Origin of the sequence: Vibrio inusitatus, assembly GCA_024346935.1 — a bacterium.
GTDB lineage: Bacteria > Pseudomonadota > Gammaproteobacteria > Enterobacterales > Vibrionaceae > Vibrio > Vibrio inusitatus.
Map to the genome: position 1 here is coordinate 807,399 of AP024879.1, position 230,686 is coordinate 1,038,084.

Annotated in this window: 184 protein-coding genes and 6 pseudogenes (2 of these 190 only partly in view); 63 read left to right on the forward strand and 127 right to left on the reverse strand. The window is 41.8% G+C overall.

Features of this window, described 5'->3' with window-relative positions:
* The 3 genes from OCU48_RS16695 to OCU48_RS16705 all read right to left on the reverse strand — a co-directional run.
* Positions 1-869, reverse strand: partial view of an efflux RND transporter permease subunit gene (locus tag OCU48_RS16695; protein WP_141345124.1) — the beginning only. The gene continues 2,200 nt to the left of window position 1, outside the view; 869 of the gene's 3,069 nt are visible here — the first part of the coding sequence; it begins with the start codon at positions 867-869; its stop codon lies off the left edge, out of view.
* An 11-nt stretch (positions 870-880) separates the two neighbouring features.
* The gene (locus tag OCU48_RS16700) at positions 881-1,969 is read right to left on the reverse strand and encodes an efflux RND transporter periplasmic adaptor subunit (protein ID WP_141345123.1); all 1,089 of its coding nucleotides are present in this window, start codon (positions 1,967-1,969) and stop codon (positions 881-883) included.
* A 636-nt stretch (positions 1,970-2,605) separates the two neighbouring features.
* On the reverse strand, positions 2,606-3,574 hold the full coding sequence (locus OCU48_RS16705; protein ID WP_141345184.1) for a DUF3187 family protein: 969 nt from the start codon (positions 3,572-3,574) through the stop codon (positions 2,606-2,608).
* Between the two features lie 351 nt (positions 3,575-3,925).
* On the opposite strand from OCU48_RS16705, the gene OCU48_RS16710 reads away from it, so the two are divergent.
* Positions 3,926-4,684, forward strand: coding sequence for a response regulator transcription factor (locus tag OCU48_RS16710; RefSeq protein ID WP_141345122.1), 759 nt, complete (start codon positions 3,926-3,928; stop codon positions 4,682-4,684).
* A gap of 125 nt (positions 4,685-4,809) precedes the next feature.
* Here OCU48_RS16710 and OCU48_RS16715 read toward each other — a convergent pair whose 3' ends face one another.
* The 10 genes and pseudogenes from OCU48_RS16715 to OCU48_RS16760 all read right to left on the reverse strand — a co-directional run bounded on the left by OCU48_RS16715 (position 4,810) and on the right by OCU48_RS16760 (position 16,677).
* The gene (locus OCU48_RS16715; RefSeq protein WP_141345121.1) at positions 4,810-5,445 is read right to left on the reverse strand and encodes a response regulator; all 636 of its coding nucleotides are present in this window, start codon (positions 5,443-5,445) and stop codon (positions 4,810-4,812) included.
* A 382-nt stretch (positions 5,446-5,827) separates the two neighbouring features.
* On the reverse strand, positions 5,828-7,315 hold the full coding sequence (locus OCU48_RS16720) for a response regulator (RefSeq protein ID WP_141345120.1): 1,488 nt from the start codon (positions 7,313-7,315) through the stop codon (positions 5,828-5,830).
* Positions 7,316-7,411: 96 nt separating this feature from the next.
* Positions 7,412-11,599: a response regulator gene (locus tag OCU48_RS16725; protein WP_141345119.1), complete on the reverse strand. Its 4,188-nt coding sequence runs from the start codon at positions 11,597-11,599 to the stop codon at positions 7,412-7,414.
* Positions 11,600-11,628: 29 nt separating this feature from the next.
* Positions 11,629-12,624: an ABC transporter substrate-binding protein gene (locus OCU48_RS16730; RefSeq protein WP_167496171.1), complete on the reverse strand. Its 996-nt coding sequence runs from the start codon at positions 12,622-12,624 to the stop codon at positions 11,629-11,631.
* Positions 12,625-12,833: 209 nt separating this feature from the next.
* Positions 12,834-13,826, reverse strand: a complete 993-nt coding sequence (locus tag OCU48_RS16735; protein WP_141345117.1) for a sensor histidine kinase — start codon at positions 13,824-13,826, stop codon at positions 12,834-12,836.
* A 469-nt stretch (positions 13,827-14,295) separates the two neighbouring features.
* Positions 14,296-14,552, reverse strand: a pseudogene (locus OCU48_RS16740) (cupredoxin domain-containing protein); the annotation flags it as partial.
* 77 nt (positions 14,553-14,629) lie between these two features.
* Positions 14,630-14,773, reverse strand: a complete 144-nt coding sequence (locus OCU48_RS16745; RefSeq protein ID WP_208727120.1) for a hypothetical protein — start codon at positions 14,771-14,773, stop codon at positions 14,630-14,632.
* 222 nt (positions 14,774-14,995) lie between these two features.
* Positions 14,996-15,292, reverse strand: coding sequence for an Lcl C-terminal domain-containing protein (locus OCU48_RS16750; protein ID WP_208727118.1), 297 nt, complete (start codon positions 15,290-15,292; stop codon positions 14,996-14,998).
* A gap of 488 nt (positions 15,293-15,780) precedes the next feature.
* The gene (locus tag OCU48_RS16755) at positions 15,781-16,059 is read right to left on the reverse strand and encodes a peptidylprolyl isomerase (RefSeq protein ID WP_065210762.1); all 279 of its coding nucleotides are present in this window, start codon (positions 16,057-16,059) and stop codon (positions 15,781-15,783) included.
* A 156-nt stretch (positions 16,060-16,215) separates the two neighbouring features.
* Positions 16,216-16,677, reverse strand: coding sequence for a TetR family transcriptional regulator (locus tag OCU48_RS16760; protein WP_141345116.1), 462 nt, complete (start codon positions 16,675-16,677; stop codon positions 16,216-16,218).
* Positions 16,678-16,893: 216 nt separating this feature from the next.
* On the opposite strand from OCU48_RS16760, the gene OCU48_RS16765 reads away from it, so the two are divergent.
* Positions 16,894-17,193, forward strand: a complete 300-nt coding sequence (locus tag OCU48_RS16765) for a DUF406 family protein (RefSeq protein WP_141345115.1) — start codon at positions 16,894-16,896, stop codon at positions 17,191-17,193.
* A 70-nt stretch (positions 17,194-17,263) separates the two neighbouring features.
* On the opposite strand, the gene OCU48_RS16770 is transcribed toward OCU48_RS16765, so the two are convergent.
* The gene (locus OCU48_RS16770; RefSeq protein WP_141345114.1) at positions 17,264-18,394 is read right to left on the reverse strand and encodes a 1-acyl-sn-glycerol-3-phosphate acyltransferase; all 1,131 of its coding nucleotides are present in this window, start codon (positions 18,392-18,394) and stop codon (positions 17,264-17,266) included.
* A gap of 185 nt (positions 18,395-18,579) precedes the next feature.
* Here OCU48_RS16770 and OCU48_RS16775 point away from each other — a divergent pair, with 185 nt between their 5' ends.
* Positions 18,580-19,191 carry a hypothetical protein gene (locus OCU48_RS16775; protein ID WP_244312270.1) on the forward strand — a complete coding sequence of 204 codons (612 nt, stop codon included), beginning with the start codon at positions 18,580-18,582 and terminating at the stop codon, positions 19,189-19,191.
* Between the two features lie 37 nt (positions 19,192-19,228).
* Here OCU48_RS16775 and OCU48_RS16780 read toward each other — a convergent pair whose 3' ends face one another.
* Both OCU48_RS16780 and OCU48_RS16785 read right to left on the reverse strand, forming a co-directional pair.
* A complete protein-coding gene (locus OCU48_RS16780; protein ID WP_244312268.1) occupies positions 19,229-19,708 on the reverse strand; it encodes a hypothetical protein in 480 nt (159 codons plus the stop codon).
* Positions 19,709-19,753: 45 nt separating this feature from the next.
* The gene (locus OCU48_RS16785; RefSeq protein ID WP_141345112.1) at positions 19,754-20,275 is read right to left on the reverse strand and encodes a nicotinate-nicotinamide nucleotide adenylyltransferase; all 522 of its coding nucleotides are present in this window, start codon (positions 20,273-20,275) and stop codon (positions 19,754-19,756) included.
* A gap of 95 nt (positions 20,276-20,370) precedes the next feature.
* Between OCU48_RS16785 and nadE the strand changes: the two genes are divergently transcribed.
* Positions 20,371-21,198, forward strand: a complete 828-nt coding sequence (gene nadE / locus OCU48_RS16790; RefSeq protein WP_141345111.1) for an ammonia-dependent NAD(+) synthetase — start codon at positions 20,371-20,373, stop codon at positions 21,196-21,198.
* Positions 21,199-21,245: 47 nt separating this feature from the next.
* On the opposite strand, the gene OCU48_RS16795 is transcribed toward nadE, so the two are convergent.
* Positions 21,246-22,082, reverse strand: coding sequence for an MOSC domain-containing protein (locus tag OCU48_RS16795; protein WP_141345110.1), 837 nt, complete (start codon positions 22,080-22,082; stop codon positions 21,246-21,248).
* Positions 22,083-22,236: 154 nt separating this feature from the next.
* Between OCU48_RS16795 and pyrC the strand changes: the two genes are divergently transcribed.
* The gene (pyrC, locus tag OCU48_RS16800; protein ID WP_141345109.1) at positions 22,237-23,268 is read left to right on the forward strand and encodes a dihydroorotase; all 1,032 of its coding nucleotides are present in this window, start codon (positions 22,237-22,239) and stop codon (positions 23,266-23,268) included.
* Positions 23,269-23,349: 81 nt separating this feature from the next.
* Here the strand turns inward: pyrC and glpK are convergent, their stop codons facing one another.
* Complete coding sequence (gene glpK / locus OCU48_RS16805; RefSeq protein WP_141345108.1) at positions 23,350-24,867, reverse strand: glycerol kinase GlpK; 1,518 nt, start codon at positions 24,865-24,867, stop codon at positions 23,350-23,352.
* A gap of 300 nt (positions 24,868-25,167) precedes the next feature.
* On the opposite strand from glpK, the gene glgC reads away from it, so the two are divergent.
* Entirely contained in the window at positions 25,168-26,385 is a 1,218-nt protein-coding gene (glgC, locus tag OCU48_RS16810; protein WP_141345107.1) for a glucose-1-phosphate adenylyltransferase, read from the forward strand.
* Positions 26,386-26,388: 3 nt separating this feature from the next.
* Here glgC and OCU48_RS16815 read toward each other — a convergent pair whose 3' ends face one another.
* Positions 26,389-26,742 (reverse strand): DUF3024 domain-containing protein, encoded by a 354-nt coding sequence (locus tag OCU48_RS16815; RefSeq protein WP_141345106.1) that lies wholly within the window; start codon positions 26,740-26,742, stop codon positions 26,389-26,391.
* Positions 26,743-26,889: 147 nt separating this feature from the next.
* Between OCU48_RS16815 and OCU48_RS16820 the strand changes: the two genes are divergently transcribed.
* Positions 26,890-27,714 (forward strand): phosphate ABC transporter substrate-binding protein, encoded by an 825-nt coding sequence (locus OCU48_RS16820; RefSeq protein ID WP_141345105.1) that lies wholly within the window; start codon positions 26,890-26,892, stop codon positions 27,712-27,714.
* 48 nt (positions 27,715-27,762) lie between these two features.
* Here the strand turns inward: OCU48_RS16820 and OCU48_RS16825 are convergent, their stop codons facing one another.
* From OCU48_RS16825 to OCU48_RS16840, 4 genes are all read right to left on the reverse strand, one after another.
* Complete coding sequence (locus OCU48_RS16825) at positions 27,763-28,449, reverse strand: MaoC family dehydratase (RefSeq protein ID WP_141345104.1); 687 nt, start codon at positions 28,447-28,449, stop codon at positions 27,763-27,765.
* Positions 28,450-28,605: 156 nt separating this feature from the next.
* Positions 28,606-29,298, reverse strand: a complete 693-nt coding sequence (locus OCU48_RS16830) for a class I SAM-dependent methyltransferase (protein ID WP_141345103.1) — start codon at positions 29,296-29,298, stop codon at positions 28,606-28,608.
* 4 nt (positions 29,299-29,302) lie between these two features.
* Entirely contained in the window at positions 29,303-31,663 is a 2,361-nt protein-coding gene (locus OCU48_RS16835; protein ID WP_141345102.1) for a Lon protease family protein, read from the reverse strand.
* A 138-nt stretch (positions 31,664-31,801) separates the two neighbouring features.
* A complete protein-coding gene (locus tag OCU48_RS16840; RefSeq protein ID WP_141345101.1) occupies positions 31,802-51,049 on the reverse strand; it encodes a retention module-containing protein in 19,248 nt (6,415 codons plus the stop codon).
* Between the two features lie 1,270 nt (positions 51,050-52,319).
* On the opposite strand from OCU48_RS16840, the gene OCU48_RS16845 reads away from it, so the two are divergent.
* Together OCU48_RS16845 and OCU48_RS16850 are read left to right on the forward strand one after the other, a co-directional pair.
* Positions 52,320-52,547, forward strand: a complete 228-nt coding sequence (locus OCU48_RS16845; protein ID WP_141345100.1) for a cation transporter — start codon at positions 52,320-52,322, stop codon at positions 52,545-52,547.
* A 732-nt stretch (positions 52,548-53,279) separates the two neighbouring features.
* Positions 53,280-53,579 carry an isoamylase early set domain-containing protein gene (locus OCU48_RS16850; protein ID WP_141345099.1) on the forward strand — a complete coding sequence of 100 codons (300 nt, stop codon included), beginning with the start codon at positions 53,280-53,282 and terminating at the stop codon, positions 53,577-53,579.
* Between the two features lie 77 nt (positions 53,580-53,656).
* Here OCU48_RS16850 and OCU48_RS16855 read toward each other — a convergent pair whose 3' ends face one another.
* From OCU48_RS16855 to OCU48_RS16875, 5 genes are all read right to left on the reverse strand, one after another.
* Positions 53,657-54,376 carry a sulfite exporter TauE/SafE family protein gene (locus OCU48_RS16855; protein ID WP_244312276.1) on the reverse strand — a complete coding sequence of 240 codons (720 nt, stop codon included), beginning with the start codon at positions 54,374-54,376 and terminating at the stop codon, positions 53,657-53,659.
* A gap of 94 nt (positions 54,377-54,470) precedes the next feature.
* Positions 54,471-56,888, reverse strand: a complete 2,418-nt coding sequence (locus OCU48_RS16860) for a beta-mannosidase (protein ID WP_141345097.1) — start codon at positions 56,886-56,888, stop codon at positions 54,471-54,473.
* Between the two features lie 254 nt (positions 56,889-57,142).
* Positions 57,143-57,268, reverse strand: coding sequence for a hypothetical protein (locus OCU48_RS16865; protein ID WP_280176874.1), 126 nt, complete (start codon positions 57,266-57,268; stop codon positions 57,143-57,145).
* A 172-nt stretch (positions 57,269-57,440) separates the two neighbouring features.
* Complete coding sequence (locus OCU48_RS16870; RefSeq protein WP_141345182.1) at positions 57,441-58,757, reverse strand: Na+/H+ antiporter NhaC family protein; 1,317 nt, start codon at positions 58,755-58,757, stop codon at positions 57,441-57,443.
* A gap of 590 nt (positions 58,758-59,347) precedes the next feature.
* Positions 59,348-60,331, reverse strand: a complete 984-nt coding sequence (locus OCU48_RS16875) for a zinc-binding dehydrogenase (RefSeq protein ID WP_141345096.1) — start codon at positions 60,329-60,331, stop codon at positions 59,348-59,350.
* Between the two features lie 87 nt (positions 60,332-60,418).
* Here OCU48_RS16875 and OCU48_RS16880 point away from each other — a divergent pair, with 87 nt between their 5' ends.
* The 4 genes from OCU48_RS16880 (at position 60,419) to OCU48_RS16895 (ending at position 63,947) form a co-directional block, all read left to right on the forward strand.
* Positions 60,419-61,339 (forward strand): LysR family transcriptional regulator, encoded by a 921-nt coding sequence (locus OCU48_RS16880; protein WP_244312266.1) that lies wholly within the window; start codon positions 60,419-60,421, stop codon positions 61,337-61,339.
* An 87-nt stretch (positions 61,340-61,426) separates the two neighbouring features.
* Complete coding sequence (locus OCU48_RS16885) at positions 61,427-62,626, forward strand: OmpP1/FadL family transporter (RefSeq protein ID WP_141345095.1); 1,200 nt, start codon at positions 61,427-61,429, stop codon at positions 62,624-62,626.
* Positions 62,627-62,729: 103 nt separating this feature from the next.
* Positions 62,730-62,876: a hypothetical protein gene (locus tag OCU48_RS16890; protein WP_017028680.1), complete on the forward strand. Its 147-nt coding sequence runs from the start codon at positions 62,730-62,732 to the stop codon at positions 62,874-62,876.
* 123 nt (positions 62,877-62,999) lie between these two features.
* The gene (locus tag OCU48_RS16895) at positions 63,000-63,947 is read left to right on the forward strand and encodes a LysR family transcriptional regulator (RefSeq protein WP_141345094.1); all 948 of its coding nucleotides are present in this window, start codon (positions 63,000-63,002) and stop codon (positions 63,945-63,947) included.
* A 19-nt stretch (positions 63,948-63,966) separates the two neighbouring features.
* On the opposite strand, the gene cra is transcribed toward OCU48_RS16895, so the two are convergent.
* Entirely contained in the window at positions 63,967-64,956 is a 990-nt protein-coding gene (gene cra, locus OCU48_RS16900) for a catabolite repressor/activator (protein WP_141345093.1), read from the reverse strand.
* 289 nt (positions 64,957-65,245) lie between these two features.
* Between cra and fruB the strand changes: the two genes are divergently transcribed.
* From fruB to fruA, 3 genes are read left to right on the forward strand one after another with little or no spacing between them, the layout of a single operon-like run.
* On the forward strand, positions 65,246-66,385 hold the full coding sequence (gene fruB, locus OCU48_RS16905) for a fused PTS fructose transporter subunit IIA/HPr protein (RefSeq protein WP_141345092.1): 1,140 nt from the start codon (positions 65,246-65,248) through the stop codon (positions 66,383-66,385).
* A gap of 10 nt (positions 66,386-66,395) precedes the next feature.
* Positions 66,396-67,346, forward strand: coding sequence for a 1-phosphofructokinase (pfkB, locus tag OCU48_RS16910; protein ID WP_141345091.1), 951 nt, complete (start codon positions 66,396-66,398; stop codon positions 67,344-67,346).
* An 11-nt stretch (positions 67,347-67,357) separates the two neighbouring features.
* The gene (gene fruA, locus OCU48_RS16915; protein WP_141345090.1) at positions 67,358-69,082 is read left to right on the forward strand and encodes a PTS fructose transporter subunit IIBC; all 1,725 of its coding nucleotides are present in this window, start codon (positions 67,358-67,360) and stop codon (positions 69,080-69,082) included.
* A 56-nt stretch (positions 69,083-69,138) separates the two neighbouring features.
* Here the strand turns inward: fruA and OCU48_RS16920 are convergent, their stop codons facing one another.
* Together OCU48_RS16920 and OCU48_RS16925 are read right to left on the reverse strand one after the other, a co-directional pair.
* The gene (locus OCU48_RS16920) at positions 69,139-69,510 is read right to left on the reverse strand and encodes a hypothetical protein (protein WP_141345089.1); all 372 of its coding nucleotides are present in this window, start codon (positions 69,508-69,510) and stop codon (positions 69,139-69,141) included.
* A gap of 123 nt (positions 69,511-69,633) precedes the next feature.
* The gene (locus OCU48_RS16925) at positions 69,634-71,481 is read right to left on the reverse strand and encodes a M3 family metallopeptidase (protein ID WP_141345088.1); all 1,848 of its coding nucleotides are present in this window, start codon (positions 71,479-71,481) and stop codon (positions 69,634-69,636) included.
* Positions 71,482-72,203: 722 nt separating this feature from the next.
* Between OCU48_RS16925 and nfsA the strand changes: the two genes are divergently transcribed.
* Both nfsA and OCU48_RS16935 read left to right on the forward strand, forming a co-directional pair.
* A complete protein-coding gene (gene nfsA, locus OCU48_RS16930) occupies positions 72,204-72,926 on the forward strand; it encodes an oxygen-insensitive NADPH nitroreductase (protein WP_141345087.1) in 723 nt (240 codons plus the stop codon).
* Position 72,927: 1 nt separating this feature from the next.
* Positions 72,928-73,482, forward strand: coding sequence for a DUF1415 domain-containing protein (locus OCU48_RS16935; protein WP_141345086.1), 555 nt, complete (start codon positions 72,928-72,930; stop codon positions 73,480-73,482).
* Between the two features lie 74 nt (positions 73,483-73,556).
* Here OCU48_RS16935 and OCU48_RS16940 read toward each other — a convergent pair whose 3' ends face one another.
* The 7 genes from OCU48_RS16940 to OCU48_RS16970 form a co-directional block, all read right to left on the reverse strand.
* Entirely contained in the window at positions 73,557-73,781 is a 225-nt protein-coding gene (locus tag OCU48_RS16940; protein ID WP_244312264.1) for a hypothetical protein, read from the reverse strand.
* A gap of 1,248 nt (positions 73,782-75,029) precedes the next feature.
* Positions 75,030-76,409, reverse strand: a complete 1,380-nt coding sequence (gene dbpA / locus OCU48_RS16945; protein ID WP_141345085.1) for an ATP-dependent RNA helicase DbpA — start codon at positions 76,407-76,409, stop codon at positions 75,030-75,032.
* A gap of 80 nt (positions 76,410-76,489) precedes the next feature.
* Positions 76,490-77,671 carry a hypothetical protein gene (locus tag OCU48_RS16950; protein ID WP_141345084.1) on the reverse strand — a complete coding sequence of 394 codons (1,182 nt, stop codon included), beginning with the start codon at positions 77,669-77,671 and terminating at the stop codon, positions 76,490-76,492.
* Positions 77,672-77,679: 8 nt separating this feature from the next.
* Positions 77,680-78,399, reverse strand: a complete 720-nt coding sequence (locus OCU48_RS16955; RefSeq protein WP_141345083.1) for an ABC transporter ATP-binding protein — start codon at positions 78,397-78,399, stop codon at positions 77,680-77,682.
* 11 nt (positions 78,400-78,410) lie between these two features.
* A complete protein-coding gene (locus OCU48_RS16960) occupies positions 78,411-79,628 on the reverse strand; it encodes an ABC transporter permease (protein WP_141345082.1) in 1,218 nt (405 codons plus the stop codon).
* On the reverse strand, positions 79,618-80,847 hold the full coding sequence (locus OCU48_RS16965; RefSeq protein WP_141345081.1) for an ABC transporter permease: 1,230 nt from the start codon (positions 80,845-80,847) through the stop codon (positions 79,618-79,620). The genes OCU48_RS16960 and OCU48_RS16965 overlap by 11 nt, the downstream gene beginning before the upstream one ends.
* 3 nt (positions 80,848-80,850) lie before the next feature.
* Entirely contained in the window at positions 80,851-81,636 is a 786-nt protein-coding gene (locus tag OCU48_RS16970; RefSeq protein ID WP_141345080.1) for an outer membrane lipoprotein-sorting protein, read from the reverse strand.
* 487 nt (positions 81,637-82,123) lie between these two features.
* On the opposite strand from OCU48_RS16970, the gene OCU48_RS16975 reads away from it, so the two are divergent.
* Together OCU48_RS16975 and OCU48_RS16980 are read left to right on the forward strand one after the other, a co-directional pair.
* Positions 82,124-83,065 (forward strand): porin, encoded by a 942-nt coding sequence (locus OCU48_RS16975; RefSeq protein ID WP_141345079.1) that lies wholly within the window; start codon positions 82,124-82,126, stop codon positions 83,063-83,065.
* Positions 83,066-83,216: 151 nt separating this feature from the next.
* On the forward strand, positions 83,217-83,831 hold the full coding sequence (locus OCU48_RS16980) for a glutaredoxin family protein (RefSeq protein WP_141345078.1): 615 nt from the start codon (positions 83,217-83,219) through the stop codon (positions 83,829-83,831).
* Between the two features lie 77 nt (positions 83,832-83,908).
* On the opposite strand, the gene OCU48_RS16985 is transcribed toward OCU48_RS16980, so the two are convergent.
* From OCU48_RS16985 to OCU48_RS17000, 4 genes are all read right to left on the reverse strand, one after another.
* Positions 83,909-84,043 (reverse strand): hypothetical protein, encoded by a 135-nt coding sequence (locus tag OCU48_RS16985; protein ID WP_280176873.1) that lies wholly within the window; start codon positions 84,041-84,043, stop codon positions 83,909-83,911.
* Between the two features lie 305 nt (positions 84,044-84,348).
* Positions 84,349-84,696 (reverse strand): hypothetical protein, encoded by a 348-nt coding sequence (locus OCU48_RS16990; protein WP_141345077.1) that lies wholly within the window; start codon positions 84,694-84,696, stop codon positions 84,349-84,351.
* 15 nt (positions 84,697-84,711) lie between these two features.
* Positions 84,712-86,028: a peptidoglycan DD-metalloendopeptidase family protein gene (locus OCU48_RS16995; protein ID WP_208727124.1), complete on the reverse strand. Its 1,317-nt coding sequence runs from the start codon at positions 86,026-86,028 to the stop codon at positions 84,712-84,714.
* Positions 86,029-86,219: 191 nt separating this feature from the next.
* On the reverse strand, positions 86,220-86,849 hold the full coding sequence (locus OCU48_RS17000) for a hypothetical protein (protein ID WP_141345076.1): 630 nt from the start codon (positions 86,847-86,849) through the stop codon (positions 86,220-86,222).
* Between the two features lie 391 nt (positions 86,850-87,240).
* Here OCU48_RS17000 and OCU48_RS17005 point away from each other — a divergent pair, with 391 nt between their 5' ends.
* Positions 87,241-87,483 carry a hypothetical protein gene (locus OCU48_RS17005; RefSeq protein ID WP_141271234.1) on the forward strand — a complete coding sequence of 81 codons (243 nt, stop codon included), beginning with the start codon at positions 87,241-87,243 and terminating at the stop codon, positions 87,481-87,483.
* 269 nt (positions 87,484-87,752) lie between these two features.
* Here OCU48_RS17005 and malG read toward each other — a convergent pair whose 3' ends face one another.
* The 3 genes from malG to malE all read right to left on the reverse strand — a co-directional run bounded on the left by malG (position 87,753) and on the right by malE (position 91,482).
* Positions 87,753-88,643 carry a maltose ABC transporter permease MalG gene (malG, locus tag OCU48_RS17010; RefSeq protein WP_141345075.1) on the reverse strand — a complete coding sequence of 297 codons (891 nt, stop codon included), beginning with the start codon at positions 88,641-88,643 and terminating at the stop codon, positions 87,753-87,755.
* Between the two features lie 11 nt (positions 88,644-88,654).
* Positions 88,655-90,232 (reverse strand): maltose ABC transporter permease MalF, encoded by a 1,578-nt coding sequence (gene malF / locus OCU48_RS17015; RefSeq protein ID WP_141345074.1) that lies wholly within the window; start codon positions 90,230-90,232, stop codon positions 88,655-88,657.
* A gap of 71 nt (positions 90,233-90,303) precedes the next feature.
* Positions 90,304-91,482, reverse strand: a complete 1,179-nt coding sequence (malE, locus tag OCU48_RS17020) for a maltose/maltodextrin ABC transporter substrate-binding protein MalE (RefSeq protein WP_141345073.1) — start codon at positions 91,480-91,482, stop codon at positions 90,304-90,306.
* A 709-nt stretch (positions 91,483-92,191) separates the two neighbouring features.
* Between malE and malK the strand changes: the two genes are divergently transcribed.
* Positions 92,192-93,316: a maltose/maltodextrin ABC transporter ATP-binding protein MalK gene (malK, locus tag OCU48_RS17025; RefSeq protein ID WP_141345072.1), complete on the forward strand. Its 1,125-nt coding sequence runs from the start codon at positions 92,192-92,194 to the stop codon at positions 93,314-93,316.
* Positions 93,317-93,406: 90 nt separating this feature from the next.
* Here malK and OCU48_RS17030 read toward each other — a convergent pair whose 3' ends face one another.
* The 11 genes from OCU48_RS17030 to OCU48_RS17080 all read right to left on the reverse strand — a co-directional run bounded on the left by OCU48_RS17030 (position 93,407) and on the right by OCU48_RS17080 (position 104,907).
* The gene (locus OCU48_RS17030) at positions 93,407-94,231 is read right to left on the reverse strand and encodes a hypothetical protein (RefSeq protein ID WP_141345071.1); all 825 of its coding nucleotides are present in this window, start codon (positions 94,229-94,231) and stop codon (positions 93,407-93,409) included.
* Positions 94,224-96,650, reverse strand: coding sequence for a fimbria/pilus outer membrane usher protein (locus OCU48_RS17035; protein WP_141345070.1), 2,427 nt, complete (start codon positions 96,648-96,650; stop codon positions 94,224-94,226). The genes OCU48_RS17030 and OCU48_RS17035 overlap by 8 nt, the downstream gene beginning before the upstream one ends.
* Positions 96,651-96,654: 4 nt before the next feature.
* Positions 96,655-97,335 carry a fimbrial biogenesis chaperone gene (locus tag OCU48_RS17040; RefSeq protein ID WP_141345069.1) on the reverse strand — a complete coding sequence of 227 codons (681 nt, stop codon included), beginning with the start codon at positions 97,333-97,335 and terminating at the stop codon, positions 96,655-96,657.
* Between the two features lie 97 nt (positions 97,336-97,432).
* Complete coding sequence (locus OCU48_RS17045) at positions 97,433-98,005, reverse strand: hypothetical protein (protein ID WP_141345068.1); 573 nt, start codon at positions 98,003-98,005, stop codon at positions 97,433-97,435.
* A 93-nt stretch (positions 98,006-98,098) separates the two neighbouring features.
* Positions 98,099-98,788, reverse strand: a complete 690-nt coding sequence (locus OCU48_RS17050) for a helix-turn-helix transcriptional regulator (RefSeq protein ID WP_141345067.1) — start codon at positions 98,786-98,788, stop codon at positions 98,099-98,101.
* A gap of 349 nt (positions 98,789-99,137) precedes the next feature.
* Positions 99,138-99,338 carry a restriction endonuclease subunit S gene (locus tag OCU48_RS17055; RefSeq protein ID WP_141345066.1) on the reverse strand — a complete coding sequence of 67 codons (201 nt, stop codon included), beginning with the start codon at positions 99,336-99,338 and terminating at the stop codon, positions 99,138-99,140.
* Positions 99,339-99,501: 163 nt separating this feature from the next.
* Positions 99,502-100,251 (reverse strand): phosphate ABC transporter ATP-binding protein PstB, encoded by a 750-nt coding sequence (gene pstB / locus OCU48_RS17060; RefSeq protein ID WP_141345065.1) that lies wholly within the window; start codon positions 100,249-100,251, stop codon positions 99,502-99,504.
* A gap of 43 nt (positions 100,252-100,294) precedes the next feature.
* On the reverse strand, positions 100,295-101,158 hold the full coding sequence (pstA, locus tag OCU48_RS17065) for a phosphate ABC transporter permease PstA (RefSeq protein ID WP_141345064.1): 864 nt from the start codon (positions 101,156-101,158) through the stop codon (positions 100,295-100,297).
* A 5-nt stretch (positions 101,159-101,163) separates the two neighbouring features.
* Complete coding sequence (pstC, locus tag OCU48_RS17070; RefSeq protein WP_141345063.1) at positions 101,164-102,078, reverse strand: phosphate ABC transporter permease subunit PstC; 915 nt, start codon at positions 102,076-102,078, stop codon at positions 101,164-101,166.
* Between the two features lie 118 nt (positions 102,079-102,196).
* Positions 102,197-103,018, reverse strand: coding sequence for a phosphate ABC transporter substrate-binding protein (locus OCU48_RS17075; RefSeq protein WP_141345062.1), 822 nt, complete (start codon positions 103,016-103,018; stop codon positions 102,197-102,199).
* Positions 103,019-103,572: 554 nt separating this feature from the next.
* The gene (locus tag OCU48_RS17080; RefSeq protein WP_141345061.1) at positions 103,573-104,907 is read right to left on the reverse strand and encodes a DEAD/DEAH box helicase; all 1,335 of its coding nucleotides are present in this window, start codon (positions 104,905-104,907) and stop codon (positions 103,573-103,575) included.
* Between the two features lie 265 nt (positions 104,908-105,172).
* On the opposite strand from OCU48_RS17080, the gene OCU48_RS17085 reads away from it, so the two are divergent.
* Positions 105,173-105,454: an Lpp/OprI family alanine-zipper lipoprotein gene (locus tag OCU48_RS17085; protein WP_141345060.1), complete on the forward strand. Its 282-nt coding sequence runs from the start codon at positions 105,173-105,175 to the stop codon at positions 105,452-105,454.
* 94 nt (positions 105,455-105,548) lie between these two features.
* Here the strand turns inward: OCU48_RS17085 and OCU48_RS17090 are convergent, their stop codons facing one another.
* Genes OCU48_RS17090 through OCU48_RS17100 form a run of 3 tightly spaced genes read right to left on the reverse strand, consistent with a single transcriptional unit; the run spans position 105,549 to position 108,877 of the window.
* Positions 105,549-106,475: a L,D-transpeptidase family protein gene (locus tag OCU48_RS17090; RefSeq protein ID WP_141345059.1), complete on the reverse strand. Its 927-nt coding sequence runs from the start codon at positions 106,473-106,475 to the stop codon at positions 105,549-105,551.
* Positions 106,453-107,889, reverse strand: coding sequence for a deoxyribodipyrimidine photo-lyase (phrB, locus tag OCU48_RS17095; protein WP_141345058.1), 1,437 nt, complete (start codon positions 107,887-107,889; stop codon positions 106,453-106,455). Before phrB ends, OCU48_RS17090 begins: the two co-directional genes overlap by 23 nt.
* A gap of 10 nt (positions 107,890-107,899) precedes the next feature.
* Positions 107,900-108,877 (reverse strand): YbgA family protein, encoded by a 978-nt coding sequence (locus OCU48_RS17100; RefSeq protein WP_141345057.1) that lies wholly within the window; start codon positions 108,875-108,877, stop codon positions 107,900-107,902.
* A 400-nt stretch (positions 108,878-109,277) separates the two neighbouring features.
* Here OCU48_RS17100 and OCU48_RS17105 point away from each other — a divergent pair, with 400 nt between their 5' ends.
* The gene (locus OCU48_RS17105) at positions 109,278-110,477 is read left to right on the forward strand and encodes a hypothetical protein (protein ID WP_244312260.1); all 1,200 of its coding nucleotides are present in this window, start codon (positions 109,278-109,280) and stop codon (positions 110,475-110,477) included.
* A 7-nt stretch (positions 110,478-110,484) separates the two neighbouring features.
* Here OCU48_RS17105 and OCU48_RS17110 read toward each other — a convergent pair whose 3' ends face one another.
* A complete protein-coding gene (locus OCU48_RS17110; protein WP_208727116.1) occupies positions 110,485-111,357 on the reverse strand; it encodes a DMT family transporter in 873 nt (290 codons plus the stop codon).
* Between the two features lie 180 nt (positions 111,358-111,537).
* Here OCU48_RS17110 and OCU48_RS17115 point away from each other — a divergent pair, with 180 nt between their 5' ends.
* Together OCU48_RS17115 and OCU48_RS17120 are read left to right on the forward strand one after the other, a co-directional pair.
* On the forward strand, positions 111,538-111,936 hold the full coding sequence (locus OCU48_RS17115) for a DUF3302 domain-containing protein (protein WP_141345054.1): 399 nt from the start codon (positions 111,538-111,540) through the stop codon (positions 111,934-111,936).
* On the forward strand, positions 111,936-113,066 hold the full coding sequence (locus tag OCU48_RS17120; RefSeq protein WP_141345053.1) for an HlyD family secretion protein: 1,131 nt from the start codon (positions 111,936-111,938) through the stop codon (positions 113,064-113,066). Before OCU48_RS17115 ends, OCU48_RS17120 begins: the two co-directional genes overlap by 1 nt.
* 170 nt (positions 113,067-113,236) lie before the next feature.
* Here OCU48_RS17120 and OCU48_RS17125 read toward each other — a convergent pair whose 3' ends face one another.
* From OCU48_RS17125 to OCU48_RS17135, 3 genes are read right to left on the reverse strand one after another with little or no spacing between them, the layout of a single operon-like run.
* Positions 113,237-114,421, reverse strand: coding sequence for an MFS transporter (locus tag OCU48_RS17125; protein WP_141345052.1), 1,185 nt, complete (start codon positions 114,419-114,421; stop codon positions 113,237-113,239).
* Positions 114,418-116,346: a monovalent cation:proton antiporter-2 (CPA2) family protein gene (locus OCU48_RS17130; RefSeq protein WP_141345051.1), complete on the reverse strand. Its 1,929-nt coding sequence runs from the start codon at positions 116,344-116,346 to the stop codon at positions 114,418-114,420. Before OCU48_RS17130 ends, OCU48_RS17125 begins: the two co-directional genes overlap by 4 nt.
* A complete protein-coding gene (locus OCU48_RS17135) occupies positions 116,343-116,963 on the reverse strand; it encodes an NAD(P)H-dependent oxidoreductase (protein WP_208727122.1) in 621 nt (206 codons plus the stop codon). The genes OCU48_RS17130 and OCU48_RS17135 overlap by 4 nt, the downstream gene beginning before the upstream one ends.
* Before the next feature lie 364 nt (positions 116,964-117,327).
* Here OCU48_RS17135 and nhaD point away from each other — a divergent pair, with 364 nt between their 5' ends.
* The 7 genes from nhaD (at position 117,328) to rsgA (ending at position 124,240) form a co-directional block, all read left to right on the forward strand.
* Positions 117,328-118,749, forward strand: coding sequence for a sodium:proton antiporter NhaD (gene nhaD, locus OCU48_RS17140; protein WP_141345179.1), 1,422 nt, complete (start codon positions 117,328-117,330; stop codon positions 118,747-118,749).
* 89 nt (positions 118,750-118,838) lie between these two features.
* Positions 118,839-119,945 carry a M20/M25/M40 family metallo-hydrolase gene (locus OCU48_RS17145; RefSeq protein ID WP_141345049.1) on the forward strand — a complete coding sequence of 369 codons (1,107 nt, stop codon included), beginning with the start codon at positions 118,839-118,841 and terminating at the stop codon, positions 119,943-119,945.
* 885 nt (positions 119,946-120,830) lie between these two features.
* Positions 120,831-121,745, forward strand: coding sequence for a polyprenyl-phosphate transporter (locus OCU48_RS17150; RefSeq protein WP_167496170.1), 915 nt, complete (start codon positions 120,831-120,833; stop codon positions 121,743-121,745).
* Positions 121,745-122,182: a hypothetical protein gene (locus OCU48_RS17155; RefSeq protein WP_141345047.1), complete on the forward strand. Its 438-nt coding sequence runs from the start codon at positions 121,745-121,747 to the stop codon at positions 122,180-122,182. Before OCU48_RS17150 ends, OCU48_RS17155 begins: the two co-directional genes overlap by 1 nt.
* Positions 122,179-122,784, forward strand: a complete 606-nt coding sequence (locus OCU48_RS17160) for an SCO family protein (RefSeq protein WP_141345046.1) — start codon at positions 122,179-122,181, stop codon at positions 122,782-122,784. Before OCU48_RS17155 ends, OCU48_RS17160 begins: the two co-directional genes overlap by 4 nt.
* Positions 122,781-123,212: a copper chaperone PCu(A)C gene (locus tag OCU48_RS17165; protein ID WP_141345045.1), complete on the forward strand. Its 432-nt coding sequence runs from the start codon at positions 122,781-122,783 to the stop codon at positions 123,210-123,212. The genes OCU48_RS17160 and OCU48_RS17165 overlap by 4 nt, the downstream gene beginning before the upstream one ends.
* Complete coding sequence (rsgA, locus tag OCU48_RS17170; RefSeq protein WP_141345044.1) at positions 123,212-124,240, forward strand: ribosome small subunit-dependent GTPase A; 1,029 nt, start codon at positions 123,212-123,214, stop codon at positions 124,238-124,240. Before OCU48_RS17165 ends, rsgA begins: the two co-directional genes overlap by 1 nt.
* A 393-nt stretch (positions 124,241-124,633) precedes the next feature.
* On the opposite strand, the gene OCU48_RS17175 is transcribed toward rsgA, so the two are convergent.
* The gene (locus tag OCU48_RS17175) at positions 124,634-126,010 is read right to left on the reverse strand and encodes an alpha-amylase family protein (RefSeq protein ID WP_141345043.1); all 1,377 of its coding nucleotides are present in this window, start codon (positions 126,008-126,010) and stop codon (positions 124,634-124,636) included.
* Between the two features lie 342 nt (positions 126,011-126,352).
* Complete coding sequence (locus OCU48_RS17180) at positions 126,353-126,772, reverse strand: DUF1353 domain-containing protein (protein WP_141345042.1); 420 nt, start codon at positions 126,770-126,772, stop codon at positions 126,353-126,355.
* A gap of 165 nt (positions 126,773-126,937) precedes the next feature.
* Here OCU48_RS17180 and OCU48_RS17185 point away from each other — a divergent pair, with 165 nt between their 5' ends.
* Complete coding sequence (locus OCU48_RS17185) at positions 126,938-127,576, forward strand: D-Ala-D-Ala carboxypeptidase family metallohydrolase (RefSeq protein ID WP_141345041.1); 639 nt, start codon at positions 126,938-126,940, stop codon at positions 127,574-127,576.
* Positions 127,577-128,765: 1,189 nt separating this feature from the next.
* On the opposite strand, the gene queE is transcribed toward OCU48_RS17185, so the two are convergent.
* From queE to OCU48_RS17205, 4 genes are all read right to left on the reverse strand, one after another.
* Positions 128,766-129,413 (reverse strand): 7-carboxy-7-deazaguanine synthase QueE, encoded by a 648-nt coding sequence (gene queE, locus OCU48_RS17190; RefSeq protein ID WP_167496172.1) that lies wholly within the window; start codon positions 129,411-129,413, stop codon positions 128,766-128,768.
* A 19-nt stretch (positions 129,414-129,432) separates the two neighbouring features.
* A complete protein-coding gene (gene queD / locus OCU48_RS17195) occupies positions 129,433-129,795 on the reverse strand; it encodes a 6-carboxytetrahydropterin synthase QueD (protein ID WP_141345039.1) in 363 nt (120 codons plus the stop codon).
* A gap of 155 nt (positions 129,796-129,950) precedes the next feature.
* Complete coding sequence (locus OCU48_RS17200; protein WP_141345038.1) at positions 129,951-130,955, reverse strand: porin; 1,005 nt, start codon at positions 130,953-130,955, stop codon at positions 129,951-129,953.
* An 813-nt stretch (positions 130,956-131,768) separates the two neighbouring features.
* On the reverse strand, positions 131,769-132,347 hold the full coding sequence (locus OCU48_RS17205) for a class I SAM-dependent DNA methyltransferase (protein ID WP_141345037.1): 579 nt from the start codon (positions 132,345-132,347) through the stop codon (positions 131,769-131,771).
* A 173-nt stretch (positions 132,348-132,520) separates the two neighbouring features.
* On the opposite strand from OCU48_RS17205, the gene OCU48_RS17210 reads away from it, so the two are divergent.
* Positions 132,521-133,399: a LysR family transcriptional regulator gene (locus tag OCU48_RS17210; protein ID WP_141345036.1), complete on the forward strand. Its 879-nt coding sequence runs from the start codon at positions 132,521-132,523 to the stop codon at positions 133,397-133,399.
* Positions 133,400-133,571: 172 nt separating this feature from the next.
* Positions 133,572-134,468: a cation diffusion facilitator family transporter gene (locus tag OCU48_RS17215; RefSeq protein WP_141345035.1), complete on the forward strand. Its 897-nt coding sequence runs from the start codon at positions 133,572-133,574 to the stop codon at positions 134,466-134,468.
* Positions 134,469-134,496: 28 nt separating this feature from the next.
* On the opposite strand, the pseudogene OCU48_RS17220 reads toward OCU48_RS17215, so the two are convergent.
* The 5 genes and pseudogenes from OCU48_RS17220 to OCU48_RS17240 form a co-directional block, all read right to left on the reverse strand.
* Positions 134,497-135,368: pseudogene (locus tag OCU48_RS17220) on the reverse strand (IS3 family transposase); the annotation flags it as partial.
* Between the two features lie 64 nt (positions 135,369-135,432).
* Positions 135,433-135,604: pseudogene (recA, locus tag OCU48_RS17225) on the reverse strand (recombinase RecA); the annotation flags it as partial.
* 264 nt (positions 135,605-135,868) lie between these two features.
* Positions 135,869-136,798, reverse strand: a complete 930-nt coding sequence (locus OCU48_RS17230) for a lysylphosphatidylglycerol synthase transmembrane domain-containing protein (protein WP_141345033.1) — start codon at positions 136,796-136,798, stop codon at positions 135,869-135,871.
* 13 nt (positions 136,799-136,811) lie between these two features.
* Entirely contained in the window at positions 136,812-137,237 is a 426-nt protein-coding gene (locus OCU48_RS17235; RefSeq protein ID WP_141345032.1) for a divergent PAP2 family protein, read from the reverse strand.
* 14 nt (positions 137,238-137,251) lie between these two features.
* Positions 137,252-138,097 carry a decaprenyl-phosphate phosphoribosyltransferase gene (locus OCU48_RS17240; protein ID WP_244312259.1) on the reverse strand — a complete coding sequence of 282 codons (846 nt, stop codon included), beginning with the start codon at positions 138,095-138,097 and terminating at the stop codon, positions 137,252-137,254.
* Positions 138,098-138,210: 113 nt separating this feature from the next.
* Here OCU48_RS17240 and OCU48_RS17245 point away from each other — a divergent pair, with 113 nt between their 5' ends.
* From OCU48_RS17245 to OCU48_RS17260, 4 genes are all read left to right on the forward strand, one after another.
* Complete coding sequence (locus tag OCU48_RS17245) at positions 138,211-138,606, forward strand: GtrA family protein (RefSeq protein ID WP_141345031.1); 396 nt, start codon at positions 138,211-138,213, stop codon at positions 138,604-138,606.
* Between the two features lies 1 nt (position 138,607).
* Positions 138,608-139,897, forward strand: coding sequence for an FAD-binding oxidoreductase (locus OCU48_RS17250; RefSeq protein ID WP_141345030.1), 1,290 nt, complete (start codon positions 138,608-138,610; stop codon positions 139,895-139,897).
* A 5-nt stretch (positions 139,898-139,902) separates the two neighbouring features.
* Positions 139,903-140,640, forward strand: a complete 738-nt coding sequence (locus tag OCU48_RS17255; protein ID WP_141345029.1) for an SDR family oxidoreductase — start codon at positions 139,903-139,905, stop codon at positions 140,638-140,640.
* A 227-nt stretch (positions 140,641-140,867) separates the two neighbouring features.
* Positions 140,868-142,430, forward strand: a complete 1,563-nt coding sequence (locus OCU48_RS17260; RefSeq protein ID WP_141345028.1) for a hypothetical protein — start codon at positions 140,868-140,870, stop codon at positions 142,428-142,430.
* Between the two features lie 251 nt (positions 142,431-142,681).
* Here OCU48_RS17260 and OCU48_RS17265 read toward each other — a convergent pair whose 3' ends face one another.
* Entirely contained in the window at positions 142,682-142,960 is a 279-nt protein-coding gene (locus OCU48_RS17265) for a hypothetical protein (RefSeq protein ID WP_244312258.1), read from the reverse strand.
* Positions 142,961-143,194: 234 nt separating this feature from the next.
* Between OCU48_RS17265 and OCU48_RS17270 the strand changes: the two genes are divergently transcribed.
* Positions 143,195-144,379, forward strand: a complete 1,185-nt coding sequence (locus tag OCU48_RS17270) for an NnrS family protein (RefSeq protein WP_141345027.1) — start codon at positions 143,195-143,197, stop codon at positions 144,377-144,379.
* Between the two features lie 33 nt (positions 144,380-144,412).
* Here the strand turns inward: OCU48_RS17270 and OCU48_RS17275 are convergent, their stop codons facing one another.
* The 7 genes from OCU48_RS17275 to OCU48_RS17305 form a co-directional block, all read right to left on the reverse strand.
* A complete protein-coding gene (locus OCU48_RS17275) occupies positions 144,413-145,285 on the reverse strand; it encodes an MBL fold metallo-hydrolase (protein WP_141345026.1) in 873 nt (290 codons plus the stop codon).
* Positions 145,286-145,462: 177 nt separating this feature from the next.
* Positions 145,463-146,314 (reverse strand): alpha/beta hydrolase, encoded by an 852-nt coding sequence (locus OCU48_RS17280; RefSeq protein WP_141345025.1) that lies wholly within the window; start codon positions 146,312-146,314, stop codon positions 145,463-145,465.
* Between the two features lie 87 nt (positions 146,315-146,401).
* The gene (locus tag OCU48_RS17285) at positions 146,402-146,917 is read right to left on the reverse strand and encodes a hypothetical protein (RefSeq protein WP_141345024.1); all 516 of its coding nucleotides are present in this window, start codon (positions 146,915-146,917) and stop codon (positions 146,402-146,404) included.
* A 32-nt stretch (positions 146,918-146,949) separates the two neighbouring features.
* A complete protein-coding gene (locus tag OCU48_RS17290) occupies positions 146,950-147,324 on the reverse strand; it encodes an MAPEG family protein (RefSeq protein WP_141345023.1) in 375 nt (124 codons plus the stop codon).
* Positions 147,325-147,445: 121 nt separating this feature from the next.
* Entirely contained in the window at positions 147,446-149,623 is a 2,178-nt protein-coding gene (glgB, locus tag OCU48_RS17295; protein WP_141345022.1) for a 1,4-alpha-glucan branching protein GlgB, read from the reverse strand.
* Between the two features lie 1,049 nt (positions 149,624-150,672).
* The gene (gene malQ / locus OCU48_RS17300; RefSeq protein WP_141345021.1) at positions 150,673-152,859 is read right to left on the reverse strand and encodes a 4-alpha-glucanotransferase; all 2,187 of its coding nucleotides are present in this window, start codon (positions 152,857-152,859) and stop codon (positions 150,673-150,675) included.
* Positions 152,860-153,089: 230 nt separating this feature from the next.
* On the reverse strand, positions 153,090-155,543 hold the full coding sequence (locus OCU48_RS17305) for a glycogen/starch/alpha-glucan phosphorylase (protein ID WP_141345020.1): 2,454 nt from the start codon (positions 155,541-155,543) through the stop codon (positions 153,090-153,092).
* Positions 155,544-156,551: 1,008 nt separating this feature from the next.
* Here OCU48_RS17305 and malT point away from each other — a divergent pair.
* Together malT and wecA are read left to right on the forward strand one after the other, a co-directional pair.
* Positions 156,552-159,257 carry an HTH-type transcriptional regulator MalT gene (malT, locus tag OCU48_RS17310; RefSeq protein ID WP_141346743.1) on the forward strand — a complete coding sequence of 902 codons (2,706 nt, stop codon included), beginning with the start codon at positions 156,552-156,554 and terminating at the stop codon, positions 159,255-159,257.
* Between the two features lie 167 nt (positions 159,258-159,424).
* Positions 159,425-160,426, forward strand: a complete 1,002-nt coding sequence (gene wecA, locus OCU48_RS17315; protein WP_244312367.1) for a UDP-N-acetylglucosamine--undecaprenyl-phosphate N-acetylglucosaminephosphotransferase — start codon at positions 159,425-159,427, stop codon at positions 160,424-160,426.
* 46 nt (positions 160,427-160,472) lie between these two features.
* On the opposite strand, the gene OCU48_RS17320 is transcribed toward wecA, so the two are convergent.
* From OCU48_RS17320 to OCU48_RS17390, 15 genes are all read right to left on the reverse strand, one after another.
* Entirely contained in the window at positions 160,473-161,591 is a 1,119-nt protein-coding gene (locus tag OCU48_RS17320; RefSeq protein WP_141346745.1) for a glycosyltransferase, read from the reverse strand.
* Positions 161,569-162,357: an acyltransferase gene (locus OCU48_RS17325; RefSeq protein WP_141346746.1), complete on the reverse strand. Its 789-nt coding sequence runs from the start codon at positions 162,355-162,357 to the stop codon at positions 161,569-161,571. The genes OCU48_RS17320 and OCU48_RS17325 overlap by 23 nt, the downstream gene beginning before the upstream one ends.
* Complete coding sequence (locus OCU48_RS17330; RefSeq protein ID WP_141346747.1) at positions 162,354-163,547, reverse strand: hypothetical protein; 1,194 nt, start codon at positions 163,545-163,547, stop codon at positions 162,354-162,356. The genes OCU48_RS17325 and OCU48_RS17330 overlap by 4 nt, the downstream gene beginning before the upstream one ends.
* Complete coding sequence (locus tag OCU48_RS17335) at positions 163,528-164,844, reverse strand: capsular polysaccharide export protein, LipB/KpsS family (RefSeq protein WP_141346748.1); 1,317 nt, start codon at positions 164,842-164,844, stop codon at positions 163,528-163,530. The genes OCU48_RS17330 and OCU48_RS17335 overlap by 20 nt, the downstream gene beginning before the upstream one ends.
* Entirely contained in the window at positions 164,841-166,070 is a 1,230-nt protein-coding gene (locus OCU48_RS17340) for an MATE family efflux transporter (RefSeq protein ID WP_141346749.1), read from the reverse strand. Before OCU48_RS17340 ends, OCU48_RS17335 begins: the two co-directional genes overlap by 4 nt.
* Positions 166,071-167,363 carry a hypothetical protein gene (locus tag OCU48_RS17345; protein ID WP_141346750.1) on the reverse strand — a complete coding sequence of 431 codons (1,293 nt, stop codon included), beginning with the start codon at positions 167,361-167,363 and terminating at the stop codon, positions 166,071-166,073. It abuts the gene before it with no gap.
* Positions 167,364-167,451: 88 nt separating this feature from the next.
* On the reverse strand, positions 167,452-168,519 hold the full coding sequence (gene pseI, locus OCU48_RS17350) for a pseudaminic acid synthase (RefSeq protein WP_141346751.1): 1,068 nt from the start codon (positions 168,517-168,519) through the stop codon (positions 167,452-167,454).
* A complete protein-coding gene (locus OCU48_RS17355) occupies positions 168,512-169,156 on the reverse strand; it encodes a UDP-glucuronic acid dehydrogenase (RefSeq protein ID WP_141346752.1) in 645 nt (214 codons plus the stop codon). Before OCU48_RS17355 ends, pseI begins: the two co-directional genes overlap by 8 nt.
* Complete coding sequence (gene pseG, locus OCU48_RS17360; protein ID WP_167496225.1) at positions 169,134-170,204, reverse strand: UDP-2,4-diacetamido-2,4,6-trideoxy-beta-L-altropyranose hydrolase; 1,071 nt, start codon at positions 170,202-170,204, stop codon at positions 169,134-169,136. The genes OCU48_RS17355 and pseG overlap by 23 nt, the downstream gene beginning before the upstream one ends.
* Positions 170,205-170,206: 2 nt before the next feature.
* Positions 170,207-170,896, reverse strand: coding sequence for a pseudaminic acid cytidylyltransferase (gene pseF / locus OCU48_RS17365; RefSeq protein ID WP_141346754.1), 690 nt, complete (start codon positions 170,894-170,896; stop codon positions 170,207-170,209).
* Positions 170,897-170,899: 3 nt separating this feature from the next.
* The gene (gene pseC, locus OCU48_RS17370) at positions 170,900-172,072 is read right to left on the reverse strand and encodes a UDP-4-amino-4,6-dideoxy-N-acetyl-beta-L-altrosamine transaminase (protein ID WP_208727206.1); all 1,173 of its coding nucleotides are present in this window, start codon (positions 172,070-172,072) and stop codon (positions 170,900-170,902) included.
* Entirely contained in the window at positions 172,069-173,082 is a 1,014-nt protein-coding gene (pseB, locus tag OCU48_RS17375) for a UDP-N-acetylglucosamine 4,6-dehydratase (inverting) (protein WP_141346756.1), read from the reverse strand. Before pseB ends, pseC begins: the two co-directional genes overlap by 4 nt.
* A gap of 690 nt (positions 173,083-173,772) precedes the next feature.
* Positions 173,773-175,230, reverse strand: coding sequence for a phosphomannomutase (locus OCU48_RS17380; RefSeq protein ID WP_141346757.1), 1,458 nt, complete (start codon positions 175,228-175,230; stop codon positions 173,773-173,775).
* Entirely contained in the window at positions 175,211-176,635 is a 1,425-nt protein-coding gene (locus OCU48_RS17385) for a mannose-1-phosphate guanylyltransferase/mannose-6-phosphate isomerase (protein WP_141346758.1), read from the reverse strand. Before OCU48_RS17385 ends, OCU48_RS17380 begins: the two co-directional genes overlap by 20 nt.
* A gap of 279 nt (positions 176,636-176,914) precedes the next feature.
* Positions 176,915-178,954 (reverse strand): YjbH domain-containing protein, encoded by a 2,040-nt coding sequence (locus OCU48_RS17390; RefSeq protein WP_371859133.1) that lies wholly within the window; start codon positions 178,952-178,954, stop codon positions 176,915-176,917.
* A 385-nt stretch (positions 178,955-179,339) separates the two neighbouring features.
* Between OCU48_RS17390 and OCU48_RS17395 the strand changes: the two genes are divergently transcribed.
* Positions 179,340-180,506, forward strand: coding sequence for a nucleotide sugar dehydrogenase (locus OCU48_RS17395; RefSeq protein ID WP_141346760.1), 1,167 nt, complete (start codon positions 179,340-179,342; stop codon positions 180,504-180,506).
* Between the two features lie 204 nt (positions 180,507-180,710).
* Here OCU48_RS17395 and OCU48_RS17400 read toward each other — a convergent pair.
* The 5 genes and pseudogenes from OCU48_RS17400 to OCU48_RS17420 all read right to left on the reverse strand — a co-directional run bounded on the left by OCU48_RS17400 (position 180,711) and on the right by OCU48_RS17420 (position 186,364).
* Positions 180,711-181,813 (reverse strand): annotated as a pseudogene (locus tag OCU48_RS17400) (Fic family protein).
* A 586-nt stretch (positions 181,814-182,399) separates the two neighbouring features.
* Positions 182,400-183,656 (reverse strand): type II toxin-antitoxin system HipA family toxin, encoded by a 1,257-nt coding sequence (locus OCU48_RS17405; protein ID WP_141346761.1) that lies wholly within the window; start codon positions 183,654-183,656, stop codon positions 182,400-182,402.
* The gene (locus tag OCU48_RS17410) at positions 183,653-183,967 is read right to left on the reverse strand and encodes a helix-turn-helix domain-containing protein (protein ID WP_141346762.1); all 315 of its coding nucleotides are present in this window, start codon (positions 183,965-183,967) and stop codon (positions 183,653-183,655) included. The genes OCU48_RS17405 and OCU48_RS17410 overlap by 4 nt, the downstream gene beginning before the upstream one ends.
* An 848-nt stretch (positions 183,968-184,815) precedes the next feature.
* The gene (locus OCU48_RS17415; protein ID WP_141346763.1) at positions 184,816-186,117 is read right to left on the reverse strand and encodes a HipA domain-containing protein; all 1,302 of its coding nucleotides are present in this window, start codon (positions 186,115-186,117) and stop codon (positions 184,816-184,818) included.
* Positions 186,104-186,364, reverse strand: a complete 261-nt coding sequence (locus OCU48_RS17420; RefSeq protein WP_244312370.1) for a helix-turn-helix domain-containing protein — start codon at positions 186,362-186,364, stop codon at positions 186,104-186,106. Before OCU48_RS17420 ends, OCU48_RS17415 begins: the two co-directional genes overlap by 14 nt.
* Before the next feature lie 510 nt (positions 186,365-186,874).
* On the opposite strand from OCU48_RS17420, the gene OCU48_RS17425 reads away from it, so the two are divergent.
* The 5 genes from OCU48_RS17425 to OCU48_RS17445 all read left to right on the forward strand — a co-directional run bounded on the left by OCU48_RS17425 (position 186,875) and on the right by OCU48_RS17445 (position 193,872).
* Positions 186,875-187,276 (forward strand): hypothetical protein, encoded by a 402-nt coding sequence (locus tag OCU48_RS17425; protein WP_141346765.1) that lies wholly within the window; start codon positions 186,875-186,877, stop codon positions 187,274-187,276.
* A gap of 230 nt (positions 187,277-187,506) precedes the next feature.
* Complete coding sequence (locus tag OCU48_RS17430; protein WP_167496226.1) at positions 187,507-191,142, forward strand: ATP-binding protein; 3,636 nt, start codon at positions 187,507-187,509, stop codon at positions 191,140-191,142.
* Complete coding sequence (locus OCU48_RS17435; RefSeq protein ID WP_141346767.1) at positions 191,142-191,768, forward strand: hypothetical protein; 627 nt, start codon at positions 191,142-191,144, stop codon at positions 191,766-191,768. Before OCU48_RS17430 ends, OCU48_RS17435 begins: the two co-directional genes overlap by 1 nt.
* Positions 191,769-191,770: 2 nt before the next feature.
* Positions 191,771-193,027 (forward strand): hypothetical protein, encoded by a 1,257-nt coding sequence (locus OCU48_RS17440; protein WP_141346768.1) that lies wholly within the window; start codon positions 191,771-191,773, stop codon positions 193,025-193,027.
* Positions 193,024-193,872 (forward strand): DUF7281 domain-containing protein, encoded by an 849-nt coding sequence (locus OCU48_RS17445; RefSeq protein WP_141346769.1) that lies wholly within the window; start codon positions 193,024-193,026, stop codon positions 193,870-193,872. Before OCU48_RS17440 ends, OCU48_RS17445 begins: the two co-directional genes overlap by 4 nt.
* A 129-nt stretch (positions 193,873-194,001) precedes the next feature.
* On the opposite strand, the gene OCU48_RS17450 is transcribed toward OCU48_RS17445, so the two are convergent.
* The 5 genes from OCU48_RS17450 to OCU48_RS17470 form a co-directional block, all read right to left on the reverse strand.
* On the reverse strand, positions 194,002-194,256 hold the full coding sequence (locus tag OCU48_RS17450; RefSeq protein ID WP_141346770.1) for a type II toxin-antitoxin system HipA family toxin: 255 nt from the start codon (positions 194,254-194,256) through the stop codon (positions 194,002-194,004).
* A 94-nt stretch (positions 194,257-194,350) separates the two neighbouring features.
* Positions 194,351-194,632: a type II toxin-antitoxin system YafQ family toxin gene (locus OCU48_RS17455; RefSeq protein ID WP_141346771.1), complete on the reverse strand. Its 282-nt coding sequence runs from the start codon at positions 194,630-194,632 to the stop codon at positions 194,351-194,353.
* Positions 194,619-194,885, reverse strand: coding sequence for a type II toxin-antitoxin system RelB/DinJ family antitoxin (locus OCU48_RS17460; protein ID WP_141346772.1), 267 nt, complete (start codon positions 194,883-194,885; stop codon positions 194,619-194,621). Before OCU48_RS17460 ends, OCU48_RS17455 begins: the two co-directional genes overlap by 14 nt.
* A gap of 270 nt (positions 194,886-195,155) precedes the next feature.
* Positions 195,156-195,413, reverse strand: a complete 258-nt coding sequence (locus OCU48_RS17465) for a Txe/YoeB family addiction module toxin (protein WP_141346773.1) — start codon at positions 195,411-195,413, stop codon at positions 195,156-195,158.
* Between the two features lies 1 nt (position 195,414).
* A complete protein-coding gene (locus tag OCU48_RS17470; protein WP_208727208.1) occupies positions 195,415-195,621 on the reverse strand; it encodes a type II toxin-antitoxin system Phd/YefM family antitoxin in 207 nt (68 codons plus the stop codon).
* Between the two features lie 385 nt (positions 195,622-196,006).
* Here OCU48_RS17470 and OCU48_RS17475 point away from each other — a divergent pair, with 385 nt between their 5' ends.
* From OCU48_RS17475 to OCU48_RS17485, 3 genes are all read left to right on the forward strand, one after another.
* A complete protein-coding gene (locus OCU48_RS17475; RefSeq protein ID WP_141346774.1) occupies positions 196,007-196,534 on the forward strand; it encodes a hypothetical protein in 528 nt (175 codons plus the stop codon).
* A 377-nt stretch (positions 196,535-196,911) separates the two neighbouring features.
* Complete coding sequence (locus tag OCU48_RS17480; protein WP_141346775.1) at positions 196,912-197,196, forward strand: type II toxin-antitoxin system RelB/DinJ family antitoxin; 285 nt, start codon at positions 196,912-196,914, stop codon at positions 197,194-197,196.
* Complete coding sequence (locus OCU48_RS17485; RefSeq protein ID WP_141346776.1) at positions 197,193-197,471, forward strand: type II toxin-antitoxin system RelE/ParE family toxin; 279 nt, start codon at positions 197,193-197,195, stop codon at positions 197,469-197,471. Before OCU48_RS17480 ends, OCU48_RS17485 begins: the two co-directional genes overlap by 4 nt.
* Positions 197,472-197,503: 32 nt before the next feature.
* Here the strand turns inward: OCU48_RS17485 and OCU48_RS17490 are convergent.
* Positions 197,504-197,716: pseudogene (locus OCU48_RS17490) on the reverse strand (transposase); the annotation flags it as partial.
* 239 nt (positions 197,717-197,955) lie between these two features.
* Between OCU48_RS17490 and OCU48_RS17495 the strand changes: the two are divergent.
* The 4 genes and pseudogenes from OCU48_RS17495 to OCU48_RS17510 all read left to right on the forward strand — a co-directional run.
* Positions 197,956-198,090 (forward strand): annotated as a pseudogene (locus tag OCU48_RS17495) (integrase); the annotation flags it as partial.
* A gap of 329 nt (positions 198,091-198,419) precedes the next feature.
* Positions 198,420-198,740 carry a helix-turn-helix domain-containing protein gene (locus tag OCU48_RS17500; protein WP_141346778.1) on the forward strand — a complete coding sequence of 107 codons (321 nt, stop codon included), beginning with the start codon at positions 198,420-198,422 and terminating at the stop codon, positions 198,738-198,740.
* On the forward strand, positions 198,725-199,045 hold the full coding sequence (locus OCU48_RS17505) for a HipA N-terminal domain-containing protein (protein WP_141346779.1): 321 nt from the start codon (positions 198,725-198,727) through the stop codon (positions 199,043-199,045). The genes OCU48_RS17500 and OCU48_RS17505 overlap by 16 nt, the downstream gene beginning before the upstream one ends.
* Positions 199,035-200,084 carry a type II toxin-antitoxin system HipA family toxin gene (locus OCU48_RS17510; protein ID WP_141346780.1) on the forward strand — a complete coding sequence of 350 codons (1,050 nt, stop codon included), beginning with the start codon at positions 199,035-199,037 and terminating at the stop codon, positions 200,082-200,084. Before OCU48_RS17505 ends, OCU48_RS17510 begins: the two co-directional genes overlap by 11 nt.
* 32 nt (positions 200,085-200,116) lie before the next feature.
* Here the strand turns inward: OCU48_RS17510 and OCU48_RS17515 are convergent, their stop codons facing one another.
* Both OCU48_RS17515 and OCU48_RS17520 read right to left on the reverse strand, forming a co-directional pair.
* Positions 200,117-200,650, reverse strand: a complete 534-nt coding sequence (locus tag OCU48_RS17515) for a GNAT family N-acetyltransferase (protein ID WP_141346781.1) — start codon at positions 200,648-200,650, stop codon at positions 200,117-200,119.
* Positions 200,647-200,916, reverse strand: a complete 270-nt coding sequence (locus OCU48_RS17520; protein WP_141346782.1) for a type II toxin-antitoxin system TacA family antitoxin — start codon at positions 200,914-200,916, stop codon at positions 200,647-200,649. The genes OCU48_RS17515 and OCU48_RS17520 overlap by 4 nt, the downstream gene beginning before the upstream one ends.
* Before the next feature lie 833 nt (positions 200,917-201,749).
* On the opposite strand from OCU48_RS17520, the gene OCU48_RS17525 reads away from it, so the two are divergent.
* The 3 genes from OCU48_RS17525 (at position 201,750) to OCU48_RS17535 (ending at position 203,925) form a co-directional block, all read left to right on the forward strand.
* A complete protein-coding gene (locus OCU48_RS17525; protein ID WP_141346783.1) occupies positions 201,750-202,055 on the forward strand; it encodes a helix-turn-helix domain-containing protein in 306 nt (101 codons plus the stop codon).
* The gene (locus OCU48_RS17530) at positions 202,052-203,302 is read left to right on the forward strand and encodes a type II toxin-antitoxin system HipA family toxin (RefSeq protein ID WP_141346784.1); all 1,251 of its coding nucleotides are present in this window, start codon (positions 202,052-202,054) and stop codon (positions 203,300-203,302) included. The genes OCU48_RS17525 and OCU48_RS17530 overlap by 4 nt, the downstream gene beginning before the upstream one ends.
* A gap of 272 nt (positions 203,303-203,574) precedes the next feature.
* A complete protein-coding gene (locus OCU48_RS17535) occupies positions 203,575-203,925 on the forward strand; it encodes a hypothetical protein (protein WP_141346785.1) in 351 nt (116 codons plus the stop codon).
* Here OCU48_RS17535 and OCU48_RS19735 read toward each other — a convergent pair.
* The gene (locus OCU48_RS19735; RefSeq protein ID WP_307722279.1) at positions 203,878-204,120 is read right to left on the reverse strand and encodes a Fic family protein; all 243 of its coding nucleotides are present in this window, start codon (positions 204,118-204,120) and stop codon (positions 203,878-203,880) included. The two genes, OCU48_RS17535 and OCU48_RS19735, sit on opposite strands and share 48 nt — an antisense overlap.
* Positions 204,121-205,222: 1,102 nt before the next feature.
* Here OCU48_RS19735 and OCU48_RS17540 point away from each other — a divergent pair.
* The 4 genes from OCU48_RS17540 to OCU48_RS17555 all read left to right on the forward strand — a co-directional run bounded on the left by OCU48_RS17540 (position 205,223) and on the right by OCU48_RS17555 (position 212,354).
* Positions 205,223-206,800: a site-specific integrase gene (locus OCU48_RS17540; protein WP_141346786.1), complete on the forward strand. Its 1,578-nt coding sequence runs from the start codon at positions 205,223-205,225 to the stop codon at positions 206,798-206,800.
* A complete protein-coding gene (locus OCU48_RS17545) occupies positions 206,790-209,693 on the forward strand; it encodes a site-specific integrase (protein WP_141346787.1) in 2,904 nt (967 codons plus the stop codon). The genes OCU48_RS17540 and OCU48_RS17545 overlap by 11 nt, the downstream gene beginning before the upstream one ends.
* Positions 209,694-209,702: 9 nt before the next feature.
* The gene (locus OCU48_RS17550) at positions 209,703-210,926 is read left to right on the forward strand and encodes a hypothetical protein (RefSeq protein ID WP_141346788.1); all 1,224 of its coding nucleotides are present in this window, start codon (positions 209,703-209,705) and stop codon (positions 210,924-210,926) included.
* Positions 210,927-211,190: 264 nt separating this feature from the next.
* Positions 211,191-212,354, forward strand: a complete 1,164-nt coding sequence (locus OCU48_RS17555) for an Arm DNA-binding domain-containing protein (RefSeq protein ID WP_141346789.1) — start codon at positions 211,191-211,193, stop codon at positions 212,352-212,354.
* A gap of 99 nt (positions 212,355-212,453) precedes the next feature.
* Here OCU48_RS17555 and OCU48_RS17560 read toward each other — a convergent pair whose 3' ends face one another.
* From OCU48_RS17560 to OCU48_RS17635, 16 genes are all read right to left on the reverse strand, one after another.
* Positions 212,454-213,458, reverse strand: a complete 1,005-nt coding sequence (locus tag OCU48_RS17560) for an NAD-dependent epimerase (protein ID WP_141346790.1) — start codon at positions 213,456-213,458, stop codon at positions 212,454-212,456.
* 9 nt (positions 213,459-213,467) lie between these two features.
* The gene (locus OCU48_RS17565) at positions 213,468-214,634 is read right to left on the reverse strand and encodes a nucleotide sugar dehydrogenase (protein ID WP_141346791.1); all 1,167 of its coding nucleotides are present in this window, start codon (positions 214,632-214,634) and stop codon (positions 213,468-213,470) included.
* Positions 214,635-214,737: 103 nt separating this feature from the next.
* On the reverse strand, positions 214,738-215,763 hold the full coding sequence (locus tag OCU48_RS17570) for an NAD-dependent epimerase/dehydratase family protein (protein WP_141346792.1): 1,026 nt from the start codon (positions 215,761-215,763) through the stop codon (positions 214,738-214,740).
* Between the two features lie 62 nt (positions 215,764-215,825).
* Positions 215,826-217,106 (reverse strand): Vi polysaccharide biosynthesis UDP-N-acetylglucosamine C-6 dehydrogenase TviB, encoded by a 1,281-nt coding sequence (gene tviB / locus OCU48_RS17575; protein WP_141346793.1) that lies wholly within the window; start codon positions 217,104-217,106, stop codon positions 215,826-215,828.
* A gap of 80 nt (positions 217,107-217,186) precedes the next feature.
* Positions 217,187-219,148: a polysaccharide biosynthesis protein gene (locus tag OCU48_RS17580; RefSeq protein ID WP_141346794.1), complete on the reverse strand. Its 1,962-nt coding sequence runs from the start codon at positions 219,146-219,148 to the stop codon at positions 217,187-217,189.
* A gap of 130 nt (positions 219,149-219,278) precedes the next feature.
* On the reverse strand, positions 219,279-220,454 hold the full coding sequence (locus OCU48_RS17585; protein WP_141346795.1) for a DegT/DnrJ/EryC1/StrS family aminotransferase: 1,176 nt from the start codon (positions 220,452-220,454) through the stop codon (positions 219,279-219,281).
* A gap of 35 nt (positions 220,455-220,489) precedes the next feature.
* A complete protein-coding gene (locus OCU48_RS17590) occupies positions 220,490-221,116 on the reverse strand; it encodes an acetyltransferase (protein WP_141346796.1) in 627 nt (208 codons plus the stop codon).
* Entirely contained in the window at positions 221,109-221,705 is a 597-nt protein-coding gene (locus tag OCU48_RS17595; protein ID WP_141346797.1) for a sugar transferase, read from the reverse strand. The genes OCU48_RS17590 and OCU48_RS17595 overlap by 8 nt, the downstream gene beginning before the upstream one ends.
* Entirely contained in the window at positions 221,702-222,829 is a 1,128-nt protein-coding gene (locus OCU48_RS17600) for a glycosyltransferase family 4 protein (protein ID WP_141346798.1), read from the reverse strand. Before OCU48_RS17600 ends, OCU48_RS17595 begins: the two co-directional genes overlap by 4 nt.
* 21 nt (positions 222,830-222,850) lie before the next feature.
* Positions 222,851-223,939, reverse strand: coding sequence for a glycosyltransferase family 4 protein (locus OCU48_RS17605; RefSeq protein ID WP_141346799.1), 1,089 nt, complete (start codon positions 223,937-223,939; stop codon positions 222,851-222,853).
* Positions 223,918-225,111, reverse strand: coding sequence for a hypothetical protein (locus OCU48_RS17610; protein WP_141346800.1), 1,194 nt, complete (start codon positions 225,109-225,111; stop codon positions 223,918-223,920). Before OCU48_RS17610 ends, OCU48_RS17605 begins: the two co-directional genes overlap by 22 nt.
* A complete protein-coding gene (locus OCU48_RS17615) occupies positions 225,101-225,925 on the reverse strand; it encodes a glycosyltransferase family 2 protein (protein ID WP_141346801.1) in 825 nt (274 codons plus the stop codon). Before OCU48_RS17615 ends, OCU48_RS17610 begins: the two co-directional genes overlap by 11 nt.
* A gap of 31 nt (positions 225,926-225,956) precedes the next feature.
* Positions 225,957-226,694 carry a glycosyltransferase domain-containing protein gene (locus tag OCU48_RS17620; protein ID WP_141346802.1) on the reverse strand — a complete coding sequence of 246 codons (738 nt, stop codon included), beginning with the start codon at positions 226,692-226,694 and terminating at the stop codon, positions 225,957-225,959.
* A 2-nt stretch (positions 226,695-226,696) separates the two neighbouring features.
* Positions 226,697-227,992 carry an oligosaccharide flippase family protein gene (locus OCU48_RS17625; protein WP_141346803.1) on the reverse strand — a complete coding sequence of 432 codons (1,296 nt, stop codon included), beginning with the start codon at positions 227,990-227,992 and terminating at the stop codon, positions 226,697-226,699.
* Between the two features lie 701 nt (positions 227,993-228,693).
* The gene (rfbC, locus tag OCU48_RS17630) at positions 228,694-229,242 is read right to left on the reverse strand and encodes a dTDP-4-dehydrorhamnose 3,5-epimerase (protein ID WP_141346804.1); all 549 of its coding nucleotides are present in this window, start codon (positions 229,240-229,242) and stop codon (positions 228,694-228,696) included.
* Between the two features lie 463 nt (positions 229,243-229,705).
* Positions 229,706-230,686: the 3' portion of an APC family permease gene (locus tag OCU48_RS17635; protein ID WP_141346805.1), read on the reverse strand. It continues 318 nt past the right edge of the window; 981 of the gene's 1,299 nt are visible here — the last part of the coding sequence; its start codon lies beyond the right edge, outside the window; its stop codon occupies positions 229,706-229,708.

The window sequence follows — 230,686 nt, forward strand, 5'->3', positions numbered from 1 at the left end:
ACAGCCAGAACAACAGCGTCTTTACCATCAAAGCGAGTCATACTCAAAGGCGTTTCATTGTAGCCCAAAGAAATATCAGTCACGTCTCCCAGACGGACCAAGCCTGTAGACAGGTCGCCTACCCCACCTCTGATCATCAAGTTAGCAACATCGTCTACCGAAGTAAATTCACTGCTTTGCGCTATACGAACTCGCTCGATACCTGCTTTAAAACGGCCTGCATCATAAATCGCATTTTGGCTGTTCAGCTGTGCAATAACCTGAGCCGCTGACATGTTGTAGTTAGCTAAACGCTCCTCTGGAAGGTCGATATTTACAACTTGTTCTTGAACACCGTGAAGTTCTATTTTCTTGATGCCTGAAACGGTTTTTAATCGACGTTGTAGCTCTTGCGCATAGTCTTTTAGGTCGGCCATATCGACACCATCACCCGATAGCGCAAACAACATACCGTATACTTCAGAGAATTCGTCTTGAACCACACTGACTTGAGCGGTAGCTGGCAACATGAGTTTCACATCCGCCACTTTGCGGCGCAATAGATCCCATTGTTGCGGCAGTTCGCTCGAAACCAGTTCTTCGCTAAGGTCTACAAAGATCATCGACGAACCTGGGCGAGAAAGAGAGCGAAGTCTTAACAAACTGCCCATTTCTTGTAGTTTGGTTTCTACTTTGTCAGTAACTTGTTCTTCAACTTCTTTTGCTGAAGCACCAGGGTAAAGTGTTACAACCACAGCACTTTTTACCGTAAAAGTAGGGTCTTCAAGCTTACCAACTTCAAAATAAGAGACGATTCCGGCAACGATCAATAGTGTGGTGAAAAAAAGTACGAACGTTCGTTGTCGAATAGCAAATTCTGCGATATTCATGTTGATACCCTCTATTTAGCCGTCACATCAATGAGTTTACCAACTGCATCATTGTCTTCGAGATAGTTAACACCTGCAGCAATGAGGTAGTCTCTGTCAGACAAATCCCCAATGACACAAGCCGTCGATGCTTGCAGATGATCAACCTTTACTTGCTTTTCAATCGCATGACCATCTTCAACAACCATCAAAGAGTATTCGCCCTCAACACCTTTAAGAGCGGTATAAGGTACACAATAAGAATTTGCTGCATTTTCTAGATCTACCGTTACCGCAATCGCTTTACCTGGTAGCTCATCGATGTTTCTTTCATCAAGCGAAAGGCTAACCGTATACGTTTGCTTAATTAGGTGAGGCACAGTACCCACTTCTTTTACTGTCGCACTGATTATTCTTTCTGAACCAAACCAAGTCACTTCAGCAGGCTGACCACTGTTTATCTTCGATATCAAAGTCTCTGGAACGTTGATTACCGCTTCTAGCGTTGACGGTTTATGTACATTGAATACCGGAACACCCGGCAACACTTGCTCAAACTGTTCTAAATATTGCTCACCTACTACACCATCAAACGGTGCTAATAGCGTGGTATAACGTATTGCATCTTCCGCTTTCTTGATATTTTGATTAACCACTTTTACCGCAGCTCTAGCACGTTGGTAGCCACTGCGCGCTCTATCGAGATTGATACTGGCAATTGCATTCTCGGATGTTGCTTGTTTCACTCGTTTCAATTCAATTGAAGCCAAGTTGAAAGTAGATTGAGCTTCTGCCAAGCGAGCTTGAAGCTCCAAAAGCACAACGTTGTAATCATGGTCATCTAGCTTAGCTAATTTTTGTCCTTTAGTTACTTCATCTCCAGGCGACACAAACACGTCCTGAATCAGCCCTGGAACACGAAAAGAAACATTTGCTTGAGAAGCAGATTCTAAACGACCAGGAAAGTGCTGAAGGTGACTTTCGTTCACACTACCTAACTGAATGACATTGACAGGACGGGCAGATTTGTCGGCAACTGACGTTTCAACTTCAGAGCATCCGATTACTGATGAAAGGGCAAATGCGATAGTTGATATCTGTACAACTTGGTTAAACTTCATGACTCTCTCCTAACCTTAAATTAGTACTGTGAACGCCAAACTTATCGTAGAGATGTTCAGCGTAGGCGGCGTAACCATTTTTTTCTGTAAGTCTCATAGTTTAAAAAGACTATGTGTTTCGCAACCTGTGACTTAACTATAAGTAAGGAGCCCTTAAGTAAGTACTAGATAAATTACTAGTCAGTAATAGAAAGATTCCTAGTATCAACAGATCATTTTGTACGTGATTTTCAACGAAATGATTGAATATCAATCATTGTAACGATAAACACGTCAGATATTTTCGACACACTCGTTAACATATCGAACAACAATAATCTAACGGCGACCTAACAACAGTAGCACTCTCCACCACACAATGAGGTATTAATTGTTGAATTTGCTGAATTAAAGTAAGCCAAGAAGGCGCAGAACAAACGTCAATTCTAATCTAGAGCCATACGTCAAAGGGTATATGAGATAGTGTCAAAACATATCATCAAGCGATAAGAAAACGTTCAGCGTTCCTTTTATCTAGCAGCAGAGTTATTGAATTTTTACCTAGGAAGCTAATTGGAAATAGCATGAAAGATAGTGAAATGAAAAATGGGCCTAAAAGGCCCAAATGAGTCGCGCTAAAAGGTTATGTAAGCAAAATTAGTTGAACTGGTGGCGATATCCTAGGGTAAATGCAATGTCCGTACTGTTATCCATATTGAACATATTTTCTGTGGCATAAAACTCTATCGCAGAGCTTTTCATGATAAATCGATACCCTAGTACAGACTCGTGTGAAGCATCCGACAGGTCTGATGAATCATCAATACGTCCTCCAAGGTAGCGATATTCAGCATATAAATGATGTTGTTCATTTAGAGCATATCGGTAACCTGCAGCCCCAGAAAAAATAACTTCTTTGCTAGGCAAGCCCACTAGGTCATCACTTCCGGAATGGAAAGTAACGCCAGCCATGGTATATATCGCATGAGATTTGTTGTGGTAGCTGTAGTTAAGCTGCAGGGCTTGTTCAAAAGTATTGCCCTCAAAAGGACCACTACCGACATTATTATAATAAAGTGTGCCACCCACTGAAGCAGCATGATTGCCTTGTTGATAAAGTTGATAACCTAAATACGCTGAAACAGCATTAGCTAGCGTTTCTCCTTCAAAGTCTGTCTCAGCAACGTTGTATTCTTCCATCATTTGGTAGTTTCGGTTTCGAGAAACCTCTTCACGACCATTTTGCTCTAGACCGGTTGCATCGTGAAACGCTTTAGTGAGCCCATCTAAGTGATTATCGGCAGAGAAGCTCCAGCGATAAGTTAAATCCATCAGCCAACGGTCAGCAATTTGCCATTTGCCCCCTAATTCGACTTGGTTGTGATAGTAATCAAGAGTGTAATCTTCAGTATCTGCCCAAACACTGGCTGCAGTAAATGAACCATAGACTTCTTTTACTCCATCATAAGCCGATGCGGATCTTAATATTGGAGTAAGAACGGTTGATTGAACAGGAGATTGAGCGTAGGCACGTAGAGGACCATATTTGTCCAGATCTGCACTTGCTTTTGCCGATGCTACTAATGTGAATGAAGCTAGGATTAGACTCGAAGTTAAACTTAACATATTCATAACTATCAACCTTTATTATTTATAGAAGACCCTTTTTCTTCTCAGAATTACTAACAGTTCTTTCAATCAGTAATTAAGCTAAGCGGCCTTACTTATTTAATTTGATAGTATTATGGTGACTACTGCAGATTTTAAGTACTCGAAAATACACTAGCAATAAGAAAGAAAAACACTAATAAAAATAACATAACTACTAGCACCAAAAATAAACTTTATATTTCCTGGTAAATTTACCAGTTATTAGCCGTGAATTTCCTAAACACTGAACTCTAGCTATCGCCTAAAAATTAAAACCATTATGATATTTTGAAAATAAAATCAGGTCAGTTGATTACGAGGTGAAGCATGGAAACGTATAAAAGTCATTTTGTTAAAGAGTTGAGTACATTGCAGTCTTACCAAGATTCAGATCTTTTACGGGAGGTTTTGCAGAGTATAAAGCGCACTATAGAGGCGTGGGAACTTGATCGGGCTTCATTCTACCTAGATTCACAACTACATATAGAAAGCTGTGACTTTCTATCCGCTGAGCGAGGTAATAATATGGAATCCGCTGTGGATAATCATATTAACGCTTCATTTAAAGACTATTTATCACTAGTGGTAAGAAGTGAGCAATATAGGATATTTAGCCAGAGTGAAATGGAAATCAGTATTAACTCGACGTTAAGAACATTAGAAAAAGAAGGAGTGCAATGGCATATTATCATGCCTATTAAGGTCATTGATAGGCATAATGCTTATCTTAGTGTGAGCCGTTTTAATACTGAGCCATTTAATGATGAACTTATACAGTACTTAGATCTTATTGCTAGTGTCTGGCTCATGATGCTTGAATATTCAAAGAAGAATATTTTCAAAAAAAATGCACATCAAAATACCAGCAACATACATTTAGATGTTCTTACTGCACGTCAAATAGAAATATTAAGAATGATAAGCCGTGGTATGTCTTCAAAAGACATCTCATCCGAACTGAATCTAAGCGTGCGTACAATAGAGTCTCATCGCTATAGAATATCTAGTACCCTATGTTTGGATAAAACGGACTCACTTGCACTTTTTGCACATAGAAACAATAGGTTGATTAACCCTCTCTATTGATACCATTAGGACTAGGGTCTATGACTGCCCTAGTCAGTGGGACTGTATATTGCTCTCTCTAGCCTTGCGAAGTTATGTTAGCGAACAATGTTCAAATTGTTCGCTAACCGAAGGCATGAACAGGGTTAGACTAAGCCATTCTTTATGGCAAAAGGGACCAGTTCACTGGCATTTTTTAACTTAAGAACTTCAACCATTTTATATTTGTGAAATTCTACCGTTCGGCTTGATACGTTCAATATATTGGCAATTTCTTTTGCTGAATGACTTTCAGTAAGCAATTGCAAAACCTGCCGTTGCCGGCCGGTCAATACTGACATAGGATCTTCTGAAAAATCGTTCTTGTTTTTATAAGCATCCATAATATCGGCGGCTAGTGTAGGCGTAATATACGTTTTTCCTGCTAAAACCGATTTTATTGCGATTAGAAGCTCTTCGGGAGCGGCATGCTTTAATAAGTAACCATGAACGCCGACATCCAATGCCTTGAGCGCATATTTTATCTCTGGGTGCATAGTCAGTAGGATAATTTTTGTCTCGGTATCCGTAGACAGAATCTTCTCCGCTGCATTAATGCCATTCATTAGTGGCATTGAGATATCTGAAACTATCACATCAGGCTTTAGCTGCCTCGCTTTTTGAATTAAGGTGTTTCCATCTTCAACAATACCAACCACTTCGTAGCTCTCTTTGAGAAGGTTTTTGATGCCTTCTGCCACCATCACATGGTCATCTGCAAGTAGCACGGTTGTCTTGTTCATTTATCGCTTCCTTTTAATTCAAATACAAACTTGATAGGTGTTCTCCTAAAATTGCAAAACTAATGCTCAACAACCTATGAAATATCAACAATATTATAACCTTACCATGTGACATCCTCGCTCGTTTACCGATTGAGCCCAAGAACGTCCCTGATTGTTAGTGCCATTTTTCACTAACATACTGTCTTTAGGAACTAAGTATCAGTCTAAGGCTAAATATCTTCGTCGGTGAAAAGTCATTGTTTGATACGATCACGCAATTACTCTCTTTTGCGCTGTTAAACGATGTTGCTTTAAACTACCTAGAGTCAACACTAAGTAGATTTCATACCCCACCAGTTTAGTACAAGTAATCGTCTTAGATGGGACGACTAACTGATACTCATTGATTTTGTGTTCCGCTATTACCAATAGAACTGATAACCTCACGAATCTTTTCTTCGTCAAATGGCTTAACCAAGCTAGCTGCAAATCCAAGGTCGTGTGACTTCTCGCTAGTTAGGTCTTGACCACCCGCTGTCATTGCAACAACTGGGACACCTAGCCCTACCTCTTGGATTGTCCTTAAAAGTTCATATCCATTCATAACGGGCATGTTTATGTCAGTTAAAACTAGATCATAAAAATTAGCCTGATTGATAAGAGCCATCGCTTCTTCGCCATTGAGTGCAGTACTCACAACGAAGCCCATGTTTTCAAATTGACTTTGCACGACAGCCAACATTATTTCGTTGTCCTCTACCACTAAGACTTGGCGTATAATGCTAGCTCTATGCCCATCTGCGACTTCCTTTAAAGCATCACGTTCTTCATCATGATCAGAATAAAGAAGAGCAATATCCCTTAGTTTCGGTTCAACACTTAAAAATATCTCCACGAGCTCTGGATCAAATTGTGAGCCAGACCCTTCTCTTATGGTCTTAACGGCTTCTGCATGCTGAACTGGGTGGCTATAAGCTCGTTTACTGATAAGCGCATCATATACATCTGCTATAGCAACAATTCGTCCTGATAAGGGGATTGAACCCTCTTTTAGGCCTAAGGGATACCCTGTTCCATCCCACCTTTCATGATGGGTAGCCACCATCTCCTTAGCTAGCTTAATGAACGGTTCGTCATCAAGCGAAGACTCGAACTCTTCAAGTATTTGTTGACCAACATTGGTGTGTTGCTGAACTCTTTCAAACTCTGCGTCGTTTAACTGCTTGGAGGACAGCACGATATCATCACGAATTGCCATCATACCGATGTCATAGAGCGGAGCGGAACAATATAGCTGCTCAATCAGAGATTCATTTAATTCTGTGTGTTTTTCTGAGGAAGCTAATAGTGACTGGGCGATTCTCTTTACATAAAGTTGAGTTCGCTTGATATGGTTCCCAGATTTTGAGCGTCGGTAATCCACCAACTTTCCTATTGTTTCTATTAGAGCCGCTTGCGTCTTGTTCGCGGTTTCTAGAGTTGTGTTTTTCGATGCAGTCCTGAACTCAATCAAATCAAGGCAGTTTTTCACTCGTGCTTTAGCTAGGTTTGGTATCAATGGTTTAACCAAATAGTCCATAGCTCCCAATTCAATTCCTGCGAAATCGCTCGGTTGGGCAGCATCAGGCATAACAAAAAGAATCGGAATCTCACTGGTTTCACTATTTTCCTTTAGTCTTCTGCATACTTCGTACCCATCAATTTCAGGCATATCAACGTCAAGTAATATAATATCTGGCTGCGGGTGCTTATTCGCAAGGGATATTGCTCGCTCGCCATTAGTCGCAGCAATGACCATGTAGTCTTGTTTAAGCAATCCCATCATCGCATCTATATCATCAATTGAATCATCAACAACGAGAACTCTGAACTTCTTTTTGTTATCCATAACCTACTTCTCTTGTATGCGTAATGATAAATCCACTTTGTGGCGGCACAGCATATGAATGCACGCTAAGGACTAGTCTTTTGAACTTAGATTTGATTATTCCTCAAGTGAAATATTCATTCTCAAAGCAATTTGTTTTACCGCCTCAATAGCCATATCACTGTCAAACTCATCGACGGCACTATTAAACATCGATAGCTCCGTATCAACATCACAACCGGTTAGCTCGTTAATAAAATCAAGTTTTGAGTCTCTTACTTCAGAGAAATCCTGTTGAAGTGAAAGGTACATGTTTAGAACCGCTTGGCGAGTGTTCAAGTTATCTCGCGAAGAATCAGGAATCGTTGTAGGTGTGGCTAACAAATCTATTGAAGAAACTACCTCATCAAGGCGTTCCGATAATTGAACGAGCAGTTCCCGTGGGTTCCCAGCCTGTTTATCATCAGATAAAACTCGTTCTATCGCTTTCGCCACAGCGGCCACGTCTTGCGCTCCCAAAGTGGCACTGACACCACACAGTGTATGAGCTAATCTGATAGAACTTTCACTGTTGCCTGTTTCTATTGCATCCGATATTTCATCAACGACACCCTTTTGTTCTTTGGCAAACTTTTGTAAAAATTCAACATACACTGGTTCATTGCCAGATACCCTTGTAAGACCTTCTTCAAATTTTATGCCCACCAAACAACTAAAATCGACACTATTATTGGTTTCAGTGAGCTCATTTAATGAGTTTTGTTGCTTTTTGGATGAGCTACTTAACTTATGAGACAAATGAGTTATCAATACTTTTACTAGTATTGCTGGGTCTATAGGTTTGTTGATGTGATCAATCATACCTGCCTCTAGACTCTTTTCTCTATCGCCTGCCATAGCGTGCGCCGTCATAGCTATGATTGGCCAAGACTGACATTTGTCTATCAATTTAATTTGCTTCGTTGCTTCGAAACCATCCATTTCAGGCATTTGGATATCCATAAAGATAAGATCAAAATCTTCAGTGCTAGCCTGTTGAACCGCTTCTTTGCCGTTGTTTGCAACTATGACATCAATACCCATATCATTAAGGAGCCCAACAGCAACTTGCTGATTTATTTCATTATCCTCGGCAAGTAAAATCTTGGCTTCAACAAAGCTTGGCGAATCAGCACTCACCTCTTGTTGAATATTCGTACGCATACCCTTATCACCAGTCTCATCAAGCACCTGCGCTACACAATTAAACAGAGTGCTCTGATTAACAGGTTTAGACAGAAAGTCGGCAATTCCTAATTGCTTAGCTTGATCGAGTATATCCTCTTGATCATATGCACTGACCATTATTATGGTTGGGACTGTGGCGATGTTTTTATTCTGTTTTATTAACCTAGATGTTTCTAATCCATCCAACTCCGGCATCTTCCAATCCATAAGAACTAATTCAAATTTTCGATCCAGTGAACTATTTTCCAAAAGCTCTAAGGCTTCTTGCCCTGAAGAAGCTTTAGTGACTGAACATCCCATCGTTTCAAGACACTCTCCTAAAATATCTCGAGACATCTCGTTATCATCAACGACCAACACATTTAACCGGCAAAAATCATGATGTAGAACTGCAGGTTCTCTACGTGGAATATCTTTAAGTCCAAACTTGGCCGTAAAGGTAAACTTGCTTCCTTCCCCTAACTTGCTAGATACCGAAATTTGGCCTCCCATCATTCCAACGAGATCCTTACTGATCGCTAAGCCGAGGCCCGTCCCCCCAAATTTGCGAGTTGTTGATGAGTCAGCTTGCGAAAACGATTTAAAGAGACTTCTTTGCTGTTCAGCGCTGATACCAATACCCGTATCTTTGACTGAAAATTGGATGAGCACGGTGCGTCTCTTGACTTCAATGGGCTCCATCGAAATAACAATGTCACCTTTAGGAGTGAACTTAATGGCGTTACTCGATAAATTTAATAGAATCTGACCAAGCCTTAGAGGGTCCCCAATTAATTGAGTAGGAACGTTTTTGTCCACATGGAACAACAGCTCTACATCCTTTCCATCATTCTGAACTACGAGTAGGTTTGAGAGTTCTTCAATCACGGTATCCAGATAAAACTCTTTCTGCTCAAGGTCGAGTTTTCCAGCTTCGATCTTAGAGAAATCTAATATATCGTTGATAACTCCAAGTAGAGACTTAGCACTCTGGCCGATTTTATTGATGTAATCTTTTTGTTTGCTGGAAAGGTCTGTTTTCAACGTAAGGTAGGAAAGGCCAATGATGGCATTCATAGGCGTTCTTATTTCGTGGCTCATGTTGGCCAGAAAGTCACTTTTAGCTTGAGTGGCTGATTCTGCACTAGCACGAGCAGAGTCGAGATCTTTCATCATGTTCAGCATCGTTTTTCGAGCTTGAGTCAGTTCTTCTAACTTATCTTCTAATAGCTTCTTATTTTGTTCAATTTGTGAAATGTCTTCCAAAGACCCGATAACCTCAAGGTTAGCACCATCAAGGTTTACCGGGTTAAAGACCGCTCTAAGATAAGACGTTTTACCACCTTGCTCTGACGTGTAGTAATTTTCGAAAACGCTCCTATCCCCTTTCAACGCCTTAACAATACAATCATTCAACTCTTCATTTTTCACACGCTCAATCGCGTTCACACCGATAACATCTTCCCTTTCCACTCCTACCATCTCGAGCGCTTGATCATTCGCATTGATGATCTTTCCTGAACCATCGAGATGTATGATCCCGCCAGGTGAGTTTTCAAACACAGACCTTAGCTGTGTTTCGCTCTTCAACAAAGCATTCTCAGCTTTTTTTCGGTTCGATATATCGCTAACTAAACCAATAGAAGACCAACTTCCTTTTAACTGAACTGACGATAATGAAACTTCTACATACAACTTGGTCCCGTTCTTCCTTTTTGCCTCCATCTCAACAGTTTTACCAATCTTTTTCCCCTCACCTGTTTTTTGAAAGTGAGGAAAAGCATGAAAATACTCAGCTCTTTGATTCTCGGGTACGACCAATGTATGAAGATTTTTTCCTATCGCCTCTTGAGAGTTCCAACCAAAAATCGTCTCTGCGGCGTTATTCCAAAAAATAACGTTCCCATCATTGTCTATGATGATAATTGCAATCAGCGAGGAAGAAGTTAGCTTTTGAAAGATTTCATCGCTCTCTCGAAGTCTTAGTTCTCTTTCTGTTAGCTGTCTTGTTCTCTCATCGACTCTATCTTCTAGCTCCTCTTTATGCATTTCCAATTGATGTTCAGTTTCCAAACGAAGAACGAGCTCTTTCTTAAGGTTAATTTTAGATCGGGTGAGTGAAAAGAGAATAAGCATCAACAAAGAGCCTACGGCTATGACCATCCACAGCACTCCAAGGTCAACAGAGCTGCTGTTGACTATTTTGCTGACTCTGAGCAGAAAGATTCGGTTTCCAATCTTCACTTCATGCACATTTTCAAAATTGAACAACAAATATCCATCGTTGGCAGGAGCTTCGTCATGTACCATAGCCAACGGTTGTTCAATTCCTAAGGCATTTACCACGCTTAAATGAAACGCGAGACCACTTGGTAGCTTGAAACCCTCGAAAAATAAACCAGCATCAATGTCTACAGATGCGATTCCGTTGTAAGAATCAATTTTCGTCTCAGTTGATTGAGGGACTTCTTTCCCTTCATACACAGCGATAAGAAGTCTAAAATTTGAGATCGAACTATCAGCCCTCTCTTTTAGTGCCACAGCATAAGGCTCTCCTGTTATAACTGCTTCTCTAATCGTTTCGGCGAACCTTACATTGGATATCAAATCGAAGCCTAATAGCTTGGAACTACCAGGAGAAAGCGGTTCAACAAACAAGATCGGTAAATACTCTTCTCGGATAGCGTTGGTTACTTTGTTTCCAGCATTGTCTAATTCAAAAACTTTATAATCATAATATCCCCAAAATTGCTGCTCTTTTTCAAAGGTAACCTTATCTTGATGTTGGATACGAGGAGAGTAGTTAGCGTTTTTTATATAGTGAAATTTGTCAAAAATGTTTTGAGTGATAATTCTAAATTCATCGGGCTCTACGACCTCCGAAGAATGGAAAAGAGCTTGGAGTCGAGTCGATATCGCATCAGAGTTGTTTCCTACCTTTACCAACTCGGCGCTCAGCCTTTGTGATTGAAAGTTGAAGACTTGTTCTTCAGTAAGCCTAATATTATTGAACGCAACGGTGAACAATAATACCAGTACGGCACCACCAAAAAGTATCGCTACAAAAGCTGGCCAAATATTATTTAAATTCTTGAACATCAAACACCACAGTAAAGGTTTATTTAAGTTTAATCGTTCAACTTCTTGGCTTTTCTCAGCAAATCACTAGGAATTTCCACGTCCACTTGGGATAGCAATTCCTCGTTAATATACAAATCCCATTGCCTATTGGATATAATCGGGAAATCTGATGGCTTTGCGCCATTCAGTATCTCAACAGCAATTTGCGCTGCATACTGCCCTTGCTCTTGTATCACTTGGCTAAACGAAAACATTGAAAAAGGTACCATCCAATCACTGGTTGAGAAAACAAGCCGAGTCGAATGCTCGTAAATGAATTCTTTTGCTTTCTCATCATCCCATCCATCAATGCCAGCATTATTAGTAAAGTAAATGAAATCATAACTTTGCGCTTCGAGGAATGTGCTTTTAAAGCCTGCAAAATCATCTACTACGCCATCATCTATGACAATGCCATCGCGTTCAAAGATATCTTTTACACGGGCATATTGTTTATCAGCAGACAGTCTATTTGGGCGAATAAAAAGGCCTTTCTTATAGTCTGAATCAATTCTATGTAGCTGACGAATTAATTGTCTAATTGGTACGATTTCGATAATGCCAGTGACATTTTCATAAGGATAACCATAAGCATCAGCGGTCCAGTCAACGCCCGCAAATACAAAAGGAATTTCTGAGTTTTTGTAGTATGGCTGAACGAGATACTTTGAAGCATTATCTTCTATTGCTATGACCACATTAGGATTCCACTTCTCTATTAAGTTCTTCGCTTCTAACGCTTTCGCCTTAATAAATTCTGGATCTGGATTACGCTTGGTATCCATATCAAACTTTTTGATTTCGCAATTTCCCTTGAGCTCATCCAATGCAGGTTGAACTTTGAGTCGCTGACCAGGAAACTCATCATGATAGGATGCTACAATTAAGCAGCGTTTCTCACTGGCATAGCTAGCTAATGAAGGAATAAAAAGGGACAAACTTACTAGAGGTAGCAGTACTGCTCTGTACCAGTTTGTAGACAGCTTACAGTTGGTTATCTTCATTTTGTTTCCATACATTAGGTGATATGTCCATATCGTATCTCAAAGCTGTTCTGCACTCGGGGAATACATTGTTTATTAACTTTCGTTAACTCGCCTCAAGTCTAGACCATCGAACACATAAGTACTTAATTATTATGAATTTAGCTCAAATTAGATTTATTATTTTCTAGAAACGTAATGTTAAATATGAGTCAATCGATTGGGCACATTTAAGATATGGGGATTCGAAGCTCAATGGTTACTCCTTGAAATTCTTTAGACCGAATGGATAACTGACCATTAATAAATCGTGCTCTAGCCTGCATACTGGTTAATCCGAGACCCGGTGCTTCAAGCTTTTCGACAACGTCAAACCCTATGCCGTTATCTTTAATTTGAAGCACCAAAGATTGCTCTATTTCAGACAGTTCTATGGAAACAACATACGCCTCTGAATGTTTGGCAATATTACTTAATGCTTCATGTAGCACCCTAAAAATAGCAATCTCTGTTTTTCTATCTATGGAGAGTGACTCGATAGTTGTATTAAAGTCCACATCGATATGCTCTTTCTTTTTAAAATTATCAATCTCCGATCTTAGAGCATCTACCAAACCAAAGTGTTCAATAACCGATGGGTAGAGGTTTCGAGACAATTGGTGAATATCGTTAGAAATGGATACTACATCTGCTTTTATTTTTCTAACCTTAGCGATTTCGATAATACCTGCTTCATTAGTAGAGCCGAGTTCTATAGATACCACTGCTAGCCTTTGACTCAAGTCATCGTGTAAATCTTTTGCAACCCGTTTTCGCTCTTCTTCATAGATAGATAACAACGAAGACACATACTCTTTAGCGCTATCCATGCATTCCTTTTTATTGTTCTCACATAATCTAAACTCAGTAATATCTTGAATGCGAGTGTTCCCGGGCTTGTGAGCATTTATGTCATCGATGCTGAACAGGCTAACTTCTCTTATCCACTTTGAAGTACCACCGACGATTATTTCGTATTCAACTTTAAGCTCACCACTTTTATACGCCTCTTGGCGAGCGGTAAGATAGGCATCTTTATCAGTAGAGGATATTTTATTCACGTAATCAGCAAGCGTGATTGATGAGTATGGTGACAACCCTAAAATTTGAAAAACTAACTGCGATACCGCCGAAAATTCCCCACCACTATTTACAGTCCAACTTCCTACAAGTATGTCATTCACTATGAAATCCAATATTAATTAACTTATGTTTTCACTCTGAAGTATAGGGAACCTAAATTAGATTGTAATAACTATGTTGCAGCAACTTACTGGAAATTCAGTTTCAGTGATCTTTCCCAAAATTCAAAGCTATCGATTCGATGAGGTTTCCAATGCATAGATGCTTTCAAGATTGGCAAAGTTTCATTAAATATCTGTTTGACTGAGTAGAAGAAATGCAAACAGGGTAGAACAATCTCGATAAGGCTTAGCTATGCACTTCACGAAATAGAAAGAACAGGCCAAATTATCAAGCATATTGTCTACTAGAAAGAACGCTCAGATTTGGAATGCGGCACTTTTCAGCTAGATCAAAGTCCGCAACAAAATACCTCTAGACAAAAGTGATTCGCGATTGGCGCCTTATCACCAACCACCTTGTCTAAGATGCCATGCGTCGAAGTTAAAAAAGGGGCGACTTATCGCCCCTTTAAATCAGCCACAAGCTGAGTTTTTTAACCATTCCCGCCTCATAATGACCCGGCATATTACATGCCGGCTCTACTTCTGACTCCCCATGAAAGTACCATAGGATTTGCATAGCTTTGCCTGGAGCTACCGCCACGGAATTCTCCATGTCGTGTGTAGTCATTGTTTTCATCAATTCTCTATGCTCGCATTTGTGCCGATCACAAACTCGTGCTTCATTTTTCCGGTATTGAGCACTACAAACTGCACTACATCATCAACTCCTGTTGTGACGCGACGCTCCGCTGAACACAAACTTATTAACAGCGTTATGGTATATCACGAACCGCTCTCACTTAATTTTTTATGCGGATTACATCCCCTTGAGGACCGAAACCATTTGGGTAGTTCTTAGCATCGCCTACCTTAGGCTCAGCCCTTTGAGCACCGGCACCATGGACATCGAGCAATCTTCGTTCACTAGACCCTGGTTTCTTCATGTAACCGAGGCATCTCTCAAAGCAAAAATAAGCGGCTTTTGATTGAGAGTTACGACCTATTTTTTGATGGGTAGTAAAGCTCCAAAATGCAGGATAGTTTTCATTGCCCTGTTCGTCTTTGATTGAAGATATTGAAAATACAGAATCGATAGCAGCCGAATCAGTGGCTTGAGGTGAACGACTATAGTCAACGATAGTTTGCCGCTCTTTAATATCAGGCAGTCACCAGTCGTTGTAGCCTAGGTATTCCTCTTTATTGAGTTTAGCTATCCAGTGTTTAGAATCAGACCAGTCCATCGCTGATTGACTGTCTTGTTTAGACCACATTAACCGCATAGCTACATCACTCACAATGCCATTGTTGTTATCTATAAAGTGATTATTACTGTAATCCGAATTGCCCCGAGCCAAGCGAACGATAAATTGATTGTCTTGCTTGGTACGAGGTTGAACTAACGGATAGCCTTTGATGCGACCATCTGCGAAATTCACACCAAATACCGCCTTGTCTTTACCCATCACTTTGCCTGAATAAAAAGAGGTAGAAGGTATTGTGAATCAATAACGCGATTGCGATTTGTGCCGTATGAAAAATCGAAGGTATCTGTATCAATAAAAGGGCTAGAGCCCTCAGGAACAGTGTACATATCTCTATTACTAGCATCGACGCCAGTAAATAAGATCAATGAATACAACTCTTAAATGTTCGGTACTCGCCAATCATTGTATCTACCTATTTCTGCAGACTTTGCGTATTCAATAGCTTCATCATAACTCATCACGTGATAACCTTTCTGCCACATTACCCCAGTGACCTCATCGGTAATAGTGTCGTTGCTGTTATCTTTATATTGGCCATTCTCTATAGATACTACAGGGTAGTTGTGAGTGCTGGAAGCGCTGGCACCTGACGATCATTCAGCCTTTAGATTATGAATAGATTCACGCACTTAAAAAACAAAAACGGCAGAGCCAATGCACTGCCGTTTAAAAAGAATTGTATAACTTTAAGTTCTGTACAGAACCTTTACCACATGCCAACCAAATTTAGTCTTCACTAGATGAGGCACTAAGGTTTCACCGGTAAAACAAATTTTATCGAACTGCGGCACCATCTGACCTTTTTTAAACTCACCAAGATCGCCGCCTTTCTTGCCTGATGGACAATTAGAATATTTGCGTGCAAGCGTCTGAAACTTAGCGCCCTTCTTTAATTGTTTGATGATGTCTTCGGCTTGGTCTTTATGCTTAACCAAGATATGTAGTGCGTGCGCGGTGCGTGCCATGATGGTGTCTCTATGTGTTCAACTTGGGCGCATTATACAAAATATTAAGAAACTTGTTAGCTCTTGTTCAAAGTGATAATGCGAACGACACCGAACAACTTAAGTGGACTTAAACAAAAACGCCGAGCTAGTAGCTCAGCGTTTTTGTCAGTCATATTATTTAGCTAACCGTATAATGGTTCGACCAAACAGCCATTCAAGCTCTTTCTCACTGTCATCGCCATATAGGTCTTTTAACATAACAAATAATCTATCAATGCCCTGCTTCGCAAACTCATGGGCGCAATCAGAAGTAACAATATGGTGGAACATCAGGCGCAGAATTGCTAAAAACTGTGGCTTTTCAAGGGATTCCATCCAACTATGCGAGAACCCTTGTAAGCCAGAATCTAAATTCAAGTACTCTAGGAACAGCTTATAAATTCGGCTATCTAAAGCGGTAGTGAAATCAGTTTTCTTTGGAAAGTGGTGACTAATGCCGGTTCGAGATACACCAGTCGCTTGACTCAATGTAGTGTATGACATCTTGTCATAGCCAATAGTCAATAATTGCTCAACGACTGCATCCATGATTTTGTTGATGGTGATTTCTGTATCTTCTTTACTGCGCTTTGGCATTGCACCGCCCTTTGTGAATTGACTTATCTTGCTTAGGCTAATACTCATATAGTTGTAACGAAGATTCAATATACGGAACCTTATTCTGACAATCTAATGACATAACTACGCAATCGATTTCCATTCGTGAAATTAATAGTTACACGTCAATGATTTTTTGTAGATGTAGTTCACATAGCTATGTAAACTGAGGCAAACCGTTATAGGAGATTGACTATGTCAAAACTAATAAAAGAACCAGAAGTATGTGAAGCATGTGGCGTTGCAGGCGAGATGGGGTTTATTATCAACGAAGGGGATGAAGTATCAGAGATCTCTTTGTTTGCTGCCAGCAAAGAAGCCCTAGAAGCTGAATTCGCAAAATACTTAGAGCTAGCTAAAAACGTCAATTCTGCTGTTGAGCATGAATTTGAAATTGAAGAAAAAGAACAATTTGAACTTCACGCTAAACTAAAATTTGAAGTTAGTGCTGAAAAGTTGATCTTCGATCTTAAGAGCCGCTCTATTTCTCGTTAAGTTCTCTCAAAAATGCAAAAAGGTCGAACTTAGTTCGACCTTTTTTTGATTAATGATATTCAAAATATCGTTAAGCGACCTGTTCCGATTTATCTTTGGATAAATTCCTTACTGGGTTGGCGTAGCCATCAGTTAAAAATGCTTTTGCACCCTCTTCCAATTGAGCAAGCTTCGCTTCAAGCTTATCTTTTGTTTCTTGGTCAATACTACTATCTTCCACACCTGCAGCTAACAGATTGATTGGGAATAATTTGTAATGATCATGTATTTGACGATCTATCTCATCAGCCAATGCATCTGCGTTATCAATATCGCCATCAATCACATCACCAAAGCTCACGTTAATGCGACCTTTATATCCCGTAATCCCTTTAACAATGCTGTCGATGTCTTCGAATTCTGATTTCTTGTATTCACCCAACGTTGCCTTTTGATGCAATTCGTTCGCTTTCGCAATATCGCACGGGTCAATCTCATAAGAAATAGCTACCGGTACAATTTTAAGCGTTTTAACGTATTCAGAGAACGACAACTTACGCTTGCGTCCCTCCAATTGAATCATTTTAAGAATCGCAGGGTCCGTGAAATCATTACCATCTTTAGCTCGACCTTCTTTCTGTGCGATCCAGATAGAGTTTCCTGTTTCCAGTGAATGCTTAATATAAGAAGACAAAAGGCCTAGCGTCTTCATCATTTCACGCGGCCCTTTTGCCGAACGTTTCACAATAAAGCTCTTATTAATCTTCATTAACTCTGTAGAACACGGTTTGCTTAGCAGGTTATCGCCAATGGCAATACGCATCGTTTGATGCTTTGTATGGTGTAATCCATAATTCACCAATGCTGGGTCCATCGCAATGTCACGGTGATTAGAGATAAACAAATATGGTGTATCTTGATCTAGCTTATCAAGTCCTTCAAAAGTAACTTCATCAGTAGTGCTATCAAGTGCTTTCTGAAGGTATTTTTCAACTTCTATTTGCACCGCATCAATGGAGTTAAGTTTTCCCCAGCGATTCTTTAAATACAGCTTCACCAAAGGAGACATGAGAGCCTGAAACCACTTCGCATGATTGCTGAACTTTTGGTTCAATATTGCTGAGATAAATTCTTCGTCATTAATTAGTCTCTGGATTGCTGGAGCAATCTCTTCATCGTTGTAAGGGCGAATCTCTTGGTAAATATCGTTCTCGGTAGACATATTCTTCTTCATTCTCTAGAAATCACGCCGATTTTACGCACTTACGCGACAATTTACAGCTAGATCATTGATGATTTTGTAAGGTCAGACCATATAACCCTATCATCTTGCCGATTTTATTACTTTATTAGGGCACCAGAAAGCGCTAACCTAATGAAAACCCTGCTCAACAGATGCTGAACGACATGCATTACGCTATACAATTTGAAGATAAACAGTTCGAATACTTGTCTCTTACCTCAAGAAAGCCCACGCTAAAGCACCAACTCATTCATGTTGTTGATGGCTTAGTCAGCGTTAGATTGGGTAAAATTGAATACGCTATCGCTGCTGGAGATACCTTTTGGCTTCCGGCAAACTGCTTGTCTGCTTTGAGTTACTTTCCTAATAGTCGCTGTAAAGTTTTAGAAGCGTCACAACGGTTAAGCAAGCCCTTTCCGCATCAAGCTGGCTATGTGAAACCCAACGCTTTGGTAGTGTCTCTGTTAGATAAGCTGTCTGAGGTTTCTAGCCTTTCTGAGCACCAGCAGGTTCTACTGACTGCCATGCAATACGAATTGCTTGATATGCACCCTAATCTACAAACTACCGCACTAAGCCATAAACTGAGCCAGTGGGATAGCGCAGGTAAAGATCTGTCAGCTGAATACCAAATGGTAATGAGGATTAAGGAAGCGGAGAAGTTACGTCTATCCGGTAAAAAAGATACCGCTATTGCTGAAGCATTATTTGCTGGTAGTGAGCAAGGCTATAAAGTGGCTCGATTGGCTATTCTGGGCGAAACTCTTCATCGTTAAAACTAAAAAGCGCCCTTATTCGGCGCTTTAAAAATCTCTAGAATGGAACTTCCACTTGTACGTGGAAAACATCTTCATGACGCTCATGCCATTGATAATCGAGTCGAACTCGCGGCTCGTCTTTCTCTCCAATGCCCACACTCAATTGAACGCCGTGTGTTTTGATCCACTCTTCATAAGAGAGTTCATCATCGCTAGTGGTCATTTCGTGTGGACGAAATACTCCCAAGCCAAAGAAACTCTGACTTACCTGCTGAGTTAACAAAGGATCATCTACATTGTCCATCATCCAATCAGACCAGTAACCCAAGGTTGAAGGCTCTTCCTTAATATTGGTTGAAATCAATAAATCATCAACCAATTCGTCAACAGTGTCGATTAGGTTTTCACAAAGGGTAAGCGTAGAGTCAACAAGAACGATAGAGCGGGTAGGATCGCGGTCGGACATGCAGGCTTCAGACGTTCCTGCCATAAAAGTGCCACATACTAGTGCTAATGTTGTATGTAATCGCGTCACTGCGTTATCAATCCTTGTAAAAAATTAGTTTCTGTCATCGCAACGTTAAATACTGAGGTATAACGCCTCATTTTGCAATATTTTGACAACATTTTTACTTGTTAAGTGTTTGATTTCTTGACCTTGTGCAAGCTTTTCTCGTATTTCTGTACTACGAATAGCCACCGTTTCAGGGCATGCCAGCACATTCCAACGCTTCATTATCTCTTCCGCTTTGTAAAATTTTGCAAAACTAAACAGGTTGTCTGGTCCCATAACAAAGGTTAATTCCGCCGCTGAATTCTCTTGCTGTAATGCACTTAACACTTGAAAAGTAGTAACCCCACCCTGCTCTCGCTCTAGTCCTTCCTCAATACGTGACAGGGCGACATTGCTACAGGGAATATCGCTAATGAAAGCCTCTATCATGGAACATCGTACTGAATAGTCGAGCATTTGCTTCCCCCATGCGTGAGCAATACTCGGCACCAATAGCACCTGGTCAAAATGCGCTAAACGCTCAATCACACTTAAATGGCCGAAGCTTGGTGGGTTAAAAGCACTGCCAAATACCGCTATTTTTTTCATAATCGCGTTTTCTCTAAGGGTTTGGAAATTGAGACAAAGTTGAATTTGCAATATGATACCAAAAGTTGCCTTTCGATATTTAGGACATTTAACTCATGGAACAAGAAATTCGCCAAGAGATGCGCGTACTACCCAGCATTGACGTTGACTTTGAGATAGAACGACGCGTTAACTTTATCAAACGTAAATTACTCGAATCAGGATGCAAGTCTATCGTTCTTGGTATCAGCGGTGGCGTTGACTCCACAACTTGTGGTCGCCTGGCTCAACTCGCAGTAGATCAGCTTACCAAAGAAACCAACGACAACTACCAATTTATTGCTGTTCGTCTACCCTACGGTACTCAAAAAGATGAAGAAGAAGCTCAACTTGCGCTTTCTTTCATCAAGCCGACACATTCAGTATCAGTGAACATTGCCGATGGCGTAGATGGTTTGCACGCAGCAACTGGTGTGGCGCTGCAAGGTACGGGGTTAATGCCAGAATCAGCTGAGAAGATCGACTTCGTGAAGGGTAATGTCAAAGCTCGCGCACGCATGATCGCTCAATATCAAATCGCCGGGTACGTTGGCGGCCTAGTTCTAGGCACTGACCACTCAGCTGAAAACATCACCGGTTTCTACACTAAATTTGGTGACGGAGCTTGTGACTTAGCGCCATTGTTTGGTTTAAGTAAGCGTCAAGTTCGTCAATTAGCTAATACATTGGGTGCGCCCGAGTTGCTAGTCACTAAAACACCGACTGCCGACCTAGAAGAGCTAGACCCGCAAAAAGCCGATGAAGATGCATTAAGCGTAAGCTACGATGACATCGATAACTTTCTGGAAGGAAAGCCCCTACCAGAAGATGCAAAACAAACGCTTATTGATATTTATAAGCGCACACAGCACAAGCGCGAGCCGATTCCTACAATCTACGATTGATAGCCAACGCTAATGAATAAAAAGGCACCTTTCGGTGCCTTTGTTGGTTATGCATCTGCATCGGCATAGCGCACCGGATTTCGAGTTTCCAAAACTCTCAACTCATCGCCGACCTCAATAACCCCCTCGTTAAGCGCAACCAGGTTCATTCCAAAGAAAATAGCTCCTTTTTCATCTGCACGGAAAGTCGATAAGGTAGCCGTTGGCTCTTGATTTGCCATCTTTGCTCCGGTTTCAGGGTCTACTGAAGTAAGCACACATCGCTGACATGTTGTGCCAACCTTAAACTCAACCTCTCCAATAGCAATTCGCTCCCAACCGTCTTCAGCAAAGGGCTCTACACCATCTACTACAATGTTCGTTCTAAACTGAGACATGGTTTGAGGGTGCGACGCACGACGGTTAAGTTCATCTAAAGAGCCTTGAGAAATCACCAATAACGGGTAGGCATCCGCAAAACTTACTCGCGTTCCCAATTTTTCTCGAAAACGATTAGACTCTTCACCACAAAACAGTAGTTGAGCATCAGAACCAATCACCTCGGTAAACCAAGCATTGGCTTTTTCAGTCGTGGTATAAGCAAAAAAACGGTCATTCCAAATTTTGCACTCAAATTCATCACGTTCAAAATCGCATGTTGCAAGATGGAGGTTGTTCATTCCTGGCGCACTCAATACGATTCCGTCAGCCAACAAAGTGCTTTTGATCGTAACCATCTTAGGAAACTTGCGCGCTGTCATCATTCTTCCTGCAAGGTCGGTAACGACAAAACGTCGGTCGAAACTGAGCCCTTCTAAGCCAACCCACGCTCTTGACTGGGCAATGCCCGACGTTGATTTCACAGGAAATATATTAATGCCCGCTATTTGTGCCTTATCCTTCACTTTATACCCCTAACAGTCTCATTGTTAATGCAATCTGTTTGCATTTTCGCTATTATGCGCCCGCATTCAAGTAACCGATTGCGTGGCATGAATACCTTACCACAAGCTCGGTTTCTTCTTACACCTTTAGGAATATATTGGCGGGAGCAAAACGATGACCAACTTAACTATTACACGCCCTGATGACTGGCATGTTCACCTTCGTGATGGCGATGTACTAAAAGATACCGTGCGCGATATTAGCCGTTACAATGGTCGCGCCTTGGTTATGCCAAATACTGTTCCACCTACAACCAATACAGAGCAAGCGATCGCATACCAAGCTCGCATCAATGAGCACAATCATAGCGATACTTTTAAGCCTTTGATGTCCCTTTACTTGACAGATAACACCAGCAAAGAAGACATTCAACAAGCAAAAGCATCTGGTCAAGTGGTTGCCTGTAAGTTATACCCAGCAGGCGCGACAACTAACTCAGATTCTGGCGTAACAGACGCGAAGAAAATTTACCATGTTCTAGAGGAAATGGAGAAGCAAGGCATACTGCTTCTTATTCATGGCGAGGTAACGACTCACGATGTTGATATCTTCGACCGTGAAAAAGAGTTTTTGGATACCGTGCTAGCGCCTATCGTTAACGACTTTCCTAATCTGAAGATTGTTCTAGAGCACATCACTACAGCTGACGCAGTTGAGTTTGTAAGAGGCGCAAACGAAAACGTAGCGGCAACGATTACAGCACATCACCTGATGTACAACCGCAACCACATGCTCGTTGGTGGCATTCGCCCACACTTTTACTGCCTGCCAATCCTAAAACGTAATACGCACCAAAAAGCGCTAGTTGAAGCAGCGACAAGTGGCAACACCAAGTTCTTTATCGGTACTGACTCTGCACCTCATGCAAAAGGTCGTAAAGAAACAGCATGTGGCTGTGCAGGCTCTTATACAGCACACGCAGCGCTTGAGCTTTACGCGGAGGTATTTGAAGCCGAAGGCAAGATTGAGAACCTAGAAGCGTTTGCTAGCCACAACGGCCCTGACTTCTACAATCTGCCGCGCAACAGCGATACGGTGACTCTAACTAAAGCTGAATGGCCAGTAGCAGAAAGCATGCCATTTGGTGATGACATCGTTGTGCCAATCAAAGGTGGCGAAATGATGACTTGGAAAGTAGAGGCTTAACCTCCCCTTCCAAACTGATATGAAATAGGGTTGCTTCAATTAGATTGAAGCAACCCTATTTTTTTAACTAGCAGTCAAGCGTTAATCATCTTCATCATGAAGTTCGCTCCACATTTGTGCGCACTTAATGGCACGTTTCCAGCCTGCATAACGCTTATTTCTTTTTTCACTGTTACACATAGGGTTATAGCGAGTCTCAATCTTAGATCTCGCCTCTAGCTCAGAAAGATCCTTCCAATACCCCACTGCAAGCCCAGCTAAAAATGCCGCACCTAACGCCGTGACCTCGGTAATTTGCGGCCTCTGTACCTCACAATCTAATAGATCCGATTGAAACTGCATTAAGAAGTTGTTTTTAGAGGCTCCCCCATCAACGCGAAGTTCTTGCATCTTGATGTTTGCATCCGCTTGCATCGCTTCTATCACATCGCAAGCTTGATAGGCAATACTCTCTAGAGTGGCTCTAACAATATGTTCAGCACTGGTTCCACGAGTTAAACCAACCATAGTGCCTCTTGCATGAGGGTCCCAGTAAGGTGCGCCTAACCCAGTAAATGCCGGTACCACGTAGACACCATCTGACGAATCGACTTTGTTAGCAAAATATTCAGAGTCCTTAGATTCGTTAAGCAGCCTTAATTCATCTCTTAACCACTGAACTGAAGCTCCCGCCATAAAGACCGCACCTTCCAATGCGTAACAAGGTTCTCCCTTTGCATTACATGCAAGTGTGGTAAGCAAACCATGATTTGACGTTACTTTAGTTTGTCCTGTATTCATCAAAAGAAAACACCCTGTACCGTAGGTATTTTTCGCCTGCCCTGGCTGGACACTGCAATGGCCAAACAGTGCGGCTTGTTGGTCACCCGCTATACCTGCAATCGGGATCTTCAACGCTTCATCTTTACCAATACAGGTCTCTCCAAAAAGTCCTGACGACGGTTTGACCTCTGGGAGCATGGACTTTGGAATACCCAGTAACTCTAAAATTTCGTCATCCCACTCTAAGTTGTTAATATTGAACATCATCGTGCGTGACGCGTTGGTATGATCAGTTGCATGCACCTTGCCGTGAGTCAGTTTCCACAGCAACCAAGTATCTACTGTCCCAAACAATAGCTTTCCTTGATCTGCAAGATCTCTCGCTCCAGCTACATTGTCCAAAATCCACTTTATCTTAGTCGCTGAGAAATAAGGGTCTAAAACCAAGCCTGTCGCTTGCTGTATATATTCTTCGTAACCTTTATCCTTGAGCTGCTCACATATTTGGCTTGTACGACGGCACTGCCAAACAATGGCATTGTATATGGGCTTACCCGTTTCTTTATTCCAAACTACGGTAGTTTCACGTTGGTTGGTAATTCCAATCGCCGCAACTTGTTCAGCATTAATAGAAACCTTATCAAGGACATCAATAAGAGTAGAGCGCTGCGAAGAGTAGATTTCCATGGGGTCATGCTCGACCCAACCCGACTTGGGATAATATTGAGTGAATTCACGTTGGGAAGTCGCAATGATATTTGCTTGAGCATCAAAGACTACCGCCCTTGAGCTAGTAGTGCCTTGGTCTAGAGCGACGATGTAAGTGCCTGTGGACATGGTTATTCCTATCAATACGAAATGTGTGAACTCAAAATTAACTATAGATTGTGTTCCAACCAAGAGAACACATAGGGTGGCACAAAAAGAAAATTGTTTGTGTGATTCATATTAGAACTTGCAATGGGGCAAACCAATGATTCGATGCACCAAAATTGATCGTACGCACCAAATAGCCGTTCATATTGGTGCATTTGTTGAAATTTCACCACCAAAAGCCATAACAAACAATAGCTTGCAATATGGCTTAGTTATTGCACATTATTAGTATCCCCATAAAAATAACAAGGAAGTGTCGCAATGCAAGATACATTAACCGTCATTTTGGCTGGTGGAATGGGCTCCCGCCTTGCACCGTTGACTCAAGATAGGGCAAAACCCGCAGTGCCTTTTGGTGGCAAATATCGCATCATAGATTTTACTTTAAGTAACTGCTTACACTCTGGGCTCCGCCGTCTTCTCGTTCTCACCCAATACAAATCTCACTCGCTACAAAAACACTTGCGCGATGGTTGGTCGATCTTTAATCCAGAGCTTGGCGAATACATCACTGCAGTTCCGCCACAAATGCGCAAAGGAGAGACTTGGTATGAAGGCACTGCTGACGCTATCTATCAAAACTTATGGTTGCTCTCTCGTAGCGAAGCGAAGCATGTTGTTGTCTTATCTGGGGATCACATTTACCGCATGGATTACAAACCTATGCTTAAGCAACATAAAGAAACGGGTGCGGCGCTCACCATTGCGTGTATGGAAGTACCAGTAGAGGAAGCTAGTGCATTTGGTGTTATGGATACAGCCCCTAATAATCAAATTATTTCCTTTTTAGAAAAACCATCCGACCCACCTACTTTGGCCGATGATCCCACTAAAAGTTTAGCCTCTATGGGTATCTATATTTTTAGCATGGATGCATTGGTAGAAGCGTTGGAACAAGATGCCGCTGTTGAGGCGTCAAGCCATGACTTTGGTCACGACATCATTCCAAAACTAATTGATACGAAAGGCGTGTATGCGCATCGCTTTGGTTGTGAAGAGGGGCGTGTTTCACAAGATGCGTACTGGAGAGATGTGGGGACTATTGATTCTTTCTATCAAGCCAATATGGATTTACTAGATCCAGTTCCACCCATCGATTTGTATCAAGATGATTGGGGAATTCGATCGTATGAACGTCAACGCCCACCATCAAGAACGGTACCTTCAGTGACTGGCAATCAAGGCATTTCTATTAACTCTATTGTAGCCAATGGCGTTGTGATTAGTGGTGGTTCCGTTCAACGCTCTATTCTATCGTCGAATGTTAAGGTGGGCGATGGAGCAACCATAATCAACAGTATTCTATTTGATGAAGTGAAAATTGGCGAACACTGTGAATTGCAAAATTGCATTATTGATAAGCACGTAGTAGTGCCTGATAGTACAAGGATAGGTTACGATAATCAGCTCGATCGCGAACGGTTCACTATTTCAGAACAGGGTATTGTTGTCGTGCCTGAGGGATATATCTTCGAATAACGATTACCAAATTAGCCCTTGGGGATCTTGTTCTACCTCTTCAAATAGCTGATGCAGCTGATTCCCGAGGTGCTCTATTGTTGGGTGCGTATGCCACCCTTCAAACATTTCATATTGATCTCGATGAGCGATGAGTAACGTCCATTGCTCATCACGAAATAGAATCTTCGCGACCAAGTATCGATAGTCAGCTTGTTTAGAGTCCAATTTAAACTGAGTGTGATAGAACTGAACACTACTTCCTACCAATTCAAACTCAGCCTTACCTAGATCCACACATACATTATGATTTCGTGAATGGCACGCATTGGAAGCAAACTTGAATAATTGATGTTGTTCTAGTTCCGATAACGCCATCTAATACCTCACCTTTCTTATGCCAATCTTATAAACTCAATAATACGTTATGGAGTGATGCATATTCTCCATGAGTGTCACAGTTTTGTAACACAACCGTCTTACTCTGTTGCGATATTTCTAATTATAGTTTGAAGAAGGACATTTATGTTTAGAGTGATTCTTATGACACTGATGTGTCTGACACTAGGTACCATTAAAGCAAATGCTGCACAAATCAATGTTAGCGGTTCAACATCCGTTGCCCGTGTAATGGATATCTTAGCTGAGAATTTCAATAAAACGAACGACGAAACATATATTGCAGTGCAAGGCGTTGGTTCTACCGCAGGGGTAGCATTGGTTAAAAACGACGTAGCACACATTGGTATGAGTTCTAGATTACTTACCGAGCGTGAATATCAAGACAACCTTGTCGTAAAACAGTTTGCTTATGACGGTTTAGCCGTTGTTGTTAACCATCAGAATGGCATTTCCAACATTACCCGCGATCAGCTCTTTCAGATTTACACAGGTAAAATAACTAACTGGAAGGACCTCGGTGGTGCGGACAGAGGCATTGCAGTCGTAACGCGTGAGGTTTCATCAGGTTCGCGTTATGCTTTTGAAGACCAAATGGGTCTATCACGCGTGCTCAATGATCGACGTGTTTCTACAATAAGCCAAACAGCACTTGTTGTGAGCACTAATAGCATGATGAAAACGCTGATCAGCGACAACCCACAAGCGATAGGCTTTATTAGCATGGGGTCAATTGATGCGTCTGTTAAACCTCTCAATTTTGATGGTGTTGTACCAAACTCGGTGAACTTACTGAACAAGAAATACGAACTGGCTCGCCCATTTCTTATCTTTTATCACCAAGATTTAGAGGATAAAGCTGCTCTAGATTTCGCAAAATATGTGACTTCTAAAGAGGCCATCTCGATCGTTGAGAATCAAGGCTACACCCCTTATCAAAACGAAAACTAATAAAAAAAGGCCAAGCTATAAAGCTTGGCCTTTCATTTGAAACTGTACTTAGAAGTATAAGCGAATCACTGACTCTGCAACACAAGCAGGTCTGCGTACGCCTTCAATTTCCACCTTCAACTCGCGAGTAATCTCTAACCCTTTTTGAATGGGAGTTACTTTAGTGAGGCTACTTCGAGCGCGAATGTTGCTACCCACTCTAACTGGATACGGGAAACGAACGCTGTTCATACCCATATTCACCGTCACTTTTGCTGTAGGAAAGAGCGGCTTTTCGGGATCAACCGCATCAGAAAGTCGTGGAAGTAGTGCCAAAGTCAAAAAACCATGGGCAATGGTTGTTTTAAATGGAGACTCTTGCTCTGCTCTATCTGGATCAGTATGAATCCATTGCATGTCTTCGGTCACTTTACCAAACGCATCGACACGCTCTTGATCAATACTAAACCACTCTCCGATATGCAGTTCTTCACCAATTTTTGCCGATAGTTCATGATACAAAGCCTCTGCTTCGGGCTTCATTTCAATCGTGTCTTTAACTGGGTTTTCTACTTCTTCATTGACTGCAGGCTTATGAAAGTCTCTTCCCCAAGAGCGGAAAAGGTGCTGTGCATGCGCACGATTCACCAACTCACTCCAATATTCTCGAAGTGATGGGGACATCCTATCCATAAACTCCATATGGTGTCTCGTAAGATTGCCACGTTTGTGTTTAAGAATATCAACAACTTTCATGCATGCTCCAGTGAAGCTTTAAATAGTCATAACGCGCCGATTTTGAACTAAATCACACTTTAACTCAACATGTGTTTGTTCACACAGCAGTAAAATACCAATGAAAACTACAATTTACCCCTAATTATGTATGTCTTTCGTACAGTATTGAAATAATTATGAAACACATCTGATATAAATGAAACTAGGGTTTTCACATAATTTTTCATAGGTTTCCGGGCTGATATCTGCAATCGCTGGCGAAGGACTCCCTTCGGAAACAGCCGAAACTAACAAATCAGCTGCAAAAATAGACCCGAATAAATCTTGGAGGCTTCTTCGAAAAAAACTCACCTCTACTGGCTCGCCAATGGTATCCCACTCCTCAGTAATACGCTCAATCGCAAAATAATGACCACTTGGAGAAGCCTGAAAATCATTTATTGGATGGTGCGTAGAAAAAAGCAATTGACCGCCAGGCTTCAACACGCGCTTTACTTCTTTAAATAATGCGGTGAGATCTTCTAGGTAATGAATCACTAATGGCGCGATCACCCAATCATAAACGCCCTCTTCCTCGCAGGGTAACCCCATACTAAGATCTTGAACATAGGCATGAAACGGTTTTGCATTCGCCTGAGTTAACTCCACCATCTCTTCAGACAGATCTACACAAGTGACTATGCCGCCTTTAGCTTGAATCTCTTTTGCATGCTCTCCAGAGCCGCATCCTAAATCAAGTACCTTTTGATTTGGCTGAACATCAATCAGCGCCAAGATTGAAGGTCGCTCTAAAAGTGCGTTATAAATATTGTTTCGTACAACGCACGCATACTTGTCTGCAAATTTGGTATATATAGGGTTACTCACGCAATTACTTTCTCAAAGAATTTAACTTGGCTTGTGCAATACCATAGATAGTATCGATAGGATAACTGCCTTCATCCGAAGCAATACCTGCATCTTTGCCAGTGAATAATTTGATTGCTTCAGAGACATGCTCTATCGCCCATATATGAAATTCTCCTTTTTCTACTGCTTCTACAATATCAAAGCGTAGCATAAGGTTCTGAACATTGGATTTAGGGATAATTACCCCTTGAGTCGCACTCCTTCCTTTAATTTTGCAGACGTCAAAGAAGCCTTCGATTTTCTCATTAACCCCGCCTATAGGCTGAGCCTCTCCAAACTGATTCATAGAACCAGTAATAGCGATGTCTTGTCGATTAGCTTGCTTAGAAAACGCCGATACTACAGCGCAAAACTCAGCCATACTGGCACTATCACCATCAACCCCACCATAAGACTGCTCAAAGGTAATGTTAGTCGTTAGTGGAATTTTAGCTGTCTTGCCAAATACTGAAGAAAGATATGCGGTCAAAATCATCACGCCCTTGGAATGAATACTTCCTCCAAGATCAACATTACGCTCGATATCGATAACCTCACCACTACCGTATGAGGTGGTCGCGGTAATGCGATTTGGCGCACCAAACATATGATCGCTGGTGCTCAGCACTGATAAGGCGTTAACCTGCCCCACAGCTTCTCCGTGAGTGTGGATTAATGTTGTGCCGTTGACGAATGTTTCCATTACGCTTTCTTGCAGACGGCTCACCCTAGATAATTGATTTTTCAGAGCTTTCTCTACATGCGTTCCACGAATAATATTCGCTCTGGCTGATCTTGCAATATAGTTAGCTTCGCGAAGAAGATTAGCAATATTGGCTGAATGTAGTGAGATTTTGTTTTGATCGCCGGCTCGTCGAGAGCTGTGTTCAATAATACGTGCTATGGCTTTTTTATCGCAGTGCAAAAGCTTATTGTCATGCACAATGCTGGATATAAAGCGTGTGTAATGAAGCTCTGAATCTGTATCTCGCTTCATTTCATCTTCAAAATCTGCCGTCACCCTGAAAAGCTCAGCAAACTCCGGATCATAATGCTGTAGAAGCTGATATGTACGGTAATCACCAAATAGAATAATTTTCACATCCAATGGGATTGGTTCGGGATCAAGAGAAACCGCTCCAGTCATTGTCACTTGCTTCTCAAGTGCCGTTAAACTCAATTCTCTAGAACGAAGAGCCCGCTTAAGGCCATCCCATACATAAGGTTGCTCTAATACTTTCACTGCATCCATTAACAGAACGCCACCATTAGCTTTATGTAAAGCGCCAGGGCGAATTAGGGAGAAATCCGTAAACACAGTGCCTTTAAAGGTTGCCGTTTCCACGTATCCAAACAGTGAATGGTAATTAGGACTCTCTTCAACAATGATAGGAAGATCGTCTTTAGGTTGAGAGACTAAAACATTGACCTTATAGCGACGTGGCAGTTTCTTATCTAACGACGCAGTCGCAATTTCGCCTTGCTCGTTACTCTCTTCAAGAAAGATATCGACATTTTCAACAATATCAGCCTGTAGATCCGCAAGATGCTGTTTTACTTCAGGATGCTTCTTATATTTTGTCTTTAACTCTTTAATAAAGTGGCCAATAACATCTAATGTCACATCAGAGTTAAGTTTTTGGATCTTGTCTGAATATTGTTCTTCCCATTCAGTAAGATCGCGAATGATGTGGCGCAGTGATATCTCAAGATTATCAATCGTCTTTTCAAAATTTGCCTGAGTTTTCTTGTCTAGCTCCTCAAAGGCTTCTTCTGTGTACGGTTCTTCACCATTGAGAGCAACAAACTGATAATCCCCCTGATTTGTGACAGAGAGACTAATGCTCTTTTCCTTAGCCTCATTAGTCAGGTGCTCCAATGCACTCGTTTGTTTGTTTGTTAATTGGTTCTTTAGACGATCGGCTCGAGAAAAATACATCTCATTATCGAAGGCCAATGGAATCGCCTTGAGCAGTTTGGTCATCAACTTCTCAATATCGACACGAAGGCTTTGCCCTACCCCTCTTGGCAACTTTAATACCTTAGGCACTCGGATATCTTCAAAGTTGGCGACATAGCACCAATCGTACAGTTCATGCAGGTCAAATGGGTGACGGGTTAAATAGCGCAAAATCATAGTGCGCTTACCGAGCCCATTACGACCAATGGCGTAAATGTTATAACCCTTTTCTCTGATAGACATCGCAAACTCAACGGCAGATTGTGCTCGCTCTTGGCCCACAATCTCATCAATGGGTGGAATGTCTTTAGTAGATTTACAATCGAATGCATCGAGATTAGCTTCTCGATAAAGCGCTTTAGACGGTAGAGAAGATGTAGCCATAGTCACCTCAATGTGAGAAATGGTGATGATAAAAGAAGCATTATATTTTAGTGTAATACCGAAATAGCAGAATTAATGTGATGAAAAAGAAAAATGGCCGCTAAGCGACCATTTATTAAACGATTGCCCTAATAAAGTCTAATTCCCATCGTATTTGAAGACATTATTTTCAAACATAGCGGTCAATAAATCTGGGCTACCATCAATATCGAGTTGGTTATAAAGATCTTTAACGACAATAGCTTGCTTTTCGTCTCCAGAGCTCACTTCGATTTTCACATCGTTGGTTAAATCGACTCGTTCTGCGGTAAGATCCTGAGAGCTTTCAAAACCATCTAAGAGTGAATCCAAGTCTGGATTACTTTCAAGCTCTGACAAGACGCCAACAAGGTCAATCTGATCCCCTTCGCTTAAAGTAAAGTCGGTGATTTGATCTTCAGCCAAATCATCGACATTTTCCCATGTGAAGACATCTGCGCCTAAACCACCGGTTAAAATATCATTACCCGCACCGCCCACTAAGATGTCGTTCCCAGAACCCCCTATTAAGATGTCATCGAAATCGCTACCGACTAATACGGAATCAGAATCTCCATCAACAATGGTCACTGGTTCATCTTCTGCAGAAGCATCCAACTGATCACCATCAACCACAACATCAACACTGTATTCTATTGGTGAAGATTCTGCCGTTTGATCGTTATCGGTCGATACTGCGACGACTTCAAAAGCAATTGATGCAGGAGTCGGCGTCACTTGGTCGAAAACGACCGTAGCATTCGCCAACTGTGCCTCTGAAAGGATCACTACACCATCAACTGGGTTTAATGGCGACTCTCCTGAGACAACGACCTGTGCATTTGAATCGAGTCCTCGAATTTCAATGCTCAACGCTTCGTTCGAATCCGTCAAAGCTGCCATCAATCCAATTAAAGGAATACCTCGACTTGATAGCGCAGATTCACTGATCACCGTATTAAGGCTACGTCTTGCATCTGCATCAATAGTCAAAGTTGGTGGATTCGCAACAGGACTTACCGAAATCTCAAACGACTTGCTCGCAGTTTCAGAGCCACTTGGGATAGTTGCAAAATTACCATTGTCATCGACGTTTACGTTCGCAACTACCGTGCCAGAAAAATCATCTGCTGGTGAGAAGTTAATACCATTAGCCAAAGCACTGTTAATTTGAGCAATCGTGCCACTGATTTCGACACTTGTTGCCGGCAAGGACTCCGTAACAATAGTAATTCCAAATAAGTTTTCAACATCACTTAAGAAATTCAATGTCCCTGAATCAACATCAATCGTAACGTTGTAGATTGCTGTTAGATCATCACTTTCATCAACATCAGATATTTGGATGTCGGTAATAAGCGTATCGGTATCTTCCATGCCGATTTGTGTTGTAATATCTGCAATTAAAGGCTTATCGTTTTGTGCCACAACGGTCACATCAAAATCGTCTTGCGCCTGCTCAGGTTCTCCTGGAGCGCCAAAACTACCTCCATCATCTACCGTAACAACTACGTTTACGTTGCCTTGATAATCCGCATCAGGGGTAAATTGCAACCCTGTAGCCAGCAGCGCATTGATGCCATCAATTGTCCCAACCAGTTGTACTTCACCACTATTAAAAGTAATTGTGCCCAAGAAAGCATCTTTGTCTGCTTGAGAGAAATCAAAATCACCGTTGCCATCAGCCGCAATCGTCAGGGTATATTCCGCATCTGGAGCATCCGTTTGGTCAACGTCAGATATTTGAATATCACTGATAGTCAGCACGCCATCTTCATCAACACTTCTATCCGAAATACCGGACAATTCAGGTGTATCATTAACTGGTGTGACTATCACATCAAAATTCGCCGATGCTGTATTCGGTTCCCCTACCACACCAAAGTTGCCATTATCGTCCACTAAAACATCAATGCTGATCGTGCCAGTGACATCATCGGCAGGTGAGAACATCACACCGGCGGCTAAAAATGCATTAATTTGAGCAACGGTACCGTCAATCTTTAACTCTGCAGTTGTATCACCGGTAACAGTGACACCAAAGCTATCAGGGTCGGTATTAAAGCTAAAAATACCCTCCATATCAGCTACCGATAACGTAACCGTGTATGGAGAATCGGGCACATCATTCGCATCAACATCGCTGATTTGAATGCCAGTGATTTCCAAATCACCATCTTCTGCAACCGTTTGTTCATCGATAGGTGCTATGACCGGCTGATCGTTTTCTGCATCTACTTCAATAATAAACGAGGCATCATTAGTATGAGGTTCCCCTTCAACACCGATATTGCCACCATCATCAACCGTAAGATTTACAACTACGTCACCATAGAAATTCTCAATCGGGTTAAAACGTACGCCATCCGCTAGGGCTGCGTTAATTTCAGCCACAGTGCCTGTAACTGTGATACTCGTTGTAGGATCCGTTGTAGAAAGCTGAACGCCAAACAATGCTTCTGCATCATCGACAAAGTTAATAAGCCCACTATCAACTGAAATAGTAAATGTATACACCGCCAGAGGATCATCAGCAGTATCTGGGTCTGAAATCGACAATCCATTGATATTGAGTTCATCATCTTCAAGCGATGTCAGATCCGCTACTCCACCAAACACAGGTTGATCGTTTACTGCATCAATAACCAAATCTACTACTTGTTCAGAAATCGTATCTGGGTCGGTGTACTCGACTCCATTTAGATCATATTCGACAGATTGCACTTGGATCGTTATCTGAGAAGGATCCCAGTTTAGAGAGTTGTTATTCCCAGGGTTAAAGATGATTTTTTCTAACTCTTGGGCGTCGACATCAATGGTCCAACTACCATCGCCATTGTCAGTAAATAGCGTCCCATCAGACAAACTAACGCTTGCACCTTCAGGCACATCTAATACCGTAATACGTAGAGTCTCCGGCGCACTTTCTCTATAGACGTCTCCTGAACCATCGCCAGGCAATGAATAGTCGTTATCGACTATGAACGCATTAATATCGATTTCGATATCTTCATTTTCAACGCCAGTCGCTGTTTCATCAATGTCAGTATCAACCTCATCTGCAGCAGGGTTGACCACCAAAGTAAAGTTAGCATTGTGTTCTACCGGCACACCCAAAAGTTGCTCTTGAGTAAAAATAATGATGCCTAAATCTACCGTGCCACTGAACTGTTCTGCCGGTGTGATTACAATATCGCCAAATGAAATCGTAGAAGCAGAAGGATTATTTAATTGAATAGTCCAAAAACCATCACCGTTGTTCTTAACCACAAACCCGTCTGGACCATCTTCATTGGTCGATTTGATGAGGAAGCCTTCAGGTACGCCAGAGATTCGGATAGACACAAATTCTTCAGAACCATCATCATCATTTAACGAAATCGTAAATGGTGTTCCTCTTATCTGATCAAGGGATATTGGTTGATCTTCTTCCCCTGTAATAACGATTTTATTTGAACGGTCTCCACCCTGGATAATGACAGGATCAACCACGGGAATAACCTCGAACGACACTTCGCCACTAAACGCACTCCCAGCATCAATGTCTGTAGGATGATCATATCCATCGGTCTCATCAAATATAGTAAGGTCATTGATTGTGCCCGATATAGACAGCTCAACAATATTATCGTTGTCCCCTGTAGGAAAGTTCTCAGCAGGTTTGAATTGAATGTCTTTTAAGAAATCTTCTATTGCAGTTGGGTTGGCAGGATCATAGATCAAAGTGAATGCATCCACTTCGTTTCCATCAGGATCAATTAACACACCTTCTGAAGCATCTTTAAGTGCAATTGTCACCGTTTGAAAGCTCTCAACACCTCTACCAGATGCCGTATCAAGATCTGTAGATTCAACCCCAACCTCAAGGTGAACCACACCATCTTCATACGCAATATCATCACGGTAGATTTCAGTGCCATCCAAGTCAACAGGCCAGTAATTTTCATCAAGACCACTCGTGCCTTTCACAACAACTGAGACCACCTGTGAATCTTCAACTACTGGCGATACCGCCACTGGTATCGTCAAATCATGGTATTTCTCATCACCTGATTTGGTATCTGTGGTCACAGCTGTAAACTTCAGGTTCACATCACCGGCGTAGTCTTCCGGCGGAATTAACACCAAACCTTCTAGACCAATAATATTGCCATTTTCATCAACACGTCCCTGGAACACGTATTCAGCATTGGTGTAGTCAAATTCAGCACCTTGAATGGTAAAGCCTTGCAAATCTGATTGTGCAAATACCATGGTGAAAATATCAGCAACATCATCTTTTATTACTGTGGTCGCTAATATCTCTTTGTCCATGATCTGCTGACCAAGATCGATACTGGTATCTTCTGTACCAATAATAATATCATCTGAATCTCTGTTTTCTATGATGACGGCGGCAATAGAGTCATTGGCTTCAACCTCTTCAGGGAAACGCAAAGTAACCTCGGTTGCTTTTTGGACTCTTTCACTGCCTTCGCCATCTTCACCTTTGTCATAAACCAAAGCGATAAATGTAATCGTGATATTAGAAAAGTCTGCATCACCATCACCCGGCAGTTTAAGACCACTTGGCGCAACTATGGTGAAGTCTTCTTCGTTGGTTACAACCCATTTACCATCACCATTATTGACAGCGCCAATGATAACAAGTTGATCGAGAATCGCCTGATCCACAGTTCCAAAATCAACAACCAGTTGTTCACCGATTTCATCTGGATTTTCGTCAATTTCAGCTTGTTCTTCTGGAGTCAGCACTGCATCAGGATCAGCGGCAAGCTTATCTAATGCATCTTGTTCTGCTTGAGTAATATCCTTGTCTTCAAAATTAATGCTGTATGCATCATCTTTGACTTCATTAATCGTAAAGTTAATCATGCCGTTAGCATCGGCAACAATAGGGTTAAGCTCATCACCGGTCACTTGATTATCTAAATCAGTGACAAACAGATTGGCATCCGACTCAACCACCGGGCGTACGATAACATCAACCGTACCACTGATAATTGCCGTTGCTGTATCTTCATATTCTGGTTGCCCATCAGTGAATTCATAATCGTCTTCACTAACTTGAACCTGAACATTTAAGGTGAAATCTCGGCTATCATCTTGAGGTGGCTGAACTTCAATAATGGCCGAACCATCAAGCAGTTCCTTGAGTCCATTTAAATCACTTATTGTATATTTACCATCTGCACCAGGGCTGATTGGGGAACCGTTCACATGTACAATTGAGCCTTCTGGGAACCCGGTAATAATAACAAGGTTAATTTGTTCATCAGAATCAGGGAAATCATCTCCAGTTGGACGCCAGTCGATTTCAATGAACGTATCTTCATCTCCAACAGAGCGATTTTCAAAGTCGTCTTTCGCATCAATTACCGGTTGTACCTTAATGACAATGTCGCCTTCAATAATTTCAACATCACCATCATCTTCGGTAACTACGATTTTAACTTTTAGATCAATGTTGCCTGTAAACGAATGAATTGGGCGTAATAAAACACCGGTATCAACGCCAGCTTCCGTAAGGTTAGCCTGATAAATAGAACCACCAGCATCATCATAACCAACAAAGACAAGGTCAACTTCGTTGCCGTCTGTATCAAGAACCATGACTCCTTCTGGAATATTAGAAATCAAAACAGAAACAGACTCAGAGTCATCTAACGGTGTATCGGGCAGCTCACCACTTAGGATCTTGAAATTCAGCGGAATGTCAGTATTTTCATCAACAAGAGTTTCCACTCCAAATGCTTTACCGTCAGTATCGACTATGGGTTGCCATATATCTCCAATACCATCGATATTGATAAACGGAAAATCAGCGACGCCCTTGAGGTCAACTGTCAGTTGACGAGTATCAAATACGTTGTCGTTACTTACCGTAACTAACGTACCTTCTCCTGTAATTGGATCCACATTTTGCAATTGCTGAGTGTAATCTCGAACAATACCAGTGATTGTTAGCTCAAAATCCACATTGCTGTTTAGATAAGGAATAAACTCAACTTGCGACAAGTATTCGTAAGGGATTTCATAGACCCCTGGGGAGATTTCATTGATAAGATTATTATCGGGGTCTCCAAGCCAGTTAAGCGTGGCAAGATTGCCATTGCTGTCTTCAAGACCACTCACCTGAACAAATAGTGACTCTGAGCCATCACTATCTAACGTCGGGTTAAATCTTACATGTTGATCGAGTGTTGTGGTCGTATCCTCGTCGATAACGATACGCTGAACAACCATTGCGCCATTATCAGCAATCGGATCCACATTGATTGTGAAATAACGCTCCTCTGAACGTGCTTCTGGAACAAGAGCATTGGCATCGGCTTCAGTAGTGATAGCGACAACCTTGAGTTGGATAGTGCCACTCCAATCATCGGCAGGGTTGACGGTGACCTTTCCAATATCTTCAGAAGAAATGATATATAAGCCATTCTCGTCTGGAGTTTGAACCACACCGTCAATTAACAGCTCTTGACCAAAATCATCTTCAAAACTTACTTCATAAGTAATGGTCTCTGAGCTGTCGGCATCTTGAGTTTGTGCCAAGATTTGTAAGATAGCATCGTCGCCATCTTCCGCTACCGTCACCTCATAGTTACCTTCCGACGGTTCCCAAGTCGCAGTATCAGCGATAGCTTTTACTTCAACAGTGAGGTTACCATCTAGGGTTTCACTTACACTACCGTCACGGTAGACCTCAACATTAATGTCATAGTTGTAATCCGTACCTTCAGTGCCTTGATGGCGCGCTGGCACAAAGAATAAGTTCTCGACATTCCAGTTCTCATTGTCACTGGTTGATGTTTCAAGCAGATCTTGCGTAAGAACAACCTCTCCATCCACTACAGTCAAGGCGATATAGTCGCTACCATTAAAGTAGTAAAAATCACCTTCAGAGGCATCTACACCTTTTATTGTAATTGCGCCGAGCGCTTCTGCATTGTCAAAGTCACCGGTATCAACACTGATAGCAACTTTAATAGGTCCGTCGCCTATAGGAAGGTTATCTTGCGCATTAGTGTCCCCTTGCGTGATGTCTCGGCCTGCATCTTCTGAACCACTTGCTGTTGAGACAGTAATTTGAGACGTAATATCATCAACTTGGATAGTTATTGGATTAGAACTGGTGTCTCCGTCCCCATCTGTTGCCGTCACTATTACATCAATAACGGCAGACTCACCATTTTGTTGAACATCGTCAGCGGCGGTAAATCGAATACGGCCATCAGGGTGAACTTCTAAAACACCCATAAGTAGATCTGCATCTACCGGTGCAGAGGGGTCGCTTCCATCACTGTATAAATTAAACGATTGGAAACCACCCGATGGGTCAAGATTGATAGTGGTGCTACCGATTTGAATCTGTGTTAGAGCGCCATCATCTGCACCTTCCGTGGTTAAACCACTTTGCTTCAAGACGTTGATTGTAGAACTATCATCACCCTCGGTAACTGAAATAGACTTTGAGATTACCTCAGGTATATCATCGACAACATTGACGATTAGATCTTTAGTCGGAGAATTATCACCATCCATATCCTGCGCATAAACTGGCAGGTAAATCTTCAATGTATCAGCGGATGCTAAATCGGTATCTGGCCCGGCAATTGGATGGTCAATGCCTCGAATAATCTCAAACTCAAACTTACCAAAATCAGCGCTGTTAATGTCGTTGTTAATCTGAATCGACAGAACATCTAACTGCTCGCCATTAACCGAAGCGACCCCCATGTAGCCACCAGCCACAACGATAAAAGTGATTGGCTGCCCTTGATAGGTCAAAGGAATATCGCCACTACCATCGGCAAAAGAGGCGCTGATATTTGAGGTATCCACATAAAACGCTTCAACATTGTCGGTACCTTTAACAAAGGTAACCGTTGAGTTGCTACTCTCTAATGCGCCATCTGGATTATTACCACCCTGAATTGGTGGTGTACCGGTATCACCTTGGTCAATATTACTTTCATCAAGAGTGACCTCTGGGACGAGATTCAATTCAGGATCGGTTCCATCAGAAACTTTAAGGTTCAAGTTTGCTGAAGACACATCGCCATCAGTATCAGTAGCGTTAACAATGATAGTCAGATCATTGATGTCACTGGCATTGTTATCTTGTTCTAACGCTTGAAGCTGTTGAACGGTATACGAACCATCTAAATTAACCGTAGCAATTAACACTACATCGCTGGTATCTCCGGCAATGTGCACTGTTAGTGTTGTACCGTCAACACTTAACACTAACCCAACCGCTTGGTTATTACTTGTTAGCGATGTCCATGCAATATCAGAAGTAACCGAATTGTCAAAACGTACCGAAGCAATAGCATCAATGCCTTTAACCAGTTCAATATTTCCTGTCACAGGGTCGGAGTCAGGATCCAATATTAGATTTTCATCCACATCGGCCACTTGATCATCAGAGTCCGGATCGGTGCCATCTTGAATGTTGATAGCGATTTCTTTTGTCACCGTATCATTATCCGAATCAGTCGCTTCAACCGTTATCCCGAGGCGATTAAGATCATCTGAGGCAATCTGATCCAGAGCTTCTAGCTGTTCGAAACTGTAGTTACCATCAATATCAATGCTACCAACCAACACTAACGTTTCATTGATATCATCAGTAACTAGGCTAAAGCTTTGCCCGTCTGCACTGATAACCACTTTTGTAGCGATGCCATTTGAAGTGAGAGCATCCCAAGCAGTTTGTTGACTAGACGTCAATGAAAATACGACTGAGGCAATATCATCTGCACCTTTGGTCAAGCCGACATCACCAGTAACAGGGAAATCAACGCTTCCAACAATATTGTCTTCATTCCACTCTAGAACGATAGGATCTTCATCAAAAGTCAGGTCCGAACCATCATCAATTCTCACCTTTCCATTAACGGTTGTGACATCTCCATCCGTGTCAGTAGCATCCACATTGAGATTCAAAATATATCGATCATTATCCGCTGTTTGGTCAATCGCTTGAATCTGATCGACAACATAAGTGCCATCTTGGTTTAGCTTAATCGTCAATACTGGCGTATTAGGTGCATCGGCTAACGTAACCGTAATTAAGGTATTATCTTCGGTCAGTGTGAAGGTCGTTTCTTTACCGTTACTTGTCATCGCGTCAAGTTTATTCAACTGAGCGTTGGTGAGGTTGTAAGCTAAAGAAGCGAGAGCGTCGCTACCTGTAGTGAGTTCCAAGTCTCCAACTGATGGCGCATCGTTAATGGTATCGTCATTGATTCTCACTGTTTTAGCGGTTAAGCCAATATCAGCGCCATCTTCTATTTCTAGAGCGATTTCACTAGAAGTTTCATCATCATCGCCATCGATAGCAATCACGCCTATAGACAGCTTTGTTAGATTATCTAGAGGTTGGTCTATCGCTTCAAATTGCTCGATAACGTAATTGCCATCAAGGCCGATGGTCACGGAAAGAACTAATGTAGACCCGTCAAATAATTGAATCGAACGCTCTTCTACCACCAGATCTGTTTCTCGACCGTTACTAGTAATAGCTTCCCATTCTGCTTGCTGCGTAACATCTAAGACAAAGTCGAGGCTAGCTAGCTCATCGGGTCCTAACGTTAAGCCTATGTCCCCTTCGATCGGCTGAGTGACACTTCCACGTGTATCTTCGTTCCAACTTTCTGTTTTATCGGTTGATTGAATGTTTGTACCATCATCGATAGTGACCGTAATGCCCGAAGTAGTAACGTCACCATCAGTATCGGTAAATATCACTCCCGAGCTTAGAGACGTTTGATCAGTGCCACTATCGTCTTGGTCAACGGCTAAAAATTGTTCTAGTTTAAACGTACCTTCAGTATCTAGAGTCAATTGAAGGGCAATCACACCGTTATATCGAACAATCAAACTCTGGTCATTTTGCTCAAAAGTCGTCGCTTCACCATTGACCGTAATCGCTTGCCATGCAGCTAATTGATCCGCAGTAAGATCCAACACTGCCGTATCAATCGCATCACTGCCTTGATAATTAAGGTCACCATCAAAGACATAACCAAGCTCACCTATCTCATCTTCGCTCCAAGTAACATCGGCAGGATCTGTGGTGATGGTATCGCCATCAGCAATAGTGAAATCTATGGTAGCTGTATTAGTATCACCATCAGTATCTTCAACTTCAACGCCAATGCTAAGGAGTAGTTGCCCTGTTAGGTCTTGATCTAGAGGTAGCGATTGCTCAATGGTGTATGAACCATCGATGTTCAATGTTACAACCATTACTTCACTGCCATCGGCAAGCTCAACACGTATTTCATTCTCGCTAGAAATAAATACAGTCTCTTGCTTGTTACTGGTCAGTGCTTCCCACGCATCAGATTGTGCTTGTGTCAGAGTAAAGCGCATAGCGACAACATCATCACTGCCTGTCACTAAATTCACATCGGTAAAAATTGGGAAAATGCTAGAGATGTCATCTTCATTCCAGCTCTGGCTATCATCGCTGATTTGTGGGTCAACACCATCGGTGATAGTCACTGCGATAGTTGCACTAGCGGTCGTATTATCTGAATCGCTCGCCGTTATTGGGACGTTCAATAAAAGATTTTCGAGAGCAGTATGATCGAGAGCTTGATATTGAGTAACTGTATAGTTACCTAGAAGGTCATCAATCGAAATTTCTAATACTTTATTGTTCACATCGCCAGTGATATAGACAGTAAGTAACGTGCCATCATCCGAAAGCAACACTTCAGTAGTTTGATCATTAGAGACTAGGTTAAGCCAAGCGACGTCAGAGGTCACCGTTTCGTCAATACGCAGTTCAACAATAGAATCACTGCCTTCGATAACTTCAACCTTTTCCGAGAAACTCTGTTGCCCTTCAATTTCAACAAAGGATACTTGTGCGTCGTTGACGATTGGATCATCACCATCGAAGATATTGATCTTCAATGTGCCTTTATCAAAGTCATCATCGGTATCAGTCACGATGACATCTAATTCTAGCGACAAAGGCTCTGTGTCACTTGGCTGGTCAACCGCATCGCTCTCAGTAATGGTGTACGTGCCATCTGGACTAATGGTGATTTTCAGCACTACATTGGCAACATCACCACCCTTGAACACAATTAATTCAGTTTTGTCTGCACTCAATTGAAGCTCAGTCAATGCACCATCACTAGTGATGGATGTCCAAATGGAGTCAGTCAATACCGCATCATCAAACTGTACACTGACAATATCATCAATGCCTTTGGTGATGCTCAAAGTGCCCGAACCGGAACTACCGTCAGTCTGCTCAATAAAGTTGACTGTAGCGTCCGTGATTTTTGGGTCGAGTCCATCAGTGATTTTTACGATGATATCAGCAGTAGATATATCACCATCAAAATCAGTCGCGATGACACCTGCAATCAGGTCATTGATGTTGGTGTTGAAATCCTGATCAAGAGGTAGGTTTTGCGTTAAGGTAAATGTACCATCAGCATTCAGCACAAGTTCAAGTACAATCGTATTAGGATCACTATCCAAAGTAACAGTAATAGTATTTGCGTTGACCGTTACGTTCGTTAATTCATCGTTGCTGGTTAAAGAACCCCATGCAGCATCATCCGCTATAGCAAGATCAAATTCATAGGTTTCAATAGAATCACTGTTTGGTGTAAATACAATTACGCCATCGGTAACAGTAGGGAGACCTTCTTCTTTCACATTAACATTAGCGTCAGCACCTGTTGATGGCAGCGTATCGTTAATAGTGATATTGATATTAGCGGAACCAGAGTCTCCATCTGTATCTTTGGCAAGCACAGGCAATGTGAGTTCATTACTATCAGTACCCGTTAACTGTTCTATTGGCCTATGCTGAGTAATATCGTAATTACCCGCATTATCTATAGTGATGGTGAGCACTGGAGCATCTGAACCCACCGCTGTTACAGTCAATGTTTTGCCATCGTCAGAAAGCTCGAGAACAACGGTTTCTCCCTCACTCATTAATCCAGTCCAAGCACTATCCTCTAGGATACTAGGATCGAACTCAACACTTTGAATATCATCGCTACCAGCAGTAAAATCGATGGTGCCATCTGCCGTTACTTCTCCGGTGCTTTCAGTCCAACTGACGTCACTATCTACACCGATAGGGTCAGTGCCATCATTCACATTGACCTTGATATCGGCAGAAGTAGTATCTAAATCACTGTCGGTAACATCTACAGGAATAACTAAGGCATTAAGATTATCAATACCTTGGTCTATAGGTTCCAGCAGTTCTATGGTGTAAGTACCATCAAGATTAACGATGACTTGCATTACCACTGTGCCATCTTCAAGAGAGAGCGTCAGGGTATCATCAGTACCATCTTGATTTGTGGAGGATAAGACAGCATTAGTGGCTAGCCCATTGCTGGTGAGGTTTTGCCATGGGCTCTCCTCCGCTTCAACAGCATCATTAATAGCAATACTCGTCACCAGGTCGCTGCCTGCGATCAAGGACAAATCACCCTCAAATGGTTGCTTACTCACATCGCCAATGTCGTCTTCATAAATATCAGCAACATCGTCAGATATTTCAGGGTTCGAGCCGTCAACAATGGTGAATGTAACTGGAGAGCGTGTGATATCGCCATCGGTATCCGCAATGGCAACCCCAACACTAAGTTCAAGTTTATCTGGATTAACCAAAGCATCGTCATCTTGATCAATCGCGGCTAACTGGTTAATGGTGTAAGTACCATCAACATTAACGACTAATTCAAGTACATCCTCACCGCCAACGGTTGTTACCGTTAGACCAGTATCTGTAATGGTTAAAGTCGTTGCTTCTCCATTGCTTGTGATAGCATTCCAAATAGACAATTGCTCTTCTGACAACTCTATCGTCACCTCAGAGATTGCATCGCTACCTTCATAGCCAAGGCTACCCGTAATAGGCAGTTCCAATGCATCGCCAATACTGTCTTCATTCCACTCTGCATCATCCGGTGAAATAACAAACTCATCCCCGTCATTGATAGCAATGTCAATAACGGTTGAAACCACATCAGTATCAGTATCAGTAACATCAACGCCTACTTGTAATAGGTTTTGATCATCAGTCTGATCCAAGGCTTTCAATTGTGTCAGCGTATAAGAACCGGTGTTATCTATGGTTAAAGTGAGCACGGGTGTGCCATCCGCTAACTGCACTGTTAGACCCATAGGCGTGATAACAAGTTGTGTATCTTGACCGTTACTGGTTAAAGACTCCCACTCAGCTTTTTGTTCATCGGAAAGCGTAAATTCAACGGTATCAATAGCATCACTGCCTTTAATAAGATTGATACTGCCCGTATCCGTCGCCATTCCTTCACTGACATCGTCTTCATCAAGACTGATTGCACTGCTTGATATCTGTGCATCGATACCATCAGTGATTTTAATATTGATATTCGCTGAACTGAAATCTTGATCGTAGTCGGTCCCAATAACAGGCACTAATAGGTCACTAATATCGTCATCAGAAAGTTGATCGAGTGCAGCATTTTGTACCAGTGTATAACTGCCATCATCGGCAAGAGTCAGCACTAAAACGTCCACTCCGCCTGCGGTAGTGAGTGTCAGGATTTTACCTGTTGCATCTAGAGAAACGCTTGTTGCCTCTCCATTACTCGTCAGTGCATTCCATACCGCGTCTGATTCTACAGCGGAATCAATAACAACCGTTTCAACGGCGTCACTACCTGGACTGAAGTTGATATTTCCTGAATTGGTTTGTCCTGCTTCCCCTGTTTCAATGTAGGTAACAGGACTCGTTGGTGCGGTAGGCGCAACATTGTCACTAATGTTAATGTTGATGTTCGCCGTTCCGCTATCGCCTTCTGAATCACTCGCAACAACAGGCAACACAAGCTTAGTAAGATCGGAACTCGGATCTTGTTCGATAGGTTGTGATTGAGTCACGACATAGTTACCATCATTGTCGATGACAACTCGCAAAACTTCTTCGCCAGATAGTGATGTAACCACTAGGGTTTTACTATCCACTAAAGCAACGGTTACACCCTCTCCGTTGGTTTGAAGCCCCTTCCAAACTGCGTCATTGACAACCCCTGCATCAAAAGAAATGTCTGCAATTTCCTCACTACCTGCAGTGAATATAATCTGGTCATTTCCTATCACCACACCTGTCGTTTCTTGCAAATTGATCGTGCTATCTTCGCCAGATGGGTCGAGGCCATCAGTGATAGATATAGTGACATCCGCTTGTGAGAAGTCACCATCTGCATCGGTAGCGGTGACAGGCAATAGAAGATCAAGGATATCTCCAGAGAGCTGATCTAATGGTTGCAACTGGGTAACCTGATAGCTGCCATCTAGATTCACGATGATTTCTAATACTGGCGAGTTATTGTCTGCACGAACAATCGTCAACGTATCGTTGAAAGGGTCTTGATTAGTAGAAGAAAGGACTAGAGTAACCGCTTGGCCATTACTCGTTAAGCCAAGCCAATCAGGTTCCGATTCTACCGAAGAATCAATCACTATCGACTCTACAAGATCCGTTCCTTTGACCAACCCTAAGTCACCTTTTGCTGGCTCATAGTCTGCTGCACCAATATCATTTTCATCAAGTGCTACAGAGCTGTCATTTATAACAGGGTCGTCACCGTCGGTTATTGGCATAGAGATAGTAGTACTACTAACATCACCGTCAGTATCCGTCACGTCCACAACCAACTCTAGGTCGTTAATATTATTTTCGGTACTCTGCTCTATCGCTCTGAATTGCTCAATACTGTAGGTCCCATCAAAATTGATGGTTGCGACAAGTACTACCGCCGTTTCATCACCGGTCACATGAACGGTAAGTGTGGTTCCATCGCCGCTTAGAGCAACGGTTGTATCCTGGTTATCACTTAATAACGATGCCCAAATAGGGTCTTCAAGCACATCATCATTAAAAACAACGGTTGCCAGTGCATCGGCGCCAACGGTTAAGCCGATATCACCGGTTTCAGGCACTCGTGATGGATTGTTAATTTGATTTTCATCTAAAGGCGTAGACACATCGACTGAAGTTGTGGGATCGACTCCATCATTAATAGTGACCGTAATGATACTAGAGTCACTGTCTTGGTCTGCATCTGTTGCAGTCACTGTTACACCAAGTACATTTTGGTTTGCCGGTGGCTGATCAATAGGCTGGTATTGAGTCACGGAATACTCACCATCTAAGCCAATATCCAGTCGCAAGACTTCGCTGCCATCACCTAACGTAAGAACTAAGGATCCGCCGCTAACCGTCAACGTTGTTTGCTGACCATTGCTAGTAATGGCTTGCCATTCAGCTAGTTGCTCAGTAGAAAGCGTCACATCTAATGACTCAATCACATCACTGCCTACAACAAGATCTACATTGCCTGTCTCAGTTGTTGATAGACTGTCATCTGACAATTCAACATTGCTATCAACGATCACCGGATCCAAACCATCATCGATTTGGATCGTAATATTTTCGCTGCTACTATCTCCATCGGTGTCAGTCGCAACTACTGGAAGAGTAAGAGTCAGCGAATCACTGCCGTTGTGCTCCAATGATTGATATTGAGTAATGGTGTAGGTGCCATCTGCATTAACCGTCGCTTCCAAAACCACATTAGTTGTATCGCCTGCAATATAAAGCAGCAAGGTATTGTCAGTAACCAATACGTCTAGGTCTTGGTTATTGCTAAGCAGGTCTGTCCATGCCAGATCCGACTCAACCGCAGCTTTATCAAAAACGACACTCTCAACGTTGTCGCTTCCCATAGTTACACTGACCGTTCCTGAAACAGAGATCTCTTCTCCTGTTTCAGTAATCACATCGGCAATATCAGCACTTAACGAAGGATCAGTACCATCGATAATGTTTACGACGATATTGGTAGTGACAGGAACCTCTGCATCGAAATCATAGACTTCGACAGGTAAGTCAAACAGTAACGTATCAAGTAATAGATCATTGTGTTCCAAAGCTTGATATTGAGAAACGCGGAAGTTACCCGCCGTATCTAATAATTCAATCTCTAGTACTTTATTACTTGGATCACCTGCAATAGAAATGGTCAATAATGTACCATCTGCGCTCAATGTAACTTCTACGGCTTGGTTATTGCTCAGCAAATTAACAAGCGCGGGGGCCGTTTCAATACTGTCGTTAAAAATGATTCTTTCAATATCATCTGAGCCCGCATCAACTACAAACTGATCAAGGATGGTTGTTTCTGTCGCTTTTTCTGTAAACGTAACTAAGCCAACACCAACATCAGGGCTATCGCCGTCTACAATGGTGATGTCAATATTAGCTTCAGCGATGTCATTATCTGTATCGGTTACCACGACAGGGATATTGAGCAAAATATCAGACGTATCTGAATCTTGAATAATTGGCTCAAACTGTTGAATAGAATAATTACCTTCAAGATCGATGGAGATCTGAAAAACAATCACTTCTTCATTAGTGGCGGAGCCTTCGACAGGGTAATAAACGGTAAATAGGTTACCTTCTAATCGAAGTTCTGTGTCATTTCCATTACTGGTAATACCCAACCAGGTTTCATCAGCTAATATCTCATTTGAAAACTCTACGGTTGCAATATCATCAACACCTTTGACGATTTGCACAGTACCGTCAGCGTTTCTGACGTCGTCGGTTAACTCGGTGTATTCGATACTACTGTCACTTGCTACAGGGTCAGTACCATCATTAATATTAATCGTGATTGTTTGATTACCCGTGTCACCATCATAATCTGTAGCGACAAGATCTATAGGCAATTCAAGTAAATTTTCCAGTGGATGATCTAAGGCATCATTCTGAACCACTGTATAAGAACCATCGGGATTGACTGAAATAACTAGCACATCTTGCGTCGATGTAGACACGGTTAGTACAGTGTCATTTTGTGACAACGTCACCGTTGTCGCTAATCCGTTTGACGTCAAATCAGTCCAGGTAGGGTCAACGGTCACGGAAGGTAGGAATTGAATTATTTCAATTGCGTCACTGAATATGGTGAAATCTATTTGCCCATCAGTTTCTTGTCCAACAGTATCATTTTCAGTGTATTCAATCTCACTGGCATCGCCTGATGGACTGATGTTATCTCGAACTACGATAGTGATATTCTGAGTAACAGAATCACCATCCGTATCCGTCGCTGTTGTTGGAATAACCAATTCGAGCAGATCGCTTTCTTGTTCAATGGCGCGGTACTGCGTTAGCGTGTATTTACCGGTATTATCAATCGTAATGAGTAATACAGGGTCCCCACCAACAGTATTCACTTGAATCGTTTTGCCATCGACGACCGTTACCGTAGTGTCTTCACCATTGCTGACAATACCTTGCCAAATTGGGTCTTCTGCAACAGATTGCTCGAATGAAATATCATTAATTTTATCGCTGCCTTGGGTAAAAACAATCTCACGAGACGTCGTGTACTCATCAACAATTTCAGTGTAATCGAGTAGGCTATCTTCACCGGTTGGGTTGCTACCATCTTCTATTTCAAGTGAGATGATTTCTTGTTTAGCATCCCCATCTGTATCCACCGCAATCACGGGGATAGTCAAAGCAGTTAAATTCTCACTATCTTGGTCCAATGGTTGTTTTAAATAGATTTGATATGTGCCATCAACATTGACCACTACTTCCATAACCACAGTGGTTGGGTCACTTTTAAGATAAACAACCAATTTGTCTTTAACTACATCACCCACACCGTTTTGCTGAACACTCGAGTCTTCTAATCGCAGCCCTGTTGCTTCGCCATTTGAAGTGAGTTGATGCCAATTAATATCGAGTAAAACAGACGGAGCAATGATGATAGATTCAACGTTATCACTACCTTGTACCAAACCGATATCACCAGATGAAGACGGTACTGTAGTACCTATATCATCTTCGGACATTTGTGGCGCAATAACGCTATTAATAGTAAGGTCATTGCCATCTGTTAGCCCAAGCGTTAAGAAGCCTTTAGTCACATCACCATCGTTATCAGTTACGACAACAGGCAACGCAATACTCAGTGTTTCAAGGCTGTTTTGCTCTATCGCTTGGAAAGCTTCAAGCGTGTAACCACCGTTAAGGTCTAACGTGATTTCAAGTACTTTACTGGAAGGATCATCACTAAGAACAACAGTTAACGTAGTGCCATCATCACTAATTAATACTGATGTAGCTGAATTATTCGACAGTAACCCGTCAAATAGCACCAGTGCATTTTCATCAAACACTACCGTATCTAGACCATCACTACCAAGTTGATAAAGTTCTCCAGAAATAGTGTTTGAGCTAACACCATCGGACTCAACTTCATCATCAGCAACGGTATCAACAAATACGTTTTCACCATCTGCGACAACAACACTAAATTGAATAGGATTGACTAATTCAAAACCATTAACATCTTTACCTGTAATCGCAAAATGTACACTTAGTTGATCGTTGGCTATAGAAACATATTCACCATCGATATTCAGATGGTCGATGGGTTGAGATACCACCGTGGTAACTTTTAATTCAATTCCATTATCAAGTACCGTATTTTCAATCGTGATAGAAAGGACTTCTTCACCATTTAAAGTACCAATTAAGGCATTTAAACCTTCATCATAAACGAAAGTAACGGCTTCTCCGCCAGATGTAATATGCGCATTAAGCTCGGCTATGACAGCGTCAACGTCAACGGGAGCTACCGCAAACGATTCTGGATCTAACGCAAAAGTCGCTTGTTCGATGACAACAGTATCGCTTGTCGTTTGAGGGTATGTGGAGGCAGTAAGTGAACCTTCAGAAAGACTAGAGGTAATCTCACCTCCACCCTCAGCAAAAGTAATGGTCAACCCATCATCTTCTACTATTGGCACTAATGGTAGGGAAGCTTCTGTTTCAAAGAATGTTTGTGGATGCGTTTCAATGTAGTTCATGTCGACAGTAACAAAACCATCATTGGCCGCATGTTCAGCATTGACGTTACGACCCGCAGCTGCAGCGTCCATCGCTTCAGAAGGATCCATACCATTGACAATCAATTGCTGAACAAGCTCAATATCCTGCTCGGTATACTGTGTGCCTTCTTGTTCTAGAGAAAGAGGGTTGTCGAGATTAACTGATGCTAACTCGCTTGCGTTTTCAGGACTGGCAAGAGCAAAACATACGGCGCAGTTTTGTTGGAAAATCTCAGCCTTGGCACCATATTGCACCATGACCTTTGCGTCTTCGCCGATAAGTAATATATCGCCCTTTTCAAGGGTGTCGCCTTTCTTTACTGCTCTTGCTGCACTATCTGAATTGATAACTAATGACTTGCCATGTGTCTCTAAAACGGACACATTGGTGATCAATACTTGCTCTTCCATAGCCTACATCCTTGTTTCTGCCCCAACAGTCCTTAATCGAGGCAGTACTATCAACATTGAAACATTAACAAAATAGTCTTTCGACTTTGGTAACATTTTAGCAACCTGAACTTGATTTTACACCTGATTTTCACGTGTTTAGATAACAAAAATTGTAATTTAGAACGTTTTCTACGAAAACCGGACGGTTCTTGGCCAGATTTCTTCTAAGAGCCTTTAGATTAAAGCGTTTAGCACTGTCTCAAAGTAAGGAAAGTGTATGCAAAACTGATTAATAATGGCCATAAAGGTCACTATATTGAAGATTAGAAAACCCTAATCTATTGCTGATGGTAACGCTCAATAATAGGCAGGTAACAAGGAATGATTAGGAATGAAATGCTATTGATAAAATAAATCTCACTTCAATGCTTAAACCCTTAGGTAAATCAATAAGCAACAAATAAAAACAGCGACCATCATTGGTTCCAATCAGAAACCATCCGTGCGATTTTTCAGGTCAAAACAAAATAATATGCTGAAAGTACTCGCGGACTTAGTATCGCAAGACAATCTGTAGATTGTCGTTCAGATCGCAAAAATTGAGGTATTAGTAAACGTTGTAAATTGACACAATATGCAAACAAAGCGAATTAACGCTATAAAAAACAATAATTTACAATTTGGTATTTGCGATTAAAAAAGCTTTATTCATTGCTAACGATAAAAATCTACATTCTCCACAAATAGCGAACTTATCAAAACGAATTATAGTTTCAATAACCACCAATTTAGATTTGGATGTGTTGTTTTCCTATAGGGCGAGCTCCCCGTTTATAACGCCCATAATGGTTAACCTCGAAAGAAAACCACCTTATGTATTAAAGTTGCTTTTGATAAATGTTGATGTTTTTTAATTAAAGAAATGTCTAATCGCTTTCGTTTCTGTTCAAAAAAAGCTCACTTAATCGAGATGCAACGCCTCCACTTATGTTGAGTACACTCGCTATAAGCGCATAATAATTCACATATGAGCCAATGATTTATTTTATGCCAACGAAAGCGTTCATATAACAACCAACTCCTATCCCAGCAACAGCAACAGCATTATGTTCTGGTAAATGGTAACCATTCGATTTCCAGCATCTAATCAGCAAGAGAATATCTATTTTATTAAGCAGAATATCTCGCTCCCTTATCTTGATCGAGCTCAAAAATTAAACATCTTTTTGTGTACCTATAAAGTATTAGAGGGTATTCTATACCTGTCTTGACAATGGGAGGTTTAGACATGAATAAAGACTCATTCGGCATTTGCATAAATAGCACAATGTTAAAGAAAAATGAGCGTACAACGTTTACCCATGTTCGAGCATATCAAGCTACCGAGTCTGAGTTGGACTTAAGAGTGTTACTTGCAATCCCCCAAATTACAGGGAGAGAACTTTTAAATACCATACAACATTCGAGAGACTTAATATGGCGCGCTACATATCAATGTAACGCAGAACACGAGTAATCAAGCGCCCTGCACTTCTAACACGCTAGAAATGAAAAAAGCCCGCAAACAACATCTATTGTTCGCGGGCTTTTCTTATTTAGCTCAAATTTCGACTTGAAACGCATATAGTAAACATTGTGAAGACTTCTGTGCTGTGACTAACACGCCATGTCTCTTGCTTATAAAAAGCGACTAATTTGTTCTGCTTATCTTTAATGTTGTTCATGATCTTTATCGGACCAATGTAAAGATGGTGAAGTCCTCGTTCCCCTTCATTTTGTTTAATGACAACGGCCGTATTTCCGATATCCTCAGCCAACCACGGTAAGCTAAGATCATAGCCATGAATCATAGTCGTTTACCTAGACAAATCGTTTGAGTTGAGCACAAACAGAAGAGTTACCAGGATTCTCTATAAAGTATCGACGCTATGACATTTAATTTCTGACTATCAATGTTGCAAAATAACATTTGAAAGAATTTTTATAACGCTCTACAAATACAACAAGTTCAAAAATAAATACATAGTTTGATACCTCAAATCATTGTTCTAGGTAATGTTTATGCAGAATTTGGTAAAAATTAGCACTCTCTATACTGACGACAAAAACACATACTTTGGCTTAATTTGAGCTACTTATTGATAAGTGTCTTAAAATTTAGTTATAAAATTACAAAATAACTTGAAGTTCATATTTTAATCGATGAGAATAAAATCAGCGTTGGATTACATATATAAGGAAAATAACCGTGCTGAAGAAACGATTTTTCAAAACTAAAGACGAAGTTGAAGTAACTTTTGAATGGCCAAAGACAGCAGAACAATCAATCTCTGTTGCTGGTGATTTCACGGATTGGCAACCTGTTGCTATGAAGTACAACAAAACTAAAAAATCATTCAACTTTAAAACTCGCTTCCCTAAGAATGAACAGTTTCAATTTCGCTACCTTATCGATGGTGAAGTTTGGGAAAACGACCCTAAAGCAGACGCTTATGTAGCAAATGATTGTGGTACGGATAACAGCTTAGTTTCTACAGCAGAAGCTTAATTGTTAGCATCATCAAAACAATATACAAAGGCTCGGTCGGAAGACCGAGCCTTTTTAGATTTTGATTTCAGAACAAATTACAAATAAGTAATGCAAAAGAAGTAGACCGTTATTGAAATACTGATCACTATGACAATGTTCTTAATCCATACCTGCGGTAGACGACGTGAAATCTGCGCAGCGTAATACCCACCAACAAGTGTGCCTACCAACACCACCAGAGTCGCATGCCAATCAATAGCCCCTTGAGCAATAAAAACAACGATCGCCGTTAACGAAACCCCGCACGAGATAAGCAGTTTAACCCCGTTCATAACGTTGATGTCACGATAGCCGGCAATGACTAGAAAGCTCAATGAGATAATGCCAAGCCCAGCATTAAAGAAACCACCATAAGTGGCGACCACAAGTAGTCCCACCCATATTAAGATCTGTCCCACATTGGAAGCATGTTTGTAGCGGCTCGCTACAGCCTGCAATAGCTGATTAAATCTAGGCCCAACAATAAACAGTACCGTCGCGAACAACAAAAGCCATGGAATAACCTTTAAAAAGGTATTCTCTTCTACCCTCATTAAAGACCATGCTCCTAGCCCTCCACCTAACACACTAAACAGTATGATCTTAGGTAGGTTATTCTTATCTTTGGCAATGTCGTCTTTGAATGCATACGCTCCGCTAAGATAACCCGCAGTGGATGCAAGTGTATTACTAGCATTCGCCATTACCGGGGGAACGCCACTTAGCATTAGGGCAGGAAATGTAACGAAACTCCCTCCCCCCGCTATGGAGTTCATAACACCGCCAATCACACCAGCGACAAACAATAAAACGAACTCTACTATTCCCACTTTAAATCCTTTAATGACCTGTAACCGCTACACCATTGCCTTAATAACTATTCGACAAATCATAGACGCGCAAACTCTCTAACATAAGTGCCTTGTCCTCTCCGAGGTAACGCACGCGTTTCATTTCTCCTGAAAGCAAAGTAAAGCTAGAGTCGGAGAATCGCCCCACTCCATCATGTTCTAAATGCACAAAGAAAGCTGGTTTGTCTGATGTTAGCAAAATTGAATCTCCATCAACTTCAACCTGTATATTGGCACGCTGCAAGTTGAGAGATTTAAATTTAGGCTCCGTAAACCACGTGTTTTGATTAACGTCACTACCCGTAGCTTCTATCGTTACATGAAAAAAACTACTGTGCTCATCGAATTCCCACTCCGCTTTCGGAAGTTGCCATGCGATAATATTTTGATCAGCTTTGAGCTCCATTGCGATAGGCCACTCACCGAGTATCTCACCATGCCAATCAACTCGCACAACACGTCCCGCTACTTGCCGATTCTCACGACTATTGTTGCTTAAATGTACAGTAATTGCGTCTTCAGTTTCCACGAATGGACAATACACTGGAGAATAAAAACGCCTAGCGTGATAGTGCAGTTGCTTCCAACGTCCTGAGTACTCGATGCTAGACCAAGAACTCACCGGCCAATTGTCGTTCAGTTGCCAGAACAGCATTCCACGACAAATTGGGCTTTGTGCTCGCCAATACTCACACCCCGTTTTAATTGCAATTGCTTGCTGTACCTGACTCAGATACAACATTTGTTCAAATCCTTTAGGAAAACGAAAATAACGAGTAAACATCTCGGTGATAATACTGTTGCCACTGTTGTTTTTCTGGTGACTTTCAAACGTCGGCGAAGTGACATTCCAATCATCCTCAGGCACAAAGGTTTTGACCTCAGCAAATGATGGCCATGATTGAAATCCAAATTCAGAACAAAACCGCGGTTTTATCCCTAAGTAAGCATCAAACGAACCACCAGAGTGCCATACATCCCAGAAGTGCATATCTCCTCGATTATCTTCATGCCAAGCATCACCAAAATCTAATCCGCCATTACAAGGGGAACTGGGCCAGAAACATCGCGATGGATCCTCTTGCACTATGATGTCATTCAGTTTTCGATTCAATCGGTCATAATTGACCGCATATTTATCTCTATTATTTCTTGATTCGTCGTACCAATTTAATGCACCGATCACTTCGTTATCACCGCACCAAAGCGCAATGCAGGCATGATCTCGAAGCCGCTGTATCTGATCACGTATCTCTGGCTCAACATCAGCGATAAACTCAGGTGTTGAAGGATACAACGAGCATGCAAACATCATATCCTGCCAGACTAGAAGACCGAGCTCATCGCATAACTCATAAAAATAATCAGATTCGTACTGACCGCCACCCCATACTCGAATCATATTCATATTGGCATCAACGGCACTACGTAGAAGCGTTTCATAGCGCTTAGCCGTCTGTTTAGACGGCATTGCATCCACAGGGATCCAGTTAGCCCCTTTTGACATAATAGGGAATCCATTTACCCTAAATTCCATCGCTGAGCCAATGTTATCCGTTTCATTGTTTAGCTCTAAGCGACGTAGTCCAATTCTCTTACAGATCTCTTGTTCATCTGTGCTCACGCGAAGTTGATAAAGAGGTTGATCTCCATAACCTACAGGCCACCAAAGGTTTGGGGATTCTTCATAAAACCGAGCCGTTGTTATCCCGTCTGCCGAAGACAGCAAGTTCATATTTTGAGAACCAAAGTTAACCTCAATGGGTACCCCTGCTACCGACTGATGAACAACTGTGACCAATACTTCAACACCACCATTTGGTAGCCAGTTTTGTTCCGTTTTAACTTGCTCTAGACGAATTTGTTTAACTTGCTGAATCTGTATCGAGTCATAAATACCGGATACCACTAAGCAGATGCCCCAGTCCCAGCCAGAATGACACTGGGTTTTTCGAATGAGATTCATATGTGGTAGTTGGTTGTTTGCACCCATAGAGGAAGGTATGGGGAATGGAAGCTGTTGTGCTCTGCGTTTGGCCTCAATATCAACCCTAGCAAAGTGAACTTGTATCCGATTGTCTCCTTCCCTTAAAAACCGCTTCAAATCAATTCGGTGAACTCGGAACATGTTGCTACAAGTAAAAACGGAGTTACCATTAATTGAAATCGTCGCTAAGGTATCGACTCTACTCAAATGCAAATCTAAGAACTGGCAAGCTAGTTGCTCTGCAGAAATTTCAAAAGTACGCTCAATAATCCATTCACTCTGTGCCACCCACTGCACATCCTTTTCATTTACCCCGTGGTAAGGATCCTCGATAACTTCTGCATTCATCAACGCATGATAATTATCTCCAGGTAAAGTGATTGGAACTGAAATTTCTGGGTGTTGGGGAGAGGTAAGAGACCAAGCTCCATCTAAGCAAATCGTCGACATTCAAGGTCCTCAGGACTGTATTGGAATCAAAGGCTGAACGAAGTCTATCGCGTTTATTTCCTTGAAGATGTTGTTTTTGTGAAAGAAAACATGATGTTGTGAAGCGTACCACGTTTACTTTACACATAAAGATTGAAAGTATTCAGCACGTAATATGTGAGGAATGGTTATAAAAAACGTCCTATTAAGGACGTTTATTTGTGCACAAAATTCAAAGGATCCGACGGTAGGTAAGCTTAATTTCATCGAAGTGGTTAGAACGACAATACACCAATCATAAAGTCAAAGAATTCAATCATGTACTCAGTGAAGAACGTGCCTACAAGAACAAATGTGCTCGTTACTATCAATGTTTTTTCTAAGACTGTTAATTGGAACATTTCTTCTCCATCATCTGAATTCGCCAAGAGCCAATTTATTAACATGACTCTCATTGCGCAATTATAAAATATTATGGTTTGCTTAGCCCAAAATATGGTTGCTAAATTGCTAGCGTATTGTTTGCAAGCTTTAGAATCAAAGCTTGCCCGTCGGTTCATCGTCTATTTTAGCCTAACGCTTACCGAAGATAATGGTCAACGCTGCTGCAATTGCCAAGAAGAAACAATAATATGAATTAGCCACTACCGCCAATGGTGACAAACCAAAGATAGACCCTAATAATAAAATTTGAGCACCGTAAGGCAACACGCCCTGGATAACACAAGAGTAAATGTCCAATAAGCTAGCACTTCGTTTTGCTGGTACCTTATTCTCTTCTGCAAGTTCTTTCGCAACCCCACCCGCTACGATAATAGATACCGTATTATTCGCAGTACAAAGGTTGGTTAAACTAACCACCGAGGCAATTCCCATTTCCGCCCCGCGCTGGCTATTTTTGTGACCACGAATCATTCGACTTACTCGTTGAGTAATATACGCTAAGCCACCTTGCTCCTTCATGAGCGCACTGATCCCACCAATAAGCATCGACAACAGGAATATCTCCTGCATATTGCCAAAGCCAGTATAGATATCATTTGCAAAACCACTCACGCTATATTCAGACACCGACACAAAACCAATAGCTCCTGCGAGCACTATACCCAAACTCAATACCACGAACACATTCACCCCCGATACCGCCAATACCAAGATTGTGAGATAAGGGATCACCTTGATCCAGTCTACAGCTTCAACACTCGGCACTTGTGATGCCTTACTATTGAACCCAAACAGCACGATTGCAAATAGTGCTGCAGGCAAAGCAATACGGATGTTTTCTTTGAATTTATCGCGCATCTGACAGCCTTGAGAACGAGTAGCTGCAATTGTGGTATCAGAAATAATCGAAAGATTGTCGCCGAACATAGCACCGCTGAGTACTACACCCGCAGTTAATGCGACATCCATATCTGCGGCATTAGCAATACCGAGAGCCACAGGTGCTACAGCCGCTATGGTCCCCATAGAAGTTCCCATCGAGGTTGCGATAAAGGCAGAGATAATAAATATACCAGGCAAAATAAGAGCCGTTGGGATCATAGTTAAGCCCAAATTTACGGTCGCTTCTACGCCACCAGTGGCGCTTGCTACAGCGGCAAAAGCTCCAGCAAGTAAGTAAATAATACACATGGCTATGATGTCAGTATGCCCAACGCCTCGCAGGAACTGTTCGATAGCTGCGTTAAGCTTATCCTTGCTTAACACAATACCCAATACAACTGCAGGTAGAGCCGCTACCGGTGCTGGCAACTGATAAAACGCCATCTCCACTTCTTGCAGTGTCATGTAGACACCCGTACCAATGAAAAGTGCGAGGAATAAAAAGAGCGGTAATAGCGCCTTAAAAGAAGGCGATACAGACGAAGAATTAGTAGCGTAAGACATGTTACCAAGATCACAAAAACAAAAGAGCGCGTAGACTAGTGCCATACCTACTCAATGTCAACGTCTAGACGTCTAAACATCCAAGCTCATCTATTGAACACCACTAACAACAATGCCAATCAACATCCAACAACAACGTCACGCCCGAAGTCTTTTATCGGGCATCTAAGAGACCTCAGAAATTTGAAAAGTGCAGATAACAGTGCAAACATAGATAGAACCCAATCAACACCCAACAACAGCGTCATGCCCGAAGTCTTTTATCGGGCATCTAAGAGACCTCAGAGATTTGAAAACTACAGATAACAGTGCAAACATAGATAGAACTCAATCAACACTCAACAACAGCGTCATGCCCGAAGTCTTTCATCGGGCATCTAAGAGACCACAGAGATTTGAAAAGTGCAGATAACAGTGCAAACATAGATAGAACTCAATCAACACTCAACACTCAACACTCAACAACAGCGTCATGCCCGAAGTCTTTTATCGGGCATCTAGTTTGCAGCAGGACAATGAAAGTCAAAGAGGTATCAATGGGCAGGTGATCAGCTTCCAAAGTGACGTTGTTCTGTTGGATACTTCGAAACTCAGAACATCACAACTACCTTACCTACCGTTCTCTGCTCTCTGATTTTTGTTAATGCATCACCTGCTTCGTCTAGAGAAATAATCTGAAGCTGAGGAATTGTAATTTCACCCTGCTCTAAAAGCAGATTAAATGCATTTCCCGCACTTACAATAGCATTGCGACCTCGACGATGATTAACATGACCAGAGCCTAAACTGAGTTGATGAAAGCTCAATCCCCGTAAAAAAGCGTTGTCGTAAGCTTCAGGACGAACAACCTGCACAAGTTCGACCATTTGACCTTGATAGCCTAATACGTCACTGCACAAAATATCATTATCTCCACCTACACAATCAAGCGCGACCTCTACCCCTTGACCTTGCATTATTTCATTTACCTTAGCGACAACATCCAATTCAAGGTAATCAATACAATGTGTGGCACCTAACGCTTCGACAAATGCGTGATTCTTAGCGGAACAAGTCGTAATAATCGTTGGCACTTTGTAATGTTTCGCCAATTGGATCGCAAAGCTACCCACACCACCCGACCCACCAGCAATAAAAATAGAGTCTCGTTTAGCAATATCCAGCTTGTCTACCAAGGCACACCATGCTGTCCAACCTGCACAAGGTGTCGCAGCTGCAACAGCAGAGTCAGTATCTGGGTGTTCAATTAGAGTGCGGGAATCTTGCACTGCGTATTCGGCAAATCCGCCTTGAGTACGGCGCATGTTACCGTGATACAACACCCTGTCACCGACGCTCCACTCGATGACTTTATCTCCGACTTCAATTATCTCTCCCGCTACATCTAGGCCACCCACAAAATTATCGTCCATGCTCTCTACCATCGCTTTCCAACGATGCACCTTGGCATCCACAGGATTAAGAGCAACCGCATCGACCTTTACCACAACATCCCAACCAGTCTCTATCTGAGGCATAGACAATTGCTTGACGATGAATTGATCACTACTGGCATTGTATGTGAGTGCTTTCATTCAAAATTCCTTTTAATTTTCCTACCTAACCTTAAGTTTAACTTGCATTAACTGCATGTAAAATTATGATTTATAAATAACTCTATAATGAATACTTATAAAAATATGTTGAACCCTACATGGCTTAAAACCTTTAAAACCTTAGTCGAAGTCAATCATTTCACTCGCACGGCTGAAGCCCTTTTCATGACTCAGCCAGGGGTTACTCAACATATCCAAAAATTAGAACAAGCCTGTCATACGCCTCTGCTGATTAAAAAAGGGAAAAGCTTTGAGCTGACAGAGCAAGGTCATATCGTTTATCGATACGCTTGTGACCTAATCGAGCAACAACAAAACCTGCTCAATACACTACAAACGGATGACCCCTATACCGGAAGCATAAAATTAGCTTGCTCCGGAGCACTCGCGCAATGGCTATTTCCTAAATTTATTGCGTTGCAATCACTGCATCAAAACCTAAAGGTGAAATTTGAAGCCGCTCCTAACAAGCGCATTTGTGAGTATGTTCAACAAGGTCATTCATTGTTTGGTCTCGTTACACAAGTTCCCAATCAAGCCGAATTTGAAGTCACTAAAATCGGCACTGAATCCTTATGCTTGGTATTGCCAAAAAAGCAGTCAAAGATTGACCTCAACAGTGAGGCTCTAAAAGATCTCGGATTGGTGGATCACCCAGATGGGCAGCAATATCTTGCCAAGTATCTTGAGGAGTGTGGCAATGAGGAACTGATTAATATTTCTATTCGAGAGCTAAAACGCATTACCTACATTAATCAGTTGAGCCAGATTTTATACCCCGTATCACAAGGTATCGGCTTTACCGTATTGCCTTTAAGTGCCGTTCTTTCTTCCCCTTTTTATCCAGACCTCTACATTCACGAACCTAATATCAATGTGGAAGATGACCTGTATCTGATATCAAAGAAAGATCGACCACTTCCTAGCCGATATCATCAATTCATAGCCCTGATTCAAGACTCTATCAACACATCAAAATCCACCTAAGTAATATCTGAAATAAATTTTTATCATTACCAAACATAACACTTCCCACTTAATCTATAAGAAGTTTCTTATTCTAGGGTTAGTGTTATGTCGTTTGCTTCTTTTCGTTGCAGTCATGTCTCTATCGCAGTGAGCCTTGCTGTTGTCTCCTCTACCGTCAGTGCCAGCGGCATATTTTTGGCAGAGGCAAGCTACGCCAATATGGGTACCGGTGGTGCTGGTGATGGCGTTTATACGGGGAACGCAGCTGCGATATGGACGAATCCAGCAACACTGAGCTTTATGGACAAAGAACGTCATACTATCAGTGCGACTGTGTTGAATTTAGATATGGAGTACACTGACGCGAACGGTGGGGTTGGTGCTGATTCAAACAAAACCATGCCTGTCGTCAGCTACTTTAGCAACCATCATATTAATGACCAATGGGCTTACGGTATTGCTTTTTCTACACGTGGTGGCGCGGCCCTAGACTATGGTTATGAGTGGGAAGGAGCAAACCAGTTAACCGATGTTGCTCTAGTGACTTACCAATTTAACCCATCGGTGGCATATCGAATTGATGACAACGTCTCGATAGCTGTAGGACTTCAAGTTGATTACGCACTCATTAATGCGAACACCAATAATATAGAACTTGAAACTGAAGACAGTCTTGCATTTGGCTACAATCTAGGACTAATGTTTGATATCTCGGAACGAACTAAAGTAGGTATATCCTACCGTTCCCAGTTAGAGCACGAATTTTCTGGCACTTCTAATCTATACACGGATAATGACCAACTGCTTGCTACGGGACGATACGGTGCACCTCTAGTCACTCCTGCTACGGTAGACATTAGTGCAAGTTATAAAGTTAACAATGATTTGACACTGATGACCTCAATTCAATGGCATGATTGGAGTAAGTGGCAAAAAACGCTCGTCGAGCTAGACTACCCAAATAGTGACCTTCCCTATCTCATCAATAGAGAATTCGAGGACGTTTGGCACTTCGGTTTTGGTGGCGAGTATAAGTTACGTAACAATTGGGCACTAAAAGCCGGCTATTCTTACGAAACATCTCCCTTGGATGATAAAGCTAACCAATCACCCGACCTACCCGTTGGTGAACAACATCGATACTCCTTAGGCGTTTCAAAAACCTGGGATAAAAACACACTAGATATCTACTACGAATTCGCCGATTTCGGTGACATGGATATCGCTCAATCTGGTTTAGCTAAAGACCTTAACGGACACTTTACCGGTAAGGTCCACTTTATTGGACTTGGCTACACTTTTTAATCTTTCATCGAACGAGTGACTTAATAAGTCACTCTAATAATGGTAAATCGACGGACTAAAACAACACCATGGACGGAGCAACGACTAACAGAAGGTAACAAATTTGTACTTCATCAAAGCTCCTAACCCTCAAGATATACAAACCCTACTAACTCTGCCTATCTATTCACTAGAAAGACTATTTAGTCGCCTACCCTGCGAAAGCAAAGAGCGCTTGATTCGCGCAATGTTAGAAGAAAAACTAACTTAATGATTAATTTAAAGTTTTAACTAGAAAAATTCGTACCAAGACTGCTTTTTGTGAAATTTCCATCTATAGTAATATTCGTCTAAAAGTTTTTACTCTTAAACTAATATAACTTGAGTGTATAACATGAAATCTCTCGAACAGCAGTTGTCTCGTCTGGATTTAAACCTACTGGTCTCATTAAGTGTTTTATTGAAAGAAAAGAATGTGTCCAGAGCAGCAGAAGTACTTTATCTGTCGCAACCAGCCATGAGCCGTACTCTAAAAAGACTTAGGGACGTGTTTGATGACCCGCTTTTTTATAGAGAATCTGCAGGGCTACAGCCCACAGAGAAAGCACTCACACTACAAGAGCCTCTAAGCGAAATACTACTATCGGTGAGTAAACTCATCGATAGTACTCAATTTTCACCTGAAAGTTGTGACCAGACCTTCCGAATTTCATTACCACCATTAATGAGTCGACAGTTGTCTGTACCCCTTATCAGAGAACTGATGCATAACGCTCCCAACGCCAGCCTAGTCGAATATCCTGCAGCTTGGGATCCCACAAGCTTACTTAAAGATCGCGCTGTAGATTTCTCTATACATATTGAAAAGCCGGCAAACGATCAAGAGTTCCCTAGCGAACTTATTGGCAGCACTTATCCTGTTTTTTATGGAATGTCAGAGCACCCTCTTGCAAACAATAAAACGACAACGCTAGAAGATTGTTTGCAGTATCAGTTTGTCGACCTTAATTTAGACTTAAGGTCCGTTTCCGAAATTCATAACCCTATCGATAGTTACCTTGAAAGTAAGGGCCAAAAGCGAGATATCGTTTTCAAAAGCGGACAGCTCAATACATTAGTAGACGCAATGCAAGACTCAGACAAAATGCTGATTTCCACGCATACCTTGAGATATGTCGATGATTTTGAACATAGGCTAACACCGATATTTGATCTGAAAAGTGACCAAACAATGAATATTAATGTGTATCTCATTGAACATAAGCGCACCTTGAATAGCGCAGCTCACCAATGGCTGAAACAGCTTATTTTGGACACTTTGCGCAATAAAGCATTCGCCTAAAATTTTACAGGTTTTGTGTTTATGAACGCTTAAGCCGAATCTTGAGCGCTCTTTCTATAAACTCCACACCAGGTTCATAACGTCTAGCGCTGGCGTTAAGAGCCAGTGCTAGAGCACTATCCGCGATATCTTCAAAATTCTGTGCAATGCTGTTGACTTTAAGTGGTATGAAATCAAGCAAGCGGTTATCACCAAACGTTGCCACTTTAACTCGATCAACAAGCTGTGGATTAGGTAGCAGCACATCCAAAACACCTTCGAGTAAGGTATAAGAAGTGCACACAATAGCATCAGGTACACTATCGCTATCCACCCACTCTTGGATAAGACGCTTTCCTTCATGTGCCGAAAAGTGCTCACCATAACTGAGTTTTAAGTCAATATTTTGATTATTGATCGCCGCCTGCAGTCCCAACTGACGATCTCTAGATACTGGCAAGTTAGGTAATGCGCCCACAAGGCCTATGCTTTGCACTTTACTGTCTAAAATAGATTGCGTGAGTAACAATGCAGCTTCAAAGTCTTCACTCACTACACAACTAAAAATCTCATCATCTAAAGGACGGTCAAGTGCAATCACAGGTGTACCTTTTTCAAGCAATACTTGATAGTACTCATTGGCACTAGGCATCGCTGTGGCCACAAATAAAGCATCAATTCGGCGACTCACAAGCGCTTCTGCTACCGCTTGTTCAGTCTCTGGGTCGTCATCAGAACAACCAATTAATATTTGATAGCCAGCTTGTCTTGAGTTTTGCTCTAAAAGTTTTGCAAGCCTTGCAAAACTTGCATTCTCTAAATCGGGAATGATTAAACCAAAAGAGCGGCTACTGCCAGCCCTTAATGAAGAAGCAGCATGATCTGGACGGAATTTGTATTCATCAACCACAGCCATCACTTTTTGCTGTGTTTTCTCGCTAATCCGATATTTTTTGGCCTTACCATTTATCACATAGCTCGCGGTTGTTTTTGATACTCCGGCCAGTTTCGCGATCTCTTCTAAAGTCATTCATGTTCCTAATGATTTGTGCAGTTGATCATAGTTATCCAGATCAGTACCTACTTTTCATTGAATGATATGCTGAATCGGTTAATTATAAAAGCTGAAACGGTTAAGCAGCATTAAAATAACCGATCATAGTCACTACTTTTATATACAACACGAATCCATAGAGGTAAACGTGAGCGTATGATCGGTAGATAAGTAATTAAAAATTTTTCACCGCATGCTGAATCGATTTAGCATTAACGTAAAGCACAGCCTGTAGGGTGCTATTAACAACGAAACTGAGGCGGATATGCTCACAATAAATGAACACGATATTAGGTTGCAGCAAAGTGCAGCAGATAAAACAGTCGCTATTCAAGACATCGCAAAAAGTCTAACAAACAAGAATCTAGTTGACTCGGGCTATGTGGAAGGAATGCTTAACCGTGAATCTCAAAGCTCTACATTTTTAGGTAACGGTATCGCAATTCCTCACGGTACTGTCGATACCCGCTCACTGGTAAGCAATACCGGTGTCGCTGTGCATCATTTTCCTCAAGGTGTTGATTGGGGTGACAATAACACGGTTTATTTAGCCATTGGCATTGCGGCTAAATCAGATGAGCATCTCGGTATTTTAAAACAATTGACTAAAGTTCTCTCCGCTGATGGTGTTGAAGACAAACTTAAGCACGCACAAAGTGCAGAGCAGATAATCGCGCTGCTAAACGGCCAAGTCCAACTCAAAGCAGACTTTAATGCCTCACTGATTCAGTTGAACTTCCCTGCTGGCGACATGTTGCAAATGGCTGCAGTTGCCGGTGGCTTATTAAGAAATTCCGGATGTGTTGAAAATGAATTTGTGGCTGATCTTGTGACCAAATCTCCCACCCACCTTGGTCAAGGATTATGGTTAGTAACAAGTGATAAGGGTGCTAATCGCACCGCTATGTCGTTTGTTACCACTGGAAATCAATGTGAATTTGAGGGAGAAGTTGTTAAAGGATTAGTCGCATTTTCTGCCAACAACAATGTGCACCACCCCATGCTAAACACCCTAATCAATAGCATCTCATCAGGACAACAAAGTGAACTTCTACAAGCAACACCAGAGCACCTAATTGCTTTGTTTACCAATGAAGAATCCTCTATTTCTTCGGGCAAGAATTCATCAGACAACAGTGCTGTTTTCACTATCAAAAATACTCACGGACTGCACGCGCGTCCTGGTGCAATGCTCGTTGCTGAAGCTAAGAAATTTGACTCTAAGATCACGGTTTGCAACTTAGATGGTGAGGCAAAACCAGTCAACGGAAAAAGTCTAATGAAAGTGATTGCTATGGGCGTGAAACACGGTCATCAATTGCAGTTCTGTGCCGAAGGGACTGATGCAAAAGAGGCCCTTGAAAGTATAGGTAAAGCGATTGAATCTGGCCTAGGTGAGGGGTAAGGAGACAAGTATGACGACAAAAAAAGTAGTAACCGTAACCCTTAATCCTGCATTGGATCTCACGGGGAGCTTAGATAGCTTGAATCAAGGTTCTGTAAGCTTAGTGAAATCAGGGACTTTGCATGCGGCAGGTAAAGGCGTAAATGTAGCAAAGGTGCTCAGCGAACTTGGTGCAGAAGTCACCGTGACTGGTTTTCTAGGACAAGAGAACCCTGAACTTTTCAGCCAACTTTTCAAAGACCTAGACGCTCACGATGCCTTTGTTCATGTAGAAGGAGCCACCCGAATCAACGTTAAGGTGGTAGAAAGTAACGGCAAGGTAAGTGATATCAACTTTCCTGGTGTACAGGTCACACAAAGTGATATTGACCAGTTTGAAGAGACTCTATTTGGGCTTGCAAAGTACAACGACTACTTCGTGATAGCGGGAAGTTTGCCTCAAGGTGTCAGCCCTGAGCTATGTGCCTCATGGATTAAAAAACTTCGCGCCTTAGATAAGAAGGTGTTATTCGATAGTAGTCGCGCCGCACTATCTGCCGGGCTCGAAGCGCAACCTTGGCTGATCAAGCCTAACGATGAAGAGTTAGCTGAGTTTGTTGGAAGACCACTAAATAACGCGAATGAATGCCAACAAGCAGCACATGAACTGACTAATAGAAGCATCGAAAACATTGTCATCTCTATGGGCGCGCAAGGTGTTATGTGGCTTAACCAAGGCCACTGGTTAAGCGCAAAACCACCAACAATGAAAGTGGTTAGTACCGTTGGTGCGGGTGACACCCTGGTTGCAGGCCTCTGCTGGGGTCATATGCAAGGTATGGACAAAGAGACGCTGCTGCGCTTTTCTACCGCCTTATCTGCATTAGCAGTATCGCAGATCGGTGTTGGCGTTCCAAGCCAAGCACTTCTTGAACAGACCATTAGCCAGGTCAAAGTACAACCTACAATTATGTCGAAATAAAGGACTGCCCTATGAACATTGCCATTATCACAGCCTGCCCTAGTGGTGTAGCGAACAGCATCATTGCTGCAGGACTTTTAGACAAAGCTGCAAAAGAGCTTAACCTTGATGCAAAAATAGAGTGCCAATCTAAAGTTATTGAAGGCTATATCCTCAGTGAACACGATATTGATGCCACAGAGCTTGTGATTATCGCTTCAGACACTTCGATTGATACATCACGCTTTAAGGACAAAAACGTCTTTCAAGGTAGCATTAAAGATGCAGTAAAAAATGCAGCCGAATTTATCGAAAACGCACAAAAAAACGCAGTAAAACTAACCAGTGACGCTGTATTCACTAGCAATGAACAATCATCTGATAGCAAGAAGATCGTCGCCATTACCGCCTGCCCTACTGGTGTCGCGCATACCTTTATGGCAGCTGAAGCACTCGAAGAAGAAGCGACTCGTCAAGGCCATCAAATCAAGGTTGAGACCCGAGGTTCAGTTGGAGCTAAAAATCAACTCACTGAACAAGATATTGAACAAGCTGATCTTGTGATCATTGCCGCTGATATTGATGTACCACTAGATCGCTTTAACGGTAAGTTGCTGTACCGCACCAAGACAGGTCCAGCACTGAAGAAAACCAAGCAAGAAATAGATAAAGCCTTCTTAGAAGCAACACCTTATCAAGCGACAGGTGGTGCATCGGCCGAAGTTTCTACAGAAAACAAAGGTGTATACCAACATCTTATGACGGGCGTATCACATATGCTACCGGTCGTGGTTGCAGGTGGTTTGATCATCGCGCTGAGTTTTGTGTTTGGTATCGAGGCATTTAAACAAGAAGGGACATTAGCGGCAGCATTAATGAGTATCGGCGGCGGTTCCGCATTTGCTCTGATGATCCCTGTTCTTGCTGGCTATATCGCCTTCTCAATTGCCGATCGTCCAGGATTAGCCCCAGGTCTTGTTGGCGGTATGTTAGCCAGTACGCTTGGTGCCGGTTTCCTTGGGGGTATCGCGGCAGGTTTTATCGCCGGTTACAGTGCCAAATTTATTGCTGATAAACTGTCGCTGCCTCAGTCTATGGAAGCACTCAAGCCAATCTTAATTATTCCGTTTGTTGCTACCCTATTTACTGGCCTCGTTATGATCTATGTGGTCGGTAGCCCTGTTGCAGCAACGATGAGCGGTCTCGAAAACTTCCTTAATACTATGGGGGCGGGGAACGCAGTCATGCTCGGTATTCTATTGGGTGCGATGATGTGTTTCGATTTGGGAGGCCCAGTAAATAAAGCGGCTTATGCATTTGGTGTTGGCCTACTCGCCTCACAACAATATGCACCTATGGCGGCTATCATGGCTGCGGGTATGGTGCCGGCATTGGGCATGGGGCTTGCAACCTTTATCGCCAAAAGTAAATTTGAAAGCAGTGCTCAAGAAGCAGGCAAAGCTTCGTTTGTACTAGGTCTTTGCTTTATCTCTGAGGGCGCTATTCCTTTTGCAGCCAAAGATCCAATGCGAGTGATCCCTTGCTGTATGGCGGGCGGTGCACTAACGGGCGCATTATCAATGCTATTCGGAGCACAACTGTTAGCTCCTCATGGTGGTTTATTTGTTCTACTAATCCCGAACGCTATCTCCCCAGTATTGATGTACTTAGTCGCTATTGCCGCAGGTACTGCAATTACCGGGTTTAGCTATGCATTCTTAAAAAAGCGTGATGAGCAAGTCTTAGCATCTGCGTAAAGCGCTCAAATTGCTGAAAGGCCAGATTCGATAAACGAGTCTGGCCTTTTTATTTTCTACCTTGTAGAAAGTGACTGTTGAAGCTCAAGCCAGTTGAAGATGATCTGTCTTGCCTCAAAACACTCTCCTTGCAAAGTTTGAATATGAGCATTAAAAGGCTGACCAATAAATGTCGTTCGAGTCATTTTCCCTGTTGCCAGTTCAATATGAGTACTTACCCTACCCTGAAAATTCTGCAATAACGCAAAGTCATCACTCCCAAACACCAATTGGCTTGAGTAATAAAGAAAGTAATCTGGCGTCGCGTTTAGCTTGCAGGTTAATACTCGCTGTTCATTTGCTATAACCTCGAAGGCCATTACCTCCCAAACTAAAGCACTTGCCAGCATAAGAGATGACAGACCGCTGATTCGATATACTCGATTCATGAAAGGCTCCTGTTTACCCTAATACAGATAGTATAGATAAACAGAAGCATTTTCCCGGATTTGAACGAGTACTAGAAGTGCGTCTTATAAGCAAGGATAGCGATGTAACAGAGCTTTGAGCAATTAACGCCCATAGTTATCAACAATGTACTTCTCAAAGTCATGACACATTTGTTCATCACTTAATTCGTTATTTGCGAGCTCTTTATCCCCATCGACGATACTTATTTTTGCATTGAGTGTGTGAACACAAGCGCGAGGTCTGTTTTCGAGTGCTGAGATTTTATTCTGCTCTATCTGCCATGCTTGTTCAGAAGTTAGGTTACATTCATCAGCAAGATATTTAGCGTTAAATCCTTCACCCGTTAATTGAGTAATGGTTTGATTGTGATTCACCGCATTGCCTTGATGCCAATAATGTTCAGCAAGCAAAGGACCTATCTCTGAGTTATCCGTTAAGTAACCATATTTATTAATGAAATAAGCTCTGGTCTGATAAACAGCCATATGTGCCAGCAGGTATCCTTGATACGCACAGGCTGACTCATCGGATAATAAGTGAGGAATTGCCATCAACGGTCTTGGGCTACATTCCAGACCTAAGATGTTTTTCTCCATTTCACGCGCTAATCGAGTAATGTTTTCGGGCGTTAATTCTTCATCGGCTAATTGATATAGTGCTCGCTCAAAATACGGCACCACTAAAATACTGCGCTCAGTGTACGCTTTGAAAGGCTGCTTACTCTCGATCATTGCTTTTATCACTGAATCTGGAATAGCGACTCCATTTTCGTCTAGTGCATAAAGCTTTAGCCAGTCTCCATCTTCTAAGAGACTGTCACAAAACATCGATTGTGTTTCTGCATAGGCCATTGAAGTGGGTGCAAATTCTTGAGAAAAGCATGGGGCATTCATCTTAACGTTAGCAAAGTGTGCGGCATGACCCCCCTCATGAAACAAGGTATTAATGCCATCATAGCCACTGCCTACTTGATCAGGTTTGGCATTACTAGTGAAATTAACCTTAGCCGGAACCCATTGAGAATTATCGTAAAATGATGGAATAGGCCCATGACAAAAACCGTTAGGATACTTGCCTTTACGATCAAGAAGATCCAACGTCAGCTCTGCATTGGAATAGTTAATATTCAAACGACCAAACGATTCAATCCATCGACGCAACGATTGTGAAAATGGTACATACGGATCGAGATCACGCATCGCATCGCCAGAGAAAGAGTACACAAAATTATGACCTTCCAGTGCTTGCTGACCTTTGTCCCTTGCCAATTGCTCGAGACTATTCAAATTGCTTTGGCGGGTTCGCTGTTCAAAGTCATCCAATATTGTGAACAGCTCAGTCGTGGTCATTTGCTCGGTCTTCACAATCGAATAATCAAAGAAATTATCAAAACCTAGAGAGCGAGCGAATTGATTGCGAAGCTTTACCAGATCTAAAAGCCCATTTACTAGCAACCATTGTTCAAGATCGAGCATCGCTTGATGAGAGGATTTTCTGACCGACTCGTTATCGCTAGTACGGATGTTAGCAGCAAGCACAGGAAGCGAACCTTCTTGCTCCTTACCTTGTGCATCAACAAAAACCTGCGTGTACTGCTGTTTCTTCTCAAAAAGCTTAGACTCAAACTTAATCAATTCCGCCTTTAGCTCTCTCGCTTCATGAGTAGGTAAAGCATGAGCTTTAAACGTAGCAAGCCAACCTTCAAGCCCGGACTTAATCGCACCTGACTCATCGCTTGATGGTGTCGATTGAAGTTTTTCTAGCTGTAGCTCTATTTCAGAAAGTCTATCGGCATTACTTAAAAATTGATTCCAGAAAGTTTCTGCTTGAGCCGAACCCGCTTGATCATTTGAGGTGCCCATATAGGTTTCCCAAAATAGATCCTCTTTTTGACGATGAACTGCCAAATACTCTTTATTCAACGAGTCTAGATACTGTTGTGGATGCATAGGTTCTCTCATTCCCTTGAGTGATCATTAAAGGTGGTTCTTATTAAAATAGTGTAACCATATAGAAAAGATATGGATACAAGCGAACGACAATAAAGCCTGCATTATCAATCTATTTACTGTCAAAATAGGAATGATCCCTATTAACCGCATGCAATGTAAGAGATCTCTCACAGCAGTGTGAGAATAACGTGTTTTCTAATATAGACACTACCTCACAACAATTGATAACCTATTGTTTTAATAGAAATTAACTTGATTTGATTAATGATTGTTCAGTTGTTTCTTGGTACATAACCTCCTATACCGTTGATAAGAATCACCAGTACAGTAATATGTTTCTTGTCGACAGGGGGTTGGCAAGAATGGAAAACTCAAAGGATTGAGTATCTTCAGGATGAAGATTCGATTACTAGGAAGTAGTCAACATGGAAGTGGAGCCTTAGGATAGGCGCAAGATTCAACATTGGACGTTGAGTTTAAGGACACCGTCAGGACGACGATGCAAAAGGATTGGGTTAAAGGATTTAGCCTTAGCAAGGATAGTATTAGGGAATGTGTTTGTAGCGGGATTGCTACGTTATAAAATTTGCCCCACCAGCTTGCTGTGTGGGGCTTCTTTTTATCTATTACTTTCCTACTCCCCACGGTTCAATAAGTTACTTTTCTCAGCTGCTCATTATTGTTACTCTGAAATCTAATGATTTCGCATGGGAAGCACGATGAATAACACCATCAATACTCTACTTAGCCACCGTTCAATTCGCTCATTTACTGAACAGATAATCGATACTCACCTTCTTGATACCATTCTTGACTGTGGCCTTGCGGCCTCCAGTTCGAGTTTCATTCAATGTGTGTCTGTTGTACGTGTTTCAACTGCAGAAAACAGAACAAAATTAGCTGAGTATGCTGGGGGGCAATCTTATGTTGAAAGCTGCGCTGAATTTCTCATATTTTGTGCAGATTACAATCGCCACCAACACATCCACCCAGAAGCTCAGTTAGGTTTTACCGAACAAACACTGATTGGTTCTATAGATGCGGCATTGATGGCGCAAAATTGTTTAACGGCAGCAGAATCTTTAGGTCTTGGCGGTGTATACATAGGTGGCTTGCGAAATAACCCACAGAAAGTGACCGAGCTGTTAGCGCTTCCTAAACATGTCATTCCTTTGTTTGGTCTTTGCTTGGGCTATCCTAGCCAAAACCCTGAAAAAAAACCCCGTTTACCCAAGTCTATCGTCGTACATCAAGAGCAATATACTCCATTAAATATGGATGAATTAGCGCAGTATGATGCACACATACAAGACTATTACGCAACACGTACAGACAACAAAAAGGCTGTTTCATGGTCGGCACAAATCACCCAAACACTTAGCAAAGAAGCACGCCCCTTTATGCATGACTTCCTGCAGAACCAGGGATTTAATACCAAATAATATGAGTATTGATTTACAACAGGTTGAGCAACTAACTCAGGACTGGCTTGAACAAGTAGTAATAGGCCTTAACCTGTGCCCATTTGCTCACAAGCCAAACAAGAACAAGCAAATAAAGATAGCGGTAACGGAAGCCACTTCAGAAGAAGCGCTGTTGGAGTTTATCTTATTAGAATTACGAGAGTTGGACAGTAAAGAACCCAACGAGCTTGAGACCACATTGGTAGTTGCGCCAGCTATGCTTGCAGACTTTATGGATTACAACTTCTTCTTAGATTGGGTTGATGCATTGTTGAAGCAAGAAGAGTATGAAGGGATCTATCAGGTAGCCAGTTTTCATCCAGACTATTGCTTTGGAGGCACTGAACCAGAAGATGCAGAAAACCTCACTAACCGCTCTCCTTATCCAACGATCCACTTGATACGTGAAGAGTCTATGGAAAGGGTTTTAAAGCACTACCCTAACCCGGAAGCGATTCCCGATAATAACATCGCTAGGGTTGAAGGTTTAACTGCTGAAGAGAAAGCAAAACTGTTCCCATACTTGATAGGCTAAATGGATTTATCATAATTAAAGCTTCAGCAACGGGGTATGAGTTCGCCAGTATCATGACACCATACCCCGTAAAATTATTGATTCAACATCGCTCTTAGCTGAACCACCTCACCTTCAGGTAGATTAAAAGGGATGTTATTCAACGCACACTTTACTGTCACCTTTGCAGGATCATGTCGACTCCCTTTAGTGGATAAGAATTTATACACAACACCATCGCGATCAAATAACCCTTGGCAGTAAGTGTAAGTCTTTCTATAAGGAAGTAGCTTTAGAGATTGATTCTTAGTAATAGACATAGGTGCTCCTTTAAAAAACATCCATGCTTGTATTGTCCTGTGGGAATATAATAGCCATAGAGGCTAGTCTAAGGAGTGCCTTAGACTCTTCTAAATTACCTTGATTAAGGCACACACAGAAATGACTCTGCTCACTAGCAGTTATACCCCATTGTAATATCACCAACCATCATAATAGAGCGTACTTATTATCTAAGGACATTCCTGTCATATTGAAATCAATTCAAACCAGCAAAGTCTTATGTTACTCGAAGGTTGGTTAACACAAGGAAGCAAACCAAACGCAAAGATTGGTAAACCAAAGAACAGATACAACAACAGTTGCTAACGAAATCAAACAACGAACCGCATTAAAGTGCACAAAAATACACTACAATTTGAAATTCGCCTCACCACACTCAGAGCATATGTATTTGCGTTTGTTTCTTTTCAAAAAAAACTTTTCTAAGAAACTTCTTCTTTCTCTAAAATATGGGAGTTGACTGTTACAACCCCTACAACGGTGTACCATTTGCATAGCCTTTCTATAGTCCTCGTGAATATAATCACATCAAATCTATCTTAATTTACTATGGAAATACAGTATATGAAACTCCATTCTGTATGATAAATAGTAAATAAATATAAATAAAATCATACAATTAACACTTTCAACACAAGATTCGGTAAAATATCAACAGTTTGGAAAAACGCAAACTTGATTGCGTTTTGTTTGTAGAAAAAATAATTGAACTATCTTGCACTGCATCAAAATAAACACTGCGCTAAGTAACCCAACTAACCGGCTTTTCTATATTTGATGCTACTCAATTTTCCGCACAAAAGACTGCGCATATTGTGTGGCAAATCGACTCTGACATGTAGAAAGCGAACTTTAGTTTATGCATTCACAGAGCTTTTGAATGAAATGCTACGTTGTCAGCGCTTAGTAAACCATTAGGGGAGATTTTGATAATTAATCGACGGCTAGATGCATAACGGCCTCATAGGTAAGGCGCTATTTTTTGCTCAAAAGTTTAAAACCAATAATAGTTTTTTTCTTGTTGATCCTAGTACCTCTATGAAAAAGGCATTACGTCAATAAGATAGCGAGCATGAAAAAGTCACAGACTTATTCTTAAAAACATCAGCACGATCGCTGGTAATGAATTAAAGAAAGGTACCGTTATAAATTACCAGTGGGAAATACGGAGAGAAAAACAAAAATGCCCCATCAGCTCAAGAGGAACTAACGGGGCAAAACATACATTAAGAAAGGATACGAGCTCTAAATTTACGGCCTTTCATTTTGCCGTTTTCTATCTTCTTGTGAGCAACCTTAGCCAAAGATTTATCAACAGCTACGTAAGCACGCATATCAAATAGATTAATTTTACCTACTTTTTTACCGTCAATGCCATTCTGACCAGTCAAGGCACCAAGAATATCCCCTGCCCTCACTTTTTGCTTCTTACCACCTGAGATTTCGATAGTAACCATTGTTGGCTGAAGAGGTTTATTGTTAGAGGTCTGTGGAAGGGCCTCAGGTTCAATTGCAATGTCCATGTATTCATCAATTAACGCTACACGATGATGCTCTTTGTCATTGTACAAGCTACATGCAACACCCTTACTGCCAGCGCGGCCCGTGCGTCCAATACGGTGAACATGCACTTCAGGATCACGAGACAATTCATAGTTAATCACTGCATCGAGGTTTTCAACATCAAGACCACGTGCTGCTACATCAGTAGCAACCAGAATTGAGATGCTCTTATTAGAAAACTGAACCAATGTTTGATTACGTTCACGCTGTTCGAGATCACCGTGCAGGTCAATGACACTAAAGCCCTTATAGTGAAGGTCATCCGCTACCTCTTGAACTTCTCGCTTAGTATTACAGAAGATCACCGCCGATTCTGGTTGGTGCGTCAGCAGCAATGTTTCCAATGCCTGCATACGCTGCTCATTACTGCCTACTTTGTAAAAATGTTGAGAAATAGTACTTTGCTCATGAGTCGACTCAACTTTAACCAGTTGTGGCTCTTGCATAATGCGAGCAGCAACCTGCTGAATTTTCTCAGGGAATGTGGCACTAAATAGCAAGGTTTGGCGTTGTTTTGGCGCTTCAGCGACGATTGCATCTAATGCATCTTGAAAGCCCATGTCCAACATTCTATCGGCTTCATCCAAGACTAAAGTATTCAACTCAGCAAGGTTGATGCGACCTCTTTCCAAGTGATCAAGAATACGACCTGGCGTACCTACCAAAATGTGAGCACCGTGCTCCAATGAGCCAATTTGAGGCCCCATAGGCATACCACCACATAAAGTAAGCACTTTAATATTATGAATCGTACGCGCTAGCTTGCGGATCTCTTTTGCTACTTGGTCAGCCAGCTCACGAGTTGGACACAATACCAATGATTGCACTCGAAAACGCTTCACATTTAGATTAGTCAAAAGGCTTAGGCCAAATGCTGCTGTTTTACCTGATCCGGTTTTGCCCTGACCAATGACGTCTTTGCCATCTAGCATCAACGGCAAGCTTTGTGCCTGTATCGGAGTCATCTCGGAATACTCCATCGACGCCAAATTATCGAGCAATGACTTAGATAAAGGTAACTTAGAAAATTTATTGTCGCTCAAGGGAGATTCCTTATATGGATTAGGTAAGTAGCGCTGTTTCAAGGGTGACGACCCTAAAGGGTAGACACACTAATTGCAAGTTAAAAGTTCCACCCTAGATTAGCAAAGATCAGGGTATTCGGTGTTTGACCAAATAAGCTATCACTGGCGCCATCAAAACGCTGCGCCAACACGACGAGTTGCCAATTATTTGATAGCGAATAAGTGCTAGAAACACCAAGATAAAAAGAGTCATCATCGTAATAAGAACCGGAGAACACAACACGATTTAACGGCGTGATATCAAACCCTAGATCTGCATAGGCTGTAAACTCGGTAAAGCTCAAGGTTCGTGCGGTCAGCGGCAAATTAAGATAAACGATAGCATTCTGCCTTTCTTGAGGTTCGGTGATATGTAAAAGCGCTACCGTGCTTAGCCAATTTCTTGTACCAGAGAAGTTATATCCAAGCTCTATACTAGAGACAACGGACGTGGTTAACGTCTGAAAACTCCCACTCAATATTTGCCAGTCATCTTTTGTAGGGTTAAATATAGTACTTTCTGCCTTAAACGAAGCACCCGCAAGGTCTGTGGCAAGTCCCCCTCCTATGACAAAATCAAGGTTAGATTTTCCGATAATGAACTGGGCATCCCAACGCGACACATTAAACAAGTAGCGTGCCGAGTAACTGTTTAGTTCACTATCTTGTGAAGGACTAAATGCAAGGTTTAGCTCACTAGCGTAACCCAGTTTTCTTGTTAGATAGAGAGCATCGGTGCCCGGTCTCTCAGGGTAATCCACATCGTAGATAGAGTATGAATTAAAGATATCGTTAGGATTCCAAATCGTATTCATACCCCAATTGATACGAAACCGCCCCACTCGAGCCTGATAATTTTCGCTATGCCAATCTAGATAAAGCCGGTCAAACTGAGTATTGGCAAAAAAGTCGCTACCCTGCCCCCAATTGAACGTAAGGTCCATATACCCTGGGTCAAACCCAATCACTTCCTGATATAGATCATTTTGCGCTGAGTCTCCCCAGAATAAGCGATTTCGAACACTAGCATTAAAACGCAAACCGCTGTTAAAACGATATTCAAAATCCAACCGGTTATGCAACTGGTTATCAAAGAGTTCCTCTCCGCTATCAACAAGGGTACCTGTCATCATATAGTTGATATAACCGGACAACTCCCAGTCTTTCTCTGGTTCTAGTCCTGGAATTTTCGCCTGTAAAACCAGTGGCACAAAAATTAAACAAACGATAAAGAATCGCACGGTTCAGCTCACCCAACCATTGAACTTAAGTGGGGCCGATACTCGGGGTTTAGTTTGTCTTCTGACACAGCGCCATCATCAATCACTATCACCCTAGCGGCTCGAGCAATGACCCGAGGGTCGTGTGTTGAGAAGATAAACGTGGTGCCCTCTGACTCATTTAATTGCTGCATAATATCTAATAGATCTGAAGTACTTTTCGCATCAAGATTGGCTGTAGGCTCATCTGCCATGACGAATTTAGGGTTTGGTGCCAATGCCCTTGCCACCGCAACTCTCTGTTGTTGCCCGCCTGATAACTGTGAAGGCCTTTTATGCACATGATCTCCCAAACCGACTCTTTCGAGTAACTTGCTTGCGCGAGCGTTACTCTCTTTCTCCGTTATCCCCTGTAATTGCATAATAAACTCGACGTTCTCTAGTGCAGTAAGCACAGGCAGTAAGCTGTAGTCCTGAAAGATGAACCCTACTTGGTCCCGCCGAAACTTGATCTTCTCTTTCTCACTCAAACCACTGATCACGAGACTATCTATTTTCACCTCTCCTTGTGTTGGCGTATCCAACCCACCCAGCATGTTCAGTAACGTTGTCTTTCCTGATCCAGAAGGTCCCATCACTGCCACAAATTCGCCTTGGTCAATGGATAAATCCACCAGCTTTAGCGCGTCCACAGGAAAATCTGTGTTCACGTTGTAGGTCTTAGTCAACTTAGTCACTTTGATAGCCATGATTCGCTCGCTCAATGTTTATCATTCATTGCTTGGATTGGGCTTTGCTTGATAATTTGTCTGGCTGGATATAAGGCTGAAAATACACTCACCAACAAAACGCAAAACCCCAAAGTAAGGTATTCAGACGTTGCCACTTCTGGATAGAAAACAGTATCAATGCCAAATCTAGCAAGACCTTCGGAGGCAATACTGAGATCAATGCCAGTGGTACTTAAAATCATCACGACAACTAGAGAAAGAAGCGCACCAACACCCGCACCCGTTAGCCCTAAAAAGCTCGCTTCCAATACAATCAAGTTTCTTACCTTCTCGGGTGCCATTCCAATAGCCATCAGCACTCCAAACTCCTGTGTTCGCTCAAATACCGACATCAGCATAATATTAACGATTCCTAGTCCCATTGCTGCTACGAAGATGACAAGGAGTAGATAATTAAATGACTGCATGCTGGATATAAGCGTCTTTAGGTACGGTTGTAAGGTCTGCCAATCTTCTACACTCACCTCTTTCTCTAGTTGTCCAGAGAGCCTAGTGACCAGTGCAGGGGCTAGCTGATAGTCATCCATGGTAATGGCTATTTCATGAGTGCCCGAAATAGCAGTAAGTCCAATTAAGTCGCTTTTCCGTACGTACACGCTACTATCATCAAATGAAGAACTAGGGCTAATGAAAATACCTCTAACCCGAAACGCAGCGCCAGTGACATCTCCATGAGTATCACTGAATGACAGTACTACCTTAGAACCTAGCTTTAGTTTCAATCTCTGCGCAATTTTATTTGAAACTACGATAGGATTTCGTCCTTCTACGCTTAGCCAATGACCAGCTACAAGCTTGTCTTTTATGGGTGTGACATTAGCTTCTTGCTCTGGCGAGACACCCATTATCTTTATTCCTCGATTGGCTCGGGCTGATGCGATCATCCCAGTAACGATATGCCTAAAGCTGTAACCTTTGACCACTTCCTCATTTTGTATCAACGTCTCTAAAGATTCGACATTGGGTATAATGAGATTCACATCGGGTTCTAAAGAATATCTTGCGTGATGAATTTGAATTGAGTTGGTTTGCCACTGAATAACATTACCCAACATATTAGTCATCAAACCGGACATGAAGCCAATCATTAAAATCACGCTAAGTACGCCTATAATAATGGCGACTAATATGGCTGAAGTTCGAAGTGGCGTTCGCCAGAGGTTTCTCCACGCTAGTTTAATGAGCATGTATTCCTCCCTTGAGTCCAGATACTGGATCCAGTCTCATGACTCTCCATATCGGGTACATAAGACTCACCATAGTAATGGTGATCACTACAACGATTTGTTCATACAATAACGCAGGTTCTAAAGAAACTGGCATCACTGGCTCATAACCCATGTCCAACATTGCCTGAGCCATCTCTCCGGTCAGGCGGATGGGGGAATGGTAAAAATAAAAGAGTACCGGTGAGGCCGTAAATACCCCAACAGCAATGCCAAATAAGCCAATTAACCCCGACTCGATAATGATTAGGCGCAATAGTTGGTTACGAGCCATTCCCGTCGCTAACATAACGGAAAACTCCCTCAAACGCTCTAGAGTCATCATTAACAACGTCGCAAACAGAGCAAAGCCAACAATGATATAAAGTAGGTACATCATGATAAGACCACCCACCCTATCTAAGACAATACTTTGCTCTAGCTCTGGGGATAAATCTCGCCAGTCACGAATAGAGACACCATTAGGATGTGCATCGTAGAGTTGCTGTATAACCAACTGAAGTTTAGATAGGTCGTTAATACCAATAACCCATGAGGTGACACGATTTCCCGTTGCAAATAGCTGTTGAGCATCAACTAGCGATATATACACCCGCTGATTATTCATCTCTTTTATAGGGAAATGAACAATACCTTTGATCTCAAAAAGCCCAGCCGCTATTTGTCCTTGATAGCCTTGTCCATAAAAGATAATGTCATCGCCTACGGTAAGTCCGAGGTATTGCGCTACTCCCTCCCCAACCATCACACCCGTTGACTCTCCCGACAAATACTCTCCCTTAATAATACGCACGCTCAGGTTAGAGTATGCATCTTCAATTATTGGGTTAATTCCTGACAGCAATACGCCTTTTGAGCGCTGATCACTTGCTGCCAATATAAAGCTGTCTATTCGTGGTAATAAGTAATCAATATCATCAATTTCGCGGATATCAGAAATAAACGCTTCCGAGGCGGGCAACAATTCGTCAATGCTATTATTTTCTTTAAATTCAGGGTTCTGAAGTTGAACAACACCGGTTCCCATCTTCGCACTATTCAAAATATTGTGGGTATACTGCCCCTCTTGAAAGGCCCGCATAACCAGAGATAACCATAGTGTTAACGCAATCGCTGATGCCGTTAGGACAGTTCTACGTTTTTGCCGCCAGATATTTCGCCATGCTAATCGCAATAACATGCGTTAATCTCTCAATACCCGCATTTGACTTTGAGAGAAAAACCCGTTTTCAATGTCAAAATCAAACTGCGCAGCATGAATCTCTATTTCAGTGTGATGACCCTCTTTATCCGCAGGTATCATCAGCATTTTTGATGCCACATTACGACCTCCCATGGCTTTAATATCCGAGGTTTTCATGGTGCTAACCAGCTCTTCGAATTCATCGTAAAACTCTACCTTACGTTGCAGAAGATTGCCTTTTGATATCCAAAGGTGCACTTTATCCCATACCACTGGAGCGTCTAGTTTTGCGGTCGCCTCAATGACGTAACACTCTATACCGTCAATCACTTCACTGGCCGTAAATACATGCTGATAATCCACCACAATAGAGCTTTGGTTAATCAAATCATCATTAGTAAAGTCAGAACCCATCCAAGATTGTCCGAGCATTGATGGAGCAATTTTTATGACTTTCTCAATGCTAGGAATCCAATTCCACATTTCGTTGTGACGCTTGAGTGAGGCACTCCCTTTATCTTTGGCAGGCGCCGTGACTAACACCAAAGATAAATCCAGCCCTTTGCTCCAAGACTTCATACTCATACTACGAGACCAAGTCGGACGAACAATGGTCATAGTCATCTCACTGTATCCAGAAGCGCCCCGCATTTGCTGATCGGATAGGCTAACTACCTCTGAGGCAGACAGTGTTTGTGCGTGAATAGAATGAAATGGAACCAGAAGCAACAGCCACAGACTTAATATTGATAGCAAAATGCTGTGTTCAGAGTCTCCACAATGCATGTTATTTTTCCAAGTTCCCTATTAATCATAATCAAAGTATTCACCAATTTCTTAGGCTAAGCTCTGACACCGCTCAAGAACTATACAATATGCAAAAACCGTACGTGACTCAGATCACATAACGACTCAATTACTTGAACTTCAACAGTTTTATGGTTAGTTGAAAATACCTGTACATTTTTAGCTAGAAATCCGACTAAAACAGAAGGTGCTGTCTCATCTATATATTCTCTAGTTGTTTAATTTCAAAGACTTAACGCTACAGCGTCCTGTACAAACACGGTCAAATTTAAAAATTCTCTTTAAAATCAATAGATTGAAATTCAACCGATTAATAAAACTGCCATACATTCGTAACCTAGTCGTCATTTTTGAGTCATTAGACATTCATATTTGGAATCTAAATTAGTCGCAAATCAAACGGGCAATGACCCAAATAAATACTCCAGAGTGCGAACTCATATTTTACAAAATAGGAAATTTTCAAATGAAAAAGGCAGCACTAACTACTGCGATTCTAGCTTTAATGGCTTCTGGTTCAGCGGCAGCAATAACGGTATATCAAGATGACACTTCAGAGCTAAAGATTGGTGGTCGTGCCGAAGGTCGCTTCAATATCTCTGATAACAACAAGTCTGCTAGCGATAGCGCATTTGATGACAAATCTCGTGCTCGCTTGAACATAGTTGGTAAATCTCAAATCAACGACAGCCTATACGGCTTTGGTAAATACGAAGCACAGTTCGATACTGACTCAAAGATCGAAAACCGTTACGCTTTTGCCGGTATTGGCACAAATTTTGGCGAGTTCTCTTACGGTAAGCAAGATTCAGCTCAGGTTATGCTCACCGACGTAACAGATACCATGGCAACGTTCGGCGCAGATGCAGCAGATATCGTAGCTGGAAACAAAGATAAACGTGCCAACAACTTTCTATACTCTGGTGAGTTCGGTGGGTTCGATATTCAAGCTAACTACCTAGCAAACGATGAGAAAGACTCTGACAGCTACGGCATTGCCGCAATGTACGGCTTTGACTTTGGTCTTGACTTAGGTCTTGGTTATGTTGGTCAAACAGACGGTGACGACGATGACAGCCAGATTAACTTTGCAGCTCAATACTCTATCGCTGACTTCACTTTAGGTGGTTACTACGCGCTAGGTTCAGTTGCAGATGAAGATGTAAACGCATTTGAAATCTCGGCTCTATACAAACTAAACAAATGGACATTTGTCGCTGTATACAACTACAACGACGTGGATACTGCTGCTAAGCAAGCTATTACCGGTCTAGATGAAGTTGATAACTTTGCAATTGAAGCTGTTTACAAATTCAACGGTAACCTACGCACATACGCGGGTTACAAGTTTGAGCAAGTTGACAGCCTAGACGACCAAATTCAAGCGGGTATTCGTTACGATTTCTAGTCCGACATTCAGTTCATTCTGATAAGTCCTTTGGCCGAGCTTAACGCTCGGTCTTTTTGTCTCTGCGGATTATTTTATTTTTTATGAAAGATTTTCCGGCGCAATATGTTCTACTGTAACAAGAGACGCATATCGCACAAGGAATCGCATCATGAGCAAGCCAATCAAAATCACTCTATATCGCTGGGCTGGAAGTTGGGGACCCTTTAAGGTCAATATCCCTTGTGGTGAATGCACATTAACCAAGGACATTTTAAAAGATACCTTTGAAAATGAACTCTCTGGTGTAGACGTAGAGTTGGAAGTAAAAGATTGGCTTTCGCATTGGTGGGAACCATTGAGACTTGGTGCATGGCACGCCCCTATTCTAGTCGTCGAAGGCAAAGTGGTCAGTCAAGGTGAAGCCCTAAACCGAGGCGTTCTAGTACAATCTGTGATTGCCGAGTGGACAAAGCAAGACGACTTACAAGGTAACATTGTGTTTGGTAAAGCCACTTGCCCTTATTGTGTAAAAGCAAAAAAAATACTCGATGAAGCCGGGATCCCTTATACCTATCATGATGTGGTCAAAGACAGTGCTGCGCTCTACCGTATGATCCCTGAGGTAAAAGCTCATATTGGCCAAAAAACACCAGTAACAGTGCCTCAAATCTGGATGAACAGCGAGTACATTGGTGGTGCGGATAACCTAGAAAAATGGCTTACCAGCAAAGACAACACCATCATCCCTAACAACGTTGTCGATATCCCAGCACGTACAGGCTAACAAACTCTAAAACTAAAAAGGCGCTGATAGAAAACTATCAGCGCCTTTTTTCAATTCCGTTTACGTTGTTTACACGCTTACTTTGTCAGTTTCTTCATTAGTTTCTTAAACATTGAAGGCTTACGACGTTCGATTTTGCCATCGAACTTTTGTTCCATCATTCTAATTGCTGATTGTTGACCGATAATCAATGCACCTAAATCGTTGCCCATGATGTACTCCAATCTCTATATTGTAATTTAATTTCATATCTTGGATTGATTGTAGCTGTGAATGAAAGAAAAACAAGACGCCCATCACACTATTATGAAATTAAATTTCACGCTAGCACTAAAAATGAACAGTTTGCTTGTATTAAACTAAAATACAGATCTATAAGTTCCTTTAAAATCAATGGCTTATTTTAACCATCTTTCAATTACCATAAAGTGTATTAAAATTACACTTCCCTGGATCGAAATCAAAAAAAATCCGCCATCTGGCGGATTCTATTCTTTGCTATTCAGCAGATAATTGTTTAGCCCCGTTTTGGCTGCTGATATGTCTTCCCAGCCAACTTATAGGCGTCACGTTGCTTAACATCAAAGTAAGCATCAAAAAACCAAGCAACAAAACGAATAACATGTTCATCTGTGTTCATGACATGTTCTACATATTCTTGTAGATCATCGCCTTCTTGTTGCGTAGTGACATGATAGACACGCTGCTCTCCATCAACCTCAGCAACGGCAAACTGTCCCTTAAGTGATAGCGCAACCTCAGAAACTTCTTCATACTCACACTCTTGTAATAGTAGAAGTGCAGAAGGAAGATCAGCACATTCGCTGGCTGATTTTACTAGTTGCTCGAACTCATTCTGGTTCATTCAAATTTACCTAGATTAAAGTGATTCTTGTTGCTTATTATTCTGCGGATCATTTTGACTCGCAAGCAATACTTCTTGTTCCTTCATCATTTGCAGCAATGTATCTCGGTTTGCTGCAAATTTAGCCATTTCCGTCTTTGGAACAGATTCTGCCATTGGTATATTCGCAGTCATTGCATTGACAGGACGATTTCGAATCAGCAATTCATAATGAAGGTGTGGTCCTGTAACTCGGCCAGTCGCACCCGATAAACCAATCTGCTGGCCTCTTTTAACTTGTTGCCCTTTCTTCACTTGGATACGGCTTAGGTGAAGATAACGTGTTTTATACGTTGAGCCATGTTCAAGTACGATGTATTTACCTGCATAAGGGTGATTACGAACCATAATCACTTTTCCATCCCCTGCTGCCATTATCGGTGTACCGACACCCACGCCAAAATCAGTGCCATTATGGGGCGATACTCTACCGGTCACAGGGTGAAGTCTATGAGGGTTAAAGCCTGATGTGATTCTATGACTTTTCACTGGATAGCGCATGAATGCACGCTGTAGGCTTTCACCATTTTCGTCGTAATATTGCCCATCGGTATGACGATAAGCACTGATCAAGCGACCTTGGTTGAAGATATTAATCGCTTCTATTTCACGACTGCCTGTTTCTTTGCCATTCACCGTTTGCACTTTATGAACAACAGAAAACTTATCACCTGCACGCAGATCACGTGTAAAGTTCATCTTGTCCTTTAACAGGTCGGTGATTTCACGTATTTCATTGATGTTCATCCCAAGCTTATTCGCAGATTGAGAAAAACTACCATGAACGTTGCCAACTAACGCAGCCGTTTCCCATTCACCTTCAATAGAGACATCTTTAAACGTGTAGGCATTCTCATCAACACGAGTAAACTGCACCTTATCAGCAGGGTTAAATTCCAATTCCATCTTGTCTAGCGCACCAGAGGCTTCGTCTATCCAAAATGCTAATTTATCGCCAGGGCGCAGCGTATCCAGGGACAAATGGTTTAAATCTTCTTCCATAATGCTCAGAAGACTCTTATAAGAAACACCTAATTTGGCAAAGATAACGCTTAAGTTATCACCTTTTTGGATGGTGTAACTGTAGGTTGGTCTCGCCTCTATTGCTTTACTATCATGATCAGATACCGCTGCAGGCAATGCTGAGCTCTCTAGATTAAGCTCTACAAATTTACGCTCATTTTGTGTATGTGACCATACCGCACTAACGCCAAAAATTAATGGCAAAATCAACAGGGCCTTTTTGAGTCTTGACCGAGATTGTTGACTAAGTTGATTAAGCTTGAACACCAAGTTACCTACTAAAATAATCTGTATGAACACGTAAACATTGAAAATGTTCGTATGCTCACTATCTATAAATGACGAGCTACAAAGCTCAAACTAAACGTCTATCTTCCTAAAAGGACAAGTAGCACGTCTTAGTAATCGTGATTTGATGAATCCATTCCGTAGAGAGTTAAACAGCACGCATCAGCAATAGTTCAATCTCTTTGTTCGAACAGTTGCGTTCCAACGATAGAAAACTTTCTACTTATCAGTTCATTAGGCTCATCTGACAGAGCTTGACTCAATCCATGCTGTTTGAAGGTCAAGTTGATTACATCCCCTGTAAGAGACAAAGATTCAATCTGTATTCGATCGCCTAGAAAGAGTTCTTGTATCACTGAGAAATGTTTGTCTTCTTTTCTATACACACCAAGGTAATAAAACGCGCCACTACCCGATGTTGTAACAATAGACGGCACTATCCAAAGCGTAGGATGCAATCCGTTTTGCTTTACCTCACACACCCAATGGGTATCAAGTAACAATTTCCCATTGACTTGATTATAAGAGTAATCAGATTCATACAAGTAAGGATTTTCAGAGCCACGACGAAACAACAGATTCGAGCGAATACTCACATCCACCATTGCTCCGGGCTTAACCAATAGAGTTCGAGGTAAATTTAAGCCCGTTTTCTCACATTGACTTTCCAAAACAACGTATTCTGGTTGACCAAATTCAATCACATCTCGGTGATGGCGCTTGGCATGTGCGTTTGCTATCCCTATTGATAAACTCACTACTAAGACTGAGAAAATCGTAACAAACTTTATAATGTTTGGCATATAACTAAACTAACCTAATCCCTGCTCTAAGCTATCCAGATGTGCACATTGCTATCAGCCGCACATTCTAACAGGCTATATCCAGTTTTATCACTGACTTTTGTCAATCTTTGATTGCATAACCATTCATCTCTTTTTACCCGACATACCTAGTCTCTCTAAGTTATTGTCATACCGTGAATTACTGTTATTTTGTACGCAGGTATCATCCAAACACAGATTCCTTCCAACCGCGCCTATTTATTCATCAATTGAAATAGTTTAAATATTTCTGAAACCTTACTGTAATCAATTATTCATTTACTTCTGGTTAAATTCATCAGCGAAATCGCTAATTCATAGCAGTGATTGCAAGAATCCCTTGCAAACTGATGCAAAACTAAGAGAAAAAATGGAAGATCTAAAGCTGGGAATTGATGTCATCAGAGACCAAAAATCGGTCGAGTATCACTGGGTTAGAACAATGTATGTGGAAGGTTACTCTGAACAACAGATCGATCACTATATTAATCAATGTTTTGGTGGTGATTCTGTATTTGCACACCTATTCAGAAAAGTAGCGCTGCATCAAGAAAGTGTGTATGTATTGATGCAGCACTTAGGCCACGCCCCATCAAATCTAGAAAACATCTGATCGAGTGTCTATGGTGATGCATCTTAATGCGTCACCATAGACCTCACTGTACATATAAGTTAACCCTGCCAAACCGACTTCGTTTTTTAAAATAACTTTCCAAAAAAATGGGTGTGCATTTCATTGAGAGCCCTATTTCAATCAGTCCCATTTAATATAGAGCCCGAATCTAGGATAAAAAAAATCCTCGAATCTTACGACTCGAGGACTTCTATATTAAAGACAGACGACTAAATCTCAGCCTTGGTTACTTTATCAATTTGAAGAGGTTATCCCTTCACACCACCAGCTGTTAGACCACCCACCAACCAGCGCTGTGCGAGTAGGAATACAATAGTGATAGGCAGTGCAGACAGTACTGCTGCCGCTGCGAAATCACCCCATAGATAGTTCTGAGGGTATAGGTATTGCTGCATGCCAACCGCTAGAGTGTACGAGTTAACATCGGATAGTAATAACGATGCCACTGGCACTTCACCCACTACCGCAATGAACGACAGAATGAATACTACCGCAAGGATTGGTACTGATAGCGGCAACAGAACCAGACGGAATGCCTGCCAAGGGGTCGCGCCATCAAGAGCTGCCGCTTCTTCAAGGGAGTTATCGATGGTTTCAAAGTAACCCTTAATAGTCCATACATGCAGTGCTATACCACCTAGGTAAGAGAAGATCAATCCACCATGTGTATTCAAGCCTAGGAACGGAATGTACTGCCCTAGTTTGTCAAACAATGCGTAGATAGCCACCAACGCAAGTACTGCAGGGAACATCTGAAAGATCATCATCGCTTTTAGGATGGTGCTCTTTCCTTTGAAGCGCATGCGAGCAAAGGCATAGGCTGAAGTAGTTGAAAGTGCAACGATTAGAATCGAAGAAATACCTGCTACTTTTATAGAGTTCCATAACCAAGTTAATACTGGGAACGGAGGTGGTGTGACCGTACCATCCGCATTTGTTACCGAGAAGCCTAACGCTAACTTCCAGTGCTCAAGTGATGGGTTATCTGGAATAAGACTACCCGTTGCAAAGTTACCCTCACGAAATGAGATCGCAATGATCATCAACAGTGGGAAAATAATTAGAGACAAGAATGCCCATAGAGCAATATGTGTTGCCCAAACACGGTATTTAAGGTTTTTACCTTGTACCATTGCCATTGTATTGCTCCTTAATCTTGAGACAGCTTAGTGAAACGAAGGTTTAGTAGTGCCATACCACCTACCAATAGGAAGATAAGCGTTGCGATTGCACTTGCTAGACCGAAGTCTTGACCACCACTACCTTCAAACGCGATGCGGTAGGTGTAGCTTACTAGTAGGTCGGTGTAACCTGCTGGCTCAGATGTCCCAATCATATTTGGACCACCATTGGTCAATAGCTGAATCATTACAAAGTTGTTGAAGTTAAACGCAAAACTAGCAATTAGTAGCGGTGTCATTGGCTTAATCATCAATGGCACAGTAATGTGGAAGAAGTTCTTTAAAGGACCCGCTCCGTCAATTGCAGATGCTTCGTATAAATCTTCAGGGATAGCTTTAAGTAGGCCCATACATAGGATCATCATGTAAGGGAAACCTAGCCAGGTATTCACTATCATTACCATACTCTTCGCCAAGAATGGGTCAGAGAACCAGTTAGGAGAGATGCCGAAGATTTGATTGAGCACTAAGTTTATTTCACCAAAGCTTTGGTTAAATAAACCTTTAAAGATCAGGATTGAGATAAACGCTGGTACCGCGTATGGAAGTATCAATAGCACACGGTATAATCCGCGACCTTTTAACTCTTCCCATTGAACAACACTTGCTAGCACCAAACCGATAACTAGTGTGAAGATAACGGTTAGAACGGCAAAAACAACGGTCCAAATAAAGATTGAGATAAACGGTTCTTTAATCCCGTCGTCTTTCCAAACTCGTTCAAAGTTATGAGTACCAATACCAACAACAAAACCAGGTGAAACGGTATTGCCGACAAATTCGCCATTGGCATCAACGGGTTGATAGAAGCCAACATCCATATTTGGCATGAACGTCTCGCCAGATTGGTTGTTAAGCATGGTTTTGCCATCGTCTTGCAACGTAAACAACTGCTCTACACCTGCAAACTTACGCAAACCACTCATGCGTACGGCTTCGCCACTAGGCTTAATAAGGTCAATTTTACTTAGCGTTGGGCGCGCTGCGATAATGCTTCGAATCGCTTGTTTTTCACCAACGATAGAGTTTTCATCAACTGCAGTCAGCTCTAGATCTGTACCTTCAACGTCTTTAGTTAGAGTAAATTCACGCGTTGCTAAGGTTAGATCGCCGTCTGTAACACTGATGATGTGACCACCAGCTGTTTTAATCAATTGGAACGGATAACTATCACCACTTTGGAAAGTGCGATTTTCCAAAACTGACTGAGCACGTTCTAATGTAAGTTGGTTTTTTGCACTGTAGTTTGTGAATGCTAAGTTTACGGTATAGGCCAGTGGAAAAAGAATAAACAGAATCATCCCCGCAACACCCGGATAAATATAACGGTGTGCGTAGGTTTTCTTGCTACCAAAGATGTATAGCGCTAACGCAGTTAAAATCAGTGTAAGAAGGGCAAATGCCGTTTCTCCACGAGCATACATTAGAACGGTTGCATAACCGTTTACAATTCCGACTAAGCCAAGAGTTGCCCATTTCAATACTGACTTAGTATTGTTGGCAACGGAAGGCGTCTCAACAGAACCAGAAGATTGAACTGTCTGCATAAAAAGAACCTACTAGCGAATAAAAAAATACAAAAAAAGTAAGGAGGGGATACCCCCCTCCTTAAAGGGTGTTACTTAAGCATTTGCTTCTTAGCGTCAGCTAGAGCAGAGTCAACATCTTGACGACCGTCAACAACATTAACGATAACGTTTTTCGCTGAGCCCCAGTATGTGTTCATCTGAGGGATGTTAGGCATGATTTCGCCATTTTCAGCACTTGCCATTGTTGCAGCAATACGAGGATCTGAAGCTAGCTCTTCTTGGAAAGATTTAAGCGCAACAGCACCAAGTGGCTTGTCATCATTTACTTGACGTAGACCATCATTAGTCAGTAGGTAGTTCTCTAGGAACTCAACCGCAAGGTCTTTGTTTGGTGAAGCCGTGCTGATACCAGCAGTAAGTACACCTACAAATGGAGAAGATGGTTGACCTTCAAACGTTGGTAGCGTTGTTACACCGTAGTTTACTTTGTTTTCGTAACCACCCCATGACCATGGGCCGTTGATTGTTAGAGCAACTTCGCCTTTCGCGAAAGAAGAATCAGCAATCGAGTAATCCATATCGGCAGAGATGACTTTTGAATCGACTAAAGACTTGATGAAGTTCATTGCATCTTTAACGCCTTGTTTATCGATACCAACGTCTTTTACATCGTAGCCCGTATCAGTAGGCTTGAATGCGTAACCACCGTCAGCAGCCATTAGTGGCCATGTGAAGTACGGTTCTTTTAGGTTCCACATGATTGCTTTCTTGCCATCTTTCATTAGCTTTGCATCAAGAGCTGCAATTTCTTCCCACGTTTTTGGCGGGTTAGGAACTAAGTCTTTGTTGTAGATAAGAGCAAGCGCTTCGATAGCTACTGGGTAACCAATCGTTTTGCCTTCAAAGTTCACAGCATCCCATGCGAAATCGACGATGCCTTCTTTAATTTCTTTAGAAGGTTTGATCTCAGCAAGAAGACCAGCCTCAGCGTAGCCACCAAAACGGTCGTGTGCCCAGAAGATGATATCTGGACCATCACCAGTAGCAGCTACTTGTGGGAAACGAGACTCTAAACCATCTGGGTGAGCTACAGTGACTTTGATACCCGTGTCTTCTTCAAAGCGTTTACCTACTTCGGCAAGACCGTTATAACCTTTATCACCATTAATCCAGATAGTCAGTTGACCTTCTTCGATTGCTGCGTGCGCACCAAACGAACCAAGAGCAACTAAAGTGCCAAGTGCCACTGTGCTTAGGGCTTTTTTCATGTGTTTAATCCTTTTTTATTATTGATGTAGGGCTATCAACTATTAATTCCTGAAAGCCAAATTTCATCATCTATCATCCGCTAGTCCACTTCACTCATCATCCTCCCGAGTACTACGCCCTATACAAGCTAGCGCATTTTCGTGATCTTGCTCGCTCATCAAGAGTGACTTAAATCACACAACATCATTTCCTGTGATTCAAGTCACCACAAAGAGCATAATAAAAGTGATATTGATCGATTTGACACTCTACTCCACCCCTCCCCCTCCTCCCCCGCTACTCCCCCTACAAAAAATTTCATCAGGAGGATGTCGTTAGGTACAAAATTGCACAAACTAGCAACATCCGAGATATGGATGGTAAGAACCCTTTTCTAACGAGATTTGTTAGATTTGCATTTCAAACTAGCTAATAGCGACTTTGGTGTTATACGTGATGGCATTCATGACGGGAAATACGCCGAAGTGCGGGGGATATTAGTGGCGTTTCGAAATGAGCAGGTGGTGTTACCAAAATAAACTGATGTCTTTGAGCTCTGGGGGGAGCTTCTGGTATTAGTGTTTTGTGTTCACCACCTTTTTTCTTTCCTGTTCTCTCATAGAAAATTTTGCAAAATTACTTCTGTTTCCTATTTTTAGTACTCATGGAATAATCGATAACCATAAATGAGCGCTAAGTTGTAAAAATTAAAATTGAGGATCAACTCAAATGACTAGTGTCACGTTAAAAAATGTTTGTAAATCCTATGGTGACGTAAAAATCTCAAAGAACGTCGATCTAGACATTAAAGAAGGCGAATTTGTTGTATTCGTAGGGCCATCAGGCTGTGGTAAATCTACGCTTCTACGTTGTATTGCAGGTCTAGAAGACATCACTTCAGGTGATCTTTACATCGGTGAACAGCGCATGAATGACATCGAGCCTTCAAAGCGTGGCGTAGGTATGGTATTCCAGTCATACGCTTTGTATCCTCACCTTAACCTTTATGACAACATGTCATTTGGTATGAAACTGGCTAAAGCAGACAAAGCTGAAACAGACAAGCGCGTTAAGCATGCAGCAGACATCCTTCAGCTAACTCACCTACTCGAACGCCAACCTAAGGCTCTTTCTGGTGGTCAGCGTCAGCGTGTTGCAATCGGCCGTACACTAGTTTCTCAGCCTCAAGTATTCCTACTTGATGAGCCTCTATCTAACCTTGATGCCGCACTGCGTGTACAAATGCGTAGTGAGATCACCAAGCTTCAGCGCCAACTAGGCTGCACCATGATCTACGTAACGCACGATCAGGTTGAAGCTATGACTATGGCTGACAAAATTGTTGTTCTTGACGGTGGTTACGTCTCTCAGGTTGGTAAGCCTCTAGATCTGTACCACTACCCGCAAAACCGTTTTGTAGCAGGTTTCATCGGTTCTCCTAAGATGAACTTCATCAGCGTACACGCTATCGAAGCATCAGCTGAGCACGTTAAAGTAGAACTGGAGAACAAGACTGCATTCAATATTCCAGTAGATGGGTCAACTGTTAACGTTGGCGACCGTATGTCTCTTGGTATCCGCCCTGAGCACCTACTGATGTCTGACTCTTCTGAAGCCACTATCGAAGGTGAAGTGACCATTGTTGAAAAACTAGGTCAAGAAACGCAAGTTTACCTATCTGTAGAAAGCGCTGACACTGACATCAACTTCCGTCAGCCAGACACACTACAAGTAGAGCCTGGCGATAAGTACGCTATCGGTATCGACCCTAAACGCTGTCACCTATTCCACGATGATGGCCGCGCATGTCGTCGTCTGCATCAAGAAGTGGGTGCGGATATTCCTGAGAAGTAGAACATAAACTAATACACTTAATATATTACGAGGGAGCCCGAATAAGAGCTCCCTCGTTACATATTTAAAAGCAATATCAATGTTTATTTTCTAGGGTTTAGCAAAAGCAACTATCGTAATCACTTCTTTATATGAGCCAGCTGCCGCATTTCTGGTATCCCCTACTCTAATCATGAATTTCTTTTTAGTTGCTCTCACGCTACTTAGTCTATTGAACTTTATTTCATCATCTATAGCCACTTTTTTACTGTCTAAATAAATACTATATGCGATGGACTCATTGGGTATATCGATATGTTGCAACCTTCCAAACTCTGATCTAAACAACAAACTTACAGGAGTATTAGCTCGAAAGAAAACATCAGCACTTTTAGTTTGATTCGATTTTAAAACTCCAAAATTCATGGTGTGATGCGACTTATCTAAACTAGATATACCCAAATCTACAAAAGGTGAGACCTTAAACGCAATCGTTACATTTTTAGGACTTATACCCTCTATACCAGCTAAAGCGACTGTAAGATTTCCGGAGTAATCACCTGCTCGGCTTAGTGATGCTTGAGGAAACTCGACCCAAAGTTTAGTTGTTGAGTCGTTCGAAAGTGAAAATAACACTCCACGTGACATTCTTACCCCACTATTATTACCCGAAGAATCCACTACTCTACCGGGAATAATTGTATTATTATTCTTAACCGACACATTTCCAACAGTGTCTGAACGTATATATATCCCTTGAGGTCGACATCTTGCGATCGATTTATCAACCTGAATATATATAGGCAATTTAATAGCATTTTCTTTAGAGGAAAGACTATTGCTATCAACTTTAACTGACCAGTTACCCGTACACGGTTGACTGAGCACCGGAAATGAAACACACAAGAAAAAGAGATAAATATATATTCTAATCATCATTTACTCCTTGTAATTGAAGTTGAGTCGATTCTAAGTAAATCAAATTATCTTCATTGTCCGGAATGGAAATTATCCCTCTATAACTTGGGTTACCTTTGATTATTATTTCAAAATTTCCACTTGTCATTCCGTCAAGCGCAAACCGACCACCTCTATTGGTGAAAAATGACTTCTCACCAGTTTCCATTAGTAAAACTCCGTTCCTTAGGACGATAGGCTCCCCATTTTTATCAATTAGTTTCCCTAGCACCGTTTTGGATGCATTTGAACCGACTGTCAATAAGTGACCTGTATATGAGCCAGCAACAATGCTGTGTCTGTCAGGGCCATAGTCATAGCCAATGGGTGCATCAGGAACACTGATACTGATATTTGAAGTGCCATGAGCTCCGTAGATTGGAACTAATCCAGACAGCGATCTGGTCGCGATAGATTCCGGTCTATCTTCATCGAAGCCGTTTATTAATACAGGTGCTTCTAAGCTATTGTGAACATCAACAATGGCAGCAGGCCCACCATAACTTCTTCCCCATGCGATATTACTATCAAAAACACTAACTGCAGTGCTTAATCGCCCTGAAATTCTTTGCGAGCGATTCTCAGAAAAATCGATATAATTTGTTTGATACTCAACTTCTGTAGTAAACCGGTTTGCTACATAATCTATCTTTCCTGAATACTCTTGAAATTCTGGTGTTATATCTGACCTTAATTCATATCCAAAGCTATTCGGAGTATATTCTGACAATTTAGAAAATGACGTTCTGACTGAATTCGGTCGAGATTGATACTCAACTGCTGCTGAATAATAATTCTCTGAAGAAAACCAATCCCAACGGCCTACAAAATAATATCTAATATCATTGCTGGAACTGCCGTTATTAAATGAATAATCTATACCGCTGGTAAAGGTAAATCTCCAAGGAGACCACGTTGCTTCAACTGCAGCATAATAATTATCTTCATCTAAATCTACATCTTTAAACCAATTACCCCTCACAGTATAATTAATCGTAGGTGTAATGAAGTAACTATAATCCCCTATTACTCTTATTCCGTTACTTAAAGTTTCATCAAGGTTCCAAGGCGTAGACCTATAATCAGAAAACGTTTCAGCTGATAGCCTAAAGTTAGGACTGCTGAAATCCAAATTACCAAATATAGCTTGTTCATAATCAACACTTACTATCATTCCGATCTCATCGACATCAGAGTAAGTTAACCCACTAAATCGGCTACCTATATTTCCAAAGTTAGAACCTAAATTCAGAATACTTCCAAAAATTTGACCATCAGGGTGCCAAGTTGAGTTGACACCTACAGTGACATCATCGGTTATGCCATATTCATAGAAGCCTTGCACTGCATACTGTGTTTCATCATAGTCGTAGACGTTGTCTTCTATCGATGAAAATACACCGGCATAAAGAGAAAAATCACTGATACCTTCTCGCAATAATCGAGCATTAAAGAACTGACTATAGTTTATCACCTCTCGTTGGCCAGACTGATATTCAATTTCAATCCGTATATCATTGCTTCCTTGGTCTAAAGGCAAATCTTCTATATCGTAGCGGCCTGGTCGTAGCCTCAGATCTGTAAAATATATATTATTGATGTATATATATACATTTGCACTTTCACGTAAATAAATCGATTGTGCGCCGCCATTTTGTATATTTCTATCGGGTTGTAACCTAGACCACAGTCTTTCAATCGCTATGCCGCCTAAGTTCAAAGACGGCATATGACCAGTTACACTACTACTTAGATCTCCAACACTAAAACGCATTGGGTAATCTGGCCGGTCTATAAACATCAAAATATCCCCTCTATAAACACTGGGAGAATCTAATTCTTCATTTGACTGAATACCTTCCACATAAGCTGCAGCCTCTAGGTTCAACCCCAAAGGTCCACCTATATTAATTGCCGATATCCACTCTCCTAACCATAGGTTCGTATTATCAGAATCAGGTGTGATATCATAATCATCGGAAAAATTAAATATATTGTGCCAAGCAATAAATGAGTATTCTGAATAGGTTGGTTTTCTATATTCTCCATCAAAATCAATCGATGTTTGACTCGATGATTGCTCTTCAAGAGATACACTAAGACTCAGATCGTTGGAATCAAAATCTAACCAAATTCCAATCGGGTTAAGCTCTTTGTTTCCCACACTGTTCGAACCATACACCGCCAGTTCAGCCAGTATCTTAGGACTCACGTCTCTTCGAAGCACTTTTGCCAACTCATTCGCAGGCACTCCTCCAAACGAAGACCCATTAGTAAATACGTTTACTTCACCCAATTTTCGACTGTCGTAATATAATGGTAAAGGAAACAGCCAGTCTGAAGAAGCATGTACTGCTAGAGATAACAGCAATACAAGTAATGAAAACCAAGTTTTCATTTTTCTAATTCACTATAATCACTTCGCTATATTTATCATAATCCTCAGGTAACTGTACCTTTTGTGTTGACTTTGGTAATAGGTATCCTGCTGTGGGGACTTGCAGTTCCATCCATGAAATAGTTGAAGAACCTGAACCAGAGAATTCGAATCGACTCTGATTCAGATCATATACACAATTAGAGGGGTTACTAAGTTCAAGCTGTCCACTAACCATTTTTGGTAATACTTTTGCGTCGCACTTTAACGGTGATACAAAAATCACAGTGGAGAAATCAACTAATATTTCAACCGTCCCTGAATCCTCTCCTGGATTATCACTCGTTTGTATTTGCTCGAAGACCAATCGAAATGTCTGGGTTTGTGGAAGCATGACATTCCCTAAGTACCGCACTCTAAATCGCTGACTTTCGCCTGCTTTTATTTTGGATTGTGGGGGTAGAACCAAGAACTCTTCATCCGACCGTATCAAATTTTCAGTGCCATCTTTGTTAAATCCGACTCTGTAGACAACAGCTTCTAAAATGACATCACTAGCATCTGTGTTGTCTACCTCGTAACTTCCTTGAGACTTTGTTCCGGCAACTTCAAATAGCTGAAACATTGGGGATACTTGGTAAGCAGCTGTGTTAAAAGGCAATCCAAGCAGAAATACTAACAGTATTGATGTAGACAAATCTTTCATTATTTATTTCCCTATAAATAACTAAAAGCGGGTGTAAACACCCACTTTTATCGAATTGAATACACTCATACTGATTTAAAGCAGTGTAATTACAACTCTAAGGTGTTGGTAACAAAGGTAAACCACTTACAGTCAGTGTCAAAGTATCAGAGTATTCACCTGCAAGTCTTGGTCCACCACCAATTGAATTAAGAGTAACTGATTGAGTTCCACCCGTTGTTGTTACAGCGGAAATCCCATCTCCTTTATTCCATATATATTCTTTGGGTGTACCATTAGCATGATCAGCAGCAAACGTTTCAGCTCCAAAGCCTACTTCATACGGAATATAAACATCGGCTATCGACTTATGCGCAAGTGCCCCATTCTCCGAACGTACTTTCAACCAAATATTACCTGTATTACATTCCGCAGAATATTCACCTACTTTTCTAACTCCTGGGCCTTTCTGTTTTTTAAATACATCAATGACAGCAGAGTCAGGTAGACTGAATTTACATTTACATGGTATTTCACCTTCTAGTGTAAACGTCGCTGACGCTTCACATTCATACTTGTTCTCACATCTAGGCGGCTTTCTCTTCCCTTCACCGTTTTGTGTTGCTAACGTTCCAGTACTTACAGTAAGCGCTAGCCCACCAACAATAGAAGCCACTAATAGCCTGTTCATAATCAATCCCTCGTCTAAGTTATGCACTTTTAACCACGTTGCGAGGAAAGCATAGTGTTTCGTATTACTTTTAACGTCACCCTATATGGTGAATCAGGCCCCATTCATAGGGTGATTTTTGGGTGAATTCGATGTTTGTTGTACGGCACGAGCAATCAATTCCGCTTTTGAGTGAACATTCACTTTTCTCATTACACTAGATGCGTGTGTTTTTACCGTATTGACGCTCACATTAACCGACTCAGCGATCTGAGGATTATTGAGCCCTTTCAGTATCATAAGGCAAATGTGTTTCTCTTTTGGCGTCAGTGAATGAACTAGTGCAAAATCATCAGCGGCTACATGTGGATCGAATTCATTTGCTACATAAGCCTTTGCCAGTTTGCTAAGATCTTGCCGGCTATACCATAGTTCGCCATGACTAATTGCCTCTACAGCAGGAGCCAACTGCTCTAGACAGCGCTTCTTCATTACTACACCGGAAAAACCATTTAGAATCCAGTCTCCCAGCTGAAATCCAAAGTCATCAACATTCACGGCGAGCCAATCACCCTGTTCATGTACTGGATTAACGCCACTACGAACCGGGTTACTAACTGTTTGAGTATCGATCAAGTAAATGCTCCTTACTTGAACGTCTCTTTCTGGACAAAAACAATCGCTCACGCTAGAAAACGCTGAAAATCGAGTAGTAGAAAAGTGCTGATTAAGTATTGCGGTCGAGGCTTTAGCGAACTCATCGGAGCGAGTTACAACATAGCCACAAGCGTAAATAAGAGACATAGTTCCTCCCTAAACGTCTCGCCGACAAACGGAAGGTTTCTGTTTTAATTTATACGGGCTGTTTCCTGTGATGCTTCAGAAACGAGGAGTTAGCCATTTCAATTCCGTTTGAAGGCATCTTAAAGGTAGGACTTTATTGAGCTAAATCAATATGTAAAAGAGGCACTTCCAATGACTCAATGGGGTAATCAAACTAAGCTATTGATACTTCACGAAGTATTCACTGTATAATTATTATACGATTTTGGAATATGAATCATGTTCCTTATCCGTCTCCCCTATATGGGAAGACGCGCAAAAAAAAACCGAGCCTCAATAGCTCGGTTTTTAAGTTCTTATCAGACCAGTCCTAATGAATAGGTGCGTCTGATTTTGCATAGAACTTTCCAAAATGCTGTTCTAGTATTTCAGGAGTTAATTCTCCTGCTGCTTCTAGTTTTTTCAGCTCTTCAACAATTTGCTTTTGTTCTTCAATCGAAGGCAGTTTCTCTTCTGGCTGGTCTTCAGCTTCTAGTGCTATAGCTTCCAGATCTTTCTCAAAATCGCTCACAATTATTACCTCATAATCAAACTGTCCTGAGTTTACTCAGCTGGGATTGTTAGGTCAATGCAATGCTAGGACGTATGTCACGCAAAAAAGCCCCTCTAACAAAGAGGGGCAAAGTTCCATCGCATATTATTATAGTTAATTCCGTTTATTAACAGTGCGGTTGTTAACCAAAGTCACCGTTTACATAACCCTGAGTGCGATCATCACGTGGGTTACTGAAAATTACTTGTGTTTCATCATGTTCAACCAACTCACCCATCAAGAAAAAGGCTGTACGGTCTGAAATACGACGAGCCTGTGCCATTGAGTGCGTTACGATAACAATGGTGTAATCTTTCTTAAGATCTTCCATTAGTTCTTCGATTTTGTGAGTAGCGATTGGGTCAAGGGCAGATGTTGGTTCATCCATAAGAATGACATCAGGTTCCATTGCAATGGTGCGCGCAATACATAGACGCTGCTGCTGACCACCAGACAAACCAAATGCATGAGATTTAAGACGATCTTTTACCTCATCCCACAACGCAGCTCCGCGTAGTGATTTTTCTACCACCATATCAATGTGTTTTTTATCTTTAACACCTTGAGCACGCAGACCATAAGCAACGTTTTCGTAAATGCTCATTGGAAATGGGTTTGCCTTTTGAAATACCATACCTACTTTGATACGCAAGTCTGCTACATCGATGTTACCGTAGATATCTTGACCATCCATCTCAACAAGACCATTGATCTTTACGCCTTCAATCAAATCGTTCATACGGTTTAGACAACGTAAAAGTGTCGACTTACCACAGCCTGATGGACCAATCAGTGCTGTCACTTGACGCAATGGGATTGGAAGGTTGATGCTTTTTAGCGCTTTGTTGTCGCCGTAGTAAAGATCTAGGTTTTCGATATTAAATTTGTTCATTTTTCAGTATCTCTTAAATTCTTTTCTGTCTATCTAGCAACAATTAATAAGTAGCTTTGTTAAAGCGGCTAGCAATAAGCTTGGTTAACGTGTTGATCAGTAGTACTACCACAATCAATACTGTCGCAGTACCGTAGGCTTGGTTCCACTCATCAATCGTAAATAGCTCTGTCGTTAATTTGTATAGGTGTACAGTTAGCGTTCGGCCAGAGTCAAGCAGTGAGTCTGGGATGCGAGCAACCATACCTGCGGTCAAAAATACTGGAGCCGATTCACCGATAACACGACCAATACTCAAGATAACAGACGTCAAAATACCAGGCATTGCACTAGGCAAGATCAAACGCCAGATGGTATAGATTTTTGACGAGCCTAATGCATAAGAACCTTCACGGAAAGTTTGAGGCACAGCCATCAATGCTTCTTCAGTAGCACGGATAATTACCGGCAAAATCAGAATACTCAACGTTAGTGCACCCGATAGGATAGAGAAGCCTAATCCTAAAATAGTCACAAAGAAGGTCATACCAAATAGACCAAAGATAATTGACGGAATACCCGCCAGTGATTCAGTACAAAAACGAATCACTTTGACAAACTTACTACCGACTTTTGCATATTCAGTAAGGTAGATAGCTGTCATGATGCCCAATGGGGCGGCTACTGCAATTGAAGCAATAACCATATAAATCGTCGAAACGATCATTGGGAAAATACCCTGAGAATCACCAGTACGAGAATAATCGCCTGTTACGAAGTCCCAGTTAACGAATTGCAGACCGTTCGACAAAATGTACCAGATGATCCAGAACAGAAAGCCTACGGTTAGACCAGCAGAAATCCACACAAATGCACTAAGCATGTTGTCTTTACGCTGGCGAGATTGTTTTAGTTTAACTGTATCCATTGCTCTTATCTCGCTTTTTGACGGTTAAGGTACAAAAGAGCACCGTTTAACATCATGATGAAGACCAGAAGAACCACACCCGTTGCGTAAAGCGCATTAGCGTGAATACCACTTGCGTAAGACATTTCGATAGCAATGTTCGCGGTTAATGTACGTGCTGCATCTAGTAAGCCTTCTGGCATAGCTGGCGCGTTACCCATAACCATAATGATCGCCATCGTCTCACCAAGAGCACGACCAATGCCTAAGATGACACCTGTCATGATACCTGAGCGAGCCGCAGGTACGAGAAGCTTGAAAATGGTGTAAATCTTTGAAGCACCTAATGCCAGTGAACCCTCTTTATAAGTACGAGGCACTGCGCGAATCGACGTTTCAGAAACTGTAATTACCGTTGGAAGAATCATCACACCAAGAACAATGATACCGGCAAGAATAGTATTACCTGCAGGAACATTAAAAATATCTTGGATAAGCGGAACGATTATTACCAAACCGAAGAAACCGTATACTACAGACGGTATACCCGCCAGTAACTCAATCGCAGGGCGAATCAGGTTAGCCACTCGTTTAGGCGCAATTTCTGCAATGAAGATAGCGGTTAGCACACCTACTGGTACGCCAAACAAAACCGCACCTAGTGTTGATACCAGCGAAGCAACAATCATTGTTGCAACACCGTATAAAGCAGGTGGCAACCAGTTTTGACCTAATACGATGCCAGAAACACCCGCTTGCTGAAATGCTGGAATACTTTCTTTAAAGATAAAGTAAGCAATGATGGCAAGAGAAAGAATGCCAATAATGGCACTAGATAAGAACAAGCCATGGAAGATTCGTTCTCTCCAATCTACGCCACGGTTTTCTCTTAAAGAAAAGCCACTAGCGACAGCTGAAGGCTGAACATTCTCATTTTTCATAGAAAAATTCACTATTAATTGCGATGGTAAATCTAATCTGCACTAAACCCAACAATCAATTGGGGTGCGTGTAAAAGCTCAGCCTTCACAGGCTGAGCAAAAATATTAAGTATTACGATTACTGTGCTGTGATGTAGCCCTGGTTAGACACAATTTTTTGTGCTTCGGCAGACTGCATCCACTCTAGGAATTTTTGAGTTTCAGCTGATGCGTTTGCATCTTTGTAAAGTACTAGGAATGGACGAGCTACTTTGTAAGAACCGTTTTGTACGTTCTCAACAGAAGCCGCAGCACCATCAATTGATACAGCGTGAACTGTGTTATCAACAGTACCTAGAGAGATATAGCCAATTGCGTATGGGTTAGAAGCAACTTGAGTCTTCAATGCGCCGTTACCGTTTGCAACTTGAGCACGCTGAGAAATTGCAGATACTGTCATATCGTTGATCTTCATTTTAAGATCCATGATATCTTCGAATGCACCACGTGTGCCTGATGCAGTGTCACGAGTTACTGTAACGATTGGCTTATCTTCACCGCCAACTTGTTTCCAGTTAGACACTTCGCCTTTGTAGATAGCTTGAACTTGGTCAGACGTTAGTTCACTGATGTTGTTTGCAGGGTTAACTACAACTGCAATGCCATCAAGAGCAACTGTCATTTCTTTAAGAGCAGGCTCTTTTTCAGAGTCTTTTAGGCTGCGAGAAGACATACCTAGGTTAGCTGTACCGTCTTTAGCTGCACGAACGCCAGCAGAAGAACCAGGGCCTTGAACCTCGATAAATACATTGTTGTTCGACTTCATGTAAGTTTCAGAGAAAACTTCCATCAGTGGAGTCACACTGCTAGAGCCAACAGTTGAGATTGTCTCTTTAGCTACGGCTGGAGTCATTGAAAGTGCGCCTAGTAGTGCAACTGCACCGATTACTGTCTTTTTCATCTGTTTGTCCTTAATGGGAATCAGTTTCACGACATTCATTTTGTCGTGGTGTTGTTTAATCGACGAGGGACACTTTAAGCGTCTTTTATTACACTTATGTTTCAGAACTTTGAAAGGTAAATGACAATTAACGGTAATTACTAAGGTGGCTAGAGAGCAGTTTAAACATAATGCCCTGCACTAAGATACTCTGATTGAGCATGAGCAAAGTCGTTAACATCGATTAAAGGCAACGATAATTACGTGAGTATAACTCCTTACTTTACAATAAGTTAAATTGAAAATGGCGTTCTATAGCTCTCTGGAAGTAAACCAATATTGGCCTAATTACCCATTGCCATTGCTTCTAGAATCAGAATAAGTGGCATACATATCGAACAAATACCCAACAACCTTGCGTCATCAATCTGTCACAATTGAACACAAAATTGCTAAAATTTACCGTATGCTTTCCACCTTTTTATCAAACCTATCTTTAAAAAGTGCGATTTGATGAACTGGAGATAAAAAAAAGCGAAGCACTGTGGCTTCGCTTTTCGAAAAACAAGACGAAATTAATCGTCGCTATCTACTTTAGGTGGGGTCTTCTTCTTAGGGATAAACACCGCATCACCCACTGCCACATTCGTGTGGAAGGTTTTGTCGCGCTTAACTGATTTCTTCATCACTTTCTTCTGCGCTGTTGCTTTCTTAACTGGCTTGCCACCTTTGCCATTAAATGCAGGTTTCTTAGGTTTTAATCCTTTGAACTTACCTTTTAATCCCTCAAGAACATCAAAAGTAAGATCTTGCTGTAAGAAGCTTTCTACACGCTTAAAGCTGTCCCAGTCTTTTGGACCAACTAGAGAATGCGCCATACCTTTGTTACCCGCACGTCCAGTACGACCTACACGGTGCACGTACTCTTCTGTGTGCTTTGGCATATCAAAGTTAATAACGTGCGACACATTCGCAATATCGATACCACGCGATGCAATATCAGTAGTCACCAATATTTTAAATACCGTACGTTCGAATTGACTCATGATGGTATTACGTTGTGTCTGAGTTAAGCCACCACTAAGTGCTACGGCTTTAAGGTTGTTTTTATTCAGCTCTGCCGTTAAACGTTCAGTATCCGCCCGGGTTGCGGTAAAGATCATTACCTGATTGTAATCCGCTTCTTCTATTAGGCGGTGAAGAATGGCTTCTTTGTGATCAAGGTGGTCGCACAAATAGAACTTCTGTTCAATGTCGGTATGGTGTGCGTTAGCACTATCAATAGAGATACGCTTAGGGTTATTCAGCATCTCCATAGCCATACCATGTACTTCGGCATGATCCAGTGTTGCAGAGAACATTAACGTTTGACGACGACGATGCTTCGCAAGGTTGTGAATGCGGCGTAACTCTGGTGCAAAACCAAGATCCAACATTCTATCAGCTTCGTCCAATACTAAAGTATCTAGCCCATCTAAGAATAAAGAGCGATGCTCGAGGTGATCCGCTAGACGCCCTGGAGTGGCAACGATAAATCGAGGATATTTACGCAGTGCTTTTACTTGGTCATTAAAATTTTCACCACCAACAATAAGCGTAGCGGTATAAGATAGTCCGCCTAGCATAGTGCGTAATTCACCATACACCTGCCTCGCTAATTCACGGGTTGGCGCTAAGATAACACCGCGTGGATCTTTTGCTGAGAATGCTTTGCTTTTTAGAGCTTTATGCAGCATTGGCAAAACAAACGCTAATGTTTTACCAGAACCGGTCTTAGACGATGCCAACAGGTCTTTTCCTGCCAACGCAACAGGGATAGCCTGCTGTTGAATTTCGGTCGCACTCTTAAATGAGTAATGATCCAAATTCTTCATTAAACGATTGTCTAAACCTAATTCTCTAAACTTCAAAGTATTCTCCTAAACTGGGTTAGTATGCTTCTCACCTGCCCTAGGTTAGTTATAGAGAAAGCATGCTATAAAAAAATCTGGCTAATAATACCCTAGTTGCCGACTTAGATCACAAAAATCTCTCGTTATAAAAAGCCCAAGAAAGTGTGCTTTGTTGATAATTACTTAATTTTTATAAATTATTCGAACATATTTTGTTCAACGTCTACACTAAGAAAGCCATTATCAATTATGGCTTTACTAAAAAAGAAATCAGGGAGTTCGTATGAATAATAAATTTTTACTCATAGCAGGGGTTAGCTCAGTTTTATTATTGGCTGGTTGTGCTTCAGGTCCAGATGAAGAAACTACAGCTAAAATGGCAGATCAAGACGCTAGAGTATCTCAGCTCGAACAAGATGTGGCGGCATTAAAAGCAGCTCACGAAAATGACGCAGACTCGGCAATGGAAGCGAAACAAGCTAAAGAGGCCGCGATGGCAGCTCAAGACGAAGCGGCTCGTGCAAACGAACGTCTAGACAATATCGCTCAGTCTTACACCAAGTAGTCTCACTACACACTAAATTTTAAAGCCAGCTTAATTGCTGGCTTTTTTATGCCTGAAACGTTTTTCACTTAACACTTATAATGAAACACCGTCATTAATTGAAAGAACCGTCATATACCATCGTCGGCATTCCAGTTTGGATTTGAATCACGCCATTAACTCTTGAGTAGGCTTCTTGATAACTATCTAACCATACTTGGAGCTCAAGGGGCCAATCAAAAGACTGCTTACTGCCATTGCGAGCGGTTAAAGGCTCGTGAGATTCGACGAATACACTGTGATCGGGCTCGACGGCCATCTTAATAGGCTGATTAACAATTTCGACGCGAGTTCTTCGCTTTACTTGTCCAAATAACCACTCAATATCCGAAGGCTCCATTCGAATACAGCCACTACTGACCCTTAGTCCTATACCAAAATCTTTATTGGTCCCATGGATTAAATACTGCCCAGAACCATAGCTAAGGCGCATCGCGTATTCTCCTAGAGGATTGTCCGGCCCAGCAGGTACTTTTTCCGGCAGTTCGATACCCTCTTCTTCGTATGCCATTCTTATGGATTTAGGAGGAGTCCAAGTCGGGCCTTCTATCATCGCACTAATAGAAGTCACCATTTGTGGCGTCTCTCTGCCAATACGACCAATGCCTACTGGAAATACATGAACATGCACCCCATCGGGGTCGTAATAATAAAGACGAAGTTCAGCGAGATTAATGACGATGCCTTCGCGCTTTGCCGTTGGCAAAATAAAACGATTCGGGATAGTTAGTACTTCACCCTCGTGTGGAAGAAAAGGATCAATGCCCCGATTAGCTGCCATCAGGCTTAGCAAACCAACGTCATAGTTGTTCGCTAGGCGAGCAAACGTTTCTCCCTTCACCACCTGGTGACGTTGTAACCTCCCGACCACATGGCTACCATCTTCCGGCAGTTTAAACGTCGCAGCGTGTGCGCTGGATACCCAGAACAACACCAATACCGCAAAGTGAACAACATACTTAACTACCACTGGCCTTAGCATCCTTGTACATCTGCAAAGCTTTTTCTCTTTGCTGTTTGTGGTCAACTATAGGATCAGGATAGTCCAAACTAGGGAAATCAGCCCACAACCAAGGAGAATGAACATATTTGGTAGGTACCGCTTTTAGCTCTGGTAACCACTGTTTAACAAAGCTGCCATCAGGATCAAATTTTTGCCCCTGAGAGATAGGGTTAAAAATACGAAAATACGGCTGAGCATCGCACCCCGTCGAAGCTGACCATTGCCAACCACCATTATTCGCAGCAAAATCCCCATCTACCAATTGGCTCATAAAATAGGCTTCACCATCGTGCCAATCAAGCAATAAATCTTTAGTAAGGAAGCTCGCGACAACCATGCGGAGTCGATTATGCATCCACCCCGTTTGATATAGCTGCTTCATAGCCGCATCGATGATGGGATAGCCTGTTTCACCGCGTTGCCACTTTTCTAAATGTTCGTTCTCTCCTTGCCAGTGTAAATTATCGCTCCAGAGGACAAAGGATCTCCCCTTACACAATTTAGGTTCAAAATAAATCAGATGCTGATAGAACTCTCTCCATATCAACTCACTAAGCCAAGTTTGCTCGCCTTCGTTTAGTTGCTCTGGATGACGACCGTTCAATAATCTGGCGATACACTGCCTTACCGACAACATGCCAATAGCAAGATAGGGAGAAAGCAAGCTTGTACCATCAAGAGCCGGAAAATCTCTGTCTTGTTGATAGTCAGATGCTCTTTCAATCGCAAAGCGCCTTAACTCAGCGATGACATCTTTAGTGTTGTTATGCCATTGAGCACTATCTACTGTGGGATAAGTAAGATCCCCTTTATATTCTAGCCCTTGATCATAGAGTGAATTGACGTCTAAAGACTTTGGCTTATGCACCACACTTTGCTCAACCGAAAAGCGCTGCAACCACGTTTTTTTGAACGGAGTAAATACTTTGCAGTAACTCCCTTGTTTGTTGAGTAGTGAACCGGGAGTAAATACACACTTGTCGGAACATAACGTAAAAGCAACATCATGCTCTGTCAGCGCTTCTTCTACCTGTGCGTCACGAGTGGTCTCATTGAGCTCATATTCAGCATTGGCAAACACCTGCTCAATATCAAAACGTTGGCAGACCTCTGTAATTAAAGAAGGACAATTACTAAAGTTATCCACTGTCTCTACCGCAAGAGAGATATTTAGTGCTTTAAGCTCGGTAGATAACGTCAAAAGGCGCAGGCGTATTAAATCGGCCTGCATTGGGGATAGATGATGTTCCTGCCACTGTTCTGGTGTCACAACAAACAGGGCCAAAAGGCCCTGATTATCGTCTTGAGAGTCACTAACCGCTCGAATGGCGTCAATTAGTGCTGTGTTATCCAGTGTACGTAAATCTCTACGAAACCAAATTAAACCTCTCATAGACCCTCCTTTACAAGCTGTAACGTAAGCGTAATTCTTGAGGGTGTGGGTCTAGGAACTTTTGATTTTGTAAATATTCATCTGGGTACAGAGACAGGTAGTGCTTGATCAAAGTTAACGGGCTCAGTAGCGGCAGTAGACCTTCGCGGTATTCGTCTATCACCTTGCGTAACTCTTGCCTCTCTTGTGACGAAAGCCATTTCTTGAAATAGCCTTGAATATGCATCAATACGTTAGAGTTATTCTTACGACTGGCGCGGTTGGTTAATGCTTCCATAAACTTTAAACGGTACAGCTGATAAAACTCAGCCGAGTCATAGTCAGCAACTCGAGCCACTAACTGTCCAAGTTCCTTGTAGGAGTCAGGATGATGAGCCATGAGGGTAAGTTTGTAACGTGAATGAAAAGCAACAATCTTCCCTGACGTTGGTTGATCACCCATACAGTCGTAAAAGTCTCTCAAACTAAAAATTCGGGAAATAAAGTTTTCCTTGAGTACAGGATCATTTAGACGACCGTCCTCTTCGACAGGCAACCAAGGCATCTCTTTCATCAAAATATCGGTATACATACCAATACCCTCTTTCGATGCGCCGGCTTTGGAATACACCTTCACTCGTTCCATACCACACGTTGGAGATTTAGCGCAGACGATGTAGCCACACAACTCTTGTTCTTTGAGACCCTCTACCGTGCTCTTTGAAAATGCGATCATCCCATCGGTGTAATCTTTAGTCGCGTCTTTCGTCTCCACCAGCGAAATACGCTCTTCGTTTGTAACCAGACGAATGGTAGGGCGAGGAACGGTCATTCCCATACCCACCTCCGGGCAAACCGGTACAAAATTAAAAAAAGGTGCAAGTTCTTTAGTAACAAACTTGCTGATCTTGTGACCACTATCGAAACGGACTTTTTCTCCCAATACACAAGCGCTTATGCCAATTTGAATCTGCGTATTTTCGGATTGTTCTGTGAATGCATCTGTCATCTTCATTCCTTGAGTACTGACTGAGAAGTGAATTGTTAACGTATCATTAAATGTTACGCAACAAATAGAGCAAACGAGTAAATCTGTTTAAAAAAATGTTCGTTGTCCAAAAATTAGGTAAAATCAGTCTAATTTCCTGAATGTAGTATTGACCGTGTCTGACAACCTATCGCCAGAATTGCTTGCCCTTAATTTTTGCAAAAATCCCTTGTGTGCAGATTTTGGTTCTCTTAACACTGCTAATTACTCCCTGTCTACAGGATCCCAAAACCCACAAATAGCATGCATTCACTGTCATTCTATTTCTCCCATAATTTGGCCTACCGAATTAAGCAACGAAGTCACCGAGCAACTTGAGCACAACAACCGTGGATTAACAGCATGCACTGGTGAAGACTGTATGAATGTTGGCTTAAACGTTCAGTTACACCCTAATCGTTATTACGCCTTTGGTTTTAGCGGAGATAAGCAACGTTATCGTTGTAAGAGTTGCCAAAAAACTGTCGTGGACCGATTTTCTGTAGAGAACCCAAACTTGAAGACTCACGTAACGATACTAGCGTTATTATTAACTGGGTTTAGCCTCAAAGAAATTGCAGCTAAATTGAAGATTCAGGCCAAAACATTAAATGATCATATTAAAACCATGGCTATTATTTGCCGTCAAAAATCTTCAGTGTTTGATCATCACTGGCAAAATAAAGGACAACTATTTCTCTTAGGTAGTGACTGGAGTTTCTTGCAACCCAAGAGCCATAATGGTGTGCTTTGGGTATGTACTGGTGATCTTGACTCCCACTATATTGCTCAGCAGTCTTTAAACCTCAGTGAACAAAAAATCACGACAAATCATCGTTTCATTGGTAGGGACTTCGTAGCAAGTATCAACACAGCAGCAACAGCACCGAAAACCAAAGCGTTGAAAGATATCACTGAGTCTTTAAGTGTTGCTCATCAAGAGCGCACTCATCGCAATAACCCTTTGCATAACCAAACACAGATTAACTACCCAGCCAAATCTAGCTTGGTTTCCCCCATCTATTGTACTTCGGCCCACTATTTGCAGCTAAACCAAGCCCTTGAGAACAAAGAGCAAGTCGTGCTCAGTATGAGCTTTGAACCCATGCTTGCCGATGCCGCCATGTTGAGCTTTAACGCGTTGCGTCAAAAACAATCATTTGATCTTCTCTACCAAATTGAAGACGAAAATTGGCTAGAAGGTAAAACGGGCAGTAAACCACAGCTTTTTAAATTCGATGGCTCCGTTGAACCTTGGTCGCTTTCAGAACAGTGGCACTTGAGAGGAAAAGCCGATCAACGTGCAATATGTCAGTTAGTAGAGAGTAACCTTACGCAAAAGCAGGCACACCAACTCCCTAAGTTGTCACCTATCACCCAATACATGGCTCGTTTTCATGCCATGTTTAAAAGCAGCGTGAATGAACCAAGAAGAAAAAGACGTCCTGAAGGGTTGCTGCCATTACTTGATATCTATCGAGCTTGGAATAATTTGTGCCACCAAGAGAATCCAGGCGAAACACCTGCGGTAAACGCTGGCATTTCGGAAAAACCACTGTCACTAGACCAATTGCTTCAGTAATTAAGCGCTAACCGATAAGCAGCATGGCAATACCGCCAATAGCAACTAACGTGCCGTAAACTGATCGTTTAGAAATCGTTAATCCCTTCATTTTATAGATCACTAGCATGAATAAAGGGCTGGTTGCGATCAATGTCTGCGCTATCGCAGGGTTAGCATGTTTTAACGCGACTTGTTGTAACCATAGAGCGAAAAATGTGCCTACAGCAATTGCCGCTAACAAATATAGCTTGTCGGGTTTAGGCATACCTTTACCTAAACGAATCAAACTTGAAAAAGGTTTTTTTTCTACAAACGGAATGATCATAGCCACTGCCAGCACCCCTATCGATAATCGAAGTAGCGCGCCGACAAGCGGATCAATGTCTCCAGCAACAAGCGCGAAGTGAGAAATCACCACCCCACTTGCTTGGCAAACACTGGCCAATAATCCAAAGCCGATCCCAGAACGAGAAATGTCGCCTCGGTTTGCTGAGGGCTGAAGCATCACCGATGTCACTGCTACCGTCGTTACAATCACACCAAGCCAGTTGAAGACACTCAATCCTAAACCTAAAAATAATAACGCTAACAAGCCCGATAGCGGAGGTGCCAACGACTCAAGTAGCAAAGTATTGTTCGGACCGATACGTTTCAAGGAGGCGAAATAGGCACTGTCACCAATGGCAATCCCTATCACTCCTGATATTCCTAGAATAAGAGCATGTTGTTGAGATATCTCAATACTTGCTTGAGGTAAGAAGGGCAACACCACTAGCATCATCGCAGACGCAACAATACCTTTGATTATATTCAACTGTAAGGCACTGAAACGATGGCTAAACTGACCATAAATCCAAGTTGCCATTGCCCACACAATTGCTGCGCTAAGTGCAGCCATTTCACCTATATAATTCAACCCTTCGCCTCTAACATGTCGAACCAATCATCCGACACCTACATTAATGTTGTAATCCATCGTACGAAAAAAGCTCATACAATCAATAAAGTAGTTGTATTTATACATATAAAGACTGAAAATAAAATAACAATATTCGAACAAGCGTTACAAGGAAGAAACATGATGCTCGACTACATTGCCTTAGGGCTGTTGGTGTTTGTCGCTCTCGTTCTTTTTTATGGGATCATCGTAATTCACGATATACCTTATGAGATTGCGAAGAAAAGAAACCACCCTCACCAAGACGCTATACACGTTACTGGCTGGATAAGCCTATTCACTCTGCATACTTTATGGCCATTTCTATGGATATGGGCAACATTGTGGCGTGAAGACCGTGGTTGGGGTATGAATCAGATCAAGAAAGAACAGTCTGATCTTCATCACGATATTACGCAATTAAATCAAAAGGTTCAGGAACTGACTCATCAAGTAGAGCAGCTGAAAGAAACGAAAAAAACGGCTCCTATATCAGCAACTGTTGATAACAAACCGACTAAAAGTGAAGGAGACGCGTAATGGATTTACTATTAATACTCACGTACACCGCCTTCTGTGTCGCTATATTCAAAATCTTCAACATACCACTTAATAAGTGGAGTGTTCCAACAGCAGTACTAGGCGGTATTGTGCTCATCGGTACATTGATACTACTGATGAACTACAACCATCCATTTACGCAAATTGGACGACAAGTCTACAACACGACTCCAATCGTACCGACTGTTCGAGGTCGTGTCGTTGAGGTGAATGTAAAGCCCGACACTTTCATCGTAAAAGGCGAAGCGTTATTCACAATCGAATCAGAACCTTTTAGAGCAAAGTTACTCGGTAAAAAAGCCGATTTAGCAGCAGCAGAGCAAGCTGTATTTCAGTTAGAGTCCGAGTACAAAGCCGCACAGTCTGAGGTCCATAGGGCAAGAGCTGAGCGTGACAGAGTAAAAAGAGAGTTTAATCGTTATAACGCAGGCTATAAAAAGGGCGCATTTACTGCGCAACAAGTTGATACTCGTCGCCAAAACTTAAAAGGTGCGGAAGCTGATCTAGAAGCAGAAATTGCAATGGAAAACAGTGCTCGCGTTGCTTTTGAATCCGAGGTCGATGGTGAAAACACGACCGTAGCACGCTTGAAAGCTGAAGTTGCCCAAGCACAATTTGATCTCGATGAAACAGTGGTCAGAGCCCCAACTAATGGCTATGTTACTCAGTTAATCTTGCGTCCTGGACAAATGGCGGTACCTTTACCGCTCGCACCTTCAATGGTATTCATTCATGCCGAAGAATATGACTACATAGGTGCATTCCGTCAAAACTCACTGCAGCGACTAGAGCCCGGTTTTGAAGCTGAGTTCATGTTCCCTAGCCTTCCGGGTAAAGTGTTCAAAGGTGAGGTGATAAACGTCATCCCAGCAATGGCCGAAGGTGAAATACAGGCTTCAGGTAAATTACTAGGAACCCAATCTCTTAACGCTCAAGGACGTGCACTGGTCAAACTACGTATGATCGATGATGTCTCTCAGTATCATTTGCCACTAGGAACATCCGTTGAAGTTGCCGTTTACTCTGACAGTTTCCATCACGTTTCTATTATGAGAAAAATTCTGATTCGAATGAAGAGTTGGCAAAACTATTTATACTTAGATCACTAACTCTAGGTGCAAAAAGAATACAAATCCCGGCCAAATTGAGCCGGGATTTTTATAACTCTGAGTTGAATGCTCCTGTGCAAGCTACAAGCTACAAGCTACAAGCTACAAGCTACAAGCTACAAGCTACAAGCTACAAGCTACAAGCTAATTATCCATTACTAGTATTGGATTCAAGCTCTACCCCAATTGAAATATCGGACTTCGTTGCCTTCCGTGGGTTTGGCAGGGATATTCAGCGATAGAATAAGTGATACTCCTGCCATTACAGCACCAATCACAAACACTAGCGCAGGAGAAGTTAACCAAATCACACCAAAAGTCACAGGAATCACCACAGCGGCAATATGATTAATGGTAAAGCTGACTCCAGCGGTCGAAGCCATATCGGCTGGATCCGCTATCTTCTGAAAGTAGGTTTTGATAGCCAATGCTAGAGCAAAGAACAAGTGGTCAATGACATACAGTGCCGCTGCCCACTCAGCTGATTGAACAAAGGCATAACCTAAGAACACGCCAATTAAGCCAACATATTCAAAGACTAGTGCTTTTCGCTCGCCTACTACGCCAATAAAACGACCAATTTTCTTCGCAAATAAGAAGTTAAATAGATAGTTTATCAAAAACAATAACGTGACATCGGCTGCTGAATAGCCAAATTTCTCAACCATCAAAAACCCAGCAAACACCGTGAATATTTGCCTGCGAGCCCCGCTCATGAAGGTGAGAGCGTAATAAAGCCAATAGCGTTTTCTTAATACCAGTTTCTTATTTTGAACGGTATCTGTTTTAAACTGCGGAAAGCCAATTGTCATCAGAGCCACTAACACAAGAGCTGCCCCGCCCGTAATGGCATAGACCACTATGTAATCGAGTTTAAACACCTCTAACATAACCCACAAAGCGCCGTAGGTGATCAATGAGGCCAGAGCGCCAATAGAGATCATTTTACCCAGCATCTCCGGCGCTTCGTCTTTAGATAACCATTGTAACGAGAGTGATTGTTTCAAGGTTTCAAAGTAGTGAAAGCCTGTCGACATCAATAAAGTCGTTAACAACAAGCCCGTTACACTTGGAAAAAACCCAGTAAGAAACGTGCCTAGACTTAGCATAAACAGCGACACCAACATGAATTTTTGTTCTCTAATGAACAAAAGCACAAATACCACTGTAAACGCTAAAAACCCTGGAATTTCACGAACACTTTGCAGTAAACCGATATCCGCACCATCAAAATTAGCGCGTTCAATAACAAAGTTATTCAATAGCGCCATCCAGCTTGAAAAAGCGACGGGAACTACAATCGAAATTAAGATTAAAAAGTTCTGTCGTGTTTGCCACGATTTATGCTGTGTCACGCCGATGAGTCCTCAAATTTGTCTGCGTATCCTTTTGGTGGAGGTGTCCACCCTCTTTCAGAGCGAGTATGGTTATCACTGCGATCTGAGCCCATAGCGTCACGTATTTTATCTTCCAACTCAACAAAAAGTTTAATGAAGTTGTTGTCAAAGCGCTCGCCTTCAGCGTCATCGAGCCAAGCATGATATAACTTATCTGAGCTTTCTTTCTCTACCTTGATGTAGGAATTACGTTGCTGTTCGATTTGGAAAGGATGGAACCCCATACAACGAAGCGCTACTGTCCCGACTTCCAATGCAGAATGGAAGGTTTCACTCTCTATATGATTGGCGCCAGCCTGACGGAGTTGGTAAGAATGCCCACGGTCAAATGCACGTGCTATCACCTTCACATGTGGGTAGGTATGTCTTACATACTTCACTAACTCAAGAGACGCCTCTTCATTATCGATCGCCACTACAAGCGCTTTGGCATGTTCAATACCAGCGGTATGTAATAAGTCCGGTTTGGTAGCATCCCCAAAATAGGTTTTTGTGCCAATTTTTCTGAGGTTAGCAACTTGAGTGACTTGATGGTCAAGGACTATGGTTTCAACGCCATTATTCACCAGCAAGCGATTGACGATCTGACCAAAACGACCCACACCAGCAATAATTACCGTACCCTGCTCATCAATGACATCCGCTTCTTCGTCCTGATTGCTCGCTTTCTCATACTTAGGCAGAATCACCTTATCGTAGAAAATAAACAAAGCCGGCGTCAGGAACATTGAAAGTGCAACCACCAGCGACAAAGTGGTCGCTATATCGGCTGGTAGCACGTTGTTTTGCATTGTGAAGCTAAGTAGTACAAAGCCAAATTCACCGGCTTGCGCCAAGCTCAAGGCGAACAACCAACGGTTAACACCTTTGATCTTAAAGGCGATAGCCAGTGCCCAAAGCACAAGGCCTTTGAGCAGCATCAGTCCAAGTGTTAGACCGATAATGACAAAGAAATCACTGAATAATACAGTAAAGTCGATACCGGCACCCACAGTGATAAAGAACAAACCAAGTAATAAACCCTTGAACGGCTCAATATTCGATTCCAGTTCATGCCGGAATTCACTGTTGGCCAATACCACACCCGCAAGGAAGGTACCTAAAGCAGGTGAAAGGCCCACAAGCCCCATCAACGCGGCAATACCAATGACCAACATCAACGCTGTTGCGGTAAATATTTCTCGAAGCCCAGACGCCGCCACGAATCTAAACAACGGTCGACTGGCAAAATGCCCCCCTACAACAACAATAGCTATCGATGCGGTTATCACCAATCCATAAGCCCAACCAGGAAGTCCTGCTACCAAACTTAACTCTGGGTGATGATCAGCACTTTCACCTACTGCCGTCTGAGCCAGTTCTACGAGTTCAGGAAGAGCCAGTAGAGGTATGAAAGCCAACATCGGAATCACTGCAATGTCTTGGAATAACAGTACGGAAAAGGCATTTTGACCGCCTTCTGTCTTAGTGAGCCCCTTTTCATTAAAGGTCTGCAAAACAATAGCGGTAGAAGAAAGTGAGAATATAAGGCCGATCGCTAAGGCTATTTGCCACTGCATGTCTAGGACTAATGCAATACCCATGACTATGCCAACCGTTCCAGCGACTTGAATGCCACCCAGCCCCATAAGGCGGTTACGCATATTCCACAGCATCTTAGGTTCTAGCTCTAAACCCACAAGGAATAACATCATCACTACGCCAAATTCAGCAAAGTGTTGAATAGTGGTGGTTTCTTCACCGACAAGACCGGCGATGGGTCCAATAACCACCCCCGCAATGAGATAGCCAAGCACAGAGCCAAGCCCTAGACGCTTGGCAATGGGAACAGCAATAACGGCAGCAAACAGATAGATAAACGCTTGTAAAAAGTAACCTGTCATGACAACGCTCCCTTAATCACAGCTTCCAAATTGCCGCTAATTTGCGGTAAAGAGGTTGCGAGGTTTTCATCCACTCTTCCTGCCACTAGTGCTTCTAGCAATTGCTTCCAGCTTGTGACATGTTCCTGAACTCTGCCTTCTTCTAGCGCTGTTCGTGAACCAAATAACACAAACGGAGCCCAATAGTTCATGCCCGTTAATGCTGCGGTTTGCTCAATCGGATGTAGCAACTCCCGAATGGTATAGTGATTGTAGCCATCGGTTTGGTAAGCATCTTCCTTACCCCCTGCCGTTATGGCACAGAAAAATTGTTTGCCTTGTATCGCCGTGCCTTCATGTCCGTAGGCAAAGCCATACTCTAGCACTAAGTCTTGCCACTCTTTGAGAATTGAAGGCGTGGAGTACCAGTACAAAGGAAACTGGAAAATAATGACGTCATGATCCAACAAACGCTGCTGTTCGCGTTCAATATCAATGTCGTATTTAGGATACTCACTATATAAGTCAACACAGGTAATGCCTTGAACCTTTTTTGCCGCTTTGTATAAAGCAATATTGACCTCTGAACGAGATTGAGAAGGGTGGGCAAATAACAACAATACTCTTTTGCTAGTCAATGGGGAGTCTTGACCGCTTGTTTGTTCACTCATTAGTAATCCTTTAAATTTCTTGCAGTTAGCCTGTTAAGGCTAATAGTAGAACATCGATTACACAATTGGCTCGAACAAACAAAAAACACTCAATTAACAGCATTTGCGCAACCCTGTAAAACCATCGCGTTAACAAAGTTATTTCATCTGCCTGTCTAAACAGTGATCTAATTCAAGCTATTGTTTTCATTTCAGGTTTAGGCTAGGTGAGTCTAGTTATCTTTGTTACTTGGCTTTGTTTTACAATTCGTTAAATCTAGTCAAACAACAAGGAATACGGTTTAAGTTAACTAATCATCTGCAAGGAGTCGCAGTGAAGTCTTTCTCGTCTATGTTGTGTGTGGCGCTAGTATCTCTTTTCGTCTCCCCTGTCGCCTTTTCATCCACCAGTCATGCGATGCCGGACCTGACGCAATCAGGTGTCGGATCTGCCGCTCTCGTTATCTTTGCACTGGCCTATTGTCTTGTAATGGGAGAAGAAGTTCTCAAATTACGAAAATCTAAGCCTGTATTGCTTGCCGCAGGGCTTATATGGATATTGATTGGCTTTACCTTCCAGCGCTTAGGCCAGATAGATGTGGCTAAATCAGCATTAGATCATAACCTACTTGAATACTCAGAATTATTGCTTTTCTTGCTGGTTGCGATGACTTATATCAGTGCGATGGAAGAGCGTCGCTTATTTGATGCCCTGCAAGCATGGATGGTAGGAAAAGGCTTTAATCTTCGCTCTTTATTCTGGCTAACTGGCATCCTTTCTTTCTTTATTTCGCCAATCGCCGATAACCTGACTACCGCCTTATTAATGTGCGCTGTCGTAATGAAGGTGGGTGGTACCAACTACAAATTCATTAATATCGCCTGTGTCAATATTGTTATTGCAGCAAACGCAGGGGGCGCATTTAGCCCATTTGGTGATATTACAACCCTAATGGTTTGGCAGGCAGGTCACGTAGAATTTATGCAATTTTTGACGCTGTTTGCACCCTCTGTAGTTAATTACATAGTGCCAGCAACGATCATGTCGTTCTTTGTACCGAAGACGAAGCCAGATGCTGTACATGAACACGTTGAATTAAAACGTGGTGCCAGACGTATCGTAGCGCTATTTATCTTAACCATCGCAACCGCTGTCGCTTTCCACGGCTTACTGCACTTCCCACCCGTTATTGGCATGATGATGGGACTGGCTTATCTGCAATTTTTTGGTTTTTATCTTCGCAAAACCCTACCTCGCTCTTTGGCAAAAAAACGAGCTGAAGCAGAGGCTCATCACGATAAAGCGGCTTTAAAACGTCTGGGCTCTGTGGTCCCATTCGATGTATTTAGGCGAGTTTCTCATGCCGAGTGGGACACTCTACTGTTCTTCTATGGCGTCGTAATGTGTGTGGGCGGCTTAAGTCTACTGGGTTATCTTGGGCTAGTTTCAGAGATCATGTACACCCAATGGGATCCTATTTGGGCAAACGTCATGGTCGGAATATTGTCAGCAATAGTCGATAACATTCCTGTTATGTTTGCCATTTTGACCATGCAGCCTGAGCTATCAATGGGCAACTGGTTATTGGTGACCTTAACCGCGGGTGTGGGAGGCAGCTTATTGTCTATCGGCTCAGCCGCTGGTGTTGCATTAATGGGAGCCGCACATGGCAAATATACCTTCTTTGGCCACCTAAAATGGATGCCGATCATTGCCCTTGGTTATGCGGCAAGTATCGTCACTCACCTATGGGTTAATGGTCATCTATTCTGAAATCGGACGCAAAATTGATCTGTGTCAAGGGCGTGTAGCACGCAATATGTGTAACTATCCGCTTCATGAATAGATAAAGAAGTAATTCCATGACACAAGTAGATCAAAATCGTTTAGTAGAAAACTTTCTACAACTGGTAAAAATTGACAGCGAATCAGGTAATGAAAAAGAAGTCGCCATTGAAATCGAATCACAGCTTAAACAACTTGGCTTTGACGTAGAGCGCCTTGCAGTACCTGAAACTCTGTCCAATGGCTTTAACATCTATGCCAAATTACCAGGCAAACTAGACGGTAGCATCGTACTAAGCTGTCATATGGATACGGTAACTCCAGGTAACGGCATTGAGCCAGTAATCAAAGACGGCATCATTAGCTCGGCGGGTGACACTATTCTTGGTGGTGATGATAAGTCGGGCATTGCTGCGATTATCGAAGCAATCAAAGCCCTTCAAGAAAACGGCGTTGAGCACAAGACTATCGAGATAGCGTTCACTGTTTTTGAAGAAGGTGGTCTGCACGGCTCAAAACAATTCGATTGCAGCAAAATCGAATCTGAAATGGGTATTGTTTTAGATTCAGGCGGTCCTATTGGCACCATCATTGCTGTCGCTCCGGGTCAGCAAAACCTCAAAGTAAACATCACAGGTAAGCCTGCTCACGCCGGTTTAGCACCAGAGCAAGGCATCAATGCACTTACGGTTGCTTCTGATGCAATCGCCAACATGAACCTGTCTCGTATCGATGAAGAAACCACCGCCAATATCGGCGTGGTTAAAGGCGGCCAAGCAACCAACATCGTAATGCCAACTCTATACATCGAAGCAGAAGCACGTTCTCTTGATGAAGAAAAACTCGCGAAGCAAGTCGCTCATATGGTTGAAACCTTTGAAGCAGCAGCAAGCAAGCATGGCGCTGAAGTAGAGATCGTTTCGACTCGTGCATACAACCCGTTCCAGATCCCGGCATCACACCCTCACATCCAAACGGTAAAAGATGTATTCACACAACTGGATATCGAGCCTATCGTGACGTCAACGGGTGGCGGTAGTGATGCCAACATTTTTGCTGAAAAAGGCTTAACTATCGTTAACTTATCTACCGGTATGGCGAAGGTACACACAACTGAAGAATATATCGCTATCGAAGATATGCGTAAGATTTCTCTGTTCTTGATGAGTTACTTAGCAAAGTAACGTGCCAGTCTAGGACATAACTTATACCAAACATATCGTCGTCCCCGACAGCTTTTATCGGGGACCTTTCGATTGCGTTGCCTAGAAACAGATTCTCGATAAAAGCACTCGAGAATGACGCATACCATAGACCTTAACTGGTGTTCAAGAGAAAGGCTACAAGCGTGCTTTCATAAGCAAATTAGTTTAAATCGGCTGTTAGATTTTTGGTAAGTATTGCAACTTATGCCAAACAAACCGTCGTTCCCGAAGGCTTTTATCGGGAACCTTTCGATTGCGTTGCGTAGAAACAGATTCTCGATAAAAGCACTCGAGAATGACGCATACCATAGACCTTAACTTGTGATCAAGAGAAAGGTTACAAGCGTGCTTTCATACACAAGTTAGATTAAATCGGCTGTTAGATTTTTGGTAAGTATTGCAACTTATGCCAAACAAACCGTCGTTCCCGAAGGCTTTTATCGGGAACCTTTCGATTGTATTGCGTAGAAACAGATTCTCGATAAAAGCACTCGAGAATGACGCATATCGCAGAGCTTAACTAGTGTTCAAGAGACAGGCTATGAGCCTAAGCTTCATACACAAGCTAGATTAAATCGACTGTTAGGTTTTTGGTAAATATTGCAACTTATGCCAAATAAACCGTCGTCCCCGAGCGCTTTTATCGGGGACCTGCTTCTATAAAAGCTCCAGATACTCATTCTGCGTGCACCCTTAGATCCCAGCTAAAAACATGCTCGAATAACAATAAAAACCCTTCTGAAGACTGAGAGCTTAAACCTGACAGCTTTCTAGTATCAGCTGAAAGTTATAATTCCATTCCCCCTACCTGTCATTTCCCTTACAATAACAATTATTAATGGACTTGGCTTCAAAACTATCTTTATGAATTACTTCACCAATTTCCTCAAAGGAATGGCAATGGGTGCAGCGGATGTTGTACCTGGTGTTTCTGGCGGCACCATCGCATTCATCACTGGCATCTACGATACTCTATTAGAAAGCATTCGCCGCGTTAACCCATCACTTATTGGCATACTGCGTTCAAAAGGCATCAAAGGTGCGTTCGAGCACATTAATGGCCTATTCTTGATCTCTCTTTTTGCTGGCATTTTTACTAGTTTACTCACGCTTGCCAAACTTATTTCTTGGCTGTTAGTAACACACCCTATCCCATTGTGGTCCTTTTTCTTTGGTCTGATCTTAGTGTCTGTTTGGCATATCATGCGCCAAATAAAATCGTTTGAGTTGAGTAAGTGGACAGGTTTCGCCTTAGGGATTGCACTCGCCTTTGCCATCACAGTGCTCAACCCTCTTAACCTAGAGCCTACTCTTCTCAATATTGTTTTATCCGGTGCTATCGCTATTTGCGCCATGATTCTGCCTGGTATCTCAGGAAGCTTCATTCTGCTATTAATTGGCATGTACGGACCTGTGTTAGGCGCGCTAAAGGGTTTAGATATAACATTTCTTCTGTTATTTATGAGTGGATGTTTGATCGGGTTATTAAGCTTTTCTCACCTGTTATCTTGGTTATTGACGCGCTTTCGAGACATCACTTTAATGTTTTTGGTTGGTTTAATGGTAGGCACACTACCAAAAATTTGGCCATGGAAAGAAACATTAACTTGGCGCACGAACTCAAGTGGCGAACAAGTACCACTGCTGCAAGAAAACCTCATGCCTCACAATTTTGAGTCGATTACTGGTACACCATCACAAACTGCACTGGCAGTGGTAATGATGTTGGTTGCGATTGGTCTAGTATTGGCTTTAGAGAAATTCGCTGAAGACAAATAATGAACAACATTTTCAAAGGCCTAGCTTTCATACTTGCTCTTGGACTAGGCTATTTTGCTAAGGATATCTACCAAGCGATTCCAATATCCTTAACAAGTGAAAAGCAAAAATCGAATATTGAATATTGCCAACTTTCTACCTCTATTTGCACGATAAATAATGCAAGCATAGTACTGGAGCAAGACGTTATTTCGCCGATGCAACCAACGTCTATTGAGGTAATCTGGCCTGAAAATAATGATGATCAGCTTTGGATAGAACTTGAGGGCAAAGAAATGTCCATGGGTGTCGCTAAGTTTGTACTCAGCAAACAAGGCAATGGCACTTTTTCTGGTTCTTTATTGCTGCCAGTTTGCCACAGCGATTCAATGACATGGATTGGCTCTATTCAATCTTCAAACGGAACACTTCCCATCTCAGTAAGGATGCAAAGATGAGCAAAAGCTGGACACTCACTATGATTGTCGCAGTCGCCTTAGGTTTCGGCGTTAAATCATATTTAGATGCACAAGACCAAAAGCAAGTTCAAGAACAAACCGAGCGTGCTGATCACCCATTAGTTACCGGCGCCAACGAAGAGCAAAAACCGCTCTTTAATCCAAATGATCCACGTATCAATGTGGTTTATTTTGGTTTCACACGCTGTCCTGATGTATGCCCTACTTCTCTTGCAATGCTCAGCGCAGCATTACACCAAATTCCCGAAGATTCGTTGGCAATGATTCGCCCTATCTTAATCACTTTAGACCCAGAACGAGACTCTGGTGATGATGTCCATCAATACGCCCAGTACTTTCACGAGAACTTTGAGGGATACCGAGCAGCGCCTGAAACACTTGAGGCTTTGGCAAATAAGTATGGTGTTATCTATATCAAAACAGAACTTGAAGGCTCAGCTCTCGAATATACCGTTGACCATAGCTCCTACTTTTATTTTCTCGCACCTGATGGTACAGAAATAACGAAGGTGCAACATACTCTTACCCCTGCGCCACTTGTTAAAGCTATTAATGACATCACAATGGAGATGCAACCATGACAACTCGCTTTCTTACTTTCATCCTAGTGCTACTTTCGCCCTTTACGTATGCTAGCAATGTAGTCTCTGTTTCAGGTGCATACGCTAAAGAAACGCCGCCAACCTCCACCACCAGCGCAATCTTCTTGACCATCAACAATCCAGCGGCAGAAGGCCGAGCCCTTGTTTCAGCAAAAACACCTGCCGCCGAGGTTACAGAGTTACATACCCATGCTATGCAAGATGGCGTGATGAAAATGCGAAAACTCGACAAAATAGAGCTTCCAGGGAAAACGGACACAGAGCTTAAGCCACATAGCTTACACATCATGCTATTTGGTATTAAAGAGCCATTAAAAGAAGGCATGGTTATTCCTCTGACACTTACTTTTGATACTGGTCGTGTGCTAAACCTATCAGTACCCGTCAAAAAGATGATGATGCACTAATGAACTTACAACACCTCGGCTGGCAACCGTTTTTCCAACAACAGCTCACTCTTGATGATTATGAAGATTCCGTAGTTGCTCGCATCTCGGCCCACCATCGCTCAGGTTATCAGTTGATAACAGAACAAGGTGAAGTGTCTCTGCCAATGCATGAGTCACTCCCCTCAATGACTGTGGGTGACTGGGTGTTACTGAATCATGAACAGCAGTTCCAAAGGCGCTTAGAAAGAAGCTCTGTGTTTTCAAGAAAAGCTGCCGGTTCAAAACTCGCAGAGCAATACATCGCGGCAAATATCGATACGGTATTTATCGTGATGTCCTTAAATGATGACTTCAACCTCAGCCGCGTTGAGCGCTATCTTGCACTAACTAATGAAGCACAAGTTGAAGCCGTCATTGTACTAACCAAATCCGATCTATGTGACGATGCTGAGGCACTAAAACAACAAGTTCAGTCTCTAGATCCAATGCTTATGATAGAAACGGTCAATGCGCTTGAGTTTGATAGCGTTCAGGCATTGACTGGGTGGTGTAAAACAGGAAAAACGGTCGCCTTTCTCGGTTCATCTGGTGTGGGCAAGTCGACTCTAGTCAATACACTGCTCCAAACTGAAGCTCAGAAAACCGGAGCCATTCGCGATGACGACAGTAAAGGACGACACACTACGACAGGGCGGACTATTCATCCTATGCCAAGTGGTGGCGTGCTTCTTGATACCCCTGGAATGCGCGAGTTGCAACTCGCCAATGTAGCCCAAGGGATCAGTGAAACCTTCTCGGATGTAGAAGAAATTGCGTCACAATGTCGCTTCTCTGATTGTTCGCATCAAAACGAACCCGGTTGCGAAATTCAAAAGGCGCTGCAGTCCGGTGTGCTAGACGATCGCCGTTTGAACAACTACCTGAAATTACAACGAGAGCAAGCTCGCAACAGCGCCTCTCTTGCTGAATTACGCTCCCATGATAAGCAACTGGGTAAAATGTACCGCTCTGTGCAGAGTGAGAGCCGAGCGAGGAAGAATAAGTAAGCAACACTTACTATTGCTTCGAGCGCGTCATATTGGAAGACGCGCAGTATAGAAACTCGGCGTCTATGAAAGCCTGCCATTGCTCTCTCTAAGATCCTGAATCAAGTTCAGGATGACACGTTTCTGGTCACCTAACTACAAACTCGCAACTCACCGTCATACTGGAAAATACATAGTGTTTATCCAGTACCTTGGAGTCTACGAAAGCCCGCCATAGGCACTCTCTAAGGTCCTGAATCGGGTTCAGGATAACGAGGGGCGGGCCGTCTACCAGCAATCTAATCCCCTCCGTCATACTGGAAAATACGCAGTATTTATCCAGTAACTTGGAGCCTACGAAAACCCGTCATAGGCACGCTCTAAGTTCCTAAATCGGGCTCGAGGTAACGCGGCTTATTTACCGACTAAGCAACAATAACCTTTAGCAGGTATATCAAACTCTAAATAACCATCAACAGGAAAAATAGCCTGCTCTTGCACAAGATCAAACATGCTTTCATCCCAACGGATACGAATAGACTTCGGCCTGTCAGACTTATTAATAGCCACTAAACCACGCTCTCCACGACTAAACAGCAGATGATCATCACTGGCTTCCAATACCACCATACGAGCACCATGCACGTAATTGTGGAACTCGATGAGCGTTTTCATACGCGGATCCTGCCAGGCGTTCATCCAACGAGGGTTACCTTCACAATCAAGAATGCCACTGGTATTGAGATCGGTGTACACCAATGGCACACCTCCGTCACGACAAAGCACGTAACAATACCCGAGCCATTCATGCTCTTCAGGCATAATCAAACCTTGAAACACATCATTGTTTGGAATATCGTGAGTAATGGCGAAAGTAATAGCCCGCTGACGCTTCAAGGCTTCACCAAAGTTATAAGGATCTATCAGCGCTGACATACGCCCCTTTGCTTGGAACGCTTGCAACACGGTATTAAACAGAGGAAAATCGTAAGCACCAAGCTTTGTTTTCTTCAGGTATGGCTTAAGAAAAATCTCATACTCTTGCTTAGTTGCACCACCATCAGTAATGATCTCACCAAAAATGTGCACACCTTCCGTGATCTTTTTAGTCCACACTCTACGCAGTTGCTCAATAGAGATATGTTTTGCCGCATCAATTCGAAAGCCCTTCACACCCATAGCTTTCATCGCCAATAAATAGGCTTGTTGCTGCTCAATTACATGCTCACAATCACGCAGTGTAGGTAAACCAGGATCGTGAGGCCCACCATTAATTCGCCCATTCTGCACTTGCCATTTATCTTGCCAATCCTCAATACCAAATGCTTCAACAAAGTCATCTTCAGTAAACAGAGGTTCGTTCAAGTCACCAAATAACTTCAGAGATTCATAGTATTCGGCATCTTTAGCATATTCCTCTAACTCTTGCAGGCTAGGATATTGCAAGTCTGAACGTAAGTAGGACTCGTTTGCCATGTGATTGAACACAACATCGATATACACTCTGATGCCAAAATCATTAAGACAAGACATCATCGTTTGAAAATCGAGGGTATTACCCAACTCATTGTCGATGATTCGATAATCTTGCGGCTGATAACGCTGCCACCAAGCGGTGCCCTTTTCATGTTTCAACGACTTCATTGGCGGTGAAACCAAAACTGTTTTATAGCCTAACTGGCTGATCTGCTGAGCCTGCTCAGCAATCTGTTGATATGGCCAATCAAATGCATGCAAAATCACATCAGTGGCGAGTGTTGATTCTTTATCTTGAATAATGGGGTTTTTCATAAAACACCTTTAACAACTTAGGCTGCTATTTCAGCCGATACCCATACCCTACAAGATGCATGCCATATCTAGAATCATCCTAATCCGAGTAATCATAGGATGAATGAATGGTTTAGCAGGGTGGAGCTATAATCTGTCAGTAGCTTGCCAAGTATGAGGTTAAGGCTTAGTTAGTATAAAAATCTGTTTATTGACTAATCTTACAAATTAAAATTCAATGTACCACCTGTAAATCAGATGATGATATCGCAGTAGTGTGACAACAATATGTTGAGGAAATTACGTTAAGTAACAAAGACGTTTGTTAGGTTTTGACCTCGCTCTCATATGGGGAGAATGGCGTTAACGCCAAGGCGCTTTTAAGGTCGGTTTTTTATTCCTAGGATCGGTAGCAGGTTTGCCTCCCAGCATTAATCCGAGGTAATACATGTGGGCTGTGAACTCATCAACTCCATCATCGATACAGATTTTCTCGAACAACTTGTCAGCCACTTCTTTCTGGTTTGCTGGGAGGTGTTGGCACCGCAGTATCTGATATAGGGCGTCATGAACCAGCGAAGCACGCATGTTTCTTGAAGTATCGACTACAGGGCCAGATGGTCCATCCCAAGCATATCCAGAACGCACGGTAAGCACCCCATCAAGACTTAGACCAATAAACTCCATATCTACTGTTTTTCCCGGAAAAATATCAATATTAATAGTAAAGTCCTCAGCTAATTGATACTTATAACCCGATCGATACAAAATAGTGTCCGACATACTGTTTTACCTTCCAACAAAAATCTTACCTATAAATTTAGTGTAATTACCGCCGCATCTTTTTAGATTTATGATTAGAAAATAGACAATTTAAAGTTTCGTGATTCAGCTCTAATTTTCAATTTGTGTCTATAATGTGAACACTCAATACAAAGGAGCACTACAATGATTCGATTTGTCTGCCTATTGTTATCGACACTGACCTTCACAGCTTCAGCCAATGAACTAATGAAACTTTATATCTCGGAAGAAGATTGGGAATACAACGATTTGGTTGTTTCTGTCAAAGGTTACAAAGTGCCAACTCGGGCTGCATTTAGAGGTTGGATACTGATGAATCAAGCTCAAAAACCCGTTAAAGAGATAGCAGACCAAATGCTAGCTTCGGGTATTACCGAAGTGCCAATGAAAACAATGCCAATGCACTTAGTATTGTTGCAAGGAACAAACTGGGCCATGAATGGCACTTCAGTATTTACATTACCTGATAACAAACAAGTCCCTAATATGGTTAGAACGGTTAAGTTCATTCAAGAGCATGTTGAGCCAGTACTTGGGCCTCTAGTGCCTGTTTCTGGAGATAGAGACCAATATTATAACGAAACCTCTGGTGGCGCTTCACGTAGCCAGCATTTGAATTTTTGCGCGCTTGATTTAGTGCCAATTAACGATCTAAGCCGAGAAGAGTTGCATAAAAAGCTTTGGAGTATTTACAAAAGTGTCGGTAAAGAAAACAAAATGGGCATGGGGCTGTATTCGGGCGTGCGATTTCATATAGACACTTGTGGGTATAGAAATTGGTAAAAATCAGCTGTCAGATGCTTAATATCAGCTATCAGCTAGAATACGTGTCATTCCCGCATGATGTTAGCGGGAATCTCTCTAACCTATAGATCCCCGATAAAAGCCCTCGGGGATGACGCCAATAAGCTTTACGCGGAATGCGGAGAGTTATAAGAAAAGTCATTCCCGCAGACTCTAGCGGGAATCTCTCCAATCTATAGATCCTCGATAAAAGCGCTCGGGGATGACGCAAATAAGCTTTAAGCGGAATGCAGTGAGTTGTAAGAAAAAGTCATTCCCGCAGGCTTTTAGCGGGATTCTCTCCAATCTATAGATCCTCGATAAAAGCCCTCGGGGATGACGCAAATAAGCTTTAAGCAGAATGTGGTAAGTTGTAAGAAAAAGTAATTCCCGCAGGCTCTTAGCTGGCATCTCTCCAATCTATAGATCCCCGATAAAAGCACTCGGGAATGACGCCAATAAGCTTTAAGTGGAATATGGTGCGTTGGAAGAAAAAGTCATTCCCGCAGGCTCTTAGCGGGAATCTCTCTAACTTATAGATCCCCGATAAAAGCGCTCGAGGATGACTGCTAATAAGCTTTACGCGGAATGCGGTGAGTTGTAAGAAAAAGTCATTCCCGCAGGCTTTTAGCGGGAATCTCTCCAATCTATAGATCCTCGATAAAAGCACTCGAGGATGACTGCTAATAAGCTTTACGCGGAATGCGGTGAGTTGTAAGAAAAAGTCATTCCCGAAGGCTCTTAGCGGGAATCTCTCCACCCTATAGATCCTCGATAAAAGCACTCGAGGATGACAGCAGATAAGCTTTAAGCAGAATATGGTAAGTTATAAGAAAAAGTAATTCCCGCAGGCTCTTAGCGGGAATCTCTCCAACCTATAGATCCTCGATAAAAGCACTCGAGCATGACTGCAAATAGGCTTTACGCGGAATGCGGTTAGTTGCAAAAAGTCATTCCCGCAGGCTCTTAGCGGGAATCTCTCCAACCTATAGATCCCCGATAAAAGCACTCGGGGATGACGCAAATAAACTTTAAGCGGAATGCAGTGAGTTGTAAGTAAAAGTCATTCCCGCAGGCTCTTAGCGGGAATCTCTCCACCTACAGATCCTCGATAAAAGCACTCGAGGATGACAATGTTTAAACATCTGATGGCTGAAAGCTTGAAGCTGATAGTTGGCAGTTGCTTCCCTTAAGCAATATCCAAGTATTTATGCGTTTGCACTGACAAGCGCCAGTTGTTGGCAATACACGTATCAATACACAGTTTTGTCGCTCTAGGTTTTTGGCTAATAGGTTGCAGTAGAACCTCAACTCCATCTTGAAGTTTGCTCACTTCAAGCAAAGATTTGAGATCGTCAATATCAGACTCCTTCCCTACCGGATGCTTAACCTCATTAGCACGAGACATTGCACTTGGCTCTATTGGAAGTTTGCCCTTCATGCCAATCTTTGGTGACACCGTTACCCAAGTATTCGGTGTTGCCAGCACTTCAAACGTGCCGCTCGTTTCTATTTGGCAACGATAACCGTTTGCTTCTAATTTTGTAGTCAAAGGCAACAGGTCATACTGACATGGCTCTCCACCTGTAATAACTACATGTTTTGCTGAGTACTGCTCAAGACAATAAGCCACCAGCACCGCTTCACTAGTACTACACCAACGCTCATCATCACCCTGCTTTAGTAAAACAGTTTTAAGGTCGGTTTCATCTTCAAGGTTCACATCCCAAGTTTGTTTGGTATCACACCAAGCACACCCAACTGGACATCCCTGCAAACGAATAAAGATTGAAGGCACTCCCGTAAAGAAGCCTTCCCCTTGTATCGTTTCAAACATCTCATTGATTTTAAGCACGTTATTCACCTGTGTAGATACAACCGGCAGTGCAGGTCTCTTTAATTTCTACTTTACTTATAAGTGGCAATAACGGCTTAGTCTGTTCAAACACCCATTTTGCCAGCACTTCGCTAGTCGGGTTTTCAAGACCTTCGATATCGTTAAGATAATGATGATCAAGGCGATCATAGATTGGCTTAAACTTCTCTTTTACATCACTAAAATCGATAATCCAGCCCGTATGAGCATCCACCTCACCTTTAAGGTAAAGGCGGACCAAGAATGAGTGTCCATGCAAACGACCACACTTATGCCCCGCAGGAACGTGAGGCAATTTATGGGCAGCTTCAAACATAAACTCTTTGTAGATTTCGGTAGTCATAGTGTTCTTCTGTACGTTGGGTCTAAATAGACCTAAAAGAGAAAGTCACGGATTGTAGCAAGTTTAGCCCAAACCCCCAACGAAAACTGAAGTTGCAACCAAAAGAAAAGGCAGAGCTTTCGCTCTGCCTTCATTAGGTATTCTATAAAAGAAAATTATAGATAGTATCGAACACCTAGAGCGTACTTGTCATCACCATCATCGGCGTAATCATCACCCAAATCGATCTGGTAACCTGCGTAACCCATAAATTTTCCAGTAAAGTTGTATTCCACCTGCAATGCCATTTGGCTAAACACAGTTTTACTATCGTCATCGTTTTCATGAGATTCATAGTTCAAAGAGAAGTTCAGACTATTGGCTAGTGCAAATGCTGCAATTGCTTCAATACTATACGAATCATATGCACCAGCCTGACCGACAGCATTTCGGAAAGAGTCACCCATTTCATATACAGCTGCTATAAACAATCCATCACCATATGTGCCGTATTTAGCTGAAACTAGATTACCCATCGCGTCATCATTTGAGCCGCTAACCGAGCCTGTAGTGAAAGCATAACCTACGAAAATACCACCTAGATCAACAGACAAACCTAATTGACCGCGGTTGCCGTAATCAGTACCACCTTCGCTATTATCACCCTGCCAACCAGCACCTAAGTTGAAGTCTAAGTTGTCACCAAAGTTGAAGGTTTTTCGGTACGATATCATTCTCTCTGCACGACCAGTACCTAGCTCATAGCCGTTAACGTATAAGAAGTCATTGGCAAACGCGATTGGCATATCTGCAATTCCGCCGACATCGTAGTAAGGCGACCATTGCGTACCACCAACACCACGACCCCAAGTTTCATGCGTGACGCCGATGTAACCTAAACGAGTAGAGAACGAGTTATCTCCGCCTTCTAGCGTATTAACACTCCACTCACCCTTTACATCTGCACTCCAACCATGACCTAAATCTTGCGTCGCATTGATGTTGATACGAGGCGAGATTGACTGTACTTCAAGTTCATCGTCATCATCGTTACCGATACCCATTGAGATGTGACCGCCTACAGAAAACGTAGAACCACCGCTATTATACAATTCCACTGCCAGAGCCTGACCGCTAAAAGCCATACCGGCAATTACACTTGCTAATACTGTCTTTTTCATAATGTCTTTCCATTTACCTATGTGTATAAAAAGTTGTGTTAGAAACACAGTAAATGTCGTACTACTCAATCGACTTATTTTTTATTATTAGCAAATGGCTTATCGCTCATTTGCTCAAAGTAACTTTCAGAAGGAAATATATTTTCATCCCTCCTTTAGTCTTAAACCATCAATTTGTGGCTTAGTCCTAAAAATCACCTTTTGTAACAGCGTAGTAATGAATTTTTAATAAACCAAATAAAAAGCGTGCATAGATCACATTATAAGTATCTTACTGAATGATTTATGCTCAAAACAAGAGTATTGCTAGCTTCTAGAGGATCTATTGCCCTCTGCTCAGTCATATATTGGTGTTTTTTTGAGCTCAGAATATATAGTTTTCTTGATGATACTTGTGATTGATATATTGAGGAATTTAGGTAGAAAAATATGTATTTCTATAGATTACACGTCGAGCTGACTCATAGTGTGTGTCAATAAGGGAAGTCACATTCGAATAATCATTTTAAACATTGAAAGGGAGCAATTGATACGTTTGTAGTAGAGGACAATATAGAAGGTTTTATTCATCCAGTGAATTGATAGTTGTATTTAATTTAATATAACGGAAGTATTGCTGTGTTTACGAGTACTACGGTGGTTAGGAAACCTAACATCCGTCATCCTGAACTTGATTCAGGATCTTAGAGAGTACCCATGGCAGGCTTTCGTAAACACTAAGATACTGGATAAACACTGCGTATTTTCCAGTATGACGCAGATTATTGAGTTCTTTGTAGGCTCTAATGAAAACAATGTAACTGGATAAATCCGTTATTTATAACCGACACCCATTAAAACAGGCATACTTGTGCCATCTTTCATCTCGATCTCAAAAGGAATAGAGATCTCAATATCGCTAAAGCCTGCTTGATGAAGTATCGAGTGAGCAGACTCTTGGGTAAGCCCCTCAGCGTCATCTTCATTCAACCAGTCCCAATGAACAAATATCCCTTGCTCATCAAGTAAAGAGTAAATGATAGTCGCGGCTTCCTTGAAATCAGAGACAAAGCCGCATACCGATGAAGCGATAACAAGATCAAACTGTTTTCTAAACGCTGGGTGCTGCGCCACTAAGCCACGAGTGAGCTCATCGACTACCGGTTCTACATTCGCTAGAGTTTTCTTGTCCAACTCTTCGATCATAGATTCAGAAGCATCTAGAGCAACAACACTACGTGCAAACGGCGCGATTCTTTGACTTAACAAGCCAGTACCACAACCAAAATCTAAAATATTTGCGCCTTTAAGTGAGTGAAGCGCTTGAAGCTCTGCGAAAACTAGATCTGAGAATTGAGCAGTTGCCGGGTCGTTTTCCCACTCAGCAGCATATTCATCCCAATTGTGCACCATCTGACTATCCATCCTAAAGTTTGTTGCTTAAGCTGAGTAAAGCAAATCTTGATAAAAAAAGATACAAAATTGCATTTAATACAAAGAGATATTGGGCTTCGATCATGTGTCGCTTGATTTTTCGGCACCCAATCAGTTAATTTGAAAGCCTACACGTTCTGAAAAGAGTAACAATGAACCTTTCCCACATAGAAGCCTTCGTGCAAGTCGCTCAGCATGGTTCCGTATCGGAAGCGGCTCGACAACTAGATTGCAATCGTACCAAGCTCAGCATGGCAATCAAAGCCCTAGAGAAAGAGTTAGATACAGAATTGTTTATTCGCAGTGGTAACAACCTCGAATTATCAGAAGCGGGAAAAGCCATATTCAAAAACTGTGAATCCATGTTGGTGACTGCATCTCGCATTAAACAAACCTGCAAACATATACGCGGTGACTTCACAGCTGAAGTATGGATAGCTCGAGACGACGCCATTCCAGATGAAATATGGCAAGCACTCTCTCACCGACTCAATGACAAATACCCTGCCACCACTTTTAATATCATACTGGCTTCTAGTGGAGATCTCTCAAACTTAGTAGAAACCAAACAAGTGGATTTTGCTTTTGGCGTGGACTACGAGCGCGTAGACGACCCTAGAATAGAGTTTACCCCCATTGGCAAGATCAGAATGATGTCGGTATGCAATTCAGATCACTCCTTGAGTAAACAACGTCGTGTCTCCGATGAACAACTGCGCAACGCTATGCAGGTTACTCTTGCTTACCTCAATGAGAAAGACAACCCAGAGTTACTGCCCTTTTCTCTCAAGCATATTGGTTTTTCAAGCTTTGATTATATTCTCAGCACCATTCAAACCGAATCTGCGTGGGGAGTGCTACCAGAACCCCTGATTCGTCATTTACTGAGAGATGAAACTCTATCCGTAATAAAGCATACCTACGGACTCACTCAAGAAGAGTTCTGCATGTTTTCTTCAACAGGCATGGAAGCACACCCAGGTATGGTTTGGCTATGTGACAAACTCAGCGACTACTTGTTTGATTTTTAATCACCTCAGTGAGCGTCAAAATAAGTGACACAGAGGGGGCGGCATAAGCATCTGATATATAAGAATAAAAAACAGCAACAGTAAAACTGCCACTCTGAACGGACAAACTTTGATTGAAAGCTGACTGTCACTAACAAACAATGAGCATAGTTAATATTTAAAAAGGCTCATCATGAGTGGCAGGAAAAATATCTCCGAACGTCGCATTCTTATCTATTCAGCCCTGCTAACACTTGGCTTTGCCGTAGGTGGCATTGTGTTGGGTAATTGGGTTGGCTCTATGGTCATCATTTTCGATGGCGCATATTCTCTAGTGAGCTTAGCGTTAACTTTATTGTCACTGCTAGCTGCTACGTTAATGGCACGTCCAAACAGTAAACGTTTTCCACATGGATTAGCGGCGCTTGAACCTATCGTCATTGCAATTAAAGCGGCTGTGATTTTAGGCTTAGTTTGCATCTCCATCTACTCAGCTATTATCTCAGTATTTGAAGGGGGTCGAGAAATCGATACCTCAGTCGCAACCCTTTTTGGTCTAATCAACGTAATCGGTTGTGCGTTTGGTTGGGCACTTGTTGCCAACAAAAATAAAAAGTTAGGCTCAGGACTCATTGCCGCAGAAATTAAACAATGGCAAATGGACACGCTTATCAGTGTGGCCGTACTTTTAGGCTTTGTTGTTGCTTGGCTATTGCTACAAACCTCTTTAAGCGCATACGCCGTATACGCCGACCCAGTAATGATGTTGTTAATGGCTGGGTACTTTTTGAAAGTACCGGCTGTAATGCTTAAAGAAGCCTTATCAGAGCTACTTCACATGTCTGCAAATAACAGTTTATGTAATGAAGTTCATCAATGCGTCACCGAAGTCCCATCTAATAACGCAGTTGATTTAACGGTTTCATCGGTCACCAAAGTGGGTAACGAACTGCGTATCGATATTGATATGCACATAGAAGAGCAGATTAAAATAGCACCTAAAGATATAGAAATAACTCGTAATCAACTAGCGAAGAAACTCAAGCACCTACCGTACAAATGCCAGCTCAATTTAAGCTTGGTTGTGTAAGTTAATACCAAGATGTTAGTTGTTCTGGTCAACTCCAACAGGACACTTTCTTTAGAAAACTTTCATAGTTAACCTGCGACATATCATTGTTCACCGAATGTAGCCTTTCGAAGTGTAGTACCTCATTTAGGCTGAAAGATCTTGCTTATATGTGCTCAAGTCGGTTGATGAACTTTAAATAGCCAATCGTACTCTAGGCTCTCGAAGAATAGTTCAACCACAGCATTATCTCAGCACGCACCTACATCACCCATACTGGCTCTTATACCGAACACTTGCAGAAGCTCACGGTATTTCTTACTCGTATATTGGAAGCGTCAATCACTGTGAAAGACTAGCCCTTTGCGTGGTAGCCTTAAGTTATAAGCGTTAATCAATGCCTCGCTGATTATATCTGTCGTCATTTGTTTGTCGAAATGCCAACCAACTATCCGGCTGGAGTACAAATCCATGATGGTAGCTAAATACATCCAGCCCTCCCAAGTTTTAAAGTAGGTCAGATCACCAGCCCGAACTTGGTTAAGAGCCAATTTTTGTTCACCAAATTATCATCGACAGCACCACTGTGCTTGTGTTTGGTTGTCACCTTATAAACAACTCGCTGAACTACTTTCAAGCCAAGCTTACTTATTATTGACCTTACCCGGTGACGCCCAGCGGCAAAGCCCTCTGCACGAAGCTTCTTTGTCATTTCTCGATTTACAAGGATCTCTCGACTTTTCTCGAAGAATCTTTTAACTCGACGATAAAGGTATTAGGTTTCTACTGTAATTAATTTAGCTGGTCGTTGGAGCCAGTCATAATAGCCTAAACGACTGACTTTCATTACCTTGCTGAACTAGATAGTTGGATATCGAGCTGACTTGCTTTGATGAAGTTACACTTTACTTCATTTCTTTCTCAAAGAAGTCTGAAGTCTTTTTTAGAGTTTCTTGAGTTCATCACGCTCATCATATCAATGAAGATCTGGCTGAGAAACTAAGAGAGCGTCGATGTTTACGGCCAAGCTTTTGTGCATAGATAGGATCTAAAGTGTGCTCCGAATCGATAAAGACACATGTTTCACCTTCACGTTGAACTGTCGCAATCAACTTTAAAGTAATTATTGTTTTACCCGATGATTCAGGGCCGTACATTAATATGAAACTTAATTTCCTGTTACGTATTGAGCACTCCTGATTCTCAATCACTTGTTCCATGATTGCCACTCATGGAAAATGCAGAGTAGTAGATTGTGTAACATTTTTTCTTTCCCTCGAATATGAGGTTCTAGGAATTTTACCTGCAAAGCTATAATCGAATTCTATGACTTGCTACACTGCTTCGCCAGTTGTTAAATCGCCTAACAACTCTCTATAAGCGTGGAACTTATTGCAAGATGGTTACAGAACAAATCTAAGTCAGCTACTTGGTAATACGAATGAGTCAGTTTTGGCTTTCTTCAAGACAAAAGCACAGGCTAACCCAATCATCATTGCAGGCCAGAGCGTCAACATACGAGTGATTAATGACGCAATAATAGCAATATCATTGTCGACTCCCATCTGAGTCAAAAGCCAAATCATTCCAACCTCTGTCACTCCGATTCCACTAGGGATCAATGACGCGGCACCAATTAACAAACTCAGGCAATATATACTTACTGCCATTGCCATCGTAATTTCTATGCCGAACCCTCGTAATATTAGGAATAAAATCAAACCTTGAACTGTCCAGGCTAAGAGTGTGTACAGTAGACTTCTTAAAGCCACTGGCAGTCGCCACAAATCACGCAGTATCTTAATTGGCTCAAACCAAGGTTTACTTAAAGCCAAATTAAGCAATACGTTTAGCCCTGGAACAACAATGAAAGGCAAGAGGAGCATTGCAATTGATAATAAACTAAAGGCAAGATTGAAATGTTCAATAAGAAAATAAGTGCCTAATAGTAAAACGACAAGAACATCAAGTAATCGCTCTGACACAAAGCTTAGAAACGTGTATCGAAATGGAACACCTAATTCATCAAGGTGTGTTCCTCTCATTAACTCTCCGGCTTTAGCGGGTGATGCTGTAAAAGCGAAGCCTGAAAGATAAATGACGATATGCCGATTTATCGAAGCCTCTTGTTCTGTAAGGCGCATATACCCTAACCAACGAAGAGAGCGGCAAGAATAGCTCACCCCAGCAAAAACTAAGCACAATATCACCAATCCTACTGAAAGCGACTGTAAAGAGTCTAGTGCAACACCAATATCTGATGAGTGCTTCCACGCAATGTAAATAACAAAGCCCAGAGCCAACCATAAATACAGACGTTTCAATCGCTGAATATAAACGTTGCTGCTCATAAGCTGTATTTAATTACATTAAGCAAAACGTGAACAAATAATGTACAAACCAAGCTGAAGCAATACCAGTGACGATACCTGCTAAAACCTCAAGGCGAGTATGCCCCATTCGCTCTCTTAAAGGTTTTTCTACTTTATCTTTGTTCAACACATTAATGGCTTTAGCGTGTTTACTCACTTGCTGCCTTAAACTACTTGCATCGAGTATGACAATAAATGCAAGCGCTAAAGCGACAACTAAAGCAGGTTCTTGAAGCCCTTCATTAAAAGCAATAATCGCTGCGGCACTGCTTACGATACTACTATGATTGCTTGGCATGCCACCGTAGCCAATCAAATCAAAAGCTAAACGTTTTGCTCGAATTGTATTAATGGCAAACTTTGCACAGCCTGCCACTAACCACGCAAGAAAAGGCGTAATAAGGTAGCTCAGATCCATAACGTTCTCCTTTTTTAAACCGTTAATGAATAGAAACAAGCGACAACCCATCCGAGAATGGTTAATTGGAGCCAACGGTCGGTAAACAAGGTATCTGTTGGTGATTCACCTGAATCTTTTGACTCTACAATAAACCAATAACGGTATATGCCAAATAAAACGAATGGAATGGTATACACCATATCTGGCTTATCTGAAAGAACAAATAAGCTATAGAATAAGATGGCACAAATCGCTGACATTTCAGCATATTTATCAACAAGTTCAACTGTGTAATGCTGCAATACACTTCGAGCCTTTTTACCACTTTGCATCAACTCTTGTCGCCTTTTTATCGATGCCAGAAAAAGTGCTAGAGAAAGCGTAGTAATAAACATCCAAGAAGAAAGTGGTACGTCTAAAGAAACTGCACCAGCATACACTCGCAAAACAAAACCTGTCGCTATCGTAAAAATATCTAATACAGGTTGATGTTTAAGGTAGAAAGTATATGCCACATTTAGTAGTAAGTACGCTGCAACTACCGCTACTACTTTAGGGTAAACCAAAGCTGATAGTGCTACGACACCATACAAAACAACCATCAAAATTCGAGCTTGTGGTTTACTCACTTCGCCTGATGCTAGCGGTCTTGATTTAGATTTAACAGCGTGCTTTCTATCATTTTCAATGTCGTTATAGTCATTTAACACATAAGTTGCTGATGACGCTAAACAGAAAATAATAAAGGCAGATAGAGTATGCTGAACTGACTGTATATCAGTGAATAATCCTGAGAAAAGCAAAGGCGCAAAAACAAAGGCGTTTTTCACCCACTGCTTAGGTCGCATAAGACGTATTACTGAAGGTAAACTGAACATTTTAATTCTTCTTAATATTATCTAGGCAAAAACCAGGCAAAAACCAGGCAAAAACCAGGCAAAAACCAGGCAAAAAGATATACTGATAGTTTTCGAAAATCAATATATATATAATGACTAAAAGTATGCTTTATGTCGCTTTTGCTATCGTAGCGACCATCGTGAATCTTTTCACACAAGAAATAACATCAACCCTTTTTCAGTATGAGTATGAAATCATTGTCAGTATGTTCACAGGCACGCTGGCTGGCTTGGCCGTTAAATACTTGCTAGATAAGAAGTTTATTTTTAAGTTTGAAACTAAAAGTCAGAAACAAGATGTAACTACCTTCTTTTTCTATAGCTTAATGGGCGTGATTACTACTATCCTGTTTTGGATTACGGAATATACCTTTGACCTTTGGTTTGACACCAAAACGATGCGCTATGTAGGCGCTGTGATAGGGCTAAGTATTGGCTACATCACTAAGTACTACTTAGATAAAAAATATGTATTTATAGAGCGTTAGAATGAAAAAAATAACAAGCTGGGGGAAATACCCACTCATTGATGCCAAAATCAACACACCTTCAACAAGTCAAGAGCTAGTGAATGAAATGCAAAGCGGAATAGCACGAGGCTTAGGTCGTAGCTATGGTGACAGTGCACTTTCAGAAAATATCGTAGTCAGTGACCAGCTAAATCATTTTATCTCTTTTGATGAAGATACAGGGGTTGTCCGCTGTGAAGCTGGTGTTTCACTTGATGAAATCTTAACAAACTTTGTCCCTAGAGGCTGGTTCCTATCCGTCACACCCGGAACCAAGTTTGTTACCGTTGGTGGCGCTATTGCCAGTGATGTTCACGGAAAAAATCACCACCTTGTAGGTAGTTTTAGTGATCACGTGACTTCGTTAACCCTCATCACTAATGAGCAAGAAATCACTTGCTCAAGAGAAGATAACCCTGACTTGTTTCACGCTACCTGTGGCGGAATGGGATTAACTGGCATTATCACGGAGGCAGCATTCAAATTGAAACCGATAACCAGTGCCTACATTAATCAAAAAGTAGTTAAAGCTAAAAACCTTGAAACCGCTTTAGCACTATTTGAACAATATAAAGATGTGACCTATTCGGTTGCGTGGATTGATTGCCTATCTACAGGCGATAACCTAGGTCGTTCATTGCTGATGCTAGGTGAGCACGCTGATAAAGGCACACTGACCACGCATAAAGACGGCTTATTAAATATACCGTGTGATATGCCTTCCTTTTTGTTGAACAAATACACCATACAGGCATTTAACTCAGTTTATTATAACAAGCAACTGAAACAAGAAGTAAACAATACTGTTCACTATGACCCATTCTTCTATCCACTTGATGGTATAAACAACTGGAACCGTATGTACGGTGGCAATGGCTTTACGCAATACCAATTTGTTATCCCTAAAGAAGCAGGCAAAGAAGGTCTGACCCAAATTCTTGCTGCTATTGCCGAATCAAAGCAAGGGTCCTTCCTTGCCGTATTAAAGGTGTTTGGTGAAGGTAACAAAAACCACTTATCTTTTCCAATGGAAGGCTATACATTAGCGCTTGATTTCAAACTAAACGACAAGCTATTTGCTTTACTCGACCGCTTAGATATCATCGTGAGAAAATACGAAGGGCGTTTGTATCTATCTAAAGATGTCAGGATGTCAGAAGATATGTTTAAGGCTGGGTACCCTCAATGGAAAGAGTTCCAAGCATTAAGAAAAGAATATAGCGTAGATATACTGTATCACTCGCTCCAGTCCAAACGGATAGGATTATAAATATCGTGCAAAACATTATTATTATTGGCGCAACATCAGCAATGGCAAAAGAAGTTGCCAAGCTATACGCCACAGAAAAAGCAAATCTATATCTCATTGCTAGAGATACTTCAAAACTTGACACCATTAAACAAGACTTGACGGTAAGAGGTGCAAATACAGTTCATACAGCACCGTTTGATGCGAATCAGTTTAACTCACATCCAGCGCTTATTGAACAAGCATTCAATGCTTTAGGTCGTGTTGATGTGTTGCTTGTCGCTCACGGAAGCCTGCCTAATCAAGAGCTTTGCAAAACTGATTCAATGAAAGCTATTGAAGAGTTAAATACTAATGGAGTAAGTGTTATTTCACTTCTCACTCACGCAGCCATAAAAATGGAACAGCAAAAATCAGGAAACATCACCGTTATCACCAGCGTTGCAGGCGACAGAGGTCGTCAGTCAAATTACGTTTACGGCGCAGCAAAAGGTATGGTTTCTACTTTCTTGCAGGGTCTGGATCAGAGACTCAGTAAATCAGGCGTTCATATTCTAGATATCAAACCCGGATTTGTTGATACGCCAATGACTGCGGAGTTTGATAAAAGTGTATTGTGGGCAAAACCTGATAAAGTTGCAAAAATAATCACGAACAGAATAAGAAAAAGAAGTTCTTTATCTTACACTCCGTTTTTTTGGTTTTTTATTATGAAAATAATCAGGTTCATTCCACAATTTATTTTCAACAAAATTAAATTATAACACTGTTCAATTTAAGTATTTTATATTTACAGACATTAAAAACACTGGGCTATAATTAAACATAACGCTTAAGTATAACCATCAGTAGGGTACGTTTCATGAACTTCGCTTACTTTTGATAGATGAAATCAATAAAATCACCTTATTGTTTAAAGTGCAACCACTGATCTACAGTGATCAAGTAAATATTACATTAATTCAAGATTATATTATAGGAGTGTTGGTTTGTGAGTAATTATTTTAAGGTTTTTTTAAGTTTAACTATATGGGTTTCATTATTTATATCAGCATATATTTTTTCTAGATTTACGGTAGATGATGCATTCATATCATGGAGGTATGGTTATAATTTAGTTCATTCAGGTTACTTTAACTATAACCCTACAAATTTAGACCTTACTCAAGCATATACTAATCCTATATATGCATTGATGAGTATTTTCCCCGCAATTTTAAATATTGATGTGGTTGTGTTTTTTAAAGTTATCTCACTTCTGATGTGTATGTTTTTTGTTGTGTATTTATATAGAAAGCATGGGGTGAAGTATGGTGCTATTATTTTCATGGCAATACCTGCAACCATGCTCCATATTTCCTCCGGTTTGGAAACTTTCCTTTTTACTATACTTTTAATTGTTTTATACGACTGCTTAAGAGATAAAAATATCAAGTTATCTATTGTAGTGGTTTCATTGTTATTTCTGGTTAGACCAGAGAGTTTTATTTTATCTATTCTAGTGCCTATATATTACATGACTGAAAAAGAGGGTAGTGCTAATCCTTTTGTTAAAATTAAAAGTATTTTCAGAAGTAAAAACATTAAAAATTATTATCCTTTAGTCCTTGTTATAATACTTTTTTTGATTCTTTCACTTCATAATCTTTATTTTGGATCTTGGTTGCCAAATACTTTTTATATTAAAAGTGTTAACAATGAAGTTGTCACTTCAAAAGCTATCGACTTTTTTATTTGGTGCATCCCTGCTTTATTTTTCACATTATTTCTAATTAAAAATGAAAATACATCATTATTTTATGTTTTCTTTTTTCTATTTCTTGCGATGAGTATTAATTACTCTATGTCTACATTGCAAATGGATTATGCGAGTCGCTTCTTTTTTCACATTTACTCACCTTTATATTTTATTTTATTAATTGAATCAAAACATAGTAAAGTCGTCGGTAATAAAGAAAGAAGCAATGCACTTTTTGATGTTAATTGTTTCTCTTTATTATGCCTATCAGTTTTTATGGTTTTCTTTTATATACAATGCAAACCTGCTGAATTACGCAGTTTGTCTGAGTATTACCCTCGGTTAAAAACCTCTCATGCACAAATAGGTTATTCTATTCAAGATTCGGGCGCAAAATCCATGGTATTTAGTGATGCAGGAGTAGCCGCATTCAACTCAGAGATAAATGCGCTAGACAATATTGGCTTGGGAAGTACTATGGTAGCTAAATATGGAGTTAATGATAGAGTTTTAAACGCTTACAATCCTAGTATTGTGGTTTTTAAATCGCGACCTGCAACTGGAATTAGGCTAAAAGAAAATTATCAAACGGAAATATACAAGTGGGTTGAAGAAAATGAATTAATCCAAGTTTGTCAAGTTTATTTTAATTCATCGTATTCTATGCTTGTTTATGCTAAGCCTAATTTGAATATTACGAAATTACAGGATGTTTGCAAGAAAAGTAATTATAATCTAAATGGGAGTGACGAAGTATTTAAAAATTATTTACTTGTACCGCCTTGGCATTTTTGGAACAACGACAGGTTAATCTAAGTATTACCCCGTATTCAATTTAGAACTGTGCCACTCTTAACTCTCAAGTCATCTGCTGTCATTTAATTAAAAGAGACGGCAGATGACTTGAAACATAAATGTTTTTCGGACGACAAGGGAACGGTTGTAGAGGTTTGTTTAGACCTTGTTGATCAAGTCAACCTGAAAGTAGATCTCTTCCATAACTCACCCTTATCGTTTCTAGCAGACATTCCTTGCCCTATGACTTTGCTCATAAGTTAATTTTCCTATTAATAGTTGTAGTCATTCTTATTTTTTCTAGGGCAAGTGACTAAACATTGCGGTGCAATGAGCTTGACTTCAAGCTCAAGGCTTTGGAATTCTCTGGCGAAATAGTTAGAACTACCACTCGTTTCCATCACCACTGTTACTGGTTCAATATTTGAAAAGAACTTAAGCACAGCGCTACGCTTCATCTGCTTTTTCTTAGTGATTTTTCCATGTGATGTAAGAGATACTGCATAAAAAACATTCTTGACAATATCTAATCCAATCGTCATGGTTTCCATGTGACTACCCTTATTCAGATGATTATTTGTTCATTCTCATCTTGGCGCATTGTGACGCCGTTTCAATGAGTCGATCCATTTCATTATATTCGAGGTCTCTTATCGGGCATCTACTTAACTCAATAATCAAAATAAATACTACTCACAAACCCCTACGTCACAAGTATCTATACTTGCAATATCTCCCGCTCTAATTTAAAGTTGCATTTAAATTACACCTTTAAGGCTTTGGCTATGCTAAACATCACAGATAAAGCACAAGAAGAAGCAATTACTCCGTTGCTTCGACTTGGCTTTCGCCCTTTTTTCTTACTTGGCGCTCTGTATGCGTTTATTGCCATTCCAGTGTGGATATACGCTTTTCAAAACGGGCAGCCAGAAGCATTAAGCGCGCCTGCCCTATGGTGGCATGCCCATGAAATGTTGTTTGGTTTTGCTATGGCTATCGTTGCAGGCTTTGTGCTCACTGCTGTACAAAATTGGACTGGAGTTAACGGTACGAAAAGTACTCGACTCGGCATCATAGTGGCGCTTTGGTTCGCTCCTCGTATTCTATTTTGGACACCCGCACCTTTCTGGCTTATTTCTGTGATTGAGAGCTTATTCTTGTTAGCAGTTGCCTACGAGGTAGGTACTCGAGTCTTTAAGTCTAAAGGCTGGAGAAATCTATTCTTTGTTCCTTTGTTCGCTCTAGCTATCTTCGCCAACTTTGCCAGTTACGCCACGATTACTGGTGTTGCACCCTTTACTTCAAGTGCAGTATGGCAAGCGATGCTTTGGTGGTTCATGCTGCTGCTATCGGTTATGGGCGGACGAGTGATTCCGTTCTTCACCTCTCGTAAATTTAACTTTGATAAACCTCAGCCACTATTATGGGTAGAAGTTGCGGGAAATCTTCCGCTTGTTTTGCTTTTCATCTTAAGCTTTTTCCCACTCACTCTAAGTGAATTGGAAACACCGCTATTTATCTGGGCGGGAGTATTTCAATTGGTGAAAGTATTGAGGTGGAAACCATGGAAGACCATCAGTGAACCCTTAGTCTGGGCTCTACACGCTTCTTATGCCTGTATTCCTGCATACCTATTGCTCAAAGGACTAACAACCAATGCATGGCTTGCACACACCTCTTTGCACTTGTTTGCTATCGGTGCTCTTTCAGGGCTTATCTTAGCCATGATAACTCGCGTCACCATGGGACATACTGGCCGAAATATTTATCAGGGTCCTAGAATGGGTGTCGCATTTGCCGCATTGATACTCTCTGCTTTAGTCAGAAGCGTTGGCGTTGGCTTATATCCAGAATACACTATGCAACTGCTCGACGTTGCGACCGTGTTATGGATGATTAGCTTTGGTTTATACTTGTTTAAGTTTGCTAAAATGCTAGTAACGCCAAGGGCTGATGGACACCCTGGGTAGACGCTCTGCTTAATTATTCCAGGACCTAAATAATCATCTCTTAAACACATTTAACGGAGTCTTTAAATAGGAGACTCCGTCACTGTCTGGTTTAGGAAAGCGCCCACCACGAATATTAATCTGCACGGCAGGTAAAATTAAAGCCGGCATGGCCAACGTTACATCACGCTCATTTCGCATCGCTACAAACTCGGATTTAGCACTCCCTTCATGCACATGGATGTTACTCTTTCTCTGCTCTGCAACTGTCGTCTTATATAAGCATTCTCGCCCGTTTGGGCCATAGTCATGACACATATACAGCTCAGTGTCGGAAGGTAGTTCAAGTAACTTCTGTATTGAGGTGAACAATAACTCAGCATCGCCACCAGGAAAGTCACAACGCGCCGTACCCATATCGGGCATAAAGATAGTGTCTCCGACAAATGCAACCGCTTCGTTGACCACATAAGTAACGCATGATGGTGTATGCCCCGGTGTGTGCATAACCCGAATATTCGATTCTCCCAATGGAATCATCTCACCATCTGCCAGAAGACGATTAAATTGACGGCCATCTGTGGAAAATTCTTCTTCTAAACCAAACATCTGCTTGAACACCAACTGGACTACCGTCACTTCTTTCCCTGTCGCTATTGCCGCTCCCAAACGATCTCTTAGATAACTGGCAGCGCTTAAATGATCGGCATGAACATGTGTCTCTAAAATCCACTGCACTAGTAAGTTTTCTTGTTCAGCATATTTCAGGATATCATCAGCGAAGTGCGTTGAAGTTACCCCTGCAGCAGCGTCGTAATCAAGTACAGAGTCAATAATCGCACTCGATCTTGTCGCATTATCAGTGACAAGATAGCTATAAGTATTTGAACTATCGTGGAAAAAGCTTTTGATAGTGACTTGATTCATTACGTTCGCCTTCACATTAACAAATGCTAATCAAAGACTAGGAGCCTACTTGTTATTTCGCAAAGATCTAATTAATAACGTTTAGGAATAACGAGGAATACTAGATAAACAATACAGAGGAAATAGAAACAAGTGCCACAGCAAAGCTAGGACACTTGTAAGGAAGTGTGGGATTGACTAGCGGCGCGCGAGTTCAACAAAGTTTTGTTTAACCTGATCGCTCTTCATAATACGACCATGGCCAAGACCTTTGGTGGAAACTAAGGTGACTTTTTCCATCTCACCTGCAGCGCGCTTTGATACATCAAAACTGGTAAAGCGATCACCTTCATCATGCACAATAACCGTTGCATGCGCTCGAAGTTTCAGTTTTCCATAAGGGTCAATGGTATGGATAGGGTAATGATACTCACTGCTCACCTCTTCGACGACTTCCTCAAACAGCTTCATCGAATAACCAGAACGCTTAACACTGCCAAACAAGTTTTCTAGGTATTCAAGCACTGGCGCTATTAACAACAACGGACAATCTACCGCCTTTTGATGTTTACACTCGACGGTAGAGGCTGTACCCATACTGTGAGCAATGATCCCATCAACTTCATCGACACTGTCCAAGATTGCCTCTAAACCCTGCACAAAAGCGGGAATATGGCCATAAGCACCCCCACTAGTACCGTGGGCAGGCTGATCGTAAGCAAGGGCCGTAAAGCCAGATTGAGCCATAAACTCCATTAGAGGAAAAAACTGGTTGGCAGTGCCTGACCACCCATGATTGAGTACCCACAATGGTCCTGAACCTAATGTATAAGTAGTTAAGTCACCATGTGCAGATTTAACCACACCCTTTACTAAACCTTTAGGCTCTGGGTTCTTAGGTTTACTGCGAACAGGAGTGAGCAACAGTTGTCGAGCAATTTTACGCGCATGCTTAGGTGCAATTTTATGGTGCACACGAGTACCCACATTCACCAAAGATCGGCGTAGATTGAATTTCTTAGAAGTGTTGAAGTAGATCTTATCGCTCATGTTCGTCCGTGATTCGCAACTGTAGAGCCGTTACTCTAACATAGGCGGCAGGAGCAAAGTCAACTAACGAGAAGCTTGTTTTATCCACTAATCTTTTTGCCGTAAGTCACGCGCGAGTATTAGTGCTAAACCAAAAATCTGCAAAAACAGCGCAATATTCTTGTAGCGACTAATTTGCATATCGTTTAGTGAGGTCATTTCTAACAAAGAAATGTTATTGAGGTAATACTTATCAATGAGATCACGTTGCTGATTTTGTTCTTGCTCTAGCATCAGTGACAAGGTTTGTAGGTTATTTATAGAAAGCTCTGGCACAGGTTTACCTGTCCACACCTCTATCTGCTTTGCCAGTTCAGAATTTACCGCTAAGTTACTGTCATTGTGGCCAAGCACCACCAGCAGTGTTTCTTTTTTTCTTTCTAGGTTTTCAACGCGGTTCCAAGCCAGCTGTATTGAACGTAAATTATTGTTTTGCCCCTCATAGAGGCTGGCATTTTTTCGTGCTAAGTCATCCAATATTTGGCTAGAGATCACTATCGCCATGACGTTAAGGAGCAGACCTAAAAAAACCAGCAACCATGCCGGTGGCCAATCAAATTTCATTCCTCTCCTCCTTAAGAACAATCATCCCATCATTAAGAAAATGCCTGTACTACATTCAGCGTTGCAAGCAGTCCAATAACCCCAAACGTGCTCAGCATACCAAAAACCCGCCCTTTCATTTTTTGGTTCAATACAGCAAATCCGTGAGATAACCGCCCTACCACTAACAATGTCCCCAAGATGTGAATAGACCACTCTGGTGCGCCATTTAACTCGGCGAGCATCAATAACAATAGTCCAATAGGAATATATTCGGTGGCATTACTGTGAGCACCGCGTGCAATAGTCAAATCATCAATCTGTCCATCGGCGTGAGATACACGGTGCTTGCGACGCTGTTTAATCACTTGAACCGACAGATAACAGATCCAAACGGCCAAGATAGCTGCATACAAAGAGGTGATCATAAGACTCCATTCTCAAAACATTAGTTAGTGTGATCTTAGAAGATTTAAACGCTTTCTTCCGAAAAAAGAAAGCCCGGCGATTTGCCGGGCTTAATTTTGGTAATTCTATATAACGTTAAGGTTACTTAACTTTCTTATAGAAAACTGTCGATAGCGGCGGTAGAACCATGTGCAAAGATTGTTCCAATCCTTGGCTCTCCACTTTTTCTGTTGATAGCGTGCTTGGGATTCCAATATTCGCGCCATTGTATTGAGCATCATCGGTATTCAATAGCAGCTCATATTCTGACTCGTTTGGTACGCCTAAGCGGAAATCGTGATGAGGTACTGGCGTAAAGTTAGATACAACCAATACACGCTCGCCATTTTCATCCATACGCTCATGCGCAAGAACGCTTGCTTCAGCTTCATCTTGCAAACGCCACTCAAAACCACGTGGATCGTAATCAAGATCATGAAGCGCTGACTCTTGCTTGTACAACTTGTTCAGGTCGCGAGTTAGGTTCAGTACGCCTTGATGACGCTCATAATCCAATAGGAACCATTGAAGTTGATCATCGTGGTTCCACTCAGCCGTTTGGCCAAACTCTGCGCCCATGAAGTTAAGCTTCTTACCCGGCTGTGCATACATGTAACCCATGTAAGCACGTAGATTAGCGGTTTTTTGCCACTCATCACCTGGCATCTTATCGTGAATCGCACCCTTACCGTACACCACTTCATCGTGAGATAAAGACAGCACGTAGTTTTCACTGTGTGCATACATCAACGGGAATGTGATGGTGTTATGGTGGTATTTACGGTGGATAGGATCTTGCTGAATGTAAGACAAACTGTCGTGCATCCAACCCATGTTCCACTTAAAGCCAAAGCCTAAACCGCCCAAGAATGTTGGTGCAGATACGCCAGGGAATGCCGTAGATTCTTCCGCAATTGTCATTGCGTTCGGGAAGTGTTTGTACACTTCTTCGTTCATCCACTTCAGGGTCGCGATCGCATCGTAGTTCTCGTTACCACCGTCTTGGTTCGGGATCCATTGGTCATGGCTGCGTGAGTAATCTAAGTACAACATTGAAGCAACGGCATCCACACGAATACCATCAATATGGTAATGCTCAAACCAGAACAGTGCATTAGATACCATGAATCGACGAACATGCTCACGACCTAGGTCATAGATGAACGAGTTCCAATCTTGGTGCCAGCCACGACGTGGGTCTGGATCGTGGTACAAAGGCGTACCATCAAAGTTAGCCAAGCCATGATCATCTGATGGGAAGTGCGCTGGAACCCAGTCAAGCACAACGCCAAGACCGGCTTGGTGACACTGATCCACAAAGAATTTGAAGTCATCAGGCGAGCCAAAACGGCTTGTCGGTGCAAACAGACCAATTGGCTGGTAACCCCAAGAGCCGTAGAATGGATGCTCAGAAATAGGCATAAGCTCTACGTGAGAGTACCCAAGATCCACAAGGTATGGGATCAGCTCTGCTGCAAGTTCACGATAATTTAAAAATTCACCTTCTGCATTGCGCTTCCAAGAACCTGCATGAAGTTCATAGAATGCTAGTGCTTCTTTGCGCTTTTCCGTTACCGGACGAGTTTGCCATGCACTATCTTGCCATTGGTATTTGTTCTGATCGTAAGTCACAGAAGCAAAAGAGGGATATTGCTCGTGCTGGAAGCCCCACGGGTCTTGCTTGTGTGGCAAGCTTTCGCCATGTGGTCCTTTTAACTCGTATTTGTATTGAGAGCCTTCGACCAATTCAGGAATAAACAAGCCCCAAATACCGTAATCAAGGCGCTGCATTGGATGACGGCGACCATCCCAGTCGTTGAAGTTACCAATGATGCTTACCGCTTGCGCATGGGGTGCATAAACAAGGAAGCGAGTACCAGAGATCGTCTTACCGTCGCGCTCGAGAGTCACGAATTGTGAGCCCATATGCTTGTACATCTCTTTTGGAGCGTGCAAGTTTTCAAACTCTTCGTACAGTGAGTGGTACTGGTATGGGTCGTCAATGATTTGCTCAACGTCTCCCCAATGAACGGCCAGTTTGTAATGAGTAAAAGTGAGATCACGCTCTTCAGTCAGAACGAATGCATCCATTTCATCACGCACAAGTTCGATGCGCTTCTTACCAAGAATAACTTCTACACGGCTTGCGCCCGGCATCCAAACGGTAAGGTAACGACCTTTTTCTCTAACAAATGGGCCTAATACTGAAAACGGGTCAGTAAGTGCTGCCTGACTCAACTTTTGATAAGCAGTTTTGAATTTGTCCTGAGGCTTCTCCACGCCCTATCTCCTTTGATAATTAATTCTTATTTATAATTTTTATCAGTGAAAGCACCCTGCCCTCACCCTAGCCATATTTCTTACGTTAGCGGTCTATTGCCACTAAACTAATTGTTCAGATTAACATACTTATTTGACGGTATGTTGAAAGTCGTAATAGTGATGAAAAGCAACACTATCAGCTTGTCTCTAGATCACTAGTCAAGCTCTGCGGTATGCGTCATTCTCGAGTGTTTTTATCGGGAATCTGTTTCTACTCAACACAATCGAAAGGTCCCCGATAAAAACCTACGGGGACGACGATGTATTTGGTATAAGTTTTCAATGCTTACTAAGAGCCTAACCGCCGATTTAATCTAACTTTTATATAAAGCTCAGGCTACCAGCCTATCCCTTATTCATAAATCAAGCTCTGCCGTATACGTCATTCCCGAGTGTTTTTATCGGGAATCTGTTTCTGCTTGACGCAATCGAAAGGTCCCCGATAAAAACCTTCGGGGACGACGATCTGTTTGGCATAAGTTTTCAATGCTCACCAAAAACCTAACCGTCGATTTAATCTATCATGTGTATAAAAGCCATGCTATCAGCCTGTCTCTTGGTCACAAATTAAGCTCTGCAGTATGCGTCATTCCCGAGTGTTTTTATCGGGAATCTGTTTCTGCTCAATGCAATCGAAAGGTCCCCGATAAAAACCTTCGGGGACGACGATGTGTTTGGCATAAGTTTTCATTGCTTACCAAGAACCTAACAGCCGATTTAACCTAACTTGTGTATAAAAGTCTGGCTATCAGCTATCAGCTATCAGCTATCAGCTATCAGCTATCAGCTATCAGCTATCAGCTATCAGCTATCAGCTATCAGCTAGAATATAAAAACAGCCTCATGCGAGAAAGCAACGCTTATACAGCACGTTAGTACGCATGCTTGATACAAAAACAAAAATGCCCGCTGAAGCGCGGGCATTTCAGTTCGCGGTGAACTGTAACAAAATTACGAAAATGAAAGTTTGAGCCATGCCTAGTTTTTAGGCATCAAACCCTCAATTGTCATTTTTTGGAAGCTTGATCACGAACTTCTGTTAAACGTTTTGCTATGTGATTGACTTCTTCACGACCAAACATATCTTCAAGGTTCACAGACAGTTTACGACGCCAGTTCGGGTATTCTTCAACTGTACCAGGGATGTTCACTGGTTTTTCCATTTCTAACCAATCTTCTAACTGTACGCTAAGTAGAGCAGAAGAACCGGCTGCGACATGAAGTTGAAGACCTTCAGCAAGGTAGCGATCCATAGGAACCCACTCTGCGTTCTCACCAATACCCGTTGCCAAGAACTGTGGGTTATTTTCACGAATTGTGTTCAAAATACCCTGCTTGCACTCTAGGCGGTCATCAAATAGACCGGCAAGTTGCTCTTCATTTGGATACAAGCCTAGCTCTGCGCCTAGTTTAAGGTCATCACAGTGCCAGAAACCGCGTAGCGTTGGCATGTCATGAGTACATAACGCTGACATAGACTGCTCTGCGTAATCCGTTGGCTGAATGAAGCTGCCATCTTCGTGATTTTCAAAGAAGAAAATCTTGTAAGAATGAACGCCTGCATCACGCAAAATATCAACGATTTCGTCCGGCACAGTACCTAAGTCTTCACCAATAACAGAACATTGGAAACGGTGAGATTCTAGAGCAAGAATGGCAAGCATATCCTGCACAGGGTAGTACATGTACGCACCCTTAGTCGCATTCTCTCCTTTTGGAATCCACCAAAGGCGTAGAAGACCTAATACGTGGTCGATACGCAATGCGCCACAGTGTTTCATATTCGCACGCAATAGCTTAACAAATGCATCGTAGCCTGTTGCTTGCAGCACTTCAGGGTTAAGCGGTGGCAAACCCCAGTTTTGACCAAGTGGACCCAGTACATCCGGCGGAGCACCGATACTTGCATCTAAAATCAGGTTGCCGTCATCAGCCCATGTTTCAGAGCCAGAATCCGCAACACCTACAGCAAGGTCACGATACAGACCAAGGGTCATCCCCTTCTCTTCTGCTAATGCTTGAGCTTCGTTGATCTGTGTATCTGCAATCCACTGCAGGTACATGTACAGTTCAACCAAGTCTTTATGATCTTTGATAAACTTCTGAGAACCTGCGCTATCAAAGCGGCGGTATTTCTCAGGGAATACAGGCCAACCCCACATGTGCTCATCGGCATCACGCAGTGTTTTGTGCATTGCATCGAACGCAGCTTGATGAAGCAGACTTTCACCACCTTCTTCAACAAAGCTCAAGAATGCTTGTGCACGCTCTGTGTTTTTATCTAGGTGACGAGACTTAAATTCAGTAAATAGAAGTGGCAATACCGCCATCTTCAAATCAGATACTTCGCTGTAGTTAACGTGTTGAATTTCACGCGCTTTTTGCAGGCGCTGTTGGAATTCTGTGCTACCTACTTTCTGCTGAGCTTCCACACTTAGTGCAAATTCCGGTACTGAACTCACATCAATGTACATGATGTTCAACCAGCGGCGAGAAGATGGGCTGTAAGGGCTAGCACCTTCTGGATTTGCTGGGAACAACGAGTGAATTGGGTTTAGACCCACGAAATCACCGCCACGAGCTGCGATATCACCCACTAGTTGTTTTAGATCGCCAAAGTCACCGATACCCCAGTTATGAGGAGTGCGTAGGGTATAAAGCTGAACGCTTGGACCCCACAGTTTTTTACCGTTTTCAATATCACTTTGTTTGAAGCACGCCTTAGGCGTAACGATCAGTGTCATCTCATAAGGCGCTTTACGACGCTTACGAGTCACGATCAGCTTGTGGTAACCCCACTTAATTTCAGCTGGCAATGCAAAGACTAGTGAGCCACCCTCTTTACGCTCATCTCTTACGATTTGAGACTGCAGGTAGCCTTCAAGAACCTCGCCTTGCTCTGTTTCTAAACGCCATGCAAACTCGCTTTCACGAGCGCTCACGCCTAGGTTTAGTTCCACTTCTACTGGCTCGTCATCACGAACCACCAGCACTGGCGCTAATACGTCTTTCTTGTGTTTTTTCTCAGCTGATTTAAGCAGTGCTTCGTCACTACTCGTATCATAACCGAGTGCTGCTAGTAAGCGTTCAATGGTTTCATCTTCAACGCTTGCTTGGTCTCCCCAAGCACTGACATAGCTATCGGCAATACGAGCCATTTCAGCGACTTTTTTTAGTGCGGATTGTTCTTTCATCGCTCTCTCCGAAGACGAAACACGCCTTCAAACAAAATAATATTTTTATAAAAAGCTGTTAGCTTTAAGCTGCAAGCTATCAGAGGTATCGTCATCCTAATGAAAATCAGGATCTTAGAAAGCACATTAATAAGTCCTGTACTTACTAAGGTCCTAGATATTTGCTATGCAAATTCCAGGATGACGACAGAGTGCAAGAGTGAGAATAATTTCCCACCCTTGCTATTTGATTAACGCTTAACTGGTTCTAGTTTCCAGATATTGTTCACGTAATCACGGATTGAACGGTCAGAACTGAACTTGCCCACTAGAGCCGTGTTCAAAATTGCTTTCTTCGCCCAACCAGCTTGGTCTTTGTACTGCTCGCCCATATCTTCGTGAGCTTTCACGTAAGATGCGAAATCAGCAAGACATAGGTACGGGTCGCCACCGTCTAGTAAGCTATCAAATGTTGCACGTAGCTTACCTGGTTCACCTGGAGTGAACTCTTCACCCAACAGAAGATCCATAGACGCTTTCAGTAGGTGGTCCGCATTGTAGTAGTCAAATGGGTTGTAACCACGAGCACGAGTCTCGTTCACACCGTCAACGTCTAGACCAAAGATGTAGATGTTCTCATCGCCTACTTCTTCGCGGATTTCAACGTTCGCGCCGTCCATTGTACCGATAGTGAGTGCGCCGTTAAGAGCCATCTTCATGTTACCGGTACCCGATGCTTCTTTACCTGCGGTAGAGATTTGCTCAGAAACGTCAGATGCAGGAATGATGATTTCTGCGAGGCTAACACGGTAGTCTGGCATGAATACCACTTTCAGCTTGTTGCCGATGCGAGAATCGTTGTTGATCTTCTCTGCAATTTTGTTGGTTGCGTAGATGATCTCTTTCGCTAGGTGGTAACCAGGAGCGGCTTTTGCTGCGAAGAACACTACGCGAGGCACCATATCAAACTCTGGATCGTTCAGTAGACGATGGTACAGAGACAAGATGTGTAGCAAGTTTAGATGCTGACGCTTGTACTCGTGCAGACGCTTGATTTGCACGTCAAAGATAGCATTGGTATCAAGTTCGATATCCATGTTCTCTTTAACCCACTCAGCAAGACGCTGTTTGTTCTCTTTCTTAACAGCCATGTATTCTTTCTGGAATGCTTTATCGTCCGCAAATTTAGCGATATCAGACAATTGATCCAAGTTAGCTGGCCATTGGTCACCAATCTTCTCTGTGATAAGAGCCGATAGACCTGGGTTACAGAATTTCAACCAACGACGTGGTGTCACACCGTTTGTTACGTTATGAAGACGCGTTGGGTAAAGCTCGTTGAACTCAGGGAATAGGTCTTTTTTAACCAATGCTGAGTGAAGTGCTGCTACGCCGTTAACTGCGTAAGAACCTACAACACATAGGTTTGCCATGCGAACCATGCGATGGAAACCTTCTTGGATGATAGAAAGCTTACGTTGCTTCTCTACATCGCCAGGCCACTTAGCACGAACTTCTACTAGGAATTCGTGGTTAATGCGGTAGATGATTTCCATATGACGAGGAAGTAGACGCTGGATAAGCGACTCAGACCAAGTCTCTAGTGCTTCAGGAAGCAATGTGTGGTTAGTGTAAGCAAACGTCTTCGTTGAGATAGACCAAGCTTTATCCCAACCAAAGCCTTTCTCATCAACAAGAATACGCATCAGTTCTGGGATAGCGACAGTTGGGTGCGTGTCGTTTAGCTGGATTGTTTCATACTTAGGAAGATCAACCAGTGCGTGACCTGCTGCTTCGTGGCGACGTAGAATATCGCGAATCGACGCTGCAGAGTGGAAGTACTGCTGCATTAGGCGCAGTGTCTTACCTTTTTCGTGGTTGTCGTTCGGGTATAGAACTTTAGTAATGTTGCCCGCATCGATTAGTGAGTGCTGAGCTTCAAAGTAATCGCCGTTGTTAAAGCTTTCTAGAGAGAAAGGTGCGATTGCTTGACATTCCCATAAGCGAAGTGGGTAAACCGTATTTGACTCGTAACCTACGATTGGCAAGTCCCAAGGCATTGCACGTACAGACATACCAGGAACCCAGCGACGTTTTTCTTCGCCATTTTCCATGTAAGTTTCAACATTACCGTAGAAACCAATCTCTTGAGCGATCTCAGGGCGTACTAGCTCCCATGGGTAGCCTTCAATGCCACGCCATGCATCAGGTGCTTCTTGTTGTGCACCGTCTTTAAATGATTGCTTGAATAGACCATATTCATAGTGCAGGCCGTAGCCCACTGTTGGGAATTCTTGAGCGGCACATGAATCCATGAAACATGCAGCTAAACGTCCAAGACCACCGTTACCAAGTGATGGGTCACGCTCTTCTTCTAGAAGATCAGTTAGGTTGAAACCAAGTTCACCCATTGCATCAGTCACTTGCTCGTAAAGACCCATGCTGATCAAGTTGTTGCCCGTTAAACGGCCAATAAGGAATTCTAGAGATAGGTAGTTAACGCTTTTTGCGTTTTTGATTTTCTCGTCTGATTCAGTTTGAAGTAGATCAAGGGTAGTGAATTCAGCTAGGGCTTGACCCATTGCTAGATACCATTGACGAGTAGATGCATTCTCTTCAGTCGTTGCGTAAGTCGCAGTAAGGTGTTTTTTGACGCTTGCTTGAAATTGTGTTTTGTCGAACTTTTTTTGTTGAGCTGGTTTCATAAAGGAACTCTCATCGTTTTAGTAATTTCTATCTGTAGTCATCATCCGTTAACGCTGACAATGCTTCATCCTCCCATCAAGGGGGAGTATTAGGAGGAGTATTTGGGGCGTAGGGGGGGAGAGAGAATTCAGTTGTTGAGCCAGATCCCACAATAAGGGGCTGACCCCATACAAGGCGAGACAATGATCACACTGACATGCAATCTCAAGCCTATAGAGTCACCAATAGTGTGAGCAAACAAATTATTGGTATTACAAAAAACGTGAAATCAGTCACGCGAAAAACCGGTACATTGAATGATTCCATCAGTAACCCTGTGCAAGACCAATCGAACGGACCTCTCAAAACCTAGGGATAGTCGATCTCCATCACAAATCTAAGGCGTAGAAAGCAGAAATAGAGGACACCCAAACTAATTCCGAGCAGGATCAGAGAAAAGAACGAATGTTCCCTCTAGAGATGCCCGATAAGAGCACTCGGGCATGACGACAAGTATGAATATCTCGCCTAGATGCTCTATTGAGAAATAAAACAATATCATTTCCAAGCGCTTTTACCGAGGAACTGAACAAACGTCATCCCCGAGAGCTTTTATCGGGGAACTAAACAAACGTCATTCCCGAGTGCTTTTATCGGGGAACTAAACAAACATCATCCCCAAGCGCTTTTATCGGGGAACTGAACAAACGTCATCCCCGAGTGCTTTTATCGGGGAACTAAATAAACGTCATCCCCGAGCGCTTTTATCGGGGAACTAAACAAACATCATTCCCAAGCGCTTTTATCGGGGAACTGAACAACGTCATCCCCGAACGCTTTTATCGGGGAACTAAACAAACGTCATCCCCGAGTGCTTTTATCGGGGAACTGAACAAACGTCATCCCCGAGCGCTTTTATCGGGGAACTAAACAACGTCATTCCCGAGTGCTTTTATCGGCGAACTGAACAACGTCATCCCCGAGTGCTTTTATCGGGGAACTAGCATTTAAAGAACAGGTAAGTAACCATGTGGATCCCATCAAAACTGACTCGCCCTGGACGCCTTCACAACGCTATCGTACGTCCTCGTGTTTTGGATTTACTCCAACAAGCCCCTTTCTATAAGTTAGTATTACTTCGCTCCCCAGCAGGTTATGGCAAGACCACAATGGCGGCACAATGGCTGTCCGACAAAGCCCACGTAGGTTGGTATAACCTAGACGAGAGTGATAACGACAGTTACCGCTTTATCAACTACTTCATTCAGGCGCTTAACAAAGCGACTGATAATGCCTGCACTAACTCGCAAGCTTTAATAGAAAAAAGGCAGTACTCGTCTGTATATACCTTGTTTGGTGAAATCTTTGGTGAGTTGACCAACAACGTACACGAAACCTATTTAGTACTAGATGATTATCACTTCATCAATAATGAAGAAATCCACGAGGCGATGCGCTTCTTTATCAAGCATATGCCAGATAATTTAACTGTAGTTGTCACTAGCCGCTCTAATCCACCACTAAGCACGGCTAACCTTCGTGTTCGAGATCTTATGATTGAGATAGACGATGATCTACTCGCCTTTGATAAGGAAGAGACCACGCGTTTCTTTAATATGCGCATGAAGGAAGAAATTGACGATACTACTGCCAACGATCTGCGCACTTATGCGGAAGGCTGGCCATCAGCCATGCAGTTGATCGCAGTACAAGCATTACAACAAAACAAACCTATTCAGCAAGCGCTGCAAAACATCAGCGAATTTAATCACACTCATTTGTGGGATTACCTTGTTGAGGAGGTCTTCGATTTCGTTGACCGTGACACCAAAGAATTTTTAATGCAGTGTTCAGTACTGGACAACTTTAGCGATCAGTTGATCATTGACGTCACTGGTCGTGAAGATGCCTTGAGTATGCTGGACAACCTTAACAAGTACGGTTTGTTCCTAAGCACATCTGCAAGTGAGAATGGCTGGTATCGCTTCCATAACCTATTCAGCGAGTTCCTTACTCATCAACGTTATACTCATCTACCACAACAAGAAGTCACACTGCAAACCGCGGCGGCTGAATCGTGGTTGAGACAAGACCGTCCTATCCAAGCACTTGTGCATGCACAACGCGCTAAAGACGCAGAATTGTGCGCAAACATCATGCAAGAACATGGTTGGAAGATGTTTAATAGTGGTGAATTAACGACACTAGAAAAAGCCATTGCAGAACTGGACACTGATCAACTGTATAAAACCGCAAAGCTACCGCTACTAAGAGCGTGGCTTGCGCAAAGCCAACATCGATTTAATACCGTTGGCGACCTGCTCGCTGAAGCAAAACTAGAACTTGATAAGCGAGACATTGCGCTATCAATGAAAGAGCAAGGCCAAGTAAGAGCACTAAGAGCTCAAGTGGCAATCAATCAGGGTAAGCCAGAAGAAGCGCTGCGACTAGCAGAGCTAGCTTTAAGTCAGATCGATAACAATGATTTTAGAAGTCGTATCGTTGGCACTTCTGTCATTGGCGAGGTGAACCATGTATTAGGTCGCCTTGACCGAGCGCTACCGATGATGCAACAAACAGAGAAGCTCGCTCGCCAATATCAAGTTTTCCACCATGTTCTATGGGCACTGATCCAACAAAGCGAGATTTTGATTGCACAAGGCTATATTCAAGCCGCCTACGAACTGCAAGACCAAGCGTTCAAAGTTATCGAAGAACACCACTTCCAACAGGTACCTTTGCATGAGCATCTGCTGAGAACACGCGCTCAAATTCAATGGTGCTGGAACCGTCTAGATGACGCAGAACTTTCTGCTTACAAAGGTATTGATGTACTGGCCAATCAGCCAAGTGGTCACCTTCACAGCTATTCAATGTTAGTGCGTGTAGCAATGGGCCGAGGAGAACTCGATAAAGCCGGCCGTTTTGTCAAAAACATTGAAGCGTTATTAGCAGAATCAAATTATCACATCGATTGGTCGGCAAATGCCTCATTCTCGCAAATCCAATACTGGCAAGCGGCGAAAGATATCACCGCAATCCATAACTGGTTAATTCAAACTGAAACACCAACGGATGCCACCAACCACTTTAATCAACTACAACTACGCAATATCGCTCGCGCACAAATTGCCTGCGACATGTTAGAAGAAGCCCAAGATACTGTTGCCTTCTTACAAGAGCAAGCAAACACCCACGGCTTAATCACCGACATCAACCGCAACCTAGTTGTAGAAACGGTCCTCAACATCAAACTAGACAACGAAATCACCGCCAGCGAAAAACTAAAAACCGCACTGAGCATGACTAACCAAACCGGTATGCTAGGTAATTTCATTGTCGATGGCGCAACAATCAATAAACTTCTAGAGAAACTGGTCAACAAAGGACACCTAGGCGACCTAGAACGACACCGAGCACTACAACTTCTAAAAGAAATCGGCAACAAACAACGCAGCCGCGCCGTGCACTTCGACGAAGAGTTCGTTAACCAATTAGTAAACCACCCCAACATCCCAGAACTGATTCGCACCAGTCCCCTCACCCAACGTGAATGGCAAGTACTCAATCTCATCTACTCAGGGTTTAGCAATGAACAGATTGCTCAGGAACTTGATGTGGCAGGCACTACGATCAAGACGCACATTCGTAATTTGTATCAGAAGCTGAATATTGCGAATAGAAAAGAAGCGATTGAGACTGCTGAGAATTTGTTGAGATTAATGGGATACTAATGTGGGAATTGACATAGGTTTAACATTAAATCTTTGTCTTTCCACAATAATCAGCAACCGCTATACTAACGTCTAAATACTGAATAGAGACCTTTCCGTTGTTTTCACTTTCTCTCTACATTGAACTCATCTTTACATTCTTCTTTTCGCTCACAGCTTTATTTTTTATGCGTAAATTCGCCCTAAATGTAGGCTTAGTTGACAAACCAAACGCGAGAAAGTTACACGTAGGTGCAGTGCCACTGGTGGGTGGTCTATCAATTTGCATCTCTATTCTTTATTTTCTTTTTAATCATCCAGATATCATTATACGTACCGACTTATATGCTGCCTCAATAGTGATATTGGTAGCAGTCGGGGCCCTCGACGACAAATATGACATTAATTTCAAATTACGATTCTTAGTTCAAGGCGCTCTTTCTATAGCGATGATGGGGCTAGGAAAGATCGAACTGTCTACTGCGGGAAATATAATAGGCACAGGCCCGATACTGCTGGGATGGATAGGCTATATTGTTACCGTATTTGCGGTAGTTGGAGCAATTAATGCTTTCAACATGGTAGACGGGATTGATGGTCTTTTAGGCGCTCTATCAAGTGTTACGTTTGGCGGTCTCGGATATCTAATGTACTACTACGGACAATATGATTTAGCATATCTATGCCTAGTACTCATAGTAATTATTTTCCCATATATTTTATTGAATCTAGGTGCGTTTGGTCGAAAAAGGCGTGTATTCATGGGTGATGCAGGAAGCATGCTTATAGGGTTTACAGTGATTTGGTTACTCCTCCTATCGAGTCAAGAAAATAGACCTCTAATGCGCCCTGTAACTGCATTATGGCTTATAGCAGTTCCTCTAATGGACATGGCGGCAATAATGATAAGACGAATCAGAAGAGGGGACTCCCCTTTCAAGCCAGATAGAGAGCACTTGCATCATATATTTCAGCGAATAGGATTCAGCTCCAGAGCCACATTGCTAATAATAACTACAATATCAACCATATACGCTATAGTGGGAATTATTGGCGAAATATATCAAGTTCCCGAGTACATCATGTTCTATACTTTCCTAGTCTGTTTCGCCGTTTACCTAATATCTTTAATGAGAATTTGGATAATTACCAAACAGTTAAAAGGATTAATAGATAAATTATCCCGCTGAATACCAGTGTATTCGTCGAAATAATTTATCACTGCAGAAATTGCTATTAATTTATCACATCATTATAAACTCGCAATGTCTCTAAAGACATATTATGTCTTGAAAAGTTATTTTCAAAATAATTTATTATTTCTTCTCGATCATAATGATGTTCAGCTACCTGTATAATCTTCTCAGCTAGATCTTCAGGACTGGACACTTTACTGATCTTACCAGTTATCTCGCTTGAATTAACCCAAGGAACACCTGAACCAGGAATATCACAACACACTATAGGTTTACCTTGACTCATGGCTTCTAACTGCACTACTCCAAACGCTTCAGCCTTATCAACAGATGGTAAAACAAATAAATCGCAGGCTTGATAGTAACTATTTAACTCTGATTCTGGTATTTTACCTACCAATTCAATTTTTCCTTCTAGACCTAGATTTTTTATTTCAGATTTATATGAATCTGTTAGTGGACCACCACCACCCAATAAAACAATGTAATCATCAGGCAAATATTGGCAAGATTTAATTAATACGTCGAATCCTTTGTAACCAACATGACGACCGAGTGCAAAAACCACTTTCTTATCTTTATATTTGTTTTTCAAGTTAGCTGTCACATCTAGGTTCTCATCGCGCATGTTTTTGTCTATTCCTATTGGAACGACATCAACCTTATTAACAAAGTTCCTCAGGTCCTTGCTCCCCTCTAAGTAAGGTAAGCTAGTTACGATAATTCTATTACTTTTAGATAGTAATAAATGCTGGAAAGGAAAATGAAGGATTTTTAACCATTTCTGTTTAACTATATCGCTGTGCCAATGCACCACAACTGAGCCTTTAGGAGGTAAAACAGCCAAACAGAAACAAGCTATGGGATTCGGTACATGTACATGAACTACGTCGTATTTGTTTCTCACCCTTATCCAATGGTATGGAAAACTCAATGAAACATCTGTACTTGCAAACTTAAAAATACTAGAGCTCTTTATTATATTTGTCTTGCAACTAACATCGATCTTTTCTGTTGTGTTAGTTTCAGAAAAAGCTAAGACATCTACCCGTTCTACCTCGAGTGATTTTGCTTGTTCCTCGACTAAGTCTTTAACAACGGTTTCGATTCCGCCCATAAAAGGGAAATACAACTTACTAACATGAAGAATTTTCATCATTCCCTCTGCCTTTTTTCGTTAACAAACGTGGATTTTTACATTTATAGTCAAAATCTATATGGTAAAGCTCATCAATAGATTTTTCTTTTAAATCCATAATTACTTTTTTACCAGAAGAAGCTACAACAAGCCCTGCCTTGATATGACCGGAAACAACACTTCCAGCTAGAATATTAACATTATACTCAACATGAGTGCCGGGATTTATCAATACTCTTGATGCAATATATACACCATCATCTATTTTAATTGAGTTTAACGATATGTATCTCTTCGACCCGTACTCTTGATGCAGAAACCCATGAGTCCAAAACTGAGAGTCACGCCCCCCAACGACACAATTTGAACCAAATACTATCGAACAAGAAACATCAAAATAATGCTTTGACGTAATCTTAGTAAAATCACCTAAATGAAAGAAAGACTTTTCGGGAATCACACTAGTGCCGCCATTTTTAATTTGGACAAAATTAGATATAACAGAACCCTCTTCCTGTGTTAAACAAAAATCTCCAGAAAAGACATTAAAATGGCCTATGTTTGTGTTTTTATGGACATTTATTTCAACCCCACTACCGTAATAACTAAAACTACCTAGCTTTGATTTTTCCCCGACTTTAATAAATTTGCCAAAAAATAGCAAAAATCCAATAGATGCGTCCTGTGCGACATCACAACCAAATAAACGCAATATCCAATTCTTAAATCTACAAGGAGGAACGATTAAAACTAGAATAAACAGAAAATACTTTTTTAAGATAGTCATTTCTTATGGTCTCTTGAAGTAGTTAATACGTGAGAGGAAATTACTATCACGAAAATAATGCCGAATTGTAGTAAACCTAAACCTGTATATAAAAAGTTCTCGATTGGTGAAAGAATAACCACAGAAGCAATTACTATATGTAAGCAACTATAATATCTTTGCTTAAAATATATTGATAAAAAAATCAATAATAAAGTATAAAATGAGATGCAAAAATAGAGTCCGAAATCAGAAATTAGTGAGTAGTTAAATGTTTTGTAAACTCCATATCTCGAGTCAATTTCTCTGATTTTTTCTTCATAGTCACACTTCAAAACAGGACAAAATTGGTTCTTCAATCTAAGTAAATTTGGATCCGAAAGGTTTAAATTTTGTGACTTCAAATAATGCGAAAACTCTCCCGTAGAGTGATATAAGTAATGAGATAAAAATATCGCAGCACTAACAATATCGGGTTTATCTACATCCAAAATATCCTGTCTAATTCCTACGACTTGAGTAGAAATAGTGTGTTTCAGGTGATTATTCCAATCCAGAGATTCTCCTTGTGAAGATTTATTCTGAGTCGTTATCATGAATACAGGAATAAACAATAAAACGAATACACAAATTCTTTTTGCTGAAGTTTTTATACTGTTACTTGAAAAAGAAATCAGCATCGCTATAAGAAGTATATAAACAGGTATCATTCTCATAGAGAGAAAAAGTAGATCGACTATCAGAAGAGATATTGATAATACATAAAATATTAAGTTAAACTTGTACTTAATACCGCAAATAATAATCAATATGAAAGCAGGATAGAAAAATATCGATAAAAAGCTATACCAACCACCTCCTGATAGAGATTCCATGTTTCTAACAGCATACACACTACCTGTATCTATTAATGCTTTTATATACGCTGATCTACTAGTCAATTTTCCAATCAGACCAATACACCAAAAAATAATAATAATATTTATGTCAGGCAGTTTAATATTTACATTTCGCTGCATGAAAAAAAATGAAATTATTAACACTGGAGCGTAACATAATAACAAAACGATCAAATCGGTTAAGTCTATATCAACTATAACCAATGCATGAAACAAGCTAACTAGAAAAAAAGATAATGATATTATCATCGTTCCTCTAGCTAGATTTATTTTAGAAATGTGTTCCGATTTTTCATATAACTTTATTTTCATTCGTAAAATCTACTATAGCATTAACGACCAATTTTGCATTATTAGTCAAATCTATATCCTGAATGAATTGACAATAGTATTGGTCCACAACACCTACAGGCATTGATTTAGATAAATTTTCAAGTGACTTATTCTTTATTTCAGCATCTTGAGGATTAATGTTTACAATGTCTTGTAAATCCAAATCATGGCTAAAATAGAAAACATTTGGAAATGATGCATACCAAGCGGTACCAAAATATACTACTGGTTTATTACAATTTACTGCTTCCCAACCTACAGTTCCATTAATCGTAGCGACAAAGCGAGAAATATCAATTAACTTTGAAGACTGAATATCTTCACTAACGAAAAGGAGATTCTCAATTGAAGCAATTCGGTTAAACCAATTGTTACCTCGATACCTTGATTTTTGTTTTGGATTTTCTTTAACTAATATCTTATAATCATCTGGAAGAAAACGGGATAATTCCTCTAGAGCAAGTAATTGATCATCATAATTTTTACCTAAAGATGACGTTGTCAGTTCAGGTTGTAGATGTAAAGGAAAATATACATAGTTATTATCATTATTTAGATCATCAAATTTAGCTTTGAAAAGACTTTGAAATCTTTTGTTATAATGATAGTCATTAAAAATTTCAATAGCTTTTAATAAGCGATGATTAAGCGTTCCTTTGTGATTCAAAACTTTAAATAATTTATTTAGCCTGACTGCAGCCTTTTTTATACGAACAAGTATAATTTCACTTATAGAAGAAAACCCCTTAACACCTTTCATATATGTTAAACCTTGATTTTTGTAATCATCTAAGGTCACTACTGGATAATTAGAGTTCGCATTAATTGAGCCTAAACTCTCAAGCTTATCCATAATATAAAATCTATTGGTAAATATAGATTGGTGTGTGATAACAACATCAATATTCAGTTTGTTTGCTATCTTTTCAATTACTAGATCTACACCTTCATGAGGAATATTTGCAAAGTATACTAGCTCTATATCTTTAGTTATTAAATATTCTAAAAAATAGTTTTGGTATAGAATAAACTCATTTTTCATTTCTGGTAAGTTGTTATAAAAACTACCACGCCTTGATAAATGTTGAAGAAATTCCAAAAAGACTTCGTTCGATAATAGCGATTTATGTGGTGAGCTAAGTTGAACACATGCAGTGCCAAGTAACATCTGTGAATAGTTATCGATAGTGTGTACACTATAACCTCTATGAGAAAACTCATCTTTGATGAAACTACCAAGTTCATTTCCATGACCTATAACCAGTATATTTTTCATCTTCTACAAACAACCTCTCTAAAGAAAATAATAGTATTCACTACCATGTACACAACAAATATAAACGAAAGTGATAGCGACACCACTATCACAATATCCCTATTAGGAAGATACACCTTACAGACATAAGCGACAATCATCGATAAGAACATGAGGAACACCCTTACAAATAAGACTTCCTTATCTAATCTCATTGAATATATCACTTGATGAGACATCATAGCAAAAGTGAAGCTAATTGCTAGAACTAATATATAATGTAGATAGTTTATATTATCAATATACTCTTGATTATCAATCCAATTAAGCAGGTATGGTGAAACAACATATAAAGATAAAGCCATAATTAAACTAAATGATAACGTTTTGAAGACTAATTCTTTGACACTATTTAAAAATTTTTTGGTATTGTTGTTTGCATAACTTCTAGTTAGATCTCTCAAAGAAAATGGGAATACTGTAGCAGCAATAAAACTCTGAATCGACATACCCATTCCGATGAATAGTACATATGAAGCTAAGGCTTCTTTAGTTCCAAATTTCCCAATTATTACACGATCAAATGAAAGTGCTAACTTAATAAATAATGCTGACAGTATGTAAATAACTGCGATTTTCATCCCTTTTATATACCAACTTCTCGGAGGTACGTTTACTTTAAAGAAAGACATTGATAAATCTAAATACTTAATTCCAATAATAATGGATAGTAATGCAGTGAAAATCCAAATTGAGTAAATCCAAAAGAGATCTTTAAAATCATCTGATATCACCATTAATAATAAAGATAAGGTAGGCCACAGTCCAGACCGTACAAAAAACACAAAAGTAGATTTATCTATCTTATTCAAAGCAATTAAAAACCTTCCTATATCCTGAGAAATAAGCTCCAAAAATGTCACTAATAACAGTAACACAACTATTTCATAACTCAGTTCGAGATCATTTGACCAAAATGACATAAACACAAGAACAAATATAGCGAAAATAGCAAGAACAAGCTTGACGTGTCCTTTAATTAAACTCATAAACATATCGGGATAGTTTATTATTTCTCTTTGCGTATAAGTATAGAATTCGAATCCACACAAAAAAACAAATAGCGCTAAGTATCCATTGAACAAACCATAATTTGCCACATCTAAGATACTTAGGTTTTTTGCAACAAATATTATAAAAATCATCTTTATGAATAATGAATAGCCACGTAAGATATAATTTTTCATTTAATAAGGTTTCTGACTATCTATAACAAGATTAAACGCAAATACTATACGGTCTAAGTTACTTTCCTTTAACACCTCTGGTGCATGAATAATATCCCCTATTTTACCGACATAACTAGTTGATATTAATTCTTGCATTAGTTTACGTTTATCAATTTCAGTAGTTGATGACTGATGTTCAATATCATCAACAGTGGGTATTCTATAATTATTTGTAAATTTATTAGTTAAAGGGAAAACGGGGCTATAACAGACTTTGTTAGAAAGAATTGCTTCTATATTAATAGTTCCCGTTGGAGAAAAAAATGTATTGAAATAAGGGAATATATCATCCATTTTGATATCATGACTTAAAGCGACAACATTTGTATTAGATCGAATGGTATCTACTAAATCTTGATTAACTTCATACTTTGATTTTGGATTAGGTTTTATGTAAACTATTTTGTTCTGTTTAGCTAATTTATCAATCAATTCAGCTTGATTATTATAACCATTACCCCAAACATCTAAATTTGATTCTGGTTGAAGTTGAAGTGGATACAATATAGCGTATTTATCTATATCACCTATTTTTTTTACAGCAATATTTTCATATTTTTCTCTAAAGATTGTCTTCTCTTTATCCTTAGCTATCTTAACTGATATCTTGGGTGTGTTATACTTCTCTTTAAACCATAATATAGATAAAATATTATATAAAGTATTTTTTAAAAGCCTGAATCGTTTATTAATTTGAGTTAATTTATTGCCAACTAACATATAGTCTGGAGCTACATTTCTAGTTGTAATTTGTTCAATTGTTTCTTTTACTTTATTTTCAGACCATGTTTCTCCAGAACCCATAAATGGATTTAGAGTATCATGTTTGTAAAAACAAAATCTACCAGCAGGATAGCGACAAGTTGTAGGATGGAGATAAAGAAGATTTTTAGCTAATGCCTGTTTTGCTAATAGTATCTCATGAAAAAGTGTTACTTCACCGAAAATAACTGATGGCTTTATACTATCAAGAAGTGATGATAGTTTTTCATCATAATATTTATAGTGAGCCGTATCTTGATTATAGATATAGCTATGCCGATCAATATTTTCTAACCAATCATATTCGTTGGTATGAACCATATCATCATCTTTAGGTATTTCTAGATAATGAACAACCCCAGTATTAGGAGAAAATAGAGGATTTTGAACAATCCAATGGATTTCTATTTTTGAACTATCTAACCGGTTAGCTATTGCTTCCCATAAAGGCGTTTTAAATTTATTCTCGACGAATATTATTTTAATCATTATATGACAGCCAATATAATTACGTTTAAATAAAAAATTCACAAGACATAGCATCATCTATGCTATATCAATAAAGTAAAAACAAATTCTAGTGTTCTATATTGGCGTCAATATGTTCACTTTTTAAGGCTGTACCTCTAGCAAGATCTTCATTCATAACTTGCCCAATGACTTTATCTATGTACTTAGGTGCCAATCCAAAACCTGGACGTATACTTCGCACATGTTCATCAGTTAGAGTGTCGCCAGCCTTTATGTCTTTAACAATGTATAAAGAACGACGAAATTTTACATTTCCTTTTTCAGCTTCAGTACGCTCATAGTTAACTTTACCCAATGATTGCCAAGCCGTATTTGTATCTTCACACAGTGCTTTCAGTTCCTTAGGCTCAAGAGAAAAGCTATCATCGGGTCCCCCACCTTGACGGTCCAACGTAACATGCTTTTCGATCAAACAAGCTCCTAGTGCAACTGATGTAACCGCAGTTGCATTGTCGATAGTGTGATCAGATAAGCCAGAAAGAACACCGAAACGTTGTTGCATATCCGAAATAGTACGTAAGTTATATTGGTCTGCAGGTGCTGGGTATCCACTAACACAATGAAGAACAACCAATTCTTGGCAGCCATTATTTTTCGCTACATCAATAGCTTCCTGAATTTCTGCATCATTGGCCATGCCGGTAGACATAATCATTGGCTTACCGGTTTTTGCAACTTTCGCAATTAATGCGTGATCAACCAACTCAAAAGACGCAATCTTATATGCAGGTGCACCAAGTTCTTCTAATAAATCAATCGCGGTAAAGTCAAAAGGGGAACTAAACATCGTAATACCCAACTCTTTGGCTTTTGCAAACAATGAAGCATGCCATTCCCATGGTGTATGTGCCCATTCGTAAAGCTCATACAGGGATTTTCCATCCCAAAGACCACCATGAATCTGAAAATCTTCTTTGTCGCAATCAATAGTAATCGTATCAGCACGATATGTTTGAAGCTTAATAGCGTCTGCTCCAGCACGCTTTGCCTCTTCTATTATTTGAAATGCTTTATTGATGTCGCCATTATGGTTAGCTGAAAGCTCAGCAATAATGTACGGCTTATAGTCTGGACCAATTTTTCGTCCATCAATTTCAATGTAATTCTTAGTCATCAGCTTTCTCCAGACGAACATTGTAGCGAGTATTGTTTATGGTGATAAACGCAGGAAATCGATTAGGATCACACACTCTAAGCAAGTTAAACTGTTGTTCTATTGTTTGCTTAGGATCTAATTCACTGTCGTTTGGTGTGCGTTTTCTATAATAAGATGTTTGTGATTCTTTTTGTGGCTCTGACGTAGCGTCAAAGATATGTTCACTAGCCCAAGTGATTAATTCTAACTCTGCATCAAACAATTTTTTATTGATGTCATCATAAAGCTCTGTACCTTCAAGCAGGATTGTTTTTTTCTGCCATATGTCACCTGTGTCCACTTTATCTTCCGCATCTAATAACGATAACGTGATATAGTCTTTATCGTTTAGAATATCCCAAACATGTGGACTCCAGCCACGGCCTTCCGGCAGATCACTTGCATGCAGAACCAAGCAATATTGGAATAAATCTCGGGTTTGCGCCCTAACTATCTCAGAGCATGATACTAAAAACAGGATATCCCCCGATTCGGACACATCCTTTACACGAGTTACCAATTGAATGTTATGTTTGTGACTATTCGCTTTTTTCCAACTCTCCAAATACGTAAATATTGGGTGATTTACATCACTACAAAGTAGCGTTATATTCATTATTAATACCGTTTATTTTTTCTACTACCCTTCGGGTACCAAGTCCATCGCACAACAAAAAGTTGTTATGCGAATATTCATCCCAATTGTCAATCAAGTTATTGACAGCCGGTGCAAGCTCTTTCTCGATGGTTTCTAAGTCTACCTTGATAGACGAACCACTCTTAACCAGTTGATGACATATATCAACTTGGTTTTCGGCTAAAGGAATAATAACGCTTGGTAATCCTAGGCATGCTCGTTCCCAACTAGTACTGCCAGGTGCACCGATAGCAATATCGTGCTCCAACATTAATCCAGCGATATCGCTACTGAAGATTATATGTTCTGCATTTTTTGATGTGCTGCACCACTGTTGGACAGCGTTAAAATGAGGAGACCTTGCGCTGAGTAACACCGTAAATGACAGTCGTGATTGATTCTTAAGAGCCTTTAACGATCTTAGTGTCGCGTTAGGTGGGTCTATACCGCCCATAGAAACCAACACTTTAACATTAGCCGTTGGACTTACTCGCTTACTAGCTTGCTTACGCAAATTCGAAAACTCGTCACGTAATAATGCATATTGAGTACCTGCCAACACAAGCCCATTAGAATGGTAGTCAGCCGTACGTCGATTTAATGTTTGATCAAGAATAACATCAGCATCATGTTCTCGCATGAGGTCATCAATACTGACGATTTGACAGTGTAGTGAACTTCTTATTTTCTTGTGCCACTGTTTATCGATTGCATAATGATCAGTAACGACCCAATCAGCAGCATCAACGTAGCTCAGAAAATCGCTGGCATCCTCAAGAGGACTGCGCTGAAGCCAAGCAATATAATCTTCTGTACTCTTCGGTAAACTAACACTCTGCGGAGATGTTAAAGAAATAACATCAAAGCCCTGTTGTGTTATGTAGTCTATCATGTCACCTTTCTGTGGAAGACAAGTAAATACGATAGAATATCCTTCCTCTCTTAACACTTTGGCTAAAACAAGGCAACGCATCACGTGACCGCTGCCAATATAGACAGAGGCATCAACTCGAAAAATAAATTTCACAATTAGCTCTTCGACACCAGAGTATACAAAGCTTCAGCAAACTCCCAGTCCTCTGGAGTATCAATATCTTGAACTCGTTTCCTTGGAAGTAATACAACTTGCGAATGAGGTGCAAAAAAGGCTTTCTTCTCTAAGAACGCTTCTTGAGTTCCCCAATAAAATTGACCTGCATCATGAAAAGCTTCTTGTAAATCTTGTGATCTAGACAGTTCATACTGTGACTCAAACATTGACACTTCACCAGACGCAGATAGTTGAATTGCTCGCTGAATCGGAAAAGGAAAACTTGTAGCGCTGAATACGTACTCTGCTCCAGTATCTAGTAATTTTTGCAAACCTCGAGCCAAATCATCACTGGTAACAAAAGGGGCTGTTGCGTACAAGCAACAGATGTTTTCGACTGGCAAACCTTTGTGCACACACCAAGATACTGCATGTCCCATTACATCTTTCGTCGTAGCAAAGTCATCAGAAATATCTGTAGGTCTGATAAAAGGAACTTCCGCTCCAAACTGCTTGGCGACTTCTGCTATCTCATGGTCATCTGTGGAAACCAACACCTTATCAAAACAACCGGACTGTATTGCTGCTTCAATTGAATAGGCAATCATCGGCTTCCCATGAAACAACTTAATGTTCTTTCTCGGTATACGCTTACTGCCACCGCGCGCTGGTATAATTGCGATATTCATTTGCTATGCCTCAAGAATGCCAGATAAAACAGACACTACTGTGTCTTGTTGTTCGTCAGTCATAAGATGAAACATAGGTAATGAGATTGCTTCTTCATAGTAACGCTCTGATTCAGGAAAATCTCCCAAAGAAAAACCTAACTTTTGGTAATAAGGTTGCGTATGTACCGGAATATAGTGAAGATTCACACCAATGCCCTTTTCACGAAGTGCTTCAAATACCTGTTTGTGTGACAACGAAATCTCTTCAAGCTTCAAACGAATCACGTACAAATGAAGACCCGAGTAGGTTTTGTCCAATTGGAACGGAAGAACAATTGGCAATTTAGTCAATAATTCATTGTATCTTTTCGCTAAGCGATGCCTAGCCGATACAAATTCATTAAGCCTAGTCATTTGACTGACACCCAGTGCAGCCTGCAATTCGGTCATTCGATAATTATAGCCCAGCTCAATTTGCTGATAATACCAACCACCGTGCGATTCACCTTCCATCTTATCCGCATCACGAGTAATACCGTGACTACGATACAACTCCATTTTTTCGGCAAGAATCTGATTATTAGTTAGAGCAGCCCCGCCCTCTGCAGTCGTCACAATCTTAACCGGATGAAAACTGAATACGGTAATATCTGAATACTCACAATTACCTATCGGGGCATTATTGTATTCACCGCCAATCGCATGTGAAGCATCTTCAATAATATTGAAGCCATATTTTATCGACAGGTCGTGAATCGCTTTCATATCGCAAGGTTGACCACACAAATGCACCGGAACCACTACTTTAGGCAGTGTGCCATTAGCTTTGGCTTGTTTTAACTTGCTTTCAAGTTTTACCGGGCACATGTTGTAGGTACGAGCATCAATATCGACAAAGTCGACCTTTGCACCACAATACAATCCACAGTTTGCTGATGCGACAAAGGTAACTGGTGTAGTCCAAAGCCTATCACCTTCTCCCAGACCTAGAGCCATACAAGCAATATGTAAAGCCGAGGTAGCACTGTTTACCGCAACAGCATAATTCGAACCAGTATGCCCAGTCAGTGAAGCTTCAAAGGCTGGAACTTGCGGTCCTTGCGTTAAGAAATCAGATTTCAAGACATCAATAACATTATCGATGTCTTGTTGAATAATCTCTTGCTTTCCATAAGGGATCATTTTGATGCTCACACTGTGAAATTAGGATCAACGTGCTCTTTAATCAGATCACGCAAACCTTCGATTGTTTCCCATTCGGTATTTGTACCCGAGTTGTACTTAAAACCAAACGGCACTTTTTCAGCTTTGTGGTGCTCAATGTATTCTTGCTCTTGATACGTGAAAGACACAGAAGGAAGGATCGCATAGTAACGACCTAAATCAATCGTATTCAGTGAGTCTGTATCTGTAATCATCTCTTCATGCAATTTTTCACCTGGGCGAATGCCTACAACCTTCGTTTCGACACCTGGCGCTACAGCTTCTGCAATATCAAGGATTTTGTATGAAGGAATTTTAGGGATAAAAATTTCACCACCCAGGTGGTTTTCAAGTGCGTACATCACCATGTTCACACCATCTTGCAATGAGATATTAAAACGAGTCATTTCTTCATGAGTGATTGGCAACAGGCCTTCATCCTTCTTATTCATGAAGAACGGGATAACAGAGCCTCGAGAACCCATAACGTTTCCATAGCGCACTACACTAAATCGAATGTCTTTAGAGCCTTTGATGTTATTAGCTGCTGTAAATAACTTATCAGAAGCAAGTTTAGTCGCCCCATAAAGGTTTATAGGAGCACACGCCTTATCAGTCGATAATGCAACAACATCTTTTACACCGCACTGTAAAGCAGCTTGAATAACGTTTTCAGCACCATCAATGTTGGTCCGAATACACTCAGTAGGGTTGTATTCAGCAGTATCTACTTGCTTTATTGCTGCAGCATGAATAATGACATCTACACCTTCGCATGCTTGAATCATACGGTTTCTGTCACGCACATCGCCAATAAAGAAGCGAAGCTGAGGAAAGTCTTTGGTTGGATACTGTTGCTTAATCTCAAACTGCTTTAACTCATCGCGTGAGTAAATGATTATCTTCTTAACATTTTCATAGCGTTCTAGTATTGTTTTAATAAACTGCTTACCAAAAGAACCCGTACCGCCAGTTATTAAAACTGTTTTATGATTTAACATGTTTTTCTCTCTAAATTTAATCCGTATGTTAGCCTTAAAACTTTAGCTAAACACTATACTTGCAACCATAAATTCAGTAGCATCTAATATAGTACATACAACAATGATAAATGTACTCACACCCGATTCTAGCCGTGAACAATTCGTAGAATATCCCTGACTGTATCTCATAACTCTAAGCTATTCTGAACTCTACAAACCAATCTGAACCACAAAAGGTACTTGCGATAAGTAACCGTAAAGGTATTAAGAAAATTGTATACTAGTTTGTATGTAAGTTCGATAAATCATGTAGCCTTTTAGTTTAACTGGCTAAATTTTAGCTGCTTTCTACAGATTTTTTTTGCACGCGTAATTAAGCACGACTTTGATCCAGTGAAAAACTGACGGTAAATTAACGATGAACTGAGTAGCTTTCAGATGCTTGTTCATATCGACGCGGTACATGCAGTTAGTACAGGGGTAAAATTGGTCAGAAAACTACACTAAGTTTAGGGATTATTGTCTATGCCGAGAAGGAAAGTGGGGTAAATAGGTGGTATTTTGTTATATATTCAAATGATAAAACGAATGCTGTAAGGTAGATAAGTACGAGGTTTAAGCACCACCACTTGCCTATCCACGCCAGAGCCATCAGAGTTAATGGTATGTAAAGAAGGGCACGTTTCCTATCTGTGCCCTACTTTGGTTTTACCACAACACAATATCTAGGTTTTTCACTTTATCCAGTACTGATAGAACAATATCACTTGCTTGTTGCATCGTGTCAGCTTCAGCATAGCAACGTAACTCAGGCGCATTACCAGAAGGTCTAAGATGTACTATCACTCCACTTGTCAAAGTCATTCGCAAACCATCCGTAATATCAACGTCCACCACTGATTCATCAAAGCCTAAGCTCTTTATTAACGTTTCTGGAGCATCAATACCATGAGCCAAAATAGCCAAGCTTTTTTCAGTAGCAAAATTTTGAATTCGATCGCTATGGCTAAACCTTTGCGGTAAATCACTCACTAAATTAGCAATAGTGATGTTTTTAGCCGCTGATAACAGCATCAATGCTGGTAGAACAGCATCCCTTGTAGGTAATCCTTTTAATGCTTTACCATTAACTTCAATATCAGCGCCTAATAAGAATCCGCCGTTGGCTTCAAACCCAGCTATGCGGGTATATTTTTCAGATAAAATATCAAACTCCGCGATCACGTACGGAGATCCAATTTTAGTCTTGGATACCGCCTTAAAGGTCTTAGATTTCTCGATAATGGTATTACAACTTACAGGAATGGCGAGCGCTTCAATTCTCATTTCCTGAGCACACAATAAGCCAAGAATATCCCCACGTAACCAGTCACCATTTTCATCAGCAACCAATGGGCGGTCTCCATCCCCATCTGTAGAGAAAATGAAATCCAACTTATGTTCTACCGACCATATCTTCGCCTTTGCTTTATCAGCATCAGATACCGCTTCAGTATCAATCGGAACAAATTCATCACTACGCTCTAAAGAAATCACTTCTGCACCGAGAGACTCAAAAAGCGTAGAGTAAATATCGCGGCCAGCGCTTGAATGCTCATAGATGCCAATACGCTTATCCGATAACATGTCATCGTTGAACAAAGAAGTGTAGCGATTAGCATATTTTTCTGCCGCAGACGAACACATGTTTAACTCAGGTAACTCTAATATCGATGCGAATTGCACGTTCGCTGTTAGGATAGCTTGTTCATCCGCTTTACTAATCTCACCATCTGGACGATAAAACTTTAATCCGTTTCGGTCGAAAGGAATATGGCTACCAGTAACCATTATACATGGGATACCATCCTGCATCGCACTGTAGGCTAGTGCAGGTGTCGGTATCACGCCATAATAGAGAACCTCCATACCTAACTGCTTAATGGCGCCTACAACCGATTTAGCCATCATTGGACTACTAGGGCGATTATCAATGGCAACCGCTACTTGACGGAAGGAAAAGCGGTCTTGAAGCCCTGAAAGAAATGCATGTGTAAACGCAGCACAGGTGTCAGTTGTAAACTGTTCAACCAATCCTCTAGCGCCACTTGTTCCAAATTGCACGCCAGAGCTCTTAATAACTTCTGAGCTAATTAACACTTGTTCCTCACTTAGCCAGACGGCCATACTTATCTTCGAAGCGAACGATATCGTCCTCACCCAAATAACTTCCCGTTTGAACTTCTATCATTTCCAATGGGATCTTCCCAGGGTTCTCAAGTGCATGAACTGTCCCTAATGGGATATAGGTTGATTGGTCTTCCGAAACTAACATCGTTTTCTCACCATTAGTTACTTTGGCAGTACCTGAAACCACAACCCAATGCTCGGCTCGATGATGATGCATTTGAATAGAAAGCTTTTCGCCTGGATTAACGGTAATTCGTTTAACATGATCGCGGACGCCATAATCCACAGAATCATACTTACCCCAAGGGCGATACACTTCACGATGGAACTTGTGTTCGGTTCTACCTTCACTTTTTAGGTGATTAACTACTGCTTTTACATCTTGAACTTGCGACTTATCAGCAACTAAAATGGCATCTTTGGTTTCAACAATGATGAGATCATTTACACCTACCGTTGCAATTAGTTTATTTTCTGAATGCAAATAATTCCTTTTAGAACACACAGCAACAACGTCCCCTTTAATCGCATTTTGATTGTGGTCTTTGCTCGATACTTCCCACAACGCCCCCCAAGAACCAACATCACTCCACCCTGCTTTCATCGGAACAACGGTAGCCTTAGTCGTTTTCTCCATTACCGCATAATCAATAGAATCACTCGGGCACGCTTCAAAAGCCGCCTGATTTATGCGTATAAAATCCAAATCTGATTGAGCATTAGCTAGTGAACGCTCACATGCTTCGTATATTTCAGGGCTGTGTTGCTTCAATTCCTTTAAATATAGAGACGCTTTGAACATAAAGAGTCCACTATTCCAATAGTAATCTCCAGACTCCACATAACTTTTAGCTACATCAAGACTTGGTTTTTCAACAAAACTGTCTACTTTAAAGCCTAAACTATCCTCGCCCTGAGGTTGACCCCGCTTAATGTAACCGTAGCCTGTCTCAGGTGACTCAGGAACTATGCCAAATGTAACTAATTGATCATCTCTAGCAAATGTTTCGCCCGTTTCAATAGCCCCTGCGAAAGCGCTAATGTCTTCGATAAAATGATCTGCAGCTAACACCAACAAAACAGGGTCTGCATCTACTTCTTCCTTCAACGCTTGAAAAGCAGCTAAAGCAATCGCTGGAGCAGTATTTCTTCCAACAGGTTCCAAGATAATGCCTGAATGAGAAAACCCCCCAGTACGGATTTGTTCTGCTGCAATAAACCGGTGTTCGTCATTACAAATTACCATCGGAGACTTATGCTCAAAACCCGACAGCCTTGAAAAAGTTTGTTGTAGCATTGAAACATCATCAGAAAGCTTTAAGAATTGTTTAGGGTATAATTCTCTAGAAAGGGGCCATAGGCGACTGCCACTGCCGCCTGCCATTATTATTGGATAAATCATAAATACTCTTTTTTTGATAATTGTACTTTGACGGATGACGACCCAAAGTAACATACTTGCTTGTGATAATAAGCTATTACTCAATAACAACAAAGACTCAATGAAGCAGTTTTATATTAGCACATTCATATTTTGTAGAAATACCCGATTTCAGGTGATTATTGGGTCATTAATAGAATGATTTAGAAGAGAAAACTACCAGCCCAGTGGTTCGATTTTTTTACCAAAAAATCAATCAGCAATACCATGAATTATCAACGTACGTCGTCTATCAACTCATCACTCATACACTACTTCATCCAAATACCGTAAATAAGCATTACGCAATCTCAGAGTATTACGTTCAAAGTAATTCGGATTCAGGCGTGATCGATTCAAGTACTGTCTATCAAGATTGTGGTAATTGTTAGCAGTTTGACCAAGCCCTGTGTTCAACTGATTATGCGATTCCCCAACACGTGTCTGTACGCCAAAGTTCCACTCGCTCACGCCGCGTACAGTCAAATAATCAGGCTTCATGCCGCGCCATACCGTGAACGGTATTGATACATTAAGGGTAACAAACTGCTCTGATTCGCTGTTTAGGTAAGACGCGTCTAGTCGCGTATCTCCAAGCCAGTGACTGGTGGTTGCTCTAACGCCTTGATCGCCGCCCCAAAACTCGCCGCCTTCCACTAGCATCTGCCAGTTCCACTGCGCGACCGACAAGCGATAGTGAGCAAGTAACGGCGTACGAGCATCAACATCGATGCTATCTTTTTCTTCAAAGTAACCGACTTCAAAGCCGAGGTTATGCATGCCACTTTGACTGTACCACTGCGTTTCATTTTGGCCGCCGTAATAATCACTTCGTATTAAGCCGGCGCTGAATAACGTCATAGTATCTAACGGTAAACGAAACGCTTGATGCACTAAAGCGCGATCAACTTCATTTTCCAACGCATCGTATTCAAAATAACCATCATCGTAATCATCGCTGTTGGCGATAGGCAAAATGTGCCTGACATCAATTGCAGCGCCTTTCCAAAGCGGCGTATACAAGTTGGTTCCAAGACCTATGGAATAGTCAAAAAAGCCGTATTCCGTTGCAACCGCGTAGTTCATGACTGGCGAGAAAATCAGCTCACTGTACCCAAAGCCATCATTAGTGGTTTCGTAGCGCCACGTCGTTTGTTCAAGCTTTGCCACAAGATCATGATTGGCAAATTGGGTCTGAGTACACTTGCTGCCATTTTCGAGAAATTCTCGATAGCAGTTTAGCTCGGTATTAATGGCAAGCATTGGGATCTTGTTTTGAATCAGTATTAACTCTACGTTTTGCGCCCTGCCAGTCACTCCTGGTAGTTCAGAGAACACCCCTTCACCCGCGTGAGCGGAAATGATGCCCAGTGCAACGCCGGCCCCATCCATGGTGTTGTGCTGATAGCGTTTATTTTCTAACGCCACCACCAACGTATTCAGGTTTGACCCTACGCGAATGTTCACAAAGCCCTCTTGTTCTAGCTTTCCGATGAGTTGCGTCAGGCTGCTCGCCTCACTTTTGGACAGCTCAGTAGTAACTTGAGAGGTAGAGTCTGGCTTTATGTCTGAGTATTTTTGCCTAGTAAAGGTATCACCAAAGAAGGGAACCGAAGCACTGACGCCCCATAGGGTTTGGTCTTGATTGTCGTGCCCAGAATACAATTGATACTGCGCCGCAACTTGAGCGCCATAAGGGAGCATATCTCTTGGAGTCATAACGCGAACTGCCGCGTTGAACTCTTGTGCGTCGTACTCGCCTGCCAATTGCACAAAATCAAAGGGTTGCCACTCGGCTCCCGCAAACGGCCCGTCAAGCACACCTAAGCTCAGATCCGATTTACCGTACCCACCGCTAAGACGCAGATTAAAGGCGTCGATTTCGGTATCTGCGACCACAAAGTAAGCGTCAAAGTTGCTTGCCGCCCCGCCAATATCTTGCGCACCAAAGGCTAAGTTAAAGCCGGCTAAATCTTCTAGGTAAGGAAGCTGAAATTTAGCCGATGCAGAGAGATCTCGTATGCCACAATCAGATTCAAAGTAAGTATTGCAATTATACGTCTTGGTGACGATGCGTCCGCCCACCTCCAAATGAGGCAATACGCCAGCATTCACATACCAACTGTCCAGCTCCGCGATGCTGCCGCGATAGGGCACACCCTGGCCAAATGCCGCGCTGCCTCTGCCTGTTTCTAGAGTTTGGGCATTAGGGGTAAATATCAAGCCACTAAAGCCTTGCTGAGAAGGGAGAATGTCCACACTCGCCGCTGAAGCGCCACTGAAGACGAGAATAGAGCCCACGATCAATCGATGTGAAGTAAATTTGTACAAAAGAACATCCATATTCTATCTGTAATCCATGTAAAACCACCATAACCAACTGATAACATTAAGACAATGCACTTTAATGAAAATCGAACAATATTCCTTAATGCTGTGGGCTAGCGCATTGTTGTCAAACGAAGAATTGAGGAAACGACGAGCCATCATCTTCGACCTAGCCACTCGTCACCAGTTAACGTGTGAAACACCCCAATATGGCGCTTGATGTAGAAACCAATTACCCTTTACTACGTATTTCTCGTAAGTTGATTGGCCTTTGCCACAATTTGCCTTAAAACGAACATCGAAGTGTGAGAAAATCGCGCCAATGTTGGCAAAATAAAAATAATCCAAAGGAAGAATTATGAAAATAGCGATTGCCGGTACAGGCTATGTTGGTCTGTCCAACGCGGTATTACTCGCGCAGCATCATGAAGTCGTGGCTGTGGATATCATCCCAGAGAAAGTCGAACTGCTGAACAACAAGAAATCACCGATTGTTGATGCTGAGATAGAACAGTTCCTTTCAGAGAAAGCGCTGAACTTTACCGCTACGCTAGACAAAGAACAGGCTTATAAAGATGCTAAGTATGTTGTCATCGCCACGCCTACTGACTACGATCCACAAACGAACTACTTCAATACTTCATCGGTTGAAACCGTGATTAAACAAGTCATAGAAATCAATCCAGATGCTGTGATGATCATCAAATCCACGGTTCCAGTAGGTTATACGGCTCGCATCAAAGAAGAGCTTGGCTGCAAAAACCTCATCTTCTCTCCAGAGTTTTTGCGTGAAGGTCGCGCGCTGTACGACAACTTGCACCCATCTCGTATTATCGTGGGTGAGCGCAGTGAGCGTGCAAAGGTATTTGCAGACCTATTGCTCGAAGGCGCAGAGAAAACCGACATTGACGTTCTGTTTACCGATTCAACCGAAGCCGAAGCAGTTAAGCTATTCTCAAACACCTACCTAGCGCTTCGCGTCGCATACTTTAACGAATTGGACTCTTACGCTGAAGCCCACGGTCTTGACTCACGTCAGATCATTGAAGGTGTCGGCTTAGATCCTCGTATTGGTAACCACTACAACAACCCGTCATTTGGTTACGGCGGTTACTGTCTACCAAAAGACACCAAGCAGTTGCTTGCTAACTATGAAGAAGTGCCAAACAACATTATTGGCGCGATTGTGGATGCTAACCGCACGCGTAAAGACTTCGTTGCGGACTCTATCTTAAACCGCAATCCAAAAGTGGTGGGGATCTATCGTCTTATCATGAAGGCTGGCTCTGATAACTTCCGTGCATCATCAATTCAAGGCATCATGAAGCGATTGAAAGCAAAAGGCATTGAGGTTGTGGTGTATGAACCGGTTCTTCAAGAAGACCACTTCTTCCATTCACGTAACATCCGCGATCTAGAAGAATTCAAACAAGTTTCTGATGTGATCGTATCTAACCGTATGGTTGAAGACATCAAAGACGTTGAAGCGAAAGTGTACACTCGCGACCTGTTCGGTAGTGATTAACGTTACCGCATAGGAAGCCAGCCGAACTTCCTCAATATCACACCAAGCCCTAGCTACATTGCTAGGGCTTTTCGTTTCATAGCTGATCAGTATTGGTCTCATAACTCCCTAAAGCCCACTGAAAAAAATTCTTGGGCCTATTGGGGAGACTTCACCCAAATAAAAACTCCCGCCACAATAACACCCTGTGCCACCCTAAGTATATCAAGCTATATTGAGCACATATCTTGTACTTCGACCACCAGCATCAGTCCTCTTTAGACACCCTATTTCTACCAAATAAGCAAGGTGCCGAGTTGCGGTTGGCTTGCTGACCTTTGCAACCTTATGGTACTGACTGTTATTTATCCCTTCGGGAAAATCGCCATCTACTAGTCGATTAAGTATTTTGGTTTGTTCAGATGAGAGCTTTGTCTGATCAACTTTCCTCCAATAATTGGTTTCTGTATAGTCAGCTCAATCTCATTTAAGACATCAGCGAACGTTTCATTGAGGACTTTACAAAACCACACTATCCACTCAGTGATATCAAGGTCACCTTTTTGGGTTTGTTCGAGTATTTCATAATAGCTTTTGCGATTGGCCATGACCCCCACAGACATGGCATAAAAACGAACCGATTGCTTATCGGCCTGGGCCAATGCCAAATCGGTCAGAAGGCGAGTGATACGCCCATTGCCATCATCAAGCGGATGCAAGGTAACAAACCAAAGATGCGTGATGGCAGCTCTTAATAGAGGGTCTACAAGGGCATCCGTTCTAGACGTGCTAAACCATTCTACGAATTGATCCAATTCCACTTCCAGCACCGTTCGTGGTGGTGCTTCAAAATGGACATTCGGTCTATCAATACATCCTGACACGACTTGCATTGGCGCATCCCCTCGCCACTTTCCGCCTACCACGGGATTGAACAACGTATACCCACTCGGAAACAGTTTCTCATGCCAATATAATATACGCTCTAACGTCAGAGGCTCTTCTAGACGCTCGATAGCATCTAACATGATGTCCGCTAGGCCATCGGTTTGCTCAGTGGTTGGAAACGGTTTTTCTTCCGACACCCCAAGCTTATTCGCGAGTGAGGAGCGAACCGTAAACGCATTCAATTTTTCACCTTCAATCGCACTTGAATGAACGATGTTGGCTAGCAATGTATCGAGCATACTTTGTTTATGGTCGAGCGACTGAGTCGACATCTTTCCCAACAATATCCCTTGGTTCAACCTGGTCTCACGCAAAATAGGCTCAATACGCTCCCTATCCCATTGAAACGCAGGCCAGTTCGGTTGTTCCCATATCCACATATCTGACTCTCTGATTCGTTTACCCACCTTATTCTAATCACATTATGATTTGAATAAGGTGGGTAAACGAATCAATAATCATAAATCCACTGTATATAAAAGTCATGAATACGGAGTGAGACACTTTTTTAACAGATCAACCGTCTCAAAAAGGATCTCTATTTTATGATGGTCAGGTAATCCATTGATTTAGAGGGATTTAACATGCATTTTCAAGGATCAAAGCGAAAGTTAGAGTTATTGGAATGGATTAGAGGCTCCAACATAAGCTGTTGATTTAAATGCATTTATATCGAGCACCCAGAATGGGATGAGACACTTTTTGCTCCGAAATCGTCGTTTTGAGACAGTTTCACTCGCAGTTCAAAGACCTCAGTGATTCGAATCCACCAGATCATCTAATCACAATATGATTCGAATAGACTTCATAATCACATCATCACACCGCTCAATACTTTCCGATCTACTGTCATAGAAATTACAGTAACTCTATTTACATTAGGTTTACTCAACACAGATAAATAGAAAAAGTCACACTACACGGATAAATAGAAAAAGTCACACTACACGGATACTGCTCTCTCATTTAAATCAATCTAAAATCTGGGGTCAATTGAGACCAGTGCTTTCTGAGTGCAATTTTATGCTCATCCAGCATGGGTAATGTTTCGAGCGTATCAGGCCAATAGCTTCGAGCTCTCTCAAGAACATCTAAAAGATGGGGCTTTATCGCAATCCAAGGCGCACCGGTTTTTTCAGCCCATCGCTTGAAATCATCCAAAGAAATATCAAACCAATTCTTGGTGCCTGATAGGTTAAGGGCAAGGCTATCACCAGCTATATAAGGAGATGAAAATACCACATCGTAGAGTGGTGACAAACTTGGAGATCTCTGATCAGAGTATATCAGCGTCCAGTTTTTCAAGTGCGCATCGCCATTTCCCAACAATATATTGATGAGAAGTCGTCTGGCGAATTGCTGAATATTCTTCAAACGTTGATTGCTGTATTGATAAACTATCCTACCAAGTTGCTCGTAATTGACGCGTTGATATTTATCTGCAGGATACAAACCGAATACCTGAGCAAAATCCTCGGTGTGGATACGCCCAATGTCACTCCGATCAAAACGTTTTATCCCATACGCGTATTGCTCATCAGGTAACCTGATACTCGGCATCCCCTCCAGTTCTTTCATTTCAATCAATCGAACCTCTGGTACCTCAGCTCCCACCATTTCAGCGAGTTTCATACAGCTAAATTCGTTCAGCGGAACACCACGGTGGATCGATGAGGGTGTTTTGATGATCCACATATCCCCAGAAAACTCTTTATCAATGTGGTAACGTCCATCTCTAAATGATGACGAAAACTTCATCTGTACCCCAGCAAGAGAAAACTTACTATTGGCATGTCTCACATTGATCTGTTGAGGCTCAGTCGATAATCGTTGCTCTAGTGCCCAGTTTGGAACGTCACCTGCAGCTATTGGCGTAGCAATAATTGCTCCAGGTAAATTCGCTCCCATATACGCTAATAGTAAAAATTCATTATTAACATGACACTGAAGTGCCTTAGCAGTGAGTTCTCTCAATGCCCCCTCTGGGAGCAGATTAGACAACACTGGTGGGATTTTATCTGTTCGAATTTGTGATTTACTCAGATAATCAGGGTCAAATAATTGCCTAAGAGTAAATACCTGACGCGCCTGCGGAGATATCGCTATGAAGTCAGGGTCGAAGGTAAGGATGTTTTTCCCACCAGCATAATGCGCGATGACACCCACACGATTGCCGTGTAAATAAATAGCAAGGCCTTCCACTTTCTCTAGTGGTTTGTTCATACCTCGTCCTCAGAGTTGAACCAGAAGCTAAGATCATCAGAGTCGTCTTTTAACTCATCGTTCTTTGCATGGTTGCCAGTAGACTCGGTAAGGGTAGAAGTGACCTTTTTACCCCTTGGGACAATCGAAAGTTCTAAATCTAGTCCTTCTAAAACCCTCAGTAAGGTCGACAATCTAACGTCACTACCAGATTCGATGCGCTGATACTGTTGCTGCTTCATACCGATGCGCATGTACATGTCTTTTTGTTCAATTCCCAACGTTTTACGTTGTGCAACAAGCAGCTCAGCTATGTCATCAATCGTCTTCATCCAACCCTCAAACAGCTTAATTATTGTACATTAAATCATTAACAGCATATTAGTTGTTTATTTAAACACTTACAACTCTTTAGTTGTTAATTTGCATCCATACAACTTTTTAGTTGTTTATAATGAAAGAACCACTTTCGCACTGTACTCAATCTTGAAGGGTTTACCGGGACTTTACACTGAAATTTTGTCGTATCAGAAATTCAATTAGATAAGCAGGTCAATTGTTCACTATGGCTGTAAGTTAATTAACAAAGGCCTAGGGCGTTAAAAATAGATTACGGTAAAACACGTTGGAGATGGTTTAGACAATTCAAGAGCATTCGTAGAGCTCTTAACCCAGTTTTGGCTGATTCTCTCAGGTCTGTGTTAAGCGAATCCACCAGCTAATCTAATCACCAGGTGATGCGAATAGGCATTCTAATCACATCCCCCCTAATCTCGAACCATCGGCCTTTTAAGAGCGGTAGAGGTCTCTTTTATTGATCTAATAATTTGTTTTATGACTCCCCGACGGAAGACCCTAACAGATAAATAGACAAAGACGAATTGACAATAGCCCCTCCAACCCGCCTGTGGACAGCAAGCTTTAACGTAACGTGACTAGTCAGAATAATTGCATGAACGCACTACCATTTCTGCAGTTCTCGAAGAGCAACCATAAAATTCAGTTGCTCAACGCATTGCAGAAACGGCTGCGCAGCGGTGTACTGATGAAAGCTGCGGTTAGTTTGATATGACACCATAGAGACGATGGAAATAAAAAGCACAAACACTGGGACTGCGATATGTAAAAACGACCATAAAGAGCCACAATGTGACGCTCGATCCTATCAGCCCGCCAGGCATTAAAGTTTTAAAGTTGGTAACTCATCCAATTGCTCCTTGAAATGGTTTGCCCTTTGACGTACCACCGCGGCATAGCGCTCCAAGTACTCAACCTGCTCGAGGCTTGGGTTATCATAAGTCTCAATAGCCGGTTGTATTTGAGCTAATACAACTTTAACTAACCGTTCTAATGTTCGCTGTAGCAAGGGCTTGGCGATGCCACATTCCTCAGCAAACTCCAACAGCTGATAAGCATTCACTTCCGCTGGATTAAATTCATCCCCAAAGGCCATCGCCAGATCTTGCTCGAACTCTGGATACATGGCGACATTGACTAGGTCATACAACGGGGTGGGCTGCAAACCATCGAACGAGACAAAGAAACTGAAGTTCTTTCCGTGAGAATCTGCATTCCCAACCAATAAGTTAAACAAAGCCCACTCCAAAAGACTTAGCTTTGCTTGTGCAGGATTGGCAAAATGATCGCTTAATTCAAATAGACGCACAAAACTCACACCATCACGAATATGTGCGACGTCTCTTTGTGTTCCAAGGTTACGCTCATACTTATAGTCGACACCCAAGTTGGTCGCTTGGCAGCCATCGATAACGTGACGCCGGCGAACGACATCACCAAAGCGACGCCTATCAAATCGCTCTACAAGTAACGAGGGATACTCTCCAAAATAGCGCATGGATACCTCGGCAACATCAAGCCCTACAAATTTCGCGAGGGTCATGGTCACGAATTCATTTAGCACCAAATGGCGTTGATTTGACTTTTCAAATTTGATGATGTGCGTTGAACACAGATCGCCATCAGCAAGGCCGATTTGGTCGTCCATACACAAAACATTCAGTTTTGATTGAACGCCTGCCACAGAAAGTCTTGGACGACCATCCCACACCTCAAGATGCTCATACGCCCCATCCGACAAACGAGTGATAATCTCGGCATCTTCGATAGGTCGAAATTGAGTTTGCTCAGTGTCTCTTTCGCCCTCCGGTACAAATAGCATGGCACCAGATGCGTCATAGCCAATGCCGCCGACCAACCGGAATATATTGCTTCGCGTTACGCCTAGATACTCAATCAGGTGATCAAGCCCTTGGTTTTCTGGCAATAGATTCTGCAAGTATTTACGAATGGACAGTGACAAAATGGGGGCGCCAAAGGGCAAGTGCGGAGAGAGAGGAAAGCCTTGTTCTTGCCATTCATCGGTATAAGTTAAGCTCAACTCACTCGCCTCACCCAACTTCAACTTCCCGACCAGGTTCTCGCCATACAGAATATCCAAGGTATATGGATCAGACCCACTCATCGCCTTCCCCCCCTAGTCTTTTTCTTGAGCCTTTTATTACCGAGCCTGAAAGGCTATCGTCATCACGCATACCGGACCAAGGTTCAATGCACAACTTCACGCCCATCGCTACAATGACCTGCATCAGCGAGGACACCTTAACATCGCTACTGCCCTTCTCGATATTAATGAATGTTTGCTTGGCAACGCCACTCAAACTGGCGGCGTCCGCCAGTGTAATGCCGGCTTGCGTTCGTCTCGCCTTCACGGCCTGCCCCAATAACGGCAATGAAAACGGACGGTTTAGATCGGGAGTGGATGAAGCCTTGACCTTTCTCGCCATAGTGCGCCCTTAACTATTAAGTCTGCCCAAGTGAACTTTTTATAACTATCAGGCCTGTTATAGCCTAAAAGTCTAGTGGAGTGTACTTTAAAAGAAAGCTGCAACCTTGACACTATAAAAGTCTAGCTTAATAGACTTTTATACGGATTGCACGACAATATGACGTATAAGTCTATTGCAGTAGGATTAATTTATGATACCTCCCCCTAAAAACCCAAAAAGGTCACAAATCATAAAGCCGCGCTTAAGATAAGAAAATGTGAGTTGAATCTATGTTGTCGAAGACTCTTGCTATCGTTAAGTGTTGTATCAGTTCAACCGCTATTTGCATATTTACTTGTGGATGTTCATTTTATGCGACTTCATCACCTTTCATCTTGAAAAATGAATTCATCAAATTGAAATGAATTTTAATGAAAGCACAGAGGTGGCGTCGTGAAACAGTTAGAGCACATCAACAACCCAGCTCCCTGGTCATACCCTCGCGAAGACTTGGCTCGCCATATCGGCACTATGTGTCAAGACACTCTATTTTCTCAGATGGCTTATCTGGGGAGCCGACGCATAGGAAAGACTCACTTCTTACTACATGATTTAAGTCCATATCTATTCGATAAGGGGCTTACGCCAATTTACATAAACATGTGGAGCAATAAGAATGCACCGCAAAACGAGATCATGAGTCAACTGCTGGCCGCTAATAACAAGCTTTCGCAAGAGGGTGCGATAAAGCGTATCCTGAATACTGAGATTGAGCAGATGGCAATTGACGCAGGATTTGGCAAAATCGGATTTAAATTCACCCCAAGACCAACTACAGTTCAAGAGCCTTCGTAGAGATCTCAATTGGAAGCAAAGCTGAGGCCACCCAACTGTTTTTGTGAGGCTTAAAGTGCTTGTTAATTTTTCCCATTCAACTTTTTGATGACGTCTGTCATTCTATAAAGTGCCGAGCAGATTTTTACCATGAACTTTTAGAGACTAATTTTGTCGCTTAGATGTGCTATTTGTATCTATCTGAAATTAAGATCGCTCAATCTACTCGTTCTGCATTTAAAGGATACGCCATGACCCCAGGCCTTAAAAGAATAATCACAATCAACAGCAAACCTCATGGGCACCTACTCAGCGAATTCGACTTTAACGGCAGCACACGAGTCACCGGCTCAAATGGTGCGGGAAAAACAAGTCTACTCAAGCTCATTCCGTTCTTCTTTGGAGCCGACAGAAAAAGTATTATTGGGGGAGCAGCCCACCCATTCACCAAGTGGTACCTACCCAACACCAACAGCTATATTATCTTCGAGTACGTGACTAATCGAACTCAACTGGCTCATGTGATTATTACCAAGGAACCGAACAAAGCCGGTGAAATGTCTTATCGATTCGTTGATGGACCATTCATTAACTCAGTCATCATCAAAGACTCAGAAAGCGGGCTGTCTCAGGCAATCCCTTCCAATGAACTTATTCAAAGCTTACTTGATCACTCACTGAACTACAGTAAAGCAATCACAAGCATCAGCACCTATCGAAGCATCATTCAAAACCTTAATAGCAGTTCTTGGCCTCGCGAGTTTACACCTTACTCTCTATGCTCGGGCACTCGTAATATTAAGCATGTCGAGAAGATCTCCATCGCGCTATTACAGGGTGAATTTAGCATGGAGAACAGCAAGCGACTGCTGATTGAAATTATCGGCATGCAAGACAATGACATCAAGCTGGGTATCAACCTTGAACAAGTTGAGTCATGGTGCAATGACTACCAAGGCATCTCCTCATTTGCAAAATACGAGCAAGATTTTGCCGACGTTGTGAGGAATAACAATGTCATCATTGCCAACTCAACCTATTTATTTGAAGCAAGAAAAGAGTTTGCAGACCGCAGTGAAATCATTAGGTCTGAGGTCTTACCCCAACTTACAGCCGAGAAAAACCGCCTAGAGGTTGAGCGCGAAAAAGCGCTTTTACAACTTCAGGAATTACACGCCGAAGAGGTTGAACTCCAGTCAACCAGTAAGATAAAAGCTCGCACTCTGATCCAAGCCCTCTCATATAATGATGAACAAAAAAATAGTTACATTGACCAAGGCATGGCCGAGATAGCAACGGATTTCAGCAGTCTGTCTAAGAAGCGTGAAGAACTTAGGCACCGACAGGGTCACTTTAATAAATTAGAAATCGAAATCGATAATATCGATGACCACTTCACTAAAATCGAGATGACCCTATCCAGAACCAAACAAACCACCATCAATGATATTGAGAACGACCTCCGAGACAAAGAGCGCGCTTATGAATCTGAAAAAGCGACCCTGGGTGATACGCATAACGCCGAGAAGGAGCAACTTAATAAAGTAGCTTCAAAAAAGTCAGATAGCATCAGAAAGAGCAAAGAGGCGCTATTAAGTTTGCGCGGTTCCTTACGTTCAAGCTTAGAAAACCCAGCTGCTAACGAGAAGCTAATTCAAGAACTTGAAAAGCTTGAAGAACTAAAGGCTGACAGCCAACAAGCCTTTTCGAACCATCAAAAAGACCTCATTTCGGTTGGTAAACAAGAGGCCAAAGAGCGCTCTGAGACAGATTCTCTGCTCACCAAAATTGCAGAAGCAAATAAATCAATAGAATCTTTAGAATCGGAGATTGAACGTCTCAGTAAACTGCTCGACCCTTCCTCAGAAACTCTAGTCGCATTCCTAAATGAGCATTCACCAAACTGGGAAAACCAACCTATTGGGAAGATTCTAAATCCAGATATTTTGCTTGATACACGTATGAAACCAGAACTGTGCCAGGAGTCTGACTTGCTCTTTGGGATAGGTATTGAAACAGGCCACCTACCCCCTTCTAGCTTTACAACTGTAGAAATGCAAGAAAGACTCACTAAGCAGGTTCGCGAGTGTGACAGGCTCATACAAGAACGTGACAACCTAAATACCAATGCCACCAAGCTGAAAAAAACATTAAAGGAAACCAGAGCTCGCCTTTCGCAGGTGCAAACAGCATGCGATCAGTCTGAGAAAGACGTTGAGTTACACACCCAGAACATCGAAAGCAAGAAGGTCGAGATCTTACAAAGCAAAGAGCAGAACCGTATTGCTGCGGAGAAAGCATTCTCAGTCAACGAAACAGACATAAAACAGATAGAAACTGAGCTTTCCGAAATCGCATCTCAACTGCAAACCAATCTTGAGGTGGAGAATAACACTCATTTGGAACTCAAATCTGATTTGGATACCACCTTCGAGCAAGAGAAAGAGACACTACTAGCTCAAAAACGGTCAGCCATCGCCACTTATGACAACAGCCTGGCGTTATTGAAAAAAGAAATCAAAGCAAGACGTGACAAAGCGGGTATTAGCGATGAATTGTTTAAAGAGTACAAGCAAGAAATCAAGGCATTAGAAGTCAAAATCGAAACCTTAGAAAACTCAGAGGATGACATTCGAGACTACCACGCATGGCAACGCACTCAAGAAACCGTCATTGCGGAGCAGCGCCAAGAGGTCAAGGTCCTCCATGAGACGTTGCAGACTTCTGAGCACACCAGTGCAAAACTGCAGTCTGAAATCACCAAAGTCAGACGTGAGTTCAAATCCCAACTTGATGAGGTGAAGGCCCAAGAGAAATTTGAAGACACTAACTTGAATCGTTTTGAAAGTTGCATCCAAAAAATTGATCTGCAATTTGTAGAAAGTGACCTTGGCGATCTCGAATTCAGTTTCTCCGGCGACTACACCACACTGGTACACTCCACCTTAGCTAAACTAGAAGACATTCGGACCCTAAAAACCACTCGCAGCCGGCAAATTCATAAGCTTGAAGAAATCACTCGATCATGGGGTACTGGTGAACTGCTTACTTTCTGGCAATCTTCAATTGCCTCAAATGAGCAGGGCTCAGACAACAGCAAGATTGCCGTATTGGATCGGATCATTACCGAGGTTCTACCTACGGTTACTCAAACGGTCATTACTCAAAGCATGAATATCGGCTCTATGATTTCTAACTTCCGCGATGGCCTTAAGACTATAGAGCAACTGATCAAAGCCGAGGGGCGGCGTATTACAAGTGAGGTTCGTAAGTTCAATGACTTTGAAATCATCGACTCAATTGAAATCACCATCAACTCAACTCTAAAGCGCCTAGCCGGTTGGCAAGATATTGACGATTTCGCCAAGATTTTTAGCGAGTATGACAGTACAACCAAACAACACTTACCGCCACTAAAATTCTACCGGGCCCTACAGACGGCCAGTACGCATATCGGTCAATCAAATAATCATGACATTGCTGATCTATTTGAAATCCAATTCGATATTACGGAGAACGGAACCGCCAAAATCGCTCGCACAAACCATGAGATGAAGCACCTTAGCTCTAACGGTACCAACCTATTAATCCAAACGCTCCTGTATACAGCGATGATCAACAGTCAGCGCACCGAGAATAACGTGAGTGTTTGTTTCCCTATTGATGAAGCCGACAAATTGGCTAGCCAAAATCTAGAGAAGCTAGTGGCACTACTGCGTGAGTCGAACATCAATATGGTGGCCGCGATGCCGAATGGCACACCACAAACCACCAGCTTATTCGATAATCTCTACCAAATTAGCAAGCGCGGTATCATCACTAACAAGCCCTCACCCACTGAGTTGCAAAAGGCTATCTTAAAAACACAATCTAGCGAGGTGATGTAATGAATCTGGCGAACACTTTACAGCTTCTTTTGTCTGGCACACACATCTGCCAATGGGGTCATCCACGAGCCCATAGCTACATCATCAATGATCGTCAGAATGTTGAGCTTGGATTGGGCTTTCATGACTTACGACTCATTGAAAGCGAGCGAAGCGGAGCCTTCTATGCCGTCTATAAGAAGATCAACGCTCAAACATCAGCGGCCATCCGAAAACAGCAGAGTGAGATTCATAGTGCGATACGTCCAATTGTGGGTTTGATGTCTCTGATAAGTGAAACCACAGGCACCGACTCTATCATTTCGGCAGGACACGAAATCATCCCTGCTCGGTTCTCAACTTACATCACCAACTCAAGCTCAAGCCAAGAAAAGCTATCGACCATCTGCAAACATCCATCGGTAAAACAACGGAAAAAACTCATTAGCACAATCGATGATAAAGTCCGCTCTGTCTTTGATTTTCTAATCAGAACCGGACTGATAACCCTTAGCCATAAGGAAAGAGAGATCTATGTCGTCACGGGAAAAATTGATTATATTTATGCCGTTTTAGAGTTTCTTGATGAGCGATACGATGTGGTTGCCAAAGCTGAGATAAAACCCACTCAACAGGGGTTATTTTAGTCATGGACAACTCTAGACATAACGGCGGTATTGAAGAGCTTTTGCGACTCATACACAGTGCCCGCAATACATTAATCACTGCATTTAACGAGAAAAGCATTCAGGAATCTCCCGATAATTCAGGCGATATTCTAAAGCTGGTTCAAGCACGAGCATTAATTCGAACTCGTGAAGGCTATCGAATTAACCCTAAACTGGCGACGTTCATCCACCATTATTTAGATACCGAAACCTCTCGCTACCTAAATACTGAGCACGCAGCTCGCATACCTCAAATACGCGAACTGGCGACAGAGTACCTAGACGCCAAATATCAGAGCAACGGGTACAACAAACGCTCTGAAACCGCACTATTTGAAGAACTTGAAGCCATTGTTTATGAGCTAATCACCGACCTTATAGATGCGAAAAGTCGACTTCATTCTCGTGTGGTACAGGACTTTGGTTATGCGCAAACATTAGAAGCCAAAGCGATCGAGAACCAAAGAACACTGACGCAGGCCACTCAACTTGTTCTATCCCTAAAAGAATTCACTACATCTATGCTGACTGAGATTGCTGCCGATGACCGCAAACTCACCGAGTTACTTTGTCTTGAGCTACCCAAGCGAATTTCAGAATGTCAGGCCGATCTAGAATTAACTATCGACAAACTGCGCTCCCACCTACTGACCTTTAGGGTAAAGCAAAGGGATAAAAAACTCGTCCATGCGTTTGATGCCTTTTTTACGACAGAACATGCTTTTGCGCTCGACATAGATGACGCTTTCTCCGAGGTGGCTTGTGAGAAGACGGTTGATGCCAAACACTTCCTAATCACGCCAGTACCCATTTACGCCCATGCGAACCTCACCGACTATGCGTTTGAGGATACCCTAGACACTATTGCTCAACAGGTATTAGAAACGCCAATTGAATTTGATATCCCAGAGGCCGAGACTAGCATTGCCGAACCGCAACATCTCACTATTAAAGTAGAACCAGAAGAAAGTGACCCGCTAAGCGATGCCTGCGACTCACTCTTGGCACACTGCGTCCTCAATAATGAAGAAATATCCGCTGCGGTATACTTTGAGCAGCACATTCGCCACTCGCTTGATATCAGCAAAGACGCATGGCTATTCATGCTTCTGAGTTACCACAATTCGTTAACCGAGGAGCACTCGAAGTTGGTTGGGTGTACACCGATAGGCAATTACTACCTTAATAATCAGCTGGGCAACCTTCATATCACCGACATAGCAGTCCGCCCATTATGATCACAAAATCTCTAACCAAGCGAGATCTTAATCGCCTCAACTCACTCAAGAACTACCAAAATGGCCACACGCTTCAACGCACCGGCATCTTTAAGACACTGCATGAAGATTTAGGTATTGGTAAAGCGACAGGGGCGAAACTCATACTGTCACGAACGGATATCAATCGGATACGAGAACTTTATCTCCAGCACAGCAACATTGATGTCTTTGAGGATATCGATTTGGCGACACGCACCAAAGCCACTCAACACTTTCAAAACGAGAAGCTATCTTCGCACCAAGTTAAATCGACTTTCTTATCCGTATACCCATTGACTCAAGAGGCGTTCAAACTAAATGAACAACATATAGTGGTACCTAAAGGTGCGTTCATCTCCATTCCGCTAGACCATATTAGAAATGCACAGGCCTCAACATTCATATTGGTCGAGAACTTCGAAACCTTTATCGATCTGAAGAAAGCCAATTTTGACTTTGATACTTTTCCAACAGACACCCTAGTTGCCTATCGAGGTGACAAAGATTTTAGTATCGTCATGTCCCATATCAAGCAAGCCCTACCAACCTGCCGCCTTGTCGGGTTCTTTGATTGTGATCCCCAAGGGTTTAGTATGGCTCGCGCTTCCAAGTGTGACTCTATACTGACACCAAACACTGACCTGGCTACGTTTAAGCGTCTAGGACAGACAGACTTATTTGATCGCCAGTACGCCACCCTAAAAGATGATGGGGTTTTCGGTAATGTTTATAAGCTAATGATTGAAGGCCAATGCGGAGTAGTCCAGGAAGCATTAATTCAGCACCAGATACCTTTGTATCTCGTCCCAATAAGGAGGTCTTAAGGAACTGATGCAAAACTTGGTGACTACCTAAGGCAATGTCAATCTCCATAAATCGCTTATCCTTAAACGGCTAACTTGGCTCAACTATTAGCCACAAATGACTAAAAAAAGAACAAGCGAGCAAGCCAATTAACTGACAGCAGTTGTTTTTGAAGCGGTTGCATTGAGCCCAGTAAAGATCGGGTCTCGAACCTCCTCATTAATATCGGTAGGTAGATTCTGTGCTACTGTGTCAATTACTGCATCTTTGGTATCGGCAAACTCCTGCAGAAGGGCATTGAGTTCCGGGATCTTTAATCCAACTTCTCTCGCGGTATGCCCGAAATGACGAGGAAGCACCTTTGCCCGGCGATACTCTCTACCACTCGAGCCCTTATGACTCATAGATAATAGATGTCAAAATGGCTTGAAGCGCCTAGACTGAACCGGCACTCCCCGAACACACAGGGACTGTTCGGTGATGTCACAAACGAATTCTTTAACCGAACAACTCTGAATGAGATCCACATCGAACCAAGATCAATTCTTTTTCATCCCAATTCACATCCCAGATCAACAAAAAATCGGGTTGGATATGGCATTCCATGTGAGGCTTCCAGTTCCCTTGCAACAAGTGCGGTTTGTATTCACTCGGAACTGTGCCTGTTTTTATCAAATGATTATCAATCAATTCTTTCAATAACGCGGTGTTGTAACGAGTGTTCTTAGAGGCTCGTTTTAGGTCTTTTTTAAAAGACGTCTTCACTCTAATTTTTAGCACAATCACTGCCCAGTACATCATTAAACAAGTCATCAGACGAGTCATAACGATCATCAGTAACACTCTCCTGCATCGCTTTTAAAGTCTCTTGATTAGGAACTTTCAACTCCACAGGGAACTCATGACGCAACTTCACCTGACTAAGAAAAATTCGGATAGCATCGGACATACTCATCCCAAGCTCAGCCAAAATTTCCTCTGACTCGTGTTTCAATTGGCTCGATACTCTGGCTCTGACCATTTCCGTCTTCATATATTGTACCTCATATGTGCTACATTATTTACACTATAGCAAAAAGCTTACTCAGTTACGAGGACAACCCCCTCCTTAAGGGAGTAGATTCGACAACACTGGTGTGATTTTATCTGTTTGAATTTGTGACTTACTAAGACAATCTGAATAAAATAATTGTCTGAGGATAAACAGTGGGCGTGTTTGCGGAGATATCACTATGAAGTCAGGGGCTAAGGTAAGGATGTTTTTCCCACCAGCATAATGCGCGATAGGCCGCATGTTGCTTGCTCATGTATAATGGTATCTCAGCGCTACGATGGTTAACGTGTCATTTGAAAATGTGTATCCCACTCGATGCTCACTCGTAATCCTCCTTGACCAGTAACCAGAAAGATTCTCTTTAAGTCGTTCAGGTTTACCTATGCCTTCCGAAGGAGTGCGCTTTGCATCTTTTATAAGCATATTAATACGCTTAACAATCTTCTTATCATGGCTTATCCAGTATTGATAATCATCCCACCCATGATCTGTAAAACAGATCAACATGCTACTCTTCCTCACCAAGAACTATGTCTCTTGGGCTGGCCAACCCTTGTTCTGCCTGAGCGATAGAATCCATTAATCTAGCAGCATTCTTTGGGTTAGACATGAGATGGATGGTTTCCTTCCAACCATTAAACTCCGATTCGCTCATCATCACTACGTTTTCAGAATCACGACGATGTATAGTGACAGAATCGCAGTCATTAATCATTTTGTCACACACCCTTTAGGTTCGCGCGCACTTCAGAATAATTCATCACGGTCACATCAACGTCCTCCTCTCTAGAGTTTTCATTATGTCCCGTATTCAATTAAGTCCAAGTTGTGTTGTACGTTGATTCGTCATATCACGCCTATAAATAACGATAAGCCAAAACAATTGTTTGGCACTTGTGATTACGATGTACGTCAGTCCCCCCAAAAAAGTCTATTCGTCTACAAACAAAGCCCGGCTTAGTAAATTAGCCTAATGGAACACCAAGGTATGTGTATGAGGATGTCTACCTTAGGTACTCTCTTAACCCAGATTCCCCCTAATTTTGGAAATAAAAAACCTCATATAAAATGAAAATGTTCAGCAATATTGTGGAGGGACTATGAAACACAAAAGCTTGAAGTTAAATGAACAAATAGCGCGTGAACGTTGGGAAAAATTTCTCACTGTATTACCCATGTACACACCCCTGAAGGGCGATCTGCTCACCATGGCAGCATTAGATCTGTCTTTGGGGCCCAACCCGATACTCCCACACTTCTGCGATAAACGAGTTTTGGGGTTTCATTCTCTGGCGGAGCAAGAAACGTTAATGATCATTGCCGATAAACTCTGGCAGTTTTGGAAATTTGATCCTCATGTTATGAAAGCACTGAGGCAATACGCGAACGTCTGCGTACATCAAACCACCGATTTACTCGACGACGCCGCTTTACACCATAAAATACAGGGGTTTGGTCTTATTAAGTACTACTACTGCACCACCCTAGTAGATGAGTTAGAAGATAAGAGCGCACTCTGGGAGCGACACTGCAGACTTACACGTTTTCGCCTCTGGGCGGAGCATCTGAACTTTGCTTACATGCCACTAGACTTTCAATACAACCTTGCAGGGATTACCTTTATATAATCGGCTACTTCAAAAACCCGCCCGATGTCGATTGGCCTTTCATTATTCGAATGGGGACTCTGTTCCAATTAACGGTCTGAGTCCTTAAGCATTTGTTAAATGGAGTCGCTATACAATAGATCTCGAGTGAACCAGGCACTTACCCCTCAGCGCTTAAATAAGGGTCAGCCTTCGAGACGACCATGGATAATCAACAGCAACAAGACTTTAATGTACTCTACTCACTACCAAGCGATCAATTTGCTAGATAAAGACGCATTAGGATTATGTAAGACTCTGATAAAGTATCGACCGGGCGACGCCAATCCTTACTTGTTAGTTGTCCAACCTCAAAGCCAGTGCTAACATTTGTACACACAGAAGGTATGGGGTGCATTATGGACACTAGAATTCAGTTTCGCGTTGATGAAAAAACAAAGCGACTAGCCCAACAAATGGCAGAGAGCCAAGGCAGAACAATAAGTGATGCTTGTCGCGAACTGACTGAGCAACTGGCCAACCAGCAGAGAAAGGCTTTATCTCACGACGCATGGTTAACTGAACAAGTAAACCTAGCTTTTGAGAAGTTTGACTCAGGAAAAGCCACTTTTGTTGACCACGAATCAGCCAAGTCTCGTTTGGCAGAGCGCAAAGCTAAGATACGAAACCGAGATAAATTATGATTTTGTGGGAAGAAGAATCTCTTAATGATCGTGAAAAGATCTTTGAGTTTCTTTACGACTTCAACCCCGAAGCCGCTGATAAAACCGATGATATCATCGAAGCAAAAGTTGAGAACCTTTTAGTGCAACCTCAAATGGGGGGCCAGCGAGAGGGAATTAGAGGGCGATTGCTCATAATTTCAGAAATTTCAATGATCGTATTTTTCTGGATTGAAGATGACATCATTCGCATTATGCGAGTGCTTCACCAAAAGCAAAAGTTTCCAATGGACTGACTATTTCGACTCGGCAACTAACGCGAGATTGATGGGCAGACAACCGATACGTTGGCTAGCTTAAACCCTGAGTCTACAAAATCTAGAAGTGCTCTCAATAACATAGGGAAACTACATGTGACCATCTGAGCAATAGTAATGGCTAAATCACTGAATCGAGGAGGCCTCCCACGTTTACTTTGTTGTTTCCACTCGCTCATGACTTCTTCATTAATTGAGAACGTCACTTAACCACCGTTGATCAGAGTTTTGGTGTACTATTTCCAGTTAGTTGTATCCATTGTAATCGCACCAAACTCCTATGCCCAACCTTGGGTAAAACGTTTGAGCGTTAAATGTAAGGCAATTTCCCACAATTGCGTACGCTCTCACGTGGTGGTTCACTTCCAACAAGTAAGTTAATGCACTAGTTAAACTGAACTTCCTAACTCCTTTTGGTTAAATCCAAGTCACCACACCTATAGTTACCTAAGAAGTGATTAGACCAAATCTGATTTCGCAAATGCTTGGGCACAGCGATACGCAATTATTGTTTAAGGTGCGTGCGCCTTATGTCGCTAATGCTTCGCGAAATGATGGTAGTGCGTTTAATGAGTTGATGAGTAAGGAAGGGCTTTAGCGTTCTTTTAATGGCTCAGTTGGAAACTCGAATCGACAACCTGAGATGCCACTATGCCAAGTTAGTTGCACCTCGGAAGGGTTAAACACTAGCTCTAACCATTAAGTAAAATATGGTTCATTTTTGGTGATTTATTGTTACTTATGCTTTTAAAAGCTCTTTAATGAGCTTTGCCACTCCATAAAGTACCTTATATGAACTTTTTTATAAGAAATTTTATTAAGAAGGCCAATTATGACACACGCCTTCTTTACATAGCCCTTAAAAGAGCCTAAATTAAAAACATTATAATATAAAGGTCACATAAGACCTTCAGTGTGGTGATGATAATGAATCCAAAAGTGTTACAACTACGCGATGAGGTGAACTCGCTTGAAACTCATATGCATTCTGTTCTTCAAAATCTATTGCACAGTGTTGAAGATTCCATCGACCGACCAATATCGACTTATCCCATCTACGATAAAAATAGTTTGGTCGCTGATATGCAACAGCGAAAAAAAGCGATTTCGTTAGAAGAACTAGAATTGCAAACAGATATTTCCAGTTCAACGATAAAGCGCATGCTTAAAGATCCTAGCAAAACATCGCTAGATAACTTTTTAGCTGTGGCTAACGAATTAGGCATGAAAATATGGATAGAAAAGTAAAAGTTCTGTTGTATGGAAAATTGTGCGGCGTGCTGTCTCAAAATGTGCATGGATTTACATTTGAGTACGATGCTTCTTATAAGGGGCGAAGCTTGTCATTGAGCATGCCATTAAAAGAAAAACGATTTGAAAGCAAAGAGCTACATCCATTTTTTCTAAGCCTTGCTCCAGAAGGTTGGCTGAAAAAACGTTATTCTGAGTTACAAAAAATTGATGACAATGATCCTCTAGGTATGCTTTTGTCTAACGGCAAAAACTTACTTGGAGCAGTGCAACTGATGAGGTTAGAAGAGCATGTATCCTAGTAACAAAAGCCTTATCAGCTTAGCGAGTCTTAATGACTTGAATCGTGAACAAGAGGAATATAAGAAGGGTGAAGTAAAAGCTTTGCTTGGTGCAAGCAAGTATAAAATGCGTTTGCCTTTTACACGTGAAGAGTTTATTCATGAGCTGCCCAAGAAACAGAAAGGGATGAGTATTTCTGGCTATCAGCCAAAGTTATCGTTAGCAATTAACAATGAAAATGAGCTCGGTGTTGTGGAAGATAAGGCTTTATTTATTCTCAAGCCTTCTCCCGCAGAATTTCCGTTCTTGGCGGAAAATGAGCATGCCACGATGTTAGTTATGAAAGCGCTTGGGTTTGATCTTCCTGCGTTTGGCTTAGTTCGATTCAGTGATCAGGACGAAGACAGTGAGCGGGCTTTTATTATTAGACGTTATGACCGTTTAAGAGAAGGCGAAGAAGCTATTCATCAAGAGCAACTGGATGCGGCAATGAATGTCAGTGAAAAGTACGGGAAGATAAAGGATGATGATGAGGGCTACATTAGCTATGAACAAGCCTGTAAATTTCTAATTTCGAGTGTAGACAGTAGCTTATCCTTCAAAAGGGAGCTGTTTAATCGGGTACTAACAGCGTACTATCTTGGTAACAATGACTTCCATTTGCGGAATCTTGGCTTACTTTTGCCTGAGAAAGGCTATGCTCAGCTAGCCCCTATTTATGATTATGTATCTATAGCCCCGTACCCAGACTACATTGCCAATGAAACTTCATTAGCATTGCCGCTATTAGCAAACGAAGAAGGAGACAATGGGAATACCAGCGACTATACATCGCATTGTACCTATACAGGCTATGATTTTCTGACGTTTGCGAACAATATTGGAATTAGCCCCAAACTAGCTAGAAAGTTGATCGAACAGCTTTGTGCGAGGGCTGATGAAATTAAAGATATCTACAGGAATAGTTTTATGCCCAAAGCGGATATCATGAAGGTGATTAAATGGATTGATAGTCGTCATAATTACTTAAATCAATTTGAACACGTAGACATTGTCTAATTTGTACTAATTCACCATAGTTCAACGGCCTATCATTGATTGAAAAGCTGCTCTACCGTGCTCATTGGCAAAAACATACGAATGCGCCCATTGTGCTCGCACAATACTTCAAATCCGAACTTTGCACAGAATGTTTGAGCAGCAGATGAAAGACAATCGACAACAATAGCGTACGCTCTCATGTGGTGATTCACTTCCCACAAGTAATTTAATGCGCGAATTAAACTGATCTTCCCAAGTCCTGAACCATGAAATTCTTTGTGCACAGCTAATTGAGCTAATAAAAAAACCGGAACTGGATATCTAGGTAGTTTCTTTGCTCGCTGTATTGGCAGTGTTTCTCGGCTAATAGAGCTTGCCGCAACACTATAAAATGCACAAATTGCATGTTTTTGATTGAGCAAAGGTTGAGCACTTGGCAGAACCATCGTTCGGCTGATACCCGCTTGCATGTGTTTTGCTGCTTGAGTTTTGATGAACGTATTAAGCTCTAGCTCTCCACAATCGAATGAATTGCGGTCGTGCTTTAACATACTCAGTTCTACAAACTCTTTACTCCAACTCACTTGATGCCACTCTCATTTGTCAATTTGGCTGCTTCGAGCAATGATCGATTCGGCGCTCTTGCTTTTTCACATGCGACTATAAACTCGTCAAAAACACTATCTTTAACAACAATACTTTCATGCTCTTCAATAACGTGAGTCGCGTCTTCATCCATAAGCCTGACTACATACTCAGTAAGACTTTTTAAACCAAGTAACGCTGATGCCTTTTCAGCTTTTGCCTTAATCTCTTCATCTAGGCGAATATCTAAACGTGCAGTTGCCATAACCTCTCCTTTGTACGGATATATTCCGTAATGCATAAGATTATAGAGCAAATATAGATCGCATTCAATTTGTACGGATAAATTACGGAATAACTTTTTGTAAGCTACAAATTACTAGATTTAAAAATGTAGTCATCAACAAAATTGGCACGAAAGCAATAACGAGAGTTCTCAGTCATTGATATCGGTCCTTGGCACCCTCTCCATCAAATTCTAAAAGTTAATTCTCTAGGAACTACTCAGCGATAACATAGCCGCTCACAGAGCTTCTAAGGTGGTTAAGCAACCACCTTATCTATTTGCTAACGCCTAATTTCTGCTGAATATTGGGTGATTTATTCACCCTGACGACAGTTCCATTCGCCTTTAAATCTAGCTCACCTTTTCTCTCCACTGCTATTGCTGAAGAGTAGTCACGGTCGCTGACTAGACCACAACGAGTACAGGTGAAACTTCTATCCCTTAATGTCAGCTTTCACATAGGTTGTTTTTTCCATGCGATTAAGGTGTTGAGTAAGTCACGCTGCATAGTCATTTCCCGCCAATTAAGATTGTTAACGGGCTATGCTATAACTCGAATTACACTTTTATAGCCTTTGGGATTCTGGGATTCTGGGATTCTGGGATTCTGGGATTCTGGGATTCTGGGATTCACATCATCGCCTTGGCCAACGCGCAAACTAAATCTAAAAGTAGGATATAAATCCAATTATATTGAGTGAAATGGGAATATAGTCCCACATTTAACTTAATGGAGTTGCTTAAATCTCAAGGTGGGATTATATTCCCAGTAATGATTAAGTAATGGGAATATAGTCCCCTAGATTGGTGATATGGCTAAGCGTAATTTGCACAATGTACTGTTTCCAAAGCAGCGCAAAATCCTGACTCATTTTGGTGAAGACTTGCTGTTGGCGATGAAACGACGTGGTTTTACAAAAAAGCTGCTGTGTGAACGTACTGGATTTGATCATAAAACGGTGAACAAAGTCTTCGCAGGTGATCCTGGCGTTGCCATAGGCACTTACTTAAAGGTTATGGCCGTTCTTGGCATGGAGAGTAATTTTGCAGAAGTGGCCGCCCATGATGAGGTGGGTATCAAGCTGCAAAATATAAAATTACTGGAAGGTTCAAGATGAGCCGTGACATCGTTGAAGTCTATGCCGACTGGCTGCCAATGGAAGCGCCTTTGCTAATAGGGAAGCTTGCTTACAGCGATTCAAGCCGGGGGGGCGTGTTTAGTTTTGCCTACGATAAAGCATTTTTAACTTCAGCCTATCGCTTGCAAATTGATCCAATCCTGACGCTTCACTCCGGTGAACTCTACAACGATGAAGCCGATAAAAACTTTCGTGGATTTCTCGATTCATCGCCTGATAGATGGGGGCGTATTTTAATGCAACGGCGTGCGGCCATTGAAGTGCGCAAGGGTATTCGTGCAACAAGTCGATTAAACGAGCTGGATTACCTGCTGGGCGTGCATGACTCATACCGGATGGGTGGTATTCGATTTAAGCGAGCAGGCTCGGATGCTTTCTTAGATGACAACTCTGAGTTTGCTGCGCCGCCAATGGCTTCTCTGCGAGAGCTAGAGCACGCAGCAATGCAGATTGAAAAAGACGATAACATCGACAGTGACGAGTATTACCGCTGGTTGAAAATGCTGATTTCTCCAGGCTCATCATTAGGCGGTGCAAGGCCCAAGGCTTGTGTGACAGATGAGCAAGGCCACTTGTGGATTGCTAAGTTTCCTAACTCAAATGATACTCATGACGTGGGGGCGTGGGAGATGGTCTGTTATGAATTGGCGTTGGCGGCAGGTGTTGACATGTTTCCCAGTCAGATTAGACGGTTTTCCTCCGGGCATCATACCTTTTTAACAAAACGATTTGATCGCGCCGGTGATCAGCGACTGCATTTTTCATCGGCCATGACACAGCTTCAATACTATGATGGTGAACAATCTCAAGGTGCCAGCTACTTAGAAATTGCTGAATTTATTTCCAATTCTGGTGCGCAAACCGAAGCTGATTTAGCACAGTTATGGCGACGTATCGTGTTTAATATTGCGGTGTCCAACACGGATGATCACCTGCGTAACCATGGGTTTTTATTAACAAAGAATGGTTGGAAGTTATCACCCGCTTATGATTTAAACCCGATAGTGGGTAGGCATGGCCTGCATCTGAATATTACCGATGCAGACAACGCCTTAGATTACCAATTAGCGTTTGACGTGAAAGACTTTTTCCGACTTTCGCAAACCCAAGCGACGCAAATTTACGATGAAGTATTAATTGCGGTTAAGCAATGGCAAACCGTTGCTAAACAGCTAGGGATCAGCCGAGCCGAGCAAGCTATGAAGCAATCGGCGTTCAACGCTTAATGAGTAAGTGACATTATATTTTCATTTTTTGTGAGTGAACTACTCAGCGACAGCATAGCCTCTTTCTAGTTCACAATTAAGGCTCTTTCCTTTGCCTTAGATAAGGCCTTAACAAACCAGTAAAAAGAGAAGCAAAGCCAAAACTTATACAGCCCTACTCTCTACCCCTGATTTTGGAAACAAACATTCACTGATATTTTGGTATTACGCCTTGTTCAAAGACTGTCTTTGATGCAAGTGCTTAATCCAATCAACTGACCAAGGAGAGTGCCGTGGGGCAACTCATCGCACAACAAAAACGCAATCGTACCAATAACAGTGGTGGGGTTGGACCTGATGCGCAGTGCATTGCCACCACTCAGGCGATTGCGCTGCATAGAATTCATCGCAAAGGCGATTCTGATACGGTTCGTAAACGCAAAGTTGCGTGCTTTCTCATTTGGTGGATTATCCGAAATTGGCTTGTTCTGTCGAACCTCAAGCTAGCACTTGATGACTGCTCATCGCACTCATCAAGTGATTGTTTGCGCCCACTGAGTTATAGACCAACGATGCACATGAGATTTCTTTGTCAGTCACTTTTGCTTCTCAATAAAAATGGCCGCATCAAATATTTTAATTAATGGTGCTAAATCTAACTCTACGCCAGCGACATTCGCATCAATCCAATCTTGCTGTGAAATATGTGGCCACTGAATATCATAACCAAGCAAAAATATTAACTCTTCGAAGAAAAATCGTAATGTTCGTCCATTGCCTTCTCTAAACGGGTGAAGCAAGTTTAACTCACAAAACAAGTCAGCGAGTGCTGGTATCAAGGTTGATGGGGTCTGGTTATCTAGTCCAGGGATTGAACCAAATAGTTTTTACCTTCTGGTTCTATTCGAGTGATTGTACAAAATCGAGTATTTCCTTTAGAAATATCTACCTCACGTATTTTTCCAGCCGATTCAAATATATTTTGAAACAACTGGTGGTGTAATGACTTAAAATGACTGAAGTCTAATTGGTTCAGTTGGGTTATTTCACTGCAATACTCTAAATACCTTTCGGTTGTCAACGCAGTCTCAGCATCAGCAAGTTCATCAGCATCACGAATATTCAGCTTGTTAATTAGAATATCCGTCCCCGTATAGCAGTACTTGTCGTGCTTGGCTCCGTATTTATCTCGCATACTTACGTTTTAGCTCAGCAATAGTTTGTTTTTTTGTTTTTTCTTTTAGCGTGAGCCCTTCGTAGCTTAAGCTAATTCGAAAATTCTCTAGGTTAGGGGTGAACTTATCGTTACGCCGTGTCGAATTGGAAGTCGCTGGCATCATCACTCTCCTTTGTGAAACTCATCCCTAAATTGTGCATGACGAAATGATTGCTGTCATTTTATAAACCTGAGCAGTGCGTACCTTTCCTGGAGGCTGATCAGCGCATAAAGAAATTCTCTACTACATTCTACCAAGATATCAAACACAGTTAGATTCAGGTAGGTCGCTTGCCAATCAATTAGTAAGAGTTTTCGTCGCTCCCCCAATTCCCCAGTTTGGCAATTGACCGCCGCACCTAAGATCATCTAACTGTACCAAGATCACTCATGAGCAAGTTGCTCTCAATCTATATCAGAGTGTTGAACGATTTAGATTTATCTACGAGTGCCAAACCATAAATTCGAAGATATAGCAGATAAAAAACAAGATAATCTAAAAAGTACTTTCTTATAACCAAGGCTGCCACCTATTTTCTAAATAACAAAATCCCCTCAAAGCCTTATACCACAAGGACTAACACCTTCACCCATTTTTCAAAACCCTCTCTTTACCCCGATTTTGGAAATAAAAATTCACTGATATTTTGGTATTAGGCCTTGCTCAAAGACTGTCCGTCTTTGGTGCAAACGCCTAATCCAATCAGCTGACCAAGGAGGGTGTCATGGGTCAATTCATCGCACAACAAAAACGCAATCGTGCCAATAATAGTGGTGGTGTTGCACCTGATGCGCAGCGCATTGCTACGACACTGGCGATTGCACTGCATCGAATTCATCGCAAGGGCGATTCTGATACGGTTCGTAAACGCAAAGTCGTTACGTTTATGACTTGGTGGCTGACGCATGAGCTGATTAATAGTGACAACATTGCGCAGCTTCCAAAGCTCACGCGCGTGACTGGCAAAGCGCAGTGTGAGGGGCATACGCTAAGGCCGGTGCGCACCAACAATGTCACTCGAGTGGAATACGCTCTCTGCTATCTCCATAAGGGTGGCACTGAATATTTATGGCAGCCCATTCCGGATGCGTTTAATGCGCTATTTGTGGACGCCTTGTCATCCAGCTCTTGTGCATTGCTCACGGATAAACAGCATCAAGCGCTTTGCAAGGACCTGTCTCGCAAGTGGAAAACGCTGGGGAAGCTCGCCCATTACCCTCGCGTGAGAAAAGATCGCTTGTTTCGCTATTGGATGCACATGGGGCAAAGCGATTCTAAATTGTCCACCATTGCAAAAAGCGTGATACTACCGCGTCATCAAGACCACCATCATCAAGCGAAATCGTACCAACGAGAAACCAGCGATCAGATACGCTATAAGATATTTGAGGCGCACAATCGTTATTTCAAACGCATCACGGATGCGATCCATCTGTATGAGTTAACGGAGTTCTTTGTCTTTGCGTTTAAGCCAGAGACAAAGAAACCGGATTATCTAAAACACAGCGGCACCATTGCGCAACTTGAGCGAGTGCAAACCAACGGCACCTATGTGTATAAACCCATTGCGCCCATTGTGATGGGTTCTGACAGAGCGCTGTCGGTGGACGATACACGGCAATTTTTTCATGTGCTCGCCGATAGCGTCAGTGAGGCGTATCGCACTGTGTCGACGCCAGAGGGGCTCAGACACTATTACAATCTGCGTACCTATCAAATCACGTTTCAGTTTTTAATCCTGACCGGCGTGAGGCCCACGCATGCCATTTCAATAGACGCGAGCCAGTGTTATGACTGCCGCCACGCCATGGTGTTCGACAAAGGGCGCTATCGCACTGTGTGGCTATGTGATTTCTTCTCACAGGCCCTTAAAGCGTACTTGGCTTTGCAACACGTTGTGTGTCTGCACCTATCACTGACCCCAAACACCTCGTGTCTTTGGTACCTGCTGGATGAGAATTTCAAGGCGCAGCCGCTCACCGCCAAAACCGTTCGACTGGCTATGCAGTCGTTTTCACCCGATGCGTCTGTGGTGCCTTATCAGCTTCGCCATACCTTTGCACAAATGGCGTTGACCGCAACCCTGCCTGCTCTATCCACGCAACTGATCGACCGCTTAATGGGGCACAGTGAGTTTGGTGAGCACCTAGGCAATGAGCACCGCTTTCCAGCGAGCCAGCACATCGCCCAAGACCACTTGAATCGGCTTGCCCATCAGCTAGGGCTCGATTCGCCTAGCGCGTTCAGAAACACCCTAAACCAAAGCACATCTCACACCTGCGAGGCCCGTCATGAAGATTAAAAGATTAACCGTGAGCCATATTCAAGATCACCTTCATAACATGGGTATGGAGGCGCTAGATAGCGCTCACTATGACACGATCATTGAGCAGATTGCGCTCTATAGCGACACCTCTCGTGTGCTCACTCAAGCCTCGCTTGAACCCATTCAAGCGACTATCAAGAGCACCTTTGGGGGACGTCAACGCCTGCTAAAGCGCGCGCTCAATCATGTGTTGCTCTATCTTGAGCAAGTGTGCCAATGGCAACTGCCAGAGCAAAAGGCGCATGTGTATCGAGATCAGAAGCATCAGTGGTTGGTGCAGGTGATGAAGCATGCCCAATTAGGCGGTGCATTATTTGGGCACTATCAACGTGCGCCTTGGGCCGAGCGCGTCAAAACTCTATTGGCGTGTGAGCTCATCTCACTGCTCGCCATCGAAGTGGCTCCACTTCCTTTGGCGACGTGGCTGGCCGTGCTGCGCCGTGACCGTAGTAATGGCAAGGGGAAGGGGAAGGGCAAAAAAACTCGCATCGAAGTCATCGACGATAGGCTCACACTGACTCTTTGGCACCCTATCAAGCACAAACGACAACTGCCTAGCTTTGCGCGCTACGCTTTAACGCCTGTCGCGTACGTGGCACTGCAGCACTATTGGCGACGCAGACAACCTTCGCACCGCGTCTCTGAGCCCGCCTTGTTAGCGGGCCTTGATGACATGGTGCGTGCGCTGGTGCCTGGCAATCCACTGCTCGCACGCACTTATGCTAAGCCCATAACAGCGAGACAGTGGCATTTAGCGATGCAGGCCATTTGGCATTGCGAACATCAGTATCCGCCAGAGCTGCTCCTTGATATGGCAGTGCCGAGTCGTCACTGCGCGTTTCATCCGGTGCTGCCCAGCAAGGCGCATATCCGAGAGGCGTTAAAACAGCTGTATGTGTTGCCTCGCCATGCCAATTCTAATGGGTCTGTGCCCAGTGCGAGCAAACGCGGCGCACAGTGGCCCCATCGTGCCTTGTTAAAACGGTTAAACGATGAGCCAAGGGCGAGTCTTAAGGCGCAGCTCGCCGCAGAGTCGCCGATAGAATGGCCCTTCAATGACGTTGTGCCCACCTTGCTGTATCTGTTTACCCGTGAGTTGATTGTGCTGGGCGGCGCAACGTGCCGTCAGCTGCGTCATTCCACTTTAGTCAAATACACGAGCATTTATTCGAAGCTGCCCCGCCCGATGTCGTACCTTGAGGCGAGCGATCCTCATAAACTCGATGATTGGGCCAACACTGCGTTCGAGTCACAAGAGAATGAGGCGATGCAATGGCTAGTGTATAACTTTCTTCGCTTTGTGTCGCAGCAAGCGCTGACCGACCATTTGGATGTCAGTCAGTTTGAGTGCCCTACCCTGCCAATGAATGTCGATGCCTATAGGCTGCGAACCGATCACGTGCATCACGCGGCGCATCGTCTTCTGGAAAGTCACCAGGGTACTCATTTGCAACGCTTGTGCAGCGCAGTGGCATTGCTGCTTGGTTTTTACGGTGCACTTCGCCGCGGAGAAGTGCTTAGGCTGCGCCTGCAAGATGTGATGCGCCCCTCGGCCACCGGTACGCAATTTCGCCTGCATATTACGCAAACCAATGAGGGAAAAACCAAGAACAGGCAATCGCGGTTTGTGTTCGTGGTCATGCCTGAAAGCGCAGCCAATTTAGTGGCACTTCTGATTCAAATCAAGCAGTCTTGCGCGCCGCACACCCCACTTATTGGCTTTGAGGGGGAAACCTTGAGCTCAATGCAGCGACATTACCTGTATCCGGTGACGCAAGTGCTCAAAGCGCTGTATGGCAATCAGGTGCGTTTTCATCACCTTCGCCATTCCGGGGCGCACCTTTTGTTTTTGCAAGGAATAAGCCTTGCGTGCGACTTTCACTCGCATGCCCATTGCGATGGCATGAGTGAAGAGCTGCTGACCAAGGAGGCGTGTGACGCCCGCTTTGAGTTTTGGCTCGAAGACAAACCGTTCTCGCAGGTGAACGATGGCATTTTGCTGGATGTGATGAGTGATCAGCTCGGTCATCGTTATTACGCGACGACTCGCCAGAGTTACCTGCACGGCGCGGAGTGGCTTCCTGAATGCTTCTCTCACCCCAAAGCGTATAAAATTTGCGCACTGCAAGCCCTATTAGGCAAACACACTGCGGCCCATTTACTGTCACACCCCAAGGTAGCGAAGCAGCTTGGTTCAGCGCCGAACGGGCAGGATGTCGTGACGCTGAGCCAGAACATGCTGTACGACGCGCTGCTGACGACTCCCTCTGGGCGACGCCTTCGTTACTACACTGCGCCCGATACGTCCGTCATTTACGGCAGTAACGAATTGGTCAGAGAGTGGGACAATCGCGCGCAGTATGCCCCTTATCAAACCCATTACGCCAGCGCTCGCGCGAAAGGGGTAACCGCGCTTGACTGGCAAACCCGTGAGCTGCTTATTGCCCTTCAAGACGGCAGTGAGCGCTTTAGCGACATCAGTGTGTTTTGGCAGCGCTGCGGCCAGCATCGTTCGTTTGGGCTCTCAAACCGACAGCGCACCGCGCTGTGCGAGCTTGGCCCAATCACTGTGACAGGGGCACGCACCTTTTCAGTGAGCTTTGCGTGCAATCAAAAAAACAGTGAGGCCTTTAACGCGCTGTTTCGCAGCCATTTATTCGCGTGTTGTTATGTGTCGTTTCATCTGGCGCAAAACCGAAAGCAAAGTCCAGAGCGAAAGCTTGCGCTGATTAAAAGGCGTTACGCCAGAGGCTCTGAGCCCATTACGGTAGAGACCGTGCCTTGTGGCAGCAGCCGCTTTACCGTGAGCTTCACCTTCACGTTACACAGTCCATTGCTGTTTGACTTCATCATTCACTCTCTTACTTAAGGTAGTCTTATGCTTACGTTTCAATACCAGTATCACGCGCAGCTTAAAGCGTTTGTGGAATCCCTTGATATCAAGAGCCCTGAAAGTGGCGTCACCTTTGTGGTGGTTCGCAAGGCGGGCACTTTGATCCTCATTGCGGGCTGTGCGTCACACCTGCATATGATCACCTTGCCTATTGAGGAGGAGTGCAGCCTGAAAACCGGCAAATTCACCATCAATGCCAGCTTGTTTAAAATGTTTTGCCAGCCACTGTTTGAGAACCGTACCCGAGCGGAGTCCATTCATCTGAATGTGGAGTATCAAAACCGCCGACTTCCCATGCTGACCATGATGGTGAACCAGACAACCTGGCGTGATGCGCAGGCCATACCGGCCAATGACACCCATCTTGAGCTGTTAACGACTGTGCAAAGCGCAGGGTTTGAGCTTGTCTCAAAGTGCTGGCTTGAAAGCGCCCTCAATCACACCCTCGCTCACCCCGCACTGTCACTCTTTAGGCTCAATCATCGCAAGGAGCAATTGGAAATCATCAGCAAGCAGACGCTGCATACCTTCGACGTGCCGTATCAGAATAACCCCAGTATTGATCTGCAGCTGGATAGCGCCAGTGTCGCGGGGTTAAAAACGCTGTGTCGCCACTCTCGCGCCCACGGCATTTATGTGTGCGTCGATAGCGAGGTGGCGTATTTCTCCGATGAGATCACCACTATATGTTTTGCGCTTCGCTTTGATGAGGCGGATATCAAGGCCAAGCCCATTCACTACCGCGTGGAGTCGACATTTAGCGTGCATGCGGGCGAACTCATGGGTGAGCTCACCGCGCACAGCAAAGTCGATACTCTGCATCAGCAAAACCAAACCTCGCTGTATGTGTCGCCAGAGGGCATTTTGATTGGCAGTGCCACCGATAAAGAAGCCTGTCATAGGCTGTTTGAAAACAAAGTCCCGTCAAACGATGCGCCGCTGCTCTATAGCCTGAGAGCCACTGAGTTTAAACAGGCGCTATCGCAGTACAGAAAGCTCTCCACCAGAGAGGTGTTTCTGCAAGTGTTGCTTGGCCCTGATGGCAGTCGTGTATTGGGGCTGTATAAAGACACCGGCGCCGAGCACCCTTATTCGACGGTGGCGATTGAGTTAAGTCCGCAAGGGTTAGCGTCCATTGAGGAGACCATTGAGTACCATCAAAGCATGAAACCGGCGCAAGGGGATCTGTTTAGCGACTTTAACGATTAATAATAAAAACAATGGCTTAGTGTCGATTTTGGAAATAAAAATGCGGTGTTAGGCTAGAGGTAAAATAAGAAAATAAGCAGGAGGGCTATGTAAAAGAGAAAGCGAAAAGTAAAAAATGAAAAGAGAAAGAACGCAGTTGGAGAGAAGTGGCGGCCACCACTTCCCTCCGCACCGGCTGCACAGTCTTTAAACCAAGCTCAGCCGATGGAGAAATTCTAACGAATGCCATCGGTTTAGGGTAGCACTTAATTGATGGAGGCCACTATGGCTCACATTCGTATCCGTCCTAATGGACGCATTCAGTTTGATATACACCTTTATGGGGTGCGTTTTCGCGAAGGCACCAAGATGATGGCAACGCCGAGTAACCTTGCCAAAGCCAAAGCGATGCTCAAACGCATGAACGCGGAGATAGACTTAAATTGCTTTGAGTACCGCGACTATTTTCCGCACAGCAAAAAGGTCGCAAAATTCGAGCTTTTGCAACGCGGTAAGCATCCTGACCGTTTGTACCCTTTCTTTGAAGACTTCGCGCAAGAGTGGTATCAGCGCCAAATCCCTAAGTGGAAGTCCAGCTATCAAAACACTATGCGAAACATTCTGGAGCGTTACTTGATACCCGAGTTTGGCAATACACTGATGAGTGATTTTACGCTCGCCAAGGTGGACTTTTATCGTAACCAATTGATGGAAGAAACCAAGCCTGATGGAACAAGACGACTGTCGAACCGCCGCATTAACAGCATTTTGTGGCCAATCATTGCCATGGTGGGGCTTGCAGCGGATGAATATCAATTTGAATACCCACTTCGTCGCTATCGCGCACTAAAGGAAGAAAAAGCCAATTCAAAACCGCTTACCATTGCCGAGGTGAAACGCTTTTTAGCTGCGGTGGAAGAAAAGTGGAGAGATTACTTTATCTTACGCTTTTGGACAGGCATGCGCAGTTGTGAGGTGCATGGGCTTTTATGGAAGTATGTGGATTTTGAGCATCGCCTCATTCAGGTGAGACATAACTATGTCAATGGTGAGTTGTGTGATGTAAAAACACCTAAATCCAGACGTGACTTAAAGATGTGTGATGCGTTGTATGAAGCACTGAAACGTCAACAAGCACGCTGTGATACTGACAGTGACTATGTGTTTACCAATGACAAAGGACTGCCTTTAGATACTCATTGGATAAGCAAAGGCGTTTGGTATCCAACGCTGAAAAAAGCAGGGCTTGCCAAGCGCAGAGCCTATGAAACGCGTCACACAGCAGCTGTGCTTCATATTGCTGCGCTCGAAAACCCTCTTTATATTTCACAGATGCTTGGGCACAGCGATACGCAACTATTGTTCAACGTGTATGCGCCTTATGTCGCTAATGCTTCACGAAATGATGGCAGTGCGTTTAATGAATTGATGAATCAAGAAGGTCTTTAGTCATAATCGACTGGTACGAAACCTTACATCATAAAATATGGCAACTCGCCAAAGCGTAGTTGCCATTTTTAATTCGATACTCAACCGTTCAGAGCAAAGCTACTTGTTGTAGAACTTACGATACCAAGTAATAAACTCAGCCACGCCCTCTTTCACAGAGACTTGAGGCTTATAACCAGTTGCTTCAAACAAATCGACGGTATCCGCATAAGTTTGATACACATCGCCTGGTTGCATTTCGCGGAAATTCTTCTTCGCTTCAATGCCTAACTCATCTTCAATGGCTTTCACAAAGTCCATCAGTTTGATCGGTGAACCGTGACCAATGTTGTACACCGAGTAAGGTGCAGAACTGGTTGCAGGTGATCCTGCTTCTACCGTCCATTCGTTATCACGAGTAGGGACGACATCGGCAATACGCACGATCCCTTCAACAATATCGTCTACGTGGGTGAAATCGCGCCACATATCGCCATTGTTATTAATATCAATGGTGTCGCCGTCCAAAATCTTCTTGGTGAAAATGAAAGGTGCCATATCAGGGCGCCCCCATGAGCCATACACAGTAAAGAAACGAAGACCCGTTGTTGGGATGTCATAAAGATGCGAATAACTGTGAGCCATTAACTCATTAGACTTCTTAGTTGCGGCGTACAGTGATACAGGGTGATCCACTGAATCAAACGTTGCAAAAGGCGTTTTCGCATTCAGGCCGTACACGCTGCTTGATGACGCATACACCAAGTGCTGAACCTTGTTATGACGACAGCCTTCAAGAATGTTCAAATGCCCTACTAGGTTAGAATCTGCATACGCATGAGGATTTTGAATCGAGTAACGCACACCAGCTTGGGCCGCAAGGTGAATGACTTGATCAAATTGCTCTGTTTTAAACAGCGTTGCAACTGCATCGCGATCAGCGATATCAAGCTCTACCAAGGTAAAGTTGGCATGCTGAATTCGCTCTATACGAGCCAGTTTAAGATTCACATCATAGTAATCATTCATGTTATCCACACCGATAACTGAATTACCTTTTGCGGTTAACTGCTCAACAACAGCGCTACCAATAAAACCGGCTGCGCCAGTCACTAAATATTTCATACTCAACTCTTAATCTGAACCAAATAAATCGCGGGTGTATACCTTGCTTTCCACATCCGCTAACTCTTCCACCATACGGTTGGACACAATTACATCTGACATAGCTTTAAATTCAGCGAGATCTTTAATTACTGCAGAATGAAAAAACTCTTTTTCTTCAAGCACTGGCTCATACACGATGACCTCAGTGCCTTTCGCTTTCAATCGCTTCATGATCCCTTGAATAGAAGACGCGCGGAAGTTATCCGAACCTGCTTTCATGATCAAACGGTAGATACCGACACGCTCAGGGTTACGCTTGAGAATTGAATCTGCAATAAAGTCTTTACGAGTCGTGTTAGCATCAACGATCGCGCCGATGATATTATTTGGCACATCGGCGTAGTTTGCTCGAAGCTGCTTGGTATCTTTTGGTAAACAGTAACCACCATAGCCAAACGATGGGTTGTTGTAGTGACTACCAATACGAGGGTCCAAACCCACACTTTCAATAATCTGGCGAGAATCTAGGTCATGTGCTTCTGCGTAAGAATCAAGCTCATTGAAGTACGCTACTCGAAGCGCGAGATAGGTGTTAGAAAACAGTTTTACAGCCTCAGCTTCAGTCGAATCCGTGAAGAGCACTTCAATACTCTCTTTCTCTGCCCCTTCAACCAATAAGTTCGCGAAGATTTGAGCTCTTTCAGAACGCTCACCAACGATTATGCGTGATGGATGCAAGTTATCGTAGAGTGCACGACCTTCTCTTAAAAACTCAGGAGAGAAGATAAGATTCTCACAGCCTAGTTTTTCTTTGATACGAGCCGTATATCCCACAGGAACGGTGGATTTAATCACCATCACAGCGTAAGGATTAATTCCCATTACCTGCTTAATAACAGTTTCTACAGACGAGGTATTAAAGTAGTTCGTTTCTACATCGTAATCTGTGGGTGTTGCAATAACAACGAAGTCTGCATTCTTATAAGCCGACTCGACATCTAAAGTAGCAGTAAAGGAAAGCGATTTATTTGCGAGAAAGTCTTCAATCTCCGCATCTACAATAGGAGAAATTTTATTGTTGAGTCGTTTTACTTTCTCTTCGACAATATCGACAGCAACCACATTGTGATGTTGTGCGAGTAACATCGCATTTGATAGGCCAACATAGCCCGTACCGGCTACCGCAATTTTCATGACTGATTTATCTCAATATTAAAAAACATAAGCTAATATCTCAACATATATAGATTTCGCTTTGGGAAAATGAATCGAACTTACGTTCAGCTAACTTGTATTACTATTTCCTTACAAATCCAATATACCAAGGCATAGCAATTGAAATACCCTCTTGGATTCTATAAGTTCCCAAGTATCCTAGCTTAGACTTTGCTTTAGAGACATTAGCCTGAGAGTGCCTTACATCACCCGCTCTGAAGTCACGGTATATGAGTTCACCTTGAACTGTAATGTTATTCTCAGTCAGGGCTGAGTTAATCGCACCGTAGAGTTCATTTAGCGTAGTTCTATCACCAACAGCTACGTTATAAACCTCATCTTTAGAGTCATCATTAGCAGTTGCAGCTAAAATATTCATTTCGACGACATTATCGATAAAGCAAAAATCTCGACTGGTCTCTCCGTCACCATTAACGAAAACGTCCTCACCGTTTATCATAGCTGCCGTCCATTTTGGAATAACTGCAGCATATGCGCCATTAGGATCTTGTCGCGGGCCGAAAACGTTAAAGTAACGTAAACCGATAGCTTTAAAGCCATAAGTTTTCGCAAATACACTTGCATAGAGCTCATTCACATACTTAGTCACAGCATAAGGAGAAAGAGGGTTACCTATGTTCTCTTCAACCTTAGGTAGTGCAGGGTGATCGCCATAAGTAGAGCTACTAGCCGCGTAAGTGAAACTTTTTACACCTTGTTCTTTAGCCGCAGTCAGCATATTGATAAAGCCAGTAATATTAGCGGCATTAGTAGTAATTGGGTCAGCGATAGAGCGTGGCACACTGCCAAGTGCCGCTTGGTGAAGAACGTAATCTACGCCAGTCAAAGCTTTCTCACAATCTTGGTAATTGCGGATATCACCTTCAATAAAAGTGAAGTTTTCCCACTTATCACCCGATACCTTACCTTTAACTTCATCCAAGTTGTACTGATGCCCTGTCGCGAAATTGTCGAGCCCCACTACTTTCTGATTAAGCTTTAACAACTTTTCTAGCAAGTTTGAGCCTATAAACCCCGCAACTCCAGTTACCAACCAAGTTTTTGGCTCTTGCGAAAGTTCTTGTTGAATTTGTTCAAATTTAGTCATAACTGTTCCAAGTAAATAAAAAGGCAGAGTTCAACTCTGCCCATAGGTACTCATGATAGATGTTAAAGACGCATATCAACGCTTTCTTTGTCCAACACGTACTTTAGATCATAAAGTACATGATTCTCTTTACCGTACGCACGGATCTCTTCGGCGCCCGCATGCTTAAATTCATCATGGGCAACGGCTAGAATGATGCCGTCATAATGATCCGATTTAGCCGTCTTCTCAACCGTTAGTCCGTATTCGTGTTGGGCTTCTTCATTCGAGCACCACGGATCAACAATATCAACATTGATATTGTACTCTGCCAACTCTTCAACGATATCAACAACGCGAGTGTTGCGTAGGTCTGGGCAGTTTTCTTTGAAAGTCAGGCCCATAACAAGCACATTAGCACCTTCAATATGGATGCGCTTTTTCAGCATCTTTTTCACAAGCTCAGAAACTACGTAGCGACCCATACCATCGTTCAAGCGGCGCCCCGCCAGTATCATCTCAGGGTGGTAGCCTACACTTTGAGCCTTGTGGGTCAGGTAATAAGGGTCTACGCCAATGCAATGGCCACCTACAAGACCAGGACGGAATGGCAAGAAGTTCCACTTTGTTCCTGCCGCTTCAAGAACCTCTAAGGTATCGATGCCAAGTTTGTTAAAAATAATAGAAAGTTCATTGATCAGAGCAATGTTCACATCGCGCTGTGTATTTTCAATAACCTTAGCAGCTTCTGCAACCTTAATAGACGACGCCTTGTGCGTCCCAGCAACAATGATCTTCTTGTAAAGTTGGTCTACAAACTCAGCCACTTCATCGTTTGAACCACTCGTTACTTTCAAGATGTTGGTCACACGATGCTCTTTATCACCTGGGTTAATTCGTTCAGGTGAGTAACCAGCAAAGAAATCTTTGTTGAAAGTAAGACCAGAAACTTTCTCTACAAAAGGAATACAGGTTTCTTCAGTCGCTCCCGGATAAACCGTAGATTCATAGATGATCACGTCACCCTTTTTGATAACTGTCCCTAAAGCTTCTGACGCCTTTACAAGAGGTGTTAGATCAGGTTGTTTATGTTCATCAATAGGAGTAGGAACTGTTACGATATAAACGTTCGCTGACGCTAAATCGCTTAGATTTGCTGTATAAGAAAGTTGCGCGGCTTCTTTTAATTCTTCGGAGCTACACTCTAGAGTAGAATCAACTCCATTACAAAGCTCGTTTACTCGCTCCTGATTAATATCAAAGCCAATAGTGTTACGTTGTTTACCAAATTCCACTGCAAGTGGTAAACCGACATAGCCTAAACCGATGATTGCTATTTTTGCATCACTAATACTAAGGTTCATGTTTTTTCTCTTTGAATAAAAGTATGACTAGCGCCATATTAATTAACTTAAAATCTGTAATCTAAATATAGTTGAATGCATCAACTGTTAACCGTATCCTTAACCACAATCAGTCCTCGTGCAATCTTCTCATTCCAAACCAAGTCGTTAATATCGTCAGTCGGATTGAATTGAAGTGGCAATTCCAAAAGCAGCTCACGAATCTTCTGATGTTGGTAATCATGACTCGCTTGATCCAGCTTATCCAAGTAAGCAATAAACTCTTTATAAGGAATATAGACTTCATTGGCTCGCTTGATTTGGCTGTGCTCAGTATCGAGTTCTTCTTCACCTACAAGAAGTTCTTCGTAAAGCTTCTCGCCAGGGCGAAGGCCTGTAAAGGTAATTTCTACATCACCGTATGGCTCTTGCTCGTTTTTAGGAACTAAACCTGACAGACGAATCAGGTTTTCGGCTAGGTCTACAATCTTAACCGGCTCGCCCATATCAAGAACAAACACATCTCCACCCTCCGCCATTGCGCCTGCCTGTATTACCAACTGCGACGCTTCCGGAATAGTCATGAAATAACGAGTAATGTCTTTATGAGTAATAGTGATAGGCCCCCCTTCTGCAATTTGCTTCTTAAACAGGGGAACTACCGAACCAGATGAACCCAGAACGTTACCGAAACGCACCATACTAAAACGAGTGGGCAAGCTCTCACTTTTACATTTCTGTGCGATAGCTTGAATGGCAAGTTCAGCCAAGCGTTTAGATGCGCCCATTACATTGGTTGGCCTTACCGCTTTATCAGTAGATATGAGTACGAATGTTTCTACACCAGACTGCAGCGCGGCCTTAGCTGTGTAATAGGTGCCAAACACATTGTTGCGAACACCTTCAACCACGTTGAATTCAACCATAGGAACGTGCTTGTATGCAGCTGCATGGTAAATAGTCTGAACACTAAAGGCCCGCATGGTTTTTTCGAGTCGATTAATTCTTTGGACCGACCCCAGCAGTGGGACGATACGAACGGTTAAATCGTTCTTTGTAGCGTATTCTTGCAATTCTTTATCGATGCTATATAGAGCAAGTTCTGTTAGCTCAAAAAGTACTAGTGTTTTGGGATTGTTATTTAAAACTTGGCGGCAAATTTCCGAACCAATAGAACCCCCAGCGCCTGTTACCATCACCACCTTACCTTCAATATCTTGAGTCAGCATATCTTTGCGCGGTGGAACAGGATCTCGACCAAGTAAATCCTCAACAGGTACTTCTCGTACTGATTGAATCTCTTGATCATCTTTTAGCATCTCTTCTATTGTGGGAACAGAAAGTACCTCTATCGTTAAAGGTAAAAGAGTATCAATAATCTTTTTGCGCTGCGCTCGACTGACTCTAGGAAGAGCAAGCAACACACGTTGAATTCGGTCTTGGTCAATCACAGCTTGTGCCTTATCGAAGCTGTATACAGGAAGCCCCTGAATCACCGAACCTTGCAGTGCTTTCTCATCATCAATAAAACCACAAACGCGATTCTCTTCGCTGGTTTTAAGTCCAGAAGCTAATTGACGTCCTGCGGAACCTGCACCATAGATCAACACCCTTCCCTTATTAATGTTAGAGACGTAATCTACGACAATTGCTCGCATCAACAATCGGCCACCGGCACAGAATAAAGTAAGCAGACCTGCATAAATAAAAGGAATTGACCTCGGTACAAAACCGCCAATGAGATAGCCAACTAGGATTAAAGCTAGAGAAGAACCCAAACTACCAACAATGACTTGAGAAATAACCTGCACGGTCATATAACGCAGCATAGCACGATACAGGCCTAAACATGCGAATATAGCAATTGTCAAAAATACTGTGGAGAACACCGTCAGAATAGCGGTATCAAAAACAGTTTCTGATATTTCTGCAGGAGCCTCACCCAATCTGATCCAGTACGCTAGAGCTAACGCACTTGTTACAGCAAAAGAATCAATAACAATACTAATAATTTGCTTTGAAAACCGAGGAAGTTGAAATAAACCCGTTAGAAAATTCTTCATAAATTTAAGCCAAATAAGTTCTGTGTTATCTTAATACAAATAGAGCTCCCTAGGACTGGCTACCCATTCAACTAGAGGATATTTATTATTTTGAAGTAGCCACACCGTTGTGATGTGGCCTAACCGATCTTTATTTTTGTGCTTGAGCAAATACTTCATCTAACACGTTGCATGTTAGAGCTATTTCTTCACTGCTAAGAGTTGGATGAACCAAGAACATCAAACTCGTTTTACCCAATTCAACCGCATTTTTGAGCCTTTGTTCTGGTCTCCAAGGAGTATTATCAAACGCCTTTTCTAAGTATACCTCAGAACAACTACCTTGATAAGCGGGAACACCACGCTTCACTATTTCGTCGACAATCCTATCTCGAGTCCAACCATCCGCCAGAAACTCACTGTTAACAAACAGATAGTGCTTATATGCTGCATGAGAGATATAGTCGGGAACTTTCACCGTGCGAACGATATTAAATTTCACTGCAATTTCATCAATAATGGCACTATTGGACTGACGAGCACGAGTCCATTCTTGCATTCGGTTCAATTGAATACGACCAATAGCACCTTGCATTTCAGTCATTCGCCAGTTGGTACCGAAGGATTCATGTAACCAACGAAAGCCAGGGGCATGTTCTCGCTCATAAACGGCTTCATAAGACTTTCCATGATCTTTATATGACCACATCTTCCGCCACAGTGATTCATCATTGCATGTCACCATACCACCTTCGCCCCCCGTAGTCATAATTTTATCTTGACAGAAAGACCATGCCCCAATATGACCGATGGTACCGACTCCGCGTCCCTTGTATTTAGCACCGTGGGCTTGTGCACAATCCTCTATCACGTAAAAACCATGTTTTTTCGACAATGCCATAATTGCATCCATCTCGGCGGGCATTCCCGCTAGATGCACAACAATAACGGCTTTGGTTTGTGATGTGAGAACAGCATTAATAGATTCTGCAGTAATAGCCTGACTATTTAAATCTACATCGGCAAATACTGGAGAAGCTCCTGACGTTACTATAGATGAAGCAGAAGCAAGGAAGGTTCTTGGTGTTGTAATCACCTCATCGCCTTCACCAACACCAAGAGCCTTTAACGCGATGTCCAAAGCGAGGGTGCCATTACCTAAAGCAATAGCAAAATTGCTACCTGCCCACGTTGCAAACTCTTTTTCAAACTCTCGGCATTCTTTGCCAGTCCAATAATTAACTTTGTTGGACAGTAGAACTCGACTAACTGCCTTCGACTCTTCTTCGGTAAAAGAGGGCCAGGGAGAAAAAGATGTATTAAGCATGTATAAAAGTCCTATGATTTCCCGAATAATGGGAGTTATTTTTTAGTTAGGATACGGGCGGGAGAGCCTACCACTGTACAACGGTTTTTGACGTTATTGATGACGGTTGAGCCTGCACCAACAACCACTTGTGAGCCTACAGTAATCATTTGTTTAATCTGAGAACCTACACCGACCCAAGAGCAGTTTCCAATTTCGACACCACCCGCAATATTTGCTCCAGGGCTAATATGTACGCCATGACCAACGTTGCAATCGTGATCGATAGTTGCACCTGTATTTACAATGCAAGCATCGCCTACTATTGTAAATGGATTAATAACAGCACCCGCAATTACAACGGTTCCAATACCAATCTTCGCGTACTTACTTACTATCGCACTTGGATGCAGTAAAGGTTGAAATTTAGCTCCAATCCGTTGCAGATCCATCTGTATTCGCATCCTTTGTAAATTATTACCAATCGCAACGACAACCAAGTCGTATTCTGCAACTGAAGCCATCAGACTTTTCTTATCACCTGCAATTGACCAATTTTCTAAGTGTTTTATTTCTGGCCAAGCATCATCGAATAGTACTATGTTTTCGTAGCCATTTAATTCTGCTATTTCAGCCACTACCTTTCCATGTCCTCCCGCACCAAATATTGCACATCTATTCATGAGGCTCACCTTTAAAAGGCTCGACGGTTACGTGGCCTTCCGCAGAGATATCGTCTTTCCGAAGAACTTTTATGACTGTCAAGATCAATATCTTTACATCAAGAGCAAAGGACTGGTTTTCGACATACCAAGCATCGTATTCAAATTTTTGCTCCCAACTAATTGCGTTGCGACCATTTACTTGTGCCCACCCTGTGATTCCGGGGCGAACATTATGGCGAATAGCTTGACGATCGTTGTATAAAGGTAAGTACTCCATTAGTAACGGCCTAGGGCCAACTAGACTCATATCTCCCTTTAATACTGATATCAGCCCGGGCAATTCATCTAAGCTAGTTGATCTTAATTTCATTCCGAATTTGGTCAACCGGTCAGAGTCTGGAAGTTGATTTCCCTTTTGGTCAAAAGCATCCTTCATACTTCGAAATTTAATCATTGTGAATGGTTTTCCGCCAAGTCCTGGACGTTGTTGCTTGAATAGAAATGGACTTCCTAGATGAAAAAACACGACGAGGGATATACCCAATAGTAATGGAAGTAGCAAAATAATAGCGATCAGTGAAATTACAATATCGAACAAGCGTTTCAATTTTCAATCTCCATACCCAAAAGCATTTGTTTATTAACAATTTCAACGTCAAATTTTTGTTCGACCATCTCACGAGACGCCTTACCCATAGAGACAATCCTATCAGGTGACTCGATGAAGAAGACCATAGCATCATAGATGGACACGGAATCTTTCACTGGAACCAAAAATCCATTTACCCCATTCCTTACAGTTTCTCTACACCCAGGAGCATCAGTAGTAATTATTGGTCTACCCATTGCCATTGCCTCAAGAACTGTTCTGGGTAGCCCCTCACGATACGAAGGAAGAACATAGACAGAAGAGTTGGATATTGCAGTTTGAACCTCACTTTTCTTACCCAAAAATTCAATATAACCATTTGAAATCCAATCATCTAACTCCTGTTGCTCAATGGCGTCAGGATTTTCGTCAATCCAACCCACCAAGCGACAAACGGATTCGGGATGAGTCTTCTTGAGTTTTTTTGCAGCTGAAGCGTATTCACGAACCCCCTTATCCCCAAGAAGTCGTGCAATCAGTAAAAAATCGCATACATCAGGTAGAGGAGTTACGTCAAACAGGCTAGTATCTACTCCTGACCCATTAACGACAATCGAATCACCGATCCTACTATTTAGACCCAAAGACGAAAACAAATCTCTATCATCAGGATTTTGATAAAAAACTTTATCATTAAAACTCAAAGCTAACTTATACAGAAAATGTAATAGCTTTTGTACAGCCCTTCGTTTACCACTTGCTTCTCCAGTGAACGCATAACCCAAACCAGTAATTAAAGAATAACACGCTTGCACTCGAGCTATTTTTGCCGCAATAGAACCATAAATCACGGGCTTGATAGTGTATGAGAGTACTTTATCAGGCTTAACCTTACTTAATACTTTCGTAATCTCTAATAAAGAATTTAAATCCTTTAATGGGTTTAAGCCTGTCCGTTCTAATCTTACTTGATGTACTACAATAGAACGCTTTTCCAAAGCATCGAGAATAAAGCGCTGCATTTTTGGAGCAATGACATGCACCTCATATCCACCTAATTTGAGAGCTTCAATAAGAGAACCACGAAAAGACAAGATAGAGTCAGGATAGCTAGCTATCAATACGAATACTTTTTTTCTCATAAAACCTCTAAATTCTATCTTTTATTTTGTACGCAACCCAACACACTGCTTCATTATTTTTGAAACTCTTCGCCATTGAGTCTGGACGCTATATTTATTCTGTACTGCGGTTCTTCCGTTCTCACCAAGACTTAGACGTAAATGTCGGTCATTAAGTAACTCAGACAAAGCAGTGAACCAACCACACTCATCCTCAACTAAACTTCCGCTTTTGCTACCATTTACTATGTCAAAGTTAACACCGACATTAGATGCTACTACCGGTATTCCGCACGCCATGTACTGAATCAACTTGTATCCGCATTTTCCTCTTTCCCAAGGACCGTCTGTTAGAGGCATTATCCCGATATCCATTTGTTGGATGCGTTCGACCTCGGTAGACTCACTCCAAGGAAACAACTTAATCGCGATGCCTGGCATGCTATTTACAGTTTCTTTCGTTGCTCCAACCAAATGAAGCTCAAAGTCAAAATTCTTAGACAACCTAACGAACACAGGAAGCAAATCAATTATATATTTTTGAGTTGTCGGAGATCCGATCCAGCCGACGACTAAGTCTGGACTAGCTTTTCTTTTTACCGAGTACTTAAGGATGTCCACAACGGTAGGAATCAACTGTATATTCCGAGCATTAGCATCAATAGCTCTTTGTTCGAGATAATTATTACCAACAATTGTAATTGAAGAAAGAGCCATAACATCATCGATCTTTCGTCTCAACAAGCGTATTATTAACGGATTATTAGACAAGTCATAATTGTGGAAAATAGCATCATCATAGTCAACAATAATTCTACAACCAAAACTTCGGAGAATCTTTTCAAAAACTGACGGGATATATGGAAAAAGTTCCTTCTCTATCCAAAGTATGTCATATCGGCAGCATGTAAATAACGTTAAAATCCTATTAAAATATAGTTTAATTACCGAAAGCTTACTAATATAACCTCCACTATAGAGTGTATTTAAATAAGAGCAATCAAAAAGAGGAGATACCACAAAACTAAACCCATCTTTTTCTAGAAAAGGAATATATTGATGGGTTCTCAATCTACTACTAGCACCAAGGCGACTGTACTTTGATAGAATTAAGACGTTAATGGTGGACATGTTAGTTCATTCCTTCTTTTTTGAAAATAAATTACTGGCATCACATACATCCACTGGAATGATATAGACATAATATAAGGGTTACTATTTGCTACAATTAACATTGCAATTAGGGATAAAGCGAATGCAAAATCTAAATGATTCGCGTGATTCAGTTTTATCAACTGAGCCGCGATTGTAAGAGAATATAGAAATGGAAGTAGGTAAATAAACAACCCTAGAAAACCAACATGATAAAAGGTAGAAAAGAGCATTAATTCATAACGCCAAGGGTGGTTACTATTCCTAATAACCTCAGCAGGAATACCATGTCCAATGCCTAGTCCATAGCTTACATTGATCCCTTCTAGAAGAGCAAAAAACTGTTCTACACGTTCACTTCCGCCTCCAGATAGTATCTTTTCAATCAAGCGACTAATAATCGAAACATCTATATCCAGATAAAAATATGATATTAATGTTAGAAAAGGAACAAGCAAAGAAAAAACAATAAATATATGCTTTCTTGATTTATAAAAAATAAAAACAGACAATGAAAAAAGGTAAATACTGAGTAACGCTCCGCGACCTGAGTAATATGCCACAAGTCCAACCAAAACCGCTAAAAAAAACATAACCCAAGAATTAACTTTAGTTAACATTACGAAAAGAAATGGAACTGAAAATATGAAAGTACCAAACACATGCATTGTCATACCTGCTCCAGAAGAGTCAACGGTCGAATTCGCAAACTCCTCTGATATAAACAATGAAACAGCATGAGGACCATAATTCTTAAATAAAAAATAAAACGCATATACAGAAAAACATGCTAAAAATAGTAGAAAAGCTCCAAACTTAAGTAAAACTTTATATTCCATATTTTCGAATAGTGCGATACACACAATTATCCATAAAAATGGAAAGATAATGTAAACTACCGTATTTAAATAGACAGACTCGACTGATGCTCCATTAATAACACCCACAATAAAGTAAATAACGGTAATCAGCAATGTCATGCCGTATAAAACGAAAATCTTTTTATAGTATAGGAATACATTCCAATGTAACAAAGACATTAGAAAAGATAAACCAATAAATGCAACAAATAGAGGTCTAATGCTATTTGGTAAAACAAAAGATAGAAAAAATAGTATAGATACAGTAAACCTATATATATTAATTATCATTTTTACACCATAATAAAACTTTAGCAAACTGTCGAGTCCAAAGTAATTTGAACCTAACAAACAAAACAAATCTCGAAACAAAGCTTTTCAGAGAATTGTTTCTCTCACCTAAATTTCCGGCCCCTATAGCATTATTTGAATGTTGTCGGTATAACATAGTAGGTACATTTAAAATTGAAATATTTCCTTTTAAACTAGCCAGACTAACCAACCACCAATCATGCATAAGTGCAGCGGCAGGTATTGGCAATGAAATATCAAGTAAAGCGCGATTAACTAGCATAGTGCATCCTGGTGAAATATTGCGATATAGAGGTTTTCCTCTATATACTCCTAGTTTATCAAACGGGTACGATCTTAACGCAAACATAGAGTCTTGAAGTAAGTTAAGTTTATCGTCTACAATCCTCACATCGGTACATACTAAAAGAGGCCGACCTTCATCTTTTAACAACGCTTCATTGAGTGTTGCTTCAATTTTCCTTGGAAGCCAGACGTCATCTTGATCGCATAGCATCACGTATTCACTTTTAGTGAGCGAAAGACCATGAGAAAAATTATTCTTCGCTCCATGAAAACCTGATTCATTAACGAAGTAATCTACTTTTTCAAATGAAATTATCTTTTGGTATATAGTATCGTCAATAGTAGGAGAATCGTTTACTATAATTATTCTTGATATTCGTGAATAGTAAGTTTGATTTATTATGGAATTTAACTGCTCAATAATATAATGATTAGGCTTATAAATAGCCATCACGATCTCAATGGTACTTGAATTAGAAATATTCATTTTTCCTATGCGCTTAATCATAAATAACACTCAAAATTAACAGCTAAATTGCTCAATATCTTTTATTTTGCAAAAAAAAAACTTCCCAAAGTCGATTTACAATTTTTGCTATTATATTATTAGAGGCGTTTTTTTTAAGATGTGGATGATAGTAAAAGTATTTGTTTACAAAACGTCCATCATGCTTTCCAAGACAATAAACCTCTAACCCTGTTTTGAAGCATGAATAGGTCAAAGATAACTGGTCTCTTTTAACGCCACGAGAAAACTCGTCCCACCATAATTTCATTGTATTATTTACAAGGCTGGTGTTTTTTCTAACAATGATATTCGCCTCATATAATGCCTTACTTTTAAACCCTTGTTCTTTATAGCGAGTCATCTGGTTATCAACGTTAAAAAAATAGTCATAACCTCTCCTCTTGAGATCATCTGCCTCTTCGTAAACAGAAGACCTTTGAGGATGTCTGTATAAAGCTAGCTCATATTTACTTTGCGACACTTGGTTTATCAGAGGTTTAATCTCACTTTTAACTTCTATATTCGAATCAACATATATTGTCATATCGTAGTCACTAAAAAGTAAGCTAGGCTGTATTTTGAACTTTCGATTAAAAGTAACGTTCGACTCCTTTGCCTCTTTGTCAATAACTATCAATTTCCAACCTTTTGGAGTCTCTCTAACTCTATCACTGATCAAAAATGCTTCTATGTCACTGCTTAGTGTTATTGAATTTAACTCATCGTATTCCCCGGCTAATACCGTATACAGCGCAATTTTTTTTCTCATAATTAATACTTTTGATTTTTTGAATTTGAATTTGAATTTGAATTTGAATTTGAATTTTCCGATATTAACACAGTACTTAAGAAATAATACAATCTTATCAATAATTCAAAAATATATACGGTCAATACGGATATAAGAAACACCTGAAAATCGTCAATGCTAATGACTATTAATATGCTCATACATACGAAATGATAAATAGTTGTGTAGTTAATCGCCGCAAAATACTGACGTCTATGACCAAAAGCGTTTAAGTAGTTTCTAGCTATCGTTTGAGAACACGACAGAAGTAAAGGAACAACAAATAAAATTGATATTAAATCCTTATATTCTCTGTCTATATTAAAGTAATCTAGAGAGATGAAGTTAAACAGTAACACTGATAATACTAAACTAGATAACCCATACCCTATAAGTGTAAGAAGCACATAGATAAATTGTTTGATATTTTTATTTCTTACAAATTTTGGGTATACTAAGCTATTAACAATACCGATTGGAATAGTTAAAACAGAAACTATTTTCATTGCAAAGTCATATACTACTACCATTTCATATGAAATAAGATGTCCAAGTACTAATATTGTTGTTTTGTCTTTTATTGAAATAAAAAATGTCGAATAAAACAAATCAAAACCTTGCCGAAAATAATAGTAAAGTGTTCTAAACCTGAATCTGGTTAGTCGAATACCTTCGACAAAAACAAAATGATAAATGTAAATCACTGATAATAATATAGCACTCATCGCATACAGCCACCCTAACATATATGAGTCGCTCTTTGATTTTACAACTGAAAATACGCCAATCAAAAATATTATACGGGTAATCAATCGAATAAATACTGTTACTTTTACGTTTTCCATTCCGATATAATACCAGTCATTTGCAAAAACATACTGAAGTAAGCAAAGACTAAGTATAAGAGAAAGCTCTCTGTCTTCAGAATAATTATAAGCATATACAAGAAATATAGTAGAAACACAACATAGAAGTATTAATTTAATATAGATAGCGTTTGACACTATCTCATTTATTTTATTTTTATCACGCCTATTTAGGGATACTAACTTTACACCATTCAACTCAAAACCGTAGTTGATTACAACCGAGAATATTGTTATCAAACTTAGTTCGTAAATTACGGACCCATAACTACCTAGTCCCAGAACTTTAATCAAATATGGATAAGTTAAAAGTGGGATTAAAATATCTATAACCCTAGCGAAAGTGACTAAAGTCATGTCATTTAATAGTTTCTTGTTTACTTTCAACAAACCAATTATTCGCCCAAGCATCTTTTAATTGTACCTTTCATTTTATAAATTAACGTTCAAAATTAAATGCAATTTTTGTATGTTAATGTCATATCATAAATATAAACCATTAACTTAAACCTTTTTAATTTATGAATAAAATTTGAATAATAAGTATCCAATAGGAAATGTCAAGAAAGACGACCATGGTACTTGGTGATTTCTAAATGTATATTTGGTCATCACGCAAATAGAAGTTCCTTTCAAAACACTGGTCGTTTTTATTATCTCTTTACAATCATCTAAAGCTTTGCTTGAGAGAGAAAAATCAAATTTTTAGTTAACGTATATCTTATTATTAGATTCAAATCTATCGTGATTTACCTATCATAACGTAGATTTCTCAGTAAACCTATTGGTTTTAAGGTCTCTCGATTAAGTCCATGTCTAGTCAGTAATATCTTCCTGATTATTTTTTCTTCTCTATTTCTATAATTGCTATTCTTGAATTTCGTGGTGGTAATTCTTCTCTAACTGTTCTTTAAAAAATATGTTCGTTGCTTTTATATCACTTCCAAAATTATTTATGAAGAGAAACAATCTATAATTTTAGCATTAAGTTTTATAAAACATGAACAAGGCAATATATCATAAGCAAAGAAAGTTGCGTTCAGTTTGAACCTTTACTTTGGAAATTATCTCTAAATCAGTTAAATATATAGCTTAAATAACACTTTATTCTATTAAGATATATTTAGTTCATTTAAATTAACACCGTTCTCGTCCTTCTCTGATAGAAAAACGCCCTTTTCGGATAGTGGCCACTTTATATTGATACTAGGGCAATTCCACTTAATCGACAACTCAGCACTTGGGTTATAATAATCAGTACACTTGTAAACGAACTCGGCTTCTTCACTAGTAACATAAAACCCGTGAGCAAACCCTTCTGGAATCCATAATTGACGCTTATTCTCCTCAGATAGGTATACACCAACCCAACTACCGAACGTTGGGGAATCTATGCGAATATCTACCGCGACATCAAATACTTCACCAGAGATAACTCGTACCAACTTGCCCTGGGTGTTTTCTGTTTGATAATGTAAACCTCTAAGTATTCCTTTTGATGATTTAGAATGGTTGTCCTGAACAAATTGGGTTGGTTTACCTACAACTAATTCTTCGAACTTCTTTTGCTGCCAAGTTTCCATAAAGAAACCACGTTCATCACCGAACACTGACGGTTCGATTATCTTAACATCAGGGATATCTGTACCAATGACTTTCATGTGTTAATTCCTGTACTATGAAATATATTTAAGGGTGGACTTTCAATTACTTGATGACATACAAAATATAAGCACCTTAGAGTTGGTTATCGCTTATTTGATTTATACTCGCGTCAAGCTTTAACCAAATAGCAATGTGTCTCGTTTACACATAATCATGACTAAATTAAAATACTCCTACTTATGAAGGAAAGTATCTAAAGCACGTTTTATAGAACCTTAACTAGCAGCACTGATAAGTTTAATTAATAACAAAAGTTAATGAATTACTATAACAAGTCACTCACTTTGAACAACTCTTATTCTACCCATATTCGACTCTTAAAAAACATTGTCGACTAAATCAAAAAAATTACTAAACGATTAAAATCTAATACATTTATTATCTATAATTTAATCTATGTGTATAGAAATCAAAAATTGATGCTAATAAATACTGAGCCTGGCTATATATGCGCATAATTCAATCAGAACCATTAATGGAAAAAATATTAAAAATAACCAACCCAAATACACACCAAAGAAAAAGAACAATAGTAGATACCAATGGTATGTTTGATTCAAAAAATGGTGTCAAAAGAAATATCAAAAATAATAATGAGCATCCAATCCCTGCGACAGAAATACATTTCCTTATACGTGTATTGGAAAGCTTATATGCTGCTAAAGAGGTAACAAGATATGCAAAACTAGCTCCAACAGATGATATATCTACAAACCAAAACAAAGCATTTCTACCAAAAAAAGGAACTATCATAGAAATTAAGGATACAAAGATTATTACTTCTCTAAAACCACACCTCTTAGTAAAGTGGCTAGGGACCATCGCTGCTGTTAAACGTGTAGAGGTCATAAAAAAGCCGTTCAAACCAGATAGCACCGCACCGAACATAGCTAAACCTACAATGATAAGAGCTACAGGCCCCATGAGATTGTATACAGCATCACCAGTAGCCCATGCATGAGCATTCAAAGACTCATTGGGTAAACCAAATGCAGTAACAACATTGATCGCGTTATACACAAAACCGCCAAATATTACGGCGACTAAGGCCATTAATGAGGCTGTTTTGGCATTTACTTTTGATTCGCTGCTAACCTGGGCAACTGTATCAAAACCAATGAATGCCCAAGGAGCAAACGAAATAATTTTTATAACTGAATTTATGTCTAAATTACCATAGTTTGACTCGAAATTTTCGTAATGAACAGGTGAGGACACCGTCAACGTACCGATAAACAAAATAACTACACAAACCAATAGGATAAATACCATAGTATTTTGCATTGTTGACGAAAAGTTTAAACCTCTTAACTGCACGTAACAAAAAAAGAATATTGCAGTTAGTGAAATAATAAGATCGTTCAAGTAAACGGGAAATTCTACAATAGTATACAACAGCAATCCCTTTGAATAAAAAGGTAATACCTTTTCAAACACCAT

Bases quoted from the DNA above. Each gene is read 5' to 3' on its own strand.
- OCU48_RS17435 (WP_141346767.1), top strand. From the start codon at position 191,142: ATGAATCTGGCGAACACTTTACAGCTTCTTTTGTCTGGCACACACATC.
- OCU48_RS16700 (WP_141345123.1), bottom strand. From the start codon at position 1,969: ATGAAGTTTAACCAAGTTGTACAGATATCAACTATCGCATTTGCCCTT.
- OCU48_RS16955 (WP_141345083.1), bottom strand. From the start codon at position 78,399: ATGGCTATCAAAGTGACTAAGTTGACTAAGACCTACAACGTGAACACA.
- OCU48_RS16975 (WP_141345079.1), top strand. From the start codon at position 82,124: ATGAAAAAGGCAGCACTAACTACTGCGATTCTAGCTTTAATGGCTTCT.
- OCU48_RS16980 (WP_141345078.1), top strand. From the start codon at position 83,217: ATGAGCAAGCCAATCAAAATCACTCTATATCGCTGGGCTGGAAGTTGG.
- fruB (WP_141345092.1), top strand. From the start codon at position 65,246: ATGCTCACAATAAATGAACACGATATTAGGTTGCAGCAAAGTGCAGCA.
- OCU48_RS16825 (WP_141345104.1), bottom strand. From the start codon at position 28,449: ATGAAAGTTGTTGATATTCTTAAACACAAACGTGGCAATCTTACGAGA.
- OCU48_RS16760 (WP_141345116.1), bottom strand. From the start codon at position 16,677: ATGCCAAAGCGCAGTAAAGAAGATACAGAAATCACCATCAACAAAATC.
- cra (WP_141345093.1), bottom strand. From the start codon at position 64,956: ATGACTTTAGAAGAGATCGCGAAACTGGCCGGAGTATCAAAAACAACC.
- malF (WP_141345074.1), bottom strand. From the start codon at position 90,232: ATGCAGACAGTTCAATCTTCTGGTTCTGTTGAGACGCCTTCCGTTGCC.
- OCU48_RS17040 (WP_141345069.1), bottom strand. From the start codon at position 97,335: ATGAAAGATTTGTCTACATCAATACTGTTAGTATTTCTGCTTGGATTG.
- pseB (WP_141346756.1), bottom strand. From the start codon at position 173,082: ATGTTAAATCATAAAACAGTTTTAATAACTGGCGGTACGGGTTCTTTT.
- OCU48_RS17540 (WP_141346786.1), top strand. From the start codon at position 205,223: ATGGGTCAATTCATCGCACAACAAAAACGCAATCGTGCCAATAATAGT.
- OCU48_RS17475 (WP_141346774.1), top strand. From the start codon at position 196,007: ATGAAACACAAAAGCTTGAAGTTAAATGAACAAATAGCGCGTGAACGT.
- OCU48_RS17560 (WP_141346790.1), bottom strand. From the start codon at position 213,458: ATGAAATATTTAGTGACTGGCGCAGCCGGTTTTATTGGTAGCGCTGTT.
- OCU48_RS17550 (WP_141346788.1), top strand. From the start codon at position 209,703: ATGCTTACGTTTCAATACCAGTATCACGCGCAGCTTAAAGCGTTTGTG.
- nfsA (WP_141345087.1), top strand. From the start codon at position 72,204: ATGAATAACACCATCAATACTCTACTTAGCCACCGTTCAATTCGCTCA.
- OCU48_RS17280 (WP_141345025.1), bottom strand. From the start codon at position 146,314: ATGAGCGATAAGATCTACTTCAACACTTCTAAGAAATTCAATCTACGC.
- OCU48_RS17285 (WP_141345024.1), bottom strand. From the start codon at position 146,917: ATGAAATTTGATTGGCCACCGGCATGGTTGCTGGTTTTTTTAGGTCTG.
- OCU48_RS16785 (WP_141345112.1), bottom strand. From the start codon at position 20,275: ATGAAAAAAATAGCGGTATTTGGCAGTGCTTTTAACCCACCAAGCTTC.
- OCU48_RS17185 (WP_141345041.1), top strand. From the start codon at position 126,938: ATGATTCGATTTGTCTGCCTATTGTTATCGACACTGACCTTCACAGCT.
- OCU48_RS16745 (WP_208727120.1), bottom strand. From the start codon at position 14,773: ATGAAGAAACCAGGGTCTAGTGAACGAAGATTGCTCGATGTCCATGGT.
- OCU48_RS17230 (WP_141345033.1), bottom strand. From the start codon at position 136,798: ATGAGCAGCAACGTTTATATTCAGCGATTGAAACGTCTGTATTTATGG.
- OCU48_RS16985 (WP_280176873.1), bottom strand. From the start codon at position 84,043: ATGGGCAACGATTTAGGTGCATTGATTATCGGTCAACAATCAGCAATT.
- pstB (WP_141345065.1), bottom strand. From the start codon at position 100,251: ATGAACAAATTTAATATCGAAAACCTAGATCTTTACTACGGCGACAAC.
- OCU48_RS16770 (WP_141345114.1), bottom strand. From the start codon at position 18,394: ATGTCTACCGAGAACGATATTTACCAAGAGATTCGCCCTTACAACGAT.
- OCU48_RS17250 (WP_141345030.1), top strand. From the start codon at position 138,608: ATGAAAAAAATAACAAGCTGGGGGAAATACCCACTCATTGATGCCAAA.
- OCU48_RS17355 (WP_141346752.1), bottom strand. From the start codon at position 169,156: ATGAATATAACGCTACTTTGTAGTGATGTAAATCACCCAATATTTACG.
- OCU48_RS17480 (WP_141346775.1), top strand. From the start codon at position 196,912: ATGGACACTAGAATTCAGTTTCGCGTTGATGAAAAAACAAAGCGACTA.
- pstC (WP_141345063.1), bottom strand. From the start codon at position 102,078: ATGAAAAATGAGAATGTTCAGCCTTCAGCTGTCGCTAGTGGCTTTTCT.
- OCU48_RS17505 (WP_141346779.1), top strand. From the start codon at position 198,725: ATGGATAGAAAAGTAAAAGTTCTGTTGTATGGAAAATTGTGCGGCGTG.
- OCU48_RS16925 (WP_141345088.1), bottom strand. From the start codon at position 71,481: ATGCATCCACAACAGTATCTAGACTCGTTGAATAAAGAGTATTTGGCA.
- OCU48_RS17610 (WP_141346800.1), bottom strand. From the start codon at position 225,111: ATGATAATTAATATATATAGGTTTACTGTATCTATACTATTTTTTCTA.
- pstA (WP_141345064.1), bottom strand. From the start codon at position 101,158: ATGGATACAGTTAAACTAAAACAATCTCGCCAGCGTAAAGACAACATG.
- OCU48_RS16860 (WP_141345097.1), bottom strand. From the start codon at position 56,888: ATGTCGACGATTTGCTTAGATGGAGCTTGGTCTCTTACCTCTCCCCAA.
- OCU48_RS17045 (WP_141345068.1), bottom strand. From the start codon at position 98,005: ATGAACAGGCTATTAGTGGCTTCTATTGTTGGTGGGCTAGCGCTTACT.
- OCU48_RS17530 (WP_141346784.1), top strand. From the start codon at position 202,052: ATGAGCCGTGACATCGTTGAAGTCTATGCCGACTGGCTGCCAATGGAA.
- queE (WP_167496172.1), bottom strand. From the start codon at position 129,413: ATGTTTGAAACGATACAAGGGGAAGGCTTCTTTACGGGAGTGCCTTCA.
- OCU48_RS17030 (WP_141345071.1), bottom strand. From the start codon at position 94,231: ATGATTAGAATATATATTTATCTCTTTTTCTTGTGTGTTTCATTTCCG.
- OCU48_RS17620 (WP_141346802.1), bottom strand. From the start codon at position 226,694: ATGAGAAAAAAAATTGCGCTGTATACGGTATTAGCCGGGGAATACGAT.
- OCU48_RS16935 (WP_141345086.1), top strand. From the start codon at position 72,928: ATGAGTATTGATTTACAACAGGTTGAGCAACTAACTCAGGACTGGCTT.
- phrB (WP_141345058.1), bottom strand. From the start codon at position 107,889: ATGAGAGGTTTAATTTGGTTTCGTAGAGATTTACGTACACTGGATAAC.
- OCU48_RS17200 (WP_141345038.1), bottom strand. From the start codon at position 130,955: ATGAAAAAGACAGTATTAGCAAGTGTAATTGCCGGTATGGCTTTTAGC.
- OCU48_RS17110 (WP_208727116.1), bottom strand. From the start codon at position 111,357: ATGGCTGCACTTAGCGCAGCAATTGTGTGGGCAATGGCAACTTGGATT.
- OCU48_RS17345 (WP_141346750.1), bottom strand. From the start codon at position 167,363: ATGATTAAAATAATATTCGTCGAGAATAAATTTAAAACGCCTTTATGG.
- OCU48_RS17410 (WP_141346762.1), bottom strand. From the start codon at position 183,967: ATGAAGACGATTGATGACATAGCTGAGCTGCTTGTTGCACAACGTAAA.
- OCU48_RS17160 (WP_141345046.1), top strand. From the start codon at position 122,179: ATGAGCAAAAGCTGGACACTCACTATGATTGTCGCAGTCGCCTTAGGT.
- OCU48_RS17585 (WP_141346795.1), bottom strand. From the start codon at position 220,454: ATGCTTAATACATCTTTTTCTCCCTGGCCCTCTTTTACCGAAGAAGAG.
- OCU48_RS17105 (WP_244312260.1), top strand. From the start codon at position 109,278: ATGAATGTTGGCTTAAACGTTCAGTTACACCCTAATCGTTATTACGCC.
- OCU48_RS17265 (WP_244312258.1), bottom strand. From the start codon at position 142,960: ATGGAAACCATGACGATTGGATTAGATATTGTCAAGAATGTTTTTTAT.
- OCU48_RS17180 (WP_141345042.1), bottom strand. From the start codon at position 126,772: ATGTCGGACACTATTTTGTATCGATCGGGTTATAAGTATCAATTAGCT.
- OCU48_RS17600 (WP_141346798.1), bottom strand. From the start codon at position 222,829: ATGAGAAAAAAAGTATTCGTATTGATAGCTAGCTATCCTGACTCTATC.
- OCU48_RS17500 (WP_141346778.1), top strand. From the start codon at position 198,420: ATGAATCCAAAAGTGTTACAACTACGCGATGAGGTGAACTCGCTTGAA.
- OCU48_RS17460 (WP_141346772.1), bottom strand. From the start codon at position 194,885: ATGAAGACGGAAATGGTCAGAGCCAGAGTATCGAGCCAATTGAAACAC.
- OCU48_RS17580 (WP_141346794.1), bottom strand. From the start codon at position 219,148: ATGAAGAATTTTCTAACGGGTTTATTTCAACTTCCTCGGTTTTCAAAG.
- OCU48_RS16720 (WP_141345120.1), bottom strand. From the start codon at position 7,315: ATGGATAACAAAAAGAAGTTCAGAGTTCTCGTTGTTGATGATTCAATT.
- OCU48_RS17075 (WP_141345062.1), bottom strand. From the start codon at position 103,018: ATGAAAAAGACAGTAATCGGTGCAGTTGCACTACTAGGCGCACTTTCA.
- OCU48_RS17590 (WP_141346796.1), bottom strand. From the start codon at position 221,116: ATGAATAGATGTGCAATATTTGGTGCGGGAGGACATGGAAAGGTAGTG.
- OCU48_RS17325 (WP_141346746.1), bottom strand. From the start codon at position 162,357: ATGACTATCTTAAAAAAGTATTTTCTGTTTATTCTAGTTTTAATCGTT.
- OCU48_RS16880 (WP_244312266.1), top strand. From the start codon at position 60,419: ATGAATACTTATAAAAATATGTTGAACCCTACATGGCTTAAAACCTTT.
- OCU48_RS17090 (WP_141345059.1), bottom strand. From the start codon at position 106,475: ATGCTAAGGCCAGTGGTAGTTAAGTATGTTGTTCACTTTGCGGTATTG.
- tviB (WP_141346793.1), bottom strand. From the start codon at position 217,106: ATGAACCTTAGTATTAGTGATGCAAAAATAGCAATCATCGGTTTAGGC.
- OCU48_RS17270 (WP_141345027.1), top strand. From the start codon at position 143,195: ATGCTAAACATCACAGATAAAGCACAAGAAGAAGCAATTACTCCGTTG.
- OCU48_RS17395 (WP_141346760.1), top strand. From the start codon at position 179,340: ATGAAAATAGCGATTGCCGGTACAGGCTATGTTGGTCTGTCCAACGCG.
- OCU48_RS17000 (WP_141345076.1), bottom strand. From the start codon at position 86,849: ATGCCAAACATTATAAAGTTTGTTACGATTTTCTCAGTCTTAGTAGTG.
- OCU48_RS17240 (WP_244312259.1), bottom strand. From the start codon at position 138,097: ATGTTCAGTTTACCTTCAGTAATACGTCTTATGCGACCTAAGCAGTGG.
- OCU48_RS17130 (WP_141345051.1), bottom strand. From the start codon at position 116,346: ATGACAGGTTACTTTTTACAAGCGTTTATCTATCTGTTTGCTGCCGTT.
- OCU48_RS17445 (WP_141346769.1), top strand. From the start codon at position 193,024: ATGATCACAAAATCTCTAACCAAGCGAGATCTTAATCGCCTCAACTCA.
- OCU48_RS17175 (WP_141345043.1), bottom strand. From the start codon at position 126,010: ATGAAAAACCCCATTATTCAAGATAAAGAATCAACACTCGCCACTGAT.
- OCU48_RS17470 (WP_208727208.1), bottom strand. From the start codon at position 195,621: ATGATTAATGACTGCGATTCTGTCACTATACATCGTCGTGATTCTGAA.
- OCU48_RS16765 (WP_141345115.1), top strand. From the start codon at position 16,894: ATGTCAAAACTAATAAAAGAACCAGAAGTATGTGAAGCATGTGGCGTT.
- OCU48_RS17415 (WP_141346763.1), bottom strand. From the start codon at position 186,117: ATGAGTGGGTCTGATCCATATACCTTGGATATTCTGTATGGCGAGAAC.
- OCU48_RS17115 (WP_141345054.1), top strand. From the start codon at position 111,538: ATGATGCTCGACTACATTGCCTTAGGGCTGTTGGTGTTTGTCGCTCTC.
- OCU48_RS17005 (WP_141271234.1), top strand. From the start codon at position 87,241: ATGGAAGATCTAAAGCTGGGAATTGATGTCATCAGAGACCAAAAATCG.
- OCU48_RS17605 (WP_141346799.1), bottom strand. From the start codon at position 223,939: ATGTCCACCATTAACGTCTTAATTCTATCAAAGTACAGTCGCCTTGGT.
- OCU48_RS17520 (WP_141346782.1), bottom strand. From the start codon at position 200,916: ATGGCAACTGCACGTTTAGATATTCGCCTAGATGAAGAGATTAAGGCA.
- rfbC (WP_141346804.1), bottom strand. From the start codon at position 229,242: ATGAAAGTCATTGGTACAGATATCCCTGATGTTAAGATAATCGAACCG.
- OCU48_RS17340 (WP_141346749.1), bottom strand. From the start codon at position 166,070: ATGAAAAATTATATCTTACGTGGCTATTCATTATTCATAAAGATGATT.
- OCU48_RS16820 (WP_141345105.1), top strand. From the start codon at position 26,890: ATGTTTAGAGTGATTCTTATGACACTGATGTGTCTGACACTAGGTACC.
- wecA (WP_244312367.1), top strand. From the start codon at position 159,425: ATGCGTAAATTCGCCCTAAATGTAGGCTTAGTTGACAAACCAAACGCG.
- OCU48_RS16855 (WP_244312276.1), bottom strand. From the start codon at position 54,376: ATGAACTCCATAGCGGGGGGAGGGAGTTTCGTTACATTTCCTGCCCTA.
- OCU48_RS17330 (WP_141346747.1), bottom strand. From the start codon at position 163,547: ATGAAAATAAAGTTATATGAAAAATCGGAACACATTTCTAAAATAAAT.
- OCU48_RS16865 (WP_280176874.1), bottom strand. From the start codon at position 57,268: ATGTTCCAATTAACAGTCTTAGAAAAAACATTGATAGTAACGAGCACA.
- OCU48_RS17215 (WP_141345035.1), top strand. From the start codon at position 133,572: ATGAGTGGCAGGAAAAATATCTCCGAACGTCGCATTCTTATCTATTCA.
- OCU48_RS17085 (WP_141345060.1), top strand. From the start codon at position 105,173: ATGAATAATAAATTTTTACTCATAGCAGGGGTTAGCTCAGTTTTATTA.
- OCU48_RS17120 (WP_141345053.1), top strand. From the start codon at position 111,936: ATGGATTTACTATTAATACTCACGTACACCGCCTTCTGTGTCGCTATA.
- OCU48_RS17570 (WP_141346792.1), bottom strand. From the start codon at position 215,763: ATGACTAAATTTGAACAAATTCAACAAGAACTTTCGCAAGAGCCAAAA.
- queD (WP_141345039.1), bottom strand. From the start codon at position 129,795: ATGACTACCGAAATCTACAAAGAGTTTATGTTTGAAGCTGCCCATAAA.
- OCU48_RS17450 (WP_141346770.1), bottom strand. From the start codon at position 194,256: ATGAGTCATAAGGGCTCGAGTGGTAGAGAGTATCGCCGGGCAAAGGTG.
- OCU48_RS17565 (WP_141346791.1), bottom strand. From the start codon at position 214,634: ATGAAAATTGCGGTAGCCGGTACGGGCTATGTTGGCCTATCAAATGCG.
- malE (WP_141345073.1), bottom strand. From the start codon at position 91,482: ATGAAAAAAGCCCTAAGCACAGTGGCACTTGGCACTTTAGTTGCTCTT.
- malQ (WP_141345021.1), bottom strand. From the start codon at position 152,859: ATGAAAGAACAATCCGCACTAAAAAAAGTCGCTGAAATGGCTCGTATT.
- OCU48_RS17335 (WP_141346748.1), bottom strand. From the start codon at position 164,844: ATGAAAAATATACTGGTTATAGGTCATGGAAATGAACTTGGTAGTTTC.
- fruA (WP_141345090.1), top strand. From the start codon at position 67,358: ATGAACATTGCCATTATCACAGCCTGCCCTAGTGGTGTAGCGAACAGC.
- OCU48_RS17485 (WP_141346776.1), top strand. From the start codon at position 197,193: ATGATTTTGTGGGAAGAAGAATCTCTTAATGATCGTGAAAAGATCTTT.
- OCU48_RS16960 (WP_141345082.1), bottom strand. From the start codon at position 79,628: ATGCTCATTAAACTAGCGTGGAGAAACCTCTGGCGAACGCCACTTCGA.
- OCU48_RS17210 (WP_141345036.1), top strand. From the start codon at position 132,521: ATGAACCTTTCCCACATAGAAGCCTTCGTGCAAGTCGCTCAGCATGGT.
- OCU48_RS17615 (WP_141346801.1), bottom strand. From the start codon at position 225,925: ATGATTAAGCGCATAGGAAAAATGAATATTTCTAATTCAAGTACCATT.
- OCU48_RS16750 (WP_208727118.1), bottom strand. From the start codon at position 15,292: ATGGGTAAAGACAAGGCGGTATTTGGTGTGAATTTCGCAGATGGTCGC.
- OCU48_RS17050 (WP_141345067.1), bottom strand. From the start codon at position 98,788: ATGTCTCTTATTTACGCTTGTGGCTATGTTGTAACTCGCTCCGATGAG.
- OCU48_RS16895 (WP_141345094.1), top strand. From the start codon at position 63,000: ATGAAATCTCTCGAACAGCAGTTGTCTCGTCTGGATTTAAACCTACTG.
- OCU48_RS16870 (WP_141345182.1), bottom strand. From the start codon at position 58,757: ATGTCTTACGCTACTAATTCTTCGTCTGTATCGCCTTCTTTTAAGGCG.
- OCU48_RS17320 (WP_141346745.1), bottom strand. From the start codon at position 161,591: ATGATGAAAATTCTTCATGTTAGTAAGTTGTATTTCCCTTTTATGGGC.
- OCU48_RS16705 (WP_141345184.1), bottom strand. From the start codon at position 3,574: ATGTTAAGTTTAACTTCGAGTCTAATCCTAGCTTCATTCACATTAGTA.
- OCU48_RS17100 (WP_141345057.1), bottom strand. From the start codon at position 108,877: ATGACAGATGCATTCACAGAACAATCCGAAAATACGCAGATTCAAATT.
- pseI (WP_141346751.1), bottom strand. From the start codon at position 168,519: ATGACTAAGAATTACATTGAAATTGATGGACGAAAAATTGGTCCAGAC.
- OCU48_RS16885 (WP_141345095.1), top strand. From the start codon at position 61,427: ATGTCGTTTGCTTCTTTTCGTTGCAGTCATGTCTCTATCGCAGTGAGC.
- OCU48_RS17385 (WP_141346758.1), bottom strand. From the start codon at position 176,635: ATGATTTATCCAATAATAATGGCAGGCGGCAGTGGCAGTCGCCTATGG.
- OCU48_RS16990 (WP_141345077.1), bottom strand. From the start codon at position 84,696: ATGAACCAGAATGAGTTCGAGCAACTAGTAAAATCAGCCAGCGAATGT.
- glpK (WP_141345108.1), bottom strand. From the start codon at position 24,867: ATGTCCACAGGCACTTACATCGTCGCTCTAGACCAAGGCACTACTAGC.
- malT (WP_141346743.1), top strand. From the start codon at position 156,552: ATGTGGATCCCATCAAAACTGACTCGCCCTGGACGCCTTCACAACGCT.
- OCU48_RS17430 (WP_167496226.1), top strand. From the start codon at position 187,507: ATGACCCCAGGCCTTAAAAGAATAATCACAATCAACAGCAAACCTCAT.
- OCU48_RS17465 (WP_141346773.1), bottom strand. From the start codon at position 195,413: ATGTTGATCTGTTTTACAGATCATGGGTGGGATGATTATCAATACTGG.
- OCU48_RS16965 (WP_141345081.1), bottom strand. From the start codon at position 80,847: ATGTTATTGCGATTAGCATGGCGAAATATCTGGCGGCAAAAACGTAGA.
- OCU48_RS16715 (WP_141345121.1), bottom strand. From the start codon at position 5,445: ATGAACAAGACAACCGTGCTACTTGCAGATGACCATGTGATGGTGGCA.
- OCU48_RS16755 (WP_065210762.1), bottom strand. From the start codon at position 16,059: ATGGCACGCACCGCGCACGCACTACATATCTTGGTTAAGCATAAAGAC.
- OCU48_RS17165 (WP_141345045.1), top strand. From the start codon at position 122,781: ATGACAACTCGCTTTCTTACTTTCATCCTAGTGCTACTTTCGCCCTTT.
- pfkB (WP_141345091.1), top strand. From the start codon at position 66,396: ATGACGACAAAAAAAGTAGTAACCGTAACCCTTAATCCTGCATTGGAT.
- malG (WP_141345075.1), bottom strand. From the start codon at position 88,643: ATGGCAATGGTACAAGGTAAAAACCTTAAATACCGTGTTTGGGCAACA.
- OCU48_RS16835 (WP_141345102.1), bottom strand. From the start codon at position 31,663: ATGGCTACATCTTCTCTACCGTCTAAAGCGCTTTATCGAGAAGCTAAT.
- OCU48_RS17145 (WP_141345049.1), top strand. From the start codon at position 118,839: ATGACACAAGTAGATCAAAATCGTTTAGTAGAAAACTTTCTACAACTG.
- OCU48_RS17275 (WP_141345026.1), bottom strand. From the start codon at position 145,285: ATGAATCAAGTCACTATCAAAAGCTTTTTCCACGATAGTTCAAATACT.
- malK (WP_141345072.1), top strand. From the start codon at position 92,192: ATGACTAGTGTCACGTTAAAAAATGTTTGTAAATCCTATGGTGACGTA.
- OCU48_RS17235 (WP_141345032.1), bottom strand. From the start codon at position 137,237: ATGGATCTGAGCTACCTTATTACGCCTTTTCTTGCGTGGTTAGTGGCA.
- OCU48_RS17380 (WP_141346757.1), bottom strand. From the start codon at position 175,230: ATGGCCGTCTGGCTAAGTGAGGAACAAGTGTTAATTAGCTCAGAAGTT.
- rsgA (WP_141345044.1), top strand. From the start codon at position 123,212: ATGAACTTACAACACCTCGGCTGGCAACCGTTTTTCCAACAACAGCTC.
- OCU48_RS17305 (WP_141345020.1), bottom strand. From the start codon at position 155,543: ATGAAACCAGCTCAACAAAAAAAGTTCGACAAAACACAATTTCAAGCA.
- OCU48_RS17155 (WP_141345047.1), top strand. From the start codon at position 121,745: ATGAACAACATTTTCAAAGGCCTAGCTTTCATACTTGCTCTTGGACTA.
- pseF (WP_141346754.1), bottom strand. From the start codon at position 170,896: ATGAATATCGCAATTATACCAGCGCGCGGTGGCAGTAAGCGTATACCG.
- OCU48_RS17150 (WP_167496170.1), top strand. From the start codon at position 120,831: ATGAATTACTTCACCAATTTCCTCAAAGGAATGGCAATGGGTGCAGCG.
- OCU48_RS17555 (WP_141346789.1), top strand. From the start codon at position 211,191: ATGGCTCACATTCGTATCCGTCCTAATGGACGCATTCAGTTTGATATA.
- OCU48_RS17245 (WP_141345031.1), top strand. From the start codon at position 138,211: ATGACTAAAAGTATGCTTTATGTCGCTTTTGCTATCGTAGCGACCATC.
- OCU48_RS16730 (WP_167496171.1), bottom strand. From the start codon at position 12,624: ATGAAGATAACCAACTGTAAGCTGTCTACAAACTGGTACAGAGCAGTA.
- OCU48_RS16710 (WP_141345122.1), top strand. From the start codon at position 3,926: ATGGAAACGTATAAAAGTCATTTTGTTAAAGAGTTGAGTACATTGCAG.
- OCU48_RS16970 (WP_141345080.1), bottom strand. From the start codon at position 81,636: ATGCATTGTGGAGACTCTGAACACAGCATTTTGCTATCAATATTAAGT.
- OCU48_RS16940 (WP_244312264.1), bottom strand. From the start codon at position 73,781: ATGTCTATTACTAAGAATCAATCTCTAAAGCTACTTCCTTATAGAAAG.
- OCU48_RS16815 (WP_141345106.1), bottom strand. From the start codon at position 26,742: ATGGCGTTATCGGAACTAGAACAACATCAATTATTCAAGTTTGCTTCC.
- OCU48_RS16845 (WP_141345100.1), top strand. From the start codon at position 52,320: ATGAATAAAGACTCATTCGGCATTTGCATAAATAGCACAATGTTAAAG.
- OCU48_RS16875 (WP_141345096.1), bottom strand. From the start codon at position 60,331: ATGAAAGCACTCACATACAATGCCAGTAGTGATCAATTCATCGTCAAG.
- OCU48_RS17405 (WP_141346761.1), bottom strand. From the start codon at position 183,656: ATGAACAAACCACTAGAGAAAGTGGAAGGCCTTGCTATTTATTTACAC.
- pyrC (WP_141345109.1), top strand. From the start codon at position 22,237: ATGACCAACTTAACTATTACACGCCCTGATGACTGGCATGTTCACCTT.
- nadE (WP_141345111.1), top strand. From the start codon at position 20,371: ATGGAACAAGAAATTCGCCAAGAGATGCGCGTACTACCCAGCATTGAC.
- OCU48_RS17510 (WP_141346780.1), top strand. From the start codon at position 199,035: ATGTATCCTAGTAACAAAAGCCTTATCAGCTTAGCGAGTCTTAATGAC.
- OCU48_RS16725 (WP_141345119.1), bottom strand. From the start codon at position 11,599: ATGTTCAAGAATTTAAATAATATTTGGCCAGCTTTTGTAGCGATACTT.
- OCU48_RS17205 (WP_141345037.1), bottom strand. From the start codon at position 132,347: ATGGTGCACAATTGGGATGAATATGCTGCTGAGTGGGAAAACGACCCG.
- OCU48_RS17440 (WP_141346768.1), top strand. From the start codon at position 191,771: ATGGACAACTCTAGACATAACGGCGGTATTGAAGAGCTTTTGCGACTC.
- OCU48_RS17290 (WP_141345023.1), bottom strand. From the start codon at position 147,324: ATGATCACCTCTTTGTATGCAGCTATCTTGGCCGTTTGGATCTGTTAT.
- OCU48_RS16775 (WP_244312270.1), top strand. From the start codon at position 18,580: ATGCATTACGCTATACAATTTGAAGATAAACAGTTCGAATACTTGTCT.
- OCU48_RS16840 (WP_141345101.1), bottom strand. From the start codon at position 51,049: ATGGAAGAGCAAGTATTGATCACCAATGTGTCCGTTTTAGAGACACAT.
- OCU48_RS17525 (WP_141346783.1), top strand. From the start codon at position 201,750: ATGGCTAAGCGTAATTTGCACAATGTACTGTTTCCAAAGCAGCGCAAA.
- glgC (WP_141345107.1), top strand. From the start codon at position 25,168: ATGCAAGATACATTAACCGTCATTTTGGCTGGTGGAATGGGCTCCCGC.
- OCU48_RS16920 (WP_141345089.1), bottom strand. From the start codon at position 69,510: ATGAATCGAGTATATCGAATCAGCGGTCTGTCATCTCTTATGCTGGCA.
- OCU48_RS17035 (WP_141345070.1), bottom strand. From the start codon at position 96,650: ATGAAAACTTGGTTTTCATTACTTGTATTGCTGTTATCTCTAGCAGTA.
- nhaD (WP_141345179.1), top strand. From the start codon at position 117,328: ATGTTGTGTGTGGCGCTAGTATCTCTTTTCGTCTCCCCTGTCGCCTTT.
- OCU48_RS17545 (WP_141346787.1), top strand. From the start codon at position 206,790: ATGAAGATTAAAAGATTAACCGTGAGCCATATTCAAGATCACCTTCAT.
- OCU48_RS17625 (WP_141346803.1), bottom strand. From the start codon at position 227,992: ATGCTTGGGCGAATAATTGGTTTGTTGAAAGTAAACAAGAAACTATTA.